At 70.4% G+C, this 228,053-nt stretch carries 205 protein-coding genes, 2 tRNA genes, 1 other RNA gene and 2 pseudogenes (1 of these 210 running past the window's edge); 96 read left to right on the top strand and 114 right to left on the bottom strand.

Annotation, left to right across the window (positions count from 1 at the left end; translation table 11 throughout):
• Positions 1-28: 28 nt before the first annotated feature.
• Entirely contained in the window at positions 29-1,198 is a 1,170-nt protein-coding gene (locus tag KFLA_RS02930) for a DNA polymerase III subunit delta' (protein WP_012918265.1), read from the bottom strand.
• 7 nt (positions 1,199-1,205) lie between these two features.
• Positions 1,206-3,191, bottom strand: a complete 1,986-nt coding sequence (tmk, locus tag KFLA_RS02925; RefSeq protein WP_012918264.1) for a dTMP kinase — start codon at positions 3,189-3,191, stop codon at positions 1,206-1,208.
• 184 nt (positions 3,192-3,375) lie between these two features.
• Between tmk and KFLA_RS02920 the strand changes: the two genes are divergently transcribed.
• Both KFLA_RS02920 and KFLA_RS02915 read left to right on the top strand, forming a co-directional pair.
• Positions 3,376-3,975, top strand: coding sequence for a biotin transporter BioY (locus KFLA_RS02920; RefSeq protein ID WP_012918263.1), 600 nt, complete (start codon positions 3,376-3,378; stop codon positions 3,973-3,975).
• 114 nt (positions 3,976-4,089) lie between these two features.
• Entirely contained in the window at positions 4,090-5,058 is a 969-nt protein-coding gene (locus tag KFLA_RS02915; protein WP_012918262.1) for a zinc-binding dehydrogenase, read from the top strand.
• A gap of 8 nt (positions 5,059-5,066) precedes the next feature.
• On the opposite strand, the gene KFLA_RS02910 is transcribed toward KFLA_RS02915, so the two are convergent.
• The 4 genes from KFLA_RS02910 to topA all read right to left on the bottom strand — a co-directional run bounded on the left by KFLA_RS02910 (position 5,067) and on the right by topA (position 11,653).
• Positions 5,067-5,357 (bottom strand): putative quinol monooxygenase, encoded by a 291-nt coding sequence (locus KFLA_RS02910; RefSeq protein WP_012918261.1) that lies wholly within the window; start codon positions 5,355-5,357, stop codon positions 5,067-5,069.
• Positions 5,358-5,418: 61 nt separating this feature from the next.
• A complete protein-coding gene (locus KFLA_RS02905) occupies positions 5,419-8,265 on the bottom strand; it encodes a glycoside hydrolase family 2 TIM barrel-domain containing protein (protein ID WP_041289115.1) in 2,847 nt (948 codons plus the stop codon).
• A 154-nt stretch (positions 8,266-8,419) separates the two neighbouring features.
• Positions 8,420-8,863, bottom strand: coding sequence for a Fur family transcriptional regulator (locus tag KFLA_RS02900; protein ID WP_012918259.1), 444 nt, complete (start codon positions 8,861-8,863; stop codon positions 8,420-8,422).
• An 18-nt stretch (positions 8,864-8,881) separates the two neighbouring features.
• Positions 8,882-11,653, bottom strand: coding sequence for a type I DNA topoisomerase (topA, locus tag KFLA_RS02895; protein ID WP_012918258.1), 2,772 nt, complete (start codon positions 11,651-11,653; stop codon positions 8,882-8,884).
• Between the two features lie 736 nt (positions 11,654-12,389).
• On the opposite strand from topA, the gene KFLA_RS02890 reads away from it, so the two are divergent.
• The 3 genes from KFLA_RS02890 (at position 12,390) to KFLA_RS02880 (ending at position 16,951) form a co-directional block, all read left to right on the top strand.
• Positions 12,390-13,610 (top strand): cytochrome P450, encoded by a 1,221-nt coding sequence (locus KFLA_RS02890; RefSeq protein ID WP_237706701.1) that lies wholly within the window; start codon positions 12,390-12,392, stop codon positions 13,608-13,610.
• 141 nt (positions 13,611-13,751) lie between these two features.
• The gene (locus tag KFLA_RS02885) at positions 13,752-15,314 is read left to right on the top strand and encodes a GGDEF domain-containing protein (RefSeq protein WP_012918256.1); all 1,563 of its coding nucleotides are present in this window, start codon (positions 13,752-13,754) and stop codon (positions 15,312-15,314) included.
• A 68-nt stretch (positions 15,315-15,382) separates the two neighbouring features.
• Positions 15,383-16,951, top strand: coding sequence for a GGDEF domain-containing protein (locus tag KFLA_RS02880; RefSeq protein WP_012918255.1), 1,569 nt, complete (start codon positions 15,383-15,385; stop codon positions 16,949-16,951).
• A 15-nt stretch (positions 16,952-16,966) separates the two neighbouring features.
• Here KFLA_RS02880 and KFLA_RS02875 read toward each other — a convergent pair whose 3' ends face one another.
• Together KFLA_RS02875 and KFLA_RS02870 are read right to left on the bottom strand one after the other, a co-directional pair.
• Positions 16,967-18,412 carry a DUF7059 domain-containing protein gene (locus KFLA_RS02875; protein ID WP_012918254.1) on the bottom strand — a complete coding sequence of 482 codons (1,446 nt, stop codon included), beginning with the start codon at positions 18,410-18,412 and terminating at the stop codon, positions 16,967-16,969.
• 122 nt (positions 18,413-18,534) lie between these two features.
• A complete protein-coding gene (locus KFLA_RS02870) occupies positions 18,535-19,323 on the bottom strand; it encodes a DUF2785 domain-containing protein (protein ID WP_012918253.1) in 789 nt (262 codons plus the stop codon).
• Positions 19,324-19,572: 249 nt separating this feature from the next.
• On the opposite strand from KFLA_RS02870, the gene KFLA_RS35270 reads away from it, so the two are divergent.
• Positions 19,573-20,490: a hypothetical protein gene (locus tag KFLA_RS35270; protein WP_012918252.1), complete on the top strand. Its 918-nt coding sequence runs from the start codon at positions 19,573-19,575 to the stop codon at positions 20,488-20,490.
• Positions 20,491-20,615: 125 nt separating this feature from the next.
• Here KFLA_RS35270 and KFLA_RS02860 read toward each other — a convergent pair whose 3' ends face one another.
• From KFLA_RS02860 to KFLA_RS02845, 4 genes are all read right to left on the bottom strand, one after another.
• Positions 20,616-21,368, bottom strand: a complete 753-nt coding sequence (locus KFLA_RS02860; protein WP_012918251.1) for an ABC transporter permease — start codon at positions 21,366-21,368, stop codon at positions 20,616-20,618.
• 2 nt (positions 21,369-21,370) lie between these two features.
• Positions 21,371-22,351: an ABC transporter ATP-binding protein gene (locus tag KFLA_RS02855; RefSeq protein WP_012918250.1), complete on the bottom strand. Its 981-nt coding sequence runs from the start codon at positions 22,349-22,351 to the stop codon at positions 21,371-21,373.
• Between the two features lie 375 nt (positions 22,352-22,726).
• Positions 22,727-25,033: a sodium-translocating pyrophosphatase gene (locus KFLA_RS02850; RefSeq protein WP_012918249.1), complete on the bottom strand. Its 2,307-nt coding sequence runs from the start codon at positions 25,031-25,033 to the stop codon at positions 22,727-22,729.
• A gap of 213 nt (positions 25,034-25,246) precedes the next feature.
• Entirely contained in the window at positions 25,247-25,588 is a 342-nt protein-coding gene (locus KFLA_RS02845) for an STAS domain-containing protein (RefSeq protein ID WP_272941284.1), read from the bottom strand.
• A 203-nt stretch (positions 25,589-25,791) separates the two neighbouring features.
• Between KFLA_RS02845 and KFLA_RS02840 the strand changes: the two genes are divergently transcribed.
• The 8 genes from KFLA_RS02840 (at position 25,792) to KFLA_RS02805 (ending at position 35,648) form a co-directional block, all read left to right on the top strand.
• Positions 25,792-28,101, top strand: a complete 2,310-nt coding sequence (locus KFLA_RS02840) for a DEAD/DEAH box helicase (RefSeq protein WP_041289114.1) — start codon at positions 25,792-25,794, stop codon at positions 28,099-28,101.
• A gap of 39 nt (positions 28,102-28,140) precedes the next feature.
• The gene (locus tag KFLA_RS02835) at positions 28,141-28,611 is read left to right on the top strand and encodes a hypothetical protein (RefSeq protein WP_012918246.1); all 471 of its coding nucleotides are present in this window, start codon (positions 28,141-28,143) and stop codon (positions 28,609-28,611) included.
• 641 nt (positions 28,612-29,252) lie between these two features.
• Positions 29,253-30,680 carry an extracellular solute-binding protein gene (locus KFLA_RS02830; RefSeq protein WP_012918244.1) on the top strand — a complete coding sequence of 476 codons (1,428 nt, stop codon included), beginning with the start codon at positions 29,253-29,255 and terminating at the stop codon, positions 30,678-30,680.
• A gap of 20 nt (positions 30,681-30,700) precedes the next feature.
• Entirely contained in the window at positions 30,701-31,603 is a 903-nt protein-coding gene (locus KFLA_RS02825) for a carbohydrate ABC transporter permease (protein WP_012918243.1), read from the top strand.
• Positions 31,600-32,421 (top strand): carbohydrate ABC transporter permease, encoded by an 822-nt coding sequence (locus KFLA_RS02820; RefSeq protein ID WP_012918242.1) that lies wholly within the window; start codon positions 31,600-31,602, stop codon positions 32,419-32,421. The genes KFLA_RS02825 and KFLA_RS02820 overlap by 4 nt, the downstream gene beginning before the upstream one ends.
• On the top strand, positions 32,421-33,527 hold the full coding sequence (locus KFLA_RS02815; RefSeq protein WP_012918241.1) for an ABC transporter ATP-binding protein: 1,107 nt from the start codon (positions 32,421-32,423) through the stop codon (positions 33,525-33,527). Before KFLA_RS02820 ends, KFLA_RS02815 begins: the two co-directional genes overlap by 1 nt.
• Positions 33,527-34,780, top strand: coding sequence for a CehA/McbA family metallohydrolase (locus tag KFLA_RS02810; protein WP_012918240.1), 1,254 nt, complete (start codon positions 33,527-33,529; stop codon positions 34,778-34,780). The genes KFLA_RS02815 and KFLA_RS02810 overlap by 1 nt, the downstream gene beginning before the upstream one ends.
• Before the next feature lie 247 nt (positions 34,781-35,027).
• Positions 35,028-35,648, top strand: a complete 621-nt coding sequence (locus tag KFLA_RS02805; protein WP_012918239.1) for a response regulator transcription factor — start codon at positions 35,028-35,030, stop codon at positions 35,646-35,648.
• Positions 35,649-35,802: 154 nt separating this feature from the next.
• Here the strand turns inward: KFLA_RS02805 and KFLA_RS02800 are convergent, their stop codons facing one another.
• The 8 genes from KFLA_RS02800 to ssd form a co-directional block, all read right to left on the bottom strand.
• The gene (locus tag KFLA_RS02800; protein ID WP_237706700.1) at positions 35,803-36,288 is read right to left on the bottom strand and encodes a hypothetical protein; all 486 of its coding nucleotides are present in this window, start codon (positions 36,286-36,288) and stop codon (positions 35,803-35,805) included.
• A gap of 35 nt (positions 36,289-36,323) precedes the next feature.
• Complete coding sequence (locus KFLA_RS02795) at positions 36,324-36,686, bottom strand: Rv3654c family TadE-like protein (protein ID WP_012918237.1); 363 nt, start codon at positions 36,684-36,686, stop codon at positions 36,324-36,326.
• The gene (locus KFLA_RS02790; protein ID WP_012918236.1) at positions 36,683-37,066 is read right to left on the bottom strand and encodes a TadE family type IV pilus minor pilin; all 384 of its coding nucleotides are present in this window, start codon (positions 37,064-37,066) and stop codon (positions 36,683-36,685) included. The genes KFLA_RS02795 and KFLA_RS02790 overlap by 4 nt, the downstream gene beginning before the upstream one ends.
• Before the next feature lie 77 nt (positions 37,067-37,143).
• On the bottom strand, positions 37,144-37,401 hold the full coding sequence (locus KFLA_RS02785; RefSeq protein ID WP_012918235.1) for a DUF4244 domain-containing protein: 258 nt from the start codon (positions 37,399-37,401) through the stop codon (positions 37,144-37,146).
• A 125-nt stretch (positions 37,402-37,526) separates the two neighbouring features.
• Positions 37,527-38,078: a type II secretion system F family protein gene (locus tag KFLA_RS02780; protein ID WP_237706699.1), complete on the bottom strand. Its 552-nt coding sequence runs from the start codon at positions 38,076-38,078 to the stop codon at positions 37,527-37,529.
• Between the two features lie 259 nt (positions 38,079-38,337).
• A complete protein-coding gene (locus tag KFLA_RS02775) occupies positions 38,338-39,156 on the bottom strand; it encodes a type II secretion system F family protein (RefSeq protein ID WP_012918233.1) in 819 nt (272 codons plus the stop codon).
• The gene (locus tag KFLA_RS02770) at positions 39,153-40,310 is read right to left on the bottom strand and encodes a TadA family conjugal transfer-associated ATPase (RefSeq protein ID WP_012918232.1); all 1,158 of its coding nucleotides are present in this window, start codon (positions 40,308-40,310) and stop codon (positions 39,153-39,155) included. The genes KFLA_RS02775 and KFLA_RS02770 overlap by 4 nt, the downstream gene beginning before the upstream one ends.
• Positions 40,307-41,386, bottom strand: a complete 1,080-nt coding sequence (gene ssd / locus KFLA_RS02765; protein WP_012918231.1) for a septum site-determining protein Ssd — start codon at positions 41,384-41,386, stop codon at positions 40,307-40,309. Before ssd ends, KFLA_RS02770 begins: the two co-directional genes overlap by 4 nt.
• 213 nt (positions 41,387-41,599) lie before the next feature.
• Between ssd and KFLA_RS02760 the strand changes: the two genes are divergently transcribed.
• The 3 genes from KFLA_RS02760 to KFLA_RS02750 all read left to right on the top strand — a co-directional run bounded on the left by KFLA_RS02760 (position 41,600) and on the right by KFLA_RS02750 (position 45,607).
• Positions 41,600-43,348, top strand: a complete 1,749-nt coding sequence (locus KFLA_RS02760; RefSeq protein ID WP_012918230.1) for a glycosyl hydrolase family 18 protein — start codon at positions 41,600-41,602, stop codon at positions 43,346-43,348.
• Between the two features lie 28 nt (positions 43,349-43,376).
• Positions 43,377-44,921 (top strand): glycoside hydrolase family 18 protein, encoded by a 1,545-nt coding sequence (locus tag KFLA_RS02755; protein WP_012918229.1) that lies wholly within the window; start codon positions 43,377-43,379, stop codon positions 44,919-44,921.
• A 236-nt stretch (positions 44,922-45,157) separates the two neighbouring features.
• Positions 45,158-45,607, top strand: coding sequence for an aminoacyl-tRNA deacylase (locus tag KFLA_RS02750; protein ID WP_041289113.1), 450 nt, complete (start codon positions 45,158-45,160; stop codon positions 45,605-45,607).
• On the opposite strand, the gene KFLA_RS02745 is transcribed toward KFLA_RS02750, so the two are convergent.
• Together KFLA_RS02745 and KFLA_RS02740 are read right to left on the bottom strand one after the other, a co-directional pair.
• Entirely contained in the window at positions 45,597-46,529 is a 933-nt protein-coding gene (locus KFLA_RS02745; protein WP_012918227.1) for a helix-turn-helix domain-containing protein, read from the bottom strand. The genes KFLA_RS02750 and KFLA_RS02745 overlap by 11 nt on opposite strands.
• On the bottom strand, positions 46,529-48,232 hold the full coding sequence (locus KFLA_RS02740; protein WP_012918226.1) for a chitinase: 1,704 nt from the start codon (positions 48,230-48,232) through the stop codon (positions 46,529-46,531). Before KFLA_RS02740 ends, KFLA_RS02745 begins: the two co-directional genes overlap by 1 nt.
• 464 nt (positions 48,233-48,696) lie before the next feature.
• Between KFLA_RS02740 and KFLA_RS02735 the strand changes: the two genes are divergently transcribed.
• Entirely contained in the window at positions 48,697-49,527 is an 831-nt protein-coding gene (locus KFLA_RS02735; protein ID WP_012918225.1) for an HAD family hydrolase, read from the top strand.
• A gap of 270 nt (positions 49,528-49,797) precedes the next feature.
• Here the strand turns inward: KFLA_RS02735 and KFLA_RS02730 are convergent, their stop codons facing one another.
• Positions 49,798-50,583: a Fic family protein gene (locus KFLA_RS02730; RefSeq protein ID WP_012918224.1), complete on the bottom strand. Its 786-nt coding sequence runs from the start codon at positions 50,581-50,583 to the stop codon at positions 49,798-49,800.
• Positions 50,584-50,608: 25 nt separating this feature from the next.
• On the opposite strand from KFLA_RS02730, the gene KFLA_RS02725 reads away from it, so the two are divergent.
• The 4 genes from KFLA_RS02725 (at position 50,609) to KFLA_RS02710 (ending at position 56,753) form a co-directional block, all read left to right on the top strand.
• Entirely contained in the window at positions 50,609-52,831 is a 2,223-nt protein-coding gene (locus tag KFLA_RS02725; protein ID WP_012918223.1) for a bifunctional glycosyltransferase/CDP-glycerol:glycerophosphate glycerophosphotransferase, read from the top strand.
• Positions 52,832-52,989: 158 nt separating this feature from the next.
• Positions 52,990-54,678, top strand: coding sequence for an arginine--tRNA ligase (gene argS / locus KFLA_RS02720; RefSeq protein ID WP_012918222.1), 1,689 nt, complete (start codon positions 52,990-52,992; stop codon positions 54,676-54,678).
• 24 nt (positions 54,679-54,702) lie between these two features.
• The gene (locus tag KFLA_RS02715; protein WP_012918221.1) at positions 54,703-55,725 is read left to right on the top strand and encodes an alpha/beta hydrolase; all 1,023 of its coding nucleotides are present in this window, start codon (positions 54,703-54,705) and stop codon (positions 55,723-55,725) included.
• 41 nt (positions 55,726-55,766) lie between these two features.
• The gene (locus KFLA_RS02710; RefSeq protein WP_237706697.1) at positions 55,767-56,753 is read left to right on the top strand and encodes a GNAT family N-acetyltransferase; all 987 of its coding nucleotides are present in this window, start codon (positions 55,767-55,769) and stop codon (positions 56,751-56,753) included.
• On the opposite strand, the gene KFLA_RS02705 is transcribed toward KFLA_RS02710, so the two are convergent.
• Positions 56,722-57,891, bottom strand: coding sequence for a sensor histidine kinase (locus tag KFLA_RS02705; RefSeq protein ID WP_012918219.1), 1,170 nt, complete (start codon positions 57,889-57,891; stop codon positions 56,722-56,724). The genes KFLA_RS02710 and KFLA_RS02705 overlap by 32 nt on opposite strands.
• Positions 57,888-58,544 (bottom strand): response regulator transcription factor, encoded by a 657-nt coding sequence (locus KFLA_RS02700; protein ID WP_012918218.1) that lies wholly within the window; start codon positions 58,542-58,544, stop codon positions 57,888-57,890. The genes KFLA_RS02705 and KFLA_RS02700 overlap by 4 nt, the downstream gene beginning before the upstream one ends.
• Positions 58,545-58,700: 156 nt before the next feature.
• Here KFLA_RS02700 and KFLA_RS02695 point away from each other — a divergent pair, with 156 nt between their 5' ends.
• From KFLA_RS02695 to KFLA_RS02680, 4 genes are read left to right on the top strand one after another with little or no spacing between them, the layout of a single operon-like run.
• On the top strand, positions 58,701-59,210 hold the full coding sequence (locus KFLA_RS02695; protein ID WP_012918217.1) for a hypothetical protein: 510 nt from the start codon (positions 58,701-58,703) through the stop codon (positions 59,208-59,210).
• Entirely contained in the window at positions 59,207-60,286 is a 1,080-nt protein-coding gene (locus KFLA_RS02690; protein ID WP_012918216.1) for a peptidoglycan-binding protein, read from the top strand. Before KFLA_RS02695 ends, KFLA_RS02690 begins: the two co-directional genes overlap by 4 nt.
• Entirely contained in the window at positions 60,283-60,966 is a 684-nt protein-coding gene (locus KFLA_RS02685) for an ABC transporter ATP-binding protein (RefSeq protein ID WP_012918215.1), read from the top strand. Before KFLA_RS02690 ends, KFLA_RS02685 begins: the two co-directional genes overlap by 4 nt.
• Positions 60,963-62,162, top strand: a complete 1,200-nt coding sequence (locus KFLA_RS02680) for an ABC transporter permease (RefSeq protein WP_012918214.1) — start codon at positions 60,963-60,965, stop codon at positions 62,160-62,162. The genes KFLA_RS02685 and KFLA_RS02680 overlap by 4 nt, the downstream gene beginning before the upstream one ends.
• 46 nt (positions 62,163-62,208) lie before the next feature.
• Here KFLA_RS02680 and KFLA_RS02675 read toward each other — a convergent pair whose 3' ends face one another.
• Positions 62,209-63,753 (bottom strand): MFS transporter, encoded by a 1,545-nt coding sequence (locus KFLA_RS02675; RefSeq protein WP_012918213.1) that lies wholly within the window; start codon positions 63,751-63,753, stop codon positions 62,209-62,211.
• A 133-nt stretch (positions 63,754-63,886) separates the two neighbouring features.
• Between KFLA_RS02675 and KFLA_RS02670 the strand changes: the two genes are divergently transcribed.
• Entirely contained in the window at positions 63,887-64,477 is a 591-nt protein-coding gene (locus KFLA_RS02670; protein WP_012918212.1) for a TetR/AcrR family transcriptional regulator, read from the top strand.
• A gap of 19 nt (positions 64,478-64,496) precedes the next feature.
• On the opposite strand, the gene rfbD is transcribed toward KFLA_RS02670, so the two are convergent.
• Genes rfbD through KFLA_RS02655 form a run of 3 tightly spaced genes read right to left on the bottom strand, consistent with a single transcriptional unit; the run spans position 64,497 to position 68,178 of the window.
• Entirely contained in the window at positions 64,497-65,327 is an 831-nt protein-coding gene (gene rfbD, locus KFLA_RS38635; protein WP_012918211.1) for a dTDP-4-dehydrorhamnose reductase, read from the bottom strand.
• Positions 65,327-65,887 (bottom strand): dTDP-4-dehydrorhamnose 3,5-epimerase family protein, encoded by a 561-nt coding sequence (locus KFLA_RS38630; protein WP_012918210.1) that lies wholly within the window; start codon positions 65,885-65,887, stop codon positions 65,327-65,329. The genes rfbD and KFLA_RS38630 overlap by 1 nt, the downstream gene beginning before the upstream one ends.
• Positions 65,884-68,178, bottom strand: coding sequence for a hypothetical protein (locus KFLA_RS02655; protein WP_012918209.1), 2,295 nt, complete (start codon positions 68,176-68,178; stop codon positions 65,884-65,886). Before KFLA_RS02655 ends, KFLA_RS38630 begins: the two co-directional genes overlap by 4 nt.
• Before the next feature lie 175 nt (positions 68,179-68,353).
• On the opposite strand from KFLA_RS02655, the gene KFLA_RS02650 reads away from it, so the two are divergent.
• Together KFLA_RS02650 and KFLA_RS02645 are read left to right on the top strand one after the other, a co-directional pair.
• A complete protein-coding gene (locus KFLA_RS02650; RefSeq protein WP_012918208.1) occupies positions 68,354-69,037 on the top strand; it encodes a class I SAM-dependent methyltransferase in 684 nt (227 codons plus the stop codon).
• 55 nt (positions 69,038-69,092) lie between these two features.
• A complete protein-coding gene (locus KFLA_RS02645; protein ID WP_202797069.1) occupies positions 69,093-69,821 on the top strand; it encodes a glycosyltransferase family 2 protein in 729 nt (242 codons plus the stop codon).
• 64 nt (positions 69,822-69,885) lie between these two features.
• Here KFLA_RS02645 and KFLA_RS02640 read toward each other — a convergent pair whose 3' ends face one another.
• From KFLA_RS02640 to KFLA_RS02625, 4 genes are all read right to left on the bottom strand, one after another.
• Positions 69,886-70,845, bottom strand: a complete 960-nt coding sequence (locus tag KFLA_RS02640; RefSeq protein WP_041289720.1) for a helix-turn-helix transcriptional regulator — start codon at positions 70,843-70,845, stop codon at positions 69,886-69,888.
• Between the two features lie 84 nt (positions 70,846-70,929).
• Positions 70,930-72,150, bottom strand: a complete 1,221-nt coding sequence (locus KFLA_RS02635; RefSeq protein WP_237706696.1) for a DUF2786 domain-containing protein — start codon at positions 72,148-72,150, stop codon at positions 70,930-70,932.
• Positions 72,151-72,163: 13 nt separating this feature from the next.
• On the bottom strand, positions 72,164-73,108 hold the full coding sequence (locus KFLA_RS02630; RefSeq protein ID WP_012918204.1) for a sigma-70 family RNA polymerase sigma factor: 945 nt from the start codon (positions 73,106-73,108) through the stop codon (positions 72,164-72,166).
• Positions 73,109-73,141: 33 nt separating this feature from the next.
• Positions 73,142-74,515, bottom strand: a complete 1,374-nt coding sequence (locus KFLA_RS02625) for a DHA2 family efflux MFS transporter permease subunit (RefSeq protein ID WP_012918203.1) — start codon at positions 74,513-74,515, stop codon at positions 73,142-73,144.
• Positions 74,516-74,642: 127 nt separating this feature from the next.
• Between KFLA_RS02625 and KFLA_RS02620 the strand changes: the two genes are divergently transcribed.
• Positions 74,643-74,930: a hypothetical protein gene (locus KFLA_RS02620; protein WP_012918202.1), complete on the top strand. Its 288-nt coding sequence runs from the start codon at positions 74,643-74,645 to the stop codon at positions 74,928-74,930.
• Positions 74,931-74,983: 53 nt separating this feature from the next.
• Here the strand turns inward: KFLA_RS02620 and KFLA_RS02615 are convergent, their stop codons facing one another.
• Complete coding sequence (locus KFLA_RS02615; protein ID WP_012918201.1) at positions 74,984-75,796, bottom strand: LLM class flavin-dependent oxidoreductase; 813 nt, start codon at positions 75,794-75,796, stop codon at positions 74,984-74,986.
• 158 nt (positions 75,797-75,954) lie between these two features.
• On the opposite strand from KFLA_RS02615, the gene KFLA_RS02610 reads away from it, so the two are divergent.
• Positions 75,955-77,325, top strand: a complete 1,371-nt coding sequence (locus KFLA_RS02610; protein WP_237706695.1) for an FAD-binding oxidoreductase — start codon at positions 75,955-75,957, stop codon at positions 77,323-77,325.
• Here KFLA_RS02610 and KFLA_RS02605 read toward each other — a convergent pair.
• The 5 genes from KFLA_RS02605 to KFLA_RS02585 form a co-directional block, all read right to left on the bottom strand.
• Positions 77,312-77,728 (bottom strand): hypothetical protein, encoded by a 417-nt coding sequence (locus KFLA_RS02605; RefSeq protein WP_012918199.1) that lies wholly within the window; start codon positions 77,726-77,728, stop codon positions 77,312-77,314. The two genes, KFLA_RS02610 and KFLA_RS02605, sit on opposite strands and share 14 nt — an antisense overlap.
• Positions 77,709-78,455 (bottom strand): SDR family NAD(P)-dependent oxidoreductase, encoded by a 747-nt coding sequence (locus KFLA_RS02600; protein ID WP_012918198.1) that lies wholly within the window; start codon positions 78,453-78,455, stop codon positions 77,709-77,711. The genes KFLA_RS02605 and KFLA_RS02600 overlap by 20 nt, the downstream gene beginning before the upstream one ends.
• The gene (locus KFLA_RS02595; protein ID WP_012918197.1) at positions 78,448-79,704 is read right to left on the bottom strand and encodes an AMP-binding protein; all 1,257 of its coding nucleotides are present in this window, start codon (positions 79,702-79,704) and stop codon (positions 78,448-78,450) included. The genes KFLA_RS02600 and KFLA_RS02595 overlap by 8 nt, the downstream gene beginning before the upstream one ends.
• Positions 79,701-79,952 carry an acyl carrier protein gene (locus KFLA_RS02590; RefSeq protein ID WP_012918196.1) on the bottom strand — a complete coding sequence of 84 codons (252 nt, stop codon included), beginning with the start codon at positions 79,950-79,952 and terminating at the stop codon, positions 79,701-79,703. The genes KFLA_RS02595 and KFLA_RS02590 overlap by 4 nt, the downstream gene beginning before the upstream one ends.
• Positions 79,953-80,016: 64 nt before the next feature.
• On the bottom strand, positions 80,017-80,706 hold the full coding sequence (locus KFLA_RS02585; RefSeq protein ID WP_012918195.1) for an SAM-dependent methyltransferase: 690 nt from the start codon (positions 80,704-80,706) through the stop codon (positions 80,017-80,019).
• A gap of 199 nt (positions 80,707-80,905) precedes the next feature.
• On the opposite strand from KFLA_RS02585, the gene KFLA_RS02580 reads away from it, so the two are divergent.
• The gene (locus KFLA_RS02580; RefSeq protein WP_012918194.1) at positions 80,906-83,152 is read left to right on the top strand and encodes a hypothetical protein; all 2,247 of its coding nucleotides are present in this window, start codon (positions 80,906-80,908) and stop codon (positions 83,150-83,152) included.
• Positions 83,153-83,159: 7 nt separating this feature from the next.
• On the opposite strand, the gene KFLA_RS02575 is transcribed toward KFLA_RS02580, so the two are convergent.
• Complete coding sequence (locus KFLA_RS02575) at positions 83,160-84,743, bottom strand: glycoside hydrolase family 10-like protein (protein ID WP_012918193.1); 1,584 nt, start codon at positions 84,741-84,743, stop codon at positions 83,160-83,162.
• A 198-nt stretch (positions 84,744-84,941) separates the two neighbouring features.
• Between KFLA_RS02575 and KFLA_RS02570 the strand changes: the two genes are divergently transcribed.
• The 3 genes from KFLA_RS02570 (at position 84,942) to KFLA_RS02560 (ending at position 87,009) form a co-directional block, all read left to right on the top strand.
• The gene (locus KFLA_RS02570) at positions 84,942-85,463 is read left to right on the top strand and encodes a GNAT family N-acetyltransferase (RefSeq protein WP_012918192.1); all 522 of its coding nucleotides are present in this window, start codon (positions 84,942-84,944) and stop codon (positions 85,461-85,463) included.
• 4 nt (positions 85,464-85,467) lie between these two features.
• Positions 85,468-86,523: a pseudaminic acid synthase gene (gene pseI / locus KFLA_RS02565; RefSeq protein WP_012918191.1), complete on the top strand. Its 1,056-nt coding sequence runs from the start codon at positions 85,468-85,470 to the stop codon at positions 86,521-86,523.
• 108 nt (positions 86,524-86,631) lie between these two features.
• Positions 86,632-87,009, top strand: coding sequence for a VOC family protein (locus KFLA_RS02560; protein WP_012918190.1), 378 nt, complete (start codon positions 86,632-86,634; stop codon positions 87,007-87,009).
• 25 nt (positions 87,010-87,034) lie between these two features.
• Here the strand turns inward: KFLA_RS02560 and KFLA_RS02555 are convergent, their stop codons facing one another.
• Positions 87,035-87,439, bottom strand: coding sequence for a GtrA family protein (locus KFLA_RS02555; protein ID WP_012918189.1), 405 nt, complete (start codon positions 87,437-87,439; stop codon positions 87,035-87,037).
• Positions 87,440-87,553: 114 nt separating this feature from the next.
• On the opposite strand from KFLA_RS02555, the gene KFLA_RS02550 reads away from it, so the two are divergent.
• Together KFLA_RS02550 and KFLA_RS02545 are read left to right on the top strand one after the other, a co-directional pair.
• On the top strand, positions 87,554-88,507 hold the full coding sequence (locus tag KFLA_RS02550) for a glycosyltransferase family 2 protein (RefSeq protein WP_012918188.1): 954 nt from the start codon (positions 87,554-87,556) through the stop codon (positions 88,505-88,507).
• A 1-nt stretch (position 88,508) separates the two neighbouring features.
• Positions 88,509-90,005, top strand: a complete 1,497-nt coding sequence (locus KFLA_RS02545; protein WP_012918187.1) for a methyltransferase — start codon at positions 88,509-88,511, stop codon at positions 90,003-90,005.
• Between the two features lie 104 nt (positions 90,006-90,109).
• On the opposite strand, the gene KFLA_RS02540 is transcribed toward KFLA_RS02545, so the two are convergent.
• The 6 genes from KFLA_RS02540 to KFLA_RS02515 form a co-directional block, all read right to left on the bottom strand.
• Entirely contained in the window at positions 90,110-91,891 is a 1,782-nt protein-coding gene (locus KFLA_RS02540) for a hypothetical protein (RefSeq protein ID WP_012918186.1), read from the bottom strand.
• Complete coding sequence (locus KFLA_RS02535; protein ID WP_012918185.1) at positions 91,884-92,714, bottom strand: hypothetical protein; 831 nt, start codon at positions 92,712-92,714, stop codon at positions 91,884-91,886. Before KFLA_RS02535 ends, KFLA_RS02540 begins: the two co-directional genes overlap by 8 nt.
• Positions 92,714-95,044 (bottom strand): glycosyltransferase family 2 protein, encoded by a 2,331-nt coding sequence (locus tag KFLA_RS02530; protein ID WP_012918184.1) that lies wholly within the window; start codon positions 95,042-95,044, stop codon positions 92,714-92,716. The genes KFLA_RS02535 and KFLA_RS02530 overlap by 1 nt, the downstream gene beginning before the upstream one ends.
• 173 nt (positions 95,045-95,217) lie before the next feature.
• A complete protein-coding gene (locus KFLA_RS02525; protein WP_012918183.1) occupies positions 95,218-96,021 on the bottom strand; it encodes an N-acetyltransferase in 804 nt (267 codons plus the stop codon).
• 16 nt (positions 96,022-96,037) lie between these two features.
• Complete coding sequence (rffA, locus tag KFLA_RS02520) at positions 96,038-97,177, bottom strand: dTDP-4-amino-4,6-dideoxygalactose transaminase (protein ID WP_012918182.1); 1,140 nt, start codon at positions 97,175-97,177, stop codon at positions 96,038-96,040.
• 11 nt (positions 97,178-97,188) lie between these two features.
• Positions 97,189-98,184 (bottom strand): glycosyltransferase family 2 protein, encoded by a 996-nt coding sequence (locus tag KFLA_RS02515; protein WP_012918181.1) that lies wholly within the window; start codon positions 98,182-98,184, stop codon positions 97,189-97,191.
• Positions 98,185-98,246: 62 nt separating this feature from the next.
• Between KFLA_RS02515 and KFLA_RS02510 the strand changes: the two genes are divergently transcribed.
• Together KFLA_RS02510 and KFLA_RS02505 are read left to right on the top strand one after the other, a co-directional pair.
• Positions 98,247-100,580, top strand: a complete 2,334-nt coding sequence (locus KFLA_RS02510) for a hypothetical protein (RefSeq protein WP_148256532.1) — start codon at positions 98,247-98,249, stop codon at positions 100,578-100,580.
• 58 nt (positions 100,581-100,638) lie between these two features.
• Positions 100,639-102,891 carry a hypothetical protein gene (locus KFLA_RS02505; protein ID WP_012918179.1) on the top strand — a complete coding sequence of 751 codons (2,253 nt, stop codon included), beginning with the start codon at positions 100,639-100,641 and terminating at the stop codon, positions 102,889-102,891.
• Here KFLA_RS02505 and KFLA_RS02500 read toward each other — a convergent pair.
• Positions 102,876-103,844, bottom strand: a complete 969-nt coding sequence (locus tag KFLA_RS02500; RefSeq protein ID WP_237706693.1) for a PseG/SpsG family protein — start codon at positions 103,842-103,844, stop codon at positions 102,876-102,878. The two genes, KFLA_RS02505 and KFLA_RS02500, sit on opposite strands and share 16 nt — an antisense overlap.
• A gap of 117 nt (positions 103,845-103,961) precedes the next feature.
• On the opposite strand from KFLA_RS02500, the gene KFLA_RS02495 reads away from it, so the two are divergent.
• The 4 genes from KFLA_RS02495 (at position 103,962) to pseC (ending at position 106,855) form a co-directional block, all read left to right on the top strand.
• The gene (locus KFLA_RS02495) at positions 103,962-104,189 is read left to right on the top strand and encodes an AbrB/MazE/SpoVT family DNA-binding domain-containing protein (RefSeq protein ID WP_012918177.1); all 228 of its coding nucleotides are present in this window, start codon (positions 103,962-103,964) and stop codon (positions 104,187-104,189) included.
• The gene (locus tag KFLA_RS02490; RefSeq protein ID WP_012918176.1) at positions 104,179-104,619 is read left to right on the top strand and encodes a type II toxin-antitoxin system VapC family toxin; all 441 of its coding nucleotides are present in this window, start codon (positions 104,179-104,181) and stop codon (positions 104,617-104,619) included. The genes KFLA_RS02495 and KFLA_RS02490 overlap by 11 nt, the downstream gene beginning before the upstream one ends.
• A 128-nt stretch (positions 104,620-104,747) precedes the next feature.
• On the top strand, positions 104,748-105,731 hold the full coding sequence (gene pseB / locus KFLA_RS02485; RefSeq protein ID WP_012918168.1) for a UDP-N-acetylglucosamine 4,6-dehydratase (inverting): 984 nt from the start codon (positions 104,748-104,750) through the stop codon (positions 105,729-105,731).
• A complete protein-coding gene (gene pseC, locus KFLA_RS02480; RefSeq protein ID WP_012918175.1) occupies positions 105,731-106,855 on the top strand; it encodes a UDP-4-amino-4,6-dideoxy-N-acetyl-beta-L-altrosamine transaminase in 1,125 nt (374 codons plus the stop codon). The genes pseB (KFLA_RS02485) and pseC overlap by 1 nt, the downstream gene beginning before the upstream one ends.
• Positions 106,856-106,937: 82 nt before the next feature.
• Here pseC and KFLA_RS02475 read toward each other — a convergent pair whose 3' ends face one another.
• The 4 genes from KFLA_RS02475 to KFLA_RS02460 all read right to left on the bottom strand — a co-directional run bounded on the left by KFLA_RS02475 (position 106,938) and on the right by KFLA_RS02460 (position 113,259).
• Positions 106,938-107,924, bottom strand: coding sequence for a hypothetical protein (locus KFLA_RS02475; RefSeq protein WP_012918174.1), 987 nt, complete (start codon positions 107,922-107,924; stop codon positions 106,938-106,940).
• Positions 107,924-109,234, bottom strand: a complete 1,311-nt coding sequence (locus tag KFLA_RS02470; RefSeq protein ID WP_012918173.1) for a hypothetical protein — start codon at positions 109,232-109,234, stop codon at positions 107,924-107,926. The genes KFLA_RS02475 and KFLA_RS02470 overlap by 1 nt, the downstream gene beginning before the upstream one ends.
• Positions 109,231-110,898, bottom strand: a complete 1,668-nt coding sequence (locus tag KFLA_RS02465; protein WP_063822765.1) for a hypothetical protein — start codon at positions 110,896-110,898, stop codon at positions 109,231-109,233. The genes KFLA_RS02470 and KFLA_RS02465 overlap by 4 nt, the downstream gene beginning before the upstream one ends.
• Before the next feature lie 87 nt (positions 110,899-110,985).
• Complete coding sequence (locus tag KFLA_RS02460) at positions 110,986-113,259, bottom strand: hypothetical protein (RefSeq protein ID WP_012918171.1); 2,274 nt, start codon at positions 113,257-113,259, stop codon at positions 110,986-110,988.
• A 153-nt stretch (positions 113,260-113,412) separates the two neighbouring features.
• On the opposite strand from KFLA_RS02460, the gene KFLA_RS02455 reads away from it, so the two are divergent.
• The 11 genes from KFLA_RS02455 to KFLA_RS38625 all read left to right on the top strand — a co-directional run bounded on the left by KFLA_RS02455 (position 113,413) and on the right by KFLA_RS38625 (position 128,218).
• A complete protein-coding gene (locus KFLA_RS02455) occupies positions 113,413-115,710 on the top strand; it encodes a hypothetical protein (RefSeq protein WP_237706692.1) in 2,298 nt (765 codons plus the stop codon).
• Positions 115,711-115,789: 79 nt separating this feature from the next.
• Positions 115,790-116,512, top strand: coding sequence for a class I SAM-dependent methyltransferase (locus KFLA_RS02450; RefSeq protein WP_012918169.1), 723 nt, complete (start codon positions 115,790-115,792; stop codon positions 116,510-116,512).
• 113 nt (positions 116,513-116,625) lie between these two features.
• The gene (gene pseB / locus KFLA_RS02445) at positions 116,626-117,609 is read left to right on the top strand and encodes a UDP-N-acetylglucosamine 4,6-dehydratase (inverting) (protein WP_012918168.1); all 984 of its coding nucleotides are present in this window, start codon (positions 116,626-116,628) and stop codon (positions 117,607-117,609) included.
• Between the two features lie 46 nt (positions 117,610-117,655).
• On the top strand, positions 117,656-119,242 hold the full coding sequence (locus KFLA_RS02440; RefSeq protein ID WP_148256531.1) for a class I SAM-dependent methyltransferase: 1,587 nt from the start codon (positions 117,656-117,658) through the stop codon (positions 119,240-119,242).
• Positions 119,242-120,078: a hypothetical protein gene (locus KFLA_RS02435; protein ID WP_012918166.1), complete on the top strand. Its 837-nt coding sequence runs from the start codon at positions 119,242-119,244 to the stop codon at positions 120,076-120,078. Before KFLA_RS02440 ends, KFLA_RS02435 begins: the two co-directional genes overlap by 1 nt.
• Complete coding sequence (locus KFLA_RS02430) at positions 120,075-120,806, top strand: cytidylyltransferase domain-containing protein (protein WP_012918165.1); 732 nt, start codon at positions 120,075-120,077, stop codon at positions 120,804-120,806. Before KFLA_RS02435 ends, KFLA_RS02430 begins: the two co-directional genes overlap by 4 nt.
• A 50-nt stretch (positions 120,807-120,856) precedes the next feature.
• Entirely contained in the window at positions 120,857-121,657 is an 801-nt protein-coding gene (locus KFLA_RS02425; RefSeq protein ID WP_012918164.1) for a class I SAM-dependent methyltransferase, read from the top strand.
• 91 nt (positions 121,658-121,748) lie between these two features.
• Positions 121,749-122,090, top strand: coding sequence for a DUF485 domain-containing protein (locus KFLA_RS02420; protein ID WP_012918163.1), 342 nt, complete (start codon positions 121,749-121,751; stop codon positions 122,088-122,090).
• On the top strand, positions 122,087-123,751 hold the full coding sequence (locus KFLA_RS02415; RefSeq protein ID WP_012918162.1) for a solute symporter family protein: 1,665 nt from the start codon (positions 122,087-122,089) through the stop codon (positions 123,749-123,751). The genes KFLA_RS02420 and KFLA_RS02415 overlap by 4 nt, the downstream gene beginning before the upstream one ends.
• Before the next feature lie 197 nt (positions 123,752-123,948).
• The gene (locus KFLA_RS02410; protein ID WP_012918161.1) at positions 123,949-127,560 is read left to right on the top strand and encodes a galactose-binding domain-containing protein; all 3,612 of its coding nucleotides are present in this window, start codon (positions 123,949-123,951) and stop codon (positions 127,558-127,560) included.
• Positions 127,561-127,705: 145 nt separating this feature from the next.
• Entirely contained in the window at positions 127,706-128,218 is a 513-nt protein-coding gene (locus tag KFLA_RS38625; RefSeq protein ID WP_012918160.1) for a hypothetical protein, read from the top strand.
• 297 nt (positions 128,219-128,515) lie between these two features.
• On the opposite strand, the pseudogene KFLA_RS39585 reads toward KFLA_RS38625, so the two are convergent.
• From KFLA_RS39585 to KFLA_RS02390, 3 genes and pseudogenes are all read right to left on the bottom strand, one after another.
• Positions 128,516-128,842 (bottom strand): annotated as a pseudogene (locus KFLA_RS39585) (nuclear transport factor 2 family protein); the annotation flags it as partial.
• A 13-nt stretch (positions 128,843-128,855) separates the two neighbouring features.
• The gene (locus KFLA_RS02395; RefSeq protein ID WP_012918159.1) at positions 128,856-129,323 is read right to left on the bottom strand and encodes a hypothetical protein; all 468 of its coding nucleotides are present in this window, start codon (positions 129,321-129,323) and stop codon (positions 128,856-128,858) included.
• 329 nt (positions 129,324-129,652) lie between these two features.
• Complete coding sequence (locus KFLA_RS02390) at positions 129,653-130,639, bottom strand: ArsR/SmtB family transcription factor (protein WP_012918158.1); 987 nt, start codon at positions 130,637-130,639, stop codon at positions 129,653-129,655.
• Positions 130,640-130,737: 98 nt separating this feature from the next.
• Here KFLA_RS02390 and KFLA_RS02385 point away from each other — a divergent pair, with 98 nt between their 5' ends.
• Positions 130,738-131,670 carry an NHL repeat-containing protein gene (locus KFLA_RS02385; RefSeq protein ID WP_012918157.1) on the top strand — a complete coding sequence of 311 codons (933 nt, stop codon included), beginning with the start codon at positions 130,738-130,740 and terminating at the stop codon, positions 131,668-131,670.
• A gap of 1 nt (position 131,671) precedes the next feature.
• Here the strand turns inward: KFLA_RS02385 and KFLA_RS02380 are convergent, their stop codons facing one another.
• Both KFLA_RS02380 and KFLA_RS02375 read right to left on the bottom strand, forming a co-directional pair.
• Complete coding sequence (locus KFLA_RS02380; RefSeq protein WP_012918156.1) at positions 131,672-132,154, bottom strand: MarR family winged helix-turn-helix transcriptional regulator; 483 nt, start codon at positions 132,152-132,154, stop codon at positions 131,672-131,674.
• A gap of 56 nt (positions 132,155-132,210) precedes the next feature.
• Positions 132,211-132,825 (bottom strand): NAD(P)-dependent oxidoreductase, encoded by a 615-nt coding sequence (locus KFLA_RS02375; protein ID WP_012918155.1) that lies wholly within the window; start codon positions 132,823-132,825, stop codon positions 132,211-132,213.
• Positions 132,826-132,907: 82 nt separating this feature from the next.
• Between KFLA_RS02375 and KFLA_RS02370 the strand changes: the two genes are divergently transcribed.
• The gene (locus tag KFLA_RS02370; protein WP_012918154.1) at positions 132,908-133,270 is read left to right on the top strand and encodes a winged helix-turn-helix transcriptional regulator; all 363 of its coding nucleotides are present in this window, start codon (positions 132,908-132,910) and stop codon (positions 133,268-133,270) included.
• A 218-nt stretch (positions 133,271-133,488) separates the two neighbouring features.
• Here KFLA_RS02370 and KFLA_RS02365 read toward each other — a convergent pair whose 3' ends face one another.
• Positions 133,489-133,788: a hypothetical protein gene (locus KFLA_RS02365; RefSeq protein ID WP_012918153.1), complete on the bottom strand. Its 300-nt coding sequence runs from the start codon at positions 133,786-133,788 to the stop codon at positions 133,489-133,491.
• Between the two features lie 260 nt (positions 133,789-134,048).
• On the opposite strand from KFLA_RS02365, the gene acs reads away from it, so the two are divergent.
• Both acs and KFLA_RS02355 read left to right on the top strand, forming a co-directional pair.
• Positions 134,049-135,983 carry an acetate--CoA ligase gene (gene acs / locus KFLA_RS02360; protein WP_041289713.1) on the top strand — a complete coding sequence of 645 codons (1,935 nt, stop codon included), beginning with the start codon at positions 134,049-134,051 and terminating at the stop codon, positions 135,981-135,983.
• Between the two features lie 58 nt (positions 135,984-136,041).
• Positions 136,042-136,485 (top strand): hypothetical protein, encoded by a 444-nt coding sequence (locus tag KFLA_RS02355; protein ID WP_012918151.1) that lies wholly within the window; start codon positions 136,042-136,044, stop codon positions 136,483-136,485.
• A 20-nt stretch (positions 136,486-136,505) separates the two neighbouring features.
• Here the strand turns inward: KFLA_RS02355 and KFLA_RS02350 are convergent, their stop codons facing one another.
• The gene (locus tag KFLA_RS02350; RefSeq protein WP_012918150.1) at positions 136,506-137,267 is read right to left on the bottom strand and encodes a GntR family transcriptional regulator; all 762 of its coding nucleotides are present in this window, start codon (positions 137,265-137,267) and stop codon (positions 136,506-136,508) included.
• A gap of 148 nt (positions 137,268-137,415) precedes the next feature.
• On the opposite strand from KFLA_RS02350, the gene KFLA_RS02345 reads away from it, so the two are divergent.
• Positions 137,416-138,363: a glutathione S-transferase family protein gene (locus KFLA_RS02345; protein ID WP_012918149.1), complete on the top strand. Its 948-nt coding sequence runs from the start codon at positions 137,416-137,418 to the stop codon at positions 138,361-138,363.
• Between the two features lie 32 nt (positions 138,364-138,395).
• On the opposite strand, the gene KFLA_RS02340 is transcribed toward KFLA_RS02345, so the two are convergent.
• From KFLA_RS02340 to KFLA_RS02320, 5 genes are all read right to left on the bottom strand, one after another.
• Positions 138,396-140,006 carry an ABC transporter permease gene (locus tag KFLA_RS02340; protein WP_012918148.1) on the bottom strand — a complete coding sequence of 537 codons (1,611 nt, stop codon included), beginning with the start codon at positions 140,004-140,006 and terminating at the stop codon, positions 138,396-138,398.
• Positions 140,003-140,911, bottom strand: a complete 909-nt coding sequence (locus tag KFLA_RS02335) for an ABC transporter ATP-binding protein (RefSeq protein ID WP_012918147.1) — start codon at positions 140,909-140,911, stop codon at positions 140,003-140,005. Before KFLA_RS02335 ends, KFLA_RS02340 begins: the two co-directional genes overlap by 4 nt.
• A gap of 82 nt (positions 140,912-140,993) precedes the next feature.
• Positions 140,994-141,665: a TetR/AcrR family transcriptional regulator gene (locus KFLA_RS02330; protein ID WP_012918146.1), complete on the bottom strand. Its 672-nt coding sequence runs from the start codon at positions 141,663-141,665 to the stop codon at positions 140,994-140,996.
• A 61-nt stretch (positions 141,666-141,726) separates the two neighbouring features.
• A complete protein-coding gene (locus KFLA_RS02325; protein WP_012918145.1) occupies positions 141,727-143,016 on the bottom strand; it encodes an ArsB/NhaD family transporter in 1,290 nt (429 codons plus the stop codon).
• Between the two features lie 88 nt (positions 143,017-143,104).
• A complete protein-coding gene (locus KFLA_RS02320) occupies positions 143,105-143,536 on the bottom strand; it encodes a CBS domain-containing protein (protein WP_041289110.1) in 432 nt (143 codons plus the stop codon).
• A gap of 319 nt (positions 143,537-143,855) precedes the next feature.
• Here KFLA_RS02320 and nhaA point away from each other — a divergent pair, with 319 nt between their 5' ends.
• The 3 genes from nhaA to KFLA_RS02305 all read left to right on the top strand — a co-directional run bounded on the left by nhaA (position 143,856) and on the right by KFLA_RS02305 (position 146,550).
• Positions 143,856-145,070: a Na+/H+ antiporter NhaA gene (gene nhaA / locus KFLA_RS02315; protein ID WP_012918143.1), complete on the top strand. Its 1,215-nt coding sequence runs from the start codon at positions 143,856-143,858 to the stop codon at positions 145,068-145,070.
• A 125-nt stretch (positions 145,071-145,195) separates the two neighbouring features.
• Complete coding sequence (locus KFLA_RS02310) at positions 145,196-145,609, top strand: phage holin family protein (RefSeq protein ID WP_041289109.1); 414 nt, start codon at positions 145,196-145,198, stop codon at positions 145,607-145,609.
• A gap of 113 nt (positions 145,610-145,722) precedes the next feature.
• On the top strand, positions 145,723-146,550 hold the full coding sequence (locus KFLA_RS02305; RefSeq protein WP_237706690.1) for an alpha/beta fold hydrolase: 828 nt from the start codon (positions 145,723-145,725) through the stop codon (positions 146,548-146,550).
• Here KFLA_RS02305 and KFLA_RS02300 read toward each other — a convergent pair.
• From KFLA_RS02300 to nth, 6 genes are all read right to left on the bottom strand, one after another.
• On the bottom strand, positions 146,547-147,293 hold the full coding sequence (locus tag KFLA_RS02300; RefSeq protein ID WP_012918140.1) for a hypothetical protein: 747 nt from the start codon (positions 147,291-147,293) through the stop codon (positions 146,547-146,549). The genes KFLA_RS02305 and KFLA_RS02300 overlap by 4 nt on opposite strands.
• A gap of 1 nt (position 147,294) precedes the next feature.
• Positions 147,295-147,795 (bottom strand): SigE family RNA polymerase sigma factor, encoded by a 501-nt coding sequence (locus KFLA_RS02295; protein ID WP_012918139.1) that lies wholly within the window; start codon positions 147,793-147,795, stop codon positions 147,295-147,297.
• Positions 147,796-147,877: 82 nt separating this feature from the next.
• Positions 147,878-149,050 (bottom strand): MarP family serine protease, encoded by a 1,173-nt coding sequence (locus tag KFLA_RS02290; protein ID WP_012918138.1) that lies wholly within the window; start codon positions 149,048-149,050, stop codon positions 147,878-147,880.
• A complete protein-coding gene (locus KFLA_RS02285; RefSeq protein ID WP_012918137.1) occupies positions 149,047-149,814 on the bottom strand; it encodes an NUDIX hydrolase in 768 nt (255 codons plus the stop codon). Before KFLA_RS02285 ends, KFLA_RS02290 begins: the two co-directional genes overlap by 4 nt.
• Positions 149,811-150,443, bottom strand: a complete 633-nt coding sequence (locus tag KFLA_RS02280) for a TlpA family protein disulfide reductase (protein WP_237706689.1) — start codon at positions 150,441-150,443, stop codon at positions 149,811-149,813. Before KFLA_RS02280 ends, KFLA_RS02285 begins: the two co-directional genes overlap by 4 nt.
• The gene (nth, locus tag KFLA_RS02275) at positions 150,440-151,228 is read right to left on the bottom strand and encodes an endonuclease III (RefSeq protein ID WP_012918135.1); all 789 of its coding nucleotides are present in this window, start codon (positions 151,226-151,228) and stop codon (positions 150,440-150,442) included. Before nth ends, KFLA_RS02280 begins: the two co-directional genes overlap by 4 nt.
• A 620-nt stretch (positions 151,229-151,848) precedes the next feature.
• Here nth and KFLA_RS02270 point away from each other — a divergent pair.
• On the top strand, positions 151,849-152,526 hold the full coding sequence (locus KFLA_RS02270; protein ID WP_012918134.1) for a Crp/Fnr family transcriptional regulator: 678 nt from the start codon (positions 151,849-151,851) through the stop codon (positions 152,524-152,526).
• A gap of 314 nt (positions 152,527-152,840) precedes the next feature.
• Here the strand turns inward: KFLA_RS02270 and KFLA_RS02265 are convergent, their stop codons facing one another.
• From KFLA_RS02265 to KFLA_RS38160, 5 genes are all read right to left on the bottom strand, one after another.
• Positions 152,841-153,767, bottom strand: coding sequence for a PDDEXK family nuclease (locus KFLA_RS02265; RefSeq protein ID WP_012918133.1), 927 nt, complete (start codon positions 153,765-153,767; stop codon positions 152,841-152,843).
• A gap of 306 nt (positions 153,768-154,073) precedes the next feature.
• Positions 154,074-154,862 (bottom strand): MBL fold metallo-hydrolase, encoded by a 789-nt coding sequence (locus KFLA_RS02260; protein WP_012918132.1) that lies wholly within the window; start codon positions 154,860-154,862, stop codon positions 154,074-154,076.
• Positions 154,859-155,677, bottom strand: coding sequence for an NUDIX hydrolase (locus KFLA_RS02255; protein WP_012918131.1), 819 nt, complete (start codon positions 155,675-155,677; stop codon positions 154,859-154,861). The genes KFLA_RS02260 and KFLA_RS02255 overlap by 4 nt, the downstream gene beginning before the upstream one ends.
• A 339-nt stretch (positions 155,678-156,016) precedes the next feature.
• Positions 156,017-156,478: a RidA family protein gene (locus tag KFLA_RS02250; RefSeq protein ID WP_012918130.1), complete on the bottom strand. Its 462-nt coding sequence runs from the start codon at positions 156,476-156,478 to the stop codon at positions 156,017-156,019.
• Complete coding sequence (locus KFLA_RS38160) at positions 156,475-156,636, bottom strand: Sp36 family protein (RefSeq protein WP_012918129.1); 162 nt, start codon at positions 156,634-156,636, stop codon at positions 156,475-156,477. The genes KFLA_RS02250 and KFLA_RS38160 overlap by 4 nt, the downstream gene beginning before the upstream one ends.
• A 94-nt stretch (positions 156,637-156,730) precedes the next feature.
• Here KFLA_RS38160 and bagA point away from each other — a divergent pair, with 94 nt between their 5' ends.
• From bagA to KFLA_RS02225, 5 genes are all read left to right on the top strand, one after another.
• Entirely contained in the window at positions 156,731-157,681 is a 951-nt protein-coding gene (bagA, locus tag KFLA_RS02245) for an ATPase BagA (protein WP_041289107.1), read from the top strand.
• On the top strand, positions 157,678-158,799 hold the full coding sequence (gene bagB, locus KFLA_RS02240; RefSeq protein ID WP_012918127.1) for an ArsA family ATPase: 1,122 nt from the start codon (positions 157,678-157,680) through the stop codon (positions 158,797-158,799). Before bagA ends, bagB begins: the two co-directional genes overlap by 4 nt.
• A 4-nt stretch (positions 158,800-158,803) precedes the next feature.
• Positions 158,804-159,808: a phosphotransferase gene (locus tag KFLA_RS02235; RefSeq protein WP_012918126.1), complete on the top strand. Its 1,005-nt coding sequence runs from the start codon at positions 158,804-158,806 to the stop codon at positions 159,806-159,808.
• A gap of 85 nt (positions 159,809-159,893) precedes the next feature.
• Positions 159,894-162,248, top strand: a complete 2,355-nt coding sequence (lon, locus tag KFLA_RS02230) for an endopeptidase La (RefSeq protein WP_012918125.1) — start codon at positions 159,894-159,896, stop codon at positions 162,246-162,248.
• 280 nt (positions 162,249-162,528) lie between these two features.
• Positions 162,529-164,937 (top strand): penicillin-binding protein, encoded by a 2,409-nt coding sequence (locus KFLA_RS02225; RefSeq protein ID WP_012918124.1) that lies wholly within the window; start codon positions 162,529-162,531, stop codon positions 164,935-164,937.
• Positions 164,938-165,045: 108 nt separating this feature from the next.
• Here the strand turns inward: KFLA_RS02225 and KFLA_RS02220 are convergent, their stop codons facing one another.
• Complete coding sequence (locus tag KFLA_RS02220; RefSeq protein WP_012918123.1) at positions 165,046-165,513, bottom strand: GatB/YqeY domain-containing protein; 468 nt, start codon at positions 165,511-165,513, stop codon at positions 165,046-165,048.
• A gap of 26 nt (positions 165,514-165,539) precedes the next feature.
• On the opposite strand from KFLA_RS02220, the gene KFLA_RS02215 reads away from it, so the two are divergent.
• From KFLA_RS02215 to KFLA_RS02180, 8 genes are all read left to right on the top strand, one after another.
• On the top strand, positions 165,540-166,475 hold the full coding sequence (locus tag KFLA_RS02215; protein WP_012918122.1) for a metallophosphoesterase: 936 nt from the start codon (positions 165,540-165,542) through the stop codon (positions 166,473-166,475).
• A gap of 46 nt (positions 166,476-166,521) precedes the next feature.
• Positions 166,522-166,595: transfer RNA gene (locus tag KFLA_RS02210), tRNA-Pro, on the top strand.
• Between the two features lie 78 nt (positions 166,596-166,673).
• Complete coding sequence (gene lipB / locus KFLA_RS02205; protein ID WP_012918121.1) at positions 166,674-167,312, top strand: lipoyl(octanoyl) transferase LipB; 639 nt, start codon at positions 166,674-166,676, stop codon at positions 167,310-167,312.
• Between the two features lie 21 nt (positions 167,313-167,333).
• On the top strand, positions 167,334-167,828 hold the full coding sequence (locus tag KFLA_RS02200; protein ID WP_012918120.1) for a hypothetical protein: 495 nt from the start codon (positions 167,334-167,336) through the stop codon (positions 167,826-167,828).
• Positions 167,821-168,519, top strand: a complete 699-nt coding sequence (locus tag KFLA_RS02195; RefSeq protein ID WP_012918119.1) for a carbohydrate-binding family 9-like protein — start codon at positions 167,821-167,823, stop codon at positions 168,517-168,519. Before KFLA_RS02200 ends, KFLA_RS02195 begins: the two co-directional genes overlap by 8 nt.
• A 34-nt stretch (positions 168,520-168,553) precedes the next feature.
• Positions 168,554-169,618, top strand: coding sequence for a tetratricopeptide repeat protein (locus KFLA_RS02190; RefSeq protein WP_012918118.1), 1,065 nt, complete (start codon positions 168,554-168,556; stop codon positions 169,616-169,618).
• A gap of 112 nt (positions 169,619-169,730) precedes the next feature.
• Complete coding sequence (locus KFLA_RS02185) at positions 169,731-170,519, top strand: CoA transferase subunit A (protein WP_012918117.1); 789 nt, start codon at positions 169,731-169,733, stop codon at positions 170,517-170,519.
• Position 170,520: 1 nt separating this feature from the next.
• Positions 170,521-171,150 carry a CoA transferase subunit B gene (locus KFLA_RS02180; RefSeq protein ID WP_012918116.1) on the top strand — a complete coding sequence of 210 codons (630 nt, stop codon included), beginning with the start codon at positions 170,521-170,523 and terminating at the stop codon, positions 171,148-171,150.
• Here KFLA_RS02180 and KFLA_RS02175 read toward each other — a convergent pair.
• The 3 genes from KFLA_RS02175 to KFLA_RS38615 all read right to left on the bottom strand — a co-directional run bounded on the left by KFLA_RS02175 (position 171,140) and on the right by KFLA_RS38615 (position 173,527).
• A complete protein-coding gene (locus tag KFLA_RS02175) occupies positions 171,140-172,393 on the bottom strand; it encodes an alpha/beta hydrolase family protein (protein ID WP_012918115.1) in 1,254 nt (417 codons plus the stop codon). The genes KFLA_RS02180 and KFLA_RS02175 overlap by 11 nt on opposite strands.
• 94 nt (positions 172,394-172,487) lie before the next feature.
• Positions 172,488-173,177, bottom strand: coding sequence for a hypothetical protein (locus tag KFLA_RS02170; RefSeq protein WP_012918114.1), 690 nt, complete (start codon positions 173,175-173,177; stop codon positions 172,488-172,490).
• Between the two features lie 167 nt (positions 173,178-173,344).
• On the bottom strand, positions 173,345-173,527 hold the full coding sequence (locus KFLA_RS38615) for a hypothetical protein (protein ID WP_237706688.1): 183 nt from the start codon (positions 173,525-173,527) through the stop codon (positions 173,345-173,347).
• Positions 173,528-173,664: 137 nt separating this feature from the next.
• On the opposite strand from KFLA_RS38615, the gene KFLA_RS38610 reads away from it, so the two are divergent.
• Entirely contained in the window at positions 173,665-174,021 is a 357-nt protein-coding gene (locus tag KFLA_RS38610) for a PfkB family carbohydrate kinase (protein ID WP_049797244.1), read from the top strand.
• Positions 174,022-174,028: 7 nt separating this feature from the next.
• Here the strand turns inward: KFLA_RS38610 and KFLA_RS02160 are convergent, their stop codons facing one another.
• Genes KFLA_RS02160 through KFLA_RS02145 form a run of 4 tightly spaced genes read right to left on the bottom strand, consistent with a single transcriptional unit; the run spans position 174,029 to position 177,359 of the window.
• Positions 174,029-175,018, bottom strand: coding sequence for an aldo/keto reductase (locus tag KFLA_RS02160; RefSeq protein ID WP_012918113.1), 990 nt, complete (start codon positions 175,016-175,018; stop codon positions 174,029-174,031).
• A gap of 6 nt (positions 175,019-175,024) precedes the next feature.
• Complete coding sequence (locus KFLA_RS02155; RefSeq protein ID WP_012918112.1) at positions 175,025-175,909, bottom strand: MurR/RpiR family transcriptional regulator; 885 nt, start codon at positions 175,907-175,909, stop codon at positions 175,025-175,027.
• Between the two features lie 39 nt (positions 175,910-175,948).
• Entirely contained in the window at positions 175,949-176,641 is a 693-nt protein-coding gene (locus KFLA_RS02150; RefSeq protein WP_012918111.1) for an SDR family NAD(P)-dependent oxidoreductase, read from the bottom strand.
• A 34-nt stretch (positions 176,642-176,675) separates the two neighbouring features.
• A complete protein-coding gene (locus KFLA_RS02145; protein WP_041289105.1) occupies positions 176,676-177,359 on the bottom strand; it encodes an NUDIX hydrolase in 684 nt (227 codons plus the stop codon).
• Between the two features lie 111 nt (positions 177,360-177,470).
• Between KFLA_RS02145 and KFLA_RS02140 the strand changes: the two genes are divergently transcribed.
• From KFLA_RS02140 to KFLA_RS02130, 3 genes are all read left to right on the top strand, one after another.
• Positions 177,471-178,466, top strand: a complete 996-nt coding sequence (locus tag KFLA_RS02140) for an SPFH domain-containing protein (RefSeq protein WP_012918109.1) — start codon at positions 177,471-177,473, stop codon at positions 178,464-178,466.
• Positions 178,463-179,338 carry an NAD(+)/NADH kinase gene (locus tag KFLA_RS02135; RefSeq protein ID WP_012918108.1) on the top strand — a complete coding sequence of 292 codons (876 nt, stop codon included), beginning with the start codon at positions 178,463-178,465 and terminating at the stop codon, positions 179,336-179,338. The genes KFLA_RS02140 and KFLA_RS02135 overlap by 4 nt, the downstream gene beginning before the upstream one ends.
• Before the next feature lie 254 nt (positions 179,339-179,592).
• Entirely contained in the window at positions 179,593-181,533 is a 1,941-nt protein-coding gene (locus KFLA_RS02130) for a CocE/NonD family hydrolase (protein WP_012918107.1), read from the top strand.
• A gap of 91 nt (positions 181,534-181,624) precedes the next feature.
• Here the strand turns inward: KFLA_RS02130 and KFLA_RS38605 are convergent, their stop codons facing one another.
• Positions 181,625-182,752, bottom strand: a complete 1,128-nt coding sequence (locus tag KFLA_RS38605) for a trypsin-like serine protease (RefSeq protein ID WP_049797506.1) — start codon at positions 182,750-182,752, stop codon at positions 181,625-181,627.
• Between the two features lie 440 nt (positions 182,753-183,192).
• Between KFLA_RS38605 and KFLA_RS02120 the strand changes: the two genes are divergently transcribed.
• On the top strand, positions 183,193-184,185 hold the full coding sequence (locus tag KFLA_RS02120) for a helix-turn-helix domain-containing protein (protein WP_012918105.1): 993 nt from the start codon (positions 183,193-183,195) through the stop codon (positions 184,183-184,185).
• A gap of 75 nt (positions 184,186-184,260) precedes the next feature.
• Here the strand turns inward: KFLA_RS02120 and KFLA_RS02115 are convergent, their stop codons facing one another.
• Both KFLA_RS02115 and KFLA_RS02110 read right to left on the bottom strand, forming a co-directional pair.
• Entirely contained in the window at positions 184,261-185,358 is a 1,098-nt protein-coding gene (locus KFLA_RS02115) for an aspartate-semialdehyde dehydrogenase (protein ID WP_041289707.1), read from the bottom strand.
• Between the two features lie 5 nt (positions 185,359-185,363).
• The gene (locus tag KFLA_RS02110; RefSeq protein WP_012918103.1) at positions 185,364-186,632 is read right to left on the bottom strand and encodes an aspartate kinase; all 1,269 of its coding nucleotides are present in this window, start codon (positions 186,630-186,632) and stop codon (positions 185,364-185,366) included.
• A 271-nt stretch (positions 186,633-186,903) separates the two neighbouring features.
• Here KFLA_RS02110 and KFLA_RS02105 point away from each other — a divergent pair, with 271 nt between their 5' ends.
• The 3 genes from KFLA_RS02105 to KFLA_RS02095 are packed head-to-tail and all read left to right on the top strand — an operon-like array spanning position 186,904 to position 188,230.
• A complete protein-coding gene (locus tag KFLA_RS02105; RefSeq protein WP_012918102.1) occupies positions 186,904-187,254 on the top strand; it encodes an ArsR/SmtB family transcription factor in 351 nt (116 codons plus the stop codon).
• Positions 187,247-187,786, top strand: coding sequence for an SRPBCC domain-containing protein (locus KFLA_RS02100; protein ID WP_012918101.1), 540 nt, complete (start codon positions 187,247-187,249; stop codon positions 187,784-187,786). Before KFLA_RS02105 ends, KFLA_RS02100 begins: the two co-directional genes overlap by 8 nt.
• A gap of 33 nt (positions 187,787-187,819) precedes the next feature.
• A complete protein-coding gene (locus KFLA_RS02095) occupies positions 187,820-188,230 on the top strand; it encodes a MerR family transcriptional regulator (protein WP_012918100.1) in 411 nt (136 codons plus the stop codon).
• Positions 188,231-188,303: 73 nt separating this feature from the next.
• On the opposite strand, the gene KFLA_RS02090 is transcribed toward KFLA_RS02095, so the two are convergent.
• Complete coding sequence (locus KFLA_RS02090) at positions 188,304-189,509, bottom strand: MFS transporter (protein WP_237706687.1); 1,206 nt, start codon at positions 189,507-189,509, stop codon at positions 188,304-188,306.
• A 107-nt stretch (positions 189,510-189,616) separates the two neighbouring features.
• Here KFLA_RS02090 and dinB point away from each other — a divergent pair, with 107 nt between their 5' ends.
• A complete protein-coding gene (dinB, locus tag KFLA_RS02085; protein WP_202797067.1) occupies positions 189,617-190,813 on the top strand; it encodes a DNA polymerase IV in 1,197 nt (398 codons plus the stop codon).
• Here the strand turns inward: dinB and KFLA_RS02080 are convergent.
• From KFLA_RS02080 to KFLA_RS02060, 5 genes are all read right to left on the bottom strand, one after another.
• Positions 190,788-192,128, bottom strand: a complete 1,341-nt coding sequence (locus tag KFLA_RS02080) for a Cmx/CmrA family chloramphenicol efflux MFS transporter (protein ID WP_012918097.1) — start codon at positions 192,126-192,128, stop codon at positions 190,788-190,790. The two genes, dinB and KFLA_RS02080, sit on opposite strands and share 26 nt — an antisense overlap.
• Before the next feature lie 32 nt (positions 192,129-192,160).
• Positions 192,161-192,733 carry a TetR/AcrR family transcriptional regulator gene (locus tag KFLA_RS02075; RefSeq protein WP_012918096.1) on the bottom strand — a complete coding sequence of 191 codons (573 nt, stop codon included), beginning with the start codon at positions 192,731-192,733 and terminating at the stop codon, positions 192,161-192,163.
• A 46-nt stretch (positions 192,734-192,779) separates the two neighbouring features.
• Positions 192,780-193,433, bottom strand: coding sequence for a hypothetical protein (locus KFLA_RS02070; protein WP_012918095.1), 654 nt, complete (start codon positions 193,431-193,433; stop codon positions 192,780-192,782).
• A gap of 111 nt (positions 193,434-193,544) precedes the next feature.
• A complete protein-coding gene (locus KFLA_RS02065; protein WP_012918094.1) occupies positions 193,545-195,206 on the bottom strand; it encodes a catalase in 1,662 nt (553 codons plus the stop codon).
• On the bottom strand, positions 195,203-195,655 hold the full coding sequence (locus tag KFLA_RS02060; RefSeq protein WP_012918093.1) for a Fur family transcriptional regulator: 453 nt from the start codon (positions 195,653-195,655) through the stop codon (positions 195,203-195,205). The genes KFLA_RS02065 and KFLA_RS02060 overlap by 4 nt, the downstream gene beginning before the upstream one ends.
• 89 nt (positions 195,656-195,744) lie before the next feature.
• Between KFLA_RS02060 and KFLA_RS02055 the strand changes: the two genes are divergently transcribed.
• Positions 195,745-196,140 (top strand): ankyrin repeat domain-containing protein, encoded by a 396-nt coding sequence (locus KFLA_RS02055; protein ID WP_012918092.1) that lies wholly within the window; start codon positions 195,745-195,747, stop codon positions 196,138-196,140.
• Positions 196,141-196,291: 151 nt separating this feature from the next.
• On the opposite strand, the gene KFLA_RS02050 is transcribed toward KFLA_RS02055, so the two are convergent.
• The 7 genes and pseudogenes from KFLA_RS02050 to KFLA_RS02020 all read right to left on the bottom strand — a co-directional run bounded on the left by KFLA_RS02050 (position 196,292) and on the right by KFLA_RS02020 (position 206,651).
• Positions 196,292-196,936, bottom strand: a complete 645-nt coding sequence (locus tag KFLA_RS02050) for a DUF5063 domain-containing protein (RefSeq protein WP_012918091.1) — start codon at positions 196,934-196,936, stop codon at positions 196,292-196,294.
• A complete protein-coding gene (gene recR / locus KFLA_RS02045; protein WP_012918090.1) occupies positions 196,929-197,528 on the bottom strand; it encodes a recombination mediator RecR in 600 nt (199 codons plus the stop codon). Before recR ends, KFLA_RS02050 begins: the two co-directional genes overlap by 8 nt.
• A gap of 142 nt (positions 197,529-197,670) precedes the next feature.
• A pseudogene (locus tag KFLA_RS38600) lies at positions 197,671-197,994 on the bottom strand (YbaB/EbfC family nucleoid-associated protein); the annotation flags it as partial.
• 624 nt (positions 197,995-198,618) lie between these two features.
• The gene (locus tag KFLA_RS38595; RefSeq protein ID WP_012918088.1) at positions 198,619-201,960 is read right to left on the bottom strand and encodes a DNA polymerase III subunit gamma and tau; all 3,342 of its coding nucleotides are present in this window, start codon (positions 201,958-201,960) and stop codon (positions 198,619-198,621) included.
• A gap of 171 nt (positions 201,961-202,131) precedes the next feature.
• Positions 202,132-203,541 (bottom strand): DUF8189 domain-containing protein, encoded by a 1,410-nt coding sequence (locus KFLA_RS36375; RefSeq protein ID WP_012918087.1) that lies wholly within the window; start codon positions 203,539-203,541, stop codon positions 202,132-202,134.
• A 534-nt stretch (positions 203,542-204,075) separates the two neighbouring features.
• Positions 204,076-204,951, bottom strand: a complete 876-nt coding sequence (gene rfbA / locus KFLA_RS02025) for a glucose-1-phosphate thymidylyltransferase RfbA (protein WP_012918086.1) — start codon at positions 204,949-204,951, stop codon at positions 204,076-204,078.
• Positions 204,952-205,025: 74 nt separating this feature from the next.
• Positions 205,026-206,651: a long-chain fatty acid--CoA ligase gene (locus KFLA_RS02020; protein ID WP_041289104.1), complete on the bottom strand. Its 1,626-nt coding sequence runs from the start codon at positions 206,649-206,651 to the stop codon at positions 205,026-205,028.
• Between the two features lie 126 nt (positions 206,652-206,777).
• Here KFLA_RS02020 and KFLA_RS02015 point away from each other — a divergent pair, with 126 nt between their 5' ends.
• The gene (locus KFLA_RS02015; protein ID WP_012918084.1) at positions 206,778-207,245 is read left to right on the top strand and encodes a MarR family winged helix-turn-helix transcriptional regulator; all 468 of its coding nucleotides are present in this window, start codon (positions 206,778-206,780) and stop codon (positions 207,243-207,245) included.
• A gap of 2 nt (positions 207,246-207,247) precedes the next feature.
• Positions 207,248-207,646, top strand: coding sequence for an SRPBCC family protein (locus tag KFLA_RS02010; protein WP_012918083.1), 399 nt, complete (start codon positions 207,248-207,250; stop codon positions 207,644-207,646).
• Between the two features lie 52 nt (positions 207,647-207,698).
• Here KFLA_RS02010 and KFLA_RS02005 read toward each other — a convergent pair whose 3' ends face one another.
• Complete coding sequence (locus tag KFLA_RS02005; RefSeq protein ID WP_012918082.1) at positions 207,699-208,871, bottom strand: acyl-CoA dehydrogenase family protein; 1,173 nt, start codon at positions 208,869-208,871, stop codon at positions 207,699-207,701.
• Between the two features lie 101 nt (positions 208,872-208,972).
• On the opposite strand from KFLA_RS02005, the gene KFLA_RS02000 reads away from it, so the two are divergent.
• The gene (locus KFLA_RS02000) at positions 208,973-209,875 is read left to right on the top strand and encodes an alpha/beta fold hydrolase (RefSeq protein ID WP_012918081.1); all 903 of its coding nucleotides are present in this window, start codon (positions 208,973-208,975) and stop codon (positions 209,873-209,875) included.
• Positions 209,876-209,935: 60 nt separating this feature from the next.
• Here KFLA_RS02000 and nadE read toward each other — a convergent pair whose 3' ends face one another.
• Positions 209,936-210,751 carry an ammonia-dependent NAD(+) synthetase gene (gene nadE, locus KFLA_RS01995; protein ID WP_012918080.1) on the bottom strand — a complete coding sequence of 272 codons (816 nt, stop codon included), beginning with the start codon at positions 210,749-210,751 and terminating at the stop codon, positions 209,936-209,938.
• Positions 210,752-210,842: 91 nt separating this feature from the next.
• Positions 210,843-210,939: signal recognition particle sRNA small type (gene ffs / locus KFLA_RS35205), an RNA gene on the bottom strand.
• Between the two features lie 259 nt (positions 210,940-211,198).
• On the opposite strand from ffs, the gene KFLA_RS01990 reads away from it, so the two are divergent.
• Positions 211,199-212,017 (top strand): LLM class F420-dependent oxidoreductase, encoded by an 819-nt coding sequence (locus tag KFLA_RS01990; protein ID WP_012918079.1) that lies wholly within the window; start codon positions 211,199-211,201, stop codon positions 212,015-212,017.
• Between the two features lie 9 nt (positions 212,018-212,026).
• Here the strand turns inward: KFLA_RS01990 and KFLA_RS35250 are convergent, their stop codons facing one another.
• Entirely contained in the window at positions 212,027-213,019 is a 993-nt protein-coding gene (locus KFLA_RS35250) for a GNAT family N-acetyltransferase (RefSeq protein WP_012918078.1), read from the bottom strand.
• Positions 213,020-213,260: 241 nt separating this feature from the next.
• Between KFLA_RS35250 and KFLA_RS35245 the strand changes: the two genes are divergently transcribed.
• From KFLA_RS35245 to KFLA_RS37205, 3 genes are all read left to right on the top strand, one after another.
• Positions 213,261-214,472: an AbfB domain-containing protein gene (locus tag KFLA_RS35245; RefSeq protein ID WP_012918077.1), complete on the top strand. Its 1,212-nt coding sequence runs from the start codon at positions 213,261-213,263 to the stop codon at positions 214,470-214,472.
• 75 nt (positions 214,473-214,547) lie between these two features.
• Positions 214,548-214,635: transfer RNA gene (locus KFLA_RS01965), tRNA-Ser, on the top strand.
• Between the two features lie 735 nt (positions 214,636-215,370).
• Positions 215,371-216,324 carry a hypothetical protein gene (locus KFLA_RS37205; RefSeq protein ID WP_148256529.1) on the top strand — a complete coding sequence of 318 codons (954 nt, stop codon included), beginning with the start codon at positions 215,371-215,373 and terminating at the stop codon, positions 216,322-216,324.
• Positions 216,325-216,473: 149 nt separating this feature from the next.
• On the opposite strand, the gene KFLA_RS01955 is transcribed toward KFLA_RS37205, so the two are convergent.
• The 10 genes from KFLA_RS01955 to KFLA_RS01910 all read right to left on the bottom strand — a co-directional run bounded on the left by KFLA_RS01955 (position 216,474) and on the right by KFLA_RS01910 (position 224,917).
• Complete coding sequence (locus KFLA_RS01955; RefSeq protein ID WP_012918075.1) at positions 216,474-217,769, bottom strand: tyrosine-type recombinase/integrase; 1,296 nt, start codon at positions 217,767-217,769, stop codon at positions 216,474-216,476.
• A gap of 12 nt (positions 217,770-217,781) precedes the next feature.
• The gene (locus tag KFLA_RS01950; RefSeq protein ID WP_049797241.1) at positions 217,782-218,009 is read right to left on the bottom strand and encodes a helix-turn-helix domain-containing protein; all 228 of its coding nucleotides are present in this window, start codon (positions 218,007-218,009) and stop codon (positions 217,782-217,784) included.
• 38 nt (positions 218,010-218,047) lie between these two features.
• Positions 218,048-219,400: a DUF3631 domain-containing protein gene (locus tag KFLA_RS01945; protein ID WP_012918073.1), complete on the bottom strand. Its 1,353-nt coding sequence runs from the start codon at positions 219,398-219,400 to the stop codon at positions 218,048-218,050.
• Complete coding sequence (locus KFLA_RS01940) at positions 219,397-220,269, bottom strand: bifunctional DNA primase/polymerase (protein WP_012918072.1); 873 nt, start codon at positions 220,267-220,269, stop codon at positions 219,397-219,399. The genes KFLA_RS01945 and KFLA_RS01940 overlap by 4 nt, the downstream gene beginning before the upstream one ends.
• Before the next feature lie 19 nt (positions 220,270-220,288).
• Positions 220,289-220,711, bottom strand: a complete 423-nt coding sequence (locus KFLA_RS01935) for an RRQRL motif-containing zinc-binding protein (RefSeq protein WP_012918071.1) — start codon at positions 220,709-220,711, stop codon at positions 220,289-220,291.
• Complete coding sequence (locus KFLA_RS38150; RefSeq protein WP_202797066.1) at positions 220,711-221,025, bottom strand: hypothetical protein; 315 nt, start codon at positions 221,023-221,025, stop codon at positions 220,711-220,713. Before KFLA_RS38150 ends, KFLA_RS01935 begins: the two co-directional genes overlap by 1 nt.
• A 248-nt stretch (positions 221,026-221,273) precedes the next feature.
• On the bottom strand, positions 221,274-223,538 hold the full coding sequence (locus KFLA_RS01925) for a cell division protein FtsK (protein ID WP_012918069.1): 2,265 nt from the start codon (positions 223,536-223,538) through the stop codon (positions 221,274-221,276).
• Between the two features lie 19 nt (positions 223,539-223,557).
• Positions 223,558-224,454 (bottom strand): hypothetical protein, encoded by an 897-nt coding sequence (locus KFLA_RS01920; protein WP_012918068.1) that lies wholly within the window; start codon positions 224,452-224,454, stop codon positions 223,558-223,560.
• Positions 224,451-224,672, bottom strand: coding sequence for a hypothetical protein (locus tag KFLA_RS01915; protein WP_012918067.1), 222 nt, complete (start codon positions 224,670-224,672; stop codon positions 224,451-224,453). The genes KFLA_RS01920 and KFLA_RS01915 overlap by 4 nt, the downstream gene beginning before the upstream one ends.
• Complete coding sequence (locus KFLA_RS01910; RefSeq protein WP_012918066.1) at positions 224,669-224,917, bottom strand: DUF6284 family protein; 249 nt, start codon at positions 224,915-224,917, stop codon at positions 224,669-224,671. Before KFLA_RS01910 ends, KFLA_RS01915 begins: the two co-directional genes overlap by 4 nt.
• Before the next feature lie 196 nt (positions 224,918-225,113).
• On the opposite strand from KFLA_RS01910, the gene KFLA_RS01905 reads away from it, so the two are divergent.
• From KFLA_RS01905 to KFLA_RS36365, 3 genes are all read left to right on the top strand, one after another.
• The gene (locus KFLA_RS01905; RefSeq protein WP_012918065.1) at positions 225,114-225,968 is read left to right on the top strand and encodes a GntR family transcriptional regulator; all 855 of its coding nucleotides are present in this window, start codon (positions 225,114-225,116) and stop codon (positions 225,966-225,968) included.
• On the top strand, positions 225,920-226,642 hold the full coding sequence (locus tag KFLA_RS01900) for an HAD-IA family hydrolase (protein WP_083792763.1): 723 nt from the start codon (positions 225,920-225,922) through the stop codon (positions 226,640-226,642). Before KFLA_RS01905 ends, KFLA_RS01900 begins: the two co-directional genes overlap by 49 nt.
• A 109-nt stretch (positions 226,643-226,751) precedes the next feature.
• Positions 226,752-227,654, top strand: coding sequence for a DNA adenine methylase (locus tag KFLA_RS36365; protein ID WP_012918063.1), 903 nt, complete (start codon positions 226,752-226,754; stop codon positions 227,652-227,654).
• Here the strand turns inward: KFLA_RS36365 and KFLA_RS01895 are convergent.
• On the bottom strand, positions 227,629-228,053 hold the final stretch of the coding sequence (locus KFLA_RS01895; protein WP_012918062.1) for a hypothetical protein. Its footprint extends 1,051 nt past the window's final position; only the last 425 of its 1,476 coding nucleotides appear in the window; its start codon lies beyond the right edge, outside the window; it ends in the stop codon at positions 227,629-227,631. The two genes, KFLA_RS36365 and KFLA_RS01895, sit on opposite strands and share 26 nt — an antisense overlap.

The raw sequence follows: 228,053 nt of genomic DNA, 5'->3' as shown, positions 1-228,053 counted from the left end.
GAGCAGCGATCCCGTTGAGCGCGCGGTCTCAGCCTTCGAACAGCGCGATGGTCATGGCTTCCAGGGCCAGCAGCGGTGCCACGTTGCCCTCGATGGCCTGCCGGCAGGCGGTCAGCGCGTCGATGCGGCGGATCGTCTGCTCAGGCGTCGTCCGGGAGGCGAACTGGTCGATCGACCGGCGCAGCTCGGCGTTGATCAGCTCGGTGCCGGCGCCGGTCTGCACCACCAGCACGTCGCGGTAGAGCGCCATCAGGTCGACCAGCGACCGGTCCAGCACGTCCCGCTCCCAGCGTTTCGCGCGGGCCTTCTGCTGCTCCTCGAGCTCCTTGACCGCCGCCGCGGCCTCCCGCGGCCGGGCCCCCTTCGTACCGACGCCGAGCGCCTGCTCCAGCTCGGTCCGCTCCCGCTCGTCGACGGCCGCGGCGCTCGCCTTGGCCTCTTCCTTGGCGGCTTCGGCCAGCTGCTGCGCCGCCTTCAAGCACGCCCCGAGGTCGCGCAGCGCGAACGGCAGCTCGAGCACCTTCGTCCGCCGGGCGCGCACCTCCTCGTCGCGCGCCAGCGCCCGGGCCCGGCCGATGTGTCCCTGCGCCGCCCGCGCGGCGAAGCTCGCCAGCTCGGCGTCCACGCCCAGCTTGCGGACCAGCATCTCGGCGACGGCGCCGACCGGCGGGGTGCGCAGGACGAGCAGCCGGCAGCGGGACCGGATCGTCGGCACCACGTCCTCGACGGTCGGGGCGCACAGCACCCAGACCGTGCGCGGCGACGGCTCCTCGATGCTCTTCAGCAGCGCGTCGGCGGCCTGCTCGGTGAGCCGGTCCGCGTCCTCGACCACCATCACCTGCCAGCGGCCCTGGGTCGGGCTCATCGCCGCCCGGCGGATCAGCTCCCGGATCTCGCTGACCCGGATCGACAGCAGCTCGGTACGGATCAGGGAGATGTCCGGGTGGGCGCCGGTGAGCGCCGTCCGGCACTCGGTGCACTCGCCGCAGCCCTCGTTCGCGCACTGGAGCGCGGCGGCGAAGGCGCGGCCCGCGTTCGACCGGCCGGATCCGGGCGGGCCGGTGATCAGCCACGCGTGCGTCATCCCGGCCGTCGCCGCACCGCGCTCCCCCCGCGACCGGGCCGCGGCCCCCGACACCGCCCGCCGCAGTACGTCGACCGCGGGCTCCTGACCGACCAGGTCGTCCCACACCGTCATCTCGGCCTCATCCCACCTTCGGCAGCATCGGCAGCAGCCGGGCCTGGATCTGCGCGGCGAGCTGCTCTCGGTCCTGGGTCGCGTCGAGCACCAGGTAGTGCTGCGGCTCCGCGGCCGCCAGCTCCAGGAACGCCGCCCGAACCCGTTCGTGGAAGTCCGCGGACTGCGCCTCGATCCGGTCCCGCTCCTCGAACCGGCCGAGCCCGCTCTTCGGCGGCAGGTCCAGCAGGATCGTCAGGTTCGGCCGGAGGTCGTCGGTGGCCCAGCGGTTCACCCGCTCGACATCGGCCAGGTCCAGGTCGCGGCCGGAGCCCTGGTAGGCCAGCGCGGAGTCGACGTACCGGTCGGTGATCACGACGGTCCCGGCCTTCAGCGCCGGCTTGATCACCGAGTCGACGTGCTCGGCCTTGTCGGCGGCGTAGATCAGGGCCTCCGCCCGGTGCGAGATGTCGCCGGTGGCCGGATCGAGCACGATCTGCCGCAGCGTCTTGCCGAGGTCGGTCGCACCCGGCTCGCGGGTGAGCAGCACGTGCTGGCCGCGCTCCTCGAGCCACTTCACCAGCAGCGCGGACTGGGTCGACTTGCCCGCGCCCTCGCCGCCCTCGAACGCGATGAACAGGCCGGTGGTCGGGTAGACGCCGGGGGTCTTGCCGAAGCTGCGCCGCAGGTCGCGCCAGAACGGAACACCCGGGCGGTCGTCCATCTGCCGCCAGGCGACCAGGCCGATCACACCGGCCAGGACCGCGGCGATCAGCATCGTCAGCGCGGCGCCGTTGTAGCTGACCGAGCGGTCGCCGACCGACCAGGTCCGCCGGCCGATCGCCCCCGCGACGAACGGCGCCACCGCCAGGGTCAGCGCGAGCACGGTCCGGACCGCCGACTGCACGAACGCGAACGTCCGGCCGCGCACGTTGTCCGGCACCTCGAGGCCGAGCAGGGTGTAGCCGGAGACCCAGGAGGCGCCCGCGCAGAACCCGAGCAGAATCGCGATCATCGTCGCGATCTCGATCTGCTGGATCAGCGCCAGCCCAGCCAGCCCGATCCCGGAGCCGACCAGCCCGGCCGCGAACAGCCGGCGCCGGGACAGCCCGGAGAACAGCCGGGGCGCGAATCCCATGCCCAGCGCCAGCCCACCGAAGACCGCGCCGAACAGCACGCCGTAGCCCGGGTCGCCGGCGTCCAGGTCCTCGACGTACGTGCGGCCGAGGCCGATCACCACCGCGCCGGCGGCGAACGCGCCGGAGATGCCGACCACCAGACCGCGCACGACCGGCGTACCGGTGACGTAGGACCAGCCCTCGACCATCGTGCGCCACAGAGTCGGGTGGTCCTCGTGCTCGTGCCGGCCGGCCCGGCCGATCTCCGCGACCGAGACGATCGCCAGCCCGCTGACCAGGAACGTCGCCGCGTTGACGTAGACGGCCAGGTCGATGGAGAACTCGCCGAAGCCGCGGGTGACCAGCGTGATCGCGGTGAAGATCGCCGCCGCCGGCAGCGCACTGCCGTACGTCGTGATCAGGCTGAGCTGGTTCGCGGCCTCGAGGCGGTGCCGGGGCACCAGGTTCGGCACGCTGGCGTCCTTGGCCGGGCCCCAGACCAGGCTGACGATCTCGATCAGCACGGTGGCGACCAGGACCCAGGTGAGCGTGCCGACCAGCGGGATGCTGACGAAGAACGCGGCCCGGATCAGGTCGCCGAGAATCATCGTCCAGCGCCGGTCCAGCCGGTCCGCGACCCAGCCGGCCACCGGGCCCATCACCAGCGCCGGCAGCACCCGCAGGAACAGCACGCCGCCGATCGCGAAGTTGGCCGCCTGGTAGTCGTCGCCGGCGAACGACTTGGCCATCGCGGTCAGCGCGAGCAGCCCGATCCAGTCACCGAGACTGGACAGCCCGAAGGCGATCCACAGGCGCCGGAACGCCCGGATCCGCAGCACCGCCCGCAGATCATGCGCCGGTGCAGGATCGGTCAACGGGTCATACACCTCCGGCACGACACAGAGCCTAGTCGGCAGCCCCGACACCCCACCCCGGCCGCCCCTCCCGGTGACAGGGCGGCGGAGACCGGGTGATCACCGACACAGCAGAGGGACTCGTGCGGAGGGCTGGGGCAGACTGAGGCGTCCGATTCGTTCTTCGGCCGCCCGGTGCCGGGCGGTCCGTCGATGTGGAGGCCTAGTGACCACCGCCGTGCCCCTGCCCGCTCAGCGCCCGATCGTGCTCGCCGACGTCCTGGGAAGGTCGCGGACCCGCGACGCCGTCCTGGTGCTCACCGCGGCGCTGTTCACCGCCGCGCTGGCGCAGATCGCGATCCCGGTGCCGGGCTCCCCGGTGCCGATCACCGGCCAGACGCTGGCCGTCGTGCTCACCGCCGCCGCGCTCGGCCCGCACCGCGGCCTGGCCGGCCAGGGCCTGTACCTGCTGCTCGGCGCGGTCGGCCTGCCGTTCTACAGCGAGGCCTCCGGTGGCTTCGAGGTCATCGCCGGGGCGACCGGTGGTTACCTGATCGGCTTCCTGCCCGCCGCCTACCTGATCGGTCTGGCCGCCCGCCACCAGCTGGACCGTGCGCCGTGGAAGGCGCTGCCGCTGTTCATCGCGGGCCAGGCGATCATCTTCGCCGTCGGCGTCCCGTGGCTGGCCGTCACCGCCGACCTCAGCGCGTCCGCCGCGCTCGACGCCGGCTTCTACCCCTTCGTGCTCGGCGGACTGATCAAGGCCGCCGTCGCCGGCGTCGTCCTGCCCGGCCTCTGGAAGCTGACCGACCGCACCAGCCACTGATCACCCCGGCTGGTCCAGCCCCGCGTCGAGACGGTCAGTAGGGCAGGATCCATAACCATCGGTTGTACCAGCAGATCTTGGACCGCGCCGTCGGGCACCGCACACGCTGGTCACATGACCGTTCCCGCCATGATGCGTGCCCTCGTCTACGACCCTCCACAGAGCGTCCGGATGAGCAAGATCGCCGTTCCGGACCCTGGCCCGTCCGACGCGCTCGTCGCGGTCGAGTACTCCAGCCTCAACTGGGTCGAGGTGGCCCGGATGGAGCTGGTGCACCGACCGGGTGACGTGGTCGGCCGCGACTCGGCCGGGACCGTCGTCCGTGCGGCCGCGGACGGTTCGGGCCCGGCCGTGGGTAGCCGGGTGGTCGGGTTCCGCCCGGGCGCCTGGGCGGAGTACCAGGCCGTCGGCACCGTCGATCTCGCCGTCGTACCGGGCGAGGTGGACCTCGCCGCGGCTGCCGCCCTGCCCGGCGCGGCCGTGAGCGCCTTGCAGGCCGTACGCCGGCTCGGCGCGCACCTGTGTCCCGGCATCCCCCCAGGCGACGCGCCTGGTGATCAGTCGCTCGAGGGCCATCGCGTCCTGGTCACCGGGGCCTCCGGCGGTGTCGGTCGTGCGGCGACTCAGCTGGCCGCGCTGACCGGTGCCGAGGTGGTAGCGGCGGTCGGCGCACCCGAGCGAGGAGCCGGGCTGCTTGAGCTGGGCGCCGCCGAAGTCGTCACCGACCTGGCAGGCGTCGCTCCAGTGAACGCCGTGCTGGACATGGTCGGCGGTGAGACGCTGACCGCGGCGTACGGGCTGCTGAAGGGCGGTGGGCTCGCACTGTCCATCGGCAGCGCGGGTGGTGCGACATCCAGCTTCGACTTCGAGGCCGCCCGGCTGCGTGGCGGGCGGCGAGCGGTCGAGGCGTTCGCGGTGAGCACACCGTTCGGCCCGGACCTGGAACACCTGCTGCAACTCCTGTCGGCCGGACTCTTCGACCCCCAGATCGGCTGGCAGGGCTCATGGCACCAGGTGGACGAGGCCAGCACCGCTCTGCTCGGCCGGAAGGTCCGAGGGAAAGCGGTGCTGGCGATCGACTGACGAGTTGCTCAGCCGAACGGCGGACGGGCGCCGGTCGCGTCGTACAGCTCGACGTGCACGCTCCGGAAAGCGATCCCGGTGTCCGGTGCGGCCGCCACCGCGCGCCAGGCGTCCAGGGACTCCTGCGACTCCCAGCGCTCGAAGTTGTTGACCCGGCCGGGATCGACCGGGTCCGCGGTGATCGCCACGTCGAGGCAGCCCGGCGCCTGCCGCGCCCGGCGTACCAGGTCCGTGTGCGCCGCGACGAACTCGTCGCGGCGCACGGGATCCACCTGTACGTGTCCAGCGATGATCAGCATCTGCCCCTCCATCGGTCAGCTCACCGGACCGACGAAGAAGCAGCCGCCGAACGGACAGCGCTCAGCTGAACCGGACCGACAACGACGCCGGCGCGGTGTGCAGTCTGTACTTGTCGGGCAGCGCCGGGCCGCAGGAGTTGGAGCCGATGCCCGCCTGAGCCAGGTCCAGCGTCACGTACGTCGTGTCGCCGGCCGTCAGGTCGACGGTGTGCTTCGCGTCCTCCAGGTCCTTGCTGGTCCAGTCGCGCACGGTCAGCCCGAACAGGTCGAGAGCCGCCTCGATCCGCAGAGTTTCCTGGCCGGTCAGCACGGCCCAGCGGGTGTCGATCCGGTGCCCGTTCTCCTGGGGGCGCACGTACGGCGTCTGCAGCTGCGCCACGGACGCGGAGTACTTGCCGACGGCGGCGGCCGCGCGGGTATCGACGTACGCCTCGCTCGGGCCGGCGCCGAACCACTCGACGCTGTCGACCTTCGGCAGCTCGAACGTGATACCGAGCCGCGGCAGCGTCGCCGGGAACTGGCCCTCCGGCCGCACGGCCAGGTCGAGCTGGATCGCATCGTGCACGCGGGTCCAGCGCCAGGTGGAGATCAGGCCCCACTGCAGCGCGGGCGGCGCGGTGCGAGTGACGACCTCCCAAGCCGATCCGTTCTCACCGGCGGAGACGACCCGGTGCTGCACGCGGTGCAGGCCGGCTTCCTTCCAGGCCTCGGCCACGCCCGGGATGGCGTCGTTGTCGGTCGGCGCCCGCCACACGTCGAGGCGCGCGTTGCTGATCGCGCCGACGGTGATGCCGTGCGCACCCGCAGTGCCCTGGACCACAGCACCGGGCGCCACGGACGCGTCAGAGCCGGTGCCTGCCGCAGGACCAGCGGCAGCCGAATCGGCGGCAGCCGGGTCGTCCAGGCGGAGCTGGCCCCAGGCGACGCGGTGACCGGCCTCGGCCCAGGCGGTGCCTTCAGTCAGGCGGGCGGTGACGGTCAACCAGGTCTCCGGCCGGTTGGCCTCGCGCTGCTTGATCGTCCCCGGCGGCAGCTGCACGGAGGTGGTCTCCCCCGGCCCGATCGCCGGCACCGGCAGCGTTCCGAAGCCCACGCCCTCGCCGTTGATCTCGGTGACCAGCTCGAAGGTCAGGTGGCTGGTGTCCAGCACCTCGTACCGGTTGGTGATCGACACCCCGCCGGCCCCGTCCGCCGTGATCACCAGCGGCTCGATCACCTTGACGTACTCCAGCATGCCCGGCGACGGCGTCCGGTCCGGGAACAGCAGCCCGTCGCAGACGAAGTTGCCGTCGTGGATCGTCTCGCCGAAGTCACCGCCGTAGGCGAAGAACTGCCGCCCGTCCACCGACGTGCGCAGCCCGTGGTCGATCCACTCCCAGATGAACCCGCCCTGGCAGCGCGGGTACCGCTCGAACAGCTCCCGGTAGTCCGACAGCCCGCCCGGCCCGTTGCCCATCGCGTGCCCGTACTCGCACAGGATGAACGGCAGCCCCCGGTACGACGACGGGTCCTCGCCGATCTTCTCGACGTCCTCCAGCGAGGTGTACATCTGCGAGTACACGTCGACGAACTCCGCCTGGGTGTCGCGCTCGTAGTGCACCGGCCGGGACGGGTCCCGGTCCTTCGCGACGTCGTACATCGCCCGCAGGTTGTCGCCCATCCCGCACTCGTTGCCGAGCGACCAGAGCACGATGCTCGGGTGGTTCTTGTCCCGCTCGACCATCCGCCGCATCCGCTCGACCAGGTCGTCGCGGAACCGCTCGTCCATCACCGGGTTCGGCAGGTTCGGCGGCTGCGGCTCGTACCCGAAGCCGTGCGTCTCCAGGTCGCACTCGTCCACGACGTACAGGCCGTGCAGGTCGCACAGGTCGAGGAAGTGCGGGTGCGGCGGGTAGTGGCTGGTGCGGACCGCGTTGATGCCGGCGCGCTTCATCAGCAGCACGTCGTCGAGCATGTCCTGCTCGGTCAGCGCCCGGCCGCGGTCGGGGTGGAACTCGTGCCGGTTGACGCCGTTGAACAGCACCCGGTTGCCGTTCACGGTGAGCACACCGTCGACGATCGCGATGGTCCGGAAGCCGATCCGCAGCCGGACCTCGCCGCCGTCGGTGCGTACGACGCCGTCGTACAGCTTCGGGCTCTCGGCGCTCCACGGCTCGACCCGGTCCAGCCGGACGTGCTCGCCGGTCGGCACCTCCAGGCCCAGCTCGGGCACGACCACGGTGCCGGGCACGTCGGACTCGACCACCAGCGTGCCGGCGCCGTCGACGTGGTCGTACGCCGCGCGCACGAACACGTCGGTCGGCGCGGACGGCCGCAGTGCCAGCAGGTTGACCTCCCGGAAGATCCCGGACAGCCACCACATGTCCTGGTCCTCGACGTAGCTGCCGGCCGACCACTGGTGCACCCGGACGGCGATCCGGATTTCCTTGCCTGGGGCAACCAGATCGGTCAGGTCGAACTCGCTCGGCAGCCGCGAGCCCGAGGACCAGCCGACCAGCCGGCCGTCGACGTGCACCGCGAACCGCGAGTCCACGCCCTCGAACCGCAGCACGATCCGGGCCCCGGCCCAGTCGGCCGGCACCGTCACCGCCCGGACGTAGTCGCCGGTCGGGTTGTCGGTGGGCACGAACGGCGGTTCCAGCGGGAACGGGTAGACCACGTTCGTGTACGCCGGGGCGCCGTACCCCTGCAGCTGCCAGTGTCCCGGCACGCTGATCGTGTCCCAGGCGCTGGTGTCGGGATCGGTGAGGTCGTCGGGCGCGTCGGCCAGGCCGGGCGAGAGCCGGAAGCTCCAGTCACCGGTCAGCGCGAGCCGGGCGGAGTCGTCGTCCAGCCAGGCGCGCGGGGCCAGCACTCCGGCGCCCGGGGCGAAGTCTTCGACGTAGCTGTGGTCGTAGGTCACAGGCATCGACCCTACGGCCGATCTATTCACGAATCCACACTGATGAACAGATATGGACACCTCCCTCCGGTACCGCACAGTGACCTCGGACAGGAAACCGGGACCTCGGACAAGTTATGAGCTGTCCGAGGCCCCGGGATCCTGTCCGAGGTCCCCGGGATCAGTCGGCGCAGTCGGCGCAGACGCCGACGAGGGCGACCTGCTCGGGGGCGAGCCGGAAGCCGAGGTCGCGCTGGAGCTTGCGGCGGGTCTGCTCCAGCGTGTCGCCCGGGGCGTCCAGCACGGTGCCGCACTCGGAGCAGCGCAGGTGCAGGTGGCGGGGCGCCAGCTCACCGGCGAGGTGGTACGTCGTACCGGCCCGGCCGAGGTGGACGTGCGTCACCAGGCCGAACTCGCCGAGCGCGTCCAGCGCCCGGTACACCGTCGCGCGGTGGATGCCCGGCCGGAGCTGCTCGGCCCGCTCGCCGATCTGCTCCGCGCTGAGGTGCTCGGCCGTGCCCGCCAGCACCTCGACGACGGCGAGCCGGGCCGGAGTGACCCGCTCGCCCCGTTCCCGGAGCCGCAACGCGGTGACCTCGGCCGGGCCCAACGGTTGAGTCGCCATATCCCAGTCTGACCTATCTCAGGACTTCTTGGCAGCGGCCTTCTTGGTGGTCTTCTTGGCCGCCGTCTTCTTCGTCGCGCCGGTGGCGGCCGTCTTCTTCGCGGTCGCCTTCTTGGCCGTGGTCTTCTTCGCCGCGGTCTTCTTCGCCGGCGCCTTCTTCGCGGTCTTCTTCACCGGCCCGCGGGCCCGCTTGTCGGCCAGCAGCTCCGCCGCCCGCAGCAGCGAGATGGTGTCCACCGAGTCGTCCTTGCGCAGCGTCGCGTTGGTCTCCCCGTCGGTGACGTACGGGCCGAAGCGGCCTTCCTTCACCACCACCGGCTTGCCGGACTCCGGGTCCTCGCCCAGCTCCTTCAGCGGCGGCGCCGCGGCCCGGCGGCCGCGCTGCTTGGGCTCGGCGTAGATCTTCAGCGCTTCGTCGAGCGTGATGTCGAACATCTGCTCCTCGGACTGCAGCGACCGCGAGTCCGTGCCCTTCTTCAGGTACGGCCCGTAGCGCCCGTTCTGCGCGGTGATCTCGTCACCGGACTCCGGGTCCTTGCCGACCACCCGCGGCAGCGACAGCAGCTTCAGCGCGTCGTCGAGCGTCACCGTGTCCAGCGACATCGACTTGAGCAGCGACCCGGTCCGCGGCTTGGCGCTCTTCGGCGCGCCCTCGGGCAGCACCTCGGTCACGTACGGCCCGTACCGGCCGGCCTTCGCGATCACCTTGAGCCCGGTGTCGGGCGTGGTACCGAGCTCGACCTCGACGCCGGAGGGCTGGCTGAGCAGCTCCTTGGCCTTGTCGACGGTGAGCTCGTCCGGCGGCAGGTCCTCCGGCACGTTCGCGCGGGTCTCGTCCGGGCCCTCGACGTACGGGCCGTAGCGGCCGACCCGGACCACGATGCCGCTGTCCGGCGGGCCGACTCCGAAGGTGGACATCTCCCGGGCGTCAATGTCGCCAAGGTCGCTGACCATCGACTGCAGGCCCTCGAGGTCGTCGTCGCCGAAGTAGAACCGGCCGAGCACGCCCTCGCGCTGCAGGTTGCCGGCCGCGACGTCGTCCAGCACGTCCTCCATCGACGCGGTGAACGCGTAGTCCACCAGCCGGGTGAAGTGCTGCTCCAGCAGCCGGACCACCGCGAAGGCCAGCCACGCCGGAACCAGCGCGTTGCCCTTCTTGTACACGTAGCCGCGGGCCTGGATCGTGCCCAGGATCGAGGCGTACGTCGACGGCCGGCCGATCTCGCGCTCTTCCAGCTGCGCGATCAGCGTCGCCTCGGTGAATCTCGACGGCGGCTTGGTCTCGTGCCCGGACGCCAGCACCTCGGTGGCCGGCAGCACGTCGCCCTCGGCCACGTCGGGGATCTGGGTCTCCCGGTCGTCGGTCTCGTGCGACGGGTCGTCCGCGCCCTCGACGTAGGCCTTCAGGAAGCCGTGGAAGGTGATCACCCGGCCGGACGAGGTGAACTCGCAGTTCTCCCCGGTCGAGGCCGTGGCGTCGATCTTGATCGAGACGCTGTTGCCGGCCGCGTCCTTCATCTGGGACGCGATGGTGCGCATCCAGATCAGCTCGTAGAGCCGGTACTCCGGGCCGGACAGCCCGGTCTGCGCCGGGGTCTGGAAGACCTCGCCGGCCGGCCGGATCGCCTCGTGCGCCTCCTGCGCGTTTTTCACCTTGGAGGTGTAGACCCGCGGCTTGTCCGGCAGGTACGACGCGCCGTACAGCTCGCGGACCTGCGCCCGGGCCGCGGTGATCGCGGTGTCCGACAGCGTGACCGAGTCGGTCCGCATGTAGGTGATGTTGCCGTTCTCGTACAGCCGCTGGGCGATCTGCATCGTCTGCGATGCGGACATGCCGAGCTTGCGGCCGGCCTCCTGCTGCAGCGTGGTGGTCCGGAACGGCGCGTACGGCTTGCGGGTGTACGGCTTGGACTCGATCGAGCGGACGGTGAAGCGCGACTCGGCCAGCGCGGCGGCCAGCGCGGTCGCGGTCGGCTCGTCCAGGTGGACCGTGTTCTGGCTCTTCAGTTCCCCGGTCGGCGCGAAGTCGCGGCCCTGGGCGACCCGGCGGCTGTCCACCGAGACCAGCCGGGACGGGAACAGCCGGGGCGTCTTGCCCTCACCGGCGTCCAGGGTGGCGTCCAGGTCCCAGTACGAGGCGCTGCGGAACGCGATCCGCTCCCGCTCGCGGTCGACCACCATCCGGATCGCGACCGACTGGACCCGGCCCGCCGACAGCTTCGGCATGACCTTCTTCCACAGCACCGGCGAGACCTCGTAGCCGTACAGCCGGTCGAGGATCCGCCGAGCCTCCTGGGCGTCGACCAGCGCGTCGTTGATCTGGCGGGCGCTGCCGACCGCGTCCTGGATCGCCTTCGGGGTGATCTCGTGGAAGACCATCCGCTTGACCGGGACCTTCGGCTTCAGCTCGTCCAGCAGGTGCCAGGCGATCGCCTCGCCCTCGCGGTCCTCATCGGTGGCCAGGTAGAGCTCGTCGGCGTCCTTCAGCAGGTCCTTGAGCTTGCGGATCTGTGCCTTCTTGTCGGCCGGTACGACGTACAGCGGGTCGAAGTGGTCGTCGATGTTGACGCCGAGCCGGGCCCACGGCAGCCCCTTGTACTTCGCGGGGATCTCGTCGGCCCCCTTCGGCAGGTCCCGGATGTGGCCGAAGCTCGACTCCACCACGTACCCGGACCCCAGGAAACCGGCGATCATCCGCGCCTTCTTCGGCGACTCGACGATCACCAGCCGGCGACCGGCCGCCGCGGCCGGCGCGCCGGCCGCACTCTTGGTTCCTGTTGCCCCTGCCACTGCGCTCCTTGCTGTTGCGTCCCGTACGCCCACCAACGTCTGCGGTCGGACTGCTCATTCCCCGTGAGCACCACCGAGCACCCGACCCGCCCGAAGACAGAGTACGGCCGACAGCAACGCATTTCTCAACGCACGGTAACCGGTCAGCTCGCCGGCGGCCGCATTCGGGTGACGGAAAGCACCCCTGACCAGCCCGGTCCGGCCGCCGGCACACCTCGTGCTCCGCCCGCACGGGGGCGCGCACGCGAGCCCGCACGCACGGTCCCGGATGCCGAGACGGAGCCGCTCACTGCACGAAACACTTGGCGCGGGCGAGTGCCGGGCGCTTGCATGCCGGGGGCAACGTCGAACCCGGTCCGCGGACCCGTTGCCCGGGCCCGGGCGCATCCGACTTTCGGCTGGACTTTCCCTGATCGGCCCCCTGATCCCGCTGCCCGCAGGGCCAGGGGAAAGAACGGGTGGGTTCCGGTGGCAGCGGGGCCCTTCGCCGTGACACTCTCTGAGCTGGCACGGCTTCGGCCCCCTCCCGTGGTGGTGCCAACGCCACCATCGGTGTGGTGCCAACACCATCAGATCTGGTCCTCGCGACGGTTAGTTTCGGAGCAGACGAAAGCCGTCGGGGGCAGTGGTTCGGAGAGGGCGCGTGGAAGTCATGGTTGCGACATACCTGAAGAAATGGGTCGGCAGCCGGTTGCTGAACAGAACCACCCGAAGAGGTGGTCTGGATCTGTCCAAGATGAAGATGTTCCCCCGCCAGGTCTCGATGCCGCTGCGCCGCAGCGGGCTCGACCCGGTCCCGGAACTGGGGCAGATCCGGGAGGCCGCGCCGGTGCACAAGCTGGCCCATCTGTTCGGGCTGAACGTCTTCATGGTCAGCGGGCACGCCGAGGCCAAGGCCGTGCTGGCCGACAGCACCAACTTCAGCAACGACATCCGTCCGCTGGTCGGCTCGGACCCGAACAAGCCGTCCGAGGGCATCGGCGGCCTCGGCTTCACCGACCCGCCGGACCACACCCGGCTGCGCAAGCTGCTGACGCCGGAGTTCACCAAGCGCCGGCTGGCCCGGCTGGAGCCGGCGATCGAGAAGATCGTCGCCGACCAGCTCGACCTGATGGAGGCCAAGGGCCCGGTCGTCGACCTGGTCGCGGACTTCGCCTTCAACGTGCCGTTCCTGCTGATCGCCGACCTGCTCGGCGTCGAGGAGTCCGACCGGGACAGGTTCCGCGCGCTGGGCCCGGCCCGGTTCGACCTGTCCGGCGGTGGCATCGGCGTGTTCGGCTCGGCCAGCGAGTCGCGCGACTTCCTGTTCGAGATCGTCGGCAAGCAGCGCAAGCATCCCGGCGACGGCCTGATCGGCTCGATCATTCGCGAGCACGGCGACACCATCGACGACATCGAGCTCGGCGGTCTGGCCGACGGCGTCTTCCTGGGCGGCTACGAGACCTCGGCCAGCATGCTGGCGCTCGGCACGCTGGTGCTGCTGCGCGACCCGGCGAACTTCGCCCTGATCCGCGAGGACCCGACCGCCGTCGACGGCATGGTCGAGGAGTTGCTGCGCTACCTGACCGTGGTCCAGGTGGCCTTCCCCCGCTTCGCCCGGCACGACCAGGAACTGTTCGGCCACCAGGTGAAGAAGGGCGACCTGGTCGCGGTCTCGCTGTCCGGCGCCGACCGGGACAAGACCGTCTTCGGCCCGGACGCGGAGGAGTTCTGGCCGCGCCGCGCGCCGGCCGCGCACCTCGCGTTCGGGCACGGCATGCACCGCTGCGTCGGCGCCGAGCTGGCCCGGATGGAGCTGCGGGCCGCGTTCACCGCGCTGGCGCACCGGTTCCCCGACCTGTCGCTGGCGGTGCCCGAGCAGCAGCTGCGGTTCCGCGACTTCTCCATCGTGTACGGCGTGGAGTCGCTGCCGGTCCAGCTGCACGCCGCGGCGAAGTCGCAGCAGGCCGTCGGCTGAGCCGTCGTACCGGCCGGTCCGGACCGGTCCTCGGCACGTCGGCGACAGGGATTTCCGTCACCTCGTGACAGCGGGGGGTCGCGCGGCCACAATGGGCGGTCCGGCCCGATCCGCGGGCCGGAACAGACCAGGAGCTTCGCGATGGGGATGGACGGGGGTCCGCTGACGGCACGGATCGCCGCGGCGATGACGCTGGCGCAGTCCGGCGGCCACGCCCTCGCGGCCGCCGAGATCGAGGCGGTCCGCGCCGAGCTCGGTCCGGAGCCCAGCTACGCCCTGGCCGCCGCGGAGTACGTGCGCGGCGTCACCGCCCACCACGCCAGCGACGCCGACGAGGCGCTCGCCGCGGTGGACGACTGCCTGCGAGTGGCCCGGGCGATCGACGAGCCCGGCTGGGAGGCGAACGCGCTGCCGATCCGGATCATCAACCTGGCCCGCAGCGACCGGGGCGGTGACACCGTCGCCGACCTGGTCGCGGCCGAGACCGCGCTCAGCCGCACCACGGATCCCGGCCTGACCGCGTGGGCGCACACCGGCCTCGGCTACGCGTACGACGTGCTCCGGCTGTACGAGCTCTGCATCCCGCACTACGAGGTGGCGGCGCAGTCCGACGTCGATGTGTTCGAGCTGGCCGAGTCGTCGGCGATCGACCGGCTGAACCTCGCCGAGACCTACCTGCGCTGGAGTCACGAGCTCGAGCGGCTCGGCGATCCGGCGTACCAGCAGGAGATCCGTGAGCGGCTCGCCTCCGCGGCGTACTGGGCCCGTGAGGCCGAGCGGGTGGTCGTGGCCGAGGACGAGACGCAGGAGTACTGGCGGCTGAGTGCCCGGCTGTGGCTGGCCGCGGCGACGACCAGCCAGGACCCGGCGGCGGCCGTGGTGGAGCTGACCGAGTGCCGGGACCAGATCTGCAAGCTGGGCGAGACCGAGCGGCTGGCGATCGCCGGCGCCTACCTGGCAAGGGCTTTCGCGGCCTCCGGCGATCTCGAGCAGGCCCGCGCTGCGGCTGAGCGAGCCGCCGACGACCTGATCACGCTGGCCGACCCAGCCACCCACATGCTGGTGCTGCAGACCCGGTCCGAGCTGGCCGCGGACGCCGGTGAGCGGGGAGCCGTCGCCGGGTTGGTCTACGCCCGCTCGGTGGCGCGGAGCTGGTGGAACGAGCGCAGGCGCACGCTGAACGCCGTCCTGCACGCGCTGGACGTGCACGACCTGTCCGCCCGGCACGACGCCGAGTGGCACGCGGCCCGGCAGGACCCGCTGACCGGGATCGGCAACCGCCGCGCGCTGGACGAGCGGCTGACCGCCGCGCGCGACTCGCAGCGCGCGGTCACCCTGCTCGCGATCGACGTGGACGACCTGAAGACGGTGAACGACAGCTTCGGGCACGCCTGCGGCGACGAATTGCTGCAGGTTGTTGCAAACCTGCTGGTAGAACAGGCCCGGGCGACCGACGCCGTGGTTCGATCGGGGGGCGACGAGTTCTTCGTCGTTCTGGACCAGCCGGACGCGAAGGGCGGTTACCAGCTCGCCGAGCGGGTCCGGGCGGCGGTGGCCGGGATCGCGGCCGGGACGGCGAAGCCCTGGCTGGCCGGGCTCGGACTGAGCATCGGGTACGCGGCGACTGCCGAAGGGGTACCGGTGGACCAGTTGGTGCCACTGGCGGACCGCCGGCTGTACGAGGACAAACGACGCACTCGCTGACCGTGGCGACGGGGAGGCCGGGGAGGGCCGACGGGGCGTCCGGGCGGGGAGAGGACTAGGGAGATGCGGTGCGGCAGACGTCGGGGGTGACGGAACGGATCGCGGCCGCGATGACACGCGCCCAGTCGGGCGGACCGGCTGAGGCGATGCTCGACATCCGCCGGCTGCTGGCCGAGCTGGGCCCGGAGCCGACTCCGGAGCGCGCCGCGGCCGAGTACGTGCGCGCCGTCGCGGCCCACCACGGCACCGACGCGGACGAGGCGCTGGACGCCGTCGACGGCTGCATCCGGGTCGCCCGCGCCATCGACGAGCCGGGCTGGGAGGCGAACGCGCTGGCGCTGCGCATCGTCACCCTGATCCGGACCGGTGAGGGCGGCGACTCGGTCACCGACCTGGTCGCGGCCGAGAACGCACTGTCGCGGACGCGGGACCCGGGCCTGGCCAGCTGGGCCCACACCGGGCTGGGCTACGCCTACGACCTGCTCCGGCTGTTCGAGCTGTGCATCCCGCACTTCGAGCAGGCCGCCGCGACCGACACCGATCCGCTCGGACTGCCCGAGTCGCCGGCGATCAACCGGCTCAACCTGGCCGAGTCCAACCTGCGCTGGGCGCACGAGATGGAGCGGCTCGGCGACCCGTCGTACGACGAGCAGACCCGGCACCGGCGGTCGGAGGCACGGCGGTGGGCGGCCGAGGCGATCGAGGTGATCGTGCGGGCCGACCTGATCGGGTACTGGCCGATGGCCGGCCGGATGTGGCTGGCGGCGAGCAACTGGGACGACGACCCGGCCGAGGCCGCGGTGGTACTGAAGGACTGCCGCGACCAGCTGGCCAAGCTGGGCGACCTCGAGCTGGCCGCGATCGCCGGAGCCTACCTGGCCAAGACCTACGCCGCGCTCGGCCGGCTGGAGGAGGCGGTCGAGGCGGCCGAGCGGTCCGGCACCGACCTGCCGCTCACGTCCGACCCGCCCGTGGAGGCGCTGGTCCGGCACACCGCCGTCCAGATCGTCGCGGACTCCGGTGACGCCGGCGCGGCCGCCGGACTGCAGTACGCCCGCGCGATCACCCGCGGCTGGTGGGCCGAGCGGCTCCGCGGCCTGTACGCCGTCCGCAGCGCGCTGGCGACCCACGAGCTGTCGATCCGGCACGACGCGGAGTGGCGTGCGGCCCGCGAGGATCCGCTGACCGGGGTCGCCAACCGCCGGGCGCTGGACGAGCGGATGACCGCGGCGCTCGACTCCGGCCGGTCCGTCGCCGTCATCGCGATCGACGTGGACAACCTCAAGATCGTCAACGACTCCCACGGCCACGCGTGCGGTGACGAGGTGCTGCGCCGGGTCGCGCAGGTGCTCACCGAGCAGTCCCGTGCCGAGGATCTGGTCGTCCGGGCCGGTGGGGACGAGTTCGTGGTGGTGCTGGACAACCCGGACGACCGGGGCGCGCGGGAGCTGGTCGAGCGGATCAAGACCGCCGCCGACCGGGTCGCGGCGAGTGCCGACGAGCCCTGGTATGCGATGCTCCGGCTGAGCATCGGCTACGCCTCCAGCACCGACGGCGTCCCCGTCACCGAGCTCCTGGACCTCGCCGACGCCCGCATGTACGCCGAGAAGCGCGACCGCCGGGCCGGCAAGCGCTGACTCGGGGGACTCGCCCTAAACCTCCAGGAAGCCTTCGACGAGCAGCCGGCGGATCTCGGGCAGGTAGTCGGCGTGCAGGTCGTCGCGGTCGAGCAGGGTGGCCAGTGCGTCGAGGATCTGGCCGACGCGGAGGTCGCCGTCGCAGGCACCGACGAACCCGGCGAGCACGGTGTCGACCTGCTCCGCCCTGCGCATCCCCCGCTGCCGGCGGAGCACGATCGTCGCCGGGTCGTCGGCTCCGGGCGGTCCCGCGGTCTCCTGCACGACGTCATCGGCCAGCTTGAGGTAGAGACCGGTCAGGTCCTCCGGGAGCTCCTGCTGCCGCTGGAAGCGCTGCAGCACGTGCGGACCGATCGGCTGCTCGATCTCGTACGGCCATTCCTCGGCCAGCGTGCTGCCGGCGACGTTGCGCACGGTGATCCAGCCCATCCCGATGGCCTCGACCCGCTGCTGATCCAGCCAGACCAGCCACTCGTCGTACCGCCTGGTGTACTCCGGACGGCCGTGCAGGCCCGCGTCGCGGAGCCACAGCTCGACGTACTCCGCCGGGTCCAGCTGCTCGCGCTGCACGACCCAGCTCGACCGGTCGCCCGTCCAGCCGGCGATGCGCTCACGCCAGTCCTCGCCGCGGACACAGGTCCAGTTGGCCAGCAGCTGGCACCAGCCGCCTTCGGTCAGGTGCTGCGGAGCCTGGCGCACCAACTGCTCCACCACCGAGTCCCCGGCGAACCCGGTCTCGCGGTAGGTCAGCTTGCCGTCGCTCGGCGGCGCGATCACGTACGGCGGATTGCTGACGATCAGGTCGAACCGCTGCCCCGCCACTGGCTCGTAGAGGGACCCGTCCCGGACGTCCAGCTCGATCCGGTTCAGCGCGGCGGTCCAACGGGTCAGCTGGAGCGCCCGCGGGTTCACGTCGGTGGCGACCAGGTGGTTCGCCCGGTCGGCGAGGTGCAGTGCCTGGATGCCGCAGCCCGTGCCCAGGTCGAGCGCGCTCTCCACCTTCAGCGGCACGGTCAGCTTCACCAGACTGAGGCTGGCGGGTGCGATCCCGAGCACGTAGTCGGGCCGCATCGTCGCCCGCCGGCCGTCCAGACCAGGGGTCAGGTCCGCGATCACCCACCAGCTGCGGTCGTCCTCGGCGTACGGGCGGACGTCGAGTGCCGCCGACACCTCGGCGCCGTCGACCGAAAGGATGCCCAGAGCAACAAGGTCGGGCAGCAGGCCGCCGGTCGCCTTGTCCAGCAGGGATCTGAGCACCGGACGTTGCAGCAGGAACAGCCGGATCAGCGTGTCGAGGTCGCTCTCCTGGGCGGTCTGCCGGTACGCGAGCGTGGTCTCGTTGCGGGCGAGCGCGGCGTTCGCCCGCGCACCCAGCCGGGCCGCGACACCTTCGACGGTGTAGTCCGCGGCCTCGAACGCGTCCCGCAGCCGATCCACCAGACCACTCGTCAGCTCACTCATCGCCCCATCCTCGCAGGCGCCTGCCCGTCCGTCCGCGCCGCAGACCCTTGCCGCCCTGGATCAGGCCGCTCGGGCGGTGGTGTAGAGAACGGCGCCCGACTGTCCCGGCCCGGCGCCACGCCCTAGAGGAAGTGCGGCGTGGCCATGCGGAGGACTTCGGTCAGCTTCGCGCGGACCAGGTCGCGGTGCGGGACCTCGGCCACCTGGTCGCCGATCCGGACGCCCTGGTCGACCAGCACGTAGACGACCCGCAGAGTGCGCAGCGTGTTGCTGACCTCCGGCCGTGGACCGTCCGGCGGGTAGCCGACCAGCGCCCTCGCGGCGGGGTCGAGCCAGCCGGTCGCATCGGTCTCGGTGAGGTCCGCGCGGGTGAGCGTCACGGCCAGGGCGTAGCCGAGCCGGTCGTCCTCCAGGTCGCGCCACACGTACTCCGTCGGTGTCAGCAGACGCCCGATGCCCAGCCGGAGCATCTCCACCGGCTCCACCGCCGGGAACTGGCCGAGCGCGCCGAGCAGGTCGGCCCCGTGCGCGACGGCGTGCAACCAGCCGAGCTTCGGGTCGTGGCCGCGCAGGTCCTCCTCGGCGACGTACCAGCGCTCGAACGGCGGCACCCAGCTCGGCTCGAACACGCCGGCGGACACGATCGCGTCGAGGATCAACGGCGCGAACGTCCGGGCCTGGGTCTCCGGATCGCCGAACCGCTCGACCATCTCGTCGCCGAGCGCGTGCAGCAGCTCCGGACCGAGCGCCCCGGCGCCGATCCAGGTGGCCAGGATCGAGTACGCCTGGCTGTCGCGCTGCACCGGATCCGGCGACCGCAGCATCGCGGACAGCTCGGCGACCAGCTCGGGCAGCGGACGATCGGTCGGGACGGCGAAGCCCTCGGCGCGCACCCGCGCCCAATCGGTCATGCGCGGAGGCTAACCGGTTAGCCCCTTGCCCCGCCAGACCCCTGCCGGCCCTCTGCCCGGCCCGGCCCTCGCGCCCGCACCCTTCGGCCGCTCCGGATGCCCTCGGTCGCAAGGGCCGCCGGCTTGCGGTTGCGTCCCGGTCTGATCCCGTCGATTGCAGAACCTGCAGGTAGCTGCATCACCTCTTGCCGGTCCCGCGGCGGCCGCGCCTACCGTCCGAAGTGTCCTCTTCCGACCGAAGGAGCACCGATGCGCAGCATCTTCAGAAGCACGGTCGTCGCCGTTCTGGCGGCCGCCGTGAGCCTCGCGGCCACCCAGGCCTCGGCCGTCACCCCGGCCACCCCTGCGACCGCCCCATCAACCGGCACATCAACCGGCACAGCAACCGACACGGCAACCGACACGGCAACCGACACGGCGACGGTGGTCGAGCGGGCCTTGGCCGCCCGCGGCGCCGACCGGCTCGGTCCGGAACGGCCGGCGGTCGCGGTCCGGCACGACGCGAAGAGCGTCACAGTCGCCACCGACGGCATCAGCCACAGTGTCACCGCGGTCGACCGGCGTAACTCGGAGGTACGCCGGCTGCCCGACGGTGGACAGGTCCTCTCCGTGCTCCGCAGCGGCAGCAGCACGCGGTTCGGCCTCACCCTGCATCCTGGCTGGCGGCTCCAGCCGGCCGCTGGTGGTTACCTGATCACCCGGCCCGGCAGCGACCTGGTCGGCGTGATCGAGGCGCCGTGGGCGATCGACGCCGACGGCAGGTCACTGCCGACCTGGTACCAGACCGACGGCAGCCAACTGGTCCAGCACGTCGACCCGGCGGGCGCGCGGTACCCGCTGACGCTGGACCCGAAGCTCACCTACGGCCGCGGCATCTACTTGAACCTGTGGGGGTACGAGGCGCAGGCCGCCGTCAGCGCGCTGATCGCGATCGGCGGCGGCGCGGCGTACATCACCTGCCAGGGACTGTCCCGGCTGCCGAGCGGCATCAAGAAGGTGCTCGACGTGGTCTGCAAGGTCTCCGGCGCCGCCGCGGCGGTGACGATCCGGAACATCCTGGAGACCCTGAAGGGCATCACCGGCATCCGGGCCTACGACTGCTACCAGAAGCGGATCGTGCCGAACCAGGGTGGCTGGCGCACCGTGAAGGCCAAGAACTGCGCCTGACGACGAACCGGCCCGTGGCGTATCCGGTTTCCCGGATACTCCACGGGCCGTAGCGGCCAGGACCCCTCAGCCTGACCGGGCCGTCACCACCGGGTCTCTGCACCACCCGGTGGACACTGTGTCGGTCAGGCGTCGCGCTTCTGCGTGACCAGCAGACCGATGACGAGCAGACCGAACGACCAGGCAGCGAAGACGAGCAGCGAGACCCAGGGGCCGTGGCCGACGTCGTACGTGCCGCTGCCGGCCAGTCCGGCGGCGTTGAACCAGTCGCCGTTGCTCAGCGGCAGCCAGTTCTTGATGTCGTCGCCCACCCGCGGGATGACCGTGATCAGGATCCGCTCGACCAGCAGCGCCCAGATCAGCACGATCGCGATCGCGCCGGCGCTCTGCCGGATCAGGATGCCGACCGCCAGGGCGAAGACCGCGGTCAGGGCTGCGTTCAGCCCGACCCCGACCACCGCGCGCAGGTCGGCGCCGGAGTTCAGCGCGAGGTCGGCGTCCGAGGCCAGCAGCAGGCTGATGCCCCAGGAGCCGAACGCCAGCAGCAGCCCAACCAGCGCACCCGCGACGGCCACGATCGCCGTCTTGGCGAGCAGGGCGGTCACCCGGTTCGGCGCGGCCAGGAAGGTGGTCTTGATGGTGTTGAACCGGTACTCCGTGGTCGCTGCGAGCGCCGCCATCACCATGATGATCATCTGGCCCCACAGGTACCCGGCCTGGGTGGTGGCGGTGTCGATCGGGGCGCCGAGCTCCTCGGCCGGAACCAGGCCGACCACCAGGGCGGTGAACCCGATGCTCAGCACGGCGGCCAGCGCCATGCACCACCAGGGCGACCGGGTGGACAGGAACTTGATCCGTTCCATTGCCAGTAGCGACATGCTCACTTCTCCTGTTCGGCAGCGACGACGGCCTCGGCCGGCGCGACCGGCGGCGCCTGCTCGGTCCCGTGCGCGTGGTACTGGACCGAGTCTCCGGTCATCTGCATGAACGCCTGCTCCAGCGAGCCGCGCTGCAGGCTGAGCTCATGCAGCACGATGCCCTGCGCGGCGGCGGTCTCGCCGATCTGGTCGGTGGTGACCTTGCCGTCGACGAACAGCACCTTGCCCTCGTCCTCGACGTCCTCGACCCGGGTCTCCAGACCGGTCTGCTGCAGCGCGCTCTGCAGCTCGCCGAGCTGCGGGCTGCGGACCTTGATGCTGTTGCCGCTGGCCTGCTCCACGAACTCCTTGGTGCTGGACTGCGAAATCAGCCGGCCACGGCCGATGACCAGCAGCTCCTCGGCCGTCAGCGCCATCTCCGACAGCAGGTGACTGGAGACGAAGACCGTCCGGCCCTCGTCGGCCAGCCGGTGCATGAACTGGCGGATCCAGACGATGCCCTCGGGGTCGAGGCCGTTGACCGGCTCGTCGAACAGCAGGATCTCCGGATCGCCCAGCAGGGCGCCGGCGATGCCGAGCCGCTGGGACATGCCGAGCGAGTAGGCGCCGGCCCGCTTGCCGGCCACCTCGGTCAGGCCGACGATGTCGAGCACCTGCTCGACCCGCTGCCGGGGCAGCTTGTTCGAGGCGGCCATCCAGTTCAGGTGGGCGCGGGCCGAGCGGTTCGGGTGCACCCACTTGGCGTCCAGCAGCGCGCCGACCTTGCGCAGCGGCTGCTTGAGGTCGCTGTAGTGCTGCCCGTCGATCCGGACGTCGCCGGCGGTCGGGGTGTCGAGGCCGAGGATCATCCGCATGGTGGTGGACTTTCCGGCCCCGTTCGGGCCGAGGAAGCCGGTCACCTTGCCGGGTTTCACCTCGAAGGACAGGTTGTCAACGGCAACGGTTGCGCCGTATCGCTTGGTGAGGCCTTGTGCCTCGATCATCGCCGTACTCCTCGTTCGGTAGCGCGCCGGATGTCAGGGGGCGGGCAGTCCACCTCAGTATCGAGGCCGGGCGGGCCGGAAGTCATCGAACCCAGGGCGGATCCGGTGTGTCCACCTGGGGATGGAGTCTTCCGTGCCCAGCCCGCGACCGCCATCGGGTTAGTCCCTGACCGTGCCCCTGAGCATCCCGCACCACGGGGGTCGTTCGCATCCGACCAAAGTCGACGGTTGAGCGTCGAAAGGCCGGAAGTCACTGCCAGTTGGCGGTTGCTCCGAAACTTCGAGCGAGCTTGCGGGTCGGTGGCCACCGGGTGGCGAGCAGGCGAACGGCCCGCCGGCAGACGCCGGCGGGCCGTTCGCGGAACTGCCGCTGGATCAGGCGGCGACGTTCGCCTCCGCCGGAGTGTCGGAGATGACCGACTCCCGGCGCTTCGACACGATGACGGCCACCGCGATGATGGCCACCGCCGCGCCCGCGATGATCAGCCGCAGCGCGGTGTTGGTGTCCTCGCCGATGCTGGACATCCCGACCACGGCCGGGGCGATCAGCACCGCGACCAGGTTCATCACCTTGATCAGCGGGTTGATGGCCGGACCGGCGGTGTCCTTGAACGGGTCGCCCACGGTGTCACCGATGATGGTGGCCTCGTGCGCCGGCGAGCCCTTGCCGCCGTGGTTGCCGTCCTCGACCAGCTTCTTCGCGTTGTCCCAGGCGCCACCGGAGTTGGCCAGGAACACCGCCATCAGCGTGCCGCTGGCGATCGCACCGGCCAGGTAGCCGGCCAGCGCCGAGGCGCCGAGGCCGAAGCCGACGGCGATCGGGGCCGCGATCGCGAGCAGACCCGGCGTGGCCAGCTCCCGCAGCGAGTCGCGGGTGCAGATGTCGACGACCTTGCCGTACTCCGGCTTGCCGGTGCCGTCCATGATCCCGGGGATGTCGCGGAACTGGCGACGGACCTCGTAGACCACCGCGCCGGCCGCCCGGCCGACGGCGTTGATCGCCAGGCCGGAGAACATGAACACGACCGCGGCACCGATGATCAGGCCGACCAGGGTGGACGGGTCGAACACCAGCGCGTCGGAGTTGAACGCGGCGTCGCCGGCGTCGTTCAGCACCGAGTAGATCGAGTCGGTGTAGGAGCCGAACAGCGCGGTCGCCGCGAGCACCGCGGTGGCGATCGCGATGCCCTTGGTGATCGCCTTGGTGGTGTTGCCGACCGCGTCCAGCTCGGTGAGGATCTGGGCCGCCTCGCCGTCCACGTCGCCGGACATCTCGGCGATGCCCTGCGCGTTGTCGGAGACCGGGCCGAAGGTGTCCATCGCGACGATGACGCCGACGGTGGTGAGCAGACCGCAGCCGGCCAGCGCGATCGCGAACAGCGCGACCACGCCGCCGCCACCCACCAGGAAGGCGCCGTACACGGCAGCGGCGATCACCAGCGCGGTGTAGACGGCCGACTCGAAGCCGACCGAGATGCCGGACAGGATGACCGTGGCGGCACCGGTCAGCGACGTCTTGCCGACGTCCTTGACCGGCTTGTCCTCGGTGCCGGTGTAGTACCCGGTCAGCGCCAGGATGACCGCGGCCAGCACGATGCCGATCAGCACCGAGACGGTCGCGATGACCCGCGGGTCGCCGTCGTTGGCGGCGATCGCCTCGGTCGCGCCGGTGAGGTCGGCGAACGTGCCCGGCAGGTACGCGAACGCGGCGATCGTGCAGAGCACCGCCGAGATCAGCGCCGAGATGTAGAAGGCGCGGTTGATCGTGCGCAGGCCGTTCTCGCCGGCCCGCGGACGGGTCAGGTAGACACCGATGATCGCGGTGAGGGCACCGATGGCCGGCACGATCAGCGGGAACACCAGGCCCTGCTCGCCGAACGCGGCCTTGCCCAGGATCAGCGAGGCGACCAGCATCACGGCGTAGGACTCGAACAGGTCCGCGGCCATACCGGCGCAGTCACCGACGTTGTCGCCCACGTTGTCGGCGATGGTCGCCGCGTTGCGGGGGTCGTCCTCGGGGATGTTCTGCTCGACCTTGCCGACCAGGTCCGCGCCGACGTCGGCGGCCTTGGTGAAGATACCGCCGCCGACCCGCATGAACATGGCCAGCATGGCGGCACCGAAACCGAAGCCCTCGAGCACGGTCGGGGCGTCACCCTTGAAGAACAGCACGACGGCCGCGGCGCCGAGCAGGCCGAGGCCCACGGTCGCCATCCCGACGGTGCCACCGGTGCGGAACGCGACCCGCATGGCCGGCTCGCGGCCCTCGGTGCGGGCGGCCGCGGCGACCCGCACGTTGGCGCGCGTCGCGAGCCACATGCCGAGGTAGCCGATGAAGGCGGAGAAGCCGGCACCGATCAGGAAGAAGATCGATCGCCAGATCTTCAGCACGGTGTCGTTGTCACCGTCGCTGTGCGCCGGCAGCAGGAACAGCAGCAGAAATGCGACCACGGCGAAGACCGACAGCGTCTTGAACTGTCGGGACAGATAGGCTGAAGCGCCTTCCTGGACCGCCAGTGCGATCGTCTTCATGTTCTCGGTGCCATCGTTCGCGGCAAGCACCTGGCTGCGGAAAACCATCGCGATGAGGACCGCGAGAATCGCGATCACTCCGACGACGACCACCAACATGGTGTTGCTCGACGAAAGATCCACCGCTTGTGCAGCAAGCAGCGTGCCCATCCGTCCTCCTTGTAGGCAACCCTCAGGACTTGACGGCCCCCGTCCTGCCGCAACCGGAGGGTTGGGAAATACGACACAGCGCCAGGGCCTGGCGCGGTGGGTCACTCTAACGGGTTGACGACCAGACCTGACGACAGGGTGGTCTACGTCTGTCCCGGAGTTCCGGTGGCGTCGTCACCGACAGTAGCGACGACGGCACCGGACCGGGCCGGATCAGAGCGCCGAGGCGACGTCCGGGTGGATCTCGAAAACCTTGGTCAGGCCGGTGATCCGGAAGATCTTCAGCAGCCGCTCCTGGGTGCAGACCAAGGACAGCGACCCGTCGTGGGTGCGGACCCGTTTCAGACCTCCGACCAGCACCCCGAGCCCGGTGGAGTCCAGGAACTCCACTCTTTCCAGGTCGACGACGAGGTCGTAGTGCCCCGCGTCCACCAGCGAGACGATCGTCTCGCGCAGCTTCGGTGCGGTGTAGACGTCGATCTCCCCACCCACCTCGACGACGGTGCGCCCGCCTTCCGGACGTGTCGTCAGCGACAGATCCACTTCGGCCTCCATCCCGTGAACCGTTGCATTCAACCATGTACGGACCGTGAGTACGGCCGCGGGCAAAACTCTTTCATCCCGGCGCGTGCCGCGTCGACCTACCTGGACCAAAAGCCGCGTGCATCTGCGTTTGCACCGGCTCGTGCACGGCCCGCCGGTCTGGACCGGTTCACGCTCCGGCGCCCTTGTCGTTGCTGTCTACTAGGGTCGTTGCCATGAGCGGTGAGGCGGCGACGGTGCTGAAACGGCTCGCCGCCGGTCCCGGCCGGGCCGAGCGGCTCACCCACGTCGAGTCCGTGCCCGCCCGCGCCGGCCGGACCGGCGAGTGGCCGCGCTGGGTTCCGCCGGAGGTGCTGACCCAGCTGGCCGACGCCGGGGTCGTTGCCCCCTGGACCCACCAGGTCGCCACCGCCGAAGCGGCGTACGGGGGGCGGCACGTCGTCGTCGCGACCGGTACGGCGTCCGGCAAGTCCCTCGGCTACCTGCTGCCCGCCTTCGCCACGTTGAGCATCGCGCACGCCGCCTCCCCGCACCGGCGCGCGGCCTCCGTGCTGTACCTGTCGCCGACGAAGGCGCTGGCGCACGACCAGCTGCGCGCGGTCTCGCAGTTCAAGGTGGAGGGGCTGCGGGCAACGACGCTCGACGGCGACTCGGAGCGGACGGAGCGCGACTGGGCCCGCGACCACGCGACGTACGTGCTGAGCAATCCGGACATGCTGCACCGGTCGTTGCTGCCCAACCACCAGCGCTGGGCGCGCTTCCTCGGCTGCCTGCAGTACGTGGTGGTGGATGAGTGCCACCACTATCGCGGCGTGTTCGGCGCGCACGTCGCCGGCGTCCTGCGGCGGCTGCGGCGGGTCTGCGCGCAGTACGGCGCCCATCCTGTTTTCGTCTGCGCCTCCGCGACCGTGGCCGAGCCCGCGGTGTCCGGTGAGCGGCTGACCGGGGTGCCGATGGTCGAGGTGGTGGACGACGGCTCACCGCGCGGCGGCATCTCCTTCGGCCTCTGGGAGCCCCCGCTGACCTCGCTGAAGGGCGAGAACGGCGCCCCCGTGCGCCGGTCCGCGACGGCCGAGGTCGCGGACCTGCTCACCGACCTGGTGGTCTCGGGCGTGCGAACCGTCGCCTTCGTCCGGTCCCGGCGCGGAGCCGAGACCGTCGCGATGACCGCCCGGGACAACCTGGCCGAGGTCGACCCGGCGCTGGCGGACCAGGTTTCGGCGTACCGGGCGGGCTATCTGCCGGAGGAGCGGCGCCGGCTGGAGAGCATGCTGCAGAGCGGCGAGCTCACGGGCGTGGCCGCAACCAACGCGCTGGAGCTGGGCATCGACATCGCCGGGCTGGATGCCGTGCTGCTGTCGGGCTGGCCGGGGACCCGGGCCTCGCTCTGGCAGCAAGCAGGTCGGGCCGGCCGCTCGGGTGGCGACGCACTGGCACTGCTGGTGGCCCGCGACGATCCGCTGGACACCTATCTGGTGCGCCATCCGCAGGCGATCTTCGGCCGACCTGTCGAGGCCACCGTGTTCAACCCGGAGAACCCGTACGTCCTCGGCCCGCAACTGTGCGCCGCCGCGCAGGAACTGCCGCTCACCGAGGCCGACTACGAGGTCTTCGGCAGTACGACGGAGTCGGTGATCGGCCAGCTCGTCCGGCAGAGGCTGCTGCGGCAGCGGCCGCACGGCTGGTTCTGGACCCGGCGGGACCGCGCGGTGGACGCGATCGACATCCGTTCGGCCGGCGGGAAGACCGTGCAGATCGTCGAGGACCGGACCGGGCGGCTGCTCGGCACGGTCGACGGCGGCTCGGCGCACGCCTCCGTGCACGCCGGAGCCGTCTACGTGCACGCCGGCGAGTCGTACCTGGTGCGCAGCCTGGACCTGGACGAGCACGCGGCCGTCGTGGAGCCCGCGTCGCCCGACTACACGACCTTCGCCCGCGACGTGACCGAGATCGGCATCCTGGCCACCGAGGCGACCAGCGCGTGGGGTTCGGCCGAGCTGTCCCGCGGCTGGGTCCAGGTGACGAACCAGGTGGTGTCGTTCCAGCGCAAGCAGGTGGCCACCGGCGACGTGCTGGACGAGCAGCCGCTCGACCTGCCCGAGCGGACGCTGCGGACCAAGGCGGTCTGGTGGACCGTGCCGGACGACGTCGTCGCCGGGCTCGGGCTGGACGACGTACCGGGAGCGGCGCACGCGGCCGAGCACGCGTCGATCGGGCTGCTGCCGCTGTTCGCGACCTGCGACCGCTGGGACATCGGCGGGGTCTCCACCGCCCGGCACGCCGACACCGGCCGGCTGACCGTCTTCGTGTACGACGGGCATCCCGGTGGCGCGGGCTTCGCGGAGCACGGGTACGCGGCGGCGCGCGAGTGGTTGACCGCGACCCGGGAGGCGATCGCACACTGTGAGTGCACGGACGGTTGCCCGTCCTGCGTACAGTCGCCCAAATGTGGGAACCAGAACAACCCACTCGACAAGGGCGGCGCCGTGGCGCTGCTCACCGCACTACTCAGCAGTGAGGCCTGAACGCTCCAGCACCTGCTGCTGGAAGAGAGGCAGCAAACGATGGCCGTTCTCGGAATCGTCCTGATCGTGATCGCCGTGCTCTTCGGACTCGGCGTCGCGGTCAGCTCCAGCGACTCGACCACCCTCGAGGTCTTCGGGGTCAACTTCGGTGTGATCGTGCCGACCGTGTTCTTCCTCGGCGCGGTCGCCGGCGCCCTGCTCCTGCTCGGTCTGTGGCTGATGAAGAAGGGGCTCGGCCGCGGGTACCGCCGGCACAAGGAGGTGCGCGAGCTCCGCCAGAAGGTCGCCACCACTCCGGACACCGGCACCGACCCGGCCACCGGCACCGGCACGCACGGCGACCGGTCGCCGGTCACCGACGAGCCGGTCGACGCCGACGGGCAGCCGGTCGGCCGGCACGCCGCCGATGTCCCGCCGGACGTGGCACCGGTCGCGGACCGGCCGGACCGCGACCGGCTCGCCGACGATCGGCATACTGTTGCCGATGGCACCGAAACCCGGCCGCGCTGACCGCGCGGCGACGGCGCTGAGCGCCGGCCGGACCTGCACCACGAGAGCGGGCGGCCCCGACGAGGTCGGGGCCGCCCGTTTCCTTTCGGAGCTCGTGGTCGGTCATCGGCTCTGGCAAGTAGGACCGGTGATCCGGACGGCATCCGCTGCTTGCGCGTCAGCGGAGACTCCGGTCACCGACGCGACGTCACCACCAGCAGTTCCAGTAGTGGTGCCAGTGATGCCAGTGGTGGCCGCCGCCACCGTTGCCACCACCGAGGATGTCGTCCAGCAGGTCGCCGATCATGTCCGTCACCTCCATTCCAGTGAGTCCGATCGGCACTGACGCTAACCCGAGACCTCACGATCTGTATCTACCCAGCTACTCTTTGGAACGGAATCGGGAGTGAGCTTTAACTGATCCGCAATGCGCTCCGGCGGTTCCGGATTTGACACCTGCCGGCTGCTCGGACTACGGCGATCCGGTGGCCGCGGGCAACAACTCGCACGAAGCGCAGCCGGACGGCGACGCGGCGTACCGGGATCATGTTGGAAGTTGACAACGTTTTCAGGCAGGCCGGGTAAAAGTCTTCACAAAAGTCCCCGCCGAGTGCCAAGGTGATCCGGCAGTTGCCCCCGTTCGCCGCAAGGAGTCTGTTTCGATGCGACCCATCTCGCGTGTCCTCCCGCCGGCCGCCCTGGGCGCGGCCGCTCTGGTGCTGCTGACCGGCTGTCTGGGGTCGTCGGACTCCGGCGGCGGTGACCAGGACGCCAACCGCAACGCCGACGCCAAGCAGGTCGAGCTGGTGATCGGCGCCAACGCGGTCAAGGGCGGCAAGAACAGCGCCGGTGCCACGTTCACCCAGGACGTGCTGATCCCGAAGTTCGTCGAGGCGCAGAAGGCCAAGGGCGTCGACGTCACGGTCCGGTTCGAGGGTGACGGGTCCGACGACGAGGTCTACAAGCAGAAGCTCGCGCTCAGCCTGTCGAACAAGGCCGGCCCCGACCTGATGAACCTCGACGGCATCTGGGTCGGCGAGTTCGCCCAGGCCGGTTACGTCAAGCCGCTCACCGACACCGTCGGCGACGCCGCCAAGGTGGACGGCTGGGACGGCTGGGCGCAGATCCCCGAATCGGTCCAGCAGCTCGGCAGCTTCGAGGGCAAGCGGTACGGCGTACCGGCCGGCACCGACGGCCGGGTGCTCTACTTCAACAAGAAGCTGTTCGCCCAGGCCGGGCTGCCGGCCGACTGGCAGCCGAAGTCGTGGGACGACATCCTCGCCGCCGGCCAGAAGCTCAAGCAGCTGCCCGGGGTGACGCCGATCCAGATCAACGGCGGTACCGCGATGGGCGAGGCCACCACGATGCAGGGCGTGCTGCCGCTGCTGGTGGGCACCGGCGCGACCATCCACACCGACGGCAAGTGGCTCGGCGACACCGTCAAGGTCCGCCAGGTGCTGGACTTCTACGCCAAGGTGTACGGCGGCGGCCTGGGCGACCCGGTGCTGCAGCGCGAGGCCAAGGGCCGGGACAAGTCGTTCGCCGAGTTCGCCGCGCACAAGATCGGCATCCTGGCCGAGGGCGACTACTTCTGGCGCAGCGTGGTGGAGCCCAAGGAGGGCGTGGCCAAGATGGCCGACCGCGACACCACCGTCGGCTACGCGCTGATCCCGGCGGCCAGGCCGGGCGCCGGCGTCAAGGGTCAGGACTTCGTCTCGATGTCCGGCGGCGGCGTGGTCGCCGTCAACCCGAACACCAAGTACCCGCAGCAGGCCTGGGAACTGCTGCAGTTCATGAACTCCGCCGAGATGGTCGAGGCGGCGCTGGACGGCGCGGCGAAGATCACCCAGCGCACCGACGTCAACGCCAAGGTGCTGGCCAACGACCCGATGCTGAACTTCGTCGCCACCAAGGTGCTGCCGATCACGCAGTACCGGCCGGGGCTGGCGGAGTACCCGAAGATCTCGGCGGCGCTGCAGCAGGCGACCGCGGACGTGATCGGTGGCAAGTCGACCGACGCCGCCGCCAGGGCCTACCAGACCGCCGTCGCGGCCGCCGCGGGCGGCAAGGACAAGGTCGCCGGCAACTGATGGCGGCCAGGAGTGAACCCGTGCCGGGTCGCCCGGCACGGGTCCGCGGGCCGGCCCAGGACGTCGCGGGGCTCGGTGTCGGCCGGGCCCTCGGCTTCGTCGCGCCGGCGCTGCTGCTGATCGGCGCGTTCCTGGTCTTTCCCGCGGTCTGGACGATCTACATCGGCATCACCAACTATCGGCTCACCGGGGTCGAGGCGGTGTCGCCGTCGATCGTCGGCCTGGCGAACTACACCAAGGCGCTGAACGACGCGCTGTTCCACAACGCGCTGTGGCTGACCTGCCTGTTCGTGCTCGGCTCGGCGATCGTCGGCCAGAACATTCTCGGGTTCGCGCTGGCCTGGACGATGCGCCGCGCCCGGCCCGCGGTCCGGCGTACGGTCGAAGGGCTGGTGCTGCTGGCCTGGATCCTGCCGTCGACGGTGGTCGCCTACCTGTGGATCGCGTTCTTCGACCGCGACACCGGCACGCTGAACAGCATTCTCGGCCAGCAGGGCACCGCCTGGCTGATCGAGTACCCGATGGTCTGCCTGATCCTGTTCAACACCTGGCGGGGTACGGCGTTCTCGATGATGCTCTACTCGTCGGCGCTGCAGGCGGTGCCGCCGTCGCAGCTGGAGTCCGCCCGGATGGTCGGTGCGTCGGGCTGGCAGACGCTGCGCGACGTGGTGTTCCCGCACATCCGCGGCCACGTGCTGACCAACACGCTGCTGATCTCGCTGTGGACCGCGAACGACTTCTCGCCGTTCCTGCTCACCAAGGGCGGGCCGAACCACGAGTCCGAGACGGTGCCGGTCTACATCTACAACGTCGCGCTGCAGGGCGGTGAGCTCGGCTACTCGTCGGCGATCTCGTTCCTGCTGCTGCTCGCGAACCTGCTGGTCGCGCTGCTGTACCTGCGGCTGCTGAGGAGGCGCTCGTGACCCCCGCGTACGTCGTACGGCGGATCGGCTTCTACGTGCTGATCTGCGCGATCACGCTGTTCTTCGCGGTCCCGATGCTGTGGATCGCGTCGGCACCCTTCGACGCCTCCCCCGGGCTCGGCGTGCAGTGGCCGGACTGGACGCTGGACAACGTCCGCAAGACGTTCGACCACCCGTACGCGCTGCACTCGATGGTCAACTCGCTGCTGATCTGCGTGACCACCGCGGTGGCCGTGACGGCGTTCGCCGCGCTGGCCAGCTACGCGTTGTCGCGGGTCCGCATCCCCGGCCGGGACGCGCTGCTGTACGGGTTGCTGCTGCTGTCCTCGGTGGTCACCGGCACGGCCGCGATGGTGCCGATCTTCGTGATGATGTTCCAGCTCGGGCTGATCGACTCGCGGTTCGGCGTCGCGCTGGTGATGACCGGCGGACTGTTGCCGGCGGCCATCTTCATCCTGAAGGACTTCGTCGACGCGGTGCCCAAGTCGTACGAGGAGTCGGCCCGGGTGTTCGGCGCCTCGACCGGGCAGATCCTGCGCGACGTGGTGCTGCCGGTCGCCCGGCCCGGCCTGGCCACCATCCTGGTCTGGGCGTTCGTGAACTCCTGGGGCAACTTCCTGGTGCCCTTCCTGCTGATCCGGTCGATCGACAAGCAGCCCGGTGCGGTGTTGCTGCAGACCTTCACCGACGAGGGCGGCAGCGCCAACCTCTCGGTGATCCCGGTCTTCTCGCTGCTGTTCTCGATCCCGGTGGTCGTGCTGTATCTGCTGGTGAACTCGCGCTACGGGTTCCGTTTCCACGGAGGGATCAAGAGCTGATGGCTGGCATCGACATCGAGGGTCTGGCGACGGTCTACCCCAACGGCGTCCGCGCCGTCGACGGCCTGGACCTGACCGTCGCCGACGGCGAGTTCTTCGCCCTGCTCGGTCCGTCCGGGTGCGGCAAGACGACGCTGCTGCGGACCATCGCCGGCCTGGAGAACGCCAGCGAAGGCTCGGTCCGGATCGACGGCGCCGACGTCACCCGGCTGGAGCCGGGCAAGCGCGGCGTCGCGATGGTCTTCCAGGACTACGCGCTGTTCCCGCACATGAGCGTGTCCGAGAACATCACCTACCCCCTCAAGGTCCGCCGGGTCGCGGCGGCGACCCGGTCCTCGGTCGCCGAGCGGACCGCCGGCGAGCTGTCGCTGCAGGGCCTGCTCGAACGCCGGCCGGGTCAGCTCTCCGGCGGCCAGCAGCAACGGGTCGCGCTGGCCCGGGCGATTGCGTCCGAAGGCAAGGTGCTGCTGCTCGACGAGCCGTTGTCCAACCTGGACGCGCGGCTGCGGCTGGAGGCACGGACGTTCCTGAAGAAGCTGCAGCGGGACCTGGGCATCACCACGGTCTTCGTCACCCACGACCAGGCCGAGGCGCTCGCCCTGGCGGACCGGATCGCGGTCATGCAGTCGGGCCAGCTGCGCCAGCTCGGCAGCCCGCGCGAGGTGTTCGCCCGGCCGGTGAACACGTTCGTGGCGAACTTCATCGGCTCGACGCCGATGAACCTGCTGGACGGGGCGGTCGTCGCGTCCGACTCCGGCGCGGTATCGGTGGCGGGCGGGTCGTTGCCCGCGTCGACCGGGTCGGTGCCGACCGGGGCCGAGGTGACGGTCGGCGTACGGCCGGAGTACCTGACGCTGTCGGTTGCTTCAGCTGGTGACGTGGCCGGTCCGGCGATCCGGGGCGAGGTCGTGGTCGCGGAGAACCTCGGCACGTCGTCGCTGGTGTCGGTGGACTGCGCCGGCACGCTGATCGGCGTCACCGTCCCGGAGGAGGACGAGCCGGAGCCGGGCACGCCCGTCGTACTGACCGCGCCGGAGCAGCGGGTTTTGCTGTACGACAAGGAGTCCGGCGAACTGCTGGCGCGGCAAGCAGCTGCTGTCGCCTGATGGCGATCACCTCCTACCGGCAGCGCTGGACGCTCGACGACCGGGCGGAGTCGGTGTGGCACTCGCTGCCGGTCGACGTTCCGCCCGGGTGCCCGGGGCTGTCCGTCACGCTGACCGTGCCCGACGTGGACGGGGTGGTGATCGACCTCGGCTGCGAGGGTGCGGGCGGCTGGCGTGGCTGGTCCGGCGGCGCGCGACGGACCTTCGCGATCACGCCGGACGTGGCGACGCCGGGGTACCTGGCCGGAGAGCTCGAGCCGGGGACCTGGTGGGTCGTGCTCGGGCTGCACCGGCTCCCGGTGGAGGGCGCCGAGCTGATCGTCGAGGCGGTGACCGGACCGGTTGCCGTCGTCCCGGGGGTGACCGAGTACGCCGCGGCGGCCGCTGCCGTTGGCGTACCGGCTAGGCCGCCTCGGCGGGACCTGCCTGCCGTCGCCGGGTTGCGGTGGGTGGCCGGCGACTTCCACGCCCACTCGCTGCACTCCGACGGCTCGACACCCATCGCGAACCTCGCCGCTCTGGGACTTGCTGCCGGGCTCGACGTGCTCGCCTGCACCGACCACAACACCGAGGCGCACCACCGGGAGCTGCCGTCGGTAGGGCGGCGCTTCGGGATCGGACTGATCCCGGGGCAGGAGGTGACGACCGAGTCGGGGCACGCGAACGCCTTCGGCGCGATCGGTGCGATCGACTTCCGACGGCCCGCGGCGGAGTGGGAGCCGGAGGTGGCTCGTCGTGGTGGTCTGCTGTCGATCAACCACCCGCTCGGCGGCGACTGCTCATGGCGGCAACCGCTCGGGCTCTCGCATCCGCCGCTCGCCGAGATCTGGCACTCGACCTGGCTCGACCGCCGCTGGGGCGGACCCATCGCCTGGTGGGAGGCCTGGGGCCTGGACAGCACGACGCCGATCGGCGGCAGCGACTGGCACACCCCGGACTCGCTGACGTTGCCCGGGACGCCGACCACCTGGATCGCCGTCGACGCCTCCGCGTCCGGCCCTGACGAGCTCGTGGAGGCAGTGCTCGAGGGACTGGCCGCCGGGCGTACTGCGGTCTCGGCCGGGTACACCTCCCCGGTGCTGCTGCGGGTGGGCGACGAGTTCGTCGTACTGGATGCGCCGAACACGGTTCTCGTCGCGCCCGACGGCAGCCGCCGGGCGGTCCGCACCGAACGCGAGGTTCTCCCCGCCAGTCAGTCCGGTGGCCATGTGCTGATCACCCACACCGGCGAGTTCATGGCTCTGTGCTCCTGAGACCGTCCGTGCCTCGCCGCCGGTGACACCGATCGGTGCCTCGGGCAACGCGCTGGCAGCGGTCCGTCAGGCACCGGGGACAGCGCGGTGCCGGGGGTGGGTGGATCGCGATCCGGTCGCAATCTGGTAGAGATACCGCGTTGATCTGGACGGCATCCGCCCCACGCCCCATGATCTTCACCCGAAGTCCTGCTCATTCCTCCCGGACGCACTTCCCCGGCGCCCGGACGGACCCCCGGAGGCTCGCGTGCCCGACCGCATCCGGCTGTTGCTGGTCGATGACCAGATCCTCAGCCGTGGCGTTCTCAGAAGCGGTCTGGAACGCGAACGCGACCTGGAGATCGTCGCCGAGCTGAAACGCTCCGACGACGTGGTCGCGGCCGCGAAGCAGCATCGCGCGAACATCGCCCTGGTCGACGCCGCCGGCTCCGGCCGCGACAGCATCATCGTCACCACCGAGCTGCGCACCTCGATGCCCGAGTGCCGCGTCGTCATGCTCACCACCTACGGCCGCCCCGGCCAGCTGCGCCGCGGCCTGGAAGCCGGCGCCAAGGGCATCGCCCTCAAAGGCAGCCCGGCCCCACAGCTCGCCGACGCCGTCCGCCGCGTCCACCTCGGCCTGCGCGTCGTCGACGCCAACCTCGCCGCCGAGACCCTGCACTACACCGAAAGCCCCCTGAACGAAGGCGAAACCGAGACGCTGCGCGCCGCCCGCGACGGCGGCACCGTCGCCGCCATGGCCGAGAAGCTCGCCGTCTCCGAACGCGTCGTTCGTACCCGCCTCTGGTCCGCCATCGGCAAGACCGGCGCCCGCACCCGAGCCGACGCCATCACCATCGCCGAGCACAACGGCTGGCTCTACGACTGACCTCGCGCCGTCCCAGGTGCCGATGGACGTTCACGGGAGCAGCAGCAGCTTCCCCGTCGTGGCGGTGGACGTTCACGGAAGCAGCAAACGGCCTGCCGAGGCACTGAACCTCCACGGTCAGGTGTCGGCCCGGGGGACGCCTGCCCACCCACTTCTAGTCGAGCAGGGACCAGAGGTGGCTGGGGCCGGCGGTGGCGGCTCCCAGAGGTTCTACGCGGGAGCGAAGGCCTCGGTCGGCGGTGATGACGGTGGTGGGGCGGTCGGGGTGTTGCTGGAGGGCAGTGGTGACGACCTCGACGATGGTGTCGTCGCCGGAGCCTTTGGCCAGGACCACGTGAAGGGTCGAGGGCGTATCGGCGACGGGTTCGTCGGCGGCGGCTCGGGCGGCGCCTTCGAGGATCACGATGATGTCGGTGTGGATGCCGGGACCCGCCAGGCAGGCGGCGAGGCTGGTGAGGAGTCGGTGGGCGGCGCCGGCTCGGTCATGCCACCAGCCGTCGGGACGGGAGCCGATGACGTTGGCCGCGTCGACCACGAGCAGTGGACGGACGGCGCCGGTGGGCGCCGTGGAATCCGTGGAATCCGTGGGGGCCGTGGGGGCCAGGAACACTGGGCGCAGGTCCGGGTTGGGGTCTGTCACCAGATCAGTCTGCGGGGTTGGGGATGGCGGGGGCTTCATGGGTGGGGCCCGGCGTGGGCATAGGTGGTGATCGTCGGCGTGCCAAGGGCGCCCAGGCGCAGCGTGACGGAGGCGGCTACCGAAACTGCTTCGCCTTGCTGTGCGCAGCGGCTGATGGTGGCTTGCTGGGTGGCAGCAGCGCGAGTGGCCGCCGCGCAGGGGTTGGGGATGCCGGATTGGATGGCTTGCGCGGCGCTCAGGGCGGCCAGGTCTGCGGCGGCTGAGGCGCGGTGGTGAGCCAAAGAGATGGTCGACCAGACGGTGGCGAGTGCGCCGACGGCCAGGAGGAAGAGGGCGGTGAAGAGGACCAGGAGGGTGGCTCCGCCGCGCTCGTCGGTCGCGATGCTTCGTGGCTTCATGGTGGGGGTTGCTCTCCTGGTTCGGCTTGCAGGATGGCCTGGGCGTGCACGGAGATGGGAGGCAGCGCGGCGAAGAGGGGCCAGTCGAGGTGACGCTCGGCGGTGACGACGACCTGGACCTCGCCGTGCTCGGTGGTGGTGATGTCGATGGTGGCGTTCTCGGGGGCGGCACGGTGGCCGATGGTGGTGGCGGTCTCGGGAGACTCGCCGCGGGCGACGGCGCGCGCCACGTCGCGGGCGGCGTCGATGCAGCGGATGTTGGCGACGACCAGACCGGTGGCCCAGACACCGGCGACGATCGTTGCCAGCAGGACGGGGAACAGCAGGGCCAGCTCGGCCGTGACCGTGCCGTGCTCGGTCTTCTGACGGCGGGAAGCCATGAGGTGGGCTCCGTCGGACCGCCCGGACGGACCGGGCACCGGGCGTGGTGTGCCGGTCGCGGCCGGGCGGTACGACATCAGACCTGGACGCCCTCGACCCCGGCCGACTGCAGCGCCCAGTTGATGATTGCTTTGAGCACCGACATCATCGCGTCGGACTTCAGCAGCGTGATCAGGATGCCACCGAACCCGCAGGCGGCGACCATGCCGACGGCGTACTCGGCGGTGGTGGCGCCGCGCTCGGTGCGCCGGCGGACGATGCCGGCCTCGCGCTGGGCGACGTTGCGCACGATGCGCTGGGGGATGCGGTGGACGGGGACCAGCACCTTCGACATTTCGTAACCTCCCGGTCTGCCGCCCGGTCTCTCCGGAACGGCTTACTGACAAGGTGCCGCGGGTGATCCCCTTGCAGAGAAAGACTTTCGCGGCTGTGCACAACAGCGAGCTCGTGCGTTGAGCGTCAGGGCGACAGCTCGGTGAGGATGTCGGTGAAGGTCGCGGCAATGGTCGGGACGACACCCAGGAGAACGAAGGCCGGAAGGAAGCAGAGGCCCAGCGGAAGCACGGAGCGGGTTTCCACGGCACGGGTTTGCTGCTCGGCGGTCCAGCGGCGGGACTGGCGAAGGTCGGCGGACTGGGACTCGAGCGTCTTCGCCAACGGAGCTCCGGAGCGAAGAGCGCGTTGGGTGGCGCGGGCGAAGGTGGCGCAGGTGGGCTCGGCACGGAGCACGGACCAGGCGTCGATGGCATCGGCGCCCAGGTCCAGGCGGCGTTCGACTTCAGCCAGCAGGCCGGCAAGCGGTCCGTCCAGGGCGTGGCCGACGGTAGCGATGGCAGCTTGAGGTGGACGCCCGGCACGGAGGCAGGCCGCCAGCAGGTCGACGGCCAGTGGCAGGTCGGCAGAGATCCGGGCGTTGCGTTTGCGGACGGCGGCGGGCTCGAGGCGTCCGAGCACAGCGGGGATCGCGAGGTAGGCCAGGACGGTGGGGGCGATGTTCCACGGAAGTGGCAAGAGTAAGAGACAGGCCATGGCGGCGAGAGCCGCTGTGCCACGGTGCAGGCGGCGCGTGCGAGCCGGGACGGGATACGGCTTCCATCGCGAGCAGTGGCGTCGAAAGCTCGAGAACGGGTGAGTCCACGGGCCGGCGGGTGGCGTGTGGGACCTGGGCTTGCGCAGGCGCCGAGGTCCAGGGCGGCCCGGAGTCAGAAGCGCGACAGAGAGGGCTGCCGTGGCTGCGGCGAGGGCCGGGGCGTTCATGTGAGCTCCTCGGTCAGGGGTAGGTGGCGAGGCGTTCGGTCCACCACAAACCGGTGATCGCCAGCGCCAAGCCGGCGGTCAGGCAGGCAGCGCCCGGAATGGTGGTGGTGAGGAACGTGAGGGGGTCGGCACCCAAGGCGTAGCCGAGCAGGGTGCCGAACAGCGGCAGGATGGCCAGCAGGCGGGCGGTGGTGCGGGCTCCGGCCAGGTTCGTGGCAATCTGACGGCGCAGCGACTCCTCGGCACGCAGCGAGGCCGCCAGGCGATCGACGATGGCGGCAACGGCGGCTCCGGAGCGGTCGGCGACCTGCCACGCGGCGGCGAGGGCTTTCAACGACTCAGCCCCTGGGGTGTCCGCGGCCAACTGGAGAACCGCCGGCACATCGCCGCCCAGGCGAGCGGCCGCGGCGGCGGGTCGGAGCTCCGCACAGACCTCGGCGGCGCCTTCGAGGGCGTCGTGCGGTGGACGGCCGGCGGCGAGCTCAGCGGCGAGGGTGTCGCACGCCTCGATGACCTGGGCCCGTTTCTGGTCGGCCAGGTGGAGTCGCCGGGCCCTGGCGCGCTGGGTGGTGATCACAGCGAGCACCACGCCGACGGCCAGGGTGGAGACGAGCGCGGCCGCCCCCAGGGACAACCCGATGCCTAGAGCAACGATCGCGGACAAGGCCAGCGGAACGAGGCGGCGACGGACCGAGCGGGCCAGACCGGCGGCACCGTCCGATCGGCGATCGCTCCGCGCGGAGGTGAGGCGATGAAGGGCTCGGCTGCGGCGTGGCAGCACGGTGAGCACCGCGATCAGGATCATCGCCGCGGCAAGAAGCGCCGGGCTCATGCGGCACCAGCCAGCAGCTGGGTGAAGCGGGAAGCGCCGTCACAGAGCTCGACCGTGCCGCCGGCCCCGAAGCGGACCGCGGGCAACGTGGTGACCAGACCGTCGGGAGCCTGGCCGATGATCCGGATTTCGGCGACGCGGCGTACGCCGTCGCGGCCACGGGTCAGGTGGACCACGGCATGCAAGGCAGACGACACCTGACTGTGCACGGCGTCGCGCCCCACCCCGGCGAGGGCGCCGAGTGCCTCCAGCCGAGCCGGCACGTCGGCAGCGGAGTTGGCATGCACGGTGCCGCAGCCGCCTTCGTGCCCGGTGTTCAGCGCGTTGAGCAGGTCCATGACCTCGGCGCCGCGCACCTCGCCGACCACGAGGCGGTCGGGGCGCATCCGCAGCGCCTGACGAACCAGGTCCCGCAGTGTGATCTCGCCCGAGCCTTCGACGTTCGGAGGCCGGGACTCCAGGCGGACGACGTGGGGATGGTCGGGGCGCAGCTCGCTCGCGTCCTCGACGATCACCAGACGTTCGGCTCCGTCCACGAGCGAGAGCAGGGAGTTCAGCAGGGTGGTCTTGCCGGTGCCCGTGCCGCCGCTGACGAGGAACGCCAAGCGCGCGTCGAGCAGGTCGCGGAAGATGGCAATCCCGGGAAGCGGTAGCGCCCCGGCTGCCACCAGGTCCTCCAGGCCGAACACAGTGCGGGACGGGACCCGCAGCGACAAGCACGTGCCCGGAGCCGCGACCGGAGACAGCACCGCATGGAAGCGCGTCCCGTCCGGCAGCCTGACGTCGACGTACGGCGTGGCGTCGTCGAGGCGGCGCCCGGCGGCGGCGGCCAGGCGGGTCGCCAGCCGACGGACCGCGGTCTCGTCACCGGTGCGCAAGGCGATCCGCTCGAGGCCGGTCCCGCGATCGATGTAGACCTCGTTCGGGCCGTTGACGAGAACGTCGGTGATGCCCGGTTCGGTCAGCAGCCGGTCGAGCGGCCCGGCGCCGACGGCCTCCCGGCGCAACGCCTCGACGACCGCGAGCACGGTCGAGTCGCCGAAGACTCCGCCGTCCGCCCGCAGCGCCGCCGCGACCCGGGCCGGCGTCGGTTCGGCGCCCTGGGCGGCGAGAATGCCGCGGACGCGTTCGATCAGTTCGGTCGGGACGGTCATGCCGCGAGCAGTCCGTAGAGGCCGAAGAGGTCGAGCAGCTCTCCCGCCGTGCGGCCGAGGGCTCCGCGCGGTCGCGGGTCGAAGCGGCCCTGATCCATCAGCGCCGCAACGTCACGGTCGAAGCGGAGCTTCGCGGCGAGCGGCAACGAGAGGTGTTTCGCGACGTCGACGGCGGACAGCCCGCCCAGACCAGGCTCGCGAGCGACCACGCGGAGGTCGGTGGCAACCTCGCGGAGCGGACCGACCAGCCGCGCCGCCGCGGCGCAGGACCGGACGTCGCGCGGAACGACCAGGAAAGTCGCGGTCGACCGGACGAGGGCCTCCTCCGCAGCGGGATCGGCCCGTCGAGGCAGGTCGACCACCACCAGGTCACTGCTGCGCTGGGCCGCGCCCAGGACGGATCTCATCGCCTCCGGCGGCAGGGTGGTGACGTCCGACCGGTCCCAGGACAGCACCGCGAGACCGTCCACTGCCGGCAGGGCTGCCCGCAAGGCCGCGGCGCTGACCCGGCCGGCCGCGTTGAGCAGGTCCGGCCATCGCGCACCGCTGCCCGTCTCGCTGCCCAGCGCGAGATCGATCCCGCCACCCAGTGGATCGCCGTCGATGATCATCGTCCGGACCCCCCGACGGCTCGCGGTGACCGCCACGGCTGCCGCGAGCGTGGTCGCCCCCGCACCACCGCACCCGCCGACGAAGGCGAACGTGGTCGCAGCCCGCAGCCCGCCGTCCAAGGTGTCGGCCAACCGGTCGCCGAGGACCGCCTCGTCCCCCGGGAGCAGAAAGACACTCTCGGCACCGATCGTCAGGGCCCGCCGGTAGACCGCGCCGTCGTCGGGATCGACACCGGCGACGACGACACCGGGCCGGCGCACCGGCTGGGTACGGGCGAACGGCTCCACCAGGTCCTGACCCATCACCACGAGGGTTGCGGTCTGCCAGTACCGACGCAGGCCGAGCAGGTCCTTCTCGATCTGCGGGGTCACCTCGGCCGCGGCGGCCAGGCGGAGCAGATCGTCGAGCAGCATCTCGTCGGCGGTGGCCAGCAGGACCGGCGCCGACGGCAGTGAGGTCTCCATGCCTAGAAGGTGCCGTCGACAGTCCAGGCGCCGGCAGACGACTTCAAACCCCTGTGGACACAGGAGATTCGGCGCCTGTCGGCTTCCCGCCAGCAGCGGCAACCCGCCAGCACGAGCCGGAGACCGATCGTCCACCAGCCGTTACGGTTCCTTTCGAAGCGTCTTTATCTAAGTTCTTCTCGCGTTCTGCCCTCAGCCCCCGGAGGACCGCCCATGAGCCGACTGCGCACCCTCGCCGCCACGGCGACAGTCGCCGCCACCGCCCTGATCGCCGCCGCCGGAATCTCGGTGGCCACCGCCGGACCGCCCACCGGCTCCACCGTCCAGGCCGCACCCCAGGCCACCAGCGGCGGCGTGAAGACGGCCTACTTCGCCCAGTGGGGCATCTACGGCAACGCCTTCTACCCGAAGAACCTGGCGACCACCGGCGCCGCCGGCAAGCTGGACTTCGTCAACTACGCGTTCGCCAACATCCACCCGACCAGCCACACCTGCTTCATGGCCAACAAGGCCGCCTCCCAGAACGAGAGCGACCCGAACGCCGGCGACGGCGCCGGTGACGCGTTCGCGGACTACGGCAAGTCGTACGGCGCGGACATCAGCGTGGACGGCGTCGGCGACGTCTGGAACCAGCCGATCCAGGGCAACTTCAACCAGCTGAGAAAGCTCAAGAAGCAGTACCCGAACCTGAAGATCCTGATCTCGATCGGCGGCTGGACCTACTCGAAGTACTTCTCCGACGCCGCCTCCACCGACGCCAAGCGCAAGGCGTTCGTCAGCTCCTGCGTGGACATGTTCCTCAAGGGCAACCTGCCGGTGGTCGACGGCTTCGGCGGCCCCGGCAGCGCCGCCGGGATCTTCGACGGCATCGACGTCGACTGGGAGTACCCCGGTTCGCCGAACGGCCACGTCGGCAACCACCACAGCCCGGCGGACAAGCAGAACTTCACCCTGCTGCTCGCCGAGCTGCGCGCCCAGCTCGATGCCTACGGCAACAGCGTCGGCCGGAAGATGTGGCTGACCGCGGCCACCCCGGCCGGGCAGGACAAGATCGCCACCATCGAGACCAACAAGATCGGCCAGTACCTCGACTACAACAACGTGATGACGTACGACATGCACGGTGGCTGGGACGCCACCGGGCCGACGAACTTCCAGGACCCGCTGTACGCCGCTCCCGACGACCCGAGCACGCCGATCCCGCCGGGCACGGCGAAGTACTCGATCGACGGCGCGGTGAAGGCCTGGACCACCGGCGACCCGGCGTACGGCATTCCCGGCGGGTTCCCGGCGAACAAGCTGACCATCGGGTACCCCTTCTACTACCGCGGCTGGAAGGGTGTGCCGGCGACCGCCAACGGCAAGTACCAGCCCGCGACCGGGCCGGCCGACGGCAACGCGATGAGCGGCAACGTGCCCGGCGTCTCCTTCTACAAGGAGCTGGTCGGCTTCGTCGACAACCCGGCGTACAGCTTCTACGACGAGACCACCAAGGCCTCCTGGTTCTACCGCAACGGCACCTTCTGGACCGGCGACAACGCCCGCTCGATCAAGGAGAAGGCCGACTACCAGCACTGCCACGGCCTGGCCGGCGCGATGATGTACTCGATGGAGGCGCTCGACCCGGCGGCGACCTTGTTCAACGCGGTGGTGAACGCCGTCGACGCCCCGACTCCCGGCTGCACCGGTCCCACGCCGACGCCGACGCCGACCCCCACGCCGACTCCCACGCCCACCCCGACGCCGACTCCCACGCCGACGCCGACGCCGACGCCCACCCCGACGCCCACGCCGACTCCCACGGCCACGCCCCCGACGGCCACCCCGTGGGCGGCGAACACGGCGTACCCGACCGGCGCGCTGGTGTCCTACCAGGGCGTCACCTACCGGTGCATCCAGGGCCACACCTCGCTCACCGGCTGGGAACCGCCGAACGTCCCCGCGCTCTGGGGACGGATCTGATCACGCACCGCCCACGGATCGGAGCATCATGAAACGCAAACCTCTCGCGGTGGCCCTGGCGGCCATCACAGCAGTCGTCGCCTCGTTCCTCGCCGCGCCCACCGCCCAGGCCGCTCCCGCGACCGCGTCGTTCACCAAGGTGTCCGACTGGGGCAGTGGATTCGAGGGCAGGGTGACCGTCACCAACGGCACCAGCAGCCCGCTCACCTGGTCGATCGCGCTCGACTTCCCGTCGGGCTACTCGATCAGCAGTGCGTGGGACGCCCAGCGCAGCAGCAGCGGCCTGACGCACACGTTCACTCCGCCCAGCTGGGCCGGACCGCTCGCACCGGGTGCCAGCGTCACGTTCGGCTTCAACGGCAGCCCGGGCAACTTCCCCGGCATCACGGCCTGCCGCCTCAACGGCGGCTCCTGCACCGGCGGTGGCGGCGGCACGGTGCCCGCTGCACCGACCGGCCTCACCGGTACGTCGACCGCGTCGTCGGTGAGCCTGTCGTGGTCCGCGGCGAGCGGCGCGACGAGCTACAACGTCTACCGCAACGGCGCGAAGGTGGGCAGCCCGACCGGTACGTCGTACACGGACTCCGGGCTGAGCGCCAGCACGGCGTACAGCTACCAGGTCAGCGCCTCCAACAGTGCGGGTGAAGGCGCCAAGAGCAGCGCCGTCTCCGTCACCACCAAGGCCGGTGGCGGCGACACCGGCACGCGCCGGGCGGCGCCGTACCTGTACATGGGCTGGGGCGACCCGCCGAACCCGGCCACGGTCATGAACGCCACCGGCATCAAGTGGTTCACGATGGCGTTCATCCTGTCCTCGGGGGGCTGCAACCCCGCGTGGGACGGCAGCCGGCCGTTGCAGGGCAGCGCCGACGCGACCGCGATCGCCCAGATCCGCGCTGCCGGTGGCGACATCGTGCTCTCGATCGGCGGCTGGAGCGGCAACAAGCTGGGGCCGAACTGCAGTACGCCGGAAGCCCTGGCCGGCGCGTACCAGCAGGTGATCAACGCCTACAACCTGAAGGCGATCGACGTCGACATCGAGAACAGCGACGAGTTCGAGAACGAGGTCGTGCAGGACCGCATCCTCACCGCGCTCAAGATCGTCAAGCAGAACAACCCCGGCATCCAGACGATCCTCACCTTCGGCACCACCACCAGCGGCCCGAACTTCTGGGGCAACCGGCTGATCGAGCGGTCCGCGGCGCTCGGCGCGAACATCGACGTGTTCACGCTGATGCCGTTCGACTTCGGCAGCTCCAACATCTACAACGACACGGTCAGCGCGTCCCAGGGCCTGAACAACAAGCTGAAGGCCACCTTCGGCTGGACCACCGCGCAGGCCTACGCGCACCAGGGCATCTCCGGCATGAACGGCCTGTCGGACCAGCAGGAGATGACCACGACGGCGACCTGGCAGAACATCACCACCTGGGCGAAGAACAACGGCCTCGCCCGGCTGGCGTTCTGGTCGGTGAACCGTGACCGCGGCTGCGCCGGTGGCGGCGTGGTCTCGAACTGCAGCGGCATCGCTCAGCCGGACTGGGAGTTCACCCGGATCACCGCCGGCTTCTGACCGGTACGCACCGCGGCAGGCGGGTGGAGTCTCCTCCGCCTGCCGCGGTACCGCCGCCAGTCGGTACCTGTTCGCGTACTACGCGGGCTCGTCGATCTTCGGTGGGGTCGCCGGCACGGCCTGGACGCACGCTGGCCTGGCCCGGCGGGGTGGCCGAGGCCGGTGCGCTGTTCCTGGTCACGCTGGTGCTGCCCCTCGTGCTCCGCCGCGTTCCCAGCCGGTGCCAAACTAGGCCCATGACGCGAGCGACGGAGGCTGCGGACGCACTCGGCCTGACCTACCAGGAGACCCGGCACGGCCGGGTGAACTCGCTCGAGGAGGCAGCGGCCGCCCGCGGCATCGAGCCGGCGAAGCTGATCAAGACCATCGTGGTCCGGCTCGCCGACGACGACTACCGCTTCGTGCTGGTCCCGGGCGACCGCGAGATCGCCTGGCCCAAGCTGCGCACCCTGCTCGGCGTCAACCGGATCTCGATGCCCAGCGCCGACACCGCGCTGGCGGTGACCGGATACGTCCGCGGCACGATCACCCCGCTGGGCAGTACGCACGACTGGCCGGTGATCGCCGACGAGCGCATCACCGGCACGATCTCGATCGGCGGCGGCGACCACGGCGTCGGCATCACCGTGGACGCCGAGGCGCTGCTGAAGACCCTCAGCGCCACGGTCGCCGACGTCACGGACTGAGCAGCCCTCGCTGACCGGCTCGCAGCCCTGCCTGGAAGCGGGTTGTCGCGTCGAGCGCCTTGAGGATCCGCTGCATCCGGCGCTCGACCGTGCGCTGCGCGACGCCCAACCGCCGCGCGATCGCCTGGTCGGTCAACCCGGCCGCCGCCAGTCCCAGCAGCTGCTGATCATCCACACTCAGCGGCCCACCGGACGGCTCGAATGCCAGTGGCGTCGCCTGCTGCCACAACAGCTCGAACAACCGCAGCAACCCGTCCAGCAGCGTCGACGGCCGCAGCTCGACCAGCACGTCCGCCCCGGTCTGCAGCAACCCCGTACGCCGGTCCGCCACCACCAGCTTCAGCGGTACGTCGCGCAGCATCCGGCAACTGGTCCCAGCCGACCGGGCGGCAGCCAGCTCCGCCGGGTCGCCCAGCGCGGCCATGTCGTAGATCATCCGGTAGCTGACTCCACTGGTCCGCCGCGGCGCGACCGGCAGTACGGCGTACGGCGGTCGGTCGAGCACGAGCACCTCGCTCTGCGCGCTCTGCTGCGCCTGGTCGTACCGCTGGGCAATCGCCTGCGCGCCGCGGACCACCGTGAACGGCCCGGCCTCGTTGCCGGCCCGGAACTCCGCGGTGAGCACGGTAGCGCCGAGCCGGGCCTCGACGATCGCCGCCTGTTTGCGCAGGGCGAGCAGCTCGACGGCCGCCTCGGGAACGGCCGGGGTGTAGAGCGCCGGGCGGCCCGGCGTACGGCAGGCCAGGCCGAGCGTGAGCAGTGACCTGAGGTGGCGGGTGACCCGGGCGGCCGGCCATCCGGTGTCCTCGGCCAGGTCGGTCACAGTGGCTTCCGGCCGGGCCAGAAGCGCCCGGTAGAGCTGCTCGTCCTCCGAGCAGACACCGAGCGCCTCCAGCACCGGAGCGGGGCGGTAGCTGTGCATCAGGGCAGCGAGTGGACGTGCGGGCCGACCTGGTTCGAGAACGCGTTGCCGTTGGTCGCGTCCCAGTTCGTCGACCAGGTCATCGCGCCGCGCAGCGTCGGCCAGGTGGTGCTCGGCTTGAAGCTGCCGCAGTTGGTTCCCTTGGTCAGGCAGTCCAGCGCGTTGTTGACGATCGTCGGTGACACGTAGCCGCTGCCGGCCCCACGGGTCGACGCCGGCAGACCGAGACCGACCTGGTCGGGCCGCAGACCGTTCTGCAGCATGATGCAGGCCTGGGCGGTGATGAAGTCGACCGTGCCCTGCGAGTACACCTGACCGTTGCAGCCGTTCATCGCGCCGGAGTTGTAGTACTGCACGTTGACCACGGTCAGGATGTCCTTGATCGCCAGCGCGAGCTTGAAGTACTCGAACGACGTGCTCTGCATGTCGATCGTCTGCGGCGCCATCGCGATGATCAGCCCGGGCCCGTACTGGCTGTGCAGAGTTCGCAGCGCCTGACCCATGTACTGGGCGTTGACGCCGTTCTCCAGGTCGATGTCGATCCCGTCGAAGCCGTACTCGCGCAGTACCGACAGCGCGCTGCTCGCGAAGTTCGCCGCGGCGGTGGCGGTGCCGACCGAGATCGTGCCCTTCTCACCGCCGACGGACAGGATCACCTTCTTGCCGGCCGCCTGCTTCGCGGCGATGTCGGCCTTGAACTGCGCGGCGGTGTAGCCGCCCAGCCGGCTCGCCAGGGTCGGGTCCAGGGTGAAGGTGATGCCACCGGGCCTGCTCGGGTCGGCGTCGGCGAACGCGACGGCGATCAGGTCGTAGTTGGCCTGCACGTCGCTGATCCGCTGGACCGCGGCGCCGTTGTCGAAGTTCTGCCAGTAGCCGGTGAGGATGTGCTTCGGCAACGAGGACGGCGGCACGGTCGGCCCGCTCGACGTGGTGCCGGACACGGCCGCGCCGTACGCCGAGCAGTTGCCGGACGGGTCGCAGGCGCGGACCTTGAAGCTGTAGGTCGTGCTCGGGCTGAGCCCGGTCGCGGTCCAGCTGGTCACGTTGCCGACGCTTTGGGCCGGCTCCGAGCCGCGGACGACGTCGTAGTGGTCGATCCCGGAGGCGTCGGACGCGGCGGCCCAGTTCAGCCGCAGCGAGCTCGACGTGGGGCTGCCGACGGTGAGCCCGCCCGGCGTGGACGGCGCGGTGGTGTCCGGCGGCGGACCGGTCCCGCCCGGCCCGTCCAGCACCACGTCGTCCGCCTGGTACGCCGGTACGCCGTACCAGCCGTGCAGGTAGATCGTGGCGGTGCGGGCCGACGCGCTCGTTGTGAACGTGGTGGTCAGCTGGTTCCAGGCGGTGCTCGAGCTCCAGGTGCTCGACCCGCCGTCGGAGCCGAGGTAGACGTTCGAGCCCTTCACCCAGGCGGACAGGGTGTAGGTCGAGCTCGGCTGGACCGAGACGGTCTGGCTGCACCGGGCGTTGTCCCCGGCGGTCGGGGTGCCCTGGAGGGCGTAGGTACCGGTCCGGGCCGATCCACTGACGGCGGCACCGGTGCCGGACGAGCAGGACCAGCCGGCCAGCGTGCCGGTCTCGAAGGTCCCGTTGGTGACGAGATTGGTCGCGGCGGAGCTGGTGCCAGGCACCAGCAGCAGCCCGACCAGGGCCAGCAGGAGGGCGGGGATGATCGCGGCCTGGGGGCGGCGGCTTCGCGGAGTCATGTGACACAAAGTGTGATGGCGCAACTACATTGTCAAGACCCTGCATAAAGTGGGAACGCTCTCACGCTCAGCAAAACTGAAGAATTGACGAACTTCTCGCAGAAGTGGGCCGGATGCGGCAACCACAGCGGCCGACCGTGCATCTAGCACTCGGGGAGGACCTGCATCAGGAAAGGCGACGGCCCCCGGCGGGGGGGTGACCGGGGGCCGTCTTCGGCCACGGGCTCGGGGGGAGGAGCCGGGGGCCGATCAGGAGGCGACAGTCTGCCACTGTCGAGGAGAATGTACCCCCCGAGTCCGGCCTTCACACATCTCAGTTCTGTTGCAACCGAGGTGATGACGTCCAGGCGTTCGGAAGCACTCGTGCCGGCTCCCGAACCAGTGTCACTGTCACACTGCTCAACAGTCTAACGGGAGAGCAGGCCACACGAAAGGCCGGGTCCCGGCGTTTCGCGCGCCACCCTATGCTCGACCTCATGGAGCACCCGCGGACGCCCCGCCCGGCGGCCTTCTTCGACCTCGACAAGACCATCATCGCCCGCTCCAGCACACTCGCCTTCTCCCGGCCGTTCTACGCCGGCGGACTGATCAACCGGCGGACCGTGCTGCGCAGCGCCTACGCCCAGTTCGTCTACCTGCTCGGTGGCGCCGACCACGACCAGATGGAGCGGATGCGGGAGTACCTGTCCGCCATGTGCACCGGCTGGGACGTGCGCACGGTCCGGGAGATCGTCGCCGACACCCTGCACCACATCGTCGACCCGATCGTGTACGACGAGGCGGTGACGCTGATCGAGCAGCACCACGCCGAGGGCCGCGACGTCGTGATCGTCTCCTCGTCCGGCTCGGAGGTGGTCGAGCCGATCGGCGAGCTGCTCGGCGCCGACCGGGTGATCGCCACCCGGATGGTGGTTGCTGACGGCAAGTACACGGGCGCGATCGAGGACTACGTCTACGGTCCGCACAAGGCGACCGCGATCACCACGCTGGCCGCCGCGGAAGGCTATGACCTGCAGGCGTCCTACGGCTACTCCGACTCGATCACCGACGAACCGATGCTCGCCGCCGTCGGGCACCCGTTCGCGGTGAACCCGGACAAGGCGCTGCGCCGGCTGGCGGTCTCCCGCGGCTGGCCGGTGCTCGACTTCAGCGAACCGGTCGCCCTGGCCGAGCGCACCCGGCGCTTCCACCGCGTCCGCCGGCCGGCGTTCGCGGTCAGCGCGGCCGGTGCCGTCCTGGCCGCCGGGGCCCTGCTGTACGCCGCCCGGCGGCGGGTCCGGCCAGCTGAGGACTGAAGGTCAGCACCACTTTCTCAACTTCATCAAGACGCCGCAAACTCTTCCCCTACAAGGGTTTGCGGAGTACAAAGGAAGCAGCAAAGGGACTTCGGTCCCGGGAGAGAATCGCACGGTAGTCAGGTACCCACGCGGCGACCAGCCCATCCCAACCGGGCAGCACGACCCAGGCTCCGGCCTGTGGCGGCAGACGAGATGCACGCTTGGTAACCATGATGACGTGCCGGCAACGGCGCTCTCGTCAGAGAGCGCCGTTCGCCTGTGGGCGACTCAGCTCCGGGCAGAGTTGTTGAGCGGTGAACGTTCGGCGGCCAGTGCAACCACTTCGCACTCCCGCAGCAACCAGCTCTGCACACCGCTCACCCCGCCTTCGGCGTAGTCGGTCAGGCCGCGGGCGTAGGACGCTCCGAGCTCCAGGTGCCCGACCTCCGGCACCGTGACCGCGACCTGGTCGGTGCCCCGGGCAACCAGGAGGACCCGTTCGGCGGCCCGGGCGACCAGGCCGTTCGCGACCGGGAACGGCCGCAGTACCGCGAGCTCCGCGTGCACGATCGCGGCCACCACCAGCCCTGGGGCGGTCGTCGCAGTGGTCAGGGCTTTCGCCAGCCCGCTCAGTCGCTCCCACATGACGTCGGCGGGCGGCGCCGGCGGCAGGCCGGGGATGTCGTCGGGCAGCGGCTCACGACTGGTTCGGAGGTGACCCAACTGGTCTGCCGGCGCCAGGTCCGCCGCGGCCAACTGGTGCAGTCTGGTCCAGACCTGGACCGGGGCGGTGTCCGCCTGGCGCGCCAGGCTCATCAGCTCTCGCGTCATCCGGACGGCGCCGGAGGCCAGTGCGTCTCCCGTCCCCTCGCGGACCTCCGCCAAGGTCGACGGGCTGCCGGCCAGGGCGGCGGAGGCGTGGGCTCCGCGCAGCAGCGCCTCGGCGGTGACGTCGGCGCCGACCCGGCGCAGTCCCCGGTCCCGCAGCAGCACGTCGACCGCGTCCCGGGCCGCCCGCGCAGCGGACCCGACCCCCTCGAGAGCGGCCAACGGCGCGAACACGTCTGCAGTCATGACAAGCACCCTAGGATGACGTGCCATGGCCGCCAGCACCGACTCCGCGCCCCGGTTCAGCATCGTGGTTCCGTGCCACAACGTGCGGGCCTGGCTGCGGCCGTGCCTGGACTCGGTGCTGAGCCAGTCGTTCGCCGACTTCGAGATCATCGGGGTGGACGGAGCCAGCACCGACGGCAGCGGCCGGATCCTGGAGGAGTACGCCGCGGCCGATCCGCGGGTCCGGGCGATCCACCTGACCGAGAACATCGGTCTCGGCCCGACCCGGAACGCGGGGCTGAAGCAGTGCCGCGGGGACTACGTGCTGTTCCTCGACGCCGACGACCTCTACACCCCGGGCTCGCTGGCGGCACTGGCCGCCCGGATCGACGCCACCGGCCGGCCCGACCTGGTGATCTTCGACTACGAGCGGGTCTTCTGGGACGGCCGGGTGGTCGGCAACCAGCAGCACGACGCGTTCGCCCGCGACGGCGAGGGAGTCTTCACCGCCGCCGAGCGACCGGTCTTCCTGACCTTCCTGGAGCTGGTCTGGAACAAGGCCTGCCGGCGCGACTTCCTCACCCTGCACGGCTTCGCCTTCACCGCCGGGTACTACGAGGACGCCCCGTGGACCTACTCGACGATGCTGACTGCCGAGCGCATCGCCACCCTGGACCGGGTGGTGGTGCACTACCGGCAGCACCGCACCGGCGGCAACATCCACGCCACCCGGACCCGCCGGCAGTTCGACATCTTCGACCAGTACGACCGGGTGCACGCGTTCATCACCTCCGACCCCGCGCTGGCGGGCTGGCGCCGGTTCGCGTTCGACCGGTCGCTGGACCACATCCTGGCCGTGCTGGCCAAGCCCGAACGGCTGGCGCCCGAGGACCGGGCCGAGTTCTTCCACACCGCGCACGCCTTCGCCAAGCGCTGGAAGCCCGAGGGCTACGCCGCGGACCGGACCAGCCGCGGCTTCAAGCGCTGGATGCTGATCCACGACGACTACGCGACGTACTCGACGCTGAAGCTGAGCTCAAAGATGTTGCACGTGCCCAGCCCGCGCAAGGCGGTCGGCAAGCTCCTGCACCGCGGCGACCTGGACCCCGACCTCGCCCTGTACGGCGCGTACTGGTTCAAGCAGTACGCCTGCAACCCGCGGGCGATCTACGAGAAGGCGGCCGAGCTGGCGCCGCGGCTGCGCGGGGTCTGGGTGATCGACGCGGACCACGTCGGGGCGATTCCCGAGGGCGTCGAGTACGTGGTGGCCGGCTCCCCGGCGTACGAGAAGCTGGTGCACAAGGCGACGTACTTCGTCAGCAACATGAACCTGCCGAAGGAGCTGGAGAAGCGGGACGGGCAGATCCACGTCCAGACCCAGCACGGCACGCCGCTGAAGACGATGGGCACCGACCTGCGGCGCTACCCGCTGGCGGCGCGCGACCTCGACCTGGACGAGCTGATGCGGCAGGTCGACCGGTGGGACTTCAACATCTCCGCCAACCGCTACTCGTCGGAGATCTGGGAGCGCACCTACCCGGCCCACTTCGAGGAGCTGGAAACCGGGTTCCCGCGCAACGACCGGCTGCTGACGGCGACGCTGGACGACGTCCGGGCGATCCGGGCCGGCCTCGGCTTCGACGACTCGCACCTGGTCGTGCTGTACGCGCCGACCTTCCGCGACTCCCAGGACGCCGTCCGGACCCCGACCGGGCTGGTCGATCTCGGTGGTGACGGCATCCACCTCGACCTGGATCGGCTGGCCGCCGCGGCCGGTGAGCACGGGCGGGTGCTCGTCCGCACCCACTACTCGCTGGCCAAGGGCGCGCCGGACGTGCGGTCGGACCGGGTCCTCGACGTCTCCGAGCACCCGCGGGTCGAGGACCTGATGCTGGCGGCCGACGTGCTGATCTCGGACTACTCGTCGATCACCTTCGACTACGCGAACCTGGACCGGCCGATCGTGCTGCTGGTCGACGACCTCGGCTTCTACGACCGGACCCGGGGCACGTACTTCGACATCACCGAGTGCCCGCCCGGGCTGGTCGCGCGGTCGGCGGACGAGCTGTTCACGGCGTTGCAGACCGGTCGGTTCGCCTCGGCCGAGGCGGCCAAGCACCGGCAGCTGTTCCGGGAGCGCTTCTGCGACTTCGACGACGGCCGGGCGGCCGAACGCGTGGTCCGCCGGATCTTTCTCGGCGAGACCGAGCTGCCGCCGGTCACCCCGCTGGCCGACCGCAGGCCCGCGCCCTCGGCGTACCGGCGGTGAACGATGCGGTGGATTCCACCGCCGGGTGCATAATGGTCGGCATGTCGACGAGTCCGGAACTGGTCAGCGCCCTGCGCGACTGCTTCGGCCTGCGACGACGACGCACTGTCTGAACACCTCGACCCTGTTCCAGTGCCTCGTCTCCTCAAGGACCTCTCATGTCCGTTGTGCCTGTCCTGTCCGCGCGGCTGACCGCGGCCGCCGCCCTCGCCTTCGACCTGCCCGGCGCCGATCCCGAGCTGCGGGCCGCCACCAAGCCGGAGTTCGGCCACTTCCAGACCAACCTCGCGTTGCGGCTGGCCAAGACCCTCGGCACGTCGCCCCGGGCCGTTGCCGCCGAGCTCGTCGCGCACGCCGAGCTGGATGATCTCTGCGCGCCCGCGCAGATCGCCGGCCCGGGCTTCGTGAATCTCACCTTGCTGCCGAGCACCCTCGCCGCCGGCGTCAACGAGCTGCCGCGCAGCCTGCCCACCACCGGCCGGCGGGTGGTCGTCGACTACTCGCAGCCCAACGTCGCCAAGCAGATGCACGTCGGCCATCTCCGCTCGACCGTCATCGGCGACGCGCTCTGCAACGTGCTGCGGTACGCCGGCTACGAGGTGGTCCGGCAGAACCACGTCGGCGACTGGGGCACCCAGTTCGGCATGATGGTCGAGCAGCTCCTGGACGAGCAGACGCCGGTGGAATCGCTCGACCTGGAAGAGATGCAGCAGCTCTACCAGCGGTCCCGCAAGCACTTCGACAGCGATCCCGTCTTCGCCGACCGGTCCCGGCGGCGGGTTGTGCTGCTCCAGTCCGGCGACCCTCGGACCAGGGGGATCTGGCAACAACTGGTCGACATCTCGCTGGCCGAGTTCGACCGGGTCTACGCGTTGCTGGGTTCACCGCTGACTCAGGCTGACGTGGTCGGCGAGAGCGCGTACAACGACGCCCTGCAAGGGATCGTGAGCGACCTGGCCGCGGCCGGACTGCTGACCGAGTCCGGTGGTGCGCAGTGCGCGTTCCTGCCCGGCTTCACCGGCCGCGACGGGTCGCCGCTGCCGGTGATCGTGCAGAAGTCGGACGGCGGATTCGGCTACAGCGCGACGGATTTGGCCGCCGTACGGCACCGGGTGCGGGACCTGAAGGCCGACCGGATCGTGTACGTGGTCGACCATCGGCAGTCCCTGCACTTCCAGCAGATCTTCGCGCTGGCCCGGACGGCCAGGTGGTTGCCGGAGACAACGTCTGCCGAGCATGTCGCGTTCGGCACGGTGCTCGGCCCGGACGGCAAGCCCTTCAAAACCAGGGACGGCGGTACGGTCTCCCTCGTCTCGCTGCTCGACGCCGCGATCGCCCGGGCCGGCGCCCTGCTCGCCGACCGGACCGGCATCGACCGGGAGTCCGTCGCCCGGGCGGTCGGCATCGGCGCGGTGAAGTACGCCGACCTGTCCAGCGACCGCACCAACGACTACGTCTTCGACCTGGACCGGATGGTCGCGATGACCGGCAACACCGGGCCCTACCTGCAGTACGCCCACGCGCGGCTGACCCGGCTGCTCAGCAAGGCCGGCCATCCCGAGGGCCAGGTCACGGTGCTCGCCGAACCGGCCGAGCAACGGCTGGCGCTGCTGCTGGCGGGATTCGGCGATGCTGTCCAGCAGGTCGCCGAGACCCTGCAGCCGCACCGGCTCTGCACCTACCTGTACGACGTCGCATCGGCGTTGTCGGCGTTCTACGAGTCCTGCCCGGTGCTGCCGAGCGAGGGTGAGACCCGGACGAGCCGGCTGGCGCTGTGCACCGCGACCCGGACCGTACTGCACGATGGTCTGGCGTTGCTGGGCATCACCGCCCCCGACGCCATGTGACGCCATCCGACCCTGGAGGTCCCGATGTTGCCCTGGTCCGCCGAGCTCGCCGGTCGCTTCGAGCAGTCCACCCTGGACAGCACGCTGCTGCGGGACAACCCGCTCGGAGATCCGCACCAGCGGCAGGTCCTGGTCTACCTGCCGCCGGGGTACGACGAGTCCGACCGGCGCTACCCGTCGATCTACGTGGCCATCGGCTACACCGGGCACGTGGGCATGTGGTTCAACCGGACGGCGTTCCGGCAGCCGTACCCCGAGCAGCTGGACGCCCTGTTCGCGGCCGGTGACGTGCCGCCCGCGATCGTGGTCTTCTTCGACGGCTGGAACCGGTTCGGCGGCTCGCAGTACGTCGACTCCCCCGGGACCGGCCGCTACCACTCGCACCTGTGCGAGGAGATCGTGCCCTGGGTGGACGCAACGTACCGGACCGTTCCGGAGCGGGACCAGCGGGCGATCACCGGCAAGTCCAGTGGCGGGTACGCCGCGATGGTGACGCCGATGCTGCGGCCTGACCTGTTCGGCGCGCTCGCCACCCATGCCGGGGACGCGTCGTTCGAGCTCTGCTACCGGCCCGAGTTCCCGCAGCGGGCGCGGGAGCTGCGGGACCGGTACGCCGGGTCGTTCGAGAACTTCTTCGCCGAGATCGCGCAGCGGCCGAACCGCATCACCAACGCCGAGCTCGGGATGCTGGAGATCTACGGCTGCTCGGCGGCGTACTCGGCGGACCCGGACGGCACCGTGCAGCTGCCGTTCGACGAGCTGGGCGAGATCCGGCCGGAGGTCTGGCAGCGCTGGCTCGCGCTCGACCCGGTCGTGATGGGCGCGGGCAGCCACCGTGAGGCGCTCGGGTCGCTGCGGGCGGTGTGGATCGACGCCGGCAAACAGGATGAGTACTACCTGGACCTCGGCGCGACCGCCTTCGAGCGAGTGGTGCGGGCGGCCGGCGTACCGGCGGTGCACTTCGAGCTGTTCGAGGGCGCGCACGGCGGTATCGAGTACCGCTACCCGCTCGCGATCCAGTGGCTCTGCGAGCAGCTCAGCCGGTAAATGAGATGCCCGCCAAGGCGCTCCCGGCCTACCGTCGAGGCATGAGTACCGAGGGGTGGCCGGCCGGCCTGGTGGCGCGGCCGATCGACAGGGCCGACGCGGACGCGTGGGCCGAACTACTGGCGGCCAAGGAGAAGGTGGACGCCGAGGGGGAGAACTACGACGCCGACGACCTGCTCGAGGAGCTGGCCGACCCGAAGCTGGACGCGGCCCGGGACACCGTTGCGTTGTGGTCCGGCGAGCAGATGGTCGGGTACGGCGTGGCGCGGACGCCGGACGTCGTGGTCGACGTGCACCGAGTCCGGACCGAGGGCGCGGTGCACCCGCAGTGGCGTGGCCGCGGCATCGGCGCGGCCCTGGTGGACTGGCTCGGACGCCGGGCGGCCGAGTTGCACGCCGAGCGGCAGCCGGGAGCCGTCGGCGAGATCAACACCGGCGCGATCAGCACGAACACCGGGGCCGAGCAGCTGCTGAGCGGCGCCGGCTACGAGAAGTGCCGCTACTTCTTCCACATGCTGCGGCCCTTCGCGACGCCGATCGTCGAGCCGGCCACGCCCGAGGGCCTCCGGCTGGTCGCCTACACCCCGGAGTACGACGAACCGCTGCGGCTGGCGCACAACGAGGTGTTCCTGGACCACTGGGGGTCGTCGCCGAAGAGCCCCGAGTCGTGGAAGACCTGGTTCACCGGCTCCCGCGCGTTCCGGCCGGCGCTGTCGTACCTGGTGCTCGACGAGGATGAGATCGTCGCCTACGCGCTCGGCTACGAATGGGTCGCCGACACCGAGGCCACCGGCATCCGCGAGGTGTACGTCGGCCAGGTCGGGACCCGCCGGACCCATCGCGGCCGCGGCCTGGCCGGGGTCGCGCTCGCCCGGGTGATGACCGAGGCGGCGACGACCGGGTTCCAGCGCGCCTCGCTCGGCGTCGACGCGGAGAACCCGACCGGCGCGCTCGGCCTCTACGAACGCCTCGGCTTCGCCACCGAGCACACCTTCGTCACCTACCGCAAGCCGCTGCCGGCAAGCTGACCTCGACGGTGAGGCCGCCGCCGGGCCGTGGCCGGGCGGCGGCGTCGCCGCCGTGACTGCGGGCGACGGCCCGCACGATCGACAGCCCCAGCCCGAAGCCACGGTCGCCGTCGGCCGTCACACTCGCACGACGCCGGAACGGCTGGAACAAGGACTCGATCTCGTACGCCGGAATCTCCTCGCCGGTGTTGCTCACGGTCAGCACCACGCGATCGCCACGCCTGGTGGTGGCGATCGACAGCCAGCCGCCCGGAACGTTGTGCCGGGTGGCGTTCTCGACCAGGTTCTGCGCGAGCCGTTCCAGCAGGACCGGGTCGCCGGTGGTCGGCGCCGGCCGGAGATCGCGGCGGATCTCCAACGGGGTGTCGCCCAGAGCGACCTGCGCGGCGACCTCGGCCAGGTCGACCGGGACCCGGTCGGTCACCTCGTTCTCGCTGTCGGCCAGCATCAGCAAGCCTTCGATCAGGCGTTCGTGCCGCTGGTTCACGGTGAGCAGCGCGGTACCGAGCCGGCGGGCGTCCGGTGAGGCGGCCGGATCGGTGATCGCCAGCTCGACCAGGGCGCGGTTCAGTGCGAGCGGGGTACGCAGTTCGTGCGAGGCGTTGGCGACGAACCGGCGCTGGCCGTCGAACGACCGGTCGAGGTGCTCCAGCATCGAGTCGAAGGTGTCGGCGAGTTGCTTCACCTCGTCGTCGGGGCCGCTCAGCGCGATCCGCTCGTGCAGACCGCGACCGGCTCCGGTCGCGGTGGAGATTCGCCGGGCCGTCTCGCGGATCCGCTGGACCGGGCGCAGCGCCCGGCCCGCGATCAGCCAGCCCGAGACGCCGGCCAGGACCGCGACGCCCAGCAGCGCGACGCCTCCGGCGGTGACCACCGAGCGGGCGGCCGTGGCCTGCAACTCCTTCTGCTGCCGCCGGATCTCCGTGACCTGCTCCTCCGCGGGCTGTCCGTCGGCCGGCGCAGCGGCTGCGGCTGCTGCTCGGATCGCGGCGATCCTGGTGTCCGCCTGCTTCTCCAACTGACCGGCGAGGCTGTTCTGCACCAGCACCGACGTCACCCCGAGCAGCACGGCACCCGCGACGAGGAACAGTACGCCGTACAGCAGGGTCAGCCTGGTCCGCAGCGTCCAGCGCTTCATGGCAGCCGGTACCCGGCGCCGGGCACGGTCTCCACCAGCGGTGGTTCGCCGAGCTTGCGGCGCAGCTTCATCACCGTCACCCGGACCGTGTTGGTGAACGGGTCGATGTTCTCGTCCCACGCGCGTTCCAGCAGCTGCTCGGCCGACACCACCGCCCCCTCGGCCCGCAACAGCTCCGCCAGCACGGCGAACTCCCGGTTCGCCAGTTCCACCCGGCGGCCGTCGCGTGCCACCTCCCGGCGAACCGGGTCCAGCCGGATGCCCGACCGCTCCAGCACCGGGGGAACGGCCGCGCGGGACCGCCGGGTCAGCGCGTGCACCCGGGCGGAGAGCTCCGCGAACGCGAACGGCTTGCCGAGGTAGTCGTCCGCGCCGATCGCCAGCCCGGCAACGCGTTCCCGGACCGCGGCCGCGGCGGTCAGCATCAGCACCCGAGTCTGTCCGCCGGCGGTGACGATCTGCCGGCAGACCTCGTCGCCGTGCACGCTCGGCAGGTCCCGGTCCAGCACGACCACGTCGTACCCGGTGACGGCGGTCCGTTCGAGCGCGGCGGCTCCGTCGTACACGATGTCGACGGCGAACGACTCCCGGCGCAGCCACTCGCCGATCGCGTCGGCGAGCACCCGCTCGTCCTCGACCACCAGGATGCGCATGGTTCCTCCCGTTTCCGCCCGTACCGCCATCTTGCCGGGCCCGGCGTAACCGCGGCATAACCGCCGCCCCCGGTGGTTACGCCGGGGTTACCGCCGGCTGGCTCTACTTCTCGGCAGACGGGCGCACCCGGCGCTCGCCGAACCAGGAGGTGCACGATGGCGTCTTTCGGTCTGTGGCGACTGCTCGCGGTCCCGCTGCTCACGCTGGCCGTTGCCAGTTGCAACGATTCCGCCGGACCGGGGGTGGCCACGGCGGACCAGCCGACGAGCGGCGTACCGGCGACCTCGACGCCGAGCGCGAGCGCGACGCCGGCCGGGTTCAGCGCCTGCATGGCCGGCTACGGCCTGCAGGTCGAGGACCCGAAACCGGGCCAGGGACTCGGGATCGATCCGCAGGTGAGTGGGAACCCGAAGTTCGACGAGGCGATGGCGGCGTGCAAGCAGTACCTGCCCGGCAACACCCGGACGCAGTCGACTGACCCCGCGGAGCTGGCGAAGTACCAGGCGTTCGCCCAGTGCCTGCGGGCGAACGGGCTGCCGGACTTCCCCGACCCGAAGCCGGGCGGCGACGGCGGGCTCTTCGGCAGCGGGGTGGACCGGAACAGTCCGGCCTTCCAGGCAGCCAGCAAGAAGTGCGAGCAGCACCTGGCCGGGACCGCGGGATGAGCCGCCCGGCGGGAACGGCCCGGCAACGCCGCCTGGGCGTGGCCGGCGTCGCCGGACTCCTGCTGGTCGCGGCCGCAGCGGTGGTCGTGCTCCGGCCGGGCGGCTCGAGCGGCCGAACCGTCGCGGCGGCCGATCAACCACCGGCGACCACCGCGGTGGTGAAGACCACGCTCACCCAGACCGTGCAGATCAGCGGCACCCTCTCGTACGGCGTACCGCAGGCGTTGAAGGCTCCACCGGGTGGCGGGACGCTCACCTGGCTCCCGGGCGAAGGGTCGACGGTCGGGTTCGGCGCACCGGCGTACCGGGTGGACAACGTGCCGGTCCTGCTCATCAAGGGCACGGTGCCGTTGTACAAGACGCTGGAACAAGGAGTCAGCGGGCCTGACGTGCTGCAGCTGGAGCAGTACCTCGTCAGTGGCGGCTGGCTGAAGGTGAAGGCGAACACCACGTTCGGCTCGGCGACCACGGCTGCGGTGCTCGACTGGCAGGACGCCACCGGGCAGCCGGAGACGGGGCAGGTGAAGCCAGGGCAGCTCGTGGTGCGGCCGGTCCCGATCCGGGTGGCGGTGCAGGAGGCCCAGATCGGGGACCAGCTCGGCGGCGGGACACCGCTCTACACCTTCAGCACCACCCAGCCGAAGGTCGTCGTCGGCCTGGACGTGGCCAAGCAGCACCTGGTGAAGAAGGGGCTAACAGCAACGGTTGTGCTGCCGACCGGCCAGCAGGTGCCCGGCACGGTGAGCTCGGTGTCGAAGGTCGCGACCCAGCCCGCGGCCGGCAGCGACGATCCGCCGCACGTACCGGTGGTGGTCACCCCGGACAACCTCGGCGCGATCAGCGGGCTCGACTCGGCGCCGGTCGACGTCGAGCTGGTCTCGGCGCAGCAGAAGGGCGTGCTGGCGGTGCCGGTGAACGCCCTGGTGGCGCTGGCCGAGGGCGGGTACGGCGTGCAGGTGGTCACGGGTGGTCAGGCGGCCTTCGTGGCCGTGCAGTTGGGCATGTTCGCCGGCGGCAAGGTGGAGGTCTCCGGCCCGGGCATCACCGCCGGAACTCTCGTCGGGGTGCCGGCATGACGGCGCTGGTCGAGCTGGAGCGGGCGTCCAAGGTGTATCCGGGCGGAGTCAGCGCCCTCGCCGGAGCCGAACTGCGGATCGGGCGCGGTGAGCTGGTCGGCATCGTCGGGCCGTCCGGGTCGGGCAAGTCCACGCTGCTGAACCTGATCGGCACGCTGGACCGACCGACCGACGGCACCGTCCGGATCGACGGCCACGACATCGGCCGGCTGACCGACCGCGAGGTGTCGGCGCTGCGGGCCCAGCGGATCGGGTTCGTCTTCCAGCAGTTCCACCTGACCGCCGGCGTCCGGGCGGTCGACAACGTCGCCGACGGCCTCCTGTACGCCGGAGCGCCGCGGCCGGAGCGGATCCGCCGGGCCGCGGCCGCGCTGGTGGAGGTCGGCCTCGGGCACCGGCTGGACCACCACCCGCACGAACTGTCCGGTGGTGAGCGGCAACGGGTCGCGATCGCCCGCGCGGTGATCGGCAAGCCGGCCCTGCTGCTGGCCGACGAGCCGACCGGCAACCTGGACAGCACGGCCGGGGCCGCGGTGATGACGCTGCTCCGCGACCTGCACCGCGGTGGCACGACGGTCGTCGTGATCACCCACGACCGGGCGATCGCGGCGACGCTGCCCCGCCGGATCGAGATTCTCGACGGCCGGGTGCTGGCGCAGGGGACGGAGGCAGCGCTGTGAGCGGGCTGGTACCGGCGCGGCTGTCTGTCGGGGACCAGGTCCGGGTCGGTGGTGCCGGGCTACGGGCCAGACCGCTGCGGGTGGTGCTGTCGGCGCTGGGCATCGCGATCGGCATCGCCGCGATGATCGCCACCGTCGGGATCTCCGCCTCCAGCCGGGAGGACTTCAACCGGCAGATGCAGGCTCTCGGCACCAATCTGCTCACCGTCGGGCCGGGGCAGAACGTCTTCGGGGAGGAGGCTCAGCTTCCGGTGGAGTCCGTCGGCATGATCGAGCGGATCGGCCCCGTCACGGAGGCGGCCGCGATCGGACTGCTGCCGGATGCCGACGTGTACCGCACCGACCGGATCCCGGTCGGCCAGACCGGCGGCATCTCGGTCGCCGCCGCGGACGTCGGCCTGCTCTCCGCGGTGGGCACAACGGTTGCCGACGGCACCTTCTTGAACGGTGCGAGCGCGCAGTACCCAGCGGTGGTGCTCGGTGCCGCGGCGGCAACCAAGCTCGGTGTCGGCTGGGCTGGCGCCGAGCAGCAGGTCTACTTGGGTGACCACTGGTTCACCGTGGTCGGCATCTTGCACCCGGCTCCCCTGGCGCCGGAGCTGGACACCACCGCGCTGATCGGGTGGGCCGTGGCCAAGCAGCTGCTACGGTTCGACGGCTCTCCGACCACGGTCTACGCGCGGGCGGCGGATGACGCGGTGACCGCTGTCCAGAAGGTGCTGGCGGCCACGGCCAGTCCGGAGGCGCCGAACGAGGTGGCGGTCTCGCGGCCGTCGGACGCGCTCGCCGCGCAGCAGGCGGCCGACGCGACGCTGAACGCGCTGCTGCTCGGTCTGGGCGCGGTGGCCCTGCTGGTCGGTGGGGTCGGCGTCGCGAACACCATGGTGATCTCCGTGCTCGAACGGCGGGCGGAGATCGGGCTGCGCCGGTCCCTCGGAGCCACCCGCGGGCAGATCCGCGGCCAGTTCATCGCCGAGGCGCTGCTGCTCTCGGCGCTCGGCGGGGTCGGGGGTGCGTTGGTGGGATCGGCCGTCACCGCCGCGTACGCGATCTCGCAGGGCTGGCCGGTCGTCGTACCGGCGTGGGCACCGGCGGCCGGGATCGGCGCGACGCTGGTGATCGGCAGCCTGGCCGGGCTCTACCCGGCGGTCCGGGCGGCGCGGATGTCGCCCACGGAGGCGCTGGCCACCCCGTGACAACGACCGAGGTCCTGGCTCGGCAGGGCCAGGACCTCGGTGGGACTCAGATGTGCGCCTCGGCGACGGCCGGCTCGACCGCGGCGGGTTCGGTCGCGGTCTCCGGGGTGACGGCCTTGCGCCGGTTCCACGGGCGGACCCCGACCACGATCACCAGCAGCGTCAGCGCGGCGTAGATCGCCGAGCCGATGAAGGCGGCGTGCACGCCGTCGGTGAGGATCTCGCGGGCCGCCTCCGCCGGGTCCGTCGTGCCGGGGGTGGCGTTGCGGCTGGCGGTGCCGAAGACGGTGACCAGGATGCCGAGGCCCAGCGCGCCACCGACCTGCTGCAGCACGTTGAGCAGCCCCGAAGCCGCACCCGCGTCCTCCGCCGGTACGCCGGACAGCGCGCGACCGGTCAGCGGGATGAAGATCAGGCCGGCGCCCGCACCGAACAGCACCAGCGGCCCGACCACGCCGCCGAGGTAGCTGCTGTCCAGCGACAGCCGGGTCAGCCAGATCATGCCGGCCAGCACCGAGACCGAGCCGGCGATCATCATCAGGCCGTTGTCCATCCGGCCGGTCAGCCGGGGCACGATCCGCGACGAGGCGAACAGCAGACCGGTCATCGGCAGGAAGGCCAGACCGGCGGCCAGCGGGCTGAACTCCAGCACACCCTGCAGGTACTGGGTGAGGAAGAAGAACATCCCGAACATCGTGCCGACCAGCAGCAGCATGGTCAGGTACGACGCGACCCGGTCGGCGTTGCGGAACATCCTCAGCGGCACGATCGGGTGGCTGACCCGGCGCTCGATCAGCACGAAGCCGGCCAGCAGCACCACGCCCACGGCGAACGAGGCGAGCACCTCCGGCGCGCTCCAGCCCGCCTCGGCGACCCGGATGAAGCCGTAGACCAGCGCGGTGATGCCGACGGTCGAGGTGAGCGCGCCGGCCACGTCGAACCGGCCGCGCTCCCGCGGCGTCTCGGTCAGCACCCGGCGGGCGGCGACCACCAGCGCGATGCCGATCGGGACGTTGATGAACAGGCCCCAGCGCCACGAGACCCAGTCGGTCAGCATGCCGCCGACCACCAGGCCGACGCTCGCGCCGCCGGAGGAGACCAGGCTGTAGAGGCCGAGCGCCTTCATCCGCTCCGGCCCTTCCTTGAAGGTGAGCATCAGCAGGGTGAGCGCGGCCGGGGCGGCGATCGCGCCGCCGACGCCCTGCAGGACCCGGGCGGCGAGCAGCAGCTCCGCCGTCGGGGCCAGACCGCCGAGCAGCGACGCGGCGGTGAAGACGGTGACGCCGGTGACGAAGACCCGGCGGCGGCCGAGCAGGTCACCGGCCCGGGCGCCGAGCAGCAGCAGGCCACCGAAGGCCAGCGCATAGGCGTTCTGCACCCAGGACAGGTTGGCGGGACTGAAGTCGAGAGCGGTCTGGATCTTGGGCATCGCGATGTTCACGACCGTGCCGTCGAGAATCACCATCAGCTGGGTGATCACGATGACAGCGAGCACGACGCCCGGACGCCGAGCGGCGCCGGACCCGGTCGCGGGCGGCGACGCCGGCGGCTCGGACTGGGCGCCGGCGGGCGCCGCGGAGGTTGCCGACATAACTGAACTTGCTCCTTCCCCCGCAGGGGCTAGAGTGGTGAACGACGAAAGTGGAGAGCTCCTCCGGATACAATACGGAGGCACCCTCCGCTTAATCAAGTCCTTTTCCGGACGGGATGCCGAGGAGGCCCGTGTGAGCGCGTCCGCGACCGATCGGCCGCCGCTGCCCGACCTGCGACCGACCCGGGCCGACGCCCGGCGCAACTACGACCTGCTGGTCACCGCCGCCCGCGAGGCGTTCGCCGAGCACGGCACCGGCACCTCGCTGGAGCAGATCGCCCGGCGGGCCGGGGTCGGCATCGGCACGCTCTACCGGCGCTTCCCGAACCGGACCGCCCTGCTCGAGGCGGTCTACGTCGACGAGATCCAGTCGGTCTGCGACCGGGCGTACGGTTTCCACGAGCAGCTGACGCCGTTCGAGGCGCTGGCCGCCTGGATGCGCAGCTTCGTCGGCTACAACGTGTCGAAGAAGAGCCTGGCGCACGAGCTGACCGCCGCGCTGGGCAAGGACTCGGAGTTCTTCAAGGCCTGCAAGCTGAACGTGAAGGACGCCGGCGACCTGCTGCTGGAGTCGGCCAAGCAGGAGGGCACGGTCCGGTCCGACCTGCAGCTGATCGACGTCATGCGGCTGGTCGGCGCGATCTCGTCGCTGCCCGACATCGAGCCCGAGCAGGCGGACCGGCTGCTCGACATCGTGCTGGCCGGCCTCAGGCCGCAGGACTGATCCGCGCGCCGTGAGCCGGCTACCGCTGCGTCTCCAGGTACTCCGCGAGCGCCTCGCGCCAGTCGCGCATCGTGATGCCGACCGCCTCCAGCGCCGACAGGTCGAGCGCGCTGTTGGCGGGCCGCGGCGCGATCACCTTGCCCTGCGCGTACTCCGCCGAACTGATCGGCCGCACCTTGCAGGACGTGCCCGCCAGGATCGCGGCCGCGAAGTCCGCCCACGACACCACGTCGCCCGCGCCGGTCGCGTGGTACGTGCCCGAGGGCGCTTCACTCTCCAGCAGCGCGATCAGCGCCGCCGCCAGGTCCACCGTGTACGTCGGCCGCCCGTACTGGTCGTCGACCACGGTCAGCTCGTCCCGCTCCGCGCCGAGCCGCAGCATCGTCCGGACGAAGTTCGGGCCGTCGCCGAACACCCAGCTGGTCCGGACCACGTAGTACGTCGGGCTGAGCCGCGCGGCCAGCTCACCGGCCGCCTTGGTGATGCCGTAGACGCCTTGCGGGTCGATCGGGTGGCCCGCGGGCAGGAACCCCTCGCCGCCGCCGAAGACGTAGTCCGTGCTGACGTGCACCAGCGGGATGCCGAGCCGGCGCGCGTGCCACGCCAGGTTCGCGACGCCGGCCGCGTTGACGTCCCAGGCGGCCAGCGTGCTGCCGGCGTCCTCGGCCTTGTCGACGGCCGTCCAGGCCGCCGCGTTCACGAGCGCGGTGATCCCGGTCCAGTCGAAGGCGTCCAGCGCGGCCCGGTCGGTGATGTCCAGATCGGCCGAGGTGACGAGGCGGGCGTCCGGCAGCCGCGCGGCCAGCGCCCGGCCGAGCTGACCACCGGCTCCGGTGACCAGGATCGCCATCAGAGTTCCCAGTCCGGGCGGATCGGGGTGACGGCGTCCAGCAGCGGGTGGCCGGCGTCCTTCTCGCTGTAGATCAGCTGCTCCTTCGGCAACGGCCACGGCACGTTGATCCGCGGGTCGAACAGATTCACCAGCGTGTACTTCGCGTCCGGCGACCAGTGCGCGTTGACCAGGTAGTTGTAGACCGTGTTCGGCTCCAGCGTGCAGAAGGAGTTGCCGCACCCGCGCGGGACGTAGAGCCCCTGCCGCGGCGTCAGCTCGAACGTCTCCAGCCGGCCGAAGCCGGGCCCTTCCCGCAGGTCGACGATCGCGGTGAACACCCGGCCGAAGGCCGGCGAGATGTACTTGTCCCACGGTTCGGCGTGAATGCCGCGGGTGACGCCGACCTCGGCGTTGTAGGAGACGTTGTTCTGCACGACCTCCAGGTGCGGCAGGCCGAGCTTCTCCAGCTTCTCGGCCTGGAAGCTCTCCTTGAACCAGCCGCGGCCGTCGTCGAACACCTCCAGCTCGACGTGCAGCAGCCCCGGGATCGAGGTCTCGGTCAGGGACGGTCCGGTCATGATCCTGCCTCGGGGAACTCGTACACGGCGGCGTGGGCGTTGCGGTACCGCTCCTGCGCGAACGGTTCCAGCGTCTGCGCGTGCGGGCGGGTGAACTCGACGTAGATCCAGCGCACGCCGAGGTCGCGCAGCTGCTGGGCCTTGGCGGCGTCCGGCTGGGCGACGAAGCTGTCGTTCAGCTGCAGGATCTCCGGCTTCCAGTAGTCGACGGTGATCGAGTCGCGGCCCTCGGGACCGCGCTTGTTCGCCTCGACCGTCGGGGTCCAGGCCTCGACCAGCATCTGCCGCTCGGAGAACGCGCCGACCACGAACCGCCGGCTGTCGCACTTCTTCGGCGCGATCGGCGTCGTGCAGTGCCGGTTGGTCATCACCACGTCGTCGACGTCGGAGTGATCCCGGATCCACCGCGCCGCTGCAATCTGGTCGGTGCCGACCGCGAGGTACCCCGTGGGCTTGCCCGGCCGCAGCGGCTGGACGCCGGGCACCTCGAGCTGGCCCCGGGTCACCATCGTGACGCCGCCGGCCAGGATCATCACCGTGACGGCGGCGAAGGCCGCGGTGAACCGCATCCGCGGCGTCACGAACCAGGCGATGACACCGACCACCAGCAGGACGGCGACACCGATCGCGAGCATCTTGGTCGCGTGGATCAGCCCGCCGTGGTTGGGCTTGATCGCGCCGACCAGCCAGATCGGCAGCAGCACGAACAGCGGTCCGCCGACCAGCCCGACCAGGGTGGCCCGCCACCAGCGGCTCTTCAGCTGGTCCACCATCGTGGCCAGACCGACAGCCGAGCCGATCGCCAGCAGCGGGCCTGCGGTCCGGGCGAAGTAGTACTGACTGACGCCCGGGTGGGAGAAGACGGCGACCGCGGCGGCGCCGGCGATGCCGCCGCCCAGCAGCAGCCAGGTCACCGGGTCCCGGCGGCCCTCCGCGGTCCGCAGCCGCCAGAGCAGGCCGGTCCCGCGGGCCAGGATGCCGAGCACGGCCAGCACCGAGGACATCACCATCGTGGTGGTGGTGACCTCGCCGAGCAGCGGCAGGGCGGGTGTCGCCAGCGAGGCTTCCCGGAACTGCACGTGCAGACCGGAGTCCGACCCCTGGAAGACGACCACCATCGCGACGAGCAGGGTGCCGGCACAGAGCACGCCGTCCAGCAGCAGGCCCTTCAACCGGGTCCGGTCGACCAGCATCATCACGCCGAACGCCAGACCGATGCCCGCGACAACGAGCGGCATCGTCGAGCCCTTGGTGCCGGAGGCGGCCAGCGCGAGCAGCGGAATCAGCACCAGGCCGGCCCGGCCCATCTGGCCGCGCCACCGGAAGACCAGCAGCAGCACGATCGCGATCATCAGCGGCACCGACGGCGCCAGGCTCGGCGACAACGGGGACATCGGGTAGCCGAAGGTGACCCGGCCGAACAGGTTCTGCTCGGCACCCGCCATGCACAGCAGGCCGGCGACCGGGCCGGTCCACGCGATCCCGGTGATCCGGACCGCCGCGATCGCGACCACCAGCACGATCGCCAGGGGCATCAGCGCCGGCATGAACCGGAAGAGCACCTCGTCCAGCTCGGCGCCGGACACCGCGGCGACCTGCGCAACCCAGGCGTGGCTGAACCAGTGGTAGGCCATCGGCGCGTTCTCGACCCACGGGAAACTCGTCGGCCCCCGGTGCTGCAGCTGCGCCGACAGCGCGAGGTGCAGGTACCCGTCGATGTACGGCGCGCGGAACCCGCTGGGCCAGGTCAACGGCTGGCGCTCGTAGTACTGCAGCACGTCCTGCAGCCCGAACAGCGAGGTCGCGACCACGGCAGGCATCCACCACAGCGGCAGGCCGCTGCTGCGGACCCGCCGGATCCGCGCCCGGGTCCGCGGTACGGCGAGCAGCACGACCGCCAGCGCCAGCGGGAGCGCGGCCGACATCCACGGCTGGCGTGACCAGCCGGCCAGCGTCTGGGCCCCGATCGCCAGCATGAAGCCGACCGCGAGGCCCATCATCACGTCCTCGACCCACCAGCCCCGATTCGGCCGCACGGTCCGCCACACCACCACACCGGGCAGCAGCTGGGTGACGACCAGCCCGAGCAGCGCCAGCACGGCGGCCCCGGCCGGCAGGTCGGCCGACACCGCAGTGCCCAGGAAGAAGGCCACCGCGGCCAGCAGTACCAGCGCGCTGATCACCGTCGACGTCCAGCGGCCGAACCCGCCGCCGGTCGGCTTCTCCGTGGTGGTCTGCTCCGGAGGTGACGCCGCCGCGGTGGACGACGACAACTCGGCGGTCTGTGGCATCAGGCTCCTAACAGCGGGCTTCACAGGGCACGGGCCGGGGCACGGCGGCCTGGTCGCCCAGCAGCATAGTCCCGCGGGCAGGGCAAGCCGACGCCGTCGGGGGCCGGCGTACCCCTCGCGCTGGTAAGGTGACCCGCTGATGCGCGCACGGCGCACGCTTCCGAGGAGAGCTATCTTGTCCGACGATCCCCTCGCCCAAACTCCGCAGAGCGGCGAGCCGGACGGCACGTACGTGTCGAACTACTTCGAAACCCGTCTGGCGCACAACGCGAACCGGACCAAGATCTGGCAGCACCTCTGCAAGTACCTGCAGCGATGGATCAGCACCGACGCCGAGGTTCTCGAGCTCGGGGCCGGCTGGTGCGACTTCTCGAACAACGTGGCCGCCAAGCGGGTCGTGGCGATGGACCTGGACAGCACGGTGGACCGCGCCGCCGCTCCGCACGTGGAGCCGGTGGTCGGTGACTGCACCGACCTGGGCAAGTTCGAGGACGGCACGTTCGACGTCGTCTTCGCCTCCAACCTGCTGGAGCACCTGGACCGCGACGCCTGCAACCGGCTGCTGGCCGAGGCCAAGCGGGTGCTGCGTCCCGGCGGCCGGCTGATCCTGATGCAGCCGAACTTCCGGCTGAACCCGGGCCGGTACTTCGACGACTTCACCCACGTCGCGATCTTCACCGACCAGTCGCTGCAGGACTACCTGGTCGCCGAGGGCTGGAAGATCGACGCCGTGAAGGCCAAGTTCATGCCGTTGACGCTCAAGTCCAAGGGCGGCAACCTGACCTTCGTGGTGCCGTGGTACCTGCGGTCCCCGATCAAGCCGCTGGCCGGGCAGATGCTCGTCGTCGCGTCCCGCTGACCGACTCCGGAAACTCGATAGGTGCGAAAACGTGTACAACGGTAAAACTCTGTCCGTGGTCCTTCCGACCTACAACGAGAAGGACAGCATCGCCGACGTCATCCGCCGGTTCGACAAGCTCGGCGTGGTCGACGACATCCTGGTGATCAACAACAACGCCGCCGAGGGCACCTCCGAGGAGGTCGCCACCACCAACGCGCGGGAGATCGTCGAGACCCGGCAGGGCTACGGCGCGGCGATCCAGCGCGGCCTGCGCGAGGTCGACACCGACCTGGTCTGCGTCTGCGAGCCGGACGGCACGTTCAACCCCGAGGACCTGCTCAAGCTGCTGTCGTTCTCGGCCGAGTGCGACGTGGTGGTCGGCTCCCGGACCGTCTCGAACTTCATCTGGGACGGCGCCAACATGGGCTGGTTCCTGCAGTTCGGCAACTGGGCGGTGGCGAAGTTCCTCGAGGTGCTGTTCAACACCTCCTCGATGAGCGACGTCGGCTGCACCTTCCGGGTGATCACCCGCGAGCACGTGCAGACGATCCTGGACCGGTCCACGCTGCCCGGTTCGGCGTACGGGCTGGAGATGCTGCTGATCTCCGTGGTCACCCGGGCCCGGCTGGTGCAGATCCCGGTCAACTACCACCCGCGGGTCGGCGTCTCCTCGGTCACCGGCGACTTCGGCAAGACCGTCTCGCTGGGCCTGGAGATGATCCGCCTGGTACTGAAGACCCGGCTGAAGACGATCGGCCGGCGTCCGCGCCGCAGCGTCAGCTCGGCGAACGCAACCGTCTGACCCGGCTTTCGAAGGAGCAGCACCTGGTTCGACGTACCGGGTGCTGCTCCTTCGGCGTCACGCCCTAGACGTCCTCGCCGGCGGCGATGAGGCGCTGGCCCAGGTCCTGGAGGGCCTTGCGCAGCTCGGGCGGCGCGACGACCTGGAACGGCGCGCGAACGAAGGTCAGGCGCTCGGCGTACCACTCGGGGTCGTCGGTGCTGCCGATCAACCGGCAGCGGTCGGAGCCGAGCTCCTCCAGCCGGCCGAGAATGCCGGGGATGCGCCGGGAGATCAGGTCCGCCGGCGCCTCGAAGACGATCTCCACCTGGTACTGCCAGCCTTCGGTCAGATGGTCCTGGACGGCCTGCGCGGCGTCGAGCCCGTCCGGCGGGGTGAAGCTCTCCGGCAGCGGCTCGACGGAGAGGATCCGGTCGACGCGCAGGACGCGGCGGGCGTCGCGGGTGTGCGACCAGCAGAGCAGGTACCAGCGGCCGTGCCGCACGCTGACCGCCCACGGGTCGACGTCCATCATCAGCGGCTCGACGTCGCACTCGCCTCGCCGGTAGCCGATGCGGATCCGGTGGTGCTCGGCGCAGCCCTGGACGACGGCCGCGGTGATCTCCGGGTCGGGCGTCGCGATCCGGTCCGCCGGGCTGATCATCCGGCGGATCGCGTCGGCCGGCTGGGCGACCGAGGTCGGCAGCACCCGGATGATCTTGGCCAGCGCGCTGCCGGCCGGGTCGGTCGCGTCCGCGGCGCTGTGGTGGCCTTCCAGCGCGGTCATCATCAGCCCGAGCGCTTCGGCGGTGGAGAACATCAGCGGCGGCAGCCGGTACCCCCGGCCGAGCGTGTAACCGCCGTACCTGCCGGGCGTGGACTCGATCGGGATGCCGGCCTCGCGCAGGATGCCGACGTACCGGCGGGCGGCGCGGTCGGTGACGCCGAGCCGCCGGCCGAGCCGGTCCCCGGTGATGCCGGGCACGTTCTGGATCAGCTCCAGGGCCAGCAGCGCCTTGGCCGTCGGGCTCGCGTCGTCATCCATCCGCACCCGCATCACCGTACGTGACCCACCGCGTCGGAAGAAGCTGAGCTGACAACCCAAGCGGTGATCGGACCGAACGGGGGTTCAGCGGGTGACCGGGCGGTGGGTGTCGAGCTGGGCCAGGTCGGCGGCGGTGAGGCCGGCGTGCCAGCCGGCGCCGTTGGTGATCCGGGTCCGGCGGGTCACCGTCTCGGGGAAGAGCCGGGTGAAGAGCGCGTCGACCTGCTGCTCACGGCGGCTGAGCACCGGGAGCAGGCGGTCCCGGTCGGCCGCCGGCACGGCCGACCGCGCGGCGTCGGCGGTGGCCTGCAGGCGTTCGCCGATCCGCTGGGCGTAGGCCATCAGGAACGACTGCCGGAACGACCGGGTGCGGGACTCGCCGCGGTGGCCAAAGTGCTTGCCCGCAGCAAGCATCGCGCGGTTGGCCTGCACCAGCAGCGAAGTGGCCAGCAGCTCGGTCAGCTGCAGGTCGAGTTCGGCGCCCACGATCGTGACGACGGCAAGCTGATCCATCGTGACGGTCCGGCAGCCGTTGGCCGCTGCGACCACCCCGACCAGCTGCGCTTTCGCTGTCACATAAGGCGTTTCGACCCAGATCCGGCGAGCGCCCGAGTCGTCCGGCAGGTCGAGCTCCGGGCCGGCGTCCAGCAGCGCGTGGTCGAGGGAGAACTTCGCCATCAGTTCCTGCGCCTTGCCGGACAGCGCCTCGGCCTCGTCCGGGAACTCGGTCGCCTCTGCCTTGGCCAGCAGGGCGCGGACCCGGGCCAGCATCTTCCGGTCTGTCGCTTGCGCCGTGGCGGAGCCGTCACGCGTCTTGCGCGGGCTCGCGGGCTGGGCGGCGCCCGGCAGCGGGAACAGCCGGGCCAACGCCGGCAGCCGGTAGAGGAAGCCGGCGAGAGTCACCGCGAGGTGGAGTGACAGATAGCGGCCGACTCGCTGGTCGGCGGACCAGCGGGTCAGGTCCAGCTCCGGGAACGGGTGGGACAGGCCGAGGTCGGCGAGCTGGTCGGCCCAGCGCGCGTCGAGCGTGCTCGGCTTGTACGCCCGGTGCTCGGCGCCGACAACCGCGAGCAGCAACGGCTCGACCCCTGGCTCCAGTTGGCGGCGCGCGTGCTGAACGACGTCGGCGGGGGCCCAGCCGCGCTCCCAGGTCGTGCGCAGCAGGTCGGTGAGGTACCGCCGGACGACCCGGTCGACCAGCTGCTGGTTCTGCTCGTCGTACCGCCCGAGCTCGGCCAGGTGCAGCTCGGGGTCCTCAGCAACCGTCGCCAATTGCAGGACCCGCAGCACCTCCGCTTCACTCACGCCTGCCAGTGTCTCAGGCCTCCGGTAGCCGAGTGACCGGCAGCCCGAACAGCGGGAACAGGTCTGGCCGGTGGAACGCGAGCACACCGCTGATGCCGGCCTTGTTCAGCTCAAGCACCTGGATCGCGTAGCCGTGGAAGGCGCCGTCGCGGCCGCGGAGGTACACGGCGAACGCCGGCTGGCCGTTGGCGCCCGTCTCGACCATCAGCCGCTTGCCGGCACCCGGCGGCAGCTTGGCCGCAAGCAACCGGAGTACGTCGTCGCGGCCGGAGAACCAGGTCGGGATCGGAGGCATCTCCCAGCGCGTGTCCGCTGTCAGCAGGCCCTCCAAGGCGACCAGGTCGCCCTGCTCGAAGGCAACGGCGTACTGGTCGAGCAGAGCACGGCGTACGGGCTCGTCGGGCTCGCTGAACTGCTCCTCCGCCGGTGAGAGGCGAGCCAGCTCGGCACGGGCCCGCTGGAGCGCGCTGTTCACCGCGGCGGTCGTGGTGTCGAGCAGGTCGGCCACTTCTGCCGCCGGCCAAGCCAGTACCTCCCGCAGGATCAGTACGGCGCGCTGCCGCGCCGGCAGGTGCTGCAGCGCCGCGACCATGGCTAGCCGCAAGGTCTGGCGGTTCCCGACGACCAGTGCAGGGTCCAGCAGGTCGGGCCACGGCTCGAGCCAGCTGGTCTCCAGCGCTTGCGCCTCCAGGTTGTCCGGGTCGTTGCCGGGTGCACCCAGTGCGGACGGGATCACCCGGCGGCTGCTGTGCTGCAGCGCGCTCAGGCAGACGTTGGTGGCGATCCGGTAGAGCCAGGTCTTCACCGACGAGCGCCCCTCGAACGCGGCCATGCCCTTCCACGCCCGCAGGTAGGTCTCCTGGACCGCGTCCTCGGCGTCGTGCAGCGAGCCGAGCATCCGGTAGCAGTGGGCGAGCAGCCCGCTGCGGTACTGCGCGAACTCGTCCTCCAGGTTCATGTCCGCTCCTCCACCGGCCGGGCCAGGACCGGCTCACTCGTCCGGCGCCGCGCGGTGATCCCCAGCCCGGCGAACGCTCCGGCCACCGACAGTACGCCGCAGACGGCCATCGCACGGGTGAAGCCGGCGCTGAAGGACTGGTAGCCGCCCGCCGCCGCGAAGACGGCTGCGACCACGGCGACCCCGGCCACTCCACCGAGCTGGCGCAGCATGGCGAAGATGCCGGACGCCGTACCGACCGACTCCCTGGGCAAGGAGCCGACGCCCGCACTCTGCGCGGCGGGCATCGCCATCGACACCCCGCAGCCCGGCGACTACCAGCGGCAGGACCAGTTCGGCGTACCGGATGTCCGGGGCGGCGATGAGGGCAATCCAGGCCAGACCGGCGCCCTGCAGGAGCAGCCCGGTGACCACGAAGGGACGCTCGCCGAAGCGGTCGACGAGCCGGCCGGCGACGGGTGCGACCAGGAAGAGCGTGGCGGTCCAGGGCAGCAGCTGCAGGCCTGCCTCCAGCGGTCCGGAGCTCAGCTGCACCTGCATGAACTGGCTCAGGAAGAAGACGGCGCCCAGGAGGGCGGCGCTGAGGAAGAAGCCTGCCGCGTTGCCGGCCGAGAAGGCCGCCGTCCGGAAGAAGCCGAGCGGGATCATCGGCTGCTCGGTGCGCGCCTCCCAGGCCAGGAAACCCAGCAGCACAAGGGCTCCGGCCGTCAACGAGCCGAGAACCTCTGCGCTGCCCCAACCGGCGGCCTCGCCCCGGACGACACCCCAGACCGGGCCGAGTACGGCGAGCGTCGCCAGCCCCGCGCCGACCGGGTCGAGCCGCCGCACGGCTCCCTTGCTCTCCCGGACCCGGCTCAGCACCAGCGGCACGGCGAGCAGCCCGACCGGGACGTTGATCCAAAAGATCCACTGCCAGGCGAGACCCTCGGTGACCGCGCCGCCGACCATCGGACCGCCGAGCACGGCCAGGCCGGTGACACCGCTGAAGATGCCGATCGCCCAGCCGCGGCGCTCCGGTGGGAAGGCGGCCCCGAGCAGGCTCATCGCCAACGGCATCACGACCGCCGCGCCGACCCCCTGCAGCGCCCGGGCCCCGATCAGCAGCGGCACCGAGGTCGCCAGCGCGCAGCCGACCGAGGCGACCGTGAACAGGACCAGCCCGGCCGCGAACGTCCTTCGCCGGCCCCAGCGGTCGCCGAGCGCGGCCGCGGTGAGCAGCAGCACCGCGAAGCTCAGGCTGTAGGCGTTCACGGTCCACTCGAGCTGCTCGATCGAGGCGCCGAGGTCCTGCCGGATGGTGGTCAGAGCGACCGCCACCACCAGTACGTCCAGGGCCACCATCACCGACCCGATCGAGGTCAGGCCCAGGACCCAGCGCTGCTCGGCCGTGGTCTTCTGCTGTCTCACTGCGTCCTCCAAAGGCTCTCGCTGTCACCGGTACTGACCGCGAGCAGGGCCCGGACTCATCGCAGCGATGAGTTTCGGCGCTGCGGCCGGTCTGCAGAGGTGACACGACGACCCATCGGAGGAACCCATGACCGCAGCAGTGATCCGCTACCGGACCAAGCCGGAGGCGGCCGACGAGAACCAGCGGCTGATCGAGAAGGTCTTCGCCGAGCTGGCCGAGCAGCAGCCCGCCGGGCTGAGTTACCAGGCCTTCCGGCTGAGCGACGGCGTCAGCTTCGTGCACGTGGTCGACGACGCCGACGGCTCTCTGCGGCAGTTGGCCGCCTTCGAGGAGTTCCAGCGCGATCTGACCGACCGCCTCGCCGTCCAGCCCGAGCGGGAGGAGGGCACCCGGATCGGCGGCTGGCCGCGCTGAGCACGGCGTACTGGGGGCAGGCGCGGATGACTCCCGCGCCTGCCTCGAGCGGCTCAGGGAGCGGGCGGACCAGCGGCCAGCCGGGCGCGGACCTGCTGCATGCGCTCGGCCGAGTGGTGGGGCATCTCCCAGCGGGTCTCCAGCCACCAGGTCGCACCCGCGTCCGCCCAGGGCGCGACCTCGGCCGCTGCCGCCGCCGGATCCTCGGCCGCGGTCTCCCCCTCGGCGACGACGTCCAGCGCCGGGTCCGCGCCCCTTTCCGCGAGCCAGCCGCGCATCGCCCGCAGCTCCTCCGGGGACTGCTCGCCCTGGAACTGCGGCAGCACCCCGTCACAGCGCAGGACGCGACGCATCGACTTCGGCCGGGGCCACGCGCCGACCACCCAGATCGGGATCCGCTCCTGCACCGGCCGCCCGACCTGGGTCAGGTCGTCGCGGGTGCTGTCGTAGCGGTAGTGCTCGCCGTGGTAGGTCAGGCTGCCCGTCCACAGCGCGCGGATCAGGTCGATGCCCTCGTCCATCATCGCCGCCCGGGTCCGCAGGTCGAGTTGCTCGCCGGTCCGCGGCAGATCCGTCTCGGTGGCGCCCAGGCCGACCGCGAGGATCGCCCGCCCGCCGGACAACTGGTCCAGGGTGGCGACCTGGCTGGCCACCTTCCACGGGCGGCGCCAGGGCAGCGGCGTCAGCATCGTGCCCAGCTTGATCCGCGACGTCCTGGCCGCGATCGCACTCAGCAGACCCCACGCGTCCACGCCGTACGCGGCCTCCCAGACGAAGACGCCGTCCCAGCCCGCCTGCTCGGCGAGCACTGCCTGTTCGAGCTGCTCGGGCGCAGTGCCGCCCGGCAGGATCATCCCGTAACGCATGGTTCCTTCCTACCGCCCGGCACCGACAGCTTTAAGGATTCCTGAAGGTCGGCTGCCAGAGTCGACCGCAGGCAACGCTGTGACCAGGAGTGAGTCGACTCGGGGTGACAGCACCATCGGGGAGGGCGGACAGGATGACTCAGACGGCGGAAACTGGTTTGGCGGAACTCAGAGCGGCGCTGGCGGGCACGGTGATCGGGCCGCGGGACAGCGGGTACGACGACGCGCGACGGTTGTGGAACGCGAGCATCGACCGGCGGCCGGCGGTGATCGCCCGCTGCGAGAGCGTGGCGGACGTCCAGGCAGCGCTCGCGTACGCCGGGCGGCACGGGCTGGAGGTGGCGGTCCGTGGCGGCGCGCACAACGCGGCCGGCCTGGCCACCGTGGACGACGGCCTGGTGATCGACCTCGGCGCGATGCACGGCGTCACGGTCGACCCGGCGGCGCGGCGCGCACGGGTCGGCGGCGGGGCGCTGCTGCAGCATCTCGACGCCGCCACCCAGGAGCACGGGCTTGCCGTACCGGCGGGCATGATCAGCCACACCGGGGTCGGCGGGCTCACGCTCGGCGGCGGCATGGGCTGGCTGTCGCGGATCGGCGGGCTCAGCGTCGACAACCTGGTCTCCGCCCAGGTGGTCACCGCCGACGGACGGGTGCTGCGCGCGGCCGAGGACGAGAACCCGGACCTGTTCTGGGCGCTGCGCGGGGGTGGCGGCAACTTCGGCGTCGTCACCGAGTTCGAGTTCCGGCTGCACGAGGTCGGGCCGATGGTCCAGTACGGCCTGCTGTTCTGGGGGCTCGACCAGGCCGCCGAGGTCTTCCGGCTGGCCCGGGAGCTGATCCCCACGTTGCCGCCGGAGTTCAACGTGGTGATCGCCGGGCTGAACGCTCCGCCCGCGCCGTTCGTGCCGGAGCAGTACCACTTCCAGCCGGGGTACGGGCTGATCGTCGTCGGTTTCGGCGCACCGGAAAGCCACGCGGAGCTGGTGGAGCGGATCCAGGGCGCGATGCCGCCGCTGTTCGCGTTCACCAGCCCGATGCCGTACGTCGCGCTGCAGCAGCTGCTGGACGAGCCGAACGCCTGGGGCAGCCACGTGTACGAGAAGAACTGCTACCTCGGCGACCTGTCCGACGAGACGATCGCGGTTTTCACGGAGCACTTCCCGCGCAAGCAGTCGCCGCTGTCGCTGAACCTGTTCTACCGGCTCGACGGCGCGTACTCGCAGGTGGCCGAGGACGCGACCGCCTTCGCCGGCGGCCGCTCGCCGCGCTACGCGTGCTTCGTCGTCGGCGTGTGCCCCGCCCCGGAGCTGATGCCTGCCGAGCGGGAGTGGGTCAGGACCTTCTGGGAGGCTCTGCAACCCCACGCGTTCGGCAGCGGCGCCTACGTCAACGCGCTCGGCGAGGAGGTCTCCGACGACCGGGTCCGAGCCGTGTACGGCGCGAAGTACGACCGGCTGGCCCGCGTGAAGGCCGAGTACGACCCCACCAACACCTTCCACCGCAACACCAACATCAAGCCGGCCTGAGCGTGCGGCCGGCGGTGGTCGGTGAGAGGGCGACGGAGACGACGAGGTCGTCGAGCCTCAGCGTGCGCCAGGCGCCGGGGAAGTCGTCGGGGACGTCGAGGCCGTGCTGGGGCCACCACGCGAGCATGGGGGTGTCCGCGAGTTTGCAGAGGCACTCGGCGCGGGTCCAGCGTTCCCAGAAGGCCTCGGTGCCGAAGCGGCGGGCCAGCGGCTGAGGGATCTGCCGGCCGGCGTACTCGGCGTCGATCGCGACCGACCAGCCGGGGGGCGGTACGGCGTACCAGCCGACGCAGCGGAAGTCGGGGAGATGTGAGCGGGTGACCGCGTCTGCCATCTCCTCGGCCGAGCCGACCCGCAGGTACGACTCGGCCCGGTCGAGCAGGTCAGATGCCGGCGGCGCCATCGATGACGATGACCTGGCCGTTGATGTTGGTGTTGTCCAGCAGCAGCATCCGGACCACCGGCACGACCTCCTCCGGCTCGGTCAGGTGACCGGTCGGGGTGCGGCGCACGATCTGGTCGAGCTGGGTCTGGCCGAGCACCGCGGACATCTCTGAGGCGAAGAAGCCGGGCGCGACGGAGTTGGCCAGCACGCGGCCGCCGAGCTCCCGGGCCAGCGCGCGGGTCGCGGAGTCCATGCCGCCCTTGGTGGCCGAGTACGCGACCAGGCCGGGGTAGCCGCGCTGGGCGCAGATCGAGGTGACGTTGACGATCCGGCCCTTGAGGCCCTTGGCCAGCATCCGGCGCAGCACGAACCGGGTCAGCACCAGCGGCGCAGTCAGGTTCGTCTGGATGATGTTCGCGATCTGCTCGGCCGAGGTGTGCACGTGCAGCGAGTCCTGGCCGACGGCGGCGTTGTTGACGATGCCGTCGATCGGGCCGAGCTTGCCCTCGACCTCCTTGACGAACGCCTGGCCGGCCTTCTCGTCGTTCACGTCGACCGAGCCGACGTGCACCTGGTCGGGGTCCTTCTCCGCCAGTGCGGTCAGCTCCGGGGTGACGGTGCGGGCGAACGCGGCGACCTTGACGCCGGAGTCGATCAGGTCGGTGACGATCGCCAGGCCGAGACCGCGGGACCCGCCGGAGACGAGCACCACCTTCGAGGGCGGGACCGGAGTGGCTTCAGACATCGCTTTTCAGGGTCTCCTTCTGCGGGATCTCGGGCAGGAAGCGGATCCGGCGCGGTACGCCGTAGTCCGGCAGCCTGTTCGTGCACCACTGCACCAGGTCGGCGTCGGTGACCGGGCCGAGGTCGGGGTTGAGCACGACCTCGGCGGCCACCATCCGGCCGACCAGCGGGGCCTTGCGGGCGAACACCCGGGCCCAGGCGACGGCCGGGTGCGCCATCAGCACGTTGCGGACCAGGCCCGCCGACACCTTGGACCCGCCGACGTTGATCTCGTCGGTGTCCAGCCGGCCGGTGATCAGCACCCGGTCGCCGACGAACTCGACCCGGTCGCCGGTCCGGTGCGCGCCCTCGAGCCCGGCACCGTGGTGCGGGGAGGCGATCACCAGCTCGTCACCGTCCACCGACAGCACCGGGCGCTCCGACGCGGGGTCGGGGTCCCGGTTCAGCCAGGCCTTCGGGAAACCGGCCTGGCCGTCGTGCACGACGATCGACGCGCCGACCTCGGAGGAGGCGTAGATCCACGACACCCGGGCGTTCGGGAAGATCTCCTTGAGCCGGTCCAGGATCGCCTGGTCGACCGGCTCACCGCCGAGCGTGATCTGCTCCAGCGGGACCTTGGCCAGCGCCTCGGTGTCGCGGTAGATCGTCTGCCGCCAGAACGTCGGCGTACCGGACGCGGCGGTGACGCCGTGCTCGGCGGCGATCAGCGGCCAGGTCTCCAGCTCGGACGGCTCGATCACGACCAGGTTCTGGTCGGCCTGGGTCAGGGAGATGGTGATCACCTGCCACCAGGCGTACGTGCCCGGCGAGTACGGGACCAGCCAGGTGCGCGGCTGCTGCTGCCCACGGACCGTGGTCAGCGACTCCAGCGTGTGGCCGATCCGCTTCGGGCGACCGGTCGAGCCGGAGGTGAGCAGCCAGACCCGGCCGGACTCCTCGACCCGCTTCAGCTTCGCCGGGGTAACCGAGTGCTCGTCACCGTTCGCGAGCACGACCGCGAAGCCGGACTCGCCGAGCTCCTCGCGCATCGCCAGGTCGACCCGCGACGAGGTCGCCACCAGCAGCTCCGTGCCGTGCACGGCGTGGTGCCGGACGGCGGCCAGCGCGTCGGCGCCGTTGTCGACCAGGACCGCGGCCGGCGACGGCAGCTGGGGCAGCTTGTGCAGCGTCCGCCAGGTCAGCGTCTTCCCCCCGACGACGACCCGGTTGTCGTCGCCGATCAGGGCGGTGGTGCGCCGCGGGGCGGTCACGCCGACTGAAGCTGCTCGATGAAGTCGAGAACGTCGCCGACCTTCGCGATCTGGCGCAGACCGGGGGCGTCGAAGTTCAGTTCGTCGCCGATCTCGTCCTCGACCCGCAGGGCCAGCTCGGAGAAGTCCAGGGAGCGGAAGCCGATCTCCCGCAGGTCGGCGCTGTCGTCGCTCGGCAGCTCCTTGCCCTGCGCCTTCATCACCTCGCCCATCAGGTCCCGGATCTGGGCGCGCGTCAACTCACTCATGGGCCCAGAGCCTAGCGTCTGCCGACTGAGGTGGACGATTCGCGGCAGTGCGCGGTGGTCCAGGTCACGTCCGGCGCACCAGCAGCCGCACACAGACCGTGTCCAGCCGGTACGCCGTACCGTCGCGCTGCTCGGTCACGCTGAACCCGCCGACGGAGTACTCCAGCCACCTCCAGCCCGAGTAGCAGCGCTGCAGCAACCGCTCGGCCTCCGCCCGCCCGAACGGGAACTCCACCGCTGCCGGGCGCACCTCACCGCCCGGGTGGACCTCGGTCTTGTCGACCCCGATCACCAGGCAGTGCAGCCCGTTGACCCTCGTCGCCGCCTGCCACTCCCCCAGAACCCGCTCGAAGGCGGCCGGGCCGGACACGTGCTCCAGGGCCGAGCAGGCGACCACCAGATCGGCCTGCCCGGAGATGCCGAACGCCTCGATGTCGGCGACGACGGGGCGCACGACATCGGAGACCCCGGCACCTCGGGCACTCGTGCGCAGCTGCTCCGCGGCGACCGGGAGCAGGTCCACCCCGAGCACCCGAGAGCCGGCCGGGAGCGCCTGGGCGACGGGGATGGTGTGCCTGCCGGCACCGGCACCGAGCTCGACCGCCAGCGCGGGCCCATCGGCGTGGAGCTGCGGCAAGGATCGCAGTACGAAGGGCGAGGGGCGGTGAAGCCAGGTCGCCGGGCCGGTCGGGCTGTGGTCGGCGTAGAGCGCGCGGTGGTAGCGGAGCGTCTCCTGGCGGCCGGCGGTCGTCATGGGCTCTCGGCGAGGTAGATAAGGGCTGGCACAGGGCCTCCTGTCACGGAATCATGAGCGATCGCCTACACAGCGTAAGCGGCCGGTGTGGCCCGGTAAACGGCTCGAAGGGGGCAGATCGGGCACGATTACCGTGGGGTTGAACTTTTTGTCGCTCACGGCTCTCTCTCCGTGTGCAGGTCCAGGGAGGGAGTGGGGCGTGAGCCGAGGAGGCCGGGCGACGACGGTGGCCGCGCTGGCGAGTCTGCCGGCGCTGCCACTGGGCTGGTTCGTGGCGCTGCAGGCCCACCCGGCCTGGATCCCGGCCGCGTACCTGGGCTACCTGCTCGTGGTGATCGCCGTGCCCGGCACGATGCTCTGGCGGCGCCTCACCGGCGGCACCGGCTGGTTCGTGGTCGACGCGGCCCTCGGTACGACGTTCGGCCTGGCCTGCGAGGCGCTGGTCTACCCACTCGGCCGCTGGCTCGACGTACCGATGGTCGCGCTGGTCCTGCCGGCCCTGGCTCTCGGCCTGGCCCTGGCTGTCCCGGCCAAGACCCGGCCCAGCCGGCCGACGCCGTGGTGGGCCGTGGCCGGGGTGATGGTCTCGACCGGACTGGTCGCCGCCTGGTTCGTGCGCGTCGGCTCCCGGGTGATCCCGCTCGACGGTCCGGCCGCTCTCCGGCCGAACACCGACTCGCCGTTCCAGCTGTCGCTGGCGGCCGAGCTCACCCACCACTTCCCTCCCCAGGTCCCGTACGTCGCCGGTGAGCCGCTGACGTACCACTGGATGGCCTACAACCACATCGCCTCGGCCCACTGGATCACCGGGATCGAGCTCGATGTGCTGACGCAGCGGGTTGTCCCCCTGGCGTTCCTGCTGCTCACCACGCTCGCAGCCGCCGCGGTCGGCATGGTGCTCACCGGCCGGGCAGTGGCGGCGCCGATCGCGGCTGGGCTCACCGTGCTCGCTGGAGACCTCGCTCCCTGGGGCTGGGCAGTCACACACACGCTGTACCACGACAGCCCGCTGTCGATGGGTCAGATGATCAGTCCGACGCAGGCTTTCTCGACCGTGCTGATGCTGCCGCTGATCGCCGTGACCGCGCTTCTTCTGCGTCGCGAGCAAGATCAGGCCAAGCAACGGCTCGCGGGCCTGTTCCTCGTCGCTGCCGTCCTGATCACCGTGCTCTCGATCAGCAAGGCGACCGCACTGCCGGTGTACGGCGCCGGTCTGGCCGCCGCGTGGATCTACCTGACGGTCAAGGCGCGCCGCCTGAACCTGCGCGCACTGGTGCTCGGCCTGACGGTCGGCGCGACGTACGCGGTGAACTTCTTCTTCGTGCTGCGCGGTGCGAGCCACGGCATGGAGCTCAAGCCGGCCGGGACCTACCGCAGCATGCTCGACGGCATGCTGCGGGGCATCGACCCGTCGGTGCAGCCGGGTCCTTCCGTGCTGGCAGTTGTCGCGGCCGCCGTCCTCATCGGCTGGCTGATGCCCGCCACCGGCGCGCTGCTGATCCGCCGGCGCCTTCCCCGAGATCCGATGGTGGTGCTCCTGTTGGCCGGCCTGATCGGCGCGATCGCCGCCGTCAGCGTGCTCTACCACTACAGCCAGGCGCAGGTGTTCTTCGCCCGGACCGCCTTCGTGTACGGCGTCCTGCTCGCGACCTGGGGGCTGTCGTCGCTGGACCGCCGCCAGTACTTCGTGGTCGCGCCCGCCCTGGCGCTCGGAGTCGCAGCGATCAACCTGGGCCGTTCCAGGACCGACACCCTGATCCGCGACTGCCGCGACACCAGTTGCCTGCAGCGGATCTTCGCCGAACCCCCGGTCGTCGCCCTGGCCGTCACCGCCGCGGGCATCGTGGTGCTGGGACTCCTGTCCCGCGGCTCCCGGCGGACTTGGGCGGTGATCGCGGTGGCCGCGCTGATCGGGCTGACCGTGTCGCCGACTGTGGTCAGCCTGCGCAGGTTCGCTCTCCCGCCGCAGACGGCGTACGACTCGATCGCACCCGGCGGCATCGAGGCAGCCCGGTTCATCCGCCGGCAGTCAGGCCCGGACGACCTGATCGCGACCAACATCCACTGTCACGCACCGACCGGGCCGCGCTGCCACACCGGCTCGTTCTGGATCCCCGGGTACGCCGAACGCCGGGTGCTGGTGCAGGGCTGGTCCTACACCGCGAAGGCGAACGACGCGCAGACCTCCACCGAGGCGTCGTACGGGCAGTTCTGGGACCAGGAGAAGCTGCGGGTGAACGACGCGGCGTTCAGCGCGCCCACCAGGGAGTCCCTGGACCGGCTGCGCGCGCAGTACGGCGTGCGCTGGCTGCTGGCCGACGGGCGGGTCAACCCGGTCTCCGACCAGCTGGAGCGGCTGGCCGAGCTGAGGTTCCAGTCCGGCACAGTCCGCGTCTACCAACTTTACCCGCCTCGCGGGGACCAGGCAGCCAACCCGGTCCCCTGACCGAGCCTCAGCGGATGACTGCAGCGGGGAGCGGGACGCTCTGGTTCCAGCCGCGGTCCAGTGCGGTGACCAGGTAGATGTAGTGGCGGCCCGCAACTGCTGTGGTGTCGACGTAGGTCTGCTTCCCGCCGGTTGCCCGCAGGGTGGCGAGCAGGTTGCGTGCGTCCTTGTCGGCGCACCAGTCACCAGCTGCCAGGTCGCGCCGGTAGACGGCGTACGACGTGGTGTCGGCCGAGGTCGCCCTCCACTGCAGCTGGACGCCGCCGGCGGTCCTGCTTGCTCGCAGTGCGTGCACGGGCAGCGGCGGCCTGGAGTCCAGCGACGGCATGGTCGGGATCAAAGCGGGCCGCGTGTACCAGGTGCTGTTCAGCAGCGAGGTCGCGCCGAGTCGGTCCGCCCGTACGTCCTTGGCAGAGAAGTAGATGTCGCCCTGCACCTCGGGGATCGTGCTGTTGAAGGCCAGGTGGTCGCTCAGCTCGTTCGGGTCGGACCAGTCCGGCGACTGCGTCGACGTACCGACCTTGTAGGTGGCCTGGCCGATGTAGAGGTGCACGTTGGTGCCGCGGACCTGCTCCGCCCACCAGGGCACGATCTTGTTGTAGTCCGCGGGCGCGAACCCGCCGGCCCAGTAGACCTGCGGCACGATGTAGTCGATCCACTGCTCGCGGACCCACTTGCGGGTGTCCGCGGCCAGGTCGTCGTAGGTCTGGACGCCGGCGGTGGTGTCGGAGCCCTGCGGGTCGGTGCCCTTGTTGCGCCAGACCGCGAACGGCGAGATGCCGAACTTCACCCACGGCTTGGCCGCCTTGATCCGCTGCTGCAGCTCCTGGATCAGCAGGTCGATGTTGTGACGCCGCCAGTCCGCCACGGTGGCGAAGCCGGCGCCGTACTGCGCGTAGGTGGCCGCGTCGTCGAACACCTGGCCGGCGACCGGGTACGGGTAGAAGTAGTCGTCGAAGTGCACGCCGTCGATGTCGTACTTCGCCACGGCGTCCATGATCGCGTCCTCGACCAGCTTGCGGGCCGCCGGGATGCCGGGGTTGTAGTAGAGCTTGCCGCCGTAGGTGACGACCCAGTCCGGGTGCTGCCGCGCCGGGTGCGTCGGGACCAGCGCGTTGAGGTCGGTGCCCATCGAGAGCCGGTACGGGTTGAACCAGGCGTGCAGCTCCAGGTTGCGCTTGTGGGCCTCGGCGACGGCGAAGGCCAGCGGGTCGTAGCCCGGGTCACGGCCCTGCGTGCCGGTCAGGTACCGCGACCAGGGCTCGACCGCGGACGGCCAGAACGCGTCGGCGGTCGGACGGACCTGGAGCACGACGGCGTTGTGCCGCTGGCGGACCGCGTCGTCGAGCCAGCCGATCAGCTCGGCCTGCTGCTGGGCCGCGGGCAGCCCGCTGCGCGACGGCCAGTCGATGTTCACCACCGAGGAGACCCAGGTGGCCCGGAACTGCCGCAGCGGGGTCTTCGGGTCCGCCGTACAGGTCTTGGCCGTGCTCTCCGGCTGCGCCGGTACGGCGGCCGCCGTACCGGGCAGGACGCCCAGAACCAGGCCTGCCGCCACCCCGAGCACACCCACGATCCGCCTGACTGTCATGTCACTCTCCGACCACTCCAGGGATGAAGTCGAAAGATAGTTACACATTCCGGCGGTCCGCAGAAGAGCTCGCGGACCGGCCCATTCGTCTGGCTGATCGTGCCATCGGATCCGGGTCTGGCCACCGGATCGCTGGCGGTACCGCGCAGCCGGTACCGTGGTGGCCGGATCTACCGGTGAAGCGAGAGGGCGGGACAGGTGCTGCGCACGGCCACGGACGGCGACGTCGACATCATCCGGACCCTGCGCAACCAGCAGCCGAACCGCGACGTCAGCATCACCGCGCACGAGATCTCCGCCGCCGAGCACGCCGCGTGGTGGGCGAAGGCGAGCGTGGACCCGACCCGCCGGGTGCTGATCTACGAACGCGACGGCGTCGTCGCCGGCGTGGTCAACTTCTTCGACCTCGAGCTGGACGCCGAGCCGCGAACCGGCGCGTGGGGCTTCTTCCTGGACGCCGAGGGCCTGGCCGAGCGGGGCGAGACCCTGCCGGCCTGGATCGAGGTGATGAAGGACGCCACGGCGTACGCCTTCGACGAGCTCGGCCTGGACGAGCTGTCCGGCGAGGTGCTCGAGCACAACACCGTGGTCCGGCAGATGAACCGGCGGTTCCGGTTCGTCGAGGGCGAGCCGGAGACCCGGGTCGCCGACGGGCGCGAGATCACCGTGCTGCCCATCACTCTGCACAAGGACAACCGGCGCAAGCCGAAGGGAAACTGACCCCATGAGTGCCTCCACCATCTACTTCGGCGACGTCCCGGTCGGGCCGGACCACCAGCCGCTCGTCATCGCCGAGATGTCCGGCAACCACAACGGCGACCTCGAGCGAGCCAAGGACATCGTCCGGGCGATGGCCGAGACCGGCGTGCAGGCGCTGAAGCTGCAGACCTACACCGCCGACACGATCACCCTGGACGTCGACCTGCCGGCCTTCCGGCTGCCGTCGGAGCACGAGCTGTGGGGCGGCGCCCGGCTGTACGACCTCTACCAGGAGGCGCACACGCCGTGGGAGTGGCACGAGCCGCTGTTCGAGCTGGCGAACTCGCTCGGCATGCTGGCGTTCTCGTCGCCGTTCGACCCGACCGCGATCGAGTTCCTCGAGAAGCTGAACGTCCCGGCGTACAAGGTGGCCTCGAACGAGATCGGCGACCTGCCGCTGGTCCGTGGCATGGCCGAGACCGGTAAGCCGATCATCATCTCCACCGGGTCGGCCACGCTGATGGACATCGACGCGGCGGTGCGCGCGGCCCGCTCCACCGGCAACGAGCAGATCGTCGTGCTGTCCTGCACCGCGAGCTACCCGGCGCCGCCGGAGCAGTCCAACCTGCGCTCGATCCCGGTGCTGCGCGACGCGCTCGGCGTGCAGATCGGCCTGTCCGACCACACGATGGGCATCGGCGCGGCGATCGCGGCCGTGGCGCTCGGCGCGACCGTGATCGAGAAGCACGTCACGCTGTCGCGCGCCGACGGTGGTGTCGACTCGGCGTTCTCGCTGGAGCCGGACGAGGTCAAGGCGCTGGTCGAGGGCACCAAGATCGCCCAGCAGGCGCTCGGCGAGCCGGTGGTCGGCCCGAAGCAGGCCGAGCAGAACGTGCTGCGGTTCCGCCGCTCGCTCTACGTGACCCGCGACGTCAAGGCCGGCGAGAAGGTTGCTGCCGACAACGTTCGCTCGGTTCGCCCGGCCGGCGGCCTGGCCCCCGACGCGTTCGCCTCGGTCGAGGGCCGCGAGTTCCGCCAGGACACCCCGAAGGGCACCCCACTGACCTGGGACGTGCTCTGACCCGCTGAACACCTCGCTGCAGGGCCCCGGCCGGACCGCCGGGGCCCTCTGCGGTTCCCCCGCGACCCACGGGGTACTGGTCGCGCTTCGACGGAAGGATCCTGACCGATGGCCGTGCCCCACGGCGAGCAACCGCCCGTCCTCACGATCGACACCGTGGTCGTCGACTGCGCGGACCCGCTGACGCTCGGGCGCTTCTGGCAGCACCTGCTCGGCGGCGAGCTGCGCAAGGACCACCACGAGGAGTTCTTCGAACTGCGCGGCGGCGCCGTCGGCCTGGACTTCGCTCAGGTCCCCGAAGCCAAGCAGGTCAAGAACCGCCTGCACCTCGACCTGCGGGTCGACCCGGCACAGCGTCAGCAGGCCATCGACCACGCCCTCGCCCTCGGCGCCACCACCGCCGACGACCTGTACGACGGCGACCGTTGGCAGGTCATGCGCGACCCCGAGGGCAACGAGTTCTGCATCGTCTGGGGCGCCGCGTAGAGCGGCGAACAACTTCGGTGGGGACCTACGCATCTACGGGGGTGTGGGAGACGTCGCGGAAGGTCCAGAAGCGGTGGAGGAGGTAGGACGCCACCGGGACGAGCAGGATGACCAGGGCCTGGGCGAGCAGGACCGGGGTGTTGAGCAGCTCGATCAGCAGGGGCATGCCGACCAGCGAGCAGGCGAGGCCGAACAGGTAGACGGCGTAGAACTTGGTGAAGCCACGCAGCCAGCCGGCCGAGGAGCTGAAGACGAAGCCGCGGTACGTGGGATACATGATCAGCGCGGTCATCAGGTTCGCCAGCGCGGTGACGACCAGGTACGGCAGTACGCCCTCCAGGACGTGCCAGCCGAGCCAGAACAGGCCGAAGTACAGGATGTTCGTGCCGGCACCGACGATCAGGTAGCGGATCCGGTGGTCGCGCAGCAAGGTGGCCGGCAGTTCCGCGACAGAAATGGTGGTGCCTCTCAGCAGTGGGATAATCGCAGCGGCGGATCCCCCACGGCCGCCTCCCCCGCGGGAACACCTTCAGAAGGGCAAGCAGTGCTCGTCTCCGTCGTCGTGCCATGTTATCGGTCCGCGAAGACCTTGCCGCGTCTGGTCGAGGACCTCCAGCACGTCCTGCCGGAGGCGACCACCGGCTTCGAGATCGTGCTGGTGGTGGACGGCAGCCCGGACGACACCTGGCAGGTCGCCAGCCAGCTGGCGAACAAGTTCCCCGAGACCCGTGCGCTGCGGCTGGCCCGCAACTACGGCCAGCACAACGCGCTGATCGCCGGCGTCCGCAGCGCCCGCTACGAGGTGGTCGTCACGATGGACGACGACCTGCAGCACCCGGCCGACCAGGTCCCGGTGCTGCTGCGCGCGCTGACCGACGACATCGACCTGGTGTACGGCGTACCGGTGGAGGAGGAGCACGGCGTCTTCCGCAGCTTCTCCTCGCGCCTGGTCAAGGCGGCGATGGCCTCCACCCTGTCGGTGCAGAACGCGAAGTCGATCAGCGCCTTCCGCGCCTTCCGGACCTTCCTGCGCGACGGCTTCGACGGCCTCGACGGCCCGCACGCCTCGGTCGACGTGGCGCTGTCGTGGTCCACCACGCGCATCGCGCAGACCACGGTGCGGATGGAGGACCGGGCCGAGGGCAAGTCGAACTACACCACCTGGATGCTGGTCAAGCACGCGCTCACGCTGATCACCGGCTACTCCACCGAGCCGCTGCGGCTGGTCGGCTACCTGGGCTTCATCTGCGCGGTGTTCGGCGTCGGCCTGTTCGGCGTGATCATCTACAAGTACGCCGTGGGCGCGACCACCGTCGCCGGCTTCACCACGATCGCCTCGATGGTGGCGCTGTTCTCGGGCGCCCAGATGCTCGCGCTGGCCGTGCTCGGCGAGTACGTCGGGCGGCTGCACTCCGGCTCGATGGGCCGGCCGACGTACGTGATCCGGGAGCGTACCGACGTGGACGCGCACCCCGACATCACCACCGAGAGCGACTGACGTGTACCTGCTCTTTCCCGGCCGGCACCACGTGCTGACCCGGTTCCAGGCCGAGTACCTGACCGCGACCGCCGGCGACCGGACCGTCGTCTGGGCGGTCACCTCCGCGAACCACCACACCACCAAGCGCAACCCGGTCCCGTACCACCGGCGCGAGGCCGCGATCGAGCGGTTCAGCGTCGCCACCGGACTCCGCTCGCTGGTGGTCGGGGTGACCGACACCCCGCCGACCGACGACTTCGCCGAGGTGACGGTCAAGGCGATCGAGGCCGGCACCGACGACCAGGTCCGGCTCGACCCCGGCAACACCGTGGTGGCCTGCTCGACGCCCGAGGTGGCCAAGCTGTACGAGCGGCTCGGCTACCAGGTGATCGGCGTCGAGCCGCCGGACCGGGCACGGCCGTGGGACGTGCTGCTCATGATTGCCGCAGGCAACGAGCAGTGGCGGGAGCTGGCCCACCCGGCGACCGTCGACGTGTTCGACCGGTACCACCTGGACGCGCACGTCCGGCGCTGCGTGAACGACCCGGTGGTCGGCGACGACGGCGGGCTGACCACCACCCGCGACTACAAGACCTACGCCGACGCCTTCGAGACCGCCGCCGACCGGAAATGGGCGCAGATCAAGGACTTCGTCCGCCCCGGCCGGATCCTCGACATCGGCTGCGCGACCGGCGCGACGTTGCAGCTCGTCGACGCCGATCCCCGGTTCCACGAGTCCGACCTGATTGGGGTCGAGGTCGCCCGGCACCTGTACGCCGAGTGCGTGCACAAGAAGGAGCAAGGGCTGTTCGGCAACCCCAACGTCTACTTCTACCAGCGCAACATGCTCGGCTCGGCCGTCTTCCCGCCGCGGTCGATCGACAGCACGCTGACGCTCGCCCTCACCCACGAGATCTGGTCGTACGCCGACGGGTCGCGCCCTGCCACGGTGCAGCGGTTCGTGAACGGCCTGTTCGCCCACACCGCCCCGGACGGGGTCTGGATCAACTCCGACGTCTGCGGTCCCGCCGAGCCCGACCGGATGGTCCTGCTGGAGCTCGACGACAGCGACGGCGCGAACCCGGCCGACGTCGCCGACCTGGAGTCGCTCGCGGACCCGGCGGCGTACGTGGGCGGGCTGTCGACCCGGGCCCGCTTCTTCCAGTTCGCGCACGACTTCCGCCGCAACGCGAACGTCGCCTTCCAGTACGCCGAGGGGCCGGGCGGCAGGCTGTCGCTGCGGCTCGCGGACGCCATGGACTTCCTCACCCGCAAGGACTACGTCGACAACTGGCTCAGCGAGACGCACGAACAGTTCTGCGGCCTGAACTTCGCCCAGTGGGCGGCGGTCGCCCAGACGGCCGGCTTCGTCGTCGACCCGGCGTCCACCGCCTGGCGCAACGACTGGGTGATCAGCAACCGCATCGCCCCCGTGGCCGCGCTCACCGCCCCCGACGGCACCGCCGTTGCCTGGCCCGACACCCACCAACTTCTCATCGCCCGCCGCCCCAGCTGACCCGGCACCAGCCAGCCGGCTGGTTGGGGCTGGGAAAGGTGGGTACTGACAGCAGACGGCCGGGCTCCCCCGTGGGGGAACCCGGCCGTTGGACGTCCTGAGCGTCAGCCCAGCTTCTCGCGGAGCTGGCTCTTGACCCGGCGCTTCACCTTGCCGGCCAGCTTGCGCGGGTTGCGGATCTGCGCCGCCCCGCGGATCAGCTTCACCGCCGAGTAGGCCCGCGAGTTCCTCAGCTTGGTGCGCTCCAGGTTGGCCTTCTGGACCTGGGTGCGCATCTCCCGCAGCCGGGTCTCGCGCGTCTTCAGGGCCTTGTCGCGGAAGCCGAGCGTGCGCTCCAGGCCGAAGATCTGACCCTTGAGCTCGAACACCTCCTGCGCGGCCCGCTCGGCGTCGGCCAGCGCGGTGCGGACGTCCGGGGTCTGCGGCGCCTCCGCCGGTACGCCGAGGGCGGTCGCCAGGGCGTCCGCCAGTTCCCGGCCCCGGGCGATCTGGGCGGTGGACGCGGACGGGGTGTCCGCCGCGGTCGCGGGGGTTTGCTTGACCGGCTCGATGCCGGACATCGCGAGCCAGGCCGAGACCAGGTCGTCGCCGACCATCCACGGCGGCCACGGGTGCCGGCGGTGGGTGCTGATCAGCCGGTCGTGGAACCGCGCCCAGGCGGCCGCGAGCCGGTCCTGCTCGCTCTCCTCGCCGACCGTCGCCCAGGCCGACACGCCGAACGCGAAGCTGTCACCGTCGACGACCACGTCGTCCCAGCGCGGCAGCACGCGGGAGCCGGTCTGCGAGCGGGCCCAGTCCCCCAGGCGCGCGGCCAGATCCCGGAACGCCGGCACGTTCTCGGCCGCCGCCAGCCGGAACAACAACGTCTCCGCCGTCACCCCACCCGGCACGGTCGAAGGAACAGCACTCGGGTCGAAGACCAGCAGCCCCTCCACCGAGTCGGCGTCTTCCTGCGCGGCTACGGCGACGGACCAACCGTCGTTCGAAGCATCGCCGGTCAGGACCGCTGGGTGGCCGGTGGTTCGGGTGTAGATGGCGTGCTTCGGGTTGGTGCCGGTGACGGCGATCCAGCCGGTGGGGGTGGCGGCGAGCAGGCCGGCGCGGGCGGCGGACTCGGCGCCTTCGGCGACGGGGGCAAGCAGCGGTACGACGGTGGCCGCGGCTTCCAGGGCTTCGACGGCCAGGCGGGTCGGCAGGTGGCCGGGGCGGGCCGCGGCCGCGACGTCAGCGGAGATCAGCGCGTGCTGGGTCTCGCCGACGGCGTACGCGGCGTACGCCGAACCACCGGACAGGCCGACGCGGTCGAGCTCGGCCAGCAGCTGGTCGACCGAGACGGGGCGCGTCGGGTCGTCGTGCAGCGGACGCCACTCGTCGTCGCCGTGGCGCTGGTCGGCGGGACGGCTGTCCAGCAGGTTGGTCAGGGAGAACTCGTTCTCCAGCCCGAGCACCAGCACCGCGCCGGGCGCGGCGACGGCCGCCAGCGCATCCAGCCGCTGGGTCCAGTTGAGGTCGGCGCTGTCGTAGCCGAGCACCCGGTCGAGTCCGTCGGCGGCGACCACCACGTCGTACTGCGGCCGGCCGTCGTCGGCGAGCCCGTCGAGGGCACCGGCGACCACCTGCAGCCCGGCGCCGAACTTCTCGCCCAGCTCACCGGCGTCGGAGACCGAACGGACGAGCAGGGTGGTCTCGGAGGCCTTCGCCACGACGGCGTCGACCAGGTCGGCGCCGTGTGGGCCGAGGATCAGCGTGCGAGCCCCGTCGGGCAGGACGTCCGTGAGCAGCGCGCGCAGCGCCGGCCCTTGGACAGCCCCCCGCTTGCCGGTGTAGTCGCTCCACGGCTGCATCTCGCCGCGGACGACCTCGACGGCCAGCTGGTTGTCAGACACGCTCTCTCCAATCGAACAGCATCCGCAGTTCCTCGGGCGGCATCATCCACGGCACGCCCAGCTCCAGGTCGGTGGTCGCCCGGGCGGCCTCCGGGTCGAGCTCCTTGCCCAGCATCTCCGGCCACAGCCGGGCGATCCGGCTCTGCCCGCCGAAGAGCGGGTTCTCGCCCTCCATCTCCATCGGGTCGCCGTAGACCGCGGCCTCGCAGCCGGCGGCGATGCCGTAGAAGATCGCGGTCGACAGCCGGTTGGCGGCCACCCGCTTGTGCTTGCGCAGCTCGGTCAGCTGCTTGTAGAGGAAGCGCCGGTCGGTGCCCTCGTAGGAGAACCCCCGGCGGCCGAACGACACCACCCGGAAGCCGGCGTCCTCGTACGACTTGCGCACCTCGGGCCGGTCGTACTCGGTGTAGTACAGGCTGAACGTGACCGGGCCCGGCTCGGTCTCCCGGATCTCGTCGATCAGGCGCTGGTGGTCGCCCTGGATCTTGCCGCCCTCCCAGCCGTGGAAGAGGAACCACAGGGTGCCTTCGCGCTCCTCCTCGGGCACGGCGCCGAGCTCCGGCTCCAGCTCCTGCAGGTAGAGGAAGGGGGCACCGATGCTGTGGTAGTTCCGCCGGCCGAGCGCGTGGCCGCGGCGGCGCGGGGCGTCGCTCCAGGTGAACCGCCAGGCGCCGTCGTAGAACTCGTGCACCGGGTTCCAGCCGTCGGCGATGTTCCAGCCGTGCTGCAGGTAGCCGCGCAGGCGGGGCGGGTACTCGTCGTCGAGCCCGGCGTACCGGGCCAGGATGTGCGCCTGGCCGTAGTAGTGGTTGTGGTGATGCATCAGCGGACCTCGAGGTGGAGTGTGCCGGCGTGCGGGCGCAGAGCGGCGGTGTGGCCGTCCTGCTCGACGGAGATCGGCAGCCGGCCGGACAGGAACGGCTCGCACTGCACCGCGTGGTCGGCGCCGTCCGGTCCGGTCGCGAACAGGATCCAGTCCGCCAGGCTGGCCAGCGGGTCGTGCGCGTTCGCCACCGCGTCCGCCGGGATCAGCGTGCTCAGATCGGCTGCGGCGGTCCAGCGGCCCTCGCCGACGGTCAGCGTGCAGGGCACGTCGAGGTGGTCGTCGGAGTCGTCCAGGTAGCGCCGCCAGCTGAACGTGTAGCCGTCGCGGGCCAGGTCCGGGCCGCCGACGCGCAGTTCCATCCCGTTGTCACCGGCAACGATCTCGGCGTCCTCGGCGGGCAGCCGCAGCGGCGCCTCGTGCAGGTTGACGTAGCCGCCGGTGGACCGGGTCAGGGTGACGATCCGGCCCTGGTCGAGGTGGTGCACGGCCTTCGGCTCGGCGGTCCAGAGCAGCAGCTTCTCGTCGTTGCTGCCGACCAGCCGGAACGCCCAGGTGGTGCGCTGGGTGAACGGGTCGTCGGGGTTGGTGTCCTCGATGATCGGCCGGATCGGGATCCGGACGGTGAAGTCGCGGCCGTCACCGGTCAGCGTCAGCGGCAGCATCTGGTCCTTGCCGGCCAGCGGCCGGGTCACCTGCAGCTTCGCGTCCTCCAGGCCCGCGGTCACCCGGCCCTTCAGCACCAGGGCGTCCGCGGTCTGCTCGGCCGAGGTGAGCCGGCCCGGATCCACCATGCGGCGCAGCACGAACGAACCGTCGGCGCCCGGACCCGGCTGGATCCAGCTGCTCTGGTCGATCCACGCCCCCGGCGGCCAGCCCGGGCTGCCCGGGCGCTGGCCGCGCAGCTTGCCGTGCCGCCGCAGCCGCCCGGAGCGCAGCCGGACCATGAAGTGCGCCGGCGCACCGGTGCCCTTCACCTTGCCCAGCAAAGCCTTGTCGAGCCGGACCTCGAAGCCGACCAGCGCGGGGTCCCCGTGCGAGTCGATGGCGTCGAAGCGCCGAACCGCCAGCTGGGTCTCGGCGCCGCCGACCACCAGCGAGACCCGCAGGTTGGAGGAGGTCTTGGTCTCCAGGTGCCGGATCTCGGTGGTGCCCTTGACCGACAGCGTGCCGTCCTCCAGCCAGCGGACCTCCTGGACGCTGGTGGCGATGGTCAGGTCCTTCATCGGCAGCCGGTACAGCTCGCGCGGCACCGAGGCGGTCTGCTCCTGCGCGCCCGGGTAGTTGTGCTCGAACTGCCACGGCCGGCCGGGCCGGGTGAAGGCCCGGGCCCCGCCGCGCAGGCCGCCCTCGTTGCGGAAGGTCGCCAGCCGGCGCAGCAGGTCGATGTCGCCGGCGAGCAGCGCGGAGTGCTGGATCCGGTCGTAGCTGTGCGCCCGCGCCAGGACGCTGTCGTCCAGCCGGTCCATCAGACGGCGGGCCAGCTTGAGCAGGTTCTGCTCCTCCTCCGGCGGGGCCGCGCCGAAGGCCATCATCAGCGTCAGCAGGTCGATCTGGGTGAAGTGCCCGTGCACCCGGCGGCGAACCTCGCGCAGCGTGTCGCCGGTCTCGACCAGGTCCATCACCATCTCGGCGGACCGGACCCGGTCCTCGAGGTTGCCGAGCTGGAACTTCTGCTGGGTGATCGACTCGCCGGACTCGCGCTCGCGCCAGTAGTAGACCGGTACGGCGAGGGCGTCGACGGTGACCGCGTCCAGGTGCGCCTTGAGCGTCACCGGGTAGTCCTCGTAGCGGATCGCCGGGAACTGGTAGCCGTACTCGTCCCAGAACGAGCGCCGGTAGACCTTGTTCCAGACCATCCGGTCCAGGATCAGGTCCGGGGTCTCGATCACGTGCGTGGCGAGCCGGTCCCGGGCGAACGGCTGCCGGTGGATCCACGACGGCCGGACACCGGCGGAGTTGTTGAACCGGCGCGCGTTGCCGCCGGCGAACGAGGAACCGGTCCGGTCCAGCGAACGGATCAGCTTCTCGAAGCCGTGCCGGGTGACCAGGTCGTCGCTGTCGACGAAGGTGAGGTACTCGCCCTGGGCGTGCCGGACCCCGGTGTTGCGGGCCGGCCCGAGTCCCTGGTTCTCCTGCGCGACGATCCGGAACCGGGCATCGCGGTCGCAGAACTCCTTGGCGATCGCGGCGCTGTCGTCGGGGGATCCGTCGTCGACCAGGATGGCCTCGAAGTCGGTCCAGGTCTGCCGCGCGATCGAGTCCAGACAGTCCCCGATGTAGTCGCGGACGTTGTAGAAGGGCACAACGACACTCAGCCGCGGCGTCACAACGGCAAATCTCCTCGGCTCAGTCGGCGGTCGGTCGACATCATGGTCGGCAACACCGCCTGACCCGATGTTGCCTGGGCGCACGACGCCGAAGCAACCAAGGTCCGGGCGGCGACCAGTGATCCATCGCCGGTCATGTTAGCACCGGCGGCCCTCGCCTCCGGACGGTCGCGTCACCGCGCGCGGCCGGCCTCGGCAGCACCACCGCACCGTTCATCCGGCAGTAATCCCGGCGTTACCAGATGGACCGTCAGCAGGGTGTGCACGGGTTCGAAGCCGTACCGTGCCCAGGCGCGCTGGACGCCGGTGTTGTGGCCCTGCGTGGAGATCACCAGTCGCCGGGTCGTGCTCGCGTCCTCGACCGCCGCCAGCAGGTGCGCGTACCGGCCGCGGCCCTGCTCGGCGGGCACGACGCCGGCCAGCTCGATCTCCGTCCAGGACGCCTGCTGGTCCACGGTGGCCAGTGCCAGTACCCGGCGGTCCGGGCCGCGCAGAACGACAGCTCCCGCGGTGGAGATGCTGCGCCGGGCCCATTGCTGGTAGCCCGCCAGCGCGAGCGCCCGGTTGAACAACGGGTTCGCGCAGTAGTGGTTGCCGTAGTCGCCGAAGATGTCACCGACCAGGTCGTCGACGAGGTCGTCGTCGATGGCCGACTCCAGCCCCGCGGTGAACCCGGCCAGCGGCGCCGGGCGACGGCCCTTGCCGACCGGGAGCGACCAGTAGACCAGGCTGTCCGCCAGCAGGGCCGTCCGCGGGCCGGTGGCGAGTGCGGCGAACCAGTCCACCTCGCGGGCGGGATAGCGCAGCACGACGACGTCGGCCGTCGACTTGCCGACCGCGGTGAGCACCTCGGCCAGCGGCGTGCCGGCGGAGGCGGAGACGGTGATCCGGTCCACCGAGACCCCGAACCGCTGGGACTCGTACGCCGAAGGGCTGCTGGTCAGCTCGCCGGCTTCGAGCGCGTCGTACCACCCCATGGCAGGCGGCTCCGTCTCAGATCGGGTAGGAGAGCAGGCCCTCGATCACTCGGGTCTGCTCCTCCTCGGTCAGCTGACTGAACAGCGGCAGCCGGACCAGCTGGCCGCTGATCCGCTCGGTGACGTCGCACCCGCCGGGGCCGACCCTGCCGTACTTCTCGCCGGCCGGGGCCGAGTGCAGCGGGATGTAGTGGAACGGCGCGGTGATGTTGCGCTCGCGCAGATGGGCGATCAGGCCCAGCTGGTGCTCGTGCGACGGCATCAGCAGGTAGTACATGTGCGCCGGGTGCACGCACTCCTCCGGGACCGTCGGTACGCCGATGCCGCGCGCGCCGGCCCAGTCGGCCAGCTCCCGGTCGTAGCGCTCCCAGATCGCCAGCCGCGGCGCCTGGATCTGGTCGAACCGCTCCAGCTGGCCGGTCAGGAACGCCGCCAGCGGGTCGGCCGGCAGGTAGCTGGAGCCGATGTCGACCCAGCGGTACTTGTCCACCTGGCCGCGGAAGAACTGGCTGCGGTTGGTGCCCTTCTCGCGAATGATCTCGGCCCGGTGCAGCAGGTCGGTGTCGTTCACGACCAGCGCGCCGCCCTCGCCGCAGTGCACGTTCTTGGTGCCGTGGAACGACTGGGTGGCCATCAGCCCGAGCGAGCCGAGCGGACGGCCCTTGTAGGAGCCGCCGAGGCCGTGCGCATTGTCCTCGACCACCGCGACGCCGTACTTCGCGGCGATCGCCAGGATCTCGTCCATCGCCACCGCGACGCCGGCGTAGTGCACCACCACGATCGCCTTGGTCCGGTCCGTGATCGCGGCCTCGACCTGGGTCTCGTCCAGGTTCAGGGTGTCCGGCCGGACGTCCACGAACACCGGGACGGCGCCGCGCAGCGCGTACGCGTTGGCGGTCGAGACGAAGGTGAACGACGGCATGATCACCTCGTCACCCGGCGCCAGGTCGAGCAGCAGCGCGGTCATCTCCAGCGCGTGCGTGCAGGACGTGGTCAGCAGGGACCCGAGCCCGCCGGTGAGCTTGGTGACCAACTCGGTGGCGCGGGCGGTGAACGGACCGTCGCCCGCGACGGCGGACGACGAGAAGGCCTGTGCCACGTAGGCCAGCTCGTCGCCGGAGATGTAGGCCTTGGAGAACACGATCGGGTCCGGCATGGAGACGGAGCCTACCGGTGCTCGGGATCCCTGGGCTCGGTCACCTCGGCGTAGCTGTGGTGTCCCGGGTCCTCGAGGCTGTCGTAGCCGACCAGGAACTGCGGCCGCTTCTGGCTGGACTGGAACAACCGGGCCACGTACTCACCCAGCAACCCCAGACACAGCAACTGAATCGCACCGATCACCGCGACCGCCAGCACCGTCGACGTCCACCCAGGAATGCTCTGACCCGTCAACTTCGTCACCAGCGCGCCGATCACGAACACCACCGACAACAACCCACCCAGCAACCCCAACCAGGTCGCCAACCGCAGCGGCGCCGCCGAGAACGCGGTCACACTGTCAAAGGCCAACCGCAGCATCTTGCTCACGTTGTACTTCGTCACACCCGCCGCCCGCTCGGCCCGCACGTACGACACCTCAGCGCTCGGAAAACCCAACCACGGAATCACCAGCCGAAACACCCGGCCGTCCTCGGGCAGCGCATTCACCGCGTCGACCACCCGGCGCGACACCAACCGGAAATCACCCGCGTCGAACGGAATGTCCTTGCCCACCAGCCGGCACATCAACCGGTAATACATCCGCGCAGTCGTCCGCTTCGCCCACGTATCACTCGACCGGTCCGAACGCACGCCGTACACAACATCCACGTCCTTGTCCCGCGCCGCGCTCAGCAGATCGGCGATCACCTCAGGCGGGTCCTGCAAATCGGCGTCGATCGTGACCAGATACTCCCCCCGCGCGCGACGGAAACCGGCCGACAACGCGGCCTGGTGACCAGAGTTGCGCAGCAGCCGGACGAGACGCAGCTGCCGCCACTGCCTGGTGGCCTCCGTGAGCAGCGCGGCGGTCGCGTCCCGGCTCCCGTCGTCCACGACGAGCACCTCGTAGCTGACGCCCAGACCGTCCAGCAGCGGCCGCATCCGGGCGAAGAAGATCGGCAGCACGTCCTCCTCGTCGTACATCGGCACGACGACGGACAGAATGGGCTGACTGGTTTCCACTGCCGACCTCCGGTGATCTCTCCAGGTGAGACTACTGCTGTCCGGTGCCCTAACCTTCCTTCGTGCCCTCCACGACCGCTGTCGCGCCGCGTAGCGTGAGCACTGCGGAGAGCGACAAGCGGCGATTCCCGTGGCGTGCGGTGGGCCGGAACCTCGTCAAGTACGCCGCTGCGCTGGCGCTGGCGTGGCTGGTGGTCTGGCTGATGGCCGGGCACGCCTCCGAGGACAGCATCGTCGCGCTGCTGCGGTTCTGGGTGCTGGGCATCACCGTGCCGGGCACGATCCTGTGGCGGCTGGCCAGCCCGTTCCGGCACAACCTGGTCGAGGACTTCGCGGCCGGGGCGCTCGTCGGCGTCTCGGTGCTGATGCTGGTCTACTTGGCGATCGCGCCGCTCGGGCTGCAGCAGTGGGCCTGGCTCTGGGCTGCTCCGGTGCTGATGGTCGCCGTGGCGGTGCCGTCCTGGCGCCGGCGCTGCCTGAGCCGGGTGGAGCGCCCGATCAGCCCGCTGACCGCGTGGCTGGTCGCCGCCACCTGCGCACTCCCGCTGTACGCCATCGGCCACTACCGGAACCTGCTGCCCGCGCCGTACACCGACGCCCGGTCGAACTCACCCGACATGTGGTTCCACCAGGCGCTGGCAGCGAGCGCGATGCGCGACTTCCCCCTGCAGGCGCCGTACCTGCAGGGCGAGGAGATGGACTACCACTACTTCTGGCACCAGTTCACCGCGGCGACCGCCTGGGCGACCGGTGTCGACCTCACCGACCTCGTCTACACGATCGGCTGGGTCCCACTGCTGCTGGCCGGGTGTGCGCTGATCTTCGCGCTGACCGACCGGATCGCTCCCGGCTCCCGCTGGGCCGGCCCGCTGGCGATCGCGGTGGCCGGCGTCGGCGGCACGGTGAACGTCTACCCCAGCGTGGCGCTGCCCGCCGACGGCCTGACCAACTACGTCTGGGGCAGCCCGACGCAGAACCTGGGCGGCGGCCTGGCGGTGCTGATGGCGCTGCTGGGCATCGACCTGCTCCGCGGCCGGAGCGCACCCGGGACCTGGGTGCTGTTCGTGCTGATCGGCGTCGCCGCGTCCGGGTCGAAGGCGACCGTGCTGCCGCTGATCATCTGCGGACTCGGCCTGGTGGTGTTCATCCGGATCTTCTACCGCCGGTTCGCGGTCGGCGCGCTGGCGCTGGTCGCCGTGCTGTCGGCGATCTTCCTGGCCGCGATCGTGGTGGTGTTCGGCAACCACTCCTCCGGGCTCGCGGTCCGGCCGTGGATCACCTTCGCCAAGATCGGCATCTACCCGCTGATCGCCAAGGACGTCGGCTGGGGCGAGTACGACCACGGTGCGATGTGGATCAGCGCGATCACCACCTGCGGTGCGCTGCTGCTCGGCAGCGCCGGACTGCTGGTGCTGGCCGGTACGACGGCTCGCTGGTTCCGCGACCCCGGCATGGTCTTCCTGGTCGGCATCTCGATCGCCGGCTTCGGCGGCATGGTGCTGACCGACCAGCCCGGCACCAGCCAGATGTACTTCCACCGGACCGCGGTCCCGGTGATCGCCGCGCTGGCCGCCGCCGGCGCGTGGATGCTGGTCTTCTGGTTCGCCGACCGGCGGTCCGGGATCGCCGTGCTCGCCTCCGTGCTCGGTGGCGCGGGCGCGACCGCCGCGGCCCGGGCGATCGTCCGGGCGAATCCCGGCGACGGCAAGCCGTTCCGCCGGCCCGACGGCACGCTCACCGGCCTGGTGGTGCCCTGGCTGTGGACCGTCGGTCTGCTGGCGCTGGTCGCGCTGATCGTCACCGGGCTGTGGAAGCTGGCGAAGCGCCGCGGCCGGCCGAGCCGGATCGCGATGGCGTCGTTCGTGCTGGCCGGGATGGGCGCCGGGCTGCTGCTGCCGATCCAGGCGATGGCGAACTACGAGCAGGTCACCCTGCCGCCGCTCACCGACAGGTATCCGCTCGGCCCCACCAGCAGCCAGGCCGACGCGGCGCGCTGGCTGCGCGACCACACCTCGCCCGGCGACCTGGTCGCGACCAACGCCCACTGTGCGGCGAAGAACACGCTGGGCTGCGACGTCCGGCACTTCTGGATCTCCGCGCTGAGCGAGCGGCACGTGCTGGTCGAGGGCTGGGGCTACACCAACACGATCAACGACCTGGTCGCCGCGACCGGCATGAGCCCGAACGGCCTGCCGTTCTGGGACCAGCAGAAGCTCGAGGAGAACGACCGGGCCTTCAGCTCGCCGACCCGGGACAACCTGCGGCTGCTGCGCACGAAGTACGGCGTGCGCTGGCTGTACGCCGACCCGAACCAGACCGCGGTCTCGCCGAATCTCGACGTGCTCGCGACGGTCCGGTTCCGGGCGCCCGACGCCGTGATCTACGAGCTGCCCTGATGCTGCGCGTGACCGTCCGAGTACGGTGCGGGGCCGAGTCCGGACTAGGGTGACCGGCATGCAGTCGAAGGCGCGGCGGCGCGGGCCGCGGGAATCCGGGGCCGCGCCGGTCTCCGGGATGGCTGCCGCGGCGGCCGTGCTGCTGCTGTCGCTGGTGATGCTCGACCGGCACGCCCCGGTGCTCGACGTACTCAAGTTCACCGCGTTCGCCGTCCTCGGCGTCGGCCTGCCCGGGCTGGTGCTGTGGCGCCTGATTGGTGCCTACCGCCGCAACCTGGTCGAGGACTGCGCGGCGGCGTTCGCGATCGGTACCTCGGTCCAGCTGGTCGTGTACCTGGCCGGTGCATCCGTGGGGCTGCAGCGCTGGACGTGGGTCTGGGCGCCGGTGGTTTTGCTCGTCGCCGTTCTCGACCGCGACGTGCGCGAACGCGTCTGGCGGCGGGTCGAGGCCCCGCTCCGGCCGGTCACCGCCTGGCTGCTGGCGGCGGCCAGCGGGGTGGTGCTGTTCGCCGTACTGCGAACAGGCCCCGACCGCTACGCACCGCCGTACACGACGCCGGATCCCAGCTACCCGGACATGGCCTTCCACCAGGCGCTGGCCGCGAGCGCGAAGACCGATGTCCCGATCGTGCCGCTGTGGGTCGCCGGCGAGCCGATGAAGTACCACACGTTCTTCCACCAGTTGGCCGCTGCGACGTCCTGGGGCACCGGGATCGACCTGACCCACCTGGTCTACGGACTGGCCTGGCTGCCGCTGATGCTGGCCTGCTGCGCGCTGGTCTTCGTGCTGACCCAGCGGTTCCTGGTGAGGCCCGGACGCGAGCCGCACCCGGCCGCCACTTGGGCCGGACCGCTGGCAGTTCTGGTCGCGGGTCTCGGCGGCGCTCTGCAGCCACTGCACGACCAGGCTTTGGGTGGGGTGTCGATGGCGACCGCCGCCTACCTGAGCCCGAGCCAGAACCTCGGCCTGATGCTGGGCCTCTTGCTGGTCGTCGTCTGCGTCGACCTGCTCCGTGACCAGCCGCCACGGACCCGGTGGATCCTGGCGATCCTGCTGGCGCTGGCGGCCTCCGGTGCGAAGGCCACCGTGCTGCCGCTGGTCGTGTGCGGCTTCGGCCTGGTCTTCTTCGTCCGGCTGGTCGCCGGCCGGCCGGCGCGCATCGCGGTGGTCGGCGGGGTCGTGATGATGCTGGTCTTCGTCGGCTCGGTGATCGCCATCTTCGGTGGCGAGTCGTCCGGCCTGCAGATCAAGCCCGGCGCGGTCTTCATCCAGCTCCCGCCGTACGCCGACCTGCGGGACGGGGCCGGGGTGGACCGGGCGGCGCAACTGCTGAGTGCCGCCGCCACCCTGACGGCGTGGGGGCTGGCCGTGGTCGGCGTGCTGTTCCTGCGCCGGTTCTGGCGGGACCCGGCCACGGCGTTCCTGGCCGGTCTCTCGATCGGGGCCTTCGTCGCGACCGTGCTGACCACCCAGCCGGGCATCAGTCAGATGTACTTCTACCGGACGGCCGTGCCCTTCCTCGTGGTCCTGTCCTGCCTGGGGCTGGCTCAGCTGATCGAGCGCCTGGAGGACCGGCGGGCCGCCGTCCTGGTCGCGGTCGCGTCGGCTGCGGGACTGATCGCCTGTCTGCTCGCTCGGGAGGCGGCTTCCGGCCAAGCCGGCGTGAAGCTGCCTTTTCTGTGGACGATCGGGGCACTGCTGGCGGTCGCGCTCGTCGTCGCGGTGGGCTGGCGGTCGATACGGCGGACGGGACGGGCTCCGACCGCGTTCTTCGCCGCCGCAGTGGCTGCCTGCATGGTGGGGGCGACCGCACTTCCGCTCGCGGGTCTGGTCTCCGACCAGGCGAGCCTGGTGGTCTACGGCCGCACCGGCATGTACGGCCCGACCAAGGCGCAGGCCGACGCCGCGCGCTGGTTGCGGGTCAACAGCGGTCGCGACGACCTGGTGGCGACCAACGCGCACTGCATCGTCCAGCGCGGCACGGTGTGCGACAGCCGGCACTTCTGGATCGCCGCGCTGTCGGAGCGGCAGGTCCTGGTCGAGGGCTGGGCCTACACCAACCGGGCCAACCGGATCGCCGTCACCACCGGGGTCAATCCCAGCGTGCTGCCGTTCTGGGACCAGCGGTTGCTGGCCGCCAACGACGCGGCCTTCACCGCGCCGTCGGACCGGGTGATCGAGCGGCTCCGCCAGTACGGCGTCCGCTGGCTGTACGCCGACCGCCGGGCCGGCGAGATCTCCCCGGCGCTCAAGCAGTACGTCCGGCTACGGCACGCCACCGCGGACGCGACGGTCTACGAGATCCGCTGAAACAACGCGTCGGCGACGCGCGCCCGACCGAGACCGTCGACCAGCTTCCAGCCCTGCGCGGCGATCCGGGCGCGTTCGGCCGGATCCTGCAGCAGCGGACGCAGGACCGCGGCGGCTGCGGACGGGTCCTGCTTAAGCTCCGACAGCAGACCGACTCCGACCGCGGCGCCGGTCGCGACCGTGCGCTGGTAGCCCATCACCTGGTTGTCCACCACGCAGACCAGTCCCGCGGTCGCGCCAAGGCACAGCAGCTCCCAGGTCGACGTACCGGACGCGCTCAGGACCAGGTCGGACGCCACCACGGCCTTGGCCAGCTCCGACGTCGGGCCGATCACCTCGACGTGCTGGCCCGCTTGCAGCTCGACCGCTGCGACGGCCTCGGCCAGCTCGTCACCCGGGGCGACCACCAGCGCCTCGAACGGCGTACCGGTCGCGGCGAGGGCACGGACGACGTGCGGACCGGCCCCGAAGGCGTCGGTACCGCCGAAGAAGGCGAACACCTTCGGTGCCGCGTGCTGCCGGGGCGCGGGCGGCTCGGCGGGGCGCAGTTCGAGGATCTCGTTCCGCAGCAGCACGTAGTCGAGCCCGGCCAGCCGCACGGTGCCCTCCGGCAACGGCGGGTTGTCCAGCTCGGAGCCGAGGTTCTGGTCGACCAGCACGTCCGCCTCGGCCGCGCCGTACCCGCCGTCGACGATCGCCAGCGTCGGCAGCCCGGACGCCCGGACCGCCGCGAACACGGCCGGATCGAGGTCGTAGGAGTCGAACACCACCGCCGCCAGACCCAGCCGGCCGAACACCTCCAGGTGCTGCTCGACGGTCCAGATCGCCGGCTCCACCGCGATCCCGCGCGCCCGGATCTGCTCGTCCGCCCAGGGAACCGTGTGGCTGTCGCAGACGAACACCACCTCGGCCCCCCGCCTCACCAGTTCCTCGGCCAGCGCCAGGCTCCGCATCACATGCCCGATCCCCCGCTGGGGCCCCACATCACACCTGACGCCGATCCGCACAGTCACGGTTCTGACCGTATCGCATTCGGTAGTATGTATCTGACGTAATACGTAGGAGGACGGATGAAGCTCAACAGCAAGGGTCAGGTGACGATCCCGGCCGCGCTCCGGCACAAGCACCATCTGCACGAAGGCGACGAAGTCGAGGTGGTGGAGGACGGCGGGACGCTACGGATCGTCCGGGCGCCCGACAGCGAAACCCGTGGCCAGCGGCTGGTCAGGGAGATGCGCGGCCGCGCCACGACCCGACGCACCACGGACGAGCTGATGGAGCTGCTGCGTGGCGAGTGACCGCCGCCTGCAACTCGTGCCGACCGCCGTGAGCCTGGTGGACACCTGCGTGATCCTGGACATCCTGACCGCCGACTCGACCTGGGGCAGCTGGTCGGCGTCGGCCGTGGCTGACGCTCGCGACCGGGGGGAGCTGGTGATCAACCCGATCATCTACGCCGAGGTGTCGGTCGGCTTCGAGCGAACAGAGGACCTCGACGATGCCGTGCCCAGCACGGACTTCCGCCGTGAACCGTTGCCGTACGAAGCAGGATTCCTGGCGGCGAAGGCTTTGCTTGCCTACCGCCGGCGGGGTGGCGCCAAGACCGCGCCGCTGCCGGACTTCTACATCGGCGCCCACGCGGCGATTGCGGAGTACCAGGTGATCACCCGGGACAAGGCGCGGTTCAGCACCTACTTCCCGACCGTCGAACTTCTGACGCCGACCTGACGTCCACCTTCGTGGTCGTACCGGTGATTGAGGCTTCCGGTGGTCGGCCCGCTATCGTACGGAGTTGCTGTCCGGGCCAGCACGGCCCGGACCACGGTCCGGAACTGTCCTGAAGAAGGGTCCTACACGTGTCCATCCTCACCGGCTCAGACATCCTGGTCACCGGAGGCACCGGCTCCTTCGGCAAAGCGTTCATCCGCTACACCCTGGACAACCTCGACCCCCGCCGCATCATCATCTTCAGCCGCGACGAACTCAAACAATGGGAAGTCCGCCAACTCTTCGGCGACGACCCCCGCCTCCGCTTCTTCATCGGCGACATCCGCGACCGCGCCCGCCTCAACCGCGCCATGCACAACGTCGACTACGTCGTCCACGCCGCCGCCCTCAAACAAGTCGACACCGCCGAGTACAACCCCTGGGAATTCGTCCAAACCAACGTCGTCGGCTCCCAAAACGTCATCGAAGCCTCCATCGACTCCGGCGTCAAAAAAGTCGTCGCACTCTCCACCGACAAAGCCTCCAGCCCCATCAACCTCTACGGCGCCACCAAACTCACCGCCGACAAACTCTTCATCACCGGCAACCACTACGCCGCCGCCTACGACACCCGCTTCTGCGTCGTCCGCTACGGCAACGTCATGGGCAGCCGCGGCTCCATCATCCCCAAATTCCGCGCCCTCCACGAAGCCGGCCAATCACTACCCATCACCGACCTCCGCTGCACCCGCTTCCTCATCACCCTCCCCGAAGCAGTCCAATTCGTCGTCGACTCCTTCGAACAAATGCAAGGCGGCGAACTCTACGTCCCCCGCATCCCCTCCATGAAAATCACCGACCTCGCCCAAGCCATCGCCCCCGGCGCCAAAATGCACGACATGGGCCTCCGCCCCGGCGAAAAACTCCACGAAGAAATGATCAGCCCCGAAGAAGGCCGCCGCGCCCTCGCCATCGGCGACCGCTACGTCCTCCAACCCGACCTCGCCACCTGGGGCTACACCCCACCCGAAGGCGGCCACCCCGTCCCCGACGGCTTCCACTACACCTCCGACAACAACGACCAGTGGTACACCACCGACGAAATCACCAAAATCCTCGAAAGCGACGTCTGATGCTTCCGTACGGGCGCCAGTCCATCTCCGACGACGACATCGAGGCGGTCACCGCGATCCTGCGCGGTGACTGGCTGACCACCGGCCCCGCCGTCACCGCGTTCGAGACCGCGGTCGGCGAGCTGGCCGGCGGCCACCGCGCGGTCAGCTGCACCTCCGGCACCGCCGCCCTGCACATGGCCTACGCCGGTCTGGGCGTCGGCCCCGGCGACGAGGTGGTCACCACTCCGATGACGTTCGTGGCGACCGCGTCCTGCGCGGCGATCCTGGGCGCGAAGGTGGTGTTCGCCGACGTCGAGGAGGACACTGCGCTGATCGACCCGGCGGCGGTCGAGGCGGTCGTCACCGACCGGACCAAGGTGATCGCGGCCGTCGACTACGCCGGCCACGCGGCCGACTACGACGCGCTGCAGCCGATCGCGGACTCCGTCGGCGCGAAGACGCTGGGCGACGCCGCCCACTCGGTCGGCGGCACCTACAAGGGCCGCCCGGTCGGCGACCTGGCCGACGTGACCACGCTGTCGTTCTTCCCGACCAAGAACCTGACCACCGGGGAGGGCGGCGCGGTCGTTGCCAAGGACCCGGCGATCGCCCAGCGGGTGCACGAGTTCCACCACATCGGCGTCGTCCGCGACCCCGAGCGGTTCGAGCACACCGGCGAAGGCTCGTGGTACTACGAGGTCCACGAGCACGGCCTGAACTACCGGCTGACCGACATCGCCTGCGCGCTCGGCCTGTCCCAGCTGAAGCGGCTGGACGCGTTCAAGAAGCGCCGGACCGAGATCACCGCGCGCTACAACGAGGCGCTCGCGGGCGTCGACGGCCTCCGGACGCCGACCCAGCGCGACCACGTCGACCCTGCCTGGCACCTGTACCCGGTCCGGGTCCTCGGCGGCCGCCGCCGCGAGGTCTTCGACGGCCTGCGCGCGGCCGGCATCCTCGTCCAGGTCAACTACATCCCGGTCCACTGGCAGCCGGTGTTCGCGAACGCGGGCTACCAGCGCGGCCTGTGCCCGAACGCGGAGCAGTTCTACCGCGAGGAGATCTCGCTGCCGATGTTCCCCGACCTGACCGACGCCGACGTCGACCGGGTCATCGAGACGCTGACGAAGCTGGTCGCCTGACCTGTCCCGGGCGGCGGCAACCTGACGTCGGCGTCGGGTTGCCGCCGCCCGGTGCTTCGGTCCGGGCAGCACGGCGCTTCGGTCAGGACAGCACGCTGACGCCGCCGAGATCCACCGGGCCGGCATCCTCGACGACGATCGGCCGGCGTCCCTCCCGAGGCGGCCGGTCGGCGACCACGACCGGCAGCGGCCGGACCGTCACGTCGCGCAGGTCGAGCCAGAGATAGCCGCGCGTGGTGACCGCGCCGTCAACCTCGCTCCGGCCCCAGCCCGCGACCCGGACGGCGTACAGGTCGCCGCACCAGCCGATGTCGCAGTCCTCGACCAGCAGCCGCTGGTTGATGCCCGAGGCGGCGCCGTTCTCGTGGTAGCGGTCGGTGTTGTCGCCGGGCAGCAGCCGGAAGCCGATCTCCACTCCCTCGCACCGCACGTGCCGGACCTGGACGTCGTGCACCGAGCTGAGGCAGAACCCCTCGAACGCGTCGTGCACCCGCAGTCCGTCGACCTCGAAGTGGTGCGGGTGCAGTGAGTGCCCGCTGATGTCGCTCACCCCCGCGCCGACCGCGCCCCAGTGCGCGATGAACGCCGTCCCGCCGCCGTGCACCTCGAGGTCGCTGAACCGGGCGTGCCGGACGGCGCCGATCAGGGTGAGGTTGTTCGCCGCGCACCGGCCGGCCCGCCGGACCACCAGCCGTTCCAGGGTGATCCGTTCGATCCACCGCGGCCGCTCGGGGTAGAAGTACCGGCCGACCGTGACGGCGGTCCACTCGGCGCCGTCGTGCGGTCCGGGTGAGGCGTCCGGGAGCTCGATCAGCAGATCCGAGACGGCGACGTCGGATCCGAGCACGTGGATCAGCGGGGCCTGCTCGGCCTCCGCCCGCCACAACGTCGTACCGGCTGCGGACCCGGACAGCGACCAGTGGTCGGTGAGCACCAGGCCGCCGGTGATCGGGTAGGACCCGGCCGGCAGGACGACATGGCCGGGTTCGGCTGTCCGCAGCAGGTCGCGGAGCAGAGCGCCGTTCGAGTCCCCGTCGCCACCGAGCTGCGGCCGGTACTCGGCCTCCATCAGGCGTCGGGCTTGACGACGAGTTCCCAGCGCACCGTCTCGCCGTCGACACCGGGCACCTCGCGCAGGACCGACGGATCGACCGACAGGCGGACCAGCACCGGAGCCGTCAGCGGACCGTCGGTGACGATTTCCAGCTCGGCGTCGGCCCGGGCGCGCAGCTCAACGCCCGGAACCGGGCCGGGCTCGACCCCGGCCAGCTCGACCTGAACGAGCTTGCGGCTGACCAGGTCGTGCATCACGTCGGCGAGCGGGTTCGGCGGCGGCCCCGGCGGGGCAGCCGGAACCTCCGGCGCCACCGGTGGCGGCGGAGGAGGGGGCGGTGGTGGCGGCGGAGGTGTCGCGGACCGAGCGGAGAGGCGTTTGCCTGCCGCTCGCCGGACTCGGCGTTCCAGTGCGGCCGCACGCCGGCTCATCCGCTGCGCCGCCGGCACGGCGGCCACCGGCACGACCCAGCGGGCGGCGCGCCTGATCCTGCGCTTGAGTTTGCGTCCGACGGTCGGCGCCTTCGGCTGCTCCGGGACCGGTTCGGTGACCGGCTCCGCAACGGCTTCGACCGGCTCGACGACCGGCGCGACCCTGGTGCGCGGGCCGGGCACGAGGGGCTCCACCACGGTGGCTCGCGCGATCCAGCGCTGCGGTTCGTCGCGGTCGTCGGGATTGGCGACGAAGTACCCGCCACGGACCGTCATCGTCTCGGCCTGCGGATCGACCGGCAGTGTGCCGGTGGAGACCCGGCCGAGCTCCAGCGGACCGTCCACCTCAGTGAACTCGATCCTGTCCACCAGGACGCCGATGGAGCCGTTGACCACGGCGGGCGCCCACTCCGGCCGGCCCTGGTCGATGCTGGCGACCTCGAAGACGAACAGCCCTTCCTCGGTCAGTTCCTCCGGCCGCAGGTCGAAGCTCACCGCTCCGGTCGTCGGTCGGCCGGCGTCCGCTGCCTGCCGGATGATCAGCACGGCGCCGCGGGTCTTGCCCTGCGCCCGCACCAGCATCAACCGTGGCGCGCCGATGCCCCGCAGCGGCTCGTCCTCGGCGCTGACGCGTTCCTCCCACCAGTCCAGCGACATGCTGTCGAAGCGGAAGTGCGCGGTGACCCGCACCGGGCGGCCGGTCGGTCGCACCTTGAGGCCCAGCAGCCCCGGCGAGGCGATGAAGCGACCGATCACGGCGACGCCGCGGACGAACTGGTCGACGGTGGTCAGGTCGGGCGCCTGACCCGACCGGAGCTCGCCGGGCAGCGCCAGCGGCTCGATCACCCGGTCGTACGCCGTCTGGAACCGCGGCGTGGTGAAGGTCCTGGTCACAGCTCGCTCACTCCCCCCAGCGCCAAGGTGAGGTCCTCGGGCGCCGCGGTCAGGTCGATCCGGGTCAGGAAGGGATCCTTGCGGGCCCACATCCGGCGGACCGCGGTGAAGGCCGGGTCGGCGTCGGCTTCGACGTGCTGCATCGCCACCATGACGGCGTTCAGCAGGTGCTCGGTCCGGCCCATCTCCCAGTGCTGGACCAGCGGGGTCGAGACGTCGGTGCCGCTGCGGTAGAACCAGGCCCAGAGCCGGGCCCGCTCGATCTGCTCGTCGGTGAGCAGCGGGCGTCCGGCCAGCAGGCTCTCCAGCGACGAGTCCAGCCGGGCCCAGTAGTCGTCGACGTCCTCGGCCACCATGGTGAAGCCGCACTGGCTCCACTCGGACCAGCCGGCCTGAATCGCCGGGATGCCGAACGCGGGCAGCTCGTTGCTGATGCTGCCGCGCACGGTGATGCCGAGATCGACCAGGCTCCACATCACGTTCTTGCTGAGCGCGAGGCTGGGCACGAAGGCCATCGGCGAGCCGGCGTGCTTGTCCTTGAGACTGTCGAAGAAGCCGGTTCCGTCGTACAGGTACTGGTTCGGGTGGTCGATGAACAGCCAGTTCACGTCCTCGCGCTTGGCCGCGTAGTCCGCCGTCGCCTCGTACCAGGCCGCCAGGTCGTCGAAGATCTCGATGTTGGTCCGGGGCGCGTCGGAGAGGGCGTGGTTGTACACCGCGACCACCGGCTTGTCCGGGTCGAAGCCGAACCGGGCCAGCGCGTGCTCGCGCACCGCCAACCGCTCCGGCGGGGTCTGGATCTCGATCGCCGACATCGCGCCGCCCCGCCACCACGACGGCTTGCCCCAGTTGCCCTTCAGCCGCCACGCGGTCAGCTCGGCGCTGGACCGCAGCCTCTCCCGGTTGCCCCAGACGTACTGCTCGAAGAACTCCGCGATCTGGTGGGTGAGCTCGGCCCGGAAGGTGGCCGCGCCGCGCCGGGTCTCCGGGAACAGGGTGTAGGCCTTGAAGGTGCCGGTGCTCTGGACGTGCACGGTCGGTACGCCGAACCGGGTGGCCGACTCGACGGCCAGCCCCCAGTGGTTGTAGTCCACGTGGCTGGTCACCAGGGCGATCGGGTCGAGACCGGCGAACAGGGCGTCGTAGATGTTGGAGAACTCCGTGCTGCGCTGGTGGACCTGGGCGTACTTCGCGCCGGCGCGCACCTCGTCGGTCACCCGCGGGATCTTGAGCACCCGGGAGACGGTCGCCCGCACGATCTCGTCCAGCACGGCCGGCTCGATGCCCGACCCGGGCACCGGCAGGTCCTTGCCGGCGACGCGCAGGTCACCGGGCTCCGGATTACCGATCCGGCTGTCCACCAGGTCGTGGATGTCGATCACGTCGACCGCACCGTAGGCGCGCGAGAGCGCTTCCAGCGCCTCGGCGTCGAAGAACGTCCAGAGGATCTCGTTCCAGTCGTCGTCGGCCCCGGTGAAGACCACCAGCCGGGCCGGCACGAACCGGCGCAGCGCGTTCGCGACGGTCAGGTTGCGCAGCGTGACCCGGATGTCCTGGCTCATCGCTTCCACCAGAATGACCCGCTCGTCACCCGGGAGCAGGTTTCGCTGCCAGAACTCGAAGGCCGTGGTGCAGAAGAGCGAGAACTCCGGAGCATCCGTCAAACGACCTTGAACAGTCGCATCCACCACGCAGTTATACCAGCCTTTTCGCATTGTCCAGGGCCTGCCGACGGCCGGGCCGAGCCCCGATCACGGCGCGGCGAGCTCGTAGACCTTCACCTGCGACTGCCGGAAACGGACCACCGCGAGGTCGTCCAGGGTCGCCGAGACGGGCCCGTTGCGCGGGTCCGCGTAGATCCACCGTACGCCGTACCGAGTCCACAGCTGGTCGAGCAGCTGAGGTGTCGGAGCGGTGAGCGCCCGGGTGGTGAGCTCGAGCCGGTCCGGCCACGGCGAGGGCTGGAAGAAGTACTTCACGCCCTTCACCCCGTGCGCCGCCATGCCCGGTTGCGTGTAGGCCCAGCCGTCCAGGAACGTCCGGCGACCGGCGACGCCGCTGATCACGAACCCGCGCGCGTCGCATCCGCGCAGCCGCGCGCCGGGCGGGCGGCAGAAGGTGTTGGAAAGGACCACGTCGTCCGGTCCGGAGTTCTTCGCCAGCCACCGGACCGCGGCCATCTCGTCGGGATAGATCTTCCAGGCCTTCGACGCGTAGTGCCCGGAGCCGGGTTTGTCGCGCGCCGCCCAGGCCTCGGACGCTGTTGTGCCGATCGGCAGGCCCACCACGAGAAGCAGGGCGAACGCCGTACCTGTTCCGGCCAGGGCGGACCAGCGGCGGCCCACGAGCAACCAGGTGACCAGGGCGAGCACGGCCACTCCGGCGGCGACCAGCGTCGGCCAGGCGAGCGCCTCGATCTGAGCGGCGCGTGTCCCAGTGGCGGGCCGGCTGACAAGTTCCGCGCAGATCGCGACCGCAGTACCTGCCGCCAAGCCTGCGGCGATCACCGACAGGCTCGTTCGCCGGCTACGGCCCTGCACCCCAGCGGCGATGAGCCAGCTGACTGCGGCGGCCGCGATCGGTATGCCGGAGCGGAGGAAGTAGTACTGACTCGCGGACGGGTGATCCACCAGGCACAGTCCCAGCCACGAGGCAGTCAGGGCACCCACCAGCCACCAGGCGACAGGGTCCTGCCGCACCGCCTTCACCCGGCTCAGCGCGAAGCCGGCGACCAGGCCCGCCTGCGCGAGCACGAACGCGGCAAGGACAACAACAGCTCCCATCACCGCGAGCTGGTCGCCGGTCAGCGACGGCAGCAGGAGACCGCCGGTGCCGGGCAGCGAACCGTCGCCCGTGGCACCGCGATAGCCGGCCTGGAACTTCGCGATCGCCAGGAACTGCACGTTGGAGCCGCTCGTGCTCCCGGCCACGGTGAGCAACGTCCCGACGGCGATCGCGGCGAGCAGGACACCGAACACCGCCGACCTCCACGGGATCCGGCGGTCCCGCACCAGCAGAAACAGCGCCGACAACCCGACCCCGCCGAGCAGGATGGGCAGCACCGTGGGCTTGGATCCGCCGCCGACGACCGCCACCGCGGCGGCGAGCACCCAGACACCTCTGCCACCGTCCCGGTGGAGCGCCACGATGACGAAGTACGCCGCCGCGGCAACGGTCAGCGCTGCCAGGGTCTGCGAGGGACTCAGCAGACTCACCTGGCCGGACAGGTCCACCTTGGGCCAGGCCGGTACGAAGTAGCCCAGCTGCGGCACGATGAAGATCAGACCCACCAGCAGTCCGGTCCACCACACCCCGCTGACCAGACGGGCCAACGCCGCTGCGGCCAACAGGCCGACGAGCACCACCGGCAACAACCACAGCCGGTACAGAACCAGTGCCGGCGACAGCCCGGTGATGTCAACGGCGCCGGCGATGTCGGCATTGGGCAGCCAGTGGTACTCCAGCGCCTCACCCGCCACCTGGGGAAGCTGAGGCGGGACGCTGCGCTCCAGCTCGCTCACCATCGACAGGTGGTAGAGCATGTCGGGGTAGTAGGAAAGGCCGTCCGGTGGAGGCGCGTGGTCCGCCATTACGCCCAGCGTGGTGGCCAGCGCGAGCAGGCTCAGGCAGATCGCCAGTCCCCAGGCCCAGGCCGTCGGCAGCGGCTCCGGCGCGGCGATCCGCCAGTACGGGCGCAGCTGAGGCACCAACCCGAACGCGGCGAGGACGAGCAGCGGCCAGACCACCAGAGCGTCCTGCCACCCCAACCAGGTGAACAGCGCCCATCCCGCGAGCTGGTACGCGATGCCCACCGCGGACCCCAGGCCGATGTCCTCGGCCCAGTTGCCGGTGCTGCGCCACAGGGCCCGCAGCAACAAGACGCCGGGCAGCGCCACGCAGGAGGCGAAGTAGGCGGCATAGCGCACGATCGGGCCGAGCGGCACGTCGATCAGCAGCAGCCCGGTCACCGACACCGTGAGCGGCACCAGCCACGGCACGACGACGGAGGGACCGTGACGGTTCATTTTCCGTTTCTTCCTCCGGCGCTCCGGGACACCAACTGCCTGCCGGCCAGCGCGACCCGCAGGCAGGTTATCCCACCGGCCGTCACAGTCCGCTGCGCCGCACGCCTCCGTTGGGTCCGCCGGGCTAGACCGGCACCGTGCTCCAATAGCCAGGTGAGTACAGGGGAGGGAACCGGCGTTGCGGTGGCGGAGACCGCGGAACCGAGCGTCGCAGCGATTCAGCGGACGCACGGGCCGGCCCGGCTGACCAGGCTCCTTCCATGGCTGCTGCCGCTGGTGGGCGCCGTCGGCGGACTGCTCGCCATCGACGTACCGCTCGGCGACATCGTCCGGTACGCCGCCTACTTCGGCGGCTGCGTGATCCTGCCCGGCATCTTGCTCTTGCGCGCCGCCTGGCGCAGCACCGGGAACTGGGGCGAGGACGTGGGCCTCGGCGCGGCAGTCGGGATGGCCTATCAACTACTGGGCTGGGCGATCTTCACGGCAGTGGGCCTGCAGGCCTGGCTGCTCGCCTGGCCGCTGCTGCTCATCGCCGTCTTCGCGGCGGTCCCTCAGCTGCGCCCGTACTGGCGCATCACCCGGCCGGAGCCACTACCGGTGGCGTGGTCCTGGGGCATGGCGATCTGCGCGACGCTGCTGGTCGTCTACGTCAGCTTGGCCGTGATGGCCGACCACAAGCCGCCGCCGGACGGTACGTCGTACTACCAGGACCTGCTGTACCACTTGTCGATGGTGCACGAGCTGATCCGGTCGGTGCCGCCCGAACTGCCCCAGGTGGCCGGGGAACGGCTGGAGTACCACTGGTTCGCCAACGCCGACATGGCCGGCGCTGCGGACGTCACCGGCCTCTCGCCGGTGATGGTCATGTTCCGGTTGTGGCTGCTGCCGCAGGCAGTTGTCTCCCTGCTGGTGTGTGCGGCGCTGGCACGGCAGGTCAGCAAGGTGTGGTGGACCGGTGTGCTGGCCGCGGTGGCAGTCCTGCCGGCCGGCCTCGCCAGCCTGCTCAGCCCTTCGCACACCTTCAGCATCGCGACCTCCACCGCAGCCGCGATCTTCCTCGTCGACGCCTTGTTCCACCGCAGCGGTCGCCGGGGTGTGTGGATCCTCGGGGCGGCGCTGGCCGTGGTCGCCGGTGGGTCCAAGCCGTCGACCTTGCCGATCCTGCTCGGCGGAGTCGGACTGGCCGCGCTGTTCCTGCTGCTCAGGGACCGGAAGTTGCCGTGGCGTCTGGTCGCCGCCGGGCTGGTCCTGCTGCTCGCCCTGGCCGGCACACTGCGCTTCGTCGCCGGAAGCACCAGTGGCTCAGGCATGCAGTTGCTGGCGATCCTCAAGTTCGACGCGTTCTACCGTGCGATCACCGGGGACCTGTCCGTGCCGGGCACTGGCGGCTTCCTCCCGGTGCCGCTGACCTCTGGCGACTCGACGGTGGTCACCGGGGTCGGGGTGATGCTGGGACTGACCCTGCTGTCGTACGCCGGACTGCTGATCGGCTTCGGGCTGCTTGTGGTCCGGTCGACCAGAAGGCAGCCGGCGGCCTGGATGCTGGCCGGCTCCCTCACGGCCGCCTGGCTGGGCCTGCTGCTGCTGAACCACCCCGCAGCGAGCCAGCAGTACTTCCTCCGGGGCGTCGTACCGTTCGCGACGGCTGCTACCTGCTGGCTGGTGGCCGTGGCGTTCGAAGGCCGCGGGCGTCGGACCATCCTGCCGGTCGGTGTGGCCGCTGCCGCACTCGGTGTCGTGTTCCAGCAGCTGATCAGGCGTCCCGCGCTCGACCCCGCACGGTCCCGAGCGGAGCAGGTCGAAACGCTGGCTCGGCCGCTGGTCACCGTGGCCGTCCTCATCGTGCTGGTGATCGCCGGCTGGTTCCTGACCAGGCGGATCTGGGCGAGGCGGCCGGGAGCGGGGCTCGCCGTCCCGGTCCTGATCGTGATCATGGCCTCCCTGGCCGGCATGGCCAGGTACTCGTACTACGCCTTCCGCACCGACGGCACCTACCGCGCCGCGGGCGGAGTGGTCCGCCCGGACGAGCAGGCGGCCGCCCGCTGGCTCACGGAGAACACGGCACCGACCGACGTCGTCGTCACCGGCAGCTGGTGCCGGCCCGGCCCACGGCGGCCCGGCTGCGACGCTCGAGGCTGGCTGGTCAGCGGACTCGCGGGTCGCCGGACCTTGGTGGAGGGCTGGGCCTACACCCAGCAGGCGCTAGCCACCAACGGCACCGACGGCAAGCTGTACGCCGTTCAGCCGTCGCCCTGGCCCGACCGGGTCGAGCTCAGCACCCAGATCCTCACCGCGCCGACCCCGCAGCTGCTGGAGAATGCCCGGCAGTACGGCGCGCGGTGGATCTACGCTGACAGCTCGGACGGCCCGGTGTCCCCGTCGCTGGACCAGCTGGCCCGACTGCGCTACCAAGAGGGCAAGGTCAGGATCTACGAGCTGCCCGCACAGTGACGCGCGGTCGCCCCCGCACCTCCGCCAGGCAGCTCCCAGCAATTCGCGAATTCACCGGCCCAGACAGGAAGATGTCCCCATGGAAGCAGCGGAGATCCGCAAGCTCGCCGATCTCGAGGACAAGCACTGGTGGTACCGCGAACGCCGCGCGGTGCTCGCCCGGGCGCTCGACAGCCTCGCGAAAGCCGGTGCGAAGCCGGGCCGGGCGCTCGACATCGGCGCCGCCGGTGGCGGCAACACCCGGGTGCTGCGCAGCCGCGGCTGGAACGCCACCGCGCTGGAGTACGGCGCGGAGGGCGCCGCGGTCGCGCACGGACGCAACATCCCGGTCATCCGCGGTGACGCGGTCGCGCTGCCGCTGGCCGACGAGGCGATGGACCTGGTTGTCGCCTACGACGTGCTCGAGCACATCGAGGACGACAAGTCGGCGTCGAACGAGATCGCCCGGGTCCTGCGGCCCGGTGGCGTCGCGCTGATCGCCGTACCGGTCGACATGGCGCTGTGGAGCGAGCACGACACCGCGGTCGGGCACGTCCGCCGGTACGACCGCGAGGGTCTGCTGAGCACGCTGACCTCGGCCGGTCTGCAGATCGAGCACGTCCGGTCGTGGAACGTGCTGCTCCGGCCGGTGGCCGCCTGGCGGCGCAAGAAGAGCACGGGCAGTGACCTGACCGACCTGTCCCCTGTCGTCAACCTCGGACTCACCGCGGTGATCGCCGCCGAACGGTACCTGCCCGTCGGCAAGCTGCCCGGTGTCTCGGTGCTGGTCCGCGCCCGCCGCCCGCTCCGCACGGTGCGCTGAGGCAGCGCGCGGTTGAGGGCGGCTGGGGGCGGCCCGCTATCGTACGGAGTTGCTGTCCGGGCCAGCACGGCCCGGACCACGGTCCGGAACTGTCCTGAAGAAGGGTCCTACACGTGTCCATCCTCACCGGCTCAGACATCCTGGTCACCGGAGGCACCGGCTCCTTCGGCAAAGCGTTCATCCGCTACACCCTGGACAACCTCGACCCCCGCCGCATCATCATCTTCAGCCGCGACGAACTCAAACAATGGGAAGTCCGCCAACTCTTCGGCGACGACCCCCGCCTCCGCTTCTTCATCGGCGACATCCGCGACCGCGCCCGCCTCAACCGCGCCATGCACAACGTCGACTACGTCGTCCACGCCGCCGCCCTCAAACAAGTCGACACCGCCGAGTACAACCCCTGGGAATTCGTCCAAACCAACGTCGTCGGCTCCCAAAACGTCATCGAAGCCTCCATCGACTCCGGCGTCAAAAAAGTCGTCGCACTCTCCACCGACAAAGCCTCCAGCCCCATCAACCTCTACGGCGCCACCAAACTCACCGCCGACAAACTCTTCATCACCGGCAACCACTACGCCGCCGCCTACGACACCCGCTTCTGCGTCGTCCGCTACGGCAACGTCATGGGCAGCCGCGGCTCCATCATCCCCAAATTCCGCGCCCTCCACGAAGCCGGCCAATCACTACCCATCACCGACCTCCGCTGCACCCGCTTCCTCATCACCCTCCCCGAAGCAGTCCAATTCGTCGTCGACTCCTTCGAACAAATGCAAGGCGGCGAACTCTACGTCCCCCGCATCCCCTCCATGAAAATCACCGACCTCGCCCAAGCCATCGCCCCCGGCGCCAAAATGCACGACATGGGACTACGCCCCGGCGAAAAACTCCACGAAGAAATGATCAGCCCCGAAGAAGGCCGCCGCGCCCTCGCCATCGGCGACCGCTACGTCCTCCAACCCGACCTCGCCACCTGGGGCTACACCCCACCCGAAGGCGGCCACCCCGTCCCCGACGGCTTCCACTACACCTCAGACAACAACGACCAGTGGTACACCACCGACGAAATCACCAAAATCCTCGAAAGCGACGTCTGAGCCCCATGCCGCCCTCCGGACGCCCGACACCGACGAAGTGCATACCGTGAATCCTGCCCAGTCCTCTGTAGACCCGCTTCCGGAAGGACAACCCGCTCCGGAAGACCAGCCCACCCCGGAAGGGGTCGGCAGCACTCCCGCGGAAGATGTCGGCAGCACCCCCGCCGACGACAACGCGCACGACGACGGCGAGGCGCCCGCCCGCTCGGTGATGATCGCCGGCGAGATGCTGAACTGGTCCGACCTGCACCCGTCGGACGGCCGTCCGGCGACGTCCGGGCCGGTCCCCGCGGAGCTGCTCGCGGCGGTCCTGCGCCCGACCGACTCCGTGCTCGTCGCGGGTCCGCACTCGCTGGAGCTGCTCGAGCAGGTCGCCAAGACGGCCGCCTCGGTCGACGTGCTGACCCGTTCGGCGCCCGACGCGGAGGAGATCGCCGAGGCCTTCGGCGTCCGGGTCTTCTGCGGCTCGCTGGACCACTTCGGCCCCGAGCACGGCAAACCGGCGTACGACGTGGTGGTGGCGCTCGACGGGCTGCCGCGACTGGTCGGGCCGGACACGCTGGTGATGAGCTGGACGGACGCGCTGGGTGTGCTCAAGGGCCGGCTGGCTCCGGAGGGACGCCTGCTGCTCGCCGCGGAGAACAGCTTCGGCATCGAGCGGCTGGTTCAGCCCGATCCGACCGTCACCGTGCCGCGGGACGAGGACTGGCCTCGCGACCTCGCCGGTGACACTGCCCCTCCGTCCGGGCTGAAGGCGGTCAAGGCCGCGCTGGACGCCGCCGAACTGCCGGTGACGAAGACCTACGCGATCTACCCGACCCTGGCCGAGGCGTCGGTCGCGCTGACCGAGGTCGAGGGCGCGTTGCCGGCGGCAGTCGTCGCCCGGGCGGTCGCTGGGCGGTTCAGCGGTCCGACCCTGACCGACCCGTACCGGACGACCCAGGACGCCGTTGCCGCAGGCCTGGGCAGTGAGCTGGCCGCGGGCTGGTACTTCGTCGTCGGCGACGCGGCAGATGCTCCGGAGGTGCTGCCGGCCGGCGTCGTGCCGGACGGGCCGGGCGTCCTGCTGGAGGAGCAGCTTTTCGCCGCCCTGCGGATCGACGACCAGGCCGCGCTGCGCCGCACGGTCCAGGCGTACGTGACCTGGCTGCGGGCCCAGCCGGCCGACGTGGCCGCGGTGGCCGCGCCGGACAACGTGATCGCCGACGGTACGGCGTACCGGGTGTTCGGGGACGGCGTCGCGGTGAACGGTCGCGGGGACGCGCTGGTCGTCGCGCAGCTGGGCCGGTTCGTCCGGCGCGCGCTGGAAGCGGGCGCCCGGGCGCCGTGGACGGCCGGCAGCACACCGCGCGACGTCACCTCGCGGCTCGCCTCGACGACCGGCCTCGTGGTCACCGACGAGCTGTGGGCGTCCGTTGCCGAGAACAACGAGATGATCCGGCCGCAGGGCAGCGCCGAGCAGCTGGCCACGATCGCCCGGCTCGCGCAGGAGCTGTCCGAGGCGAGCACCCAGGCGACCTGGTTCGAGGGCCAGCTGAAGGGCATCCGGATGTCCAAGCCGTACCGGGTCGGGATGGCGGTGCTGAACCCGGCCCGCGTGGTGGTCAAGCGGGTCCGTCGAGTGGTGCGCTGATGCACCACGCCAACCACTTCTACGGCCACGCGCACGTCCTGGCGAAGTACGCCGGATTGGGCCCGGGGCAGCCGCCGAGCATCTGGGGTTACTTGCAGCACGGCTGGAACATCCTGGACGGGTTCGCCTACAACACCGCCTTCGTGGCCGGCATGCCGAAGTTCGTCTGGTCCGACACGGTCCGCCGGCGCGGCTGGTCGATGGGCCTGCGCAACTACGTGGTGATGGGCGCCGCCTGGCTCTACCTGCTCGAGCTGCACCCCGAGCTGGCCAAGCCGGCGACCGACGCGGCCGGCACGATCTTCTACCCGTTCCACGGCTGGGAGGGGCAGAACGTGCTCGGCGACCACGCCGAGATCGTTGCCTCGATCAAGGACCACGAGACCGGCCCGATCACCGTCTGCCTGTACTGGAACGAGTACGGCAACGAGGCGATCCGGCGGGTCTACACCGAGGCCGGGTTCCGGGTGATCACGCACGGGTACCGCGGCCTGAACTGGCGCAACACCGACGCCGACTTCCTGCTCAAGCAGCTCCAGGAGCTGCGCCGGCACCGCCGGGTCGCGTCGAACCGGCTCAGTTCGGCGGTCCTGTACGGCGCCTCGATCGGCCTGCAGCCCGGGGTGTACGGCGACCCGATGCTGCTGGAGAACGAGCACCCGTCGTTCGGCGGCCAGGCGCGGATCAAGCGGCTCTGGCCGGAGATGAACCAGCCGTACGTCCCGCTCGAGCTGGCCCGGCAGTTCACCGACGCCGAGCTCGGCGTCGAGCACGTGGCCGGTCCGGCCGAGATCCGGGACATGTTCCGGTGGAACTCAACGAAGGTGGCTTCATGAAGATCGGGATCATCACCCAGGCCCGGGCGACCAGCACCCGGCTGCCCGCCAAGGTGCTGCTGACCGCCGGCGGCAAGACGTTCCTGCAGCACCACCTGGACCGGCTCGCGGCGACCGGGCTGCCGGTGATCGTGGCCACCACCACGAACACCGACGACGAGCCGATCGTCGAGCAGTCCGGCGCGGCGGGTTTCCCGGTCTGGCGCGGCAGCGAGCTCGACGTGCTGTCCCGGTTCGCCGGCGCGATCCGCGAGCACGGGCTGGACGGCGTCGTCCGGGTCACCTCGGACTGCCCGCTGATCGACCCGGCGGTGGTCACCGAGGGAGTCGACCGGTTCCGCGCCGACGCCGCCGAGAACCTGTACGTGTCGAACTGCCTGGAGCGGACCTACCCGCGCGGCATGGACTACGAGATCTTCTCCGCCGACCGGCTGCTGCGGGCCGACGCGGAGGCGACACTGCCGGCCGACCGGGAGCACGTCACGTCGTACCTGCACCAGAACCGGACCGGCGACATGCGGCTGCTGAACCTGCCCTGGGACGGTGGCGACGCGTCGCAGTACCGGCTCACGCTGGACACCCAGGACGACCGCAGGCTGCTCACCACGTTGATCGAGGACTTCGGCGCGGCGCAGCTGAACTGCGCCGATCTGGTCGCGATCATGGGCAAGCACCCCGAGCTGCACGCCCTGAACGAGCACGTCGAGCAGAAGAAGCTCGGCCAGTAGCACCGCGCGCCACCTCATCAGGTGGCGCCGCTACGGCATGATTTACGGTGATGACCACCGATGATCGAGGATCCGAGCGCGCACGCTCCTTCGGCGCCGTCGCGGCCGCGTACGACGCGGGCCGGCCGACGTTCCCTGCCGAGGCGCTGCGCTGGCTGCTCGGTCCCGGCCGGCTGCAGATCCTCGACCTGGGCGCCGGCACCGGCAAGCTGAGCGCGGTCGCCGCCGCACTCGGCCACGACGTGGTCGCGGTCGACCCGGCCGAGGAGATGCTGGCGGTCTGCCGCCAGGTGCCCGGGGTGGACACGATGGTCGGCGCGGCCGAGTCGATCCCGCTCGCGCACGGCTCGGTCGACGCGGTGCTGGTCGGGCAGGCCTTCCACTGGTTCGACCACGCCCGGGCGCTGCCGGAGATCGCCCGGGTCCTGCGGCCGCACGGCGTACTGGGCCTGCTCTGGAACAAGTACGACACCGTCGTGCCGTGGGTCCGGCGGCTGCACCGGGCGATGATCGGCGAGGACTTCCTGGCCGGCAGCGACCAGTTCGACCCGATGCCGGTGCTGCTGCAGTCGGACCTGTTCGCGCAGGTGGAGACCGGCCGGTTCCGGCACTGGCACGACCTGGACCGGGGCAGCCTGCGCCAGCTCGCCCTGTCCCACTCCCGGGTCGCGGTGCTGACCGAGTCGCGCCGCGAGTCGGTGCTCGAGCAGGTCGACGCCATCTACGACGGCACCGCGCGGCCGCCCGAACCGCTGCGGATGCCGTACTTCACCGACTGCTACCGCACCCGGCCGAGCGATCTCGCGAACTACCAGCGCACCCTCGACGCACCGGTCGCGCCACCGCTCTGAGCCCCCGGCAACTTTTTGGTCGCGGTGGGTCACAAACCGGCTTCTTGCCGCTAACGTGCACCTGATCGCGTTCCGGACTGAGGGGTGCAGAGTGGAAGACGACGGTGTGCGCGAGCGGGACGCCCGCGCCTACGAGACCGTGCACGAAGCGGCCGACTTCACCGAGCTGAAACGCCGCTACAGGAACTTCGTGGTGCCGTGGACGGTCGCGTTCATGGTCTGGTACCTGGCCTACGTCGCGTGCAACAACTGGGCCCGGGGCTTCATGAGCCAGCAGGTCGTCGGCAACATCAACGTGGCGCTGGTCTTCGGCCTGCTGCAGTTCGTCTCCACCTTCGCGATCGCCGCCGTCTACGGCCGGTTCGCGAACCGCAAGCTGGACCCGCTGGCGAGCGGGCTGAACGCCAAGTACAAGAGGGAGCGCCGCCGGTGAACTCGCTGCTGACCCCCGGGCTCGTTCCCGGTCTGATCCCGCTCGCCGACGCCGAGCCGGGCAACCAGGCCCTGACCATCTCCCTGTTCACCGCGGTCGTCGCGGTGACGCTGTACATCACCTGGTGGGCCTCCCGGCAGAACAAGACCGCCGCCGACTATTACGCCGGCGGCCGCTCGTTCAGCGGCGCGCAGAACGGCCTCGCGGTGGCCGGCGACTACATGTCGGCCGCGTCCTTCCTCGGCATCTCCGGCCAGATCGCGCTCTACGGCTACGACGGCTTCCTGTACTCGATCGGCTTCCTCGTCGCCTGGCTGGTCGCGCTGCTGCTGGTCGCCGAACTGCTGCGCAACTCGGGCCGGTTCACGATGGCCGACCAGCTCGCGTTCCGGATGAAGCAGCGCCCGGTCCGGACCGCGGCCGCGACCTCGACGATCGTGGTGTCGATCTTCTACCTGCTGGCCCAGATGGTCGGCGCCGGGTCGCTGGTCGGCCTGCTGCTCGGTGTCACCGACTCGACCGTGAAGGCCGGCGTGATCGTGCTGGTCGGCGCGCTGATGATCGTCTACGTGACGATCGGCGGCATGCGCGGCACCACCTGGGTGCAGATCGTCAAGGCGGTGCTGCTGATGACCGGCACCGTGCTGATCACCTTCCTGGTCCTGCTGAAGTTCGACTTCAACCTCTCCAAGCTGCTCGGCGCGGCGGCCGACAACTCCGGCAAGGGCGACGCGTTCCTGCAGCCCGGCCTGCTCTACGGCAAGGACCTGGTCGGCCAGATCGACTTCCTCTCGCTCGGGCTCGCGCTCGTTCTCGGTACGGCGGGTCTGCCGCACATCCTGATCCGCTTCTACACCGTGCCGGACTCGCGCTCGGCCCGCCGGTCGGTGCAGTGGGCGATCGGCCTGATCGGCGCCTTCTACCTGATGACGCTGGCCCTCGGCTTCGGCGCCGCGGCGCTGCTCGACACTGGCAAGGACTCGGCGGTCGCGGTCTCCAAGGGCAACGTGGCCTCGCCGCTGCTGGCCGAGGTGGTCGGCGGTGGCGCCGGGTCGACCGGCGGCGCGATCCTGCTGGCGCTGATCGCGGCGGTCGCCTTCGCGACGATCCTGGCCGTGGTCGCCGGCCTCACGCTGGCCTCGGCGTCGTCGTTCGCGCACGACCTGTACGCGAACGTGCTCGCCAAGGGCCGGGTGACCGAGAAGGACGAGCTGCGGGTGGCCCGGTTCGCGGCGATCGGCATCGGCGCGGTCGCGATCGGCCTGGCGATCCCGGCGCAGAAGCTGAACATCGCGTTTCTGGTCGCGCTCGCATTCGCGGTCGCCGCCTCGGCGAACCTGCCGGCGTTGCTGTTCAACCTGTTCTGGAAGCGGTTCAACACCACCGGCGCGACCTGGAGCATCTACGGCGGCCTGACCTCGGCCGTGGTGCTGGTGATCTTCTCGCCGGTGGTCTCCGGCTCGCCGACGTCGATGATCACCGGAGCGGACTTCTCCTGGTTCCCGCTGTCGAACCCGGGCATCGTCTCCATCCCGCTGGGCTTCCTGCTCGGCGTCGTCGGCACCCTGGTCGGCAAGGACCGCTCCAGCGAGGACCGGTACCAGGAACTGTCCGTGCGCGCCCTCACCGGGGCCGGCGCGGAGGGCGCCGCCAAGCACTGATCCGCACAGAACCGGTACGACGCGCGCCCGGCGCCGTCGTACCGGTTTTGTCGTTCCTGCGTCACGAGCCGTTGACGCTCAGGCAGCGCTGCCGTAACAATGAGCCAGCGCTGCGCAAGAAGCTAACAGAATTAAGCAATTTTCTTCGCAGTGGCTATCCCCCTCCACCACCCGCCCAGCAGGAGAGGCCGGATGCCATGAGAACGAGATCTGGAACCTGGCGGTTGCTCGCCACCGTGCTCGCCAGCAGTCTGTTGTTGTCCACCGGTCCGGTGCTCGGAGCGGTCTCCGGCCCGGCCGGCGCCGGCACGACGGCCGCGGCAGCCGCCCTGGCCGGTCCCAACCTGGCCGCCGGCAAGTCCGCGACAGCCAGTACCAGCACGCAGAACTACGCCGCGTCGAACGCCACCGACGGCAACCAAGGCAGCTACTGGGAGAGCGCCAACAACGCCTTCCCGCAGTGGATCCAGGTCGACCTCGGCGCGTCGGTCAGCACCAACCAGGTGGTGCTGAAGCTGCCGACCGCCGGCTGGGGTTCGCGCAACCAGACGCTCGCCGTCCAGGGCAGCACCGACGGGCAGAACTTCACCGACCTCTCGCCGTCCGCCTCCCGCGCCTTCACCGCGCCCAGCAACACCGTCACCATCGACTACGGCGCCGCGACCGTGCGGTACGTCCGGCTGCGGATCACCGCGAACACCGGCTGGCCCGCAGGTCAGCTGTCCGAGCTCGAGGTCTACGGCCCCGCCGCCGGTGACACCCAGGCTCCCACCGCCCCGGGCAACCTGGCCTTCACCGAACCCGGCGCCGGCCAGATCCGGCTCAGCTGGACCGCATCCACCGACAACGTCGGCGTGACCGGCTACGACCTCTACGCCAACGGCCAGCTCCGGACCAGCCTGGGCGCCGGCGTCACGACGTACACCGACAGCCAGCCGGCCAGCGCCTCGGTCACCTACTTCGTCCGCGCCAAAGATGCTGCGGGCAACCAGTCGCCGAACAGCAACAGCGTCACCCGCGGCGGCAGTTCCGGCGCGGGCAGCAACCTGGCGCTGCGCAAGCCGATCACGGCGTCCGGGCACGTGCACACGTTCGTACCGGCCAACGCCAACGACGACAACGTCACGACGTACTGGGAGGGCAACGGCACCCCGGCCACGCTGACCACGGAGCTCGGGTCCAACGCCGACGTCAGCTCGGTCGTCGTCCGGCTCAACCCGGACAGCGCCTGGGGCAACCGGACCCAGACCTTCTCGGTCCTCGGCCGCGAGCAGAGCGCGGCCGGCTTCAGCACGATCGTGGCCTCGGCGGCGTACACCTTCAGCCCGGCGAGCGGCAACACGGTGACGATCCCGGTCAGCGCCCGGGTCGCCGACGTCCGGTTGAACTTCACCGGCAACACCGGGGCCCCCTCCGGCCAGGTCGCCGAGTTCCAGGTGATGGGCGTGCCCGCTCCGAACCCGGATCTGACGCTGAACGGCGTTTCCTGGACCCCGGCCTCGCCGGTGGAGACCGACACGATCACCCTGCGCGCCACGGTGAACAACCTCGGCTCGGCCGGCTCCGGGGCGACAGGCGTCAACTTCTACCTCGGCGCGACCAGGGTGGGCACGGCGACCGTCGGCGCGATCGCGGCCGGCGCCTCGACCACCGTCACCGCGACGATCGGTTCCCGGGACGCCGGCAGCTACCCGCTGAGCGCGAAGGTCGACGAGGCCGGCACCGTCGTCGAGCAGAACGACGGCAACAACTCCGCGTCCAGCGCTTCGCCTCTGGTCGTCACTCCGGTCGCCAGTTCCGACCTGGTCGCCGCGGCGGTCAGCTGGAGCCCCGGCAACCCGACGGCCGGCAACAACGTCACCTTCTCCGTCAGCATCCGCAACCAAGGCAGCATCGCCTCGGCGGCCGGCGCGCACGGCATCACACTGACCCTGCTGAGCGGCAGCACGGTGGTCCGCACGCTGACCGGCTCGTACTCCGGTGCGATCGCCGCCGGCGCGACCACGCCGGCCGTCACCCTCGGCAGCTGGCCCGCCGCCAACGGCCGGTACTCCGTCCGCGTGGTGGTCGCCGACGACGCGAACGAGCTGCCGGTCAAGCGCGGCAACAACACCAGCGAGCGGCCGTTCTTCGTCGGCCGCGGCGCGAACATGCCGTACGACCAGCTCGAGGCAGAGGACGCGGCGGTGGGCGGCGGCGCCCAGGTGGTCGGCCCGAACCGGACCGTCGGGGACCTCGCCGGTGAGGCCTCCGGCCGGCGCGCGGTCACCCTGACCGGCACCGGCGCGTTCGTCGAGTTCACCACCCGGGCCAGCACCAACACCCTGGTCACCCGGTTCTCGATCCCCGACGCGCCCGGTGGCGGCGGGATCAGCTCGTCGATCAACGTCTACGTCAACGGCACCTTCCACAAGACCCTGCCGCTGACCTCGAAGTACGCCTGGCTGTACGGCCCGGAGGCAAGCCCGAACAACTCGCCGGGCTCCGGTCCCGCGCGGCACATCTACGACGAGGCCAATCTGATGCTGGACGGGACCTTCCCGGCCGGCACCCGGATCAAGCTGCAGAAGGACCCGGCGAACAGCAGCCCGGCCGCGATCGACTTCGTCAACACCGAGCAGGTGGCGCCGATCGGCAACCCCGGCGCGGGCTTTGTCACCCCGGCCGGGTTCAGCCAGCAGGACGTGCAGAACGCGCTCGACCGGGTCCGGCAGGACGGTACGCTGCAGGGCGTCTACCTGCCGCCGGGCGAGTACCCGACGTCGAACAAGTTCACCGTCTACGGCAAGGCCGTGAAGGTGGTCGGCGCCGGCCCCTGGTACACCCGGTTCGTCGCGCCGGCGAACCAGTCCAACACCGACGTCGGGTTCGACGCGCAGGCCTCGGCCAACGGGTCGACGTTCAGCGGGTTCGCGTACTTCGGCAACTACGACAGCCGCAACGACGGGCCGGGCAAGGTGTTCAACTTCGCCGGCACCTCGAACATGACGATCGACAACATCTGGGTCGAGCACCAGATGTGCCTGTACTGGGGCGCGAACACCGACAACTCCACGATCCGCAACTCCCGAATCCGCAACCTGTTCGCCGACGGCATCAACATGACCAACGGCTCGTCCGGCAACACCGTCAGCAACAACGACGCCCGGGCCACCGGTGACGACAGCTTCGCGCTCTTCAACGCCACCGACAACGGCGGCGGAGAGGTCCGGGACAACGTCTTCGAGAACCTCACCTCCACGCTGACCTGGCGCGCGGCCGGCTTCGCGGTGTACGGCGGCACCAACAACGTGTTCCGCAACCTGTACGTCGCGGACACCCTGGTGTACTCCGGCATCACGATCAGCTCGCTCGACTTCGGCATCCCGATGAACGGCTTCGGCGCCACCCCGCCGACCCGCTTCGAGAACGTCTCGGTGGTCCGCGCCGGCGGCCACTTCTGGGGCGCGCAGACGTTCCCCGGTATCTGGATCTACTCCGCCACCAAGGTCTTCCAGGGCATCCGGCTCACCGACGTCGACATCGTCGACCCGACGTACTCCGGCATCATGTTCCAGACCGACTACGTCGGCGGCAGCCCGCTGTTCCCGGTCGCCGACACCGTGCTCACCAACGTCACCATCTCCGGCGCCCGCAAGTCCGGCGACGCCTTCGACGCCAAGTCCGGCTACGGCATCTGGGCCAACGAACTCCCCGAACCCGGCGAAGGCCCAGCCCGCGGCACCGCCACCTTCAACAACCTCACCCTCACCAACAACGCGGTGGACATCCGCAACACCACCAGCACGTTCACCATCATCCGCAACTAACCACCCCCACCCGACGGCCGCCGACCCCCATCGGCGGCCGTCGGTCGTTCTGCCCCCGACTGCCCCACCCTGCCCCCGTGTTCTGCCTCAGTCCGCGCGGTCCTCCGTGCGACGGTCTTCCCTTGTCACCAGACAGGGCGGGGAAATGCCGATTCACGTGTTCGTCGACGAGACGAAGTCCAAGGGCTTGCTGATGGCCGCTGCGCAGTGCCGCTCGGGTGACGTCACTGTCAGCCGCAAAGCCCTCCGTGGGCTTCTGCTACCGGGCCAGGAACGTCTGCACTTCAACCACGAGACCGATGCCCGGCGCAAGCAGATTCTCGACGTCATCGCGGAGTTCCGCATCCTGGTGGACATCTACGCGGCGGAGCGGGAATCCCTCGGCGCGCGTAGGCGCTGCCTGCAGGCGATCGTGCGCGACGCGACCGCCGCAACCGAGCGGTTGGTGATCGAGCGGGACGAGTCGACGTACGACCATGACAAACGGACGCTGCACGCCGCATGCAACCAGTACAGGCGCTTCGACCTGCGGTGGGAGTTGATGGTTCCCAAGCTGGACCCGCTGCTGTGGATTCCGGATGCCGTCGCGTGGGCCTGGGCACGGGGCGGAGCATGGCGGCGGTCCGTCGCGTCGTACTGCCAGCAGCAGGAGCTCTGAACGCGCGAGACCCGGCTCACCCACCGTCCGGTAGGCTGCCGGGTCCACTTCAGGGGACTCTTCTGTCCCAAGCACCACCCACTTTACCCTCCACCGCGGGCGATGTCCCTGGATTGCAAGGGGCAACTCCTGATCTTCCCCCGGCTGCCCCGCGTTGCCCCGATTGGCAGCTTCAGCCCAACTGCTGCCATGAATTTCGAAGGCCTGGGCGACGGACAGGCTGTCTTCGTAGACGTGGTGCCGGGTGATCAGGCCGTGCTCGACGGTGAGGTGCAGGGCGAACCGCGCTCGGTAGGAGCGTCCGGTGGGCCGGGCGGTCTGCCGGATCTCGCCGAGGACGACCGCGTCGTTTCCGTCGACGAGAATGCGCTCGATCGCGGTCGCCGCGGACTCCGGCACGTGGTACTCGGCCAGCTCGCGGTAGTGCGCGGCAGCGTCGGCGCGGGTGGACCGGTGACGGATCCACGGCGTGGCGGTACGGCCGTGCTCGGCTTCCGGCCAGTCGAGCTTCCAATCACCCTGCTCGGCATACAGCTCGGCGATCCGCTCGGGGTCGCCCTCGCCGATTCTGCGCAGCAGCTCCTCGACCACAGTGCGCGTGTCCGTTGATCCAGCTGGGGACATGGCTGACCTTTCCTCATGAACCCGCGTCGTCCGACGCGGAGCAGCGATCCTGCCAGCACGACCGCACCGCGACGATTACCTCAGACATAAGCCGTTCAGCTGCCGCCCGGCGGCGGCGAGCGAGTACGTACGCGGCCGCGGTGACGACGGCGAGGAAGAGGCAGCCGTAGCTGAGGATTCGCATGCCGTGGGCATCTGATTCGGCGGCCTGGGCGGCGCCGGCGGGGCGGGCTCGGCGGGGATCGGAGATCAGGTACTCGACCTGCTGGTGGCCGCCGACTGGTGGAACGTGGGATTCCTCGCCACGGTCCTCGGCCCGGACCTTGGTGGTGATCACGGAGTCGCCGACCGGGAACCGAACGACCAGCCGGCGTTCGCCGAATCCGCCGGGTCCGTCGTCGTAGCGCACGACTTCAGCGGTGGCGGTGGCCAGTTCGCCGTCGGGGCCCTGGTCGAAGGTGAAGCTACCGGCGAAGAACACCCCGGCCAGCAAGGCGAAGAAGGCGACGAGACCGCCGGGGATCAGCGGATCGCGACCTCGTCGGCGCCAGCCGGTCGGCTGGCGACGATGTCCTCGTCGTCCGCGTCGACCAAGCGGGCGTGCCGGGCGCTGGAAACTTGCACCGAACCGCCGGTCGACTCGCCGAGAAGGTAGAAGCGGCACGGGCCGGCGAGGAAGATCCATCGCAGCAGCCGGCGCAGAGGCCGACCTTCTCACCCGAACCGGCCTGCGACCCAGAACGCGTACCCGTGTGGCGCGACAGCTCGTGGAGGTGGATTTTCCACGCGCGAACTCCGGTCTGCCCTAGTTCACCGCGTACGCCGAACAGCCGGCACCACGTGCTCACCGGCGAGCAGCCGGTGCGCGACTGGGGTGAGCGAGTGCAACGCCGCACCAGCGGATCGATGCGTGACCACCAGACCGGCGGCACGCAGTACACGGGTGTGGTCCGAGACGGAGGCCAGCGAGATCCCGCATCGACGGGCGAGCTGGGTCGTACTGGCGGAAGCCGTCAGCGAGCGCAGTACGGCCGCGCGGGTCCTCCCCAGGAGATCGCCCAGCGCGTCCGTGGCGGCGACATCGTCCAGCGGCAGGTCCGAGCAGGGATAGACCAGGACCGGCCGGCGACCCGGGGCATCCAGGGCGAGGCACTCGGCGGTCAGGGCCGACGGATAGAGCTGCAGCCCTCGACCCTCCAGATGAATGTCGAAGGAGGACCCAGATCCCAGCCCGTACGACGTCAGCACGGGACGCGCCCAGGTGATGTCGGGATGCAGGCTGCCGAGCATCGCGTCGACGCCGCCCTGCAGGACCGCGCGCGACCGCAGCGCCAGGTCGGCGCCGTACCGGCGTTCCAGCTCGGCGGCCGAAGGAGCGAGAACCTGCTGGTGAAAGTCCCGTACGGCGATGCCGAGCGCCCGCCGCGACCCGGCCCGGCCGAGCAGCAGTCCGCGCATGAACGGTTCGGGCTCGGCCGGCAACCACGGACCGAGCTGGTCGCGAACCTCGTCGGCCGGAGTACCGGCGAGCACCTCGACGGCCGGGTCCAGACCGGGCGCCGGCACCTCGGGCGTCAGGAAGTCCGGGAACTGCCCGGCCGGTGCGATCAGCTTGAACAACGGCCGCATCGACGGCCGAACGAGCGGCCCGGCCTGCCGCCGCCAGCGCCGTGCGGCCGGCGGGATCGCCCGGTCGCCGAGAGCTCGCGCGGCCAGGGCCGCTTCCCACAACGGTTCGGGCTCGGCCGGGAACACCACCCGCCCGAGGTCCGCCGCCGTGAAGTGGATCCGGATCACCCCGCCGATTGTGCCCGCCGGCAGGCGCCTGCGGCACCCGGCTTCGGTCCAGCCCGAAACCGGTCGCCGCGCGTGGCCCACCCGCGCAGGCTGACCGGATGAGAATCCGCACCCTCACGGTTCTGCTGACCGTCGCCGCAACCCTCACCGTCACCAGCCAGCCGGCCATCGCCCATCCCGCCCGCCCGCGGCCCCACACGTACGTCGTGTCGACCACCCCCGGCGACACCCCGGAGGGCATCGAGGTGACCCGTGGCGGCACGATCTACGTCACCAGCGTCGGCACCGGCGCGGTCTACCGCGGTTCGGTGCGCGACCCGCAGCTCAAGCCCTGGCTCCCGGCCGGCAGCGACGGCCGCACCTCGGCGACCGGCGTGCACGTCGACCGCTGGGGCCGCGTCCTGATCGCCGGCGCGAGCACCTCCCAGCTCTTCCTGTACGACGTCCGCGGACGGCTGCTCACCGCGCGGACGGCGCAGCCCGGCTCCTTCCTCAACGACTTCACCATCGCCGGCGACTTCGTCTACGTCACCGACTCCGCGCACAACCAGATCTGGCGCGCACCGCTGACCCGGCACGGCCTCGGCGAGCTCGAACCCTGGCTGACCCGCGACCGGATCCAGCCGATCCCCTACTTCCTCAACGGCATCGTCACCGACGGCCGCACCCTGCTGGTCGGCGAGCAGGGCCAGGACGTCACGTACCGGATCGACCTGCGCACGCGGGACGTCCGGACGCTGGAAGTCACCGGCGCGAACGGCGTCCTCTCCGGCGACGGCTACCTGCTCGAAGGCCGCCGCCTGTACGCCGTCCACAACGCCGGCGGCGGCAAGTACGTGACCCGGCTCGCTCTGCTCGACGCAACGCTGAGCCGCGCAGCCGTCGTCGCCGACTCCCAGCCCGGTGCCCCGGGAGCAACCCCGACCACCATCGCGCGCGACGGCGCTCGCCTGCTCTGGGTCAACAGCCAGCTCGACGCAGCACCCGGCACCCCGCCGTACACGGTGTCCGTCGTGCGCGGGCTGCGCTGACTCAGAGGTCGTCGGCCAGGCGGTAGAGGATCTCGCCGGCGTCGAGTACGACGGCGCGGTCCTCGGGTGTGAGCACGGCGAGCATGTTGCTGAGGGCCTCGGTCGCGTCGGAACGGACATGGGCGACCATGTCGGTGCCGTGCTCGGTCAGCTCGACCACCGTGGCCCGGCCGTCGAGCGTGTCGGGCAGGCGGCGGACGAGGCCGGCCGCCTCCAGCGAGCCGACGGTGGTGGTCGCGGTCGGCTGCGAGCACGGCACCCGGGCGGCGATGGCGCCGATCCGGACCGGCTGCTCGTCCGCGATGACCAGCAGCGCGATGAACTGGGTCGGGTGCAGCGCGCTTGTCACCGCCGTCCGCCGCAGGTGCCGGACGATCCGGTGCATCGCCAGCGTCAGGTGGACCGCCTTCTCGTCCAGCACGATCACCTCGCCGTAACCCGCCGCCCGGAGCTCGGGCTGCTCGATGTCCAGCCATGCTGCCATCGCGGTCAACCGTTCAGGCCCGTGCCGCGTCGAGGCGGCACGGGCCGCGGGCGAAGTCAGGCGCGTTCCACTCCGAGCAGTACGCCGTGGTGCCGTGGCTCGTCGATCTCGTCGAGCAGGGCGATCGCCAGGTCGGCGTACGAGATCCGGCTGTCGGCGGCGGCCGGGGCGAGGCGGTAGGCGCCGGTGCGCGCGGGGTTCTCGTGGTCGAAGTCGCCGGCCGGGGCGATCGAGACCCAGTCGGCCTTCGACTCGGCGAACAGGTCGGCCGCGGCCTGGTGGGCGAGGAAGAAGGCGCGGTACTCCTGCGGGTAGCCGGGCGTGTCCATCAGCGGTACGCCGGACTCCGCCGCGAGGATCGACGCCAGCCCGACCCAGACGAGGCGTCCGGTGCCGACGCCGTCCGCGAGGGCGCGACCGGCCCGGGGGAAGAACTCGGTCGGGTCCGAGCCGCCGTCGTACACCGCGGCGACCACCGCGTCGTGGTCGGCGGCGAGACGCTCCACGGCCGCCGCGTCGGTGACGTCCGCGGCGACGACGGTCGCCGGCAGGTCGGCGTACTTGCCCGGCGTCCTGACCGCCGCGGTGACCTGGTGGCCGCGGCGTACCGCCTCCTCGACCGCCGCCCGGCCCGCCCGGCCGCCGGCGCCGAACACCAGCACTCTGCTCATCTGCCTGATCCCTTCTGGTCGTGTCAGGCGAAGGTAGGCGGCAGGCCGGTTACCGGACGGATACCGCGATTACGCTGGTGTCATGGAGCCGTTGCGCGCGGACATGTTCGACGAGATCTGCCCCTCGACGCTGAACCCGTTCCGGTTCGGCCGGGACAAGTGGGCCGGGCTGGTGCTCACCTGCCTGGAGGACGGCCCACGCCGGTTCTCCGAGCTCCGCGTGCCGCTGCACCGGGTGACACCGAAGGTGCTGACCCAGTCCCTGCGCCTGTTGGAGCAGGACGGGCTGATCAACCGCACGGAGTACGCAGTACCGGTGCGGCGGGTGGTGTACGAACTGACGCCCCTGGGCCGCAGCATGCTGGAGCCGATCCGCGCCGCCTGCCAGTGGACAGCCGACCACTGGGACGAACTGCTCGACGCCCGCGAGGCAAACAGCAACTGATCGCGGCCGCGGGTGGCTGGCTCGTGCCCACGCGCGGTCGAGAACGGGTTCTCGCGCGGGGCTGGTTCTCGGTGATGTCGAGCAGGTTCTGGACTGCGGGACAGGAGGGAGCTAGCGGGAGAGCGGATGCTATCGGCCTTAACAGCGCCCGAGGTGCTGTCAGCTCTGGACGGGTTCGCCGAGCGGGCCGAGCGCCGCTCCTGAGTTGTGGTGACGGATCACCAGGTCGCCGGCTGCGGCAGGCCTCGGCGGGAGCGGCGGATGCGGCGTTCGCGGGCGTGCACGCGGCGGCGGGCGGCGCGGGAGATGCGGCGCTGGGGACCGGCGAGCGGGTGGGCGGCAGCTTGCGGGCCGTCGGCCGGCTGGGGTGCGGCGTACGGGGGTTGCGCGACAGGCTGCGCGGCGTACTGCGGCTGAGCGGGCGGCTGCTGCAGGTAAGCCTCGGCGTACTGCGGCTCGACGGGCTGCTGCGGGTAGGTCTCGGCGTACTGCGGGTGGGCGGCGTACTGCTGGTGCATCGGGGGCATCTCCTGCGGTAGGCGACAGACCTCCGATGCGGCCCGCGCTCTGCCGGTTCCCTCCGGTGAGGCGGTGTGACGCCGTTCACGTGGGGCCGTTCGGCGCAGATCGGGGGCTACTCGGCGACGCACCAGTACCGCGGCTGGTCCGGCGTTGGTAGAAAGGGGACCGGCGCCCGGGCGCGCCGACCAGCTATCGACGAGGAGTCCGCGACGTGACCAGTTCCGAGTCACCCCATTCCGAAGCGCTGTCGAACCTGATGCACGAGGAACGCCGGTTCGAGCCGCCGGCCGAGCTCGCCGCGCACGCCAACGTCCAGGCCGACGCCTACGACACCGCCGCGGCCGACCTGGAGGGGTTCTGGGCCGCGCAGGCCAAGCGGCTGACCTGGGCGGTCGAACCGACCGAGACGCTGGACTGGAGCAACCCGCCGTTCGCCAAGTGGTACGCCGACGGCAAGCTCAACGCGGCGTACAACTGCGTCGACCGGCACGTCGAGAACGGGCTCGGCGACAAGGTCGCCTACTACTTCGAGGGCGAGCCCGGCGACACCCGCGAGATCACCTACGCCCAGCTCAAGGACGAGGTCAGCCAGGCGGCGAACGCGCTGCAGGAGCTCGGCGTCCAGGCCGGTGACGTGGTCGCGATCTACATGCCGATGATCCCGGAGACCGTGGTCGCGATGCTCGCCTGCGCCCGGATCGGCGCCCCGCACACGGTGATCTTCGGCGGTTTCTCCGCGGACGCGCTCAAGGGCCGGATCCTGGACTGCGACGCCCGCGTCGTGATCACCTCAGACGGCGGTTACCGCCGGGGCGCCCCGGCCGCGCTGAAGCCGGCCGTCGACGCCGCGCTGGCCGACTGCCCGGACGTGCGCAACGTGCTCGTGGTGCAGCGCACCGGCCAGGAGACCGCGATGGTGGAGGGCCGCGACCTGTGGTGGCAGGACTTCGTCGGCCAGCAGTCGACCGAGCACACGCCGGAGGCGTTCGACGCCGAGCACCCGCTGTACGTGATGTACACGTCCGGCAGCACCGGCAAGCCCAAGGGCATCCTGCACACGACCGGCGGCTACCTGGTGGGGACGGCGTACACGCAGTGGGCGGTGTTCGACCTCAAGCCCGACACCGACGTCTACTGGACCGCCGCCGACATCGGCTGGGTCACCGGCCACAGCTACATCGTCTACGGCGCGCTCGCGAACGCGACCACCTCGGTGCTCTACGAGGGCACCCCGGACACCCCCCACCAGGGCCGCTGGTGGGAGATCGTGCAGAAGTACAAGGTCTCGATCCTGTACTGCGCGCCGACCGCGATCCGGACCTTCATGAAGTGGGGCAAGGAGATCCCGGAGAAGTTCGACCTGTCCTCGCTGCGGGTGATCGGGTCGGTCGGCGAGCCGATCAACCCGGAGGCCTACATCTGGTACCGGGAGAACATCGGCGGCAACCAGGCGCCGGTGGTCGACACCTGGTGGCAGACCGAGACCGGCATGCACATGATCTCCCCGCTGCCCGGTGTCACCGCGGGCAAGCCGGGTGCGGCGATGCGGGCGATCCCGGGCGTCAGCGTCGACGTGGTCGACGACGCCGGCACCCCGGTGCCGAACGGCTCCGGCGGCTACCTGGTGATCACCAAGCCCTGGCCGGCCATGCTGCGCACGCTGTGGGGCGACGACCAGCGGTTCAAGGACACCTACTGGTCGCGCTTCCCCGGCATGTACTTCGCCGGCGACGGCGCGAAGAAGGACGAGGACGGCGACCTGTGGCTGCTCGGCCGGGTGGACGACGTGATGAACGTGTCCGGCCACCGGCTGTCCACCACCGAGATCGAGTCTGCGCTGGTCTCGCACCCGAAGGTCGCCGAGGCGGCCGTGGTCGGCGCCTCCGACCCGACCACCGGGCAGGCGATCGCGGCGTTCGTGATCCTGCGCTCGGAGGCCGGTGACGGCGGTCCGGACGTGGTCCAGGAGCTGCGCACCCACGTCGCCAAGGAGATCGGCCCGATCGCCAAGCCGCGCCAGATCATGGTCGTCGCCGAACTGCCGAAGACCCGGTCGGGCAAGATCATGCGCCGGCTGCTGCGCGACGTCGCCGAGAACCGCGAGGTCGGCGACGTCACCACGCTGGCCGACTCGACCGTGATGGACCTGATCAAGTCCAACCTGGAGTCCGGCAAGACCGACGAGGACTGACCCACCGGCGTACCGGAGGCTCCCCGGCCCACAGGTCGGGGAGCCTACTGTGTGACCCGTGATCACTGCGCTCATCGTCGTTCTGCACGCCGGGCTGGCGGCTGCCTGGGTCGGCGGGATGGCCTACTCGTTGTTCGTCGTCCAGCCCAAGCTCACGCGTTTCTTCGGCGCCGACCGGGAAACCCGCGAGGCCCTCACCGCGACGATTGCTTCAGGCAACCGCTGGAAGGTCCTCGGCCTGATCGCCGCGATCGGCGCCTCCGGCCTCGTGCTGCTGATCCTGAGCACCGACCAGTGGGCACTGCACCTCACCAAGGCCGTCCTGCTGCTCGCCGCCACCGCGATCTTCTGGTATGTCTCCTGGCGTCACTGGCCCCGCCGCATCTTCGCCACCTCGACCGAGCTCCCCGCCCTGCAAGCTCGCCTCCGTCTGCTGGCGACGGCGATGCTCGGGCTGACCGGCACCGCCTTCGCGCTCGGCGTCGTCGCGACCAGGCTCTGACTCAGACGTTTGATACTTGATCACGTTGTGCGGTAAGCGACGGTGATGTCGTAGCGATCGGAGCGGTAGGTCGACCGGCCGAACTCGATCACGTCCCCGGCCGCGGTGCGCGGGGCCGAGGTGATCACCAGGCACGGGGTGGTGCGGTCGATGCCGAGCAGGTCGGCGTCCTCGGTGCTGGCGGGTGGGGCGGCGACGATCGAGGCGTTGACCATGCCGAGCGAGACGCCCCAGCGGGCCGCGAGCTCGTCGTACAGGGACAGGTCGGCGAAGTCGAGCGTGTCGAGGCCGGGGTACCGCCGCAGGGAGAGGGCGGTGCGCTCGATCGCCATCGGTTCGCCGTCGGCGGTGCGGAGGCGGACCAGGTGCAGGACCGGGGTGCCGACCGGCTCCTCCAGCTCGGCGGCGAGCGCCTCGTCGGCGGTGCCGGCGCGGTGCTCGAGCACCTTGGCGCCGGGGGTGAGGCCGCGGGTGCGCATGTCCTGGCTGAACGATGAAGCAAGCAGCCGGCTCGGACGCGGCTCGGCGACGAAGGTACCGCCGCCGGGGCGGCGGTCGGCCAGACCGTCGGCGACCACCCGGTCCACCTCCTGGCGCACCGTCATCCGGGCGACGCCGAAGCGCTCGGCCAGTACCCGCTCCGACGGCAGCACGGTGCCGGCGGGCAGGCTGCGGGTGAGCCGTTCCAGGATCTCCCGGATCTGATCACCTTTCGGCCGGTCGGTGCGAAGCTCGGACGGGAGCTCGGCGAGGTCGCCGGGGTTGTTCCTTGGGCGGGCCATGAGGTGAGTATCCCTGGGTTTCTGCCCGGCAAACCGGTTGCCGGGGGCGCGAAAACTCTGCTGGATCGGTCGACCGTCACCGACGGTACGCGTCGGAGCCCCAGACGGGTCGCGCCCATCTTGGCAAAGGGTGGGTAGCTTTGACGACATGACCCGCGCACAGTTCGCCAAGGAAAGCGCCGCGACCGGCGAGTGGAAGCGGCAGGGCAACCGGTTCACCGGCCGGATCAGCGCCGCGTCCGCCTCGGCGCCCGGCGAGGGCCCGGACGAGCAGGGCCGCTGGCCGGTCGAGCCGGGCCGGTACCGCCTGGTGGTCTGCCTGGCCTGCCCGTGGGCGCACCGCTCGGTGATCGTGCGCAAACTGCTCGGTCTGGAGGACGCGATCAGCCTGGCGGTCGTCGACCCGATCCGGGACGAGAAGGGGTGGCGGTTCACCCTCGACCCGGACGGCCGGGACCCGGTGCTCGGCCTCCGCTACCTGTCCGAGGCCTACCTCGCCACCGACCCGCAGTACGACGGGCGGGTGACCGTGCCGGCGATCGTCGACACGGTCAGCGGGCTGGTGGTGACCAACGACTACCCGCAGATCACGCTCGACCTGTCGACCGAGTGGAAGGACTTCCACCGGCCGGACGCGCCGCAGCTGATTCCGGCCGACCGCGCCGAGCTGGACCAGCTGATCGACGAGATCTACCAGGACGTGAACAACGGCGTCTACCGCTGCGGGTTCGCAACCACCCAGGAGGCGTACGAGGCGGCGTACGACGCGCTGTTCGGCCAGCTGGACGTGCTGGAGCAGCGGCTGGCGGACCGTGACTACCTGCTGGGCGACAGCCTGAGCGAGGTCGACATCCGGCTGTTCACGACGCTGGTCCGCTTCGACGCCGTCTACCACGGGCACTTCAAGACGAACCGGCAGAAGCTGACCGAGTTCCCGAACCTGTGGGCGTACGCGCGCCGGCTCTACCAGTCCCCCGGCTTCGGCGAGACGGTCGACTTCGACCAGATCAAGCGTCACTACTACGTCACCCACGACACCATCAACCCGACCGGCATCGTGCCCAAGGGCCCGGACCCCACGATCTGGCAGTCCTGAGCTGACCCTGGGCAGCTGCCGTACGGCGTGGGTCAGCGCAGGTCGAGGTCGCGCCGGCGGAAGAGCAGGCCACCGGCCAGGACCAGGACGGCGGCGACGGCGGACAGGGTGACGAGCGGCAAGGCGCCGATCCGGTCCAGCGGCATCACGGTGAGGTGGCTGAACGGCGACAGCTCGGTGAAGACCGCCGGCAGGTCGAGCAGGGCACCGAACATGCCGAACAAGAAGGCGTAGCCGACCAGCGCCCACGCCCACATCGCCAGCCCGGCGCGCAGCCCGAACAGGGCGGCGGCCAGGCCCACGACCACCAGCACCGGCGGGAAGAAGGCCAAGGTTGCCAGGAGTACCTCGCCGACAACGCCGGTCGGGGCGTCTCCGCTCAGCGCTCCCAATCCCACTCCGAGTCCGCTGACCACGAGCAGGACCACCGAGGAGAGCACGGTGACGCCCAGCCAGGCCGAGACCCACTGACGCCGGCTGACCGCCGTGGCCAGCGCCGCCTCGGCATGACCGGTGCGCTCCTCGGACCGCAGCCGCAGGACCGAGGTGACCGCGAAGGCAGCGATGAGCAAGGCGAAGAACATCGCCATCGTCGCGTAGAAGCCGTCGGTGGGCTCCTGCCCGTTGGCGGTGAAGACCTCGGCCATGTCCGGGTTCTCCAGCGCCGCCTCGGTGACCGAGTCGCTCAGCGAGCCGGTGGGCACCGCGAACACCAACAGGCCGATCGCCCAGCCGATCACCGATGTGCGCTGCTGGCGAACGGCGAGGCCGAACGGACTCGACAACGACCGCGGCGCCGTCGGCCGGCCGAGCCTGGCTCGCAGCAGCCCCGCACCGACGTCCCGGCGCGCCGAGAGCGCATACGCCAGCGCTGTCATAGCCGCGACCAGCACGAGCGGGAGCAGCAACGGCCACCAGCGCAGATCGACGAACGGCCGTTGCTGCTGGACCCACGCCAGCGGCGAGAACCAGGACAGCAGGCTGCCGCCCGGACCGGCCGCGTCCCCGATCGCCCGCACGAGGAACGCCGCACCGAGCACCGCCATCGCCATGCTGGACGCGGACCTGGCGTGCTCGGTCAGCTGGGCGGTCACCGTCGCGACCCCGGCGAAGACCAGACCGGTCAGTCCGAGGCCGAGACCGACCGCGAACGCGTCGGCAGCCGCCAGATCTCCACCGATCAAGGCCAACGCGGTGAGCAGTGCGATACCGGCGTTGGCCGCCACAGCGAGCACCAGGGCGGCGACCGGCGCAGCGTGCCGCCCGACCACGGCCGAGCGAACGAGCTCCGCACGCCCGGTCTCCTCCTCCGAGCGGGTGTGCCGGATCACCAGGAAGATGCTCATCATCGCGGCCGGGATCGCCAGCCAGAGCACCATCTCGTTGCTGATCATCGCGCCGAGCGTGTAGTCGTTCAGCCCGTACCCCGGGCCCGACATCATCGTGGCGGCCGGTGACTCCATCAGTTCGGCCCGGACCTGACGTTCCTGCGGGGTCGAGTAGACGGTGCCGAGCGCGCTGACGGCGTACTGCATGCCCAGGCCGATGGCCAGCACCCAGATCGGCAGCTTCACCCGGTCGCGGCGCAGCGCGAGCCGGATCAGGTGGCCGGTACCGGTGAGACTGTCGCGGGGGCCGGTCACGAGCCGACCTCCTCGGGCACCAGGCGCTCACCGTACTGGCGCAGGAACAGCTGCTCCAGCGACGGCGGAGCGCTGGTCAGGCTGCGTACACCGAGCGTTCCCAGCGCCTGGACGGCGGCCGCCAGGTGCTCGTGGTCGACGTCGAAGCGCAGCTCGCCGTTGCCCTGCCGCAGGTCGTGGATCCCCGGCAGGGCGGCCAGCACCTCAGCGCCACCGGCGACGGTCGCGGTGAAGCTGGTCCGCGTCAGGTGCCGGAGCTCGGCCAGGGTGCCGGACTGCACCGCCTGGCCGGCCCGGATGATCGTCACGGTGTCACAGAGCTTCTCCACCTCGGCCAGGATGTGGCTCGACAGCAGGACGGACCGGCCGGCCGCCTTCACCTCGGCGATGCAGTCCTGAAAGACGGTCTCCATCAACGGGTCCAGGCCGGACGTCGGCTCGTCGAGCACCAGCAGTTCGACATCGGCAGCCAGCGCGGCGACCAGCGCGACCTTCTGCCGGTTCCCCTTGCTGTACGTGCGGCCCTTCTTCGTCGGATCGAGCTCGAACCGCTCGAGCAGCGCCTCCTTGCGGGCTGGATCGGCGCCGCCGCGCAGCCGGCAGAGCAGGTCGATGGCCTCGCCGCCGGTGAGGCTCGGCCACAGGCTGACGTCGCCGGGGACGTAGGCGAGCCGCCGGTGCAGCTCGACCGCGTCGTTCCAGGGGTGCAGACCGAGCACCTCGACGGTGCCCGCGTCGGCGCGAAGCAGGCCGAGCAGGATACGGATGGTGGTGGACTTGCCGGCGCCGTTCGGGCCGAGGAACCCGGCCACTTGGCCGGGCTGAACAACCAGGTCGAGGCCGTCGAGGGCCTTCACCTGACCGAAGGACTTGTGCAGTTGCCGGATCTCCAGGGCGGCAGTCATCGCTGAACCTCTTCTGGGTGAATCCGGGGAGAGATCTCCCCGGCGTGATGTCGTGCGGAGGGGGCGAGGGATCGCCGTGGCGCTACGGTGCGGCGGGACCGACCGGCGGATCGGGCACGTACATCAGGTAGTCGTCCAGCATCGAGCGGTCGACGAACAACCCTTGGGTGAACAGCTCCAGCGCGGGCGGGGTGACCTCGTCCGACAGCTCGCGCAGGGCCGCGGCGAAGTCGCCGGTCAGCGCGTCCGACCTGATGGTTGCCCAGAGCAACAGGCTGCCCAGGCTCTGGTAGGCCAGGTACCGGGCCCGGGCGGCCGGGTCCCGGCTCGGCTTGATCACGCCGGCCTCGACGCCCGCGGCGAGGTACTGCTCGGCGTCGCGGACCATCTGCTCGACGAACTCGGTGGCGAGCCGGCCGCCGGTCTGCAGACTGCGCACCGCGTACAGCGCCATCGGCGCGAACTGCTCGACCTCCGCCAATTGGGCGATCATCCCGGCCGCGCTGCCCGTGGTGGCCGCCTTGAGCTTCTCCGCCCGGATGACGCTCAGCACATGCTCGTCGCACGCTTGGCGCAGGCCGCCCTTGGAGCCGAAGTGGTGCACGACCAGCCCCGCGGTCACTCCCGCGTCTGCCGCGATCACCCGCAGCCCGGCCGAGAACCCGTCCCGACCGAAACGCACGATCGCGGCGTCACGGATCCGCTCGACCGAGGCAGCCTCGGCCGAGCCGCGGGACGGCTCGGTTGAACGCATGTTCAAGACGTTAAACGAGTGTTCAACGGCGCGCAAGCCGACGCGCCCCACGTCGCCGGGATCAGGCCAGGACGAAGTAGCGCAACCACAGGTAGGGAGCGGCGATCAGGATGGTGATCGCGGTCATCACCACCCCCTTGCGGGTGAACTCCCAGAAGCTGATCGGGTGGCCGGCACGCAGAGCCAGGCCGATCACGACGACGTTGGCGCTCGCACCGACGGCGGTCGCGTTGCCTCCGAAGTCGGCGCCGATCGCCAGCGCCCACCACAGCGCCTCGGCCTGCACCGGGTCGGGGATGCCCTTGGTCAGTTCCAGCACCACCGGGCTCATCGTCGCGACGTACGGGATGTTGTCGACGATGCCGGACAGCACGGCCGAGACCCCCAGGATCAGCATCACGGCGAGCAGCGCCCGGCCCTCGGTGAGCGCCTGCACCTGCTGCGCGAGGTCGCCGATGACGCCGGTCTTCACCAGCGCGCCGACCATGATGAACAGCCCGGCGAAGAACAGCAGCGTCTGCCACTCCACGCTGCTCATGTAGTCCTTGGTCGCCACGCCGGAGATCAGCACCAGCACGCCGGCGCCGAGCAGCGCGACCACCGACGGCTCGACGTGCAACACCGAGTGGCCGATGAAGCCGGCGAACACGCCGAGCAGCACCAGGCCGCACTTGATCAGCAGCGTCCGGTCCTCGATCGCCTCCCGCTCGTTGAGCCGCATCACGTTCTCGACCTTGTCCGGATCCACCTCGAACGACCCGCGGAACAGCCACGGCACCACCAGGCAGAACACCACCAGCACGATCAGCACCAGCGGCGCCATGTGGACCAGGAAGTCGTTGAAGGTCAGGCCGGAGCGGCTCGCGATGATGATGTTCGGCGGGTCACCGATCAGCGTCGCGGCGCCGCCGATGTTGGACGCCATCACCTCGGCGATCAGGAACGGCACCGGGTTGATGCCGAGCCGGTCGCAGACCAGCAGCGTGACCGGGGCGATCAGCAGCACCGTGGTCACGTTGTCCAGGAACGCCGACGCGACCGCGGTGATCATCGTCAGCAGCAGCATCACCCGCAGCGGCGAGCCCTTGGCCCGTTTCGCGGCCCAGATCGCGATGTACTCGAAGACGCCGGTCCGGCGCAGGATGCCGACGATCACCATCATGCCCAGCAGCAGGAAGATGACGTCCCAGTCGACGCCGGTCTCGTGGGAGTAGAACGCGTGCTCGGAGTCCGTCACCCCGAGCGCGAGCAGTACGGCGGCACCGCCGAGCGCCGCCAGCAGCTTGTGGGTCCACTCGGTCGCGATCAGCACGTAGGCGACGACGAACACGACCACCGCGATGATGGTCATCGGGCCACCTGCCTGCAGCGCGCCGGTACACCGGCAAGCCGGGTCGCCGGCGCCGGTACGCCGTACCGACAGGTCGCCGGCCCGGGAATCAGTGCGGCGAGACGACCAGCTCGAGCAGCCGGGACGCCGTGATCGCGCCGATGATCTCCTTGTTCTTCACCACGGCCACCAACGGGCAGCGCAGCCGCGCCATGATCGCCGCCACCTCCAGCACGGTGTCGTCGTGCTTCACCACCGGCAGCTCCGCGGGCTGCGACGGCAGCAGCTTGCGCACCGTGACCCCGGCCAGCTTGTCGGCCACCTGGTCGGCCAGCGACTCGTCGATCACCCGCGCCAGCGACGGGTCGTCCTGCACGTAGCTCGGCACCAGGAAACGCACCACCTGGGACGCCGGCAGCACCGAGTGCGGGCTGCCTTTCTCGTCGACCACGATCAGTCCGGGCAGCCGCCGCGAGGCCAGCAGCTCGACTGCCTCGCGCGCATCGCTGTCCAGACCGACCACCGGAAACTGCTCGGCCATCTGTTCTCCGTGCACACCGGCACGATACGCCGCACAACTTCCTCGGGGTGAGTTCGCTCACAACCAGCTGCCAGAGCTCGGACCGGGTCACAGCGCCTCCAGGATCGTCGACCAGCCCGTACCCCCGCGGGGACGGGCACTGCCGACCAGACTTCCCGGCGCTCCGGCGGCCAGCCTCTCCCATCGAGGGGCCCGGCGCAACGACCGTTCATCACCTAGACTGGTGCTGAACGTGCAACTGAATCCACAGCGCAACACGGTGTGCCGGGAAGCCTGGTCGGCGAGTCGTCCGACCGACCCCGGATCGAAAGGCCTTTCCATGCCGCCAACCGTTCGCGCCCGCCGCCGTCGCGCCTTTCCTCGGGTCCTCGGGTCCGAGCGCGCCTTCCTGGCCGACACCCTGCGCGCCGAGACCACCGGCGGCCTGCTGCTGCTCGGCGCCGCCGTCATCGCGCTGATCTGGGCCAACTCACCCTGGCAGGACGCGTACCACCACCTCCGCGAGGCCCCCCTCGGTCCGCTGACCGTGGAGGCCTGGGCCGCCGACGGCGCGCTGGCGCTGTTCTTCTACCTGGCCGGCGTCGAGCTCAAGCGCGAGCTGGTCGTCGGCACGCTGTCGAAACTCGGTGAGGCGGTGGTCCCGGTGGTCGCCGCAATCGCCGGAATGGTGCTTCCGGCAATGATCTACCTGCTGGTGAACCTGACCGCGGACGGCGGCCGGACGTCGGGCTGGGCGGTGCCGACGGCGACCGACATCGCGTTCGCGCTCGCGGTGCTGGCGATCGTCGGATCGTCGCTGCCGGGAGCTCTGCGAGCGTTCCTGCTCACGCTGGCGGTGGTCGACGACTTCGGCGCGATCCTGGTCATCGCGGTGTTCTTCTCGCACGGCTTCCACCTCTTCGCGTTGCTCGCCGCACTCGCGCTGGTCGGCGTCTACTACCTGCTGCAGCGTTTCCGCTTCCGGACGCCGCTGCTGTACGTGCCGGTCGCACTCGGGGCGTGGTGGTTCATGCACGAGTCGGGCATTCACGCGACCATCGCGGGCGTCGCGCTCGGGCTGGCCACCCGGGTGGTCGCCGATCCGGGCGAGAAGCACGCCCCGGCGGAGCGGATCGAGCACCGGTTGCGCCCTTGGTCCGCAGGACTGGCGGTGCCGCTGTTCGCGCTGTTCGCCGCCGGGGTCACGCTGAGCGGAGACGCGGTCCGGGAGATGCTCACCGACCCGGTCGCCATCGGCATCGTCGCCGGTCTGATCGCCGGCAAGTTCCTCGGCGTCTTCGGCGGGGCCTGGCTGACCGCGCGGTTCACCCGGGCGGAGCTGAACTCCGACCTCGCCTGGCGCGACGTCGGCGCGGTCTCGGTGCTGGCGGGCATCGGCTTCACTGTCGCGTTGCTGATCGCTCAGCTGGCCTTCGGCGACGACGTGGCCCAGACCGAGCGGGCCAAGGCCGCCGTGCTGATCGGGTCGCTGCTGGCCGCGCTGATCGCCGCCGGACTGCTGTTCCGCCGCAACCGGGTGTACGCCGACGACTGATCCGCTGCTGCCGGCACGTCTCCTGGTCCACGGTCCGGCCCATCGGCGTACGGCGCGTGGGTGCGGGGTACGAGCTGATCGGAGTACGCGGCGGTAGGGTCGGGCACACGGACGGAAGGAGTGCCATGTCGATGGGATCGACGGGGCAGGACCAGGACGAGCCCACGGTCGGGCAGCTGGTCGCGAACGCCAGCCGGGACCTGTCCAGCCTGGTGCGCAGCGAGATCGAGCTGGGCAAGGCGGAGCTGAAGAAGACGGCGGTGGCGGCCGGTACGGGCGCGGGAATGTTCGGCGGTGCCGCGTTCCTCGGCCTGCTGGCGATCATCCTGCTGTCGATCGCCGCGGCGTACGGGGTGAGCGCGCTGGGCATCCACCCGGCGCTGGCCTTTGTCATCGTGGCCGTGCTCTACCTGGTGATCGCCGCGGTGCTGGTGCTGGTCGGCAAGAACCAGCTCGGCAAGGCGAAGGGTCCGCAGCGCGCGATCGAGACCTCGAAGGAGTCGGTCGAGGCGCTCAGGGCGATCGGGAAGGGCGACTGAGCCCCGCCGGCGTCTCCGACCTGCTCGTCGACGGGCCCTGGTCGCACTCGCTGGTCGCGGCCAACGGGGCACGGTTCCACGTCGCCGAGTGCGGTACGGCCGACGCTCCCCTGGTGCTCTTCCTGCACGGCTTCCCGGAGTTCTGGTGGGCCTGGCGGCATCAGCTGCCGGTGGTCGCCGCCGCCGGGTACCGCGCGGTCGCGATGGACCTGCGCGGCTACGGCGCGAGCGACAAGACGCCGCGCGGCTACGACCCGTTCACGGTGTCGGCCGACGTGTCCGGCGTGATCCGGTCGCTCGGCGCGAGTGACGCCGTCGTGGTCGGGCACGGCTGGGGCGGATTCGTCGCCTGGTCGGCGGCGGTGCTGGCTCCGCGCCAGGTCCGGGCGGTCGCGGCGGTGGCGGCTCCGCATCCGTTGATGCTGCTGACCTCGGGGCAGCTGCGGGCCGCGGTCCAGATGGGCTGGTTCCAGCTGCCGATCCTGCCGGAACGCCGGCTGCTCGCCCACGACGGCATCCACATCGAGCAGCTGCTGCGCGCCTGGTCCGCGGCCGGCGGCGACTTCCCGGACGCCGAGGCGTCCCGCCGGTACCGCGCGGCGCTGCAGGTCTGGCCGGCGCCGCACTGCGCGCTGGAGTACCACCGGTGGTTCGTCCGCTCCCGTCTGCGCTCTGACGGCCGCCGCTACTCGACCCGGATGCGCGAGCCGATCGGCGTACCGGTGCTGCAGATCCACGGCGGCCTGGACGGCGCCGTCGCTCCGGCGGCCAGCGTGACGCCCGCGCAGTACGTCACGGGCCCGCTGCGCTACGAGCTGCTGACCACCGTCGGCCACTTTCCGCACGAGGAAGCGCCGGAGCAGTTCAACCAGCTCCTGCTCGACTGGCTTCCCGGCGTCTCCCCTACGACCCCGCTTGCCACCGAAGGGGACACGCCCTAGGCGACTGCCTCCGGCCCGACCGTGCCGGTGATCCGCCAGTCGGTGGCGTTTTGGTCCAGGCGGAAGGTGAGCCAGCGGGCGGCGAGGCAGCCGCGCCAGATGTTGACGCCGACCTCGGCATGGCCGTCCTTGCGCACGATCGGGCCGACCATGACGTACGGGCCGCCGGCATCCGGGCCGCACGGGTCGTCGGCCGCGGGCCGCTGGGCGATCCACTTCAGCGTGACCCCGGGGCGCAGGGCCGCCGCGATCGCGTCCTGCTGGGCCGGGGTGAAGGGTTCGCCGCGGACGGGCTTGCCGCCGCCGGCCCCCTGGTGCGGAGCGTCCAGAACGTAGACGGGTGCCCCCGGCGCAGTACCGGGTTCGCGCTCCAGGATTCCCTTGATCGTGGCGGCCCAGATCCGGACCTCGTCGGTGGTCGGTGCCGGAGTACTCGCCGTACCGGCGCTGGGAGTGGCCGGCCCGCCCGCTTCCGGCGTGCTCGACGCGGCGGGTAGCGGTACGGCGGACGGTGGCTCGGCAGCCTGCCGAACGATGATCACCGCTCCGAGGACCAGCGCAACGGCCGCGGCCGCCAGGACGACAGGGCTGAGCCGCCGGCGCGCCCGGCCCGGATCGGCGTTCGGTGCCGAGCTGGTGGCCGCAGGCAACTGGTCTGCCTGGCTCTCCCGCTCGGCGAAGGTCTCCCGCAGCAGGGCGGCGAGCTCCTCGTCGGTCTTTCCGTTGCTGTGCGGACCGTTCATCTCAGCACTCCTCGTCGGCGGGCAGCTCGGCCCGCAAGCTCGCGAGGCCCCGGGCCGCGTTCGACCTGACTGTGCTTGCCGTGCAGTTGAGCACGGCCGCGATCTCGTCGTCGGGCAGATCCTCGTAGTACCGCAGCACCAGGACGGCGCGCTGCCGGCGCGGCAGCGTCGCGAGCAGGCGCCAGGCGGCGTCTCGCTGGGCCTGCCGGGCACCGATGTCCTCGGTCGTCGGCGTTTCGGTGAGCTCGGCAGTCGGCAGTTCGCGGTTCTTCAGGCGACGGCGCCAGCTGAGGAACTCGTTCACCACCATCGTCCGCAGGTACGCCTCGGGGTGCTCCAGCGCGCCGATCCGGGACCACCGGCGGTGCGCCCGGGCGAACACGCTCTGCACCAGGTCCTCGGCGGTGTGCGCGCTGCCGGACAGCATCAGCGCGACCCGCAGCAGCCGTCGCTCGCTCGACCCCACCACCTGGTCGAACGACTGGCTCACCTCGCTCGTCACCGTCACACCCTCCCAACGCCGCGGAGCAGCCGGGCTGCTGCATCACCGGCCCGTATTTCTGGGGCGGTGATGCGGTGAGAGGTCAGGTGCAGGTGCGGGTGGAGACCTCGCGGGTGGCACGAGCGCCCTCGGCGGCATCGGCGGCGACCTGGCCGGCGGTCAGCACGTAGCCGGTGCGGTTGTCCTCGACGGAAGCGGCGAACACCACGCCGTACACGGTGCCGCGGGACGACAGCAGAGGGCCGCCGGAGTTGCCCGGCCGGACCGAGGCCCAGATCGAGAACGCCCGCCGGGTGACCGTGCGGTCGCCGTAGATGTCCGGGCCGCGGAGCCGCTCCTCGGACCGGATCCGGGCCGGCTCGGAGTTGAACGGCCCGTTCTCCGGGTAACCGAGCACCACCGCGGCCGCGTCCGCCTTGCCGCTGTCGTCGAACCTCAGCGGCTCGATGGCCAGCTTCGGCACGTACAGCACCGCGACGTCGACCGCCGGGTCGAACAGCACCACGGTGGCGTCGTACGAGCGCCCGTTCACCTCGACCTTGGGCGAGCTGACCCCGGCGACCACGTGCGCGTTCGTCATCACCCGCTGCGGCGCGTAGACGAAGCCCGACCCCTCCAGGCCGCGCGAGCAGTTCGCGACGCCGGTGACCTTGGCGATCCGGGTGTAGGCGTTGCGCACCGCCGGCGTGCGGGAGATCGCGCCGTCCGGCGGCTGGGTCTCCCGGATCCGCTCCGGCACGAACGGGTCCAGGAAGCGCGGGAACAGGTCGGTGTTCACCACGTCGTTGAACGCTTGCAGGGCCCGGTCAGCGCCGCTCGGCAGGGCCTCGTCGACCCTGGCCAGCACCTCCGAGCCACGCACCGCCGAGGTGACGCTGGGGATCCGCGCACCGCTCACCGCGACGCCGAGCACCCAGGACACCACCAGCACGGAAACCGCGGCCAGCGCGGCTCCGCCGAGCGCGTCGACGGCCTTCACCGGCTTCACGGAGATCTTGTTCCTCAGCTTGGAACCGAGCAGGGCACCGATGGTCCGCCCGATCGAGGCCAGCAGCACCACGAGCACCAGGGCGGCGAAGGACACCTCGACACTGGGCGAGAAGTTGTCCAGCACCCGCGGTACGCCGTACACGCCGACGGCGGCACCGGCGAGCAGGCCGACCGTCGCGCAGGCGCCGAGCACGAAGCCCTCGACGTACCCGGAGATCGCCACCAGCACCGTCACCGCGACCAGTGCCCAGTCCAGTCCGCTCACTCCACACCCTCCGGCCGCCCCAGGTCGTGCTCGATGGCAGTCAGCCGGCGCACCTCCCCCGACCGCTGTCCCTCACTCCGCCAGGCCGCCTCGACCAGCCGGTCGGGCAACGGTACGACGTGGGCCGGGTCCCAGTCGCGCACCCACCCGCCGAGCAGCAGCAATTTGTCGAGCAGACCGGCGGTGAAGCCCCAGATGAACAGGTCGTCGATCAGGAACGCCGGGCCGGTGAAGCCGGACGGATGCAGGCAGCTCACCCGGTTCGCCGGGTCGGCCAAGGCGGACAGCGCGACCCGGTGCACCGAGGCCACCTCGGCCGGGTCGACAACCGCGACCGGCGACGGCTGCCGCCACCAGGCCAGTACCGGCGAGACGCCGAAGTTGCTCACCGGCACCCAGAGCGCGGGCCACACGGCGAACACCTCGACACCGGACGGGTCCAGGCCGGTCTCCTCCTCGGCCTCGCGCAGGGCGGTGCGGACCAGGCCGTCGACGCCGGTGCCGTCCTCCTCGTCGCTGCGACCGCCGGGAAAGGCCATCTGACCGGCGTGCGAGCGCAGCGTCCAGGAACGTTCGGTGAGCAGCACGTCGGGACCGTCTTCGTTGCCATCGGCAAGCAGGATCAGGACGGCGGACTGCCGCACAGCCGGGTCGTCGGGCGGCAGGAAGCGCGAAAGCTCCTTCGGGTCAACGGTTTTCGACGCCGTGGCGAGCGGGTGCAGCCACCCGGGCAGCTCGACGTCGAAGCTCGTACTCGTCCTCACCAGGTCACCCCCAACTTGGTCCGCACCAGCTGGTCGAGCTCCTGCTGGGACTTGAACACACCGCGGTGCACGTGCACGACCTTGCCCGCCTTGTCGACGAACGCGGTGAGCGGCGGGCCGCCGACCCGGAGCGGCTGCCGGACCTGCTTGTCGGTGTCGGCCAGATGGGGATAGACCAGGCCGTGCTCGACGGCGAACTCGATCGCCTTCTCCGGCCGCGGGTCGGCGTAGTCGATGCCGATCAACTGGACCTTGCCGCCGGACTTCTGCTGCAGGTCGGCCAGGTACGGCGCTTCGTCGCGGCAGGGCCCGCACCACTGGGCCCAGACGTTCACCAGCAGCGGGCCGCGCAGGTCCGCCAGCCGGATGTCGGGTCCGTTGCCCAGACACGGAAGGCTCACGTCCGGCAATCCGTCGCTGACCGGCGGCCGGGACGGCGTACTCGGGCAGTCGGCCAGCTTCTCGGCACCGGCCACAGTGCGGGAGCTGTCCGGCGACTGTGGCGTCTCCCCGCCCTCTCCTTCACGGCTCGCTTCGGGTGCGCAGCCCATGAGAAGCGCAAGCCCGAGCAGCACGCTCACCGCCCACCGCGCGGCGGGCGGCGTACGGGGGTGGGGCGGGTGGGTCACGCCGGGACCTTCACCAGCTTGGCGGCCAGGACCGGGTCGGTCGGACCGGTTCCGAAGGACGGGCACCACTGCGCGAGCGGGCACGCGCCGCAGGCCGGCTTCTTGGCGTGGCAGCGGCGGCGGCCGTGGAAGATCAGCCGGTGCGACAGCATCGTCCAGTCCTTCTTCGGGAACAGCGCCCCGATCAGGTGCTCGACCTTGACCGGATCCTCCTCGGTGGTCCAGCCGAACCGGCGGACCAGCCGCCCGAAGTGCGTGTCGACGGTGATGCCGGGAATGCCGAAGGCGTTGCCCAGTACGACGTTGGCGGTCTTGCGGCCGGTACCGGGCAGCTTGACCAGCTCCTCCAGCTTGCCGGGGACCTGTCCGTCGTACTCGTCGACCAGGGCCTGACCGAGCTTCAGCAGACTGTTCGTCTTGGCCCGGAAGAAGCCGGTCGGCTTGAGAATGGCCTCCATCTCGTCACGGTCGGCCTCGGCGTACGCCTGCGCGGTCGGGTACTTCGCGAACAGCGTCGGGGTCACCTTGTTCACCGTCACGTCGGTGGTCTGCGCCGACAAGATGGTGGCCACCAGCAACTCCAGCGGGCTGCTGAAGTCGAGCTCGCAGTGTGCGTCCGGATAGGTCTCGGTCAGCACCTTGTGCATCTTGCGGGCCCGCCGCACCAGCTGGGTCGGCGTCTCGTCGGCGTACACCGGGGCCTTGCGAGGCAACTTCACGGGCGGGTCGAGCACCGGCGGCGGGACCGGGTGCGGATTCGGGTCCGCGACATGCTGGGTGGGCATGCAGGCCAGCCTACGTGCGGCCACCCACAAGAAGCCCCGGGACGCCCGGGGGTGACCAGGGCGCGTGCGCCGGGACGCCCGGGGGTGACCAGGGCGCGTGCGCCGGACCGCCTGGGGCGGATCCCTGGCGCCGGACCGCCTGGGGCGGACCCCGGGTCGCTGGCGCCGCACTGCCTGGCCGGACCCGACGCACCAGTTCCGGACGTCGGCCGCCTACGCGGGACCGCCCAGACCGGCCGGACCGAGCTGGACCCCGACCCTGCGCCCAACTGCCCGGCCGGACCCGACGCACCAGTTCCGTACGCCGGCCGCCTGCGCCGGACCGCCCCAGACCGGCCGGACCGAGCTGGACCTGGTCCTTCGCCGCGCTGCCTGGCCGAACCCGGAGCGCCTGTGGCGCAAGCCGACTCGCTGGGCCAGACCGGCCGGACCGGGCCGAACCCGGGCCGCTGTCCGGCAGCCTGCCCGTCGGCGGTCCCCGGCGCGTCCCGACAGGCCTACGTGGCGGTTCGGCGACCGGAGGAAGTACGGTTTTGGGGCGACCAGGTGTGATCTGCCCGGCGCCGAGGGAGCTGGTAGCTCCTTCGCAGGTCGTAGTTGAGGTCCAAGGAGGCCCATTCGTGGACGCCGCAGTGCTCCGACAGGCACCGCTGTTCAGCCAGCTCGACGACGAGGCAGCCGACGCGCTGGCCGCGTCGATGACCGAGAACCGGCTGCGCCGCGGCCAGGTGCTGTTCCACGAGGGCGACTCCGGTGACCGGCTGTTCGTCGTTGTCGAAGGCAAGGTCAAGCTCGGCCGCACCTCCGCCGACGGCCGGGAGAACCTGATCGCCGTGCTCGGCCCGGGCCAGATGTTCGGCGAGCTCTCGCTGTTCGACCCCGGACCGCGCTCGGCCACCGTCACCGCCGTCACCGACGCCTCGATGATGTCGCTGACCCACGACGAGCTGCTCCGCTGGCTCGCCGGCCGTCCCGAGGTGGCCCGCGGCTTGCTCCTGCAGCTCGCCTCCCGGCTCCGCAAGGTCTCCGACGTGGTCGCCGACCTGGTCTTCTCCGACGTCCCCGGCCGCGTCGCCAAGGCCCTGCTCGACCTGGCCAGCCGCTTCGGCCGCACGGCGGACGACGGCGTACACGTCCACCACGACCTGACCCAGGAGGAGCTGGCCCAGCTCGTCGGCGCCTCCCGCGAAACCGTCAACAAGGCCCTCGCCGACTTCGCCTCCCGCGGCTGGGTCCGCCTCGAACCCCGCTCGGTAGTCCTGCTCGACGTAGAACGCCTCCAACGCCGCGCCCGCTGACCCCTGCCGCGGGCGCTCCACCGTCCCCGCCGTACGCCGGCCCACCCGCCGCTCAACACCGGACGCATCGCCATCCCAGGCGCACCGCGTTCCCAGGCGCCCCGCGTTCCCGCCGCCCAGCCGCCCCTCCACGCACTCTGATGGGTTAACCCGCCAGATTGATGGTTGGCCCATCACATTCTGGTGGGCCAACCATTGACCTCACTGGTTAACCCACGAGACTTGGCAGCGGGGACGGTCGCGGGGCCGGCTGGGGCTGGAGTGGGCGCCGGTTGGGCGTGGGCGCCGAACTGTGGCAATACCGGCGTGGTGTGTCAGGCTGCTCGGACGGCTCGGGCGAACGCTTGGTGGATTCGGGCGACGACGCGGGCGGGTTGCGTCAGTTCCGGCCAGGTGACGCGGACAACTTCCAGTCCCAATGCGCGGAGCCGATCCTCGCGGATCTTCTCCTGCACCAGGATCTCGGCCGACCCGTCGGCGTACTTGGTCAGGCCGTCGAACTCGATGACCGTCCGCATCGACGAAACGAAGAAGTCGACCCGGCCGATGAAGCCCCCGACATCCTCGAACGGTACCTGCAGGGTCGGCGGCGGAAGCCCGTGATCGTGCATCACGACCCGGAGTCGCGACTCGCCGACCGACTCCGCCAGTGGGTTGCGGAAGTTCAGCGCCGCGCGGGCCGTCGTACTACCCGGCCAGAACTCCGTGACGACCAGCAACCGCTGGAGATGCAGGTCGACCTCAGGATGGCTCCGGCAGATCGCGTCCGCGGCGACCACCGCCGCCTCGAACGACGTGGCGCAAGCGGTCTCGGTGAGGGCACGCGCGGGAGTTGTCACGGTGAGGCCCGACACCTCGGTCAGATCCGCCGGGGTCAGCCCACCGCGGTGATGCCGTACGCCGGCGGTCGGGCCGCTGCGCAGATCGTCGAGGCGGGTGAGTTGCGCCTCGGAAAGGTCCAGGCCCCAACGCGGAGCTCCGTGCAGGACCAACGCCGACTGATGGCTGACGGCAACGCTGCCGAGGCGCATCGAGTTCACGGCGGCGTGAACGAGACGGCGATGCCTGACCACGTCACGCTCCCACGGTGGCATGCCGCCGAGGTCGACTGCGGCGGCGTACTGCCCGTACCGGATTCGTTCCCAGCGACCGTCCGTCAGCCTGGCTTGAATCTCCTGCAGGGAGTAGCCACAAGCCAATGCCTGCCGACGGCTGAAGACACCACCCTGGCCCCCGGCCACTACACGAAGTCTTGTCCGCACCTGTCCAGCATGGACAATTCCCGACCATCTTGCTGGCCGACGTCGGTCACCTGTGGACAGCCGCCTTCGCCGCCTCCAGAGGAGCGGCGGGGCCACAGCGATTCGGCGTACCGGCAGCGGCCGCAGCTGCTCAGATGGGTTAACCCACCAGAGGCAGGGTTGGCCCGTCGGATTCTGGTGGGCCAACCATGTACTTGCTGGGTTAACCCACCAGAGTTTGCGCGAGGGCCGGAGGGGCGGAGGCTGCTGCCGCCGGATCGCCCGGTCTGGTCGAACCTGGCTGGGTTATCCCCTCAAATAGTTGAGTTGGGCGCGGACTGAGCGTTCGGCGGCGGGCCGGAGGGAGGGGTCGACGTCGGCGTAGACGTGTTCGACGACGGCTTCGGGGGTGGTGTGGCCGGCGGCGAGGGCGGCGCGGACCTGGTCCAGGCGTTCGCGGCGGTGGGTGAGGTAGAAGGTGAGGACGGCGGTCGGGTCGTCGATGACCGGGCCGTGGCCGGGGAGCAGGCGGGCTACGCCGGCGGGGGAGTTGGCGAAGGCGCGCAGGTGCTCGAGCGAGGTGAGGTAGGGGCCGAGGGCACCGTCGGGGTGGGCGACGACGGAGGTGCCGCGGCCGAGCACGGTGTCGCCGGTGAGCAGGGAGCCGTCCTGGGGCAGCCAGAAGCAGACCGAGTCGAGCGTGTGGCCGGGGGTCGGCAGGACCTCGATGCGCAGGTCGCCGGCGGCGATGACGTCACCTTCGGCGAGACCGTGCGCGTGGTCGGTGGGGATGCGGAAGCCGGGGTCGACCGACCGGACCGGGCAGCTCGCGCGGTTCGCGAACCAGGCGGCCCCCTCGGAGTGGTCGAGGTGGTGGTGGGTGAGCAGCACCGTCTCGACCGTGCAGCCGGCCGCCGCGACAGCGTCGAGCACGGCCTGCAGGTGGTCCGGCAACAGCGGGCCCGGGTCGACCACCACGGCCCGGTCGGACTCCGGTGCGCGCAGGATCCAGGTGTTGGTGCCGTCCAGCGTCATCGGCCCGGGGTTGGGCGCGAGCACGCGGGCGGCGTACGGCGTGAGCTGCTCGGCGGTCATCGGGTCTCCAGGTAGGCCTGGTCGCCGTCCACCCGGACGGTCGGCAAAATCGGCCGGATCTCCCGGTCCGCGGCGAGCGCCTCGGCGACGCTGCCGTACGCCGTGAGGTCGCGGCAGCACAGGTACGTCGGCGGCAGCATCAGCATCTCCCCTGCGTCGACGGCCGCGACCGCATCGGCCGGGCGCAGCCAGGCGACTTGGTCGGACTCGCTCGTCACGTCCCGGGTCACCTGGCCGGCCGGCAGCGCGGCGACGAAGAAGCGGGTGTCGTACCGCTTCGGCTCGTACTCGGGCGTGATCCAGTGCGCCCACGGGCCGAGCAGGTCGGCACGCAGGACCAGCCCGCGGCGGTGCAGGAAGTCGGCGAACCCGAGCTCCCGGCTCTCCAGCGCGACCCGGTCCGCCTCCCAGTCGGCGTCGGTGGTGTCGCCGACGACGGTCTCGGCCGACGGACCCGCCAGCAGCACGCCGGACTCCTCGAACGTCTCCCGGACCGCGGCCGCGACGTACGCGGCGGCGGTCTCGGCATCACAGCCGAGCCGCTGCCCGAACCACTCCGGCGGCGGCCCGGACCAGGAGTCGACGATGGTCGAGTCGGTCGGGTCCACCCGGCCGCCCGGGAACACCGTCATCCCGGCCGCGAACGCCATCGACCGCTGCCGCCGGAGCAGGTACACCTCCGGCCCGCCGTCGCCGTCCCGCAGCAGGATGACGGTCGAGGCGGGACGTGGCTCGACCGGCGTACGGCGCTCTCGGACGTGCGCCAGCGCCTCGGCCGCCATCCGGCCGGACAGCAACGTGGAGCTGAGAGCCACTCGACCTCCAGTCGATCGACGCGCCACCCCGGCGCCACTCGCCGCCCCGTGCGCCGCGGTGGTGCTGGGTCCGGCGCAAGCGCCGCGGTGGTGCTGGGTCCGGCGCAAGCGCCGCGGTGGTGCTGGGTCCGGCGCAAGCGCCGCGGTGGTGCTGGGTCCGGCGCAAGCGCCGCGGTGGTGCTGGGTCCGGCACAAGCCCCGCGGTGATGTTGGGTTCAGCGCCGCAGGGCGCTCTCACCATGCGCCGCACGCACCGCAGTCCCCTTGCGAGCGCCGGGTGGCGCAGGCCGTGGTGGTGCCGTTGGCGCTGCGGCGCGCAAGCAGCGGTACGGCGTACGGTCAGGCGACCTCGACGATCAGCTCCACCTCGACCGGGGCATCCAGCGGCAGCACTGGTACGCCGACCGCGCTGCGGGCGTGCTGACCGGCTTCGCCGAAGACCTGGCCGAACAGCTCGGAGGCGCCGTTGGCGACCTGCGCCTGGCCGGTGAAGTCCGGTGTCGAGGCGATGAACGCGGCCGCCTTGACGACCCGCTTCACCTGGGCCAGGTCGCCGATCTCCGCCTTGACGGCGGCCAGGGCGTTCAGCGCACACTGCTGGGCGCACTCGGCGGCCACCTCCGGGGTCACCTCGGCGCCGACCTTGCCGGTGGCGATCAAAGTGCCTTCACGCAGCGGCAGCTGCCCGGAGGTGTAGACCAGGTTGCCGGTGCGTAGCGCAGTGACGTAGGCGGCGACCGGCTTGGCGACCTCGGGCAGTTTCAGGCCGAGCTCGGCCAGGTTCTCCTCGGGGTGGCTCATGACTCGGTGATCTCCCGCTTGAAGTAGGCGACCAGGTTTTCCGGGTTCAGGCCCGGGACGACCTGGACCAGCTCCCAGCCGTCCTGGCCGAAGTTGTCCAGGATCTCCTTGGTCGAGTGGACCAGCAGCGGCGCGGTGAAGTACTCGAACTTCTTCATGAGATGGACTCTAACGGGCGCCTCCCCCGCTCAATAGCTTCCCCGTCCACCGCCGCGGTCGGTGTGCTGTGGGCCACGCCCTACGCTGGGGACCATGGCGAGGTTGCATGTGGTGACCGGCAAGGGCGGCACCGGCAAGACCACCGTGGCCGCTGCCATGGCGCTCTCGCTGGCCGACCAGGGCAAGCGCGTGCTGCTCGTGGAGGTCGAGGGCCGCCAGGGCCTCGCCCAGCTGTTCGACGTCCCGCCGCTGCCGTACGTCGAACGCCGGATCGCCGTCGGTCCTGCGGGCGGCGAGGTGTTCGGGCTGGCGGTGGACGCCGAGGCCGCGCTGCTGGAGTACCTCGACATGTACTACCACCTCGGCCGGGCCGGCAAGGCGCTCGACAAGGTCGGCGCGGTTGACTTCGTCACCACGATCGCGCCGGGCCTGCGGGACGTGCTGCTCACCGGCAAGGTGTACGAGGCGACCCGGCGCAAGGCGCACGGCCGGCTCGCGTACGACGCGGTCGTGCTGGACGCGCCGCCGACCGGCCGGATCGGCCCGTTCCTGAACGTGAACCACGAGGTCGCCGGGCTGGCCAAGGTCGGCCCGATCCGGAACCAGGCCGACGCGATCATGGGCATGCTGCGCTCCGACGTCACCCGGGTCCACCTGGTCACGCTGCTGGAGGAGATGCCGGTCCAGGAGACGCTGGACGCCGTCGAGCAGCTCGAGGCGCTGGACCTGCGGATCGGCTCGATCGTGGTGAACATGGTCCGCCGCAGCCCGCTCGACGACGAGATGCTCGCGCTGGCGGTGAAGGAGAAGCTGCCGGCCGCGGAGCTCACCCGGGGACTGAAGGCGGCCGGCATCACCGCGACCAAGGAGATGGTGGGCACGCTGGCCGCCGAGGCGCGCGACCACGCCGTCCGGGTCGGGCTGGAACGGGAGAACCGCGACCGCATTGATGCCCTGGGCAAGAAAGTGACCGAGCTCGGCCTGCTGCCGGACGGCATCGACCACGGCGCCCTGTTCGACCTGGCCGAGGAGCTGCGCCCGTGACCGCCCTGGACCTGGACGCTCTGATCGACGACCCGGCCACGCGCATCGTGGTGACCTGCGGGTCGGGCGGGGTCGGCAAGACCACCACCGCGGCCGCTCTCGGGTTGCGGGCGGCCGAGCGCGGCCGCAAGGTCGTCGTGCTGACCATCGACCCGGCCCGGCGGCTGGCGCAGTCGCTGGGGCTGACCGAGCTGGACAACACCCCGCGCGCGGTCAAGGACGTCGACGGCGCCAACGGCGGCAGCCTGGACGCGATGATGCTGGACATGAAGCGCACCTTCGACGAGGTGGTGCTGGCCCACGCGACGCCGGAGAAGGCCGAGCAGATCCTGGCGAACCCGTTCTACGTGGCGCTCTCGTCGTCGTTCGCGGGCACCCAGGAGTACATGGCGATGGAGAAGCTCGGTCAGTTGCACAAGCAGGCCGAGCGGACCGGCGAGTGGGACCTCATCGTCGTGGACACGCCGCCGTCGCGATCCGCACTGGACTTCCTGGACGCACCGGAACGGCTGGCGTCGCTGCTGGAGGGCCGGTTCCTGCGGCTGCTGCTGGCGCCGGCGCGCGGGCCGCTGCGGTTGATGTCGGCCGGCGTGAACCTGGCGATGTCGGTGATGAACAAGGTGCTCGGGGCGCAGGTGCTGACCGACGTGCAGACGTTTGCGGCCGCCTTCGACACGCTGTTCGGTGGATTCCGCGAGCGGGCAGAGAAGACCGTCGCGCTGCTGCGGGAGCCGCACACGGCGTTCCTGGTGGTGGCCGCGCCGCAGAACGACGCGCTGCGCGAGGCCTCGTACTTCACCGAGCGGCTGCGCGAGGAGCGGATGCCGCTGGCCGGCGTCGTGCTGAACCGGATGACGACGACGCACGCACCGGAGCTGTCGGCGGAGCGCTCGCTGGCGGCCGCGGAGAAGCTGGCCGAGGCGGGCAAGTCGGAGCTGACCACCGCCGTCCTGCGGCTGCACGCGGACCGGATGCAGCAGGTCGTCGGCGACACCAAACGCGCCGACCGCTTCCGCCGCGGCCATCGCTCGATCCCCACCGTCGACGTGCCCGCCCTCGCCGACGACGTGCACGACCTCTCCGGCCTGCGCCGCATCGGCGACCTGCTCACCGCCTGACCACGTGACAGCTCCGGTCCGGCCGCCGCAAGTCTGGGCGACCGCGTCCTGGCGGGCCGAGGCCGTCGACTGGATCCACGAGCGCCTGGCGGCGGCCGGGGAGTCGGTGACCGGGCCGGTCTCCGAGCCTCGGCTGATGCCGTGGTCCGCCACGATGCGGGTGCCGACGAGTACCGGCACGGTGTGGTTCAAGGCCAACGGGAGCGGTACGGCGTACGAGCCTCGGCTGCTGTCCGCGCTGCGGGACTGGGCGTCGTCCCGGTGGACGACCGATGTCGTCGCCGTCGACGACCGGCGCGCCTGGTCGTTGACCTTGGACGGCGGTGAGCCGCTCAAGCATCGCCTCGCGGTGGATGGAGATCTTCGCTGGTGGGAAGGCGCACTGGCGGAGCATGCGGAGCTGCAGCGGGCGCTGATGCCGCACGCGGACGAGCTGCTGGCGCTCGGTGTACCGGATCTGCGTCCGTCCGTGCAGCCCGGTCGGCTCGGCGAGGTGCTGGCGCGCCCTGACGAGCTGCTGCCCGGCCGTCCCGGCGGGCTCACGACAGCGCAGTACTCTGCGCTTCGTGGGCTGGCCGCCGAGCACAATCGGTGGTGTGCCGAGCTGACGGCCGGGGGGATTGCCCCGTCGCTGCAGCACGACGATCTGCACGACGACAACGTGCTGCTCGGCCGGAGCGGCGAGTACCGGTTCTTCGACTGGGGTGATGCCTCGGTGAGCCACCCGTTCGGCGTACTGGTCGGAGTCCTCGACAATGTCGGCCGGGATCGGCGGTTCACGAGTGCACAAGTCGGCCGGCTGCGGGACGTCTATCTGGAGCCGTGGACCGCGGAGTACGACCGCGCCCACCTGGTGGCGGACTGCGACCTCGCGCTGCGGGTCGCTCGAACGGGCCGGGTGCTCAATTGGCACCGGCTGCTCACCCCACTGAGGTCTGCCGAACGCATCGAGTACGCCGAGACGCTCGCGGACTGGCTGGCCGAGTCGCTGGCCCCGCCTTCGCCGTGAGCGAACGCCGGATGGGCCGGGAATGACCAGGTGGGGCCCGCCGTTGAGCCTGTCAGACTCAATCTTCAAGTGAGGGTGTGACAGCGTGACTGAGACGTTGAATCTTCCTGTTCTGCCGCTGGACGACGTCGTGGTCCTGCCCGGAATGGTCGTGCCCGTGCGACTGGCCGACACCGAGGCCCGCGCGGCGATCGACGCGGCGCAGGCCTCCGGTCAGGACCAGGTGCTGCTGGTGCCGCGGCTGGACGGGAAATATGCCAAGGCCGGAACGCTCGGCGAGATCGAGCAGATCGGCCGGCTGCCCGGCGGCGCCCAGGCGGCCGTGATCCGGGGCACCGCCCGGGTCCTGATCGGCGCCGGTACCACCGGTCCGGGGGCCGCCCTCTGGGTCGGCGCCACGGTGCTGAACGAGATCACCGACGCTCAGTCGGCTGAGCTCGCCCGCGAGTACAAGACCCTGATCACCAGCGTGCTGGAACGCCGTGGCGCGTGGCAGGTGATCGACTCGGTGCGGCAGGTGAACGCTCCGGCCGAGCTGTCCGACCTGGCCGGCTACGCGTCGTACCTGAGCGACGCGCAGAAGCTGGAGCTGCTGGAGAACGCGAACGTCACCGAGCGGCTGACCAAGCTGATCGGCTGGGTGAAGGACCACCTGGCCGAGCTCGAGGTGTCGGAGTCCATCCAGAAGGACGTTCAGGAGGGCATGGAGAAGCAGCAGCGCGAGTTCCTGCTTCGCCAGCAGCTGGCCGCCGTCCGCAAGGAGCTGGCGGAGCTGGACGGCTCCACCGCCTCCGAGGAGGAGGACTACCGCGCCCGCGTCGAGGCGGCCGACCTGCCGGAGCACGTCCGCAAGGCCGCGCTGACCGAGGTCGACAAGCTGGAGCGGACGGCCGAGCAGTCCCCCGAGGTCGGCTGGATCCGGACCTGGCTGGACACCGTCCTGGAGATGCCCTGGAACGAGCGGACCGAGGACAGCTACGACATCCGGGAGGCCCGGGCCGTGCTGGACGCGGACCACGCCGGCCTGGACGACGTCAAGGAGCGCATCACCGAGTACCTGGCCGTACGGCGCCGCCGCGCGGACCGTGGCCTCGGCGTGGTCGGCGGACGCCGCAGTGGCGCCGTACTGGCCCTGGTCGGTCCTCCTGGCGTGGGTAAGACCTCGCTGGGCGAGTCGGTGGCCCGTGCGATGGGCCGCAAGTTCGTCCGGGTCGCGCTGGGCGGTGTCCGGGACGAGGCCGAGATCCGTGGCCACCGCCGGACGTACGTCGGTGCGCTGCCGGGCCGGATCGTCCGGGCCATCACCGAAGCGGGTTCGATGAACCCGGTGGTGCTGCTGGACGAGATCGACAAGGTGGGCGCGGACTACCGGGGCGACCCGACCGCCGCGCTGCTGGAGGTCCTCGACCCGGCCCAGAACCACACCTTCCGGGACCACTACCTCGAGGTCGAGCTGGACCTGTCCGACGTGGTCTTCCTGGCCACGGCGAACGTGCTCGACTCGATCCCGGCGCCGCTGCTGGACCGGATGGAACTGGTGCAGCTGGACGGCTACACCGAGGACGAGAAGGTTGTCATCGCCCGCGACCACCTGCTCCCGCGCCAGCTGGAACGGGCCGGCCTGTCGGCCGAGGAGGTCAGTGTCGAGGACTCGGCGCTGCGCCTGCTGGCCGGCGAGTACACCCGGGAGGCCGGCGTACGGCAGCTCGAGCGGTCCATCTCCCGCGTACTGCGGAAGGTGACGGCGAAGCTGGCGCTCGGCGAGGACCTCGGCGGTTCGGTGACGATCGCGGCCGAGAACCTCAAGGGTTACCTGGGCTCGCCGAAGTTCACGCCGGAGTCGGCCGAGCGGACCGCGCTGCCGGGCGTCGCGACCGGACTGGCCGTGACCGGAGCCGGTGGTGACGTGCTCTTCGTCGAGGCGTCGCTGGCGGACAAGGAGACCGGCGCCACCGGCGTCACGCTGACCGGTCAGCTCGGCGACGTGATGAAGGAGTCGGCGCAGATCGCGCTGTCCTACCTGCGCTCGCACGGCGCGGAGCTGGGCCTGCCGGTCGGCGACCTGGCCGAGCGCAACGCGCACATCCACGTGCCGGCCGGAGCGGTCCCGAAGGACGGGCCGTCGGCTGGTGTCACGATGACGACCGCGCTGGCATCGCTGCTGTCCGGACGGCCGGTCCGCTCGGAGGTCGCGATGACCGGTGAGGTGTCGCTGACCGGCCGCGTCCTGCCGATCGGTGGGGTGAAGCAGAAGCTGCTCGCCGCCCACCGGGCCGGACTGACCACGATCCTGATCCCGAAGCGCAACGAGCCGGACCTGGAGGACGTGCCCGCCTCCGTGCTGGCCGAGCTGACGGTCCACCCGGTCAGCGACGTGCGGGAGGTGCTCGACCTGGCCCTGGTTCCGGCCCAGGTCGACGCCCACCAGTACGCCGCCTGACCCGGTCCGGCCGGTCCGCCTCCCCCTGGCGGATCGGCCGGGCTGCCGGCCTCGTCGGCCGGACCCGCCGGAAACCCCTGACGGCCGGCGGACCCACCTGTCCCGGTGGGTCCGCCGGCCGTCCTCCTTTCGGATGATTTTCGCCGGCCGGGTGCCCGGCGGACCGGCGTACGCGGGACCCGGGGACCGTTCCTGACGCCGCTGAACACGTTTCGGTTGGCGTGATGTAGATCACTTTCGGCCCTCCGGCGTGCCGCTCCGATCACGTAGGCTTTGCCCCATGCGCGTGAGGGAGAAAAACGATCGAGGCGTCGTCCAGTCGGTGGTGCTGTTCCTCGGGGTGAGCGCGTTGTCCGGCGCCCTGGCGGCCGGGCTCGCAATCCCCTTCGTCGGGCTGGCCGACTACAGCACGGACAAAACCCACGAGACCCTGCAGGACCTGCCGCAGGAGCTGAAGACCGCTCCGCTCGCGGTGAAAAGCAAGATCGTCGCCGCCGACGGCACCCTGATCGCGAACCTCTTCGAGCAGAACCGCAACCTGGTCAGGCTCGACCAGATCAACCCGATCATGCGCAAGGCGATCATCGCCATCGAGGACGACCGGTTCTACGAGCACGGCGCGATGGACGCGAAGGGCACGCTGCGCGCGATGCTGCGCAACCAGAGCGAGGGCTCGGTGCAGCAGGGCGGTTCGAGCATCACCCAGCAGTACGTGAAGCTGAGCCTGATCGCGAAGGCGAAGACGCCGGAGGAGTACCAGCGGGCGACCGCCTCGACGTACCAGCGCAAGATCGCCGAGCTGCGCTACGCGGTCGCGGTGGAGAAGCAGTTCTCCAAGGACGAGATCCTGGAGAAGTACCTGAACCTGGCGAACTTCGGCGACGGCGCGTACGGCGTCGAGGCCGCGGCCCGGCACTACTTCTCGACGACCGCCGCGAAGCTCACCCTGCCGCAGGCCGCGCTGCTCGCCGGTCTGGTGAAGAACCCCAGAGGCTACGACCCGACCAACAACGCCGCGCGGGCCAAGGACCGCCGTGACCTGGTCCTGCGCCGGATGCAGGAACTGAGCATCATCACCGCCAAGCAGGCCAACGACGCGATCCGCACCCCGGTCTACGACCCGAAGAAGGTCCAGCGGGTCCCGAACGGCTGCGCCGCCTCGAAGTACCCGTTCTACTGCGAGTACGTCGTCTCCAAGCTGCTGGACAACCCGGCCTTGGGCAAGGACGAGAAGGCTCGCGCGCACTACATCAAGACCGCCGGCATCACCGTCAAGACCTCCTTGGACCTCAAGGCCCAGCGCGCGGCCGAGGCGGCGATCAAGGAGCGGACCAAGCGGTCCGACACCGCGGTCGCGGCGGTCACGATGGTGCAGCCCGGCACCGGTCTGGTGAAGGCGATGGCCCAGAGCCGGCCGTACGGGCAGGACAAGAGCAAGCGGGAGACGTCGTACAACTACAACGTCGAGAAGACCTACGCGGGAGGCTACGGCGGCTTCCAGATCGGGTCGACGATGAAGGCGTTCACGATCGCCGCGGCGATCCAGAAGGGCATCCCGCTGAACTACCGGATCAACTCGCCGGCCCAGATGTCCATGGGACATCTCAAGTTCACCACCTGCACCGGGACCACCCGCGACCCCAAGTACAACCCGAGGAACTCGACGGCGGCCAAGGGCGACCTGACGATGATCCAGGCCGCGCAGGCGTCGACCAACACCTACTTCCTGCAACTGTCCCAGCGCGTCGGCCTGTGCTCGATCGCCACCCTGGCCGCCAAGCTCGGCCTGAGGGACGCGCAGAACGGGCAGCCGCTGCAGCAGGTCATCTCGATGACGCTGGGCATCGACAACGTCAGCCCGTTGATGCTGAGCAACGCGTACGCGACGTTCGCCGCGCGCGGCAAGTACTGCAAGCCGCTCGTCGTCACCTCGATCACCAGCCTCGGCGGCAAGCCGATCAGCACGCCGGGCGTGGAGTGCAACCAGGCGCTGGAGCCCTCGGTCGCCGACGGTGTGAACCGGGTGCTGCACGAGGTGATGGAGCCGCCCGGCACCGGTCAGGCCCTGAAGTTCGGCAACAGCGACCTGGCCGGCAAGACCGGAACGATCCAGTTCAACAAGGCCGTCTGGTACGCCGGTTACTCGTCGCGGCTGGCGGCGGCCGCCGTCGTCGCCGACGCCGACCTGCCGTACACGGACCTGATGCGCGGCCACACGCTGGACGGCGAGGACATTCGGGACGCGAGCGGTTCCGGCACCGCCGGACCGATCTGGAAGATCGCGATGCAGAAGGCACTGGCCGGCACCCCGCCGACGCGCTTCGCGGCTCCCACCGACAAGACCGTGCGCGGTGACGTCAAGGATCTCCCGTTCGTGAACGGGATGAACGTTCAGGACGCCACCAACCGGCTGCAGCAGGCCGGCTTCCAGGTCACCGTGTCTCCCGAGCAGGTCAGGTCCACCGAGGCCGCCGGCACCGTCGCCTACACTTCTCCGCGCCAGCGCGACGGCGCCCCCGAGGGTTCGATGGTCACCCTGCACATCTCCAGGGGCAACGGCGAGCAGCCGCCCGTTCCCCCGAACAGTCCCGCTCCGCCGAACCCCCCGACCACGGGCGCTCCCCCGAGCATCCCCCAGTGCCCACCCTGGCACCCGAAGTACCCGAACTGCGGCGGCCCGCGCCGATAGTCGGCAAGCCGACAGAGGCGCTCCCGGTCGAACCGGGAGCGCCTCTCTCGTTTGCGGTTGTGGCGGCTGCCGACCAGGACGAACTCCTACCGAAGGCCGCCAGGGCGGTCAGGCGCCGAGTTGGCGTTTGACCTCGGTGGAGACGGCGCCGCCGTCGGCCTTGCCCTTGACCTTGGGCTGGAGCGCGCCCATCACCTTGCCGATGCCGCGCGGGCCGAGCTCGGCGGCGCCGGTGGCGGCGATGGTTTCGGTGACCAGGGCGGCGATCTGCTCGGCGGTGAGCTGCTCCGGCAGGTACTCGGCCAGGATGTCCGCCTCGGCCTGTTCCTTGTCGGCCAGCTCGGTACGGCCGGCCTCGCGGTACGCGGTGACGGACTCGCGGCGCTTCTTCGCCTCGGAGGTGAGCACGTCGAGCACCTCGGCGTCGGACAGCTCGCGGGCCTCCTTGCCGGCCACCTCCGCCTTGGTCACGGCCGTCAGCGCCATCCGCAGGGTCGACTTGCGGATCTCGTCGCGGGCCTTGAGGGCGGCGGTCATGTCGTCGTGCAGGCGCTGCTTCAGCTCGGAGTTGGACATGCCCACGATTGTGGCAGGCTGGAGCAATGAGTTTCCGCGGGCTGGCCACGACGACCCTGAAGACCGCGGGCGTGCTCGGTGCCGTCGGCGCCGCCTGCGTCGGGTACGCGGCGGCGATCGAGGCGCGCTGGTTCACCCTGCGCCGGTTCACCGTGCCGGTGCTGCCGCCGGGCGCGGACCCGCTGAGGGTGCTGCACGTCTCCGACCTGCACCTGATGCCGAGCCAGGAGAAAAAGATCCGCTGGGTCAACGAGCTGGCCGAGCTGGAGCCCGACCTGGTGGTCAACACCGGCGACAACATCTCCTCGCCGCACTCGGTGCTGCCGCTGCTGCGGGCGTACGGCGCGCTGCTCGACCTGCCCGGCGTGTTCGTGTTCGGCTCCAACGACTACTGGAAGCCGCACTTCAAGAACCCGGTGAACTACCTGCTGCCGCCGCAGAAGCAGCGGCACAAGCCGCACGGCCCGGACCTGCCGTTCGACGAGATGCGCGCTTCGTTCACCGACGCCGGCTGGACCGACCTGAACAACGCGAAGGCCACCCTCAAGGTCAACGGCCTGCGGCTGGACTTCGCCGGCACCGACGACCCACACATCAAGCGCGACCGGTACGCCGAGGTGGCCGGCGAGGTGGACCCGGCGGCCGACCTGTCGATCGGCGTCACGCACGCGCCGTACCAGCGGGTGCTGAACGCGTTCGTCGCCGACGGGTACCCGCTGATCCTGGCCGGGCACACGCACGGCGGGCAGCTCGCGGTGCCGCTGTACGGCGCGCTGGTGACCAACTGCGACCTGGACACCTCGCGGGTCAAAGGGCTCAGCACCTGGGGCCACGACGGGCGCCAGGCAGCGCTGCACGTGTCGGCCGGACTGGGCACCTCGCCGTACGCGCCGGTGCGCTTCGCGTGCCGTCCGGAGGCGACCCTGCTCACCCTCGTGCCCCGGATCCGGGCCTCCGAATAACCCGATTTCGTCCCAGCCGGGACCGCATGTAAGCTGACTCCGGCTTCGGGCTGTGGCGCAGTTTGGTAGCGCGCGTCGTTCGGGACGACGAGGTCGCAGGTTCAAATCCTGTCAGCCCGACAGAAGAGGGCGGTGACTCACCAGTCACCGCCCTCAGTCATGCCTGCCGCCCCTGAACGTCCGGCCTAAGCTGGGCGAGTGAGCGCGTTGCAGCGGGTCGACCTGGGCGAGGTCGAGTACGAGGTCGCCGCCAAGGACATGACGACCTGGGTGGAGCAGCGGATCGAGGGCAGCGCCGGGGATCGGTTGTTCCTGCTCAGTCATCCGCCGGTGATCACCTACGGGCCGCGGACGTCGCTCGCCGACCTGCCGGCCGAGACCGCGGCGATCCCGTCCGTGGCCGTCGACCGGGGCGGGTTCGCGACGTACCACGGGCCCGGCCAACTGGTCGGCTACCTGGTCATCGACCTGAACCAGCGTGGCCCGGTCGACATCGTCCGCTGGGTCGAGAACGGGCTGATCGCGGGCCTGGGCGAGCTCGGCTTCCCGCTGGTTCGCCGGGAGACGCCGCGCGGCGCGAGCAGCCTGGTCGGGGTCTGGACCGAGGACCACCGCAAGCTCTGCTCGATCGGCATGCGGATCCGCCGCGGCGTCACCAGCCACGGTTTCTCGATCAACGTCGACCCGGCGATGCACGTCTTTCACACGTTCACCACCTGCGGGCTGCACGACGTCACGATGGTGTCGCTGGCCGAGCTCGCCGCCGAGCGCGGGCTGCCAGCGCCCCCCGACGCCGCGGTCCGGGACGCGGTTGCCACCGCGCTCGGCGCCACCTGATCCAGCCGGTAGCCTGCGCGCATGGGCGACGCGGACGACGAGGTCACCCGCCCGATGCCGGCGGATCCCGAGGAGATGCTCGAGCAAGCCGACGAGGCCGCGGCGGAGCGGGCCGACGAGGGCCGGTTCGACGCGCCGCCGCTGCCGCCGCTGCTGGTGCTGGCCGTGGTCGGGCTGCTGGCCGGGTTCGTGACGATCGGCATGGTCTGGCTGAGCGAGCGCGGCTGTGAGCAGTTCCGCGACACCTCGAACTGCGGCGCCTGGGGCTTTCCGCTGCTCGTGCTGACCGTCGTGGTCACCATCGTGCTCGGCTCGCTGACGCTCAGCCGGCTCGCGATGCCGCATCCCCGGCTGGTCGCGTTCCTCGGCGTAACCTTCATGCTGCTGGTCGTACTGGCGTTCCTGTCGGACCACCTGTTCACCACCTGGACCCTGCTGGTCGTCCCGGCCCTGACAGCGGTTACGTTCCTGCTGGCCCATCTGATCGCCGGACTGCTGGAGCGCGCCGATGCCTGATCTGCCCCGCTACAAGGCCCACCGCACCACCACGCCACCGCCGATCGACGGCACCCTGACTCATCCCGCCTGGGCCGACGTGGCCTGGACGAGCGACTTCGTCGACATCCGCGGCGACCGGCCGGCGCCGCCGCTGCGGACCCGGGCCAAGCTGCTGTACGACGACGAGTACCTGTACCTCGGCGCGCAGCTGGAGGAGCCGCACGTCTGGTCGACGATGGCCGAGCGCAACACGCTGCTGTTCGAGGAGAACAACTTCGAGCTGTTCCTCGACCCGGACGGCGACCGGCAGAACTACTACGAGTTCGAGATCAACCCGCTCGGCACGATCTGGGAGCTCACCCTGCCCAAGCCGTACGCCGACGGCGGCGTCGCAGTGGACCCGACGAACCTGCCCGGCCTGCGGACCGCCGTGCACGTCGACGGGACGCTGAACGACCCCGCCGACACCGACGCCGGCTGGACGGTCGAGGCGGCGTTCCCGTGGGCGGAGCTGGCCCAGTTCAACCAGGGTGTCGCCCCGCCGCGGCCGGGTGACGAGTGGCGGATGAACCTGATGCGGGTCGAGTGGTCGCACGACGTCGTCGACAGCGCCTACCGCAAGACCGAGCAGCAGGACTTCTGGGTCTGGGCCCCGCAGTACGCCGTCGACATGCACCGGCCGGAGCACTGGGGTGTACTGGAGTTCTGACCCCGCGTGAGCCGGTGAACCCGGCGGGGTGACAATGAGTGATGTGGAGTTCCGGGGCGGAGGCTACGACGAGGACCTGTCGTACCTGATCCACCTGGTCGACGACCCGGAGCTGCGCGGCGCCGACCCGTTGCGACTGGCACCCAGCGCCGACCAGGGCCCCGGCGGCGCGTCCGGCACCAGGTCGGCGGCCGAGGGCGACCAGGTCGTCGCGGCGATCGAGCGGGCCTGCGAGAGCGACCCTCGGATGGCGCTGCGGCTGGTCGCCGGGCTGTCGAGCTACTGGTGGTCCCGCGGGCTGCAGGACGAGGCTTCAGCAGCGGCTGAGCGCGTGCTGGCCATGCTGGGGCGTACGGTGCCGCCCGGTCTGGAGGAGGAGTACTTGCTGGCCGTCCTGCACGGCGCCTCGTCGGCCGAGCAGGAGCAGCTGGAGCTGGCACAACAGGTCGTGCTGAGTGCGGTCGGGCCGTTCAAGCATCCGGTGACCGTGCTGCTCTGGGCGCTGGTGTTCGGGCCGTTCGAGTCGAGCGCGACGGTGTCTACGGTCCTGGCCCGGCACGAGCGGGACGGTGACGCCTGGACGCGCGCTGCGGTCGAGCTGTGCAAGGGGTACCCCGGGCTGATCGACATCGCGCCGGGCGACGCGGAGCAGTCGCTGCGGATCGCGCTGGCCCGGTTCCGGATGCTGGAAGACCGGTGGGCAATGTTCCTCGCACTCACGGCGTTGCGGCAGATCACCAGCGACCTGATGCCGGTGCTCGACGAAGCTGTCGAGCTTGCCGACGAGCTGGGACTGGAGGAGGAGGCCGGGCTGCTGCTGTGTCAGCGTGCCGACCTCCGGCTGCGCGAGGGCGAACTGGACGCCGCGCGGCGCGACTACGGGCAGGCGCTGGACGTCGGCGAACGGTCCGACCTGCTGGAGACCGTCGCCGCGGCGCGGATCGGGCTGGCCCGGGTGGCGCGCCACGCGGGCGACCTGGCCTGCGCCCGGGAACACCTCAGCGCCGTACTGACGGGATGTCCGGAGGAGCTGGACGACGCCCGGGAAGAGGCTTTGCACGAGCTCGGCGTACTGCGCGCCGCCGAGGCGAGCGCCTAGGGCGTGTTGTGGTCGCGGCCACAGCGGGCAGCTCTCGCCGGATTCCGGGCGGCTGGTTAGAGTCGGGGGACCGTCCCCTGACCGGGCCCCAGATCTGCAACGGAGCAGCCTGATGGACAAGACGTACGACTCGCCGCAGGCCGCGGTCGACGACATCGGCGACGGCGCGAGCCTCGCGGTCGGCGGCTTCGGGCTGTGCGGCAACCCGATGCAGCTGATCAGCGCGTTGCACGCCAAGGGGGTGACCGGGCTGCGCGTGGTGTCGAACAACTGCGGCGTCGACGACTGGGGCCTCGGCATCCTGCTGGCCGACCAGCGGATCGCCAAGATGACCTCGTCGTACGTCGGGGAGAACAAGGAGTTCGCCCGGCAGTTCCTGTCCGGCGAGCTGGAGGTCGAGCTGACGCCGCAGGGCACGCTGGCCGAGAAACTGCGGGCCGGCGGCTGCGGGATCGCCGCGTTCTTCACCCCGGCCGGGGTCGGCACCCAGGTCGCCGAGGGCGGTCTGCCGCAGAAGTACAACACCGACGGCTCGGTCGCCAAGGCCTCGGAGCCGAAGGAGACCCGGGAGATCAACGGGACGACGTACGTGCTGGAGGAGTCGATCACCACCGACTTCGGCCTGGTGCACGCGCTCAAGGGCGACACCCACGGCAACCTGGTCTTCGACCGGTCGGCGCGCAACTTCAACCCGCTGGCCGCGATGGCCGGCCGGATCACCATCGCCCAGGTCGAGCAGCTGGTCCAGCCCGGTGAGCTGGACCCGGACCAGATCCACCTGCCCGGCGTCTACGTCCAGCGCGTGGTTGCCGTCGGCAAGGACATCGAGAAGCGGATCGAGAAGCGTACGGTGCAACCCCGCGAGGCCTACCAGGCCCAGCGCGAGAAGCTGGAGGCCTGAGATGCCGCTGACCCGTGAGCAGATGGCCGCCCGGGCCGCCGCCGAGCTGGAGGACGGCTCGTACGTGAACCTCGGCATCGGCCTGCCGACGCTGGTGCCGAACTACATTCCCGCCGGCGTCACCGTCGTGCTACAGAGCGAGAACGGCATTCTCGGCGTCGGCCCCTACCCGGTCGAGGGCGAGGAGGACCCGGACCTGATCAACGCCGGCAAGGAGACCGTGACGACGTTGCCGGGGGCGTCGTTCTTCGACTCCGCGCTGTCGTTCGGCATGATCCGCGGCGGCGCCATCGACGCCGCCATCCTGGGCGCGATGCAGGTGTCGGCCACCGGCGACCTGGCGAACTGGATGATTCCCGGCAAGATGGTCAAGGGCATGGGCGGCGCGATGGACCTCGTGCACGGTGCCAAGAAGGTGATCGTGCTGATGGAGCACGTCGCCAAGGACGGTTCGCACAAGATCGTCGAAGAGTGCGACCTGCCGTACACCGGCCGTGGCGTGGTCAACCGGATCATCACCGACCTGGCCGTGCTCGACGTGACCGACGACGGCCTGCGCCTGGTGGAACTCGCCGAGGGCGTCACCTTCGACGAGCTCCAGAGCAGGACCGGGGCGCCGATCAAGCAATGAACCGGACGTCCGGGTGGCGCGGCGAGTCCCGCCAGCTGCCCGGCCGGCCCCGCAGGTGCTGGTCGAAGAAGCCGGGCAGGTAGGTCCGCAGCGACCGCAGGATGCGCTCGGCGTCGACCGTGCCGACGGTGGTGGCGACCAGTTCCGGCGGCACAGTGAAGAACCGCTGGAACCACGGGATCAGCACCTGGTGGTCGATGAACGTGTAGTGCCCACCCGCCGGCACGTTGAGGTCCCGCTTCCAGCCGGTCGACCGCTCCCAGAACAAGCCCCAGGACGGGTCGGTGCGGTGGGTCTGCGGCCCGCCGTCAGGGCCGGTGCCGCCCGCGCCGACCAGCAGGAACGGCCGGTCGGTGCCGCGCGCCACAGTCGGCGAGTCGCAGGGGCTCGGGTAGCCGTAGCCGAGCGTGCCGTCCAGGTTGATGCCCGCCCGTACCCGGCGGTCGGCCAGCATGACGTCGGCTGAGGTGATGCCACCGGCGGAGTGCCCGAAGGCGCCGACCCTGCTCAGGTCGAGGACCGCGCCCAGCCCGGCCGGCAGGCGGCGTTGTCCGGCGTCCGGGTTGCGGCCGTGGGCGAGGTCGGTGAGCGCGTCGAGAACCCGGCGTACGTCGGTCAGGCGGGTCTGGCGGGCGAGCAGGGCGTACGGTTTCGGCGGCAGCGTTTGCAGGGCGACCCGGCCGCCCGGGAACTCGACGGCCGCGGCCTCGTAGGTGTGGTCGACGGTGACGACGACGTACCCGCGACCGGCCAACTCGGCGACCATGACCGACGCGAGGCCCCGCGGTACGCCGAAGCCCGGCGAGAACAGGATCACCGGGCGCCGGCCCCAGCTCCGGCTGACCGGGGCGAGCAGGCCGGCGTGGTGACGCGCGCCGGCCCAGTCAACGGTGCCGAGGGGCTGCTGGAGCGCGATCGCCGCGCCCTCGGCGTACACCTGGGCGGTCAGCGGCGGGAGGTACGGCGCACGGTCGGCGCCGGCGCGGGCGGCGGGGTACCAGATGCTGATCATCAGCTCGCGCGGGCGCCCGGGCACGAACGGGTCGTCCCGCCCGGCGTCGACGAGGTGCAGCTCGGTGGTCCCGACGGGGAAGGGGCCGGTCGGCCGCGGAAACCGAAGCCGGACCGGGCTACGACTGCCCGCGAGCGCGCCGCCCGTCGCGTTGCGAGCGGAGGCGGTTGCCGGGGCGGCGGGCAGAAGAGTGGCTGCGGTACCGGTGAGGAGGAGGCGTCTGGAAAGCATGGGTCGAGCCTCGCCCGCCGGCCCGCGTCCGGCTTCCCTCGATCGGCAGGCCGGCGCCCTGCCGAAAGTCATGCCGGCGGTGCAGGCCGACCGGTCACTGGGCCGTCAGCCCGTAGTCGCTCAGGACGAAGCGTGGGATGCGGTCGGCGACGCCGTCCAGCACGGGCAGCGCCCGGAGGGTGGTCGGGACGGTCCAGGGGGTGTCGGCGAAGGCGAGGACCAGGTTGCCGTGGATGCAGAGCTCCAGGCCGGGATGGGCGAGCAGCCACTCCATCATCCGGGGATGCATCACGGCGGACACGTACCGGTCGTCGGGCCCGGAGACGTCGTACTGGCGGTTGAAGGCTCCGCTCTCCGCGTCGAAGGTGCGCCGGCCCGGCTCACCGATCGCCTGCCGGCGGACCATCAGGTCCGGCAGCCGGACCGGCAACTCGACCGCCACGAGGTGCCGGACGTACGTCGTCGGGAGGTACCGCGAGCGGACGCTGTAGACGAATTCGGCCATCCGGATCGGGCGTCCCTGATAATCGCCGACCAGCACCCGGCGCACGCTGCCGTCGTGGCCGGACGTCACGCGGCCGGCACTCGCGAGCAAGCCGTCCGCGTCGGTGCCCGGCGTCCAGCCGTACCGCTCGGCGCCGGCCTGGTCGCGCGCGAGCCGCGCTTTCGACCTCTCCAACCACGGTCCGAACAGCTTGAGCAGCAGCCAGCCGAGGAAAGCCATCCAGCCGAAGAACAGCGCGAATCCGAGCAGCACTTCGAGCACCGGCCCCAGCCACTTCACCCGGCCACCTCGCCGTCGCCATCGATCACCCCCGCAAAGTAGCCGACCGGCCGGTCACCGTCCGAGGCGATGACCCGTGCGGGGGGTGAGGATGCGGGATGGAGTTCGACGTGTTCGTCATCGGCGGGGTCGGGATCGACACGATCGTGCGGGTACCGTCACTGCCGTTACCGGAGCGGGAGACGATCCGCGTCGAGCCGGTCGAGTCGTACGTCGGTCACACCGGGCACGGGGTGGTGCTCGGCTGTCACCGGCTTGGGCTGCGCAGCGGGCTGGCCGACGTACTCGGCGACGATCCCGAGGGCGACCGGATCCGGCAGGTGTACGACGAGCTCCGTCTGCCGCTGCATGCCGAGCTCCACCCCAGCGGCACCCGCCGCTCCGTCAACCTCGTCTCGCCCGACGCCCGCCGGCTCTCCCTGTACGACGCCCGCCAGCCGGCCGCAGCAACGACTACCACCGAGACTTCGCCCGGGCCGCGGACCTCGTGTTCGTCTCGGCAGGAGCACTCGGCGACGGCGCGATCGACTGGATCCTCGGCGCAGGCCGGGCCCAGGCCGTCATCGCGATGGCCGGCGCCGACGGCAGCCATGTGTATGCCCGGGGCAACGATCCGCTGCACGTGCCGGCCGCGCGGCTCCCCGAGCGCCCGGTCGTCGACAGCAACGGCGCCGGCGACGCGTACGTCGCCGCCTTCCTCACCTACTGGCTGGAGGGCAGCCCGCTCCCCGAGGCCGCCGCCGCGGCCACCATCGCCGGCACCTGGGCCTGCGGCTCCCCCGGCACCCACACCGACCAGATCACCCGTGCCCGCCTCACGGAGCTCCTGGCCGCGATCACCTAGCGACAGCTCAGCGCGTGGCGTCGCCCAGCCGGTACCGGTAGGTGATCTCGTCGAGCCGCTTCTTGGTGTCGGTGTCCAGCTCGACGTCGAGAGCCCGCAGGTTGTCGTCCAACTGCTCGGGCCTGCTGGCGCCGATGATGGGCGCGGTGACCACCGGGTTCGCCATCACCCAGGACAACGCCGTCGTCACCAGCGGCAGCCCGAGCTCGTCCGCAACCGCACGAAGCTCGTTGACGGTCGCGAAGACGTCGCGGTGCCAGTAGCGGTCGCGGTACATGTCGCGCACCGTGCTGACCGTGAACCGGGTGTCCGCAGTCGGTTCGCCGTCCTGATGCTTGCCACTCAGCATCCCGCCGGCCAGCGGGTTGTACGGGAGCACGGCCAGACCCTCCTCGGCACAGAGCGGCAGCAGTTCGCGCTCGAGCTCGCGGAAGAGCAAGTTGTACCTGGGCTGCACCGAGACGAACTTCGCGACGCGCAGCGTCTCGCTGTGCCCCAGCGCCCGGGCGACCTGGTACGCCTGGAAGTTGGAGCAGCCGACGTAGCGCACCTTGCCGGCCCGCACGAAATCGTCGAGCACGGACAGCGTCTCCTCGATCGGCGTGCCCGGGTCCGGGTGGTGCAGCTGGTAGAGGTCGACGTAGTCGGTCCCCAGCCGTCGCAGCGAATCCTCGAGCGTCTCGGTCAGCTGCTTGCGCGAGCTGCCCTCCTGCCACGGCCGCGGTCCGGTCCGGCTACACCCCTTGGTCGCGACCACGAACTCGTCGCGCCTGCCCTTGAGCCACCGGCCGACGATCACCTCGGTCCGGCCGGCGTACTCGAGCGTGCCGCCCATCGGGTAGACGTCGGCGGTGTCGATGAAGGTGATGCCGGCCTCGGCGGCCCGGTCGAGAATCGCGAACGAGGTCTGCTCGTCGGACTGCAGTCCGAAGGTCATCGTGCCGAGGCACAGCCTGGACACCTGGAGGCCGGTCCGGCCAAGACGTACGTGGTCCATCGAAGATCATCCTTCCTGGGTGGGAGTACGGCGGCCGACCCGGTGCGGCCGGACCGCGGCGGCGGTCCGGGCGACGGCCGCGTCGCTGGCCGGCGAGGTCCGCTGCGCGACGCCGGTGACCAGACAGTCGATCACCAGCAGCTGGGTGTGCCGGCCGGAGAGACTGCCCGAGCGGTACGTCGCCTCGCGGGCGGACGTGGTCAGCAGCAGCCCGGCGACGCTGGTGATCGCCGACCGGGGAAAGTTCGTCACCGCGGCGGTGACGGCACCCGCGTCCCGGGCCGCCGTCAGCGGTTCGATCACCTCGATCGTCTCCCCCGAGTGCGAGATCCCGATCGCGACGTCCTCGGGCCCGAGCAGTGTGGCGCTGGCGAGGGCGTCGTGCACGTCGATCCACAGGTGGCAGGTGATGCCGAGCTGGTGGAGTCGTCGCTGCAGATCGTTCGTGACCGCCGCACTGCCGCTCACGGCGTACAGGTCGACCCGGCGGGCCGTCGTGATGGCGTCGACGAGTTGCTCGGCCACCGCCAGGTCCAGCTGGGAGGCCGTCTCCTGAAGAGCTCGCACGTCGGTGGCGACCAGGTTGGCGAGAACGCTCTGCATCGGATCGTCCGGCCCGATGTCCGCGGCCGCCCCGAGCGTCCAGTCCCGCGAACTGGCCTCGCCCGCCTCGGTCGCCAGCGCGAACCGCAGCTCCTGGTATCCCGCCATCCCCAGCGCCCGGCAGAACCGGGTCACCGTGGTGAGCGAAGTCCGGCTCCGCTCGGCCAACTGCCCGATCGTGCCGCGATGGGTGCCGAGCGGATCGGCCAGCACCTGCTCGGCGACCCGCTGCTCGGCCGGAGTGAGGGTCGGCACCAGGCCCCGGATCCGCGTCTCGATCTCGCCCATCGCCCGCCTTACGTTAGTGATTCACGATTGCTGTTCTAGTTAGTGATTCTCTTTCGCAGTCGTCCGAGTGTCAACCACTTGCTCGAAGTGGAGCGAGCGAATGAAGCAGTCCCGGGGCTGATGGACGGCGAACAGGACGCAGTCGACCACCGACTGCGCCGTCAGTTCCGCGCCGGTTTCCCGGGGGCCGGCCTGCACGAAGTCCGGCGGGAAGAGGGAGATCACCCGAATCCCCTCCGGGCGGAGGCGTGCGGACAGGATCTCGGCGTAGCCGGCCTGGGCGTGCTTGGCGGCGTAGAAGGCCGGGTGAGCGGACGAGCGGTGCCGGCCGGGCTCACCCGCCGCGGAAATCAGGTTCACCACGTCGGCGCGCTTCGATGCTCTGAGCAACGGTAGGAGCCGCTCGGTGAGCAGGACGGTGCCGGTGGCCGCGCCGGCGATCGTGTCGGTGATGTCGGCGGGCGACGCGTCGCCCTCCAGGTAGCGGGCTCCGCTGTTCACCAGAACGTCGAGGCGGTCGAGCTCCAGCGCCGCGATCGACTCCGGTGACGCGAGGTCGAGAACGGCGGCGGTGGCCGATCCGCCGTTGGCACGGATGAGCGCCACCGTCTCCTCGGCGGCGGCCGGCGTTCGGGCTGTCGCGATCACGTGGGCGCCCTGCGCGGCGAAAGCCAGCGCGAGCAGGCGACCCGTGTCGCGGCCGGCGCCGGTGACCAGTACGTGGAAAGTCATGCCGAGCAGAACAACACTTCGAGAGCGGTCGAGGTCAAGCGCGGGTCAGCGGTGGGTGCAGCGTGGTCGCGGCGCCTCGGCGGAAGAGTTGGGCGGGGCGGCCGCCGTCGCGGGTGGTGGTCGCACCGACGGGCTCGACGAAGCCTTCGGTCCGGGTGGCCTTGCGGTGGAAGTTGCGCGGGTCCAGAGCCACGCCCCAGACCGCCTCGTAGACACCGCGCAGTTCGGAGATGGTGAACTCGTCGGCGCAGAACGCGGTGGCCAGCGGTGAGTACTCGAGCTTGGCGCGGGCCCGCTCGACCGCGTCGGCGAGGATCCGGTGGTGGTCGAAGGCGAGCCGGCCGGGGTCGGCCAGCACGTCGGCGACCGGGATCCACGACGCCGACGCCGCGTCCGAGCCGGCGACCGGGACGGGCAGGTCCGGGACCAGGGCCAGGTAGGCGACGCTGATCACCCGGCCGCGCGGATCGCGCCCCGGTTCGCCGTACGTCGCGACCTGTTCGAGGTGGATCCGGTCCGAGTCGACGCCGGTCTCCTCGGCGAGCTCGCGGCGGGCGGTCTGCTCCAGATCCTCGGCCGGGCGGACGAAACCTCCCGGCAGCGCCCAGCGGCCCCGGTGCGGCGCGATGCCCCGCCGGATCAGCAGCACCTCGAAGGAGCCGTCCCGCACGGTCAGGATCACCAGGTCGCAGGCCACGCCCATCGGCTCGAAGTCCATGGTCGAGCAGCTTAATCGTCACCTTGACGAAAAGCCATGACCGGACTTATCGTCAACATGACGACAAGCGAGTATGTGCTGGCCGGATGTCCGGCCGCGAAGGAGACAGCGATGGCAGACATCACCCGGTTCCGGTTCATCAGCCACCTGCGGGCCAACCCGACCACCCACGTCCGGCACCTGCGCAACGGCGAGCTGGCGCACGAAGGGGCCGGCCAGGCGTTCTGGTTCCGGGCGCTGAACTCGGCGCTGAGCGAGGTGCCGATCGACGACCGCGAGCAGCCGCTGCTGTTCCACGGCCGTACGGTCGACTTCCAGGACGTCGTGGTGCAGGCGACGGTGACGTACCGGGTGACCGATCCGGGACTCGCCGCCACCCGGCTCGACTTCGGGATCGACCCGGACACCGGGAGGTGGCGGTCGACGCCGCTGGAGCAGCTCGGCGGTCTGCTCACCGAGCTCGCCCAGCAGACCGCGCTGGACCTGCTGGCCCGGATGACCTTGACCCAGGCACTGTCCGAGGGAATGGCGTCGCTGCGGCAGGCGGTCGGCGGCGGGCTGCGCCAGGACCAGCGGCTGACCGGGCTCGGGATCGGCGTCGAGGACGTCCGGGTGGTCGCCGTCCGGGCCGAGAGCGACGTGGAGCGGGCGCTGCAGACTCCCACCCGGGAGATGGTCCAGCAGGCCGCGGACAAGGCGACGTACGAGCGGCGCGCGATGGCGGTCGAGCGGGAACGGTCGATCGCGGAAAACGAGCTGCAGAACCAGATCGAGCTGGCCCGGCGCGAGGAGCAACTGGTCCTGCAGAAGGGCCAGAACGAACGCCGGCGGGCGACCGAGGCGGCCGCGGCGGGACGGATCGAGACCGAGGCGCAGGCCGGCCGGCGGCGTGCGCTGAGCGAGGCCGAGGCGGACGCCAAGCGGGTCATCGGCGCCGCCGAGGCGTCGGCGGAGAAGGCCCTGCTCGACGCGTACGCCGAGCTGGATCAGGCCACGATCCTCGCCTTGGCGATCAAGCAGGGTGCGCTGCCGGAGATCGGTACCCTCAACCTCACCCCCGACCTGATCACCCCGCTGCTCAGCAAGCTGACGGACGGCCAGGCATGAGTCTGCCTCCGCGGGCGGTGATCGTGCACCGGGCGACCGAGCTGACCGAACTCGTCGCCCGGCACGGGACCCGTCAGCAGGCCGGCTTCTTCCTGAAGACCCGCGGCCGGGACCTGGCCGAGCTGGACGCCCGGCACCAGTTCCAGCAGCAGGCCCTGGCGACGGTCTCGGCGGCGATCCCGCTCGACTGGCGGCGGGCGGTCGCGGAGCGGGCCGACCTGGACCGGTTCGTGTTCGGGCCTGAGGACGTGGTGGTCGCGGTCGGCCAGGACGGCCTGGTCGCGAACGTCGCCAAGTACCTGGACGGTCAGCCGGTGATCGGCGTCAACCCGGAGCCCGATCGTCATCCCGGCGTCCTGGTCCCGCACCCGCCGGCCGCGGTCGCCGGCCTGCTGCGCGAGCGGCACGTCGAGCAGCGCACGATGGTTGCCGCGAGCACCGATGACGGTCAGCGGCTGCTCGCCCTCAACGAGGTGTACGTCGGGCACCGGACGCACCAGTCCGCGCGCTACCGGCTCGCCTCACCGGAAGGGCTGGAGGAACGGCAGTCGTCGTCCGGCCTGCTGGTCGGCACCGGAACAGGTTCCACGGGGTGGTGCCGCTCGGCATGGCAGGAACGCCGCAGCCGCCTCGCGCTGCCTGGTCCGACCGACCCCGCACTGTGCTGGTTCGTCCGCGAGGCCTGGCCCTCTCCCGCCACCGGCACCAGCTGCACCGAGGGCCTGCTCACCGCTACCGACCACCTCACCGTGACCGCCGAGGCCGACCTGGTCGTCTTCGGCGACGGCATCGAGTCCGACTCCCTGACACTCACCTGGGGCCAGCAGTTGCAGATCACCGTCGCCGAGACTCGCCTGAATCTGGTTCGCTGAATCTCCACCACTCACCAACCATCGACGCACCCGAACCCGCCCGCTCAGCTGGAGTACTGGCTGGCCGATCGCGGCAGTTGGTGAGTGGTGGAGGTTCGGCCGAGTCTCCTCGACCACTGCACAGATCGTGACCAGCCAGGTGAGATGCGTGCTGACAACGCTGCCAACTTCTGCCTAAGGTGCGTGCACCACAACGGCCCTGTCGAGGGAGGGCCGGTGTGCTCCACCCACCGCCCACAGGGGAGCAGACACGTATGCGCAGATTTCCATCGAGCAGAGCTGTCCGTACCGGAGTGGCCCTGCTCGCCACCGCGGCGCTGGCGCCGATCGCGTCGCTGACCGCGACCGCCGGCCCGCCCGCCAAGCCCTTCGTCGACGGCACCCGGACCGTCGCCGCCTACGACTACGACAACGCCGTGCACGAACGGGTCGAGGTCGAGGTGCCCGGGGTCGACGGCGACGCCAACGGCGTCAAGGACCGGGTCACCGTCGACATCGTCCGGCCGGGCGAAGCGGCCCAGGCCGGCATCGACGTACCGGTGATCATCCAGGCCTCGCCGTACTACGCCGGCGACCCGAAGAACTACTTCGACGCCGACGGCACCCGGCAGGTGTACGGCAGCTGGCTCGACAACTACTTCGTCCCGCGCGGTTACGCGGTCGCCTTCGTCGACATGCCGGGCACCTTCCGCTCCACTGGCTGCAGTGACGTCGGCGCGGATCTCGAGGTGCTCGGTACCAAGGCCGTGATCGACTGGCTGAACCACCGGGTGCCCGGCCACACCCCGGCCGGCGCGACCGCGAAGGCCGACTGGTCCACCGGCAAGGCCGGCATGATCGGCGTCTCCTGGAACGGCACGATCGCGAACTCGGTCGCCGGCACCGGCGTCCGCGGCTTGCAGACGATCGTGCCGATCGCCGCGATCTCGTCCTGGTACGACTACACCCGTGGCTTCGGCGTACCGTTCTACGACGAGTACATGGGTTTCCTGCACGACTACGTCAGCAACGACGCGTCGCCGCGCTGCGTCCAGCTCACCGACGAGATCGAGCAGGACTCCGACACCCGCACCGGCAGCTACAGCAAGTGGTGGGACCCGAGGAACTACCGGCTCGACGCGAGCAAGGTGAAGGCCAGCGTGTACGTCGTGCACGGCCTCGGCGACGAGAACGTGAAGACCCGGCACTTCGGTGAGTGGTGGGACGAGCTGGCCCAGCGAGGCGTGCCGCGCAAGATCTTCCTGCACCAGGGCGTGCACCTGGACGGCTTCAGCTTCCGCGACGAGTGGGTCAGCAAGCTGCACCCGTGGTTCGACTACTGGCTGCAGGGCCTGCAGAACGACGTCATGTTGACGCCGCAGGCAACCGTCCAGCGCGAGGACGGATCGTTCGTCGACGAGCCGCGCTGGCCGGCGACCGGCGTACGCAGTACCAAGCTGACGCTGAGCAAGCCGCTGAACGCCAAGACCGGCGGACTGTCGATCGCGGCCCCGACGTCGAACCCGGTCAGCTTCACCGGCACCAGCGAGCCGTCGGCCGACTCCGTGGTGCTGGACCCGACCGCGCAACGCACCGACCGGGCGGTGTTCCTCAGCAACGACCTGGAGCGGTCCGTGCGGATGTCCGGCACCGGCAAGGTCACGGTCCGGGTGAAGGTCAACAAGGTTGCCGCCGGCATCAAGGCGCGCCTGGTCGACTACGGCACCGCGACCCGCTACCGCGACGTCACCAACGTGCCGAACACCCGCGTCTGCTGGGGTGACGGCAACACGCTCGACACCGGGTGCTACGCCCGGACGCAGATCAACACCGCGGTCTCGGACGCGTCGATCGCCGTCCGTACGCTCGCGGACATCGGCCACTACAAGTCGCTGAACCGCAAGGAGTCCCTGCAGTCGGGCAAGTGGTACGACCTCACCTTCGAGCTGAACGCCGACGACGTCGTCTTCGCCGCCGGCCACCGCCTCGGCCTGGTGCTCACCGTCGAACCCGACAACCCGTCGGTCCCCTTCACCGGCGCCACCGTCACGCTCGACCCGGCCCGGTCCTCCCTCACCCTCCCGCTGACCAGTACGCCGGACCTGGCGACCGCGGACACCCCGCAGTCCCGGATCCCGGCCGCTTCGCTGGCCCAGCCCGAGCCGGAGTCCGACCCGGAGGCCCTGATGCGCCAGTTCGTCGAGGCCAGCCGCTGACCTGATCCACCCAGCACGGAACCGAGGCCCCGGCGGGCGGATGCCGGGGCCTCGGTGGGTCCTGACCGCGCCGAAGGCACGGACCAGGGGATCAGAGCGACAGCGACCAGGAGTTGACGTAGCCGACGTCCGCCCGGGCCACGTCGCGGACCTGGAGTCGCCAGGTGCCGTTGCGGACCTCGTTGCCGACGGTCGCCGTGTACGTCGTGTTGACGTTGTCGGCGGAGTCGCTGGGGTTCGTGCCCTTCAACCGGTACGACGAACCGTCCGGCGCGAGCAGGTCGATCACCAGGTCACCGCGGAAGGTGTGCACGATGTTGACCGCGACCTGGGCCGAGCTGGTGCTTCCGGTGCAGCCGGTCGCGGTGACCGAGCTGGTGACGGCGGCACCGGCATCCGGGATGTTCACGTTGGTGCCGTTGGTGAACGGGCCGCAGGCCGGCCCTCCCCCACCGCCGAGGTTGGCGGCGGCCGCGGCGATCGCCGCGGCGAAGGTGCTCACCTGCGTGTAGACGCCCGGCGCGCTCGGCCGGGCGCACCCGTCGCCGTGGCTGACGATGCCGACCTGGATCCACGCGTTCGCGTTGTCCCGCCGGAACATCGGCCCGCCGGAGTCACCTTGGCAAGTGTCGACCCCACCGGTCGCCATCCGCCCGGCACACAGCTCGGCCGCGAAGATCAGGTCGCTGTAGTACGGACCGGCGTCCCGGCAGGTCACGTCGTCGACGTACGGCACCTGGGCCTTGAGCAGGTAGCGCTGCTGCGTCCCGCCCTCGGTCGCCGCACCCCAGCCGGCCACCGTGAACGTGCCGGAGTCGTACGCCGTGGTGGTGGCGATCGGCAACGTCGCAACGCCGGCGATCGGGCTGGCCAGTTTGATCAGTGCCCAGTCGCCACCGGTGCTGGTGCCGTAGGTGGGCGAGCGGTGCACGTACGTCGAGCGCACCTTCGTCGCCGACGTGTCCTGCAGGTCGACCACGCCGACGGTGGCGGTGATCGAGGTGTTGTTGCCGGTGGAACCCACGCAGTGCGCGGCGGTCAGCACGAGCTGACTGGTGTACATCGCGCCACCACATCCCATGGACAGCCTCACCATCCACGGGAACTCACCTTGTGCTGCGCGGGTTCCACCGACGACTCGGGGGCCTGGCTCACCGTGGGCGGAGGTGGCGCTGGCACTCGCCGAGTGGGCGGGCACGATGACCAGGGCGGCGGTCATCGCGCACAAGCCGACGGACTTGATCAAACGGGTCAGAAGCATGGGCGGTGCCTCCTCGAAAAACCGCTGCGGTTGCACAGTTTGTACACCCTCCGGTACAGCCGGTGATGGCACGGGAGTGCGAGGGCACCGATGCGCCGGGATCGAGACCCAACCGAAACGGGGTCCGCTGACGCAGCAGCCAACTCGGGCCAGAATTGGAACAGCAGCCCGGCGGCGATCAGGTGGTCCGTCGCCGGGCTGCTGGACCTCAATTCTCGCTCACGACAGCGCGGAAATGGTGGCCAGATGGTGACACGGCACAAGAATGCTGACAGAACAACAAAGCTGGCGCAGCGCAGTGGCCACACCACGGACAGTGCGGTCCGGCCGGTGCGGAGCCATCTACCCTGGAGCGGCGGTAGCGCGTGGTGACCGCGCTGGGGAGGGAGGGGACGGAGATGAACTCGACCGACACGGAGCGTGCCGACCATCTACGCGTGCTCGGCCTGAACGACGACGAGATCCTGGTCTACCAGCACCTGCTCCGAACCGGCCCCTCGTCGGTGAGCGAGCTGGCGGCCGTCGTCGCCGGCCGGGAGACCGGCATCGACACCACCCTGGGCGGACTGGTCCAGGCGGGACTGGCCCGCCGGTCCGGTTCCGACCACGCCCGGTTCCTGCCGGTGCCACCCGACGCCGGCCTGGAAGCGCTCACGCTGCGCCGCGAGTCCGAGCTGAAGCAGGCCCGGATCGAGGTGCTGAACGCGTACGACGAGTTCCGCCGGACCGTGCACAACGAGTCGACCACGCACCTGATCGAGGTGGTCACCGGGACGGCGATCGTCGAGCGGATCAACCAGATCAAGGGCAGCGCCCAACGCGAGATCCTGGCGATCGACTCACCGCCGTACTACCTGGGCGCGGGGCCGAATCAGATGGAGATCGAGCAGCTCAACCGCGGGGTCGCCTACCGGGTGGTCTACTCGCCGGAGTCGGTCGAGGTGCCCGGTTACCTGACCGAGAACATCCTGCCCTGCGTGGAGGCCGGCGAGCAGGCGCGGGTGCTGCCCGACGTACCGGCCAAGCTGACGATCATCGACGGCTCGATCGCGTTCGTGTCGATGTCGGTGCGCGACACCGACGTGAACCGGTCCCTGCTGATCATCCGGCCGAGCAGCCTGCTGACCGCACTGATCGGCATGTTCGAGCTCTGCTGGCGCAACGCGTTGCCGTTGCACGCGTCGGTCGGCGCGGAGGACGACCGGCTGGAGCCGATCGAGCGCCGGCTGCTCGCCCTGCTGGCCACCGGCGCCGCCGACGACACGATCGCCCGCACGCTCGGCATCAGCCGCCGGACCTTCTTCCGCTACCTGGAACGGCTGATGAACCGCACCGGCGCCAGCACCCGCTTCCAGCTCGCCCTGCACGCCGCCCGCGAGAACTGGTTGTAGACACGGGGCTCCGGACACCGAACGGGACCTCGGACAGGACATGTCCTGTCCGAGGTCCCGTTGTCGTGGTGGGGGTCAGCCGGCCGCCGCGGCGAACTCCTTGGCGACGACCTCGGCGATCTGCGCGGTGTTCAGCGCGGCGCCCTTGCGCAGGTTGTCGCCGCAGACGAACAGCTCCAGCGCCTGCGGGTCGTCCAGCGACTTGCGCAGCCGGCCGACCCAGGTCGGGTCGGTGCCGACCACGTCGGCCGGGGTCGGAAACTCGCCCTCGGCCGGGTTGTCGAACAGGATTACGCCCGGCGCGTCCCGCAGGACCTCGCGCGCCTCCTCGACGTCCACCTCGCGGGCGAACCGCGCGTGCACGGACAACGAGTGGGTGGTGATCACCGGCACCCGGACGCAGGTCGCGGACACCTTCAGGCCGGGCAGGTTGAGGATCTTGCGCGACTCGTTGCGGACCTTCAGCTCCTCCGAGGACCAGCCGTCGTCCTTCAGCGAGCCGGCCCACGGCACCACGTTCATCACCAGCGGCGCCGGGAACGGGCCGAGGGCGTTGCCGATCACCCGCCGGACGTCGCCGGGCGTGGTCCCCAGCTCGCGATTGCCGGCCACCTTCATCAGCTGGTCGTAGAGCGCGTCGATGCCTTCCTGCCCGGCCCCCGACGCGGCCTGGTACGACGCGACCACGAGCTGCTCCAGCTCGTAGCGGTGGTGCAGCGCGCCCATCGCCACGATCATCGACAAGGTGGTGCAGTTGGGGTTGGAGATGATGCCCTTCGGCCGGTTCCGGGCCGCCTCGGCGTTCACCTCGGGCACCACCAGCGGCACCTCCGGGTCCATCCGGAACGCGCCGGAGTTGTCCACCACGACGGCGCCCTTGGCGGCCGCGATCGGGGCCCAGTGCGCCGACACCTCGTCCGGTACGTCGAACATCGCCACGTCGACGCCGTCGAAGGCCTGCTCGGTGATCGCGACGACCTCGACCTCCTCGCCGCGGACCTTGAGCCGCTTGCCGGCCGAGCGCTCGGACGCGATCAGCCGGATCTCGCCCCAGACGTTCTGCCGGGTCGAGAGCAGGCTCAGCATCACCGTGCCGACGGCGCCGGTCGCGCCGACCACCGCCAGGGTGGGCAGACCTGCCCGGTCGTCGGTCGTGGGGTCCGCAGCGCTCACCGGGGTCACCGTCCTGTTCCTCCGTAGACGACGGCCTGGGTGTGCTCGTCGTCCAGGTCGAATGCGGTGTGCGCCGCGGTCACGGCGACGTCCACCAGGTTCTCGTCGACGACCACGGAGATCCGGATCTCCGAGGTCGAGATCATCTCGATGTTCACGCCCGCGTCCGCGAGCGCCGAGAAGAACTTCGCCGACACGCCGGGGTGCGAGCGCATGCCGACACCGACGACCGAGACCTTACCGATCTGGTCGTCGTAGAGCAGCTGTTCGTAGCCGACCGCGTCCTTCATCCGGGCCAGCGCGGACATCGCCCGGGCGCCGTCGGCGCGCGGCAGGGTGAAGGAGATGTCGGTGCGGTTGGTGGCGACCGCCGACACGTTCTGCACGATCATGTCGATGTTGGTCTCGGCACCGGCGACCGTCTCGAAGATCCGCGCCGCCTCACCGGGCTTGTCGGGTACGCCGACCACGGTGATCTTGGCCTCGTTGCGGTCCTGGACCACGCCGGAGATGATCGCCTGTTCCATCTGATTCAGTTCCTTCGCATCGACGACCCAGGTGCCTTCCTTCTGCGAGAAGGAGGAACGCACGTGGACGGGGACGTTGTAGCGCCGCGCGTACTCGACGCAGCGCAGGTGCAGGACTTTGGCGCCGCAGGCGGCCATCTCGAGCATCTCCTCGTAGGAGATCTTCGGGATCTGCTGGGCGGCCGGCACGATCCGCGGGTCGGCGGTGAAGATGCCGTCCACGTCGGTGTAGATCTCGCAGTAGTCCGCCTCCAGCGCCGCCGCCAGCGCGACCGCGGTGGTGTCGGAGGCGCCGCGGCCCATCGTGGTGATGTCCTTGGTGTCCTGCGCGACCCCCTGGAAGCCGGCCACGATCGCCACGTGACCCTCGGCCAGCGCGTCCTCGATCCGGCTGGGGGTGATGTCGATGATGCGCGCGTTGCCGTGCGCGGAGGTGGTGATCACGCCGGCCTGCGAGCCGGTGAACGACCGGGCCTCGTAGCCCAGGTTCGCGATCGCCATCGCCAGCAGCGCCGCGGAGATCCGCTCACCCGAGGTGAGCAGCATGTCCAGCTCGCGCGGTGGCGGCAGGGGCGAGACCTGCTGGGCCAGATCCATCAGTTCGTCGGTGGTGTCACCCATGGCGGAAATGACCACCACCACGTCGTTCCCGGCCTTCTTCGTCGCGACGATCCGTTGGGCCACACGCTTGATGCAATCGGCGTCAGCGACCGAAGAACCGCCGTACTTGTGCACGACGCGTCCCACAGCTGTGTCTCCTCAAAGCTTGGTTCCCAACCAGCTCACACTGGTTGCGGTACGCCGTCCTGCGCCGCAACAGGGCTGCACCAGGCGTGTTCTGTCGGCTCATTCTAGCCGTGCGGGGCCTGTTGTCTCCCGTCTGACCAGCACCCGGGCGGCCCGTCCGGCCCCCGGCCCCGGCGCGCGCAGGAACCGGGGCGAGCGCCCGCCCCGGCCGCAGACCTTCCGGCCTTCCGGACCACTTGCTTATATAAGTGATCACTGAAACACTCGGCCTATGCACGCCTTCGACATCCTCGGCGACCCGGTCCGGCGACGGATCCTGGAGCTGCTCGCGGACGGGCAGCTGCCGGCCGGCAGCATCGCGGCCACCATCGGCGCGGAGTTCGGGATCAGCCAGCCGGCCGTCTCCCAGCACCTGCGGGTGCTGCGCGACAACGGGTTCGCCACGGTGACCGTCGACGGCACCCGCCGACTGTACGCCGTGGACACCGCACCGCTGCGGGAGATCGACCAGTGGCTGGACCGCTACCGCAAGTTCTGGACCAACCGGCTCGACGCGCTGGACACCGAGCTGCGCCGCGGCCGCCGGGCCCGCGCGACGCCATTGGAGGAAACCCATGACTGAGCTGCAGGAACTGCTGGACTCGACCGGCCGCAAGATCACCACCGAGGACGGCACGTACGCCGTACAGCTGCGGCGCTCGTACGCCGCCGACGTGCACGACGTCTGGTCGGCCTGGACCACTCCCGCCCGGCTGTCCCGCTGGCTGGGCGACCTGACCGGTGAAACTGGGGTCGATGGGACGCTCCAGCTGACGATGTCCCCGCCCGATCAGGAAGTCGCAGTTCTGCACGTCGAGACCTGCGAGGCTCCCACCCGGCTGCGCGTTCGCTGGACCTGGCCGGGTGAACCCGACTCCGCGGTCGAGCTCCTGCTGGAGCCGGAAGCAGACAACACCGTGCTCACGCTCACCCATTCCCTGGTGGGTCCGGACACGGCGGTCGACTACGGCTACGGCTGGGAGGACTTCCTGAACCGGCTGACCGAGCTCCTGGCCGGCCGGGACCCGGCCGCCGTGTCCTGGGTCGCGGCGCAGGCGATCCTCAAGCCCCGCTGGTCGGCTTTGCTGCCGAGATCCGGGTCTCCGGAAGCTTGACCTGGAGTGCGGTCCAGGTAGTTAGCTGACGGCATGATGCAGGAGGAACTCACCCAGGCCGTCACCATCGGCGAGGCCTCGCGGATCTCGGGTCTGCCGGTCGAGACGCTGCGGTACTACGACCGGGAAGGGCTGTTCGGCGACCTGCCGCGGGACTCCGGTGGCCGGCGGCGGTTCACCCCGGACGCGCTCGGCCTGCTCGACGTCCTGCTCCGGCTGCGGCGGACCGGGATGCCGGTGGAGCAGGTCCGCGAGTTCGCCGAGCACGTCCGGGCCGGCGACCGGCTGCGGGCCGGGCGGCTCGCGCTGCTGCGAGCCCATCGGGAGCGGGTGGCCGCTGATCTCGCGCAACTGGAGGCGGACCTCGAGGTGATCGACTGGAAGATCGCCGCGTACCAGGCCGCCGAGGACGGCATCGATCCCCCGGCGCGCGACCTGAACTGACGCCGCCGGGGGCACGCCCACATCCGGCCGCGTGTGCCCCGGCAGGCTGGGCGTCGGCCCGACGGCCGGAGGGTCAGGCGACGGCGACCTCTTCGACGACCGGGTCGTCGGCGGGTCGGTGCGGGGGCACGTGCAGCACCGCGAGCGCGGCCAGCAGGGCGAGACCGGCGGCCATCACCCAGACGTAGCGAACGCCGAAGCTCTCGACGACCACCCCGGACACGGCCGAGCCGACCGCGCCGCCGATCATCGCGCCGCTGCCCATCCAGCCGAAGATCTCGGTGCGTACCGAGTCGGGCGTCATCGTTCCGAGCCGCTCGTACAGCGCGCCCACGGTCGGCGCCAGCACGCAGCCGGACAGCAGCAGCCCGATGCCGAGCGTGACCGGCGACGACGTCGCGAACACGCACAGCAGCATGCCGGCGGCGATCAACAGCGCCCGCCGCCAGACGAACGAGTTCCGCCGGCCCGGCAGCGCACCCACGATCACTCCGCCGATCAGGCTGCCCAGCGCCCACACCGACTCCAGCACCCCGGCGATCAGCCGGTTGCCGTGCTCGTCGGCGAAGGCGACGATGCCCAGCGAGACCGAGGCGAACGCCGTGACGCACAAGGCGAACGCGAGGATCAATGGCAGCCGGTAGCGGTGCCAGAGCAACTGCGGCGCCGTCAGTCGCTGCACGTTCTCGTCGTGCTTCACCGCCGGCTGCTGCTGTACGCCGTACCACCAGATCGACGCCATCGCGACCGCTGCCGCCGAAAGCACGCCGGCCCGCGGGCTGGCGAAACTCACCACCAGCGCACCGAGCATCGGGCCGATCGCGAACAGCACCTCCTGGGCCGTCGCGTCGAGCGCGTAGACCGCCCGGAGCCTGGACCCCTGGACCAGCCGCGGCCAGGCCGCCCGCAGCGTCGCAGTCACCGGCGACACGAACGCGCCGGCGATCGCGGACACCACCGGCATCGCCCGGTACAGGTCGCCGGGCAGCAGCGCGAGCACGACCATCGCGACGCTCCAGGCCATTCCGGTGCCGATGACCACCCAGCGACCGCCGCGCCGGTCGGCCAGCCGGGACCAGATCGGCCCGCCGACCGCCGTACCGACCGAGTAGGCGCCGGCCACCACGCCCGCCCAGCCGAAGCTGCCGGCGGCGTCCTTGGCCAGGAACGACACCGGCACCATCGAGGCCATCACCGGCAGCCGGGCCACCAGGGCGGACGCGAGCAGCGACGCCACCCCGCGGGTTCTCCAGAGCGCGCGATAAGCCGACAGGTCCATGGACCGCATTCTGTCCTGTCGCGCCGGAGTCCCGCCTCCAGAATTCTCCCTACTCCTCCGGTCCGCATCCCTAGATCACACCGCTGAGTTTATGCGAACATGTGTTCGTGTCCCGACCTCCCGCCGCGTCGATCCTGCACGCCGATCTCGACGCCTTCTACGCGTCGGTCGAGCAGCGCGACGACCCGCGGCTGCGCGGCCGGCCGGTGATCGTCGGCGGCGGCGTCGTGCTGGCCTGCAGCTACGAGGCGAAGGCGCTCGGCGTCCGGACCGCGATGAACGGCGGGCAAGCCCTGCGCCACTGCCCGCAGGCGATCGTGGTGCCGCCGCGGATGTCGGCGTACTCCGAGGCCAGCAAGGCGGTGTTCCGGGTCTTCAACGACACCACGCCGCTGGTGGAAGGGCTGTCGATCGACGAGGCGTTCCTGGACGTCGGCGGCCTGCGCAAGATCGCCGGTACGCCGGTCGACATCGCCCGGCGGCTGCGAGCCGACGTGCTGGCCAAGGTCGGGCTGCCGATCACCGTCGGCGTCGCCCGGACGAAGTTCCTCGCCAAGGTGGCCAGCGGCGTCGCCAAGCCGGACGGGCTGCTGGTGGTGCCGCCCGACGAGGAACTGGAGTTCCTGCACCCGCTGGCGGTCGAGCGGTTGTGGGGTGTCGGCGAGGTGACCGCCGCCAAGCTGCGCACCCGCGGCCTGACCACGGTCGGCGACGTCGCGATGCTGCCGGAGGCCGCGCTGGTCGCGATGCTCGGCCGCGCCTCGGGCCGGCACCTGCACGCGCTCGCGCACAACCGCGACCCGCGCCCGATCGAGGTCGGCAAGCGCCGGGGATCGATCGGCTCCCAGCGCGCGCTCGGCCGGTCACCGAAGTCGGCCGAGACACTGGACGCCGTGCTGGCCGGCCTGGTGGACCGGGTCAGCCGGCGGATGCGATCGGCGGGCCGGGCCGGGCGGACGGTCACGCTGCGACTGCGGTTCGACGACTTCAGCCGGGTGACCCGGTCCCACACGTTGCCTCAGGCAACTGGCCAGACCCGCGCACTGCTGGTCACCGCCCGGGCGCTGATGGCCGAGGCCCGGCCGCTGATCGAGAAGCAGGGCGTCACCCTGGTCGGCGTCGCGGTCGGCAACCTGGAGAACGAGACCACCGTCCAGCTCGCGCTGCCGTTCGACAAGGCGAGCAACGACGAGCTGGACAGCGCGCTCGACCACGTCCGGGACAAGTTCGGCAACAACGCCGTCACCCGCGGCATCCTGCTCGGCCGCGACCAGGGCATCACTGTCCCGATGCTGCCCGACTGACGCCGCACAGGTTGTCCTCGCCGGCCGTCCCGGCGCGATCGCTCACCGGCTCGTCGGTGCGCGTCGCTGCCGCCGGCTGGTCGGTGCGCAGCGATCCGGCAGGCTGCTCGGCGCCTGGTGTTCCGGCGGGCTGCTCGGCGCCTGGTGTTCCGGCGGGCTGGTCGGCGCCTGGCGTTCTGGCCGCTTGCAGTGCGGCGACGACGACCGTGAGCAGCGCGAGTGCGCCGATGGCGGCGCCGATCCAGCCCAGCGAGCGATAGCCCGCCCCGGCTTCGATCGCCAGACCTCCGAGCCAGGGCGCGACGGTGATCCCGACGTTGAACGCGGAGACGTTCACCGCCGCGGCCAGCGTGGGCGCGCTCTCGGCCAGCCTGAAGACCCGGGTGTTCACGGCCGGGTTGGTCGCGAACCCGAAGACGCCGAGCAGCACGATCACCGCGACGACAGCGGCCGGCTGACCAGCCCACAGCGCCAGCGCGACGGACAGGACGACGAGTCCACCGAGCCCGACCAGCAGCGTGCCGAAGGGCCTGCGGTCCGAGGTCCGGCCACCGACCGTGATGCCGATCAGCGCACCCACGCCGTACAGGGCGAGCACGATCGGCACCCACCCGGCGGACAGCCCGGTCACCTCGGTGAGCAACGGCGCGAAGTAGCTGAAGCTGACGATCAGCGCGCCGACCGACAGGGCCGTCGTCGAGTAGGCCAGCCACAACCGGGGATTCGCGAAGGCGCCGACCTCGTCGAAGATGCGGGGCGCGGTGGCCGGCTTGCCGCCGGGAATGGTCGCCAGCACGCCGGCCATGGCCGCGGTGGACAGCAGGGCAACGCCCCAGAACGCGGCACGCCAGCCGAGGTGCTGACCGACGACCGTGCCCGCGGGCAGTCCGACGATGGTGGCCAGCGTCAGTCCACCGGCCACCACACTCATCGCCCGGCCCCGGCGATCGGCCGGCACCAGGTTCAGCGCGGTGACCGCCGCGACGGCCCAGAAGCCGGCGTACACGAAGGCGCCGACGACCCGGGTCGCGAACAGCACCTCGTAGTTGGGCGTCAGCGCGCCGACGACATGGGTGAGCGCGAAGATCGCGAGAAAGGTCAGCAACGCCGTACGCCGTGGCCAGCGCAGGGTGACGACGGCCAGGACCGGCGCTCCCACCAGCATGCCGACCGCGAAGGCGGAGATCAGCAGACCGGCGTCCGGGATGGAGACGCCGAGATCGGCCGACAGCTCCGGCAGCAGTCCGGCCAGCATCAGCTCGGAGGTGCCCTGGGCAAAGATCGCGAGGCCGAGCACGTAGACGGCAAGCGGCATGGCGGAATCCTTCCTTCGGTGCGGCAGGAGGGTCAGAGAGCGGACAGCGCAGTGGTCGCGATGGACTCCAGGGCAGCGCGGTCGGCACCCCCGCGAGCCATCACGCGCATCCCGCTGATCGTCGCGACGACGAACCTGGCCAGGCTTTCGGCGTCCTTGTCCGCAGCGATCTCGCCGGCCCGCCGGCCCGCCTCGATCGCCGCGACCAGCGCGGCCAGCCGGACCTCCTGATCGCGGCGCAGCATGTCGGCGGCGGCCGGGTCATGAGGGCCGAGCTCGACGGTGGCGTTGACCACCAGGCACCCGATCGGGTTGTCCTCGTCCGGCTCGACGGCCCACCACAGCAGCGTGCGCACCTTCTCCCGGACCGGTAGGTCACCGGCCAGCAGCTCCAGGGCAGCAGCCGTCTTCAGCTCGATGTAGCGAGCCAGCGCCTTCTCGAAGAGATCGTGCTTGCTGGCGAACGTGTTGTAGATGCTGCTGCGGCCGAGCCCGGTGGCTTCGCACAGGTCCTGCGTGGAGGTGCCTTCGTAGCCGTGGGCCCAGAACGCGCGCATGGCGGCGTCGATCGCCGCGTCCTCGACGAACTTCCGCGGCCTGGCCATGGGAGGACGGTAACATGTTTTGGAATGATTGGTGCAAAACAACGGATCAGGACCGCGGATAGCCGATCTCGGCGATCTCTTCCGTGAGGTCGGCCAGCCGGCGTTCCCGGTTGAGCGATGTCACGACGTACTCCGTCAGCGGCATCAGTGCGTAGACGTGCCGGATCGCGTCCAGGTCCAGGGCGACCTCGTAGTGGTCCTCGGCGAAGGTGAGATAACCCTCGGGCCCCTCCGCCAGCAGTCCGAACAAGCGCTCCGCGCCGTCCTTGTCGGCGCCTTCGACCGGTCCGCACAGCCAGCGGTCGTCGGCGGGAGTGCGCCAGAAGCACACCGTCACCGACTGATTGCCGTCGCCGTCGCGAAAGGCCGGCTCGTCGAGGGCCGGCGCCAGCTCATCCGGTACGCCGATGAACAGGCCGGGCCAGGTCCGCCCGCCCGGGGATTGCCGGGGCGACATCGGCGACTCGTGGTCGAACCCCTGGGCGATCGCCCCGTCCGGCGAGAAGACGATCGAGTACTCGTCGCCGGACCCGTTGCGCATCAGCGCCGCCTCGTCGGTCGGCGACCAGCGCGCGTCGAAGCTGTAGTACCGGTACTCCGGGTCCGGGCTCAGCACGGCGTCGAGCACGGCCAGCGCGCGACTGGTCCTGCGTACCGCGTCGATGCCGGGCAACCGGGCGATCAGTTCGTAGACGGACATCCCGCAATTCAAGCGGTTCCGCCGTCCGCCTCCGCCATCAGGCCGGTGCCGAACAGCAGCACGCCGCGGCCGGGACGAACCCGGCCACGGCGTGCGGTGGTCGCGCAGGGATCAGCGCTCGGTGACGACGCGCTCGTTCGGGACGCAGTGCGTCATGGTCAGACCGCTCACGTCGCGCGGGCCGTTCTTGCCGAGGTTCGCCATCCGGGTCAGCTCCTCCTCGGTGAGCGACTGGGTCGGCAGCGGCTCCAGGTGGCTGACGTCGGCGGGGGTGATGCCCAGGCCGTCCCCGACCCGCACGCCCAGCTCGTCCTCGGCCATCACGAAGTGCCAGACCATGCGCTCCTGCATCGCCCGGTCGCACTGGCTCAGCGCGTCCACCAGGTTGGCCACCAGGTCGTCGCGCTCCCACTGCTCGGACAGCAGGTACCGCTCACCGGCCTGCTTGTAGTCGTTGGTGCGCGGGATGCGCTTGCGGGTCAGCCGGCCGACGATCTCCGGACCCTGCTCGTCGTGCGCCGGGTACTCCGCCTCGCGCAGGCCGCCGAGGATCGAGGGCTCGTAGTTGACGTGCGGGTTCTGCCCCTCGGCGAGGTCCACGCCGTAGGCCATCTGGCCGTCGCGCTGGTTGGTGGCGACCTTCTTCTTCGGCGCGTTCACCGGCAGCTGCAGGTAGTTCGGGCCGACGCGGTAGCGCTGGGTGTCGCTGTAGCTGAAGGTCCGGCCGACCAGCATCTTGTCGTCGGAGAAGTCCAGGCCGTCGACCAGGACACCGGTGCCGAAGGCGATCTGCTCGTTCTCGGCGAAGAAGTTCTCCGGCGCCCGGTTCAGCACCATCTTGCCGACCTTGAGCAGCGGGAACTGCTCCTCCGGCCACACCTTGGTGTCGTCCAGCGGGTCGAAGTCGAGCTCGGGGTGCTCGTGGTCGTCCATCAGCTGGACGGACAGCTCCCACTCGGGGTAGTCGCCGCGCGCGATCGCGTCGTACAGGTCGCGGGTGTGCGAACCGAGGTCGGTGGCCTGGATGTTCGCGGCGTCCTCGGCGGTCAGCGACTTGACGCCCTGCAGCGGCATCCAGTGGTACTTGATCAGCTTCGTCTCACCCTGGGCGTTGACCCACTTGTAGGTGTTGACGCCGAAGCCCTGCTGGTGGCGGTAGCTGGCCGGGATGCCACGCGGGCTGAAGACCAGCGTCACCATGTGCAGCGCCTCGGGCGTCTGGCTGAGGAAGTCGAACGCGCGGTTGGGGTCCTGGCGCTCGAAGGTGACCGGGTCCGGCTTCTGCGAGTGGATGAAGTCGGGGAACTTGATCGCGTCCCGGATGAAGAAGACGCCGAGGTTGTTGCCGACCAGGTCCCAGTTGCCGTCCTCGGTGTAGAACTTCACCGCGAAGCCGCGCGGGTCGCGGGCCACCTCGGAGGAGTCCCGGCCGCCGGCGACGGTGGAGAACCGGATCGCCAGGTCGGTGCGCTTGCCCTGCTCCTGGAACAGCTTGGCCCGGGTGAACACCGAGGCCGGCTGGTCGCCGACGGTGCCGTAGGCCTCGAAGTAGCCGAACGCCGTCGCGCCGCGTGCGTGCACCACCCGCTCGGGGATGCGCTCGCGGTCGAAGTGGCTGATCTTCTCCAGGAACTGGTAGTTCTCCAGCGTGGCCGGACCGCGGGCGCCGACGGTGCGCTGGTTCTGGTTGTCGTAGACCGGGTGACCCTGACGGTTGGTCAGGACCGGGCGTTCGGTGCCCGGCTCCGGCTGCTGGGAGGACGCGGTGGTCATGATGGCCTTTCTGAGGGGTCGGAAACGGTCGTGCAGTCGGGGCACAGGCCCCAGAAGATGACCTCGGCCTCGTCGACGAGGAACCCGTCACGACGCGACGGCTCCAGGCACGGGGCGGCGCCGGCCACGCAGTCGACGTCCGTGGTCAGCCCACAGCCGCGGCAGACCAGGTGGTGGTGGTTGTCGTCGACCCGGGTCTCGAACAGGGCGGGATGACCGGCCGGCTCGATCCGGCGGACCAGTCCCGCGGTGGTCAGGGCGCCGAGGCAGTCGTAGACCGCCTGGGTCGAGACCGTGCCGAGGCGGGCCCGGGCGCGGTCGGCGACCACGGCCACGGTGAGGTGGTCGTGCCCGGTCTGTGCTTCGTCCAGGACCTCGAGAACGGCCATCCGCGGCTTGGTGACCCGCAGACCCGTCCCGCGAAGCCGGAGATCAGCTGGTGCGGACATACCCCCATGGCATCGCGTAATCTTGAATGAGTCAAATCTTGGCGCACCGGGGCGTGTTGCGAGCGACGGGCCGCCGTAGGCTCGGAGGCATGGGCGAAGAGCTGACCGAATCCGAGCTGGCGTACCTGCGATCCCTGTTCGACCGGGCCAGGAACGGCGAGACCGAGGAGCTGGTCACCGCGATCGACGCCGGCGTACCGGTGAACCTCACCACCGGTACCGGTGACTCGCTGCTCATCCTGGCCGCGTACCACGACCATCCCGCGACGGTCCGCGCGCTGCTCGATCGAGGCGCTGACACGGCTCGGGTCAACGACCGCGGGCAGACCGCTCTGGCTGCCGCGGTCTTCCGCCGCTCGACCGAGAGCGTCGAGGCGCTGCTCGCCGCCGGCGCGGACCCGGCGCTCGGCACCAGGTCGGCGCTCGATGTCGCCCAGGTCTTCGAACTGCCGGACATGCTCGAACTGCTGACGCGGGCTCGCTGAGCCGTCAGCGGATCCTGTCGTCCAGGCGGCCGGTGTGCTGGGTGAGGCGCTGACGCCGGCGACGGTCTGACAGCACCACGGCCTGGAACGCACAAGCCTGGAACGCACAAAGGCCGGGCCCGGTGTGCGGACCCGGCCTTTTACGTGGCGCTCAGCGGCGCTGGACGACTTCTTCCGCGACCTCGACCAGCTCGCGGTCGGACGCCTCCGTCTCCGGGTCGTGTGCCGGCTCGAGCCGGTCGTGCGCGATCAGCGACTGGATGGCCCGCAGGACGGCGCTCGCCGCCGCGCCCCAGGTGGACACGTAGGAGAACTGCCACCACCACAGCGCCTCGAGGATCCGGCCGGACTGGTAGTGCGCGAGCCCGTGCACCAGGTCGGTGGCGATCGCGGTCAGGTCGTCGGACAGCCGGTTCACCGTGATCTCCGGCGGCGCGGCGTACGGGTCGAAGACCTCGGCGTACTCGTCCAAGCCCTCGAACAGCACGGCCAGCCGGTCGCGCATCGCGTCGAGGTCGGGGTCCGGACCCGCGTCGCTCTCGAACCGCTCTTCCGGGACGAAGTCCTCGAAGGCGCCGAGCCGGCCACCGGCCAGCAGCAGCTGGCTCACCTCGAGCAGCAGGTACGGCAGCGAGGCAAGGCCCTCGTCCACGCCGTCCTCGTCCGGCTGCGCGGCGATGTCGCGGACCGAGATCAGGAAGCTCTGCACCTGGTCGGCGATCTGCTCGGCGAACTCGGTCAGGTCCTCGTTGTCGGTGTCCAGCGCGCGGTCCGCAATATCGGTTGAGTCAGTCATCGATCGATCGTCGCCCTTCAAACGCCCGTCCGAGTGTGACCTCGTCGGCGTACTCGAGGTCACCGCCTACAGGTAGTCCACTGGCCAAACGGGTGACGCGCAACCCCATGGGCCGGAGCAACCGGCTCAGGTAGGTGGCGGTCGCCTCGCCTTCCAGGTTCGGGTCGGTAGCGAGAATGATCTCGGTCACCTCACCGCTGGCCAGTCGCTGCATCAGTTCGCGGATCCGCAGCTCGTCCGGGCCGATGCCCTCGATCGGCGAGATCGCACCGCCGAGCACGTGGTACCGGCCGCGGAACTCCCGGGTCCGCTCGATCGCGACCACGTCCTTGGCCTCCTCGACCACGCAGATCAGCGCGAGGTCGCGGCGCGGGTCGCGGCAGATCCGGCACATCGTCTCCTCGGCCACGTTGCCGCAGATCTCGCAGAACTTGACCTTCTCCTTCACCTGCACCAGGACGTGCGCCAGCCGCCGAACGTCGGTCTCGTCGGCGGACAACAGGTGGAACGCGATGCGTTGCGCGGACTTCGGACCGACGCCGGGGAGCCGGCCGAGCTCGTCGATGAGGTCCTGGACGGCCCCTTCGTACACGTCAGCCCGGGTTCTGACCGGGCAGGCCGGTCTGGCCGCCTGGCCGGGTGAATCCCAGGCCGGGGCCCTGGTTGCCGCTCTGGCCACCCTCGGCGCCACCGGGCAGTGCCTCCGGGCCGCCACCGAGACCGGGCAGACCGCCGCCGAGCCCGCCGGCCAGCGGACCCATCGCCCGGGCCGCGACCTCTTTGGCGTTCTCCGAGGCGTCCCGCACCGCGGCCACGATCAGGTCGGCCAGCGTCTCGGTGTCGTCGGGGTCGACCGCCTTCGGGTTGATCGTCAGGCTGAGCAGCTCACCGGTGCCGGACACCATCGCGGTCACCAAGCCACCACCCGCGGTGCCCTCGACCTCCTGGTTCTCCAGGTTGGCCTGAGCTTCCATCAGCTGGTTCTGCATCGCCTGTGCCTGCGCGAGCAGCTCGGACATGTCGAAGCCGCCGCCCTGCCCACCGCCACCGTCGAACACCGCGATCTCCCGTCGGACTGTTCCGCTTGCCCCTGAGCCTAGCCGGTCCCTGCGACAACCCCAGCCCCAGGCGACCTCCCGACGGAAACCGCGGAGTCCTCCTTGTTCTTCCACAGGCTGTGGAACTAGTTATCCACAACCTGTGGAGGAGTTGTGCACTACCAGCCGGGTCAGCACGTGCGCTTGAATTCCACACCAGTGGAGAACTCCTGTGGATAACCCACGAGGTTGGCTTCACAGCCACAGCCGCCTGTGATTGCCGACGGCCGGTATCTGTGGATCTACCCACCTGGCACGCGTGGAATGCGTCGAAGCCGGCGGCCCGCCGTCCCCGGCCTGGTCACAATGCCAGAGGGGCTCGGAAAGCAACGGCGCGGCCACTTGCGTGGTGAAATCGACAACCTACGCGTGGTGGAACCGACTCCCACCGGCGAGGACTGCGCCCGGCAGTGCTTCCGGTCAGCCCCGTCGTCATGCCCAGTTGTCCGCTTGCCCGGCTGTCCGGCCGCCTGCCGCTCGGCTGTCCCGTCTGCCCCGGCCGTCGGCCGGGACGGCGTTCAGCACGACGGCGTGTGCCGCTGGCGGACCGCGTCGTCGAGCCAGCCGATCAGCTCGGCCTGCTGCTCAGTTCGGTTCTTCGGTGATGATCTGCGCGCCGAGCGTGTCACGCAGCAGGTCGGTGTGCGACCGCGAGTCCTCTTCCAGCACGATGTCGTCCTCACCGATCGCCTCCGCCTCCTCCTCAGGCGTGAGAGGCGCCTCGGTCACCGTCGCCAGAGCCGCCTTGCGCGCCTGCTCAGCCGCAACCGCAGCCTCGGCCGCGCGCCGCTTACTGGCAGCGAGTTCCCGCCGGTCGACCTGATCCGGAACAGCCGACGGAGCCGGCGGTCCACCCGCCTGCTGACCACCCTGCAACGGCACGCCGGCAACCGGCTGCCCCTGCCCGTCCGCCGGTCCCTGGACGCCGCCGTTCACGGTCGCCCCACCGGCGCCAGCCGGCGAAGACAGCCCGTCGACACCACTCACGGGATCAGCAACTCCAGCCCGCCCCGCGCCCGTACCGCGACTGCCGCCATCCACACCTGCCGCGCCCGCACGCGCAGCCGCGCCACCCGTCAGCGACGCGCCGGCACCCGAGGCTCCACCGCCGGCCAGCGCCGACTCGTCACTCGGCGATCCCGCGGGACCCTGCGCCCAGTCCGGACCACCTTCAGCAAACCAGTCTGGCTCAGCCGCCGCCTGCCCCGCGCCGAAGTCACCAGCCAGGCCGCCCGCAGCCCCGGCACCGAACGAACCGTTGCCCCCAGCAACCCCGCCGGGACCACCGGACCCACTCACGCCGGTCGCGCCACCGGGCCCACTCGCGCCGGTCGGACCACCGGATCCGGTCCCGCCGGTCGCCCCGCCGGATCCACTCACGCCGCTCGCCCCGCCGGATCCACTCACGCCGCTCGCCCCGCCGGAGCCAGCCTCTCCGCCGGGCCCACCACGGCCGCCCGGACCGCCCGACACGCCTACGCCTGCAGCTCCACCAGGACCAGCAGCTCCGCCGTGCCCAGCAGCTCCGCCCAAACCGCCGGATCCACTCTGCCCAGCTGAGCCACCCGCGCCCGCTCCAGCCTGACCCACCGATCCGCCAGATGCAGGCTGCCCAGACGCCCCAACACCGGACTGGGCACCGCCCGCGCCTCCACCAGCCACACCCTGTGCCGCCTGCGAACCCCACGACGAACTCGACGGCGCAGCCGGAGGCGCCGGCGGCGGTGCCGCACCCTGACCCGCGCCGGGATCAGTCGACGGATCCACCACCGCCTCGATCCGCCGGTTGAGCCCGATCGTGTCGATCATCGCCTGCCGCAGAATCTCGTCGCTGCCCGAACGCGCGAAGCTCTCCCGAGCCCCGGCGTTCACCAGCCCCAACGTCAGCGTCTGGTCGTCGATCGCGATCACCTGAGCGTTCTGACTCAGCATGATCCAGGCGAACCGGCGCTTCGTCTTCACAGCCTCGAGAACTTCGGGCCACAGCCGCCGAACATCAGCAAGCCCAACAGCACCCGACGACACCGGAGCAGCTGCAGCCGGCGCCACCGCCGAAGCCGCCAGCGACTGGCCACCCGGCTCCCCAACCGCCCCGGCCTGCCCAGCACCAGCCTGCCCGCCGGTCTGACCAGCACCAGCACCAGACCACCCTGCGCCGCCTTGCCCACTACTCGCCTGACCGGGGGCAGCGTCCCCGCCACCCGCCTGACCAGCGTCAGCCTGGGCACCACCGGCTTGACCGCCATCGACGCGCCCAGCAGCCGCCTGACCGCCACCTGCCCGACCAGCACCTGCAGAATCCGACTCGTCGGGCCACGCACCGGACCGGTTGTCTCCGCCGACCGGCGGATTCACCGCTCCCCCGGCAGCACCTGACTCCGCCCGACCGCCCGCTCCCGCGCGAGCCGAAGCAACAGAGGCAGCACGCCCACCATTCGTGGAACCCGCCGCGCCACCCGTGGAACCCGCCGCAGCGCCCGCGTCACCCGCCGAGCCACCTGTACCGCCACCGGAAGCACCCGCCGCGCCGCCTACGCCACCCGCTGAGCCCACGCCGCCTACGGCACCCGCCGAGCCCGCTCCACCAGCAACAGCAGCACCCGCCGAGCCGCCGACTCCGCCCGCCGAAGAACCACCCGCGGAACCACCCGCCGGCGTACCAGCAGCTCCGTCGGTCGCCGGCATCACCCGCGCAGCAGGCGCCACCTCCGGCGTACCGGCGGGGACGCCGATCGTGAGGCGGCGCTCCATCCGGTCGAGCCGGGCCTGGATGCCGTTGGTGGAGTCGTCCGCGCCGGGCAGCAGCACCTTGGCGCAGATGAGTTCGAGCTGGAGCCGGGGGGCCGTCGCGCCGCGCATCTCCAGCAGGCCGGCTGCCACGATGTCGGCCGCGCGAGTCAGCTCGGCCGGGCCGATCCCAGCGGCCTGGGTCTGCAGGCGTTCGCCCTGGTCCTCGGCCGCTTCGATCAGGCCGGAGGCAACCGCGTTCGGCACCGCCGACAGGATGACCAGGTCCCGGAGCCGGCGCAGCAGGTCCTCGGCGAACCGCTTCGGGTCCTGCCCGGTCTCGATGACCTTCTCGACCGTCTCGAACACAGCCCTGCTGTCGTGTGCCGCGAACCCGTCCACGCACGCATCCAGCAGCGAGTCGGGCGTGAACCCGAGCAGCGCGACGGCCAGCTCGTACGTCACACCCTCCGGCCCTGCACCACCGATCAGCTGGTCCAGAACGCTCAGCGAGTCACGCACCGACCCGGCGCCCGCGCGGACCACCAGCGGCAGCGCGGCCGGCGCGATCGCAACGCCCTCGGCCTCGCACAGCGTCGCCATGTAGTCGCCGAGCACCTTCGGCGGCACCAGGCGGAACGGGTAGTGGTGGGTGCGGGACCGGATCGTGCCGATCACCTTGTCGGGCTCGGTGGTGGCGAAGATGAACTTGAGGTGCGGCGGCGGCTCCTCGACCAGCTTCAGCAGGGCGTTGAAGCCCTGCGTCGTCACCATGTGCGCCTCGTCGATGATGTAGATCTTGTACCGGCTCTCGACCGGCGCGAAGAACGCACGTTCGCGCAGGTCTCGGGCGTCGTCGACACCACCGTGCGAGGCGGCGTCGATCTCGATCACGTCGATGCTGCCCGGACCGCCGCGCGCCAGGTCGGTGCAGGACTTGCACACGCCGCACGGCTGCGCGATCGGCCCTTTCTCGCAGTTGATCGCACGCGCCAGGATCCGGGCGCTGGTCGTCTTGCCGCATCCGCGCGGGCCGGAGAACAGGTAGGCGTGGTTGACCCGGTTGTTGCTCAGCGCGTTGCGCAACGGCGCCGTGACATGGTCCTGCCCGATCACCTCGGCGAACGTCTCCGGGCGATACCGGCGGTACAACGCAAGGGGTGCTTCCACGACCGCAACCCTAGCGCCGCCGACCGACATTCCCACCCCGCCCCAACTCTCTCGGAGGTGAGCGGTGAGGAACTCGGGCGGTAAGGAAGTACAGTCCGACGGCGGCCCGGCCAAGCCCCAACGGTGCCCGGCGGAAGTGCCCCTGGCAGCGCGCCGGCCGCGCGCGGGCGGTGACCTCCCGCGCGCGGCCTGCGCTTCTGGTCAAACTGCGTTGATGACCACCTCGGAGGTTCGATCGGAACTTCCGGCGATACTGACGGCCCTTCCTTTGGCCGGTCCCCCGAAGCCGGCGAGCGCCTCGAATTTCGTCCACGTACCGTCGCTGTCTCGCACGCGGTGGTAGACCACGTCATCGATCCCGATGACGGCGACCTGCGCGCGACCGTCCGGCATGCCCGTGATGGCAACGTCCTTCGCGACCATCCCCAAAGGCCTGAACGGTGTCCATGTGCCGTCGGTGCGCCGCACCGAGTGGTACGACGCACCGTCGGTGCCGGTGATCACCACCTGGGACGTGCCGTCCTCCAACCCCGCGATACTGACGGACTTTCCCTTGGCCGGTCCCCCGAAGCCGGCGAGCGCCCCGAACTTCGTCCACGTACCGTCGCTGTCTCGCACGCGGTGGTAGACCACGTCGTCAGTCCCGATGACGGCGACCTGCGCAAGTCCGTCGGGCATGCCCGCAATGGCAACATCCTTCGCGACCATCCCCAAAGGCCCGAACGGTGTCCACGTGCCGTCGGTGCGCCGCACCGAGTGGTACGACGCACCGTCGGTGCCGGTGATCACCACCTGCGACGTACCGTCCTCCATCCCCGCGATGCTGACCCGCCGACCTTTCGCCGGCCCACCGAAGCCGGTCAGGAATCCGAACTCGGTCCAGGTACCGTCGCTGTTCCGCAGCCGGTGGTAGACCACGTCGTCGACGCCGATGACGGCGACCTGCGCGCGACCGTCCGGCGTGCCCGCGACAGCGACGTCCTTGACCGCCATCCCGAGTGGACGGAACGGCGTCCACGTCCCATCGGTCCACCGCGCGTGGAACGCCGCGGTCGCCGTGCCTCCACCGGCCAGCTGAGCGGCGACATCGGCGCGCATTCTGTCGAGATCGACGCCGTGCGGGTCGATCTTGCCCGTCGTACTGGTCTCGAGGTGACCTCGCGCGTAGCTCGCGTCGCGGCCGAGCTGCCGCAGTACCGCCGCGGTCGCCCTGACCGACCCGGTGTACTGCTGAGGGGTCATCACCTGATCCTGGCCGTCGTAGTCGATTTCCCAGCCGACCAGCAGGGCGTTGCCGTCGCCGGCGGGGATCGGGCCGGACGGCCTTGTTTCACCGGCATGGTTGGCACGCCCTGCGGCGATGACGTGGAAAACACCGTTGTAGTCCACGAGCGCGTGGCACAACGGCCCTTCCAGCTCCGGCCGCCCTGCGATGACCGTGGCCAACGCCGGCGCCGGGTTCTCCGGGCTCGAGGTCGCTGCGGTGTGGTGCCACAACACCCCGATCGGCGCGAACGAGCCGGCCACGGCGCGGCGCCGCCAGTCGCCCTCCTCGATCACCTGGAGCCCGGCACCCCGTAGAACGTCCGCCAACCAGGTGATGGCAGCCATCAGATCACCTTCAAATCGGCCAGGCACTCGATCACAGCGCGATTCTGCGCAGCCTGCGCCGCCTGCGGAGCGGCAACCCCGAGCGCTGACGCCGTCGCCACCACCGCGAGTCCGAGAGCCGTCCGCCGAGTCGGCCGAGTAGGTGAAAATTGTCGGGAATCACTCATTGTTCTGCCTCACTGTCCTCACCACGAATAGTGGAATCAGTGGAACAGTCGGGCCTTTCGCGCCCCTTTCGCGCCAACAACGTCACGACAGTCACGTGGCGTTTCGAGAAAGCCAGCGGATGGCGATGATTCGGTCTTGCATGGCAGCCGCCGTCCACTTCACGATCAAATCTGCGCCCGGCCAGCCACCACTCGAACGACCATTTTCTCGTGGTGGTCGGCGCGGCAGCCGGTTAGCGCCGGCCACACCCGGAACATGACCTGTCGGCCCCAACCGACGGCAGAAGCGCGGACACGCGCCAACGGAGTACGCAACCACCAAGCCAACTCAGCCCGGCACAGGAACCGTCAGCGGCGGACTTCGGCGTCAGAAGCCGCGTTCTTCGTCGAGCAGGCCGAGCAGGTAGGCGCCGTAGCCGGACTTGGCGAGGGTGTCGGCGCGGGCCTGCAGGCCGGCGTCGTCGATGAAGCCGCGGCGCCACGCGATCTCCTCGGGGCAGCCGATCTTCTGGCCCTGGCGCATCTCGACCGCGCGCACGAACTCACCCGCCGCCATCAGCGAGTCGAACGTGCCGGTGTCCAGCCACGCGGTACCGCGCGGCAGCACCTCGACCTGGAGACGCTTGGCGTCGAGGTAGACCTCGTTCACCGAGGAGATCTCCAGCTCGCCCCGCGCCGACGGCTTGATCTGCTTGGCGATCTCCACCACGTCGCTGGAGTAGAAGTACAGACCTGGCACCGCGTAGTTGCTCTTCGGCTCGGCGGGCTTCTCCTCGATGCTCAACGCCCGTCCCTCGGCGTCGAACTCGACCACCCCGTACGCCGTCGGATCCGCCACCCGGTAGGCGAACACGACACCCCCGTCGACCTCGTTGAAGGTCTGCAGGTGCACGCCCAGGCCCGGCCCGTAGAAGATGTTGTCGCCCAGGGCGAGCGCGACCGGCTGGTCCTGGATGAAGGACTCCCCGATCAGGAACGCCTGCGCGAGCCCGTCCGGGCTCGGCTGGACGGCGTACGTGATCTCCATCCCGAACTGCGACCCGTCGCCGAGCAGCCGCTGGAACTGCGGAGCGTCGTCCGGCGTGGTGATGACCAGCACCTCGCGGATGTTGGCCAGCATCAGCGTGGACAACGGGTAGTAGATCATCGGCTTGTCGTACACCGGGAGCAGCTGCTTGCTCGCTGCCATCGTGATCGGATGCAGTCGCGTGCCGGAACCGCCGGCCAGGATGATCCCTCGCATGCGACCGCACCTTACCGACGATGGCGGTCCATGCCACATCAAGCACTGGTCCGCTCCCGGTGAACAGGCCGGTTTCACTCCAGGTGGTACTGCGCGAACCGCGTCCGGAGGTCCTTCTTGGAGAACTTGCCGACCGAGGTCTTCGGCACCTCCTCGATGAACTCCACCGCGTCCGGCAACCACCACTTCGCCACCAACGGCTCGAGGTAGGCCAGGATCTCCTCGCCGGTCACCGTCTCCCCTTCCTGCAGAACCACGCAGGCCAGCGGCCGCTCGTCCCACTTCGGGTGCGGTACGCCGATCACCGCCGCCTCCTTGACGGCAGGGTGCGCCATCAGGAGGTTCTCCAGCTCGACGGAGCTGATCCACTCGCCACCGGACTTCACCAGGTCCTTCGTCCGGTCCACGAGCCGCACCGATCCGTACTGGTCGATCGCGGCGACGTCCCCCGTCTTCATCCAGCCGTCCTCGGTGTTCAGCCGGACGTCGTCGTCGAGACGGTAGTACTCCGCGGCGATCCACGGGCCGCGCACCTGGAGCTCGCCCGTCGCCTCGTCGTTCCACGGCAGCGGAGTGGTCGATCCCGGCTCCACGATCCGCACTTCGACACCCGGCAGCGGCAATCCCTGCCGGGCGCGCAGCTTCGCCTGGTCGTCTTCGGGCAGCCCCTGGTCGCGCATCGGGACGTGCGAAGCGGTCGCCACCGGACTGGTCTCCGTCATTCCCCACGCCTGCAGAATCGGCTTGCCCAGCTTCTGCCGGAACGCCTCCGACAGCGCGAGCGGCACAGCCGAACCACCGCACGGGATCCGCCGCAGCTTCGGCAGCTCCACCCCGTCCAGCAGGGGCAGCAGTCCCTGCCAGATGGTCGGAACACCGGCGGACAGCGTGACCTCCTGCTCCGTGAGCAGCTTGAGGATGCCCTGCGGCGACATGTCCGGACCGGGGAACACCAGGCTCGCGCCGGCCATCGGCGCCGCGTGCGCGAGACCCCACGCGTTCGCGTGGAACATGGGCACCACCGGCATCACGGTGTCGGTCTCGTGCAGCCCGAGACCTGCGTTGGTCAGTACGCCGATCGAGTGCAGCCAGGTGGACCGATGCGAGTAGACGACCCCCTTGGGATTGCCGGTCGTGCCGCTCGTGTAGCACATGGCGGCGGCCTGGTTCTCGTTCTCGACATGGAACTCGACCGGCTCGGCGGCCGCCAGTAGCTGCTCGTAGTCGTGGAACCGGTCGTCGGCGGGAATCTCGACCCCGGCCGCGCCCGGCGGCAGGTCGTCCATCACCACGACGTGCCGGACCAGCGGCAGCCGATCCAGCAGGGGCAGGAACAGCCCGAGCAGGGACCGGTCGACGAAGATCACTTCGTCCTCGGCGTGGTTCGCGATGTAGACGACCTGGTCGGGGAACAGCCGGATGTTCAGCGTGTGCAGGACCCGGCCCGTGCACGGCGCCGCGAAGTACAGCTCGAGGTGCCGGCCCGAGTTCCAGGCGAAGGTGCCCACACGTCCGTCGGCACTGATGCCGAGGGTGTCGAGCACGCCGCCCAGACGCCTGGTCCGCGCCGCCCACTCGGCGTACGTCGTGGTGGTGGGCGCGGGGCCGCCGGTGTGCACGGTCTTGTCCGGGAAGAACTGCTCCGCCCGGCGGAAGATGGTGTCCAGGGACAGCTGGAAGTCCTGCATCAGACCCTTCATGAGGTCACTTTGCCAGTTCCGATGTCACCTTGACCATGACCTCTTCCTGCACTCGGTCCGCACTCTGTCTGCACAACTCGACGGACCGATAGTTGATACGACATACGTGTCATGTAATCTATTGATGTGAAGCAGGCGGAAGAACTGCGGTATCTCGTGCTGGCGATCCAGCGCGAAGGCAACCGACTGCTCGCCGCCGACCTGCGCCCCCTCGGCATCACACCGTCCCAGGCCGAAGTGCTCCGCGTACTCCGCGACCACGGACCCCTCACCCTCAGCGCCCTGGGCGGTCTGCTCGTCTGCGAGACCGGCAGCAGTCCCAGCCGACTGGTCGACCGACTGGTCGCGCAGGGCCTGGTCCGGCGAGAGATCGACGAGCACGACCGGCGCTACCTCGCCCTGAGCCTCACTCCGCGCGGACGCCAGCTCTGCCGGCGCATCGTCACCGCGGAGGACCGCCTCCACCGCCACCTCAGCGCACTGGTGGCGGACCAGCATCTCGACGAAACGATCAGCACGCTGCGAGCCGTCGCCGAGGCCTTTCCGGCCGGCGAAGCCCTGGCCCGCCGGCGCGACACCGTGAAGGAGAAATAGTCATGGAGCAAGCCACCTCTCAGATCCCGGCCTCACCAGACGCGATCCGGCACGCGCTGCTGGACGCCCTGTCACTCCCGGAGTGGAACGAGGCCTTTCTGTCCATCGACGGACCTGCCCGGCCAACCGTCGGTACGCCGTACGCGCTGCGCGTGCGCCCCGGCTTCACCGGCACGCTGGTCTACACGGTGATCGAGCCGGACCGGGTGGAGATGGAGTGGGACGTCCCGGGCTTCCACGAGACGGGCAGCTGGACCCTCGGGCCGACCGGACGGGTCACCCACGCCTTTGCCCAGACCGGCCCGCTCGCGACGGTACTGCGCCCGGCGTACCGGGGCATCGCTGCTGTCCGCCTGGATCGCCTCGCCAATCGTCTCGCCCAGCTCACCAGAGCTGCTTGAGCCTACGACGCCATACAGCAGGTGCCTCAGCAACTGCTGAGGCACCTGTGCGTCAGTGGAAGTGCGCGCCCGGCTTGCGGTAGCCGCGCAGCAGGCCGCGGGAGATGATCAGCCGCTGCATCTCGTCTGTGCCCTCGAAGATGCGCCAGAGCCGGACCTCACGGAACCAGCGTTCGATCGGCAGTTCCTTGGTGTAGCCCATGCCGCCGTGGATCTGCAGCACCCGGTCGGCAATCCGGTTCACCGTGTTGGTGCCGTAGAGCTTGGCGATCGCGCTGTCGTGCTGAGGATGGCGGCCCTGGTCGACCGCCCACGCGGCGTACAGGACCAGCCAGCGCGCGGCCTCCATCTCGACCTCGGAGTCCGCGATCATCCACTGGATCGCCTGGTTGTCGGCGATCGGCCGGCCGAACGTCTCCCGGCTGGTCGCGTGCTCGATCGCCAGCTCCAGCAGCCGTTCGCAGGCACCGATACCGCGGGCGGGAATGATGAACCGGCCCTTCATGATCCAGCGCATCGCCAGTTCGTAGCCCTGGCCGATCTCGCCGAGCACATGGTCGCCGGGGACCCGCACGTCGTCGAAGTTCAGCGTCGCCGGAACGGCTTGCCCCATCGTCACGATCCGGTCCGAGGTCCAGCCGCGCTCGCGGTCGACCAGGAAGGCCGTGAACCCGCCCTTCGAGCCCTTCTCCGGGTCCGTCACCGCGATCACGATCGCGAAGTCGGCCTCGTTGCCGCCGGTGATGAACGTCTTCTCGCCGCGGATGATCCAGTCGTCGCCGTCGCGGCGGGCGGTGGTCCGGATCGCGCGGGTGTCGGAGCCCGCGCCCGGCTCGGTGATCGCGAAGCAGGACCGGCGTTCTCCGGAGATGGTCGGCAGCAGGTACTCCTTGCGCTGCTCCTCGTTGCACTCGTAGAGGATGTTGTCGGCCTCGCCGCCGAACGAGAACGGCACGAAGGTCCGGCCGAGCTCGCTGGTGATCAGCGCCTGGTCGACGGCCGACAGGTTCATTCCGCCGTACTGCTCGGGCGTGCTCAAGCCCCAGAACCCGAAGCTCTTCGCCTTCGCTCGCAGGGCTTGCACGACGTCGGGTTCGACCCCTGGCAACCCCTCCCGCTCCCGCCGCAGGACGTCGTTCTCCAGTGGCATCAGCTCCCGCCGGACGAACTCCCGGGTCGTCGCCCGGATCGCCTGCTCCTCCTCGGTGAGCGAGAAGTCGACCATGCGCTGCCTCCTGGAAGTGCCGCGGGAATGCGTCGGGAATGCACAGTGAGTGCCTGCAGAGGTCGTTCTTTGCCACCCTAGGCGGACCTACGCTGGGCTTCATGTTGACGGAGATTCGTGGGACTCGCCTGTACGTCGATCCGCGCGGTGCGGCCGATGCGCCGCCACTGCTCTACATCCATGGCGGACCAGGGGCCGGCTCGTACGACTTCCTGGCCTACCAGGGCGATCGACTAGCCGAACGGCTCCGCGTGATCGGCGTGGACCAACGCGGGGTCCAGCAGTCCGACCCGATCGACGAGCCGGCCACGGAAGAGGATGTGATCGCCGACTTCGAGGCACTGCGGGACCAGCTCCGCGTCGACCACTGGGCGGTGCTCGGCCACTCGTACGGCGGACGGCTCGCGCTGCGGTACGCCGTCACGCGTCCCGAGACCGTGAGCAAGGTGATCTTCGAGAATCCGCCGTGGGACATGGTCCTGGCCACGCGCACGCTGGTCGAAGCAGCCGGCCCGCTGCTCAGTGAGCTCGGCCTCGAGAACGAGGCGAAGAGGCTGCTGGCCCACCAAGGGCCGGCGACCTCGGAGACGTGGGACGAACGCATCGCCCTGCTTCACCAACTGGGCGACCGCCGCATGGAGGTCTACCTCGGCCCGACGTCCCATGGTCTCCGCCTGCCCTCCAACGACCTTCCTGAGGAGGTTCAGGAGCGCGCAGGCTACTTCGCCGAGACCATCACCCGAGCTCCCAGCTTCAACGAGTCCCTGCTGCCGTACCTCGCGCAACTGACTCAACCCGCGCTGCTGATCAAGGGCGAGTACGACCCCGTCACCAGCTCGGAGGAGATCGCCCGGTTCCAGGCTGACGCGCCGAACGCCACCTACCGACAGGTCGATGGCGTCGGGCACTTCGTGCACGCCGAGCAGCCCGCGGAGTACGCCGAACTCGTCACCGCGTTCGTGCTCGGCTCAGCCGCCGCACTCCAGCAACCGGTTCGCGATTGAGCCGCGAACCGGCGCTGGACAACGGTGGCCGAGCCCGGCGACGAGGCCTGATCGGATGCGTCAGAGGCCGATGGGCATGGCGCGCTTGTGGCTGGTGCGGCGGTGGGTGGCGATGATCGTCTCGGCGGCCTGGTCGTCGACGTCGTGGCCCTCGAGGAAGGAGTCGATCTGGTCGTAGCTGACGCCGAGCACGGTCTCGTCCGGGATGCCCGGACGGTCGGACTCGAGGTCGGCGGTCGGCACCTTGCCGGTGATCTCGGGCGACGCGCCCAGGCGTTCGCCGATCGCGCGGACCCGGCGCTTGGTCAGGCCGGACAGCGGCGTCACGTCACACGCGCCGTCGCCCCACTTGGTGTAAAAGCCCATCACGGCTTCGGCCGCGTGATCGGTACCGACCACCAGTCCGCCGCGTACGCCGGCCACGGCGTACTGGGCGATCATCCGCTCCCGCGCCTTGACGTTGCCGGCGTGGAACTCGACCCGGTCGCCGAGACCGACGTGCTTCATCGCGTCCACCATCGCGTCGGTGGAATCCTTGATGTCGACGGTCAGCGTCTCGTCGGGCCGGATGAAGTCCAGCGCGCGCTGCGCGTCCTCCTCGTCGTGCTGGACCCCGTACGGGAGCCGCATCGCCACGAAGGTCGCGCTGCCGCCGTCGGCCCGGACCCGCTCCACCGCGAGCTGGCAGAGCCGGCCCGCGACGGTGGAGTCGACTCCACCGCTGATGCCGAGCACGTACGACGTGGCGCCGGTGCGGCGCAGCTGGTCGGCCAGGAACGCGACTCGGCGTTGGATCTCCACATCGGCGTCGAACGACGGTGTGACGCCTAACTCGGCGATGATCAGTTCCTGCAGGTAGCGGCGGTCCTCGCTCATCGGGCTCCCTCGGCTGGTCGGTTCCCTGATCCGGTACCCAAGTATCGGACGGTCCATCAGCCACGCCGCGACCGGGCCGCACGGACCCGGACATGAGGATTCCCCGCGCACCCGGAAGAGCTCACTTACCCTTGCTGCCTTCCGGCCCTGGGGGAGTTGGGCGAGATACCGCCACGCGGGGAACCAGGAGGAAGTGTACGGGATCACCGGCCCAGATCCGGAATCGGCCCGGGGCCACCGCCGGTTTCCACGCCCGGCTGATCGGTGAGTTCGCCGCCCCTGCCCGTCGGCTCTGCCCGCCGACCCTGCCCGCCGACCGTGTCCGGCGACTGGAGTCGGCGAACCCGTGTCCGGCGAACCCGTGCACCCGCTCTGAGCGTGATGCCGCAGCGTCCATCTGCTGAGTACGGCCGTGCACGCCGCCGGCGGCGACCTACGCTGGGCCGGGTGACCAAGCTCTCCTTCGGCCCGTTCGGCATCACCACGGGGCTGACCAGCTCCCCGGAATCACTCGAGGCAGCGCGGATCGCCGAGGAGCTCGGCTACCCCGCGATCTGGCTGTCCGGCGGCCCGATGACCGACCTGCAGACCATTCACGACCTGGTCGAGGCGACCAGCACGATCAAGTTCGTCAGCGGCATTCTCGCCGTCGACACCTACACCCCCGAGGAAGTCAGCGCGCTCTACAAGACGCTGGAGTCGGCACACCCCGGCCGCTTCACGGTCGGACTCGGAGGTGCGCACGGGCCGAAGCCACTGGCCACGCTGAACCAGTTCCTCGACCAACTGGACGGCGTACCGGTTGAGCATCAGCTGCTCGCCGCCCTCGGCCCGCGAATGCTGAAGCTGGCTCGGGAGCGGACCAGCGGGGCGTACCCGTTCCTGGTGACGCCGGAGTACACGGCTGAGGCCCGAGCGACTCTGGGCACCGACAAGCTGCTTTCGGTGAGCCACCTGACGGTGGTGGAGACCGACGCCGAAAGGGCCCGCGCGATCGCCCGTGAACCGATCAGTTTCTTCACCACGCTGCCCGGCTACGCCGCCAGCCTCCGCCGGATGGGCTTCAGCGACAGCGACCTGTCCGAGCTGCCCGACCACATGGTCGACGCGCTGACCGCCTGGGGCACTCCTGACCAGATCGCCGACAAGCTCCGGGAGCACCTGACCGCCGGCGCGGACCATGTCGCCATCAACATCCTCACCGGCGTGACCGGCCCGCAGCCGATCGACCAGTGGCGCACGCTGGCACCCGTGCTGCTCAGCTGACCCGCAGCACTAGGCGTGCTGAGCTGCACGCTGTCTCTGCAGGAGCAGCGGGATCCAGTGATCGCCGTACCGCTCCTGCAGCTCCGGACGCCGCCAGTCCGTCCCCGTGACGACGCCACGGCACAGAGGCGACCCGCAGGAGCACTTCATGCGCCAGTCAGCGATGCCGGTGCTCGTGCCGTAGTCGCTGGTGACCTCCTCCCCGGGCGCGATGTCCCGGCGGGCAGACAGCGTGACGGCGTCCACCCACCAGGTGGTCGGATCGCAGCTGTGGTTGCCGTACGCGATCACTGGCCGGGGATCCGTCGGCAGTACCAGGTGGAGGTCGTCGGCCACCGTGATTGTGTCGACTGGCGGATGCTCCAGCAGTTCCTCCAGCTCGGCTGTCGACACCTTGCGCCCGGCAAGCACCGCGATGACCTCGCCGACCGCGATCGGCCCAGCCGCAAAGAGCCCTTTCCCCGCGATCGGGGAGTCGCGCACCGCAAGCCGCGGATGACCCCAGCACAACGCCTTCTCGTAGAGCTGCACAGTCGAGGTCAACTTGTCGTACTGGTGCGGCTTCACCTCGCCGGTCGGCTCGAACCCCTGCCGACGCCAGAATGGCGCGGCCCGCTCCGCGTTCATCTCCACCACGGCCAGCCGCAACCGCCGTACCTCAGCCCAGTGCTCGAAGACATACCGCTCCACCAGCCCGTACGCCGTACTGCCGGTGCCGCAGCCCTGTCGATCGCCATGCACCTGCAGCAGCCCGATGAAGGCGAAGCCGTCGTCCGGATACCCGCGGAGCAGATCGGCCACGGCAACCAACTCGTTGCCCTCGAACACCCCGAGCACCACCTTCGCCTGCTCCGGCAGACCGTCCGGCCGCATCATCAGCAGACTTTGCGCGTCCGCCGGCCCGGGCGGATGGCCGGTGATCCGCTCCGTGTAGCCCGGATCGGACTCGATCAGCGCCTGAACCGCCTCGACGTCCTCCGGCGCTACCGGACGGATTTCCATACTGCCTCCAGTTCGTCGACGCTGCCCGCCATGATCGTCGGCACCTGCCGCCGAGGCGAGAGCCGCCAGCCACCGGCCCTCTCCTCATTCACCCTCGCGCCGGTTCGTGTCCAGGACGAGGGCCCTGGTACCTGCGGCGAAGGACGCTTTAAGTCTTTCTGAAGGTCGGCGACGACGCTGGTGTTCGACGGGTCGATGCAGCAGCTCGCTCGTACGGTCGGATCTGGAGGGGGAAGCGCAGATGAGTGGGGAACAGCCGGTTGTGGGTGCGTTCGCGAACGCACCGGGAATGGTCACGGTGACGTGGGACCACAGTGGTGACGGGGTGCACTGGTTCGTGATCGAACTGGAAACGCCGTACACGTTCTGGGTCGCGGACATCGGTAAGCGGGCGTGGAGCGTGACGGGGCTGGATCCCAGCCACACGTACCGGTACCGGGTGTGCGCGGTGTACGACTTCGACCGGGCGTGCTCCGAGTTCGGCAGCGTGACCACCATGCCGCCGGTGTCGGGGCCGGCATCTCCGCCGGCCACGGTGGACGCCCAGCCGCTGCCTCGCGACGTGTGTTCGTTGCAGGCGATCAACTTCCCCGGGCTGCTGGCGCGGCACCGCAACTTCGCCGGCCTGCTCACGCCGGTGGAAACGGACCTGGATCGCGCCGACGCGACGTTCGTCGTCCGGAAGGGGCTGACCGGGGCCGCGGGAACCGTCAGTTTCGAGGCGTCCAACCACCCGGGCCACTTCCTGCGCCATGCCAACTTCAAAGTCGGCCTGCACAAGAACGACAACTCAGACCTGTTCCGCGCCGACGCGACGTTCAAGCGTCACGGCGGTGACGAAGTCGTCGGCATCGTCAGCTTCGAGTCGGTGAACTTCCCGGAACACTACCTGCGGCACCAGAACTCCGAGCTCGTGATCTCCAAGCACGACGGGTCCGACCAGGTCTGGCTGGACGCGCAGTGGCTGAGGATCCCGCCACCGCCGAAGGGCGCGCCGCCCGGCACCGTGTCGTTCCATTCGGTGAACTTCCCCGGGCACTACGTCCGGCACCGCAACTCCCTCGGGGAGATCAGCCGGGTCAGCAGCGACCTCGATCGCAACGACGCCACCTTCGTGGTCCGTCCCGGACTGTGGAGGAACGGCCCGTTCCCTCAGGGAGTGAGTCTGGAGTCCCGCAACTTCCCGGGTCACTACCTCCGGCACCAGGACTTCCGCGTCAAGCTGCACAAGGACGACGGGACCGAACTGTTCCGCAAGGACGCGACCTTCGCCTTCGTCTCCGGCTACGGCGACCTGGCGAGCAAGGGTTACGGAACCCTCAAGCCGGTGCACAGCCCGCACCGCGACTTCTACGTCCGGCACCAGAACTTCGAGCTCTGGATCGCCGAGACCGACGGATCGTCCCTGTTCGGCCTGGACGCGACCTGGCAACCCACCGCACCCCTCGCGTAACCGCCCCAGCCCGCTCCCAGCCGCCCCTACCCCCGATTTCCCCCCGCGCCCCCACCTCACGTATTCTCTCCGCTTGGAGGATTCGCCTAGAGGCCTAGGGCGCACGCTTGGAAAGCGTGTTGGGGGCAACCCCTCACGAGTTCGAATCTCGTATCCTCCGCCAGTCTCCCGGACTGAAGAAACCGCAGGTCAAGGCCAGGTTTCGGACTCCGGAGGCACGAACGACAGAGGGGCCGGACGCTCAGCGTCCGGCCCCTCTTCATGCCCCAGGGTCTCAACGAGGGTCTCAACGATCCCTCTCGGGCAGGAACCGGCGCCCCTTCCGAGCCGTCGTCACGGGCCGCTCGCTCACCCCAAGTGCCGCATCGAACCGTTCGACGGGCGACCGTCCGGTGTCCCACTGTCGTAGAGGTGGTCTTGGCACCAGTCCGGGATAACGTCGCGACCGACTGTCCCATTTGCCGACCATGACAGCTATCGTCCTCCCATGCCTAGGCGCACATCACCAGGCCACACCCAATTGGCCGACGTCCCGGCCCGACACAGCTAACAAAATTACACGCCGACCTGGATTAAGTGCACGCCCGACATGGGAGGGATCATATCCAGAGAACCAAGTTGGAACCTTGATCAAGCACGATCTGACTACATCAGCCGATTCATCAAGCCGACCCAGACTCTCAGCAGAGCCAAGAAGGAGCAGATAATCGCTGCCGCGAGTTCGGAGGGCCTCCGCGAGCAGATTGCTTTTCTGCATGCAAACGCCCCCGCCAGTCTCGCACCATACATCGAACGAGTATTAGTGGCGACCCCTTCACATACAACGACAATCCAAGCAGAGGCTATCGCATACGGCGCCACCTCACGCGTCGTGATACTGAGTCAACCTGCACGCGTCATGCTGGGCTTCCTAGGAACCGCTATCGCATCCTTTCTTGACGATTTTCGCAAGTTCATGGGAATCGAGCTAAAGCGAAGTCCCAAAAAGATATTGCCGACGGCTGACGCGATTGCCCATATGGAGGATACTGGCAAGCAGTTCGCCCACCGACACCATGACTTTCTTCTCGGCGAGGCTAAGCGTCTAGTTTCTGACCTTGTGCGCAGCCCAAAGGATCTGCCGCGCCTGGCGGGTCGATGGGTGAAACTCCCCCACCCGAATACGATGCATTTGTACTTCGCCGATCGCGCCGCAGAGTTCGTTCTAGCCCACGAGTTATCTCATCATCTTCTGAACCATCCAGCGAAGGCGGCGAGCAATTCGAGCGCGCCCGCACGGCGGTACCTTACGCAGAGATTCGCTGAAATCGACCATGAGTTCCCGACAGACATATCAAAGTCTCACCTACACGAATTCGAAGCTGACGCACTGGCACTCTTCTTGCTCCTCGGGGACGGCGCAGACGCAACGGCGAGCTACGGCCGCGCAATCGACGCCGTTGCCGCCGCATTCTCGGCACTCCTCGCGTTCGATCTGATGGAAGAACTGACAGCGGCACAGCCCAGCAGCAACCCGCTGGGCCTGGAGCCTCGCAACACCCACCCCATGATGCGCGACCGCGCAATCGCATTGCTCGATCTCACGGGGTTGGCTGCCCCCGATCACCCAGATGGAACTGAATTCAATTGGCACCTGGGCCGCACCGTCTCTCGGCGAGTCGAGGGCCATGCTCTTCAACTCTGGGCATGCCGAGCGTTCATGTCCGAAGTCCTCACGAGTCGCCTGTGGCTGCCTCGCGAGACGGTTAGAGGCGAGCTTTCGCCGATGCTAGCCGGGGCGCCCGATACACTGCCAAGGATTTCAATGCAATTAGACGGTCCTCGCGACCAGGCTAATTGGAGCCTTCGGTGACACGAGCCCTTCTCGTAGAGGGACCCAGAATCGCGATTCTGCAGTTCAGAAGGCTCTCGCCGTTAGGGCACTAACGCTAGTGGGGCCGGACGATCACCGTCCGGCCCCACCCGTGTCCAATCGTCTCGACGAGGGCGCCTCACAGCCTCTCAGGCAGGCACGTGAACCCCGCCGGCTGCCTCGCCCGGGTCATCCTCCTCCCCTGCCTCCATGGCCGACCAGAGCAGGCCGCCGACGCGTTCGGCAATGTCCATCCGAACCGGCGCGGTCACGTGCTGGTACCGCTTGACCATCGATGATGAGGACCAGCCCATCACGTCCATCACGGCCCGCTCGGGCACACCGAGCAGCAGCAGGACCGTCGCGGCCGTGTGCCGGGCATCGTGCAGTCGGCCGTCACGAATCCCGGCAGCCGCCAGCATCGCTTTCCATTCCCGGTAATCCATGTTCGGGCTGAGCGCTTCTCCGGTTCGCTTGGCGAACACCCATCCTTCGTCCTTCCAGAGCTGCCGGGCGAGAGTCCTTTCGGCGGCCTGCTCCTGCCAGTGCGCCTGCAGGATCTTCGTCAGCTCGGCCGGTAGACCGATCGTCCGGCGACCGGCTCGCGATTTAGTCGGCGCCGAGTCCGGCCGGGCCTTCTGACGCTTCGGACAGAACCCCGGCTTTCGGCCGCACGGGTCGTCAGCACACCCGTGCTTGTACTTCGGCCGATTCAGGCTCCGCCGGACCCGCAGAACTCCGGTCTTGATGTCGATGTCCGACCACTTCAGTCCCAGCGCCTCGCCCTGCCGCAATCCGAGCGCCAGGGCGATGGCCCAGCGCGCACTGTTCCGGTGCTTGTTCGCCTCAGCCAAGATCGCCTTGATCTCGTCCACGGTGTAGGGCTCGATCTCGTCCTCTTCGTCCAGGTCCAGGCGCGGCGGAATCGCCAGCTCGGCAGGATTGTCGGCCGTGAGCGCGCCACGTTTCTCGGCTTCCCCCAGCGCTCTCCGGATCGTGCGGTGAGCCTGGTGAGCTGTGCCGGCGCTCGATCCGTTGGCCTGCATCTTGGCGTAGAAGCGCTCCAGGTGCTCGGGCAGCAACTTGTTCAGCTTGTGCGCTCCGAGACCAGGGATGAGATGCACCCGCACCGCGACTTCATAGGCGTCATACGCGCCGTCCCGCAGTGTCGGCCGCGTGATCGTCAGCCAGTGCGTGAGCCACTGCGCCACTGTCCAATTCTTCGGACCAGCGCGACGGATCTTGCCGCTGTCACGCTGCTTCTCCAACTCCTTGACGCGCGCCACCACGTCTTCCTTACGTCTGCGCTTCACGTGTGCCCGATCCGGCGTGCCGTCGTCCTTCACGCCCATGCTGACGCGACCGTGCCAGTAACCATCCGAGCCGAAGTAGATCGACGACCGGCCGTCAGGATTCTTGTGACGCTTCGCTTTCTCGTCGCTCATTGGGATTCCCTCCTAGGCGGCCTGTCGGTTATCGCGGGCGGCGGCCCGGAGACGATCGATGTACTCGGTGATGCACTCCGCTGGGATTCGCCGCAGGCGACCGAGCGGGATCGATTCGAGTTCGCCCGACTTCAGCAGAGCGAACACAGTTGTCCGGCCGATGCCGAGCTGCTGCGCGGCCTGCTCCACGGTCAGCAAGAGCGGCGCAGTGTTGGTGATCGAGGCTTCAGCGATGCTCATCGGGAAGAGATCTCCTTCAGTCAGTCCGTCGCGTTCACTCATGCGCAGTTCGGGTGGGTGTGGCTGCCGTCGTCCTCCGAAAGGGGCCGTCGGCAACGGATGCAGGTTGGCTGGGCGGGTTTGGGTGGGTGATCCGTCCCATCCGTCCCAACCGTCCCTGCCCAGGTCAGAGCGGGGACGGATGGATCGTTGGGACGGTTCGATCCGTCCCTCAGGACCGATCCGTCCCCGGCGTGACCTGCGTTGGGACGGTTGGGACGGTTCGCGACGGTTGGTTGACTAGAGCCGATTTCGGCCGGTTCAGGGCAGTACCTCGCCCAGGCGTCAGTGAAGTCATCACGGGTGTAGCCCTTGGACTGGGTGCCGTCCTCCCAGCGGTGGTTCTTCGGGGTGATGTCGAACTCGCGCAGCAGCGCGGCCAGTCGCCGCACGGTCAGACCGCCGACACCCGGACCCTCCTGCCACGGCGATTCCTCGTCGGCGCGCAGCCGTTGTACGAGCACGGTCGAGGGCAACGCGGATGCCGCGCCGAAGGCGGTCCGGCAGTCACTCAGCAGCCGGACCGACAGTGAAACCTCTGTGGAGTCCTGTAGCTCAGCGAGCAGCGTCAACGCGGCCTGACGGGCTGCCTGCGGCCAGTCGCCGCCTGCTAGATCGGCCAGCGCGATCAGCGGTTCCCAGGTGTCGGCCGCACGGTCCTCCAAGGGCATCGACGGTGCCGCGCTGGTCAGCTCGTCCAGGTGCGCGGTAACCCACGCGTGGAGACGGTCGCGCAGATCGGCCAGCACCGGCCCGTCCCGGCGAACCCGGTAGGGCTGGACGGTCTCACCGGCCGCGCGGCGACGCATCCGGATCACCGCGGCCCGGTCCTCGATCGTGTCCGGCATTGTGCCGATCCCTGCCAGTGCGGCCATGGCGAACGTCTCGATCCGCTCGACACTGCGCGATCCGGCGTCGTACCGCAGGGTCGGCCGTCCGCGCTGGTGACCGGCGTTCAGCAGCCCTCGCAGGTCTTCGTTGTCGCCCGCCTTCGGTCCGAAAATCGTGTCAGCCTCATCGATCAGCAGCGTCGGTGGATCGGACGGCGTGAGCCCAATCGACCGGTACACCGCGGACGGGGACGCGTTGGTGGTCATCAGCGGCCGGTGCACCATGCCATCAGCCATGTCCAGCAGCCGCGACTTCCCGCACCGCTTCTCCGGGGCGCGGATCACGAGCCGGGGCGCGCAGTTCCAGGCCGGTACGGCGTGCGTCGCGGCGATCCACAACACGACTGCGGTTAAGGCGGCGTCGCTCGGGAGTACGACGTAGCGGGTGATGGTCGCGGCCACTTCGTCCAGCAGCTCGGCACCGTCGATGCGGTGAGCGTCGATCGGGTCGGGGGTGGTCATGCGGCAATCCCTTCGTCATGGAAGCCACCGGAGATAGCGGCTCGAATGTCGCGGGCGGTCTGGTCGACTTGCTGCCCCACAGCGGTCAGCGCGGCGATCGCGTCGGCGTGGCTGATCGCACCGGCCGCGACCATCCGCGCAACGCCTCTCGCAGCGCCGTAGAGCGTCGTTCGGCGCTTGCCCTCAGGTGCGTTGCGTACGGCGTTGAGGGTGGATGTGAGCAGCCCTTCTGGGTTCGAGATGCCCCCCGCTCGGGTCGTCCGGATCGGCCCGGCCGTGCGGGTAGCGGATTCGGCCGGCGTAGCGGGCAGGCATGCGGTGATCAGCGCGGGGGGCATCTCGGTCGGGTCGGCCGGACCCGATCCCCACTGGTAGGGCAGGTGGGTGCGGTGGTGCATCGAGGGCGGCAGTACGACGTACCCGCCGTCAGCCTTCACATCGATCCCGGCCCGTCCCGGCATCGGCCGCGACGCGATCTCGCGACCGGGGTGCCGGTAGTACAGATGCGCTCCGCCTGAGCCAGTGCGGACCCACAGCGTGCGCGGCACCAGTTGGTGCGTGACCAGCTCGGCAAGGCTGTCGTTGCCGCCGTGCGCGGGGTCCACGTCGACCACCACCAGCCCGGCCACGGCACCGGTCCGGACGGCGAGCTGTCCGTCCGGGACCGCGGCGACGATCTGTGCGACGCGTTCAGGGTCGGTAGTGGCGGCGTAGAACCCGTGACAGGTCAGATGCCCACAGGTCGCCGGGTCGTGCGGGTTGTCGCGGCAGTCGTCGCAGTTGGCAACCGGCCGCTTGGAGCGACCGAGCATGAACACCGGCCAGCCACGAGCAGCAGCAGCGAGGGCGGCGGTCAGTAGGTCGTTCATCGGGATCTCCTCTCGAGTGTTAGGCGGCGGTCGGGTAGCTGGCGGCATCGATGCAGTCCAGGCAACGGCCGTCTGAGGTGGGGATGCAGTAGACGGTGACGGTCCCGCAGAGTCCGCAGGTGCGGCGTGCCTGCATGGCCCTGTCGAGGGCGTTGAGCTGGGCCGGTGATGGCACACGGGAGGGCTTGGCGAGATCGAGCCGGTACAACCACGCCCACCGCTTGCCGTTGCGCCAGACCAGCAGCGCGTACGGCTCCTGGCCACCCGGAGACATGCGCATCGCTCGGAGCTGGCGGCGGGTGGCCAGCCCTGCGGGTGCCCACCGGAACCGAAACATCGGCGTCCCGTAGTAGTCCCAGCCGAGCGCCTGCTTGCCGTTCCACAGCTCGATCCATTCCGCCTTGGCCGGGTGCAGACTGAGACCTGCCAGCGCGGCGCACATCAGCGGTCTCCCCTGTTGAGCAGGCGGCGGCCGAATCGTTCGCGACGCCCCGTTCCCTTGCAGCGGGGGCAGTTGCGGAACGACTTGCCGGACGGCGACCGGGACTTGCCCGACCCTGCACAGCGGGGGCAGTTGGCGTAGGGCCAGAGCGTGCAGGCGAGCAGGTACAGCCCGGACAGGATGAGCGCGGCAATGACCAGGACCGCGACCTGTTCGGGGCGACTGAGAGCGTCGGCCGCGTCGGCAGCCGCCGCGAGTCCAGCGAGGACGAGTCCGGAGCCACCGAGTAGGACGGCGTGAACGGGATCAGTCATCATTATCACTTTCTGTAGTCGCAAGAGGGCGTGACGAGCTACGGCGAGCACCCGTTGGGTGTCGGCCTGGTTCGGTGAGGTGGGACGGTTAGATACCGGCGATCGGGTTAGGTTCCTAACTCCGACCACCAGGGGTGGCTAATGTGGCCGTGACCTGCGGAAAGTTAGCGAGTGAACCGAGTTAGCCGTGGGCCGGAAACCGCCTGGTCAGGGCTGGTTTCGGCAGGTTTCCGGCCCATGGCACGGAGCTAACTCGCGAGCGTCCCGGCGTCGTCGCCGCTGTCGTCGCCGTCCGCGGTGGCTTGTTCGCGGCGCACGATCGCGTCACGTACGGTAGCCGGATCGAGCGGGTAGCGGTTCCCGGTCGAGGGGACCTTGATCCCGTGCTCGCGGTCCAGCAGCTCGCGCAGCGCCTTACCGGTGAGCGACTGGTACGGCGTCCAGGACGGCGCGTGCCGCTTGAGCAGCGCGGGCACGTCCGCGATCGGCCGCGGGTCGTCTCCAAGCACCTCGTCCAGGTCCGAGAGCAAGTCACGCGCCTCGATCTGCACCGACTTGCTGTCCGGGATCGTCCTGCCGAGCTTGGCGATCGCTTCCAGCGACCGCTTGATCAGAGGTGTCACCTGGTCATTGCCCTTGGCAACATCGAGGTAGTACCACTGCAAGATCTCGCTCCGCTCGCCGGTGAAGCCCTTGACGACCGCGGTGCCCTTGTCGGTGCCGGGAATCAGCTCGGTTGCCCGGTGCCCGGCCGCGTACGCGCCCTGACCGAGCAGCGCGTCGTTCGCGACGTGATCACCGACCGCGAACGCGATCCCGTTGGAACAGTTCCGGGTCACGTCACGCGGCATCGAATCCCGTGTTGGTGCCTGCGTGGACACGATCATGTGAATGCCGCGCTTGCGTCCGAGCTTCACGATCTCCACCAGCAACTTGGAGATCTCCTTGCCGTAGGTGTCGTCCGTGATCGCCACGTGCGCTTCCTCCAGCAGGCAGATCAGCGGGTGCAGCCCGACCCCGGCGTTGGCGAGTTCACGAGTCACAGCGGGCTGTTCGTAGCGAATCAGCAGCTCACCGCGCCGCTGGACCTCTTCATGAACGTTCACGAGCTGATCGCGGATAGCTTTCATGGAATCGTCGTCCGCGCCCATGATGTAGTTCGCGCACCGCGGCTTGAACACCTCGAAGTCAAAGTTCGTGTCCGGCACCCAGATCCGCAGTTCCGCGGTCGGGTCCAGCGCACACCCGGCCATGATCGCCCGCGCCGCGCTGGACTTGCCCTGACCCGGCATGCCACCGGTCATCGTGTTGCGCTCCATGATCAGCGCGAGCAGCGCATCACCGCGCAGCGTCTTGCCAGCGGGCACGCCCTTGAACACGTCCACCAGACCGCCGGCCAGCAGCGGATACTCACCCGCGCCCTCAGCGAGCGCGCCCTTGTCCGCGATCCACAGATCCAAGATCCCGGCCTCGCTGCCGGTGGTCGGCCACACCTCCTTGGCTGCCCGGTGCAGACCGGTCGCCAGGTCACCACGACGCCGCGCGATCTTCTCCGCCGTGACACCGGCAGGCAGCCTCACGATCGCGTGGGTGCCGCGACCGTCCACGCGGGCCGGGGTGATGAACTGCAGCTTCAGACCGGCTTTCAGGTATTGCGTGATCGCCGGGATGCGCAGCGCCTCCAGGGCCTTAGCAATCGTGGTTTCATCGATCGCCGCGTCCCACTCGGCGTCGGCCGTGGTAACCAGCCACGCGGGCGGCTCCGCACGCCGCTTGCCCTCGCGCCAGGCAGCGAGCACGACCAGGAACGGTGCCGCGATCGAGACGCCGGACCAGATGACCGCACCAGCCGCGATCAGGAATCCGATCAGCGCGAAGAACCCCAGCCACACGCTGGTGAACGAGCCGTGCCCGGTGGCCTTGGTCAGGATCGCGATCAGCAGCACCAGGAACGGCACACCGATCGTCATTGCCACGGTGACCTTGAGGACGCCCCACGCGAGCTTCGGCAGGTCCATCAGCCGCTTGTGGCGGCGGTCTGTTGCGGCCTCCTTCCGGTCGGTCCACTGCTTCAGTTCCTCGCGGTCACCGACCGCCTCAGCGGCCTTGATCTGCCGCCGGTAGACACCCATGGTCGAGGCGTCCCACGCCCGCTTGGCCCAGGACTCGACACCCTGCACGACCGTGAATCCCTCGCGCAGCAACACCTTCCCGGCCGTCTTCGTCCGGTCGTGCGTGGCGACCGTCTTGGACGCTCGCGCCACTACCTGCGTCGTCGTCACCGCCCGGCGCACAAGCGCGCCACGGCTGGCCAGGCGGCGGTCCAGCTCGGCGGACTCTTCCTCGGTCAGGATCTCGCCCTCAACCACCTCAGCATCGGCCGCCGTGGTGTCGGTGGCGTCCACGCGCTCGGACGGCTCACTGACGATGCCCGGAGCAACGTCCTGCGGGCGGTCTTCGGTGGCGTCGCGGTCTTGGTCGTGGTCGGGGTGAAGCTTGTGCACGTTGTCCATGCCGTCTCGCTCCTATCGGTCAGGCCGCGACGCGGGCAGTCTCGCCCGGTGCGTCCGTGTCGTCGGCGCTCGTGTGGTTCGCGGTCTGGGAGCTGGTGAGTTCGTCGCGGACAGCCGCGGCAACCTTTGCCGCCAGCCCGGTTGAGCAACCGGTGGTGTGCCGCGCCCACGCCGGGGTGATCGCGTCGGCCGCCGTGCCAGGCTCGATCGCTGCCAGGGCTTCGGTCACGTAGTCGGCCAGCAGCTTCCGGCCCGTCTTGGCAGGCTTCTCCCGGCTCTCGATCGTGGCAGGCGGCTCGGCAGCCGCGGGGGTGGTGTCGAGGTGGTGAGATGCCCCCGCCGGGTCGGCCAGCGCCGCGGTGCGCTCGGCTCGCAGCACGGCCTCGGTCAGCCGGTCGCGCAGTACCGGGGCGGTCTCAGCCGCGCAGAACACCAGCAGCGGCGGCACCGAGTGCAGCACGATCCCGGCCACGTCCAGGTGAACGAACGAGTGCCACGTGTTCATGGCGTACGTCGCGGCGAACGCGAACCGCTTGGTCCGGCCGATCCACTTGGTGTGGTCGCTCACCTGATACCGGGCGGTGATCTGCTCGGCCCGTAGAACCGCGATCAGCACCAGCGACACCATCGGGTCCAGCAGCCACGCGGCGAACCACGGCAGCGACCACAGCGCAGCACCCTGCGCGGCGAACGCCTGCACGTTGACCATCGTGAACGCCAGACCCAGCACGATGCCGACCCACATGCAGCGGTCAACCTGCGTACGTACCGACTCCACCCGCAGCGCCACCACGTCCGGATGAGTCGACAGCGCACGCACCTGCGACGCTTCAGCAGCCGCCGTCCGCAACCGCTCAACGCCGTTGGACTTGGCCACCGCTGGCGCGGTGCTCGGGGCCTTTGTGAGGGTGCTCATCGCACGCCACCTCCGACCTGCGTCATGACCCACTGACCCGCGTGCGGCAGCGTGTCGGTGGTGTGCAAGACGTGGTCGCCGCGCCACACGATCCACGCCGTACCCAGCGCTGTACGGGGCGAGACAACCTGCACCAGGTCGTAACCCGCGACCTTCCACCAGCCCAGATCCACCCGGGTGAGATCCGGGAGGGGCATCTCGACGGCCTGCGCGGTCATGCCGCGCCCTCCGTCTCCGGTACGCGGTCGGCCAACTCCCGGCCCACCTCCAGCACGCGACGCTCAGCGCGGCGGATCCGCCGCGTCTCCAGCTCCGACGCATGCGGACCGGCGTTGATGAACGCGATCTGCGCGTCTAACAGATCCAGCTCAGCCGCGATCAGCGGCCATTCCGCCTCAATACCGGCCAGGTCAGCAGCGGTCGGTTCCTCGCCACTGACGGCCGACAGGTGGATGATGCTCATGGGTTGTGCTCCTGTTCAGACGGCTAGTACGGCCCAGGCGTCTCGGCGGGTGCCACCGCCGAGACGCCACCTGACTAGGCGACTAGCCTGCCTAGCCAGATTCTCGTAGGCAGAAAGCTACATAGGCTGGCTAGCCAGGTCAAGCATTTGGACAGGATTGCCCTAGCCTGCCTAGTCAGCTAGTAAGCTTGCGAGCATGGAGCAGCAGCTAGATCCGTCTGACCCGCGACCGCCGTTCAAGCAGGTCGCCAACGCTCTACGCGCGGCGATCCTCACGAAGAAGGTGAAGGCGGGCGAAAAGCTCCCGTCTCAGAACGAGCTAGCGACGCAGTACGGCGTTGCCCGGATGACCATCCAGCAGGCTCTACGAATCTTGCGCGACGAAGGCTTGATCGTGTCCCGTGTCGGAAGCGGCGTGTACGTCCGCGAGCAGGCCGACCAGGCGGTCGGCCTCCGCCCGCACATCGAGAAGGCGTTCGAACAGGACGAGGTGCGCATCGACTTCGCCGGGTTGACTGGCGAAACGCTGCTCGGTGCGCTTGAGGAGCCAATCGACCGCATTAGACGCGGTCGCCTCACTCCGCAATCGATCACAATACGCATGCTTCTACCGGATCTGAACCAACCGATCGCCGTACCGTCTCGCGCCGGGGAAACTCCTGGTGACGATCCCCGAGTACGTGCACGGGTCGCAGGAATTGCGCACCGGTCGGCAGGAGAGATCATCCAATCCGTCCGCGAACTCGGAGAGTTGGGGCTCGTCCCGAAAACCGAAGTCGAGGCGCGTGTGGTGGTTGGGCTGCCGATGATGTTCAAGCTCTACGCGTTGAACGATGAAGAGATCTTCTTCGGGTTCTATCCAGTCGTAGAGCGGGAGGTCGAGATCGAGGGCGAGCACGTCTCAATCTTCGATGCAGTCGGCAAAGACACGGTGCTTTTCCACCACTCGACCAGCGACAATGACCAGGCCACGGGGTCGCAGTATGTCGAGCAGGCGCGCCGGTGGTTCGAAAGCCTGTGGGGCACACTCGGGCAGGTCCGCGAACTGTGACAACCGATCCACTCCGACAGCTATTCGACTCAGCTGACGCAGTCCTTTTCGACTTCGACGGACCGATCTGCTCCGTGTTCGACGGATACCCCGCCCAGCGCATCACGGCCGAGCTTCGTGAGTTGGCCGGCACGCTTCCGCACGACCTTGACGAGGCACTGCGAAAGCCTGCCGGTCCTCACGAGTTGCTGCTAGCGGCCGCCACCGATCAGCGGCTCGCGACCCGGCTTGAGCGGGCCTTGCAGGAAGCCGAGATAAAGGCGGTGGAAACTGCGCGGCCCACTCCGGGCGCAGCTGAGTCGCTGGCCGCCTGCAAGAGCAGCGGCAAGCTGGTAGCGATCGTGAGCAACAACTACACCGAAGCCGTCGTGCGCTACCTCGTCCGCACCGGCCTAGCCGACCGAGTAGCGCATGTTGAGGGCCGCGACCCCTCGGACCCGACTTTGATGAAGCCCAGCCCACACCTACTCGATCGCGCGACGGTTGCCCTTGGCATCCGTACGGCAGCTTGTGTCTTCATTGGTGATCAGGCTAGTGACATGGAGGCCGGGCGGGCGGCCGGAACCCGCATCATCGGGTACGCCAACAAGCCCGGCAAGTCGGAAGCGTTGACACACTCCGGCGCATCCGCGGTCGTCGACTCGATGTTCGCTATCGCAGCAGCGATTCGCTGATAGCGCACCTTTACTTGACTCGGACTCACTCAGAGACAGTGGGTGACCAGGCGCTACTTATACGAAATACTGACTGCCCGGGGCAGTGCGGTGGACGAGAGGATCGTAAGTGGAGCGAGTGAAGGTCGTAGCGTCGCGGCGATACGGAACGCTGTCTCCGCTCAGGTATCCGGGGGGTAAGTCCGCGCTCGCGGGCCTGTTCGCGGATGTGATTGCAGCCCTGGCGCTCCCCACTCCCTGTTACGTCGAACCGTATGCTGGCGGGGCGGGCGCGGGGATCGCACTCCTACGGAACGAACTCGTCGACCATCTCGTCATCAACGATCTAGATCCAGCCGTGCACGCTTTCTGGCATAGCGTCGTCCACAAGAACGAGGCCTTCGTCGAACTCGTCGAGACCACCCCCTTGACGATCGATGAATGGTCAGCCCAGCGTGAGATCTACCGTGCGGCCGACGAGTCAGACCTCCTCGCACTTGGATTTGCGTTCTTCTACCTGAATCGCACCAACCGCTCCGGCGTACTCCGCGGCGGCGTTATTGGCGGCCTTGCGCAAACCGGTACCTACAAGATCGACGCTCGTTTTAACAGATCCACTCTGTCAGAACGAATAAGCGCGATCGGTAGGCTCTCAGACAAGATCACAGTCAGCAATACGGACGGGCGCGCAGTAATCCTTGCCCATGCAAATGACACGAACGCATTTATGTATATCGATCCGCCATACGTTAAAGCAGGATCGCAGTTGTACCTCAACTCATTCGAACACCGCGACCATACGGCTCTTGCGAAGGTTGTCAACGGCATCAAAGGCGCTCATTGGCTAATGACGTATGACACCTCACCACTCATTGAAAGGCTATATGCCAAGAGTTTCCAGCGGCGTTACGCGCTGAATTACTCCGCAAGGCATCCAGGACAGGCAGATGAACTAATGATCGCCTCGCGCTATGTAGCTGACGTTATCCGGCAAACGGAGCTGGCGACTACGGACGCTTCAATAGGAACCTGACCAAAGGAAAGACAACGCGCCAGGCCTCGTGCACCTGCCGCCCGTTCACGTCGATGTTGACGCTGTGAGACACCATGTTGAACCATTCGCCGGATCCCGGCACCGTGCTTGCGCCTCTACCCTTCCTGTTGATCGTCGAGATCGCGTTAGCAAACTGCTTGTCCTGGTTGTAGTCGCTGGTGATCCTGACCATGACATCACTGAGCATGCCGGTGGCTGCCGGGCCGCCCTTGACTCCGTAGTGCTCCTTGATCGCGGATTCAAGTACTGACCTCATGAGCATCGCCGCGGCGGCGGGGAACTGCGCAACTTCGATCCGGCGCAACTCTCGGACGCGATGTTTCAGCGGCAGCGGTAGGGGTTCCTCGTCGATACCGGCAAAGTCGAGCGTCTTCTTTG

It is taken from the genome of Kribbella flavida DSM 17836 (assembly GCF_000024345.1).
GTDB classification, from domain to species: Bacteria; Actinomycetota; Actinomycetes; order Propionibacteriales; family Kribbellaceae; genus Kribbella; species Kribbella flavida.
This window is presented reverse-complemented; position numbering and strand designations above follow the sequence as displayed.

What these genes read in the sequence shown, in the direction of transcription:
- KFLA_RS02930 (WP_012918265.1), bottom strand. Translation starts at nt 1,198, where the DNA reads ATGACGGTGTGGGACGACCTGGTCGGTCAGGAGCCCGCGGTCGACGTA.
- KFLA_RS02915 (WP_012918262.1), top strand. Translation starts at nt 4,090, where the DNA reads ATGACCGTTCCCGCCATGATGCGTGCCCTCGTCTACGACCCTCCACAG.
- KFLA_RS02910 (WP_012918261.1), bottom strand. Translation starts at nt 5,357, where the DNA reads ATGCTGATCATCGCTGGACACGTACAGGTGGATCCCGTGCGCCGCGAC.
- KFLA_RS02905 (WP_041289115.1), bottom strand. Translation starts at nt 8,265, where the DNA reads ATGCCTGTGACCTACGACCACAGCTACGTCGAAGACTTCGCCCCGGGC.
- KFLA_RS02900 (WP_012918259.1), bottom strand. Translation starts at nt 8,863, where the DNA reads ATGGCGACTCAACCGTTGGGCCCGGCCGAGGTCACCGCGTTGCGGCTC.
- KFLA_RS02890 (WP_237706701.1), top strand. Translation starts at nt 12,390, where the DNA reads ATGAAGATGTTCCCCCGCCAGGTCTCGATGCCGCTGCGCCGCAGCGGG.
- KFLA_RS02885 (WP_012918256.1), top strand. Translation starts at nt 13,752, where the DNA reads ATGGGGATGGACGGGGGTCCGCTGACGGCACGGATCGCCGCGGCGATG.
- KFLA_RS02875 (WP_012918254.1), bottom strand. Translation starts at nt 18,412, where the DNA reads ATGAGTGAGCTGACGAGTGGTCTGGTGGATCGGCTGCGGGACGCGTTC.
- KFLA_RS02870 (WP_012918253.1), bottom strand. Translation starts at nt 19,323, where the DNA reads ATGACCGATTGGGCGCGGGTGCGCGCCGAGGGCTTCGCCGTCCCGACC.
- KFLA_RS35270 (WP_012918252.1), top strand. Translation starts at nt 19,573, where the DNA reads ATGCGCAGCATCTTCAGAAGCACGGTCGTCGCCGTTCTGGCGGCCGCC.
- KFLA_RS02860 (WP_012918251.1), bottom strand. Translation starts at nt 21,368, where the DNA reads ATGTCGCTACTGGCAATGGAACGGATCAAGTTCCTGTCCACCCGGTCG.
- KFLA_RS02855 (WP_012918250.1), bottom strand. Translation starts at nt 22,351, where the DNA reads ATGATCGAGGCACAAGGCCTCACCAAGCGATACGGCGCAACCGTTGCC.
- KFLA_RS02850 (WP_012918249.1), bottom strand. Translation starts at nt 25,033, where the DNA reads ATGGGCACGCTGCTTGCTGCACAAGCGGTGGATCTTTCGTCGAGCAAC.
- KFLA_RS02845 (WP_272941284.1), bottom strand. Translation starts at nt 25,588, where the DNA reads ATGGAGGCCGAAGTGGATCTGTCGCTGACGACACGTCCGGAAGGCGGG.
- KFLA_RS02840 (WP_041289114.1), top strand. Translation starts at nt 25,792, where the DNA reads ATGAGCGGTGAGGCGGCGACGGTGCTGAAACGGCTCGCCGCCGGTCCC.
- KFLA_RS02835 (WP_012918246.1), top strand. Translation starts at nt 28,141, where the DNA reads ATGGCCGTTCTCGGAATCGTCCTGATCGTGATCGCCGTGCTCTTCGGA.
- KFLA_RS02830 (WP_012918244.1), top strand. Translation starts at nt 29,253, where the DNA reads ATGCGACCCATCTCGCGTGTCCTCCCGCCGGCCGCCCTGGGCGCGGCC.
- KFLA_RS02815 (WP_012918241.1), top strand. Translation starts at nt 32,421, where the DNA reads ATGGCTGGCATCGACATCGAGGGTCTGGCGACGGTCTACCCCAACGGC.
- KFLA_RS02810 (WP_012918240.1), top strand. Translation starts at nt 33,527, where the DNA reads ATGGCGATCACCTCCTACCGGCAGCGCTGGACGCTCGACGACCGGGCG.
- KFLA_RS02795 (WP_012918237.1), bottom strand. Translation starts at nt 36,686, where the DNA reads ATGAAGCCACGAAGCATCGCGACCGACGAGCGCGGCGGAGCCACCCTC.
- KFLA_RS02790 (WP_012918236.1), bottom strand. Translation starts at nt 37,066, where the DNA reads ATGGCTTCCCGCCGTCAGAAGACCGAGCACGGCACGGTCACGGCCGAG.
- KFLA_RS02785 (WP_012918235.1), bottom strand. Translation starts at nt 37,401, where the DNA reads ATGTCGAAGGTGCTGGTCCCCGTCCACCGCATCCCCCAGCGCATCGTG.
- KFLA_RS02775 (WP_012918233.1), bottom strand. Translation starts at nt 39,156, where the DNA reads ATGAGCCCGGCGCTTCTTGCCGCGGCGATGATCCTGATCGCGGTGCTC.
- KFLA_RS02770 (WP_012918232.1), bottom strand. Translation starts at nt 40,310, where the DNA reads ATGACCGTCCCGACCGAACTGATCGAACGCGTCCGCGGCATTCTCGCC.
- ssd (WP_012918231.1), bottom strand. Translation starts at nt 41,386, where the DNA reads ATGGAGACCTCACTGCCGTCGGCGCCGGTCCTGCTGGCCACCGCCGAC.
- KFLA_RS02760 (WP_012918230.1), top strand. Translation starts at nt 41,600, where the DNA reads ATGAGCCGACTGCGCACCCTCGCCGCCACGGCGACAGTCGCCGCCACC.
- KFLA_RS02755 (WP_012918229.1), top strand. Translation starts at nt 43,377, where the DNA reads ATGAAACGCAAACCTCTCGCGGTGGCCCTGGCGGCCATCACAGCAGTC.
- KFLA_RS02750 (WP_041289113.1), top strand. Translation starts at nt 45,158, where the DNA reads ATGACGCGAGCGACGGAGGCTGCGGACGCACTCGGCCTGACCTACCAG.
- KFLA_RS02745 (WP_012918227.1), bottom strand. Translation starts at nt 46,529, where the DNA reads ATGCACAGCTACCGCCCCGCTCCGGTGCTGGAGGCGCTCGGTGTCTGC.
- KFLA_RS02740 (WP_012918226.1), bottom strand. Translation starts at nt 48,232, where the DNA reads ATGACTCCGCGAAGCCGCCGCCCCCAGGCCGCGATCATCCCCGCCCTC.
- KFLA_RS02735 (WP_012918225.1), top strand. Translation starts at nt 48,697, where the DNA reads ATGCTCGACCTCATGGAGCACCCGCGGACGCCCCGCCCGGCGGCCTTC.
- KFLA_RS02730 (WP_012918224.1), bottom strand. Translation starts at nt 50,583, where the DNA reads ATGACTGCAGACGTGTTCGCGCCGTTGGCCGCTCTCGAGGGGGTCGGG.
- KFLA_RS02725 (WP_012918223.1), top strand. Translation starts at nt 50,609, where the DNA reads ATGGCCGCCAGCACCGACTCCGCGCCCCGGTTCAGCATCGTGGTTCCG.
- argS (WP_012918222.1), top strand. Translation starts at nt 52,990, where the DNA reads ATGTCCGTTGTGCCTGTCCTGTCCGCGCGGCTGACCGCGGCCGCCGCC.
- KFLA_RS02715 (WP_012918221.1), top strand. Translation starts at nt 54,703, where the DNA reads ATGTTGCCCTGGTCCGCCGAGCTCGCCGGTCGCTTCGAGCAGTCCACC.
- KFLA_RS02710 (WP_237706697.1), top strand. Translation starts at nt 55,767, where the DNA reads ATGAGTACCGAGGGGTGGCCGGCCGGCCTGGTGGCGCGGCCGATCGAC.
- KFLA_RS02705 (WP_012918219.1), bottom strand. Translation starts at nt 57,891, where the DNA reads ATGAAGCGCTGGACGCTGCGGACCAGGCTGACCCTGCTGTACGGCGTA.
- KFLA_RS02700 (WP_012918218.1), bottom strand. Translation starts at nt 58,544, where the DNA reads ATGCGCATCCTGGTGGTCGAGGACGAGCGGGTGCTCGCCGACGCGATC.
- KFLA_RS02695 (WP_012918217.1), top strand. Translation starts at nt 58,701, where the DNA reads ATGGCGTCTTTCGGTCTGTGGCGACTGCTCGCGGTCCCGCTGCTCACG.
- KFLA_RS02690 (WP_012918216.1), top strand. Translation starts at nt 59,207, where the DNA reads ATGAGCCGCCCGGCGGGAACGGCCCGGCAACGCCGCCTGGGCGTGGCC.
- KFLA_RS02685 (WP_012918215.1), top strand. Translation starts at nt 60,283, where the DNA reads ATGACGGCGCTGGTCGAGCTGGAGCGGGCGTCCAAGGTGTATCCGGGC.
- KFLA_RS02675 (WP_012918213.1), bottom strand. Translation starts at nt 63,753, where the DNA reads ATGTCGGCAACCTCCGCGGCGCCCGCCGGCGCCCAGTCCGAGCCGCCG.
- rfbD (WP_012918211.1), bottom strand. Translation starts at nt 65,327, where the DNA reads ATGGCGATCCTGGTCACCGGAGCCGGTGGTCAGCTCGGCCGGGCGCTG.
- KFLA_RS38630 (WP_012918210.1), bottom strand. Translation starts at nt 65,887, where the DNA reads ATGACCGGACCGTCCCTGACCGAGACCTCGATCCCGGGGCTGCTGCAC.
- KFLA_RS02655 (WP_012918209.1), bottom strand. Translation starts at nt 68,178, where the DNA reads ATGCCACAGACCGCCGAGTTGTCGTCGTCCACCGCGGCGGCGTCACCT.
- KFLA_RS02640 (WP_041289720.1), bottom strand. Translation starts at nt 70,845, where the DNA reads ATGGATGACGACGCGAGCCCGACGGCCAAGGCGCTGCTGGCCCTGGAG.
- KFLA_RS02630 (WP_012918204.1), bottom strand. Translation starts at nt 73,108, where the DNA reads ATGAACCTGGAGGACGAGTTCGCGCAGTACCGCAGCGGGCTGCTCGCC.
- KFLA_RS02620 (WP_012918202.1), top strand. Translation starts at nt 74,643, where the DNA reads ATGACCGCAGCAGTGATCCGCTACCGGACCAAGCCGGAGGCGGCCGAC.
- KFLA_RS02615 (WP_012918201.1), bottom strand. Translation starts at nt 75,796, where the DNA reads ATGCGTTACGGGATGATCCTGCCGGGCGGCACTGCGCCCGAGCAGCTC.
- KFLA_RS02605 (WP_012918199.1), bottom strand. Translation starts at nt 77,728, where the DNA reads ATGGCGCCGCCGGCATCTGACCTGCTCGACCGGGCCGAGTCGTACCTG.
- KFLA_RS02600 (WP_012918198.1), bottom strand. Translation starts at nt 78,455, where the DNA reads ATGTCTGAAGCCACTCCGGTCCCGCCCTCGAAGGTGGTGCTCGTCTCC.
- KFLA_RS02590 (WP_012918196.1), bottom strand. Translation starts at nt 79,952, where the DNA reads ATGAGTGAGTTGACGCGCGCCCAGATCCGGGACCTGATGGGCGAGGTG.
- KFLA_RS02585 (WP_012918195.1), bottom strand. Translation starts at nt 80,706, where the DNA reads ATGACGACCGCCGGCCGCCAGGAGACGCTCCGCTACCACCGCGCGCTC.
- KFLA_RS02575 (WP_012918193.1), bottom strand. Translation starts at nt 84,743, where the DNA reads ATGACAGTCAGGCGGATCGTGGGTGTGCTCGGGGTGGCGGCAGGCCTG.
- pseI (WP_012918191.1), top strand. Translation starts at nt 85,468, where the DNA reads ATGAGTGCCTCCACCATCTACTTCGGCGACGTCCCGGTCGGGCCGGAC.
- KFLA_RS02560 (WP_012918190.1), top strand. Translation starts at nt 86,632, where the DNA reads ATGGCCGTGCCCCACGGCGAGCAACCGCCCGTCCTCACGATCGACACC.
- KFLA_RS02535 (WP_012918185.1), bottom strand. Translation starts at nt 92,714, where the DNA reads ATGCATCACCACAACCACTACTACGGCCAGGCGCACATCCTGGCCCGG.
- KFLA_RS02525 (WP_012918183.1), bottom strand. Translation starts at nt 96,021, where the DNA reads ATGGGGTGGTACGACGCGCTCGAAGCCGGCGAGCTGACCAGCAGCCCT.
- rffA (WP_012918182.1), bottom strand. Translation starts at nt 97,177, where the DNA reads ATGCCGGACCCGATCGTGTTCTCCAAGGCCTACATCTCCGGCGACGAG.
- KFLA_RS02505 (WP_012918179.1), top strand. Translation starts at nt 100,639, where the DNA reads ATGCAGTCGAAGGCGCGGCGGCGCGGGCCGCGGGAATCCGGGGCCGCG.
- KFLA_RS02500 (WP_237706693.1), bottom strand. Translation starts at nt 103,844, where the DNA reads ATGCGGAGCCTGGCGCTGGCCGAGGAACTGGTGAGGCGGGGGGCCGAG.
- KFLA_RS02495 (WP_012918177.1), top strand. Translation starts at nt 103,962, where the DNA reads ATGAAGCTCAACAGCAAGGGTCAGGTGACGATCCCGGCCGCGCTCCGG.
- pseC (WP_012918175.1), top strand. Translation starts at nt 105,731, where the DNA reads ATGCTTCCGTACGGGCGCCAGTCCATCTCCGACGACGACATCGAGGCG.
- KFLA_RS02475 (WP_012918174.1), bottom strand. Translation starts at nt 107,924, where the DNA reads ATGGAGGCCGAGTACCGGCCGCAGCTCGGTGGCGACGGGGACTCGAAC.
- KFLA_RS02460 (WP_012918171.1), bottom strand. Translation starts at nt 113,259, where the DNA reads ATGAACCGTCACGGTCCCTCCGTCGTCGTGCCGTGGCTGGTGCCGCTC.
- KFLA_RS02450 (WP_012918169.1), top strand. Translation starts at nt 115,790, where the DNA reads ATGGAAGCAGCGGAGATCCGCAAGCTCGCCGATCTCGAGGACAAGCAC.
- KFLA_RS02435 (WP_012918166.1), top strand. Translation starts at nt 119,242, where the DNA reads ATGCACCACGCCAACCACTTCTACGGCCACGCGCACGTCCTGGCGAAG.
- KFLA_RS02430 (WP_012918165.1), top strand. Translation starts at nt 120,075, where the DNA reads ATGAAGATCGGGATCATCACCCAGGCCCGGGCGACCAGCACCCGGCTG.
- KFLA_RS02425 (WP_012918164.1), top strand. Translation starts at nt 120,857, where the DNA reads ATGACCACCGATGATCGAGGATCCGAGCGCGCACGCTCCTTCGGCGCC.
- KFLA_RS02410 (WP_012918161.1), top strand. Translation starts at nt 123,949, where the DNA reads ATGAGAACGAGATCTGGAACCTGGCGGTTGCTCGCCACCGTGCTCGCC.
- KFLA_RS38625 (WP_012918160.1), top strand. Translation starts at nt 127,706, where the DNA reads ATGCCGATTCACGTGTTCGTCGACGAGACGAAGTCCAAGGGCTTGCTG.
- KFLA_RS02385 (WP_012918157.1), top strand. Translation starts at nt 130,738, where the DNA reads ATGAGAATCCGCACCCTCACGGTTCTGCTGACCGTCGCCGCAACCCTC.
- KFLA_RS02380 (WP_012918156.1), bottom strand. Translation starts at nt 132,154, where the DNA reads ATGGCAGCATGGCTGGACATCGAGCAGCCCGAGCTCCGGGCGGCGGGT.
- KFLA_RS02375 (WP_012918155.1), bottom strand. Translation starts at nt 132,825, where the DNA reads ATGAGCAGAGTGCTGGTGTTCGGCGCCGGCGGCCGGGCGGGCCGGGCG.
- KFLA_RS02370 (WP_012918154.1), top strand. Translation starts at nt 132,908, where the DNA reads ATGGAGCCGTTGCGCGCGGACATGTTCGACGAGATCTGCCCCTCGACG.
- KFLA_RS02365 (WP_012918153.1), bottom strand. Translation starts at nt 133,788, where the DNA reads ATGCACCAGCAGTACGCCGCCCACCCGCAGTACGCCGAGACCTACCCG.
- acs (WP_041289713.1), top strand. Translation starts at nt 134,049, where the DNA reads ATGCACGAGGAACGCCGGTTCGAGCCGCCGGCCGAGCTCGCCGCGCAC.
- KFLA_RS02350 (WP_012918150.1), bottom strand. Translation starts at nt 137,267, where the DNA reads ATGGCCCGCCCAAGGAACAACCCCGGCGACCTCGCCGAGCTCCCGTCC.
- KFLA_RS02345 (WP_012918149.1), top strand. Translation starts at nt 137,416, where the DNA reads ATGACCCGCGCACAGTTCGCCAAGGAAAGCGCCGCGACCGGCGAGTGG.
- KFLA_RS02335 (WP_012918147.1), bottom strand. Translation starts at nt 140,911, where the DNA reads ATGACTGCCGCCCTGGAGATCCGGCAACTGCACAAGTCCTTCGGTCAG.
- KFLA_RS02330 (WP_012918146.1), bottom strand. Translation starts at nt 141,665, where the DNA reads ATGCGTTCAACCGAGCCGTCCCGCGGCTCGGCCGAGGCTGCCTCGGTC.
- KFLA_RS02325 (WP_012918145.1), bottom strand. Translation starts at nt 143,016, where the DNA reads ATGACCATCATCGCGGTGGTCGTGTTCGTCGTCGCCTACGTGCTGATC.
- KFLA_RS02320 (WP_041289110.1), bottom strand. Translation starts at nt 143,536, where the DNA reads ATGGCCGAGCAGTTTCCGGTGGTCGGTCTGGACAGCGATGCGCGCGAG.
- nhaA (WP_012918143.1), top strand. Translation starts at nt 143,856, where the DNA reads ATGCCGCCAACCGTTCGCGCCCGCCGCCGTCGCGCCTTTCCTCGGGTC.
- KFLA_RS02310 (WP_041289109.1), top strand. Translation starts at nt 145,196, where the DNA reads ATGTCGATGGGATCGACGGGGCAGGACCAGGACGAGCCCACGGTCGGG.
- KFLA_RS02300 (WP_012918140.1), bottom strand. Translation starts at nt 147,293, where the DNA reads ATGAACGGTCCGCACAGCAACGGAAAGACCGACGAGGAGCTCGCCGCC.
- nth (WP_012918135.1), bottom strand. Translation starts at nt 151,228, where the DNA reads ATGCCCACCCAGCATGTCGCGGACCCGAATCCGCACCCGGTCCCGCCG.
- KFLA_RS02260 (WP_012918132.1), bottom strand. Translation starts at nt 154,862, where the DNA reads ATGACCGCCGAGCAGCTCACGCCGTACGCCGCCCGCGTGCTCGCGCCC.
- KFLA_RS02250 (WP_012918130.1), bottom strand. Translation starts at nt 156,478, where the DNA reads ATGAGCCACCCCGAGGAGAACCTGGCCGAGCTCGGCCTGAAACTGCCC.
- KFLA_RS38160 (WP_012918129.1), bottom strand. Translation starts at nt 156,636, where the DNA reads ATGAAGAAGTTCGAGTACTTCACCGCGCCGCTGCTGGTCCACTCGACC.
- bagA (WP_041289107.1), top strand. Translation starts at nt 156,731, where the DNA reads ATGGCGAGGTTGCATGTGGTGACCGGCAAGGGCGGCACCGGCAAGACC.
- KFLA_RS02225 (WP_012918124.1), top strand. Translation starts at nt 162,529, where the DNA reads ATGCGCGTGAGGGAGAAAAACGATCGAGGCGTCGTCCAGTCGGTGGTG.
- KFLA_RS02220 (WP_012918123.1), bottom strand. Translation starts at nt 165,513, where the DNA reads ATGTCCAACTCCGAGCTGAAGCAGCGCCTGCACGACGACATGACCGCC.
- KFLA_RS02215 (WP_012918122.1), top strand. Translation starts at nt 165,540, where the DNA reads ATGAGTTTCCGCGGGCTGGCCACGACGACCCTGAAGACCGCGGGCGTG.
- KFLA_RS02200 (WP_012918120.1), top strand. Translation starts at nt 167,334, where the DNA reads ATGGGCGACGCGGACGACGAGGTCACCCGCCCGATGCCGGCGGATCCC.
- KFLA_RS02195 (WP_012918119.1), top strand. Translation starts at nt 167,821, where the DNA reads ATGCCTGATCTGCCCCGCTACAAGGCCCACCGCACCACCACGCCACCG.
- KFLA_RS02190 (WP_012918118.1), top strand. Translation starts at nt 168,554, where the DNA reads ATGAGTGATGTGGAGTTCCGGGGCGGAGGCTACGACGAGGACCTGTCG.
- KFLA_RS02185 (WP_012918117.1), top strand. Translation starts at nt 169,731, where the DNA reads ATGGACAAGACGTACGACTCGCCGCAGGCCGCGGTCGACGACATCGGC.
- KFLA_RS02180 (WP_012918116.1), top strand. Translation starts at nt 170,521, where the DNA reads ATGCCGCTGACCCGTGAGCAGATGGCCGCCCGGGCCGCCGCCGAGCTG.
- KFLA_RS02175 (WP_012918115.1), bottom strand. Translation starts at nt 172,393, where the DNA reads ATGCTTTCCAGACGCCTCCTCCTCACCGGTACCGCAGCCACTCTTCTG.
- KFLA_RS38615 (WP_237706688.1), bottom strand. Translation starts at nt 173,527, where the DNA reads ATGCAGCGGCAGACGGAGCTCGTCGTACACCTGCCGGATCCGGTCGCC.
- KFLA_RS02160 (WP_012918113.1), bottom strand. Translation starts at nt 175,018, where the DNA reads ATGGACCACGTACGTCTTGGCCGGACCGGCCTCCAGGTGTCCAGGCTG.
- KFLA_RS02155 (WP_012918112.1), bottom strand. Translation starts at nt 175,909, where the DNA reads ATGGGCGAGATCGAGACGCGGATCCGGGGCCTGGTGCCGACCCTCACT.
- KFLA_RS02150 (WP_012918111.1), bottom strand. Translation starts at nt 176,641, where the DNA reads ATGACTTTCCACGTACTGGTCACCGGCGCCGGCCGCGACACGGGTCGC.
- KFLA_RS02145 (WP_041289105.1), bottom strand. Translation starts at nt 177,359, where the DNA reads ATGGACTTCGAGCCGATGGGCGTGGCCTGCGACCTGGTGATCCTGACC.
- KFLA_RS02140 (WP_012918109.1), top strand. Translation starts at nt 177,471, where the DNA reads ATGGCAGACATCACCCGGTTCCGGTTCATCAGCCACCTGCGGGCCAAC.
- KFLA_RS02135 (WP_012918108.1), top strand. Translation starts at nt 178,463, where the DNA reads ATGAGTCTGCCTCCGCGGGCGGTGATCGTGCACCGGGCGACCGAGCTG.
- KFLA_RS02130 (WP_012918107.1), top strand. Translation starts at nt 179,593, where the DNA reads ATGCGCAGATTTCCATCGAGCAGAGCTGTCCGTACCGGAGTGGCCCTG.
- KFLA_RS38605 (WP_049797506.1), bottom strand. Translation starts at nt 182,752, where the DNA reads ATGACCGCCGCCCTGGTCATCGTGCCCGCCCACTCGGCGAGTGCCAGC.
- KFLA_RS02120 (WP_012918105.1), top strand. Translation starts at nt 183,193, where the DNA reads ATGAACTCGACCGACACGGAGCGTGCCGACCATCTACGCGTGCTCGGC.
- KFLA_RS02105 (WP_012918102.1), top strand. Translation starts at nt 186,904, where the DNA reads ATGCACGCCTTCGACATCCTCGGCGACCCGGTCCGGCGACGGATCCTG.
- KFLA_RS02100 (WP_012918101.1), top strand. Translation starts at nt 187,247, where the DNA reads ATGACTGAGCTGCAGGAACTGCTGGACTCGACCGGCCGCAAGATCACC.
- KFLA_RS02095 (WP_012918100.1), top strand. Translation starts at nt 187,820, where the DNA reads ATGATGCAGGAGGAACTCACCCAGGCCGTCACCATCGGCGAGGCCTCG.
- KFLA_RS02090 (WP_237706687.1), bottom strand. Translation starts at nt 189,509, where the DNA reads ATGGACCTGTCGGCTTATCGCGCGCTCTGGAGAACCCGCGGGGTGGCG.
- KFLA_RS02080 (WP_012918097.1), bottom strand. Translation starts at nt 192,128, where the DNA reads ATGCCGCTTGCCGTCTACGTGCTCGGCCTCGCGATCTTTGCCCAGGGC.
- KFLA_RS02075 (WP_012918096.1), bottom strand. Translation starts at nt 192,733, where the DNA reads ATGGCCAGGCCGCGGAAGTTCGTCGAGGACGCGGCGATCGACGCCGCC.
- KFLA_RS02070 (WP_012918095.1), bottom strand. Translation starts at nt 193,433, where the DNA reads ATGTCCGTCTACGAACTGATCGCCCGGTTGCCCGGCATCGACGCGGTA.
- KFLA_RS02065 (WP_012918094.1), bottom strand. Translation starts at nt 195,206, where the DNA reads ATGACCACCGCGTCCTCCCAGCAGCCGGAGCCGGGCACCGAACGCCCG.
- KFLA_RS02060 (WP_012918093.1), bottom strand. Translation starts at nt 195,655, where the DNA reads ATGTCCGCACCAGCTGATCTCCGGCTTCGCGGGACGGGTCTGCGGGTC.
- KFLA_RS02055 (WP_012918092.1), top strand. Translation starts at nt 195,745, where the DNA reads ATGGGCGAAGAGCTGACCGAATCCGAGCTGGCGTACCTGCGATCCCTG.
- KFLA_RS02050 (WP_012918091.1), bottom strand. Translation starts at nt 196,936, where the DNA reads ATGACTGACTCAACCGATATTGCGGACCGCGCGCTGGACACCGACAAC.
- KFLA_RS38595 (WP_012918088.1), bottom strand. Translation starts at nt 201,960, where the DNA reads ATGTCGGTCGGCGGCGCTAGGGTTGCGGTCGTGGAAGCACCCCTTGCG.
- KFLA_RS36375 (WP_012918087.1), bottom strand. Translation starts at nt 203,541, where the DNA reads ATGGCTGCCATCACCTGGTTGGCGGACGTTCTACGGGGTGCCGGGCTC.
- rfbA (WP_012918086.1), bottom strand. Translation starts at nt 204,951, where the DNA reads ATGCGAGGGATCATCCTGGCCGGCGGTTCCGGCACGCGACTGCATCCG.
- KFLA_RS02020 (WP_041289104.1), bottom strand. Translation starts at nt 206,651, where the DNA reads ATGAAGGGTCTGATGCAGGACTTCCAGCTGTCCCTGGACACCATCTTC.
- KFLA_RS02010 (WP_012918083.1), top strand. Translation starts at nt 207,248, where the DNA reads ATGGAGCAAGCCACCTCTCAGATCCCGGCCTCACCAGACGCGATCCGG.
- KFLA_RS02005 (WP_012918082.1), bottom strand. Translation starts at nt 208,871, where the DNA reads ATGGTCGACTTCTCGCTCACCGAGGAGGAGCAGGCGATCCGGGCGACG.
- KFLA_RS02000 (WP_012918081.1), top strand. Translation starts at nt 208,973, where the DNA reads ATGTTGACGGAGATTCGTGGGACTCGCCTGTACGTCGATCCGCGCGGT.
- nadE (WP_012918080.1), bottom strand. Translation starts at nt 210,751, where the DNA reads ATGAGCGAGGACCGCCGCTACCTGCAGGAACTGATCATCGCCGAGTTA.
- KFLA_RS35250 (WP_012918078.1), bottom strand. Translation starts at nt 213,019, where the DNA reads ATGGAAATCCGTCCGGTAGCGCCGGAGGACGTCGAGGCGGTTCAGGCG.
- KFLA_RS35245 (WP_012918077.1), top strand. Translation starts at nt 213,261, where the DNA reads ATGAGTGGGGAACAGCCGGTTGTGGGTGCGTTCGCGAACGCACCGGGA.
- KFLA_RS37205 (WP_148256529.1), top strand. Translation starts at nt 215,371, where the DNA reads ATGCTGGGCTTCCTAGGAACCGCTATCGCATCCTTTCTTGACGATTTT.
- KFLA_RS01955 (WP_012918075.1), bottom strand. Translation starts at nt 217,769, where the DNA reads ATGAGCGACGAGAAAGCGAAGCGTCACAAGAATCCTGACGGCCGGTCG.
- KFLA_RS01950 (WP_049797241.1), bottom strand. Translation starts at nt 218,009, where the DNA reads ATGAGCATCGCTGAAGCCTCGATCACCAACACTGCGCCGCTCTTGCTG.
- KFLA_RS01945 (WP_012918073.1), bottom strand. Translation starts at nt 219,400, where the DNA reads ATGACCACCCCCGACCCGATCGACGCTCACCGCATCGACGGTGCCGAG.
- KFLA_RS01940 (WP_012918072.1), bottom strand. Translation starts at nt 220,269, where the DNA reads ATGAACGACCTACTGACCGCCGCCCTCGCTGCTGCTGCTCGTGGCTGG.
- KFLA_RS01935 (WP_012918071.1), bottom strand. Translation starts at nt 220,711, where the DNA reads ATGTGCGCCGCGCTGGCAGGTCTCAGTCTGCACCCGGCCAAGGCGGAA.
- KFLA_RS38150 (WP_202797066.1), bottom strand. Translation starts at nt 221,025, where the DNA reads ATGACTGATCCCGTTCACGCCGTCCTACTCGGTGGCTCCGGACTCGTC.
- KFLA_RS01925 (WP_012918069.1), bottom strand. Translation starts at nt 223,538, where the DNA reads ATGGACAACGTGCACAAGCTTCACCCCGACCACGACCAAGACCGCGAC.
- KFLA_RS01920 (WP_012918068.1), bottom strand. Translation starts at nt 224,454, where the DNA reads ATGAGCACCCTCACAAAGGCCCCGAGCACCGCGCCAGCGGTGGCCAAG.
- KFLA_RS01915 (WP_012918067.1), bottom strand. Translation starts at nt 224,672, where the DNA reads ATGACCGCGCAGGCCGTCGAGATGCCCCTCCCGGATCTCACCCGGGTG.
- KFLA_RS01910 (WP_012918066.1), bottom strand. Translation starts at nt 224,917, where the DNA reads ATGAGCATCATCCACCTGTCGGCCGTCAGTGGCGAGGAACCGACCGCT.
- KFLA_RS01905 (WP_012918065.1), top strand. Translation starts at nt 225,114, where the DNA reads ATGGAGCAGCAGCTAGATCCGTCTGACCCGCGACCGCCGTTCAAGCAG.